198 protein-coding genes, 1 tRNA gene and 4 pseudogenes (2 of these 203 running past the window's edge) are annotated in these 226,570 nt (G+C 72.3%); 129 read left to right on the top strand and 74 right to left on the bottom strand.

Going from position 1 to position 226,570, the window contains the following annotated elements; genetic code table 11:
- Positions 1-1,657: the 5' portion of a YhgE/Pip domain-containing protein gene (locus ACN9M0_RS09155; protein ID WP_366039541.1), read on the bottom strand. The gene continues 443 nt to the left of window position 1, outside the view; only the first 1,657 of its 2,100 coding nucleotides appear in the window; it begins with the start codon at positions 1,655-1,657; the stop codon falls past the left edge of the window.
- Positions 1,629-2,567: an ATP-binding cassette domain-containing protein gene (locus tag ACN9M0_RS09150; protein WP_426403407.1), complete on the bottom strand. Its 939-nt coding sequence runs from the start codon at positions 2,565-2,567 to the stop codon at positions 1,629-1,631. The genes ACN9M0_RS09155 and ACN9M0_RS09150 overlap by 29 nt, the downstream gene beginning before the upstream one ends.
- Positions 2,568-2,714: 147 nt before the next feature.
- Here ACN9M0_RS09150 and ACN9M0_RS09145 point away from each other — a divergent pair, with 147 nt between their 5' ends.
- The 3 genes from ACN9M0_RS09145 to ACN9M0_RS09135 all read left to right on the top strand — a co-directional run bounded on the left by ACN9M0_RS09145 (position 2,715) and on the right by ACN9M0_RS09135 (position 4,766).
- Complete coding sequence (locus tag ACN9M0_RS09145) at positions 2,715-3,233, top strand: SAV_6107 family HEPN domain-containing protein (RefSeq protein WP_366039538.1); 519 nt, start codon at positions 2,715-2,717, stop codon at positions 3,231-3,233.
- Between the two features lie 67 nt (positions 3,234-3,300).
- Positions 3,301-4,089, top strand: coding sequence for a methyltransferase domain-containing protein (locus ACN9M0_RS09140; RefSeq protein WP_366039537.1), 789 nt, complete (start codon positions 3,301-3,303; stop codon positions 4,087-4,089).
- A 272-nt stretch (positions 4,090-4,361) separates the two neighbouring features.
- Positions 4,362-4,766 carry a DUF3040 domain-containing protein gene (locus ACN9M0_RS09135; protein WP_366039536.1) on the top strand — a complete coding sequence of 135 codons (405 nt, stop codon included), beginning with the start codon at positions 4,362-4,364 and terminating at the stop codon, positions 4,764-4,766.
- 595 nt (positions 4,767-5,361) lie between these two features.
- Here ACN9M0_RS09135 and ACN9M0_RS09130 read toward each other — a convergent pair.
- The 4 genes from ACN9M0_RS09130 to ACN9M0_RS09115 form a co-directional block, all read right to left on the bottom strand.
- On the bottom strand, positions 5,362-7,785 hold the full coding sequence (locus ACN9M0_RS09130) for a transglutaminase TgpA family protein (protein WP_426403406.1): 2,424 nt from the start codon (positions 7,783-7,785) through the stop codon (positions 5,362-5,364).
- Positions 7,782-9,134 carry a DUF58 domain-containing protein gene (locus ACN9M0_RS09125; protein WP_366039534.1) on the bottom strand — a complete coding sequence of 451 codons (1,353 nt, stop codon included), beginning with the start codon at positions 9,132-9,134 and terminating at the stop codon, positions 7,782-7,784. The genes ACN9M0_RS09130 and ACN9M0_RS09125 overlap by 4 nt, the downstream gene beginning before the upstream one ends.
- Positions 9,134-10,153, bottom strand: a complete 1,020-nt coding sequence (locus tag ACN9M0_RS09120) for an AAA family ATPase (RefSeq protein ID WP_366039533.1) — start codon at positions 10,151-10,153, stop codon at positions 9,134-9,136. Before ACN9M0_RS09120 ends, ACN9M0_RS09125 begins: the two co-directional genes overlap by 1 nt.
- Before the next feature lie 110 nt (positions 10,154-10,263).
- The gene (locus ACN9M0_RS09115; RefSeq protein WP_366039532.1) at positions 10,264-10,803 is read right to left on the bottom strand and encodes a beta-class carbonic anhydrase; all 540 of its coding nucleotides are present in this window, start codon (positions 10,801-10,803) and stop codon (positions 10,264-10,266) included.
- A 327-nt stretch (positions 10,804-11,130) separates the two neighbouring features.
- On the opposite strand from ACN9M0_RS09115, the gene rsmH reads away from it, so the two are divergent.
- The 16 genes from rsmH to ACN9M0_RS09035 all read left to right on the top strand — a co-directional run bounded on the left by rsmH (position 11,131) and on the right by ACN9M0_RS09035 (position 28,906).
- Entirely contained in the window at positions 11,131-12,087 is a 957-nt protein-coding gene (gene rsmH, locus ACN9M0_RS09110; RefSeq protein WP_366039531.1) for a 16S rRNA (cytosine(1402)-N(4))-methyltransferase RsmH, read from the top strand.
- A complete protein-coding gene (locus tag ACN9M0_RS09105) occupies positions 12,084-12,728 on the top strand; it encodes an FtsB family cell division protein (protein ID WP_426403405.1) in 645 nt (214 codons plus the stop codon). The genes rsmH and ACN9M0_RS09105 overlap by 4 nt, the downstream gene beginning before the upstream one ends.
- A 7-nt stretch (positions 12,729-12,735) precedes the next feature.
- A complete protein-coding gene (locus ACN9M0_RS09100; RefSeq protein ID WP_366039529.1) occupies positions 12,736-14,730 on the top strand; it encodes a peptidoglycan D,D-transpeptidase FtsI family protein in 1,995 nt (664 codons plus the stop codon).
- A gap of 16 nt (positions 14,731-14,746) precedes the next feature.
- A complete protein-coding gene (locus tag ACN9M0_RS09095; RefSeq protein ID WP_426403404.1) occupies positions 14,747-16,420 on the top strand; it encodes a UDP-N-acetylmuramoyl-L-alanyl-D-glutamate--2,6-diaminopimelate ligase in 1,674 nt (557 codons plus the stop codon).
- A gap of 4 nt (positions 16,421-16,424) precedes the next feature.
- Positions 16,425-17,849: a UDP-N-acetylmuramoyl-tripeptide--D-alanyl-D-alanine ligase gene (locus ACN9M0_RS09090; RefSeq protein WP_366039526.1), complete on the top strand. Its 1,425-nt coding sequence runs from the start codon at positions 16,425-16,427 to the stop codon at positions 17,847-17,849.
- The gene (mraY, locus tag ACN9M0_RS09085) at positions 17,846-18,916 is read left to right on the top strand and encodes a phospho-N-acetylmuramoyl-pentapeptide-transferase (protein ID WP_366039525.1); all 1,071 of its coding nucleotides are present in this window, start codon (positions 17,846-17,848) and stop codon (positions 18,914-18,916) included. The genes ACN9M0_RS09090 and mraY overlap by 4 nt, the downstream gene beginning before the upstream one ends.
- Positions 18,898-20,337, top strand: a complete 1,440-nt coding sequence (gene murD / locus ACN9M0_RS09080) for a UDP-N-acetylmuramoyl-L-alanine--D-glutamate ligase (RefSeq protein ID WP_426403403.1) — start codon at positions 18,898-18,900, stop codon at positions 20,335-20,337. The genes mraY and murD overlap by 19 nt, the downstream gene beginning before the upstream one ends.
- Before the next feature lie 55 nt (positions 20,338-20,392).
- Positions 20,393-21,733: a putative lipid II flippase FtsW gene (ftsW, locus tag ACN9M0_RS09075; RefSeq protein ID WP_426403402.1), complete on the top strand. Its 1,341-nt coding sequence runs from the start codon at positions 20,393-20,395 to the stop codon at positions 21,731-21,733.
- Between the two features lie 6 nt (positions 21,734-21,739).
- A complete protein-coding gene (gene murG, locus ACN9M0_RS09070) occupies positions 21,740-22,834 on the top strand; it encodes an undecaprenyldiphospho-muramoylpentapeptide beta-N-acetylglucosaminyltransferase (RefSeq protein WP_366039522.1) in 1,095 nt (364 codons plus the stop codon).
- Positions 22,835-22,859: 25 nt separating this feature from the next.
- A complete protein-coding gene (locus ACN9M0_RS09065; protein ID WP_426403401.1) occupies positions 22,860-23,663 on the top strand; it encodes a cell division protein FtsQ/DivIB in 804 nt (267 codons plus the stop codon).
- Positions 23,664-23,941: 278 nt separating this feature from the next.
- Complete coding sequence (gene ftsZ, locus ACN9M0_RS09060) at positions 23,942-25,156, top strand: cell division protein FtsZ (RefSeq protein ID WP_426403400.1); 1,215 nt, start codon at positions 23,942-23,944, stop codon at positions 25,154-25,156.
- Complete coding sequence (gene pgeF, locus ACN9M0_RS09055) at positions 25,153-25,881, top strand: peptidoglycan editing factor PgeF (protein WP_426403399.1); 729 nt, start codon at positions 25,153-25,155, stop codon at positions 25,879-25,881. Before ftsZ ends, pgeF begins: the two co-directional genes overlap by 4 nt.
- 8 nt (positions 25,882-25,889) lie before the next feature.
- Positions 25,890-26,609, top strand: coding sequence for a YggS family pyridoxal phosphate-dependent enzyme (locus ACN9M0_RS09050; RefSeq protein WP_366039517.1), 720 nt, complete (start codon positions 25,890-25,892; stop codon positions 26,607-26,609).
- A 122-nt stretch (positions 26,610-26,731) separates the two neighbouring features.
- The gene (locus ACN9M0_RS09045) at positions 26,732-27,352 is read left to right on the top strand and encodes a cell division protein SepF (RefSeq protein ID WP_366039516.1); all 621 of its coding nucleotides are present in this window, start codon (positions 26,732-26,734) and stop codon (positions 27,350-27,352) included.
- Positions 27,353-27,432: 80 nt separating this feature from the next.
- Positions 27,433-27,723 (top strand): YggT family protein, encoded by a 291-nt coding sequence (locus ACN9M0_RS09040; RefSeq protein WP_017238790.1) that lies wholly within the window; start codon positions 27,433-27,435, stop codon positions 27,721-27,723.
- Between the two features lie 67 nt (positions 27,724-27,790).
- Entirely contained in the window at positions 27,791-28,906 is a 1,116-nt protein-coding gene (locus ACN9M0_RS09035) for a DivIVA domain-containing protein (RefSeq protein ID WP_399696459.1), read from the top strand.
- A 433-nt stretch (positions 28,907-29,339) separates the two neighbouring features.
- Here the strand turns inward: ACN9M0_RS09035 and ileS are convergent, their stop codons facing one another.
- A complete protein-coding gene (gene ileS, locus ACN9M0_RS09030; protein WP_426403398.1) occupies positions 29,340-32,471 on the bottom strand; it encodes an isoleucine--tRNA ligase in 3,132 nt (1,043 codons plus the stop codon).
- 541 nt (positions 32,472-33,012) lie between these two features.
- On the opposite strand from ileS, the gene ACN9M0_RS09025 reads away from it, so the two are divergent.
- The 4 genes from ACN9M0_RS09025 to ACN9M0_RS09010 all read left to right on the top strand — a co-directional run bounded on the left by ACN9M0_RS09025 (position 33,013) and on the right by ACN9M0_RS09010 (position 35,987).
- The gene (locus ACN9M0_RS09025) at positions 33,013-33,792 is read left to right on the top strand and encodes a histone H1-like repetitive region-containing protein (protein WP_426403397.1); all 780 of its coding nucleotides are present in this window, start codon (positions 33,013-33,015) and stop codon (positions 33,790-33,792) included.
- A gap of 80 nt (positions 33,793-33,872) precedes the next feature.
- Complete coding sequence (gene lspA, locus ACN9M0_RS09020) at positions 33,873-34,529, top strand: signal peptidase II (RefSeq protein WP_399696456.1); 657 nt, start codon at positions 33,873-33,875, stop codon at positions 34,527-34,529.
- Positions 34,530-34,581: 52 nt separating this feature from the next.
- Positions 34,582-35,523 (top strand): RluA family pseudouridine synthase, encoded by a 942-nt coding sequence (locus tag ACN9M0_RS09015; RefSeq protein ID WP_399696455.1) that lies wholly within the window; start codon positions 34,582-34,584, stop codon positions 35,521-35,523.
- A complete protein-coding gene (locus ACN9M0_RS09010; RefSeq protein WP_366039509.1) occupies positions 35,520-35,987 on the top strand; it encodes a GNAT family N-acetyltransferase in 468 nt (155 codons plus the stop codon). Before ACN9M0_RS09015 ends, ACN9M0_RS09010 begins: the two co-directional genes overlap by 4 nt.
- A 93-nt stretch (positions 35,988-36,080) precedes the next feature.
- Here ACN9M0_RS09010 and ACN9M0_RS09005 read toward each other — a convergent pair whose 3' ends face one another.
- Positions 36,081-36,269: a hypothetical protein gene (locus ACN9M0_RS09005; RefSeq protein WP_366039508.1), complete on the bottom strand. Its 189-nt coding sequence runs from the start codon at positions 36,267-36,269 to the stop codon at positions 36,081-36,083.
- Positions 36,270-36,346: 77 nt separating this feature from the next.
- On the opposite strand from ACN9M0_RS09005, the gene ACN9M0_RS09000 reads away from it, so the two are divergent.
- Positions 36,347-37,933, top strand: coding sequence for a Na+/H+ antiporter (locus tag ACN9M0_RS09000; RefSeq protein WP_366039507.1), 1,587 nt, complete (start codon positions 36,347-36,349; stop codon positions 37,931-37,933).
- A 44-nt stretch (positions 37,934-37,977) separates the two neighbouring features.
- The gene (locus ACN9M0_RS08995; protein WP_366039506.1) at positions 37,978-38,547 is read left to right on the top strand and encodes a dienelactone hydrolase family protein; all 570 of its coding nucleotides are present in this window, start codon (positions 37,978-37,980) and stop codon (positions 38,545-38,547) included.
- 79 nt (positions 38,548-38,626) lie between these two features.
- On the opposite strand, the gene ACN9M0_RS08990 is transcribed toward ACN9M0_RS08995, so the two are convergent.
- The 5 genes from ACN9M0_RS08990 to ACN9M0_RS08970 form a co-directional block, all read right to left on the bottom strand.
- Positions 38,627-39,586 (bottom strand): zinc metalloprotease, encoded by a 960-nt coding sequence (locus tag ACN9M0_RS08990; protein ID WP_366039505.1) that lies wholly within the window; start codon positions 39,584-39,586, stop codon positions 38,627-38,629.
- A gap of 326 nt (positions 39,587-39,912) precedes the next feature.
- Positions 39,913-41,562, bottom strand: coding sequence for an alkaline phosphatase D family protein (locus tag ACN9M0_RS08985; RefSeq protein WP_366039504.1), 1,650 nt, complete (start codon positions 41,560-41,562; stop codon positions 39,913-39,915).
- Between the two features lie 256 nt (positions 41,563-41,818).
- On the bottom strand, positions 41,819-42,634 hold the full coding sequence (locus ACN9M0_RS08980) for a DsbA family protein (protein WP_366039503.1): 816 nt from the start codon (positions 42,632-42,634) through the stop codon (positions 41,819-41,821).
- Positions 42,635-42,687: 53 nt separating this feature from the next.
- On the bottom strand, positions 42,688-43,374 hold the full coding sequence (locus ACN9M0_RS08975; RefSeq protein WP_399696452.1) for a hypothetical protein: 687 nt from the start codon (positions 43,372-43,374) through the stop codon (positions 42,688-42,690).
- Positions 43,375-43,434: 60 nt separating this feature from the next.
- The gene (locus ACN9M0_RS08970; RefSeq protein ID WP_399696451.1) at positions 43,435-44,760 is read right to left on the bottom strand and encodes a DUF2252 domain-containing protein; all 1,326 of its coding nucleotides are present in this window, start codon (positions 44,758-44,760) and stop codon (positions 43,435-43,437) included.
- 244 nt (positions 44,761-45,004) lie between these two features.
- Here ACN9M0_RS08970 and dnaE point away from each other — a divergent pair, with 244 nt between their 5' ends.
- The gene (gene dnaE / locus ACN9M0_RS08965; RefSeq protein ID WP_366039500.1) at positions 45,005-48,544 is read left to right on the top strand and encodes a DNA polymerase III subunit alpha; all 3,540 of its coding nucleotides are present in this window, start codon (positions 45,005-45,007) and stop codon (positions 48,542-48,544) included.
- A 73-nt stretch (positions 48,545-48,617) separates the two neighbouring features.
- Here the strand turns inward: dnaE and ACN9M0_RS08960 are convergent, their stop codons facing one another.
- Positions 48,618-48,791, bottom strand: a complete 174-nt coding sequence (locus ACN9M0_RS08960; protein ID WP_191094710.1) for a hypothetical protein — start codon at positions 48,789-48,791, stop codon at positions 48,618-48,620.
- A gap of 253 nt (positions 48,792-49,044) precedes the next feature.
- Here ACN9M0_RS08960 and ACN9M0_RS08955 point away from each other — a divergent pair, with 253 nt between their 5' ends.
- The 4 genes from ACN9M0_RS08955 to ACN9M0_RS08940 are packed head-to-tail and all read left to right on the top strand — an operon-like array spanning position 49,045 to position 52,930.
- Positions 49,045-50,388: an NYN domain-containing protein gene (locus ACN9M0_RS08955; protein WP_366039499.1), complete on the top strand. Its 1,344-nt coding sequence runs from the start codon at positions 49,045-49,047 to the stop codon at positions 50,386-50,388.
- 20 nt (positions 50,389-50,408) lie between these two features.
- Positions 50,409-51,380, top strand: a complete 972-nt coding sequence (locus tag ACN9M0_RS08950; RefSeq protein ID WP_366039559.1) for an ABC transporter ATP-binding protein — start codon at positions 50,409-50,411, stop codon at positions 51,378-51,380.
- Positions 51,381-51,429: 49 nt separating this feature from the next.
- Entirely contained in the window at positions 51,430-52,257 is an 828-nt protein-coding gene (locus tag ACN9M0_RS08945; RefSeq protein ID WP_399696450.1) for an ABC transporter permease, read from the top strand.
- A gap of 34 nt (positions 52,258-52,291) precedes the next feature.
- Positions 52,292-52,930, top strand: a complete 639-nt coding sequence (locus ACN9M0_RS08940; RefSeq protein ID WP_366039498.1) for a DUF2567 domain-containing protein — start codon at positions 52,292-52,294, stop codon at positions 52,928-52,930.
- A gap of 33 nt (positions 52,931-52,963) precedes the next feature.
- Here ACN9M0_RS08940 and ybaK read toward each other — a convergent pair whose 3' ends face one another.
- The 4 genes from ybaK to ACN9M0_RS08920 all read right to left on the bottom strand — a co-directional run bounded on the left by ybaK (position 52,964) and on the right by ACN9M0_RS08920 (position 57,064).
- On the bottom strand, positions 52,964-53,461 hold the full coding sequence (gene ybaK / locus ACN9M0_RS08935) for a Cys-tRNA(Pro) deacylase (RefSeq protein WP_366039497.1): 498 nt from the start codon (positions 53,459-53,461) through the stop codon (positions 52,964-52,966).
- 38 nt (positions 53,462-53,499) lie between these two features.
- Complete coding sequence (locus ACN9M0_RS08930) at positions 53,500-54,237, bottom strand: LON peptidase substrate-binding domain-containing protein (RefSeq protein ID WP_366039496.1); 738 nt, start codon at positions 54,235-54,237, stop codon at positions 53,500-53,502.
- 10 nt (positions 54,238-54,247) lie between these two features.
- Positions 54,248-55,327, bottom strand: a complete 1,080-nt coding sequence (locus ACN9M0_RS08925; RefSeq protein ID WP_426403396.1) for a hypothetical protein — start codon at positions 55,325-55,327, stop codon at positions 54,248-54,250.
- A gap of 105 nt (positions 55,328-55,432) precedes the next feature.
- Positions 55,433-57,064 carry an oxidoreductase gene (locus tag ACN9M0_RS08920; protein WP_366039493.1) on the bottom strand — a complete coding sequence of 544 codons (1,632 nt, stop codon included), beginning with the start codon at positions 57,062-57,064 and terminating at the stop codon, positions 55,433-55,435.
- A 194-nt stretch (positions 57,065-57,258) separates the two neighbouring features.
- Here ACN9M0_RS08920 and hisD point away from each other — a divergent pair, with 194 nt between their 5' ends.
- From hisD to ACN9M0_RS08870, 10 genes are all read left to right on the top strand, one after another.
- Positions 57,259-58,599: a histidinol dehydrogenase gene (gene hisD, locus ACN9M0_RS08915; RefSeq protein WP_426403395.1), complete on the top strand. Its 1,341-nt coding sequence runs from the start codon at positions 57,259-57,261 to the stop codon at positions 58,597-58,599.
- On the top strand, positions 58,596-59,702 hold the full coding sequence (locus ACN9M0_RS08910) for a histidinol-phosphate transaminase (protein ID WP_366039491.1): 1,107 nt from the start codon (positions 58,596-58,598) through the stop codon (positions 59,700-59,702). The genes hisD and ACN9M0_RS08910 overlap by 4 nt, the downstream gene beginning before the upstream one ends.
- Positions 59,699-60,292, top strand: a complete 594-nt coding sequence (hisB, locus tag ACN9M0_RS08905; protein ID WP_030211590.1) for an imidazoleglycerol-phosphate dehydratase HisB — start codon at positions 59,699-59,701, stop codon at positions 60,290-60,292. Before ACN9M0_RS08910 ends, hisB begins: the two co-directional genes overlap by 4 nt.
- Before the next feature lie 2 nt (positions 60,293-60,294).
- The gene (locus tag ACN9M0_RS08900) at positions 60,295-60,459 is read left to right on the top strand and encodes a hypothetical protein (RefSeq protein ID WP_015032910.1); all 165 of its coding nucleotides are present in this window, start codon (positions 60,295-60,297) and stop codon (positions 60,457-60,459) included.
- Positions 60,456-61,103, top strand: a complete 648-nt coding sequence (hisH, locus tag ACN9M0_RS08895) for an imidazole glycerol phosphate synthase subunit HisH (protein WP_399696446.1) — start codon at positions 60,456-60,458, stop codon at positions 61,101-61,103. The genes ACN9M0_RS08900 and hisH overlap by 4 nt, the downstream gene beginning before the upstream one ends.
- Positions 61,100-61,828 (top strand): bifunctional 1-(5-phosphoribosyl)-5-((5-phosphoribosylamino)methylideneamino)imidazole-4-carboxamide isomerase/phosphoribosylanthranilate isomerase PriA, encoded by a 729-nt coding sequence (gene priA / locus ACN9M0_RS08890; protein ID WP_366039489.1) that lies wholly within the window; start codon positions 61,100-61,102, stop codon positions 61,826-61,828. Before hisH ends, priA begins: the two co-directional genes overlap by 4 nt.
- Entirely contained in the window at positions 61,825-62,223 is a 399-nt protein-coding gene (locus tag ACN9M0_RS08885; protein WP_366039488.1) for a RidA family protein, read from the top strand. The genes priA and ACN9M0_RS08885 overlap by 4 nt, the downstream gene beginning before the upstream one ends.
- A complete protein-coding gene (gene hisF, locus ACN9M0_RS08880; protein ID WP_366039487.1) occupies positions 62,220-62,975 on the top strand; it encodes an imidazole glycerol phosphate synthase subunit HisF in 756 nt (251 codons plus the stop codon). Before ACN9M0_RS08885 ends, hisF begins: the two co-directional genes overlap by 4 nt.
- Positions 62,976-63,092: 117 nt before the next feature.
- Positions 63,093-63,689, top strand: coding sequence for a helix-turn-helix domain-containing protein (locus ACN9M0_RS08875; protein WP_366039486.1), 597 nt, complete (start codon positions 63,093-63,095; stop codon positions 63,687-63,689).
- Positions 63,686-64,924 (top strand): MFS transporter, encoded by a 1,239-nt coding sequence (locus tag ACN9M0_RS08870; RefSeq protein WP_399696445.1) that lies wholly within the window; start codon positions 63,686-63,688, stop codon positions 64,922-64,924. Before ACN9M0_RS08875 ends, ACN9M0_RS08870 begins: the two co-directional genes overlap by 4 nt.
- On the opposite strand, the gene ACN9M0_RS08865 is transcribed toward ACN9M0_RS08870, so the two are convergent.
- Complete coding sequence (locus tag ACN9M0_RS08865; protein ID WP_366039484.1) at positions 64,921-65,556, bottom strand: TIGR03085 family metal-binding protein; 636 nt, start codon at positions 65,554-65,556, stop codon at positions 64,921-64,923. The genes ACN9M0_RS08870 and ACN9M0_RS08865 overlap by 4 nt on opposite strands.
- A gap of 84 nt (positions 65,557-65,640) precedes the next feature.
- Here ACN9M0_RS08865 and hisI point away from each other — a divergent pair, with 84 nt between their 5' ends.
- The 11 genes from hisI to lgt all read left to right on the top strand — a co-directional run bounded on the left by hisI (position 65,641) and on the right by lgt (position 74,958).
- The gene (gene hisI / locus ACN9M0_RS08860) at positions 65,641-66,006 is read left to right on the top strand and encodes a phosphoribosyl-AMP cyclohydrolase (protein WP_366039483.1); all 366 of its coding nucleotides are present in this window, start codon (positions 65,641-65,643) and stop codon (positions 66,004-66,006) included.
- Between the two features lie 11 nt (positions 66,007-66,017).
- The gene (locus ACN9M0_RS08855; RefSeq protein WP_366039482.1) at positions 66,018-67,535 is read left to right on the top strand and encodes an anthranilate synthase component I; all 1,518 of its coding nucleotides are present in this window, start codon (positions 66,018-66,020) and stop codon (positions 67,533-67,535) included.
- A gap of 14 nt (positions 67,536-67,549) precedes the next feature.
- Positions 67,550-68,200, top strand: a complete 651-nt coding sequence (locus ACN9M0_RS08850; protein WP_366039480.1) for a TIGR02234 family membrane protein — start codon at positions 67,550-67,552, stop codon at positions 68,198-68,200.
- 179 nt (positions 68,201-68,379) lie between these two features.
- Positions 68,380-68,634 carry an HGxxPAAW family protein gene (locus ACN9M0_RS08845; RefSeq protein ID WP_366039479.1) on the top strand — a complete coding sequence of 85 codons (255 nt, stop codon included), beginning with the start codon at positions 68,380-68,382 and terminating at the stop codon, positions 68,632-68,634.
- Positions 68,635-68,939: 305 nt separating this feature from the next.
- A complete protein-coding gene (locus ACN9M0_RS08840) occupies positions 68,940-69,398 on the top strand; it encodes a DUF2752 domain-containing protein (protein ID WP_426405291.1) in 459 nt (152 codons plus the stop codon).
- A 149-nt stretch (positions 69,399-69,547) separates the two neighbouring features.
- Positions 69,548-70,357, top strand: coding sequence for an indole-3-glycerol phosphate synthase TrpC (trpC, locus tag ACN9M0_RS08835; protein ID WP_366039478.1), 810 nt, complete (start codon positions 69,548-69,550; stop codon positions 70,355-70,357).
- A 64-nt stretch (positions 70,358-70,421) separates the two neighbouring features.
- The gene (gene trpM / locus ACN9M0_RS08830) at positions 70,422-70,637 is read left to right on the top strand and encodes a tryptophan biosynthesis modulator TrpM (protein ID WP_399696594.1); all 216 of its coding nucleotides are present in this window, start codon (positions 70,422-70,424) and stop codon (positions 70,635-70,637) included.
- A gap of 303 nt (positions 70,638-70,940) precedes the next feature.
- Complete coding sequence (gene trpB / locus ACN9M0_RS08825; protein WP_366039477.1) at positions 70,941-72,179, top strand: tryptophan synthase subunit beta; 1,239 nt, start codon at positions 70,941-70,943, stop codon at positions 72,177-72,179.
- A complete protein-coding gene (gene trpA / locus ACN9M0_RS08820) occupies positions 72,176-72,997 on the top strand; it encodes a tryptophan synthase subunit alpha (RefSeq protein WP_366039476.1) in 822 nt (273 codons plus the stop codon). The genes trpB and trpA overlap by 4 nt, the downstream gene beginning before the upstream one ends.
- A 64-nt stretch (positions 72,998-73,061) precedes the next feature.
- Positions 73,062-73,880 carry a DsbA family protein gene (locus ACN9M0_RS08815; protein ID WP_366039475.1) on the top strand — a complete coding sequence of 273 codons (819 nt, stop codon included), beginning with the start codon at positions 73,062-73,064 and terminating at the stop codon, positions 73,878-73,880.
- 76 nt (positions 73,881-73,956) lie between these two features.
- Complete coding sequence (gene lgt / locus ACN9M0_RS08810; protein WP_426403394.1) at positions 73,957-74,958, top strand: prolipoprotein diacylglyceryl transferase; 1,002 nt, start codon at positions 73,957-73,959, stop codon at positions 74,956-74,958.
- Positions 74,959-75,020: 62 nt separating this feature from the next.
- Here lgt and ACN9M0_RS08805 read toward each other — a convergent pair whose 3' ends face one another.
- The 7 genes from ACN9M0_RS08805 to ACN9M0_RS08775 all read right to left on the bottom strand — a co-directional run bounded on the left by ACN9M0_RS08805 (position 75,021) and on the right by ACN9M0_RS08775 (position 83,368).
- The gene (locus ACN9M0_RS08805; RefSeq protein ID WP_426403393.1) at positions 75,021-75,914 is read right to left on the bottom strand and encodes an HpcH/HpaI aldolase/citrate lyase family protein; all 894 of its coding nucleotides are present in this window, start codon (positions 75,912-75,914) and stop codon (positions 75,021-75,023) included.
- Entirely contained in the window at positions 75,911-77,149 is a 1,239-nt protein-coding gene (locus tag ACN9M0_RS08800) for a CaiB/BaiF CoA transferase family protein (RefSeq protein WP_366039472.1), read from the bottom strand. The genes ACN9M0_RS08805 and ACN9M0_RS08800 overlap by 4 nt, the downstream gene beginning before the upstream one ends.
- A complete protein-coding gene (rbsK, locus tag ACN9M0_RS08795) occupies positions 77,146-78,066 on the bottom strand; it encodes a ribokinase (RefSeq protein WP_399696443.1) in 921 nt (306 codons plus the stop codon). The genes ACN9M0_RS08800 and rbsK overlap by 4 nt, the downstream gene beginning before the upstream one ends.
- Entirely contained in the window at positions 78,063-79,655 is a 1,593-nt protein-coding gene (locus tag ACN9M0_RS08790) for an ADP-ribosylglycohydrolase family protein (protein WP_426403392.1), read from the bottom strand. Before ACN9M0_RS08790 ends, rbsK begins: the two co-directional genes overlap by 4 nt.
- On the bottom strand, positions 79,652-80,803 hold the full coding sequence (locus ACN9M0_RS08785) for an ADP-ribosylglycohydrolase family protein (RefSeq protein ID WP_426403391.1): 1,152 nt from the start codon (positions 80,801-80,803) through the stop codon (positions 79,652-79,654). Before ACN9M0_RS08785 ends, ACN9M0_RS08790 begins: the two co-directional genes overlap by 4 nt.
- Positions 80,784-82,049 carry an ADP-ribosylglycohydrolase family protein gene (locus ACN9M0_RS08780; protein ID WP_399696440.1) on the bottom strand — a complete coding sequence of 422 codons (1,266 nt, stop codon included), beginning with the start codon at positions 82,047-82,049 and terminating at the stop codon, positions 80,784-80,786. Before ACN9M0_RS08780 ends, ACN9M0_RS08785 begins: the two co-directional genes overlap by 20 nt.
- Positions 82,050-82,372: 323 nt before the next feature.
- Positions 82,373-83,368, bottom strand: a complete 996-nt coding sequence (locus ACN9M0_RS08775; protein ID WP_366037146.1) for an ADP-ribosylglycohydrolase family protein — start codon at positions 83,366-83,368, stop codon at positions 82,373-82,375.
- A gap of 253 nt (positions 83,369-83,621) precedes the next feature.
- On the opposite strand from ACN9M0_RS08775, the gene ACN9M0_RS08770 reads away from it, so the two are divergent.
- The 3 genes from ACN9M0_RS08770 (at position 83,622) to ACN9M0_RS08760 (ending at position 90,886) form a co-directional block, all read left to right on the top strand.
- Complete coding sequence (locus ACN9M0_RS08770; protein ID WP_366037147.1) at positions 83,622-84,350, top strand: VIT1/CCC1 transporter family protein; 729 nt, start codon at positions 83,622-83,624, stop codon at positions 84,348-84,350.
- A 523-nt stretch (positions 84,351-84,873) separates the two neighbouring features.
- Positions 84,874-89,433, top strand: coding sequence for a glutamate synthase large subunit (gene gltB, locus ACN9M0_RS08765; protein ID WP_399696439.1), 4,560 nt, complete (start codon positions 84,874-84,876; stop codon positions 89,431-89,433).
- Positions 89,426-90,886, top strand: coding sequence for a glutamate synthase subunit beta (locus tag ACN9M0_RS08760; protein WP_366037149.1), 1,461 nt, complete (start codon positions 89,426-89,428; stop codon positions 90,884-90,886). The genes gltB and ACN9M0_RS08760 overlap by 8 nt, the downstream gene beginning before the upstream one ends.
- Positions 90,887-90,990: 104 nt before the next feature.
- On the opposite strand, the gene ACN9M0_RS08755 is transcribed toward ACN9M0_RS08760, so the two are convergent.
- Positions 90,991-92,115, bottom strand: a complete 1,125-nt coding sequence (locus tag ACN9M0_RS08755; protein WP_366037150.1) for an LLM class flavin-dependent oxidoreductase — start codon at positions 92,113-92,115, stop codon at positions 90,991-90,993.
- Positions 92,116-92,212: 97 nt separating this feature from the next.
- Between ACN9M0_RS08755 and ACN9M0_RS08750 the strand changes: the two genes are divergently transcribed.
- From ACN9M0_RS08750 to ACN9M0_RS08725, 6 genes and pseudogenes are all read left to right on the top strand, one after another.
- Positions 92,213-92,806, top strand: coding sequence for a PadR family transcriptional regulator (locus ACN9M0_RS08750; protein ID WP_366037277.1), 594 nt, complete (start codon positions 92,213-92,215; stop codon positions 92,804-92,806).
- Positions 92,797-93,516, top strand: coding sequence for a vWA domain-containing protein (locus ACN9M0_RS08745; protein ID WP_366037151.1), 720 nt, complete (start codon positions 92,797-92,799; stop codon positions 93,514-93,516). The genes ACN9M0_RS08750 and ACN9M0_RS08745 overlap by 10 nt, the downstream gene beginning before the upstream one ends.
- Positions 93,517-93,585: 69 nt before the next feature.
- A pseudogene (locus ACN9M0_RS08740) lies at positions 93,586-93,957 on the top strand (VOC family protein); the annotation flags it as partial.
- A gap of 93 nt (positions 93,958-94,050) precedes the next feature.
- Entirely contained in the window at positions 94,051-94,560 is a 510-nt protein-coding gene (locus ACN9M0_RS08735) for a pyridoxamine 5'-phosphate oxidase family protein (RefSeq protein ID WP_366037152.1), read from the top strand.
- Positions 94,561-94,600: 40 nt separating this feature from the next.
- Positions 94,601-95,224 carry a TetR/AcrR family transcriptional regulator gene (locus tag ACN9M0_RS08730; protein ID WP_366037153.1) on the top strand — a complete coding sequence of 208 codons (624 nt, stop codon included), beginning with the start codon at positions 94,601-94,603 and terminating at the stop codon, positions 95,222-95,224.
- A 246-nt stretch (positions 95,225-95,470) separates the two neighbouring features.
- The gene (locus ACN9M0_RS08725; RefSeq protein WP_426403390.1) at positions 95,471-97,243 is read left to right on the top strand and encodes a DEAD/DEAH box helicase; all 1,773 of its coding nucleotides are present in this window, start codon (positions 95,471-95,473) and stop codon (positions 97,241-97,243) included.
- On the opposite strand, the gene ACN9M0_RS08720 is transcribed toward ACN9M0_RS08725, so the two are convergent.
- Both ACN9M0_RS08720 and ACN9M0_RS08715 read right to left on the bottom strand, forming a co-directional pair.
- On the bottom strand, positions 97,168-98,070 hold the full coding sequence (locus ACN9M0_RS08720) for a tyrosine-protein phosphatase (RefSeq protein ID WP_426403389.1): 903 nt from the start codon (positions 98,068-98,070) through the stop codon (positions 97,168-97,170). The two genes, ACN9M0_RS08725 and ACN9M0_RS08720, sit on opposite strands and share 76 nt — an antisense overlap.
- Positions 98,071-98,264: 194 nt before the next feature.
- Positions 98,265-98,732 (bottom strand): MarR family winged helix-turn-helix transcriptional regulator, encoded by a 468-nt coding sequence (locus tag ACN9M0_RS08715; RefSeq protein ID WP_366037156.1) that lies wholly within the window; start codon positions 98,730-98,732, stop codon positions 98,265-98,267.
- Between the two features lie 113 nt (positions 98,733-98,845).
- Between ACN9M0_RS08715 and ACN9M0_RS08710 the strand changes: the two genes are divergently transcribed.
- Positions 98,846-100,228, top strand: a complete 1,383-nt coding sequence (locus tag ACN9M0_RS08710; RefSeq protein ID WP_366037157.1) for an MFS transporter — start codon at positions 98,846-98,848, stop codon at positions 100,226-100,228.
- Positions 100,229-100,334: 106 nt separating this feature from the next.
- Positions 100,335-100,757 carry a ribonuclease domain-containing protein gene (locus tag ACN9M0_RS08705; protein WP_366037158.1) on the top strand — a complete coding sequence of 141 codons (423 nt, stop codon included), beginning with the start codon at positions 100,335-100,337 and terminating at the stop codon, positions 100,755-100,757.
- Positions 100,758-100,768: 11 nt separating this feature from the next.
- Here ACN9M0_RS08705 and ACN9M0_RS08700 read toward each other — a convergent pair whose 3' ends face one another.
- Both ACN9M0_RS08700 and ACN9M0_RS08695 read right to left on the bottom strand, forming a co-directional pair.
- Positions 100,769-102,238, bottom strand: a complete 1,470-nt coding sequence (locus ACN9M0_RS08700) for an ankyrin repeat domain-containing protein (protein ID WP_399696434.1) — start codon at positions 102,236-102,238, stop codon at positions 100,769-100,771.
- A gap of 45 nt (positions 102,239-102,283) precedes the next feature.
- Entirely contained in the window at positions 102,284-103,168 is an 885-nt protein-coding gene (locus ACN9M0_RS08695) for a hypothetical protein (protein ID WP_366037160.1), read from the bottom strand.
- A gap of 193 nt (positions 103,169-103,361) precedes the next feature.
- Between ACN9M0_RS08695 and ACN9M0_RS08690 the strand changes: the two genes are divergently transcribed.
- Entirely contained in the window at positions 103,362-104,129 is a 768-nt protein-coding gene (locus ACN9M0_RS08690; RefSeq protein ID WP_366037278.1) for a S1 family peptidase, read from the top strand.
- 168 nt (positions 104,130-104,297) lie between these two features.
- Here ACN9M0_RS08690 and ACN9M0_RS08685 read toward each other — a convergent pair whose 3' ends face one another.
- Entirely contained in the window at positions 104,298-106,052 is a 1,755-nt protein-coding gene (locus ACN9M0_RS08685; protein WP_426403388.1) for a glycoside hydrolase family 35 protein, read from the bottom strand.
- Positions 106,053-106,135: 83 nt separating this feature from the next.
- On the opposite strand from ACN9M0_RS08685, the gene ACN9M0_RS08680 reads away from it, so the two are divergent.
- Genes ACN9M0_RS08680 through pepN form a run of 4 tightly spaced genes read left to right on the top strand, consistent with a single transcriptional unit; the run spans position 106,136 to position 110,870 of the window.
- Positions 106,136-107,023, top strand: coding sequence for a helix-turn-helix transcriptional regulator (locus tag ACN9M0_RS08680; protein WP_366037162.1), 888 nt, complete (start codon positions 106,136-106,138; stop codon positions 107,021-107,023).
- 11 nt (positions 107,024-107,034) lie between these two features.
- Entirely contained in the window at positions 107,035-107,349 is a 315-nt protein-coding gene (locus ACN9M0_RS08675; protein ID WP_366037163.1) for a chorismate mutase, read from the top strand.
- Positions 107,349-108,335: an asparaginase gene (locus tag ACN9M0_RS08670; RefSeq protein ID WP_426403387.1), complete on the top strand. Its 987-nt coding sequence runs from the start codon at positions 107,349-107,351 to the stop codon at positions 108,333-108,335. The genes ACN9M0_RS08675 and ACN9M0_RS08670 overlap by 1 nt, the downstream gene beginning before the upstream one ends.
- 51 nt (positions 108,336-108,386) lie before the next feature.
- The gene (gene pepN / locus ACN9M0_RS08665) at positions 108,387-110,870 is read left to right on the top strand and encodes an aminopeptidase N (RefSeq protein WP_426403386.1); all 2,484 of its coding nucleotides are present in this window, start codon (positions 108,387-108,389) and stop codon (positions 110,868-110,870) included.
- 21 nt (positions 110,871-110,891) lie between these two features.
- On the opposite strand, the gene ACN9M0_RS08660 is transcribed toward pepN, so the two are convergent.
- A complete protein-coding gene (locus ACN9M0_RS08660) occupies positions 110,892-111,782 on the bottom strand; it encodes a LysR family transcriptional regulator (RefSeq protein WP_366037166.1) in 891 nt (296 codons plus the stop codon).
- A 118-nt stretch (positions 111,783-111,900) separates the two neighbouring features.
- Here ACN9M0_RS08660 and ACN9M0_RS08655 point away from each other — a divergent pair, with 118 nt between their 5' ends.
- The 4 genes from ACN9M0_RS08655 (at position 111,901) to ACN9M0_RS08640 (ending at position 117,103) form a co-directional block, all read left to right on the top strand.
- Positions 111,901-112,266: a hypothetical protein gene (locus ACN9M0_RS08655; RefSeq protein WP_399696431.1), complete on the top strand. Its 366-nt coding sequence runs from the start codon at positions 111,901-111,903 to the stop codon at positions 112,264-112,266.
- Complete coding sequence (locus tag ACN9M0_RS08650) at positions 112,259-113,878, top strand: multicopper oxidase family protein (RefSeq protein WP_426403385.1); 1,620 nt, start codon at positions 112,259-112,261, stop codon at positions 113,876-113,878. The genes ACN9M0_RS08655 and ACN9M0_RS08650 overlap by 8 nt, the downstream gene beginning before the upstream one ends.
- A gap of 442 nt (positions 113,879-114,320) precedes the next feature.
- Positions 114,321-115,694 (top strand): pyridoxal phosphate-dependent decarboxylase family protein, encoded by a 1,374-nt coding sequence (locus ACN9M0_RS08645; RefSeq protein WP_426403384.1) that lies wholly within the window; start codon positions 114,321-114,323, stop codon positions 115,692-115,694.
- Positions 115,691-117,103 (top strand): lysine N(6)-hydroxylase/L-ornithine N(5)-oxygenase family protein, encoded by a 1,413-nt coding sequence (locus ACN9M0_RS08640; protein WP_366037171.1) that lies wholly within the window; start codon positions 115,691-115,693, stop codon positions 117,101-117,103. The genes ACN9M0_RS08645 and ACN9M0_RS08640 overlap by 4 nt, the downstream gene beginning before the upstream one ends.
- A 4-nt stretch (positions 117,104-117,107) precedes the next feature.
- Here ACN9M0_RS08640 and ACN9M0_RS08635 read toward each other — a convergent pair whose 3' ends face one another.
- Positions 117,108-118,907 (bottom strand): bifunctional metallophosphatase/5'-nucleotidase, encoded by a 1,800-nt coding sequence (locus ACN9M0_RS08635; RefSeq protein ID WP_426403383.1) that lies wholly within the window; start codon positions 118,905-118,907, stop codon positions 117,108-117,110.
- A 157-nt stretch (positions 118,908-119,064) separates the two neighbouring features.
- On the opposite strand from ACN9M0_RS08635, the gene ACN9M0_RS08630 reads away from it, so the two are divergent.
- Entirely contained in the window at positions 119,065-119,748 is a 684-nt protein-coding gene (locus tag ACN9M0_RS08630; protein ID WP_366037173.1) for an SIMPL domain-containing protein, read from the top strand.
- 146 nt (positions 119,749-119,894) lie between these two features.
- A complete protein-coding gene (gene pyk / locus ACN9M0_RS08625) occupies positions 119,895-121,325 on the top strand; it encodes a pyruvate kinase (RefSeq protein WP_426403382.1) in 1,431 nt (476 codons plus the stop codon).
- A 4-nt stretch (positions 121,326-121,329) separates the two neighbouring features.
- Here the strand turns inward: pyk and ACN9M0_RS08620 are convergent.
- Both ACN9M0_RS08620 and ACN9M0_RS08615 read right to left on the bottom strand, forming a co-directional pair.
- Positions 121,330-122,113, bottom strand: a pseudogene (locus tag ACN9M0_RS08620) (transcriptional regulator).
- 108 nt (positions 122,114-122,221) lie between these two features.
- Positions 122,222-122,296: transfer RNA gene (locus ACN9M0_RS08615), tRNA-Leu, on the bottom strand.
- 99 nt (positions 122,297-122,395) lie between these two features.
- Here ACN9M0_RS08615 and ACN9M0_RS08610 point away from each other — a divergent pair.
- Positions 122,396-123,049, top strand: coding sequence for an ANTAR domain-containing response regulator (locus ACN9M0_RS08610; RefSeq protein WP_399696422.1), 654 nt, complete (start codon positions 122,396-122,398; stop codon positions 123,047-123,049).
- Positions 123,050-123,119: 70 nt separating this feature from the next.
- Here the strand turns inward: ACN9M0_RS08610 and ACN9M0_RS08605 are convergent, their stop codons facing one another.
- The 8 genes from ACN9M0_RS08605 to ACN9M0_RS08570 form a co-directional block, all read right to left on the bottom strand.
- Entirely contained in the window at positions 123,120-123,836 is a 717-nt protein-coding gene (locus ACN9M0_RS08605) for an ABC transporter ATP-binding protein (RefSeq protein WP_366037176.1), read from the bottom strand.
- A complete protein-coding gene (locus ACN9M0_RS08600) occupies positions 123,833-124,888 on the bottom strand; it encodes an ABC transporter ATP-binding protein (protein ID WP_366037177.1) in 1,056 nt (351 codons plus the stop codon). The genes ACN9M0_RS08605 and ACN9M0_RS08600 overlap by 4 nt, the downstream gene beginning before the upstream one ends.
- 3 nt (positions 124,889-124,891) lie before the next feature.
- On the bottom strand, positions 124,892-126,727 hold the full coding sequence (locus ACN9M0_RS08595; protein WP_366037178.1) for a branched-chain amino acid ABC transporter permease: 1,836 nt from the start codon (positions 126,725-126,727) through the stop codon (positions 124,892-124,894).
- A gap of 5 nt (positions 126,728-126,732) precedes the next feature.
- Positions 126,733-127,662: a branched-chain amino acid ABC transporter permease gene (locus ACN9M0_RS08590; protein WP_366037179.1), complete on the bottom strand. Its 930-nt coding sequence runs from the start codon at positions 127,660-127,662 to the stop codon at positions 126,733-126,735.
- 103 nt (positions 127,663-127,765) lie between these two features.
- Positions 127,766-128,998: a branched-chain amino acid ABC transporter substrate-binding protein gene (locus tag ACN9M0_RS08585; protein WP_366037180.1), complete on the bottom strand. Its 1,233-nt coding sequence runs from the start codon at positions 128,996-128,998 to the stop codon at positions 127,766-127,768.
- A 496-nt stretch (positions 128,999-129,494) separates the two neighbouring features.
- Complete coding sequence (locus ACN9M0_RS08580) at positions 129,495-130,379, bottom strand: trypsin-like serine protease (protein WP_426403381.1); 885 nt, start codon at positions 130,377-130,379, stop codon at positions 129,495-129,497.
- A 316-nt stretch (positions 130,380-130,695) separates the two neighbouring features.
- Positions 130,696-131,199, bottom strand: a complete 504-nt coding sequence (locus ACN9M0_RS08575) for a PaaI family thioesterase (protein ID WP_426403380.1) — start codon at positions 131,197-131,199, stop codon at positions 130,696-130,698.
- 75 nt (positions 131,200-131,274) lie between these two features.
- Positions 131,275-133,557 carry an FdhF/YdeP family oxidoreductase gene (locus ACN9M0_RS08570; protein WP_426403379.1) on the bottom strand — a complete coding sequence of 761 codons (2,283 nt, stop codon included), beginning with the start codon at positions 133,555-133,557 and terminating at the stop codon, positions 131,275-131,277.
- 122 nt (positions 133,558-133,679) lie between these two features.
- Here ACN9M0_RS08570 and polA point away from each other — a divergent pair, with 122 nt between their 5' ends.
- On the top strand, positions 133,680-136,391 hold the full coding sequence (gene polA / locus ACN9M0_RS08565) for a DNA polymerase I (RefSeq protein ID WP_426403378.1): 2,712 nt from the start codon (positions 133,680-133,682) through the stop codon (positions 136,389-136,391).
- Between the two features lie 226 nt (positions 136,392-136,617).
- A pseudogene (locus ACN9M0_RS08560) lies at positions 136,618-137,274 on the top strand (serine hydrolase); the annotation flags it as partial.
- Between the two features lie 325 nt (positions 137,275-137,599).
- Here ACN9M0_RS08560 and ACN9M0_RS08555 read toward each other — a convergent pair.
- Positions 137,600-138,496: a DUF4184 family protein gene (locus ACN9M0_RS08555; RefSeq protein ID WP_366037185.1), complete on the bottom strand. Its 897-nt coding sequence runs from the start codon at positions 138,494-138,496 to the stop codon at positions 137,600-137,602.
- Between the two features lie 240 nt (positions 138,497-138,736).
- Between ACN9M0_RS08555 and ACN9M0_RS08550 the strand changes: the two genes are divergently transcribed.
- The 3 genes from ACN9M0_RS08550 to ACN9M0_RS08540 all read left to right on the top strand — a co-directional run bounded on the left by ACN9M0_RS08550 (position 138,737) and on the right by ACN9M0_RS08540 (position 141,856).
- Positions 138,737-140,542: a lytic transglycosylase domain-containing protein gene (locus ACN9M0_RS08550; protein ID WP_426403377.1), complete on the top strand. Its 1,806-nt coding sequence runs from the start codon at positions 138,737-138,739 to the stop codon at positions 140,540-140,542.
- 167 nt (positions 140,543-140,709) lie between these two features.
- Positions 140,710-140,850 (top strand): SPW_0924 family protein, encoded by a 141-nt coding sequence (locus ACN9M0_RS08545; RefSeq protein ID WP_351180940.1) that lies wholly within the window; start codon positions 140,710-140,712, stop codon positions 140,848-140,850.
- Between the two features lie 10 nt (positions 140,851-140,860).
- Positions 140,861-141,856: a DUF3068 domain-containing protein gene (locus tag ACN9M0_RS08540; protein ID WP_366037188.1), complete on the top strand. Its 996-nt coding sequence runs from the start codon at positions 140,861-140,863 to the stop codon at positions 141,854-141,856.
- On the opposite strand, the gene hrpB is transcribed toward ACN9M0_RS08540, so the two are convergent.
- Both hrpB and ACN9M0_RS08530 read right to left on the bottom strand, forming a co-directional pair.
- A complete protein-coding gene (hrpB, locus tag ACN9M0_RS08535; RefSeq protein WP_399696415.1) occupies positions 141,840-144,383 on the bottom strand; it encodes an ATP-dependent helicase HrpB in 2,544 nt (847 codons plus the stop codon). The genes ACN9M0_RS08540 and hrpB overlap by 17 nt on opposite strands.
- Positions 144,384-144,485: 102 nt before the next feature.
- A complete protein-coding gene (locus tag ACN9M0_RS08530; RefSeq protein ID WP_426403376.1) occupies positions 144,486-145,325 on the bottom strand; it encodes a class I SAM-dependent methyltransferase in 840 nt (279 codons plus the stop codon).
- A gap of 346 nt (positions 145,326-145,671) precedes the next feature.
- On the opposite strand from ACN9M0_RS08530, the gene rpsA reads away from it, so the two are divergent.
- The 4 genes from rpsA (at position 145,672) to ACN9M0_RS08510 (ending at position 149,418) form a co-directional block, all read left to right on the top strand.
- Positions 145,672-147,183, top strand: coding sequence for a 30S ribosomal protein S1 (gene rpsA, locus ACN9M0_RS08525; RefSeq protein WP_328945225.1), 1,512 nt, complete (start codon positions 145,672-145,674; stop codon positions 147,181-147,183).
- Between the two features lie 177 nt (positions 147,184-147,360).
- Positions 147,361-148,299, top strand: a complete 939-nt coding sequence (locus tag ACN9M0_RS08520) for a PAC2 family protein (protein WP_366037191.1) — start codon at positions 147,361-147,363, stop codon at positions 148,297-148,299.
- Between the two features lie 31 nt (positions 148,300-148,330).
- The gene (coaE, locus tag ACN9M0_RS08515) at positions 148,331-148,945 is read left to right on the top strand and encodes a dephospho-CoA kinase (protein WP_366037192.1); all 615 of its coding nucleotides are present in this window, start codon (positions 148,331-148,333) and stop codon (positions 148,943-148,945) included.
- 104 nt (positions 148,946-149,049) lie between these two features.
- The gene (locus ACN9M0_RS08510; RefSeq protein WP_366037193.1) at positions 149,050-149,418 is read left to right on the top strand and encodes a tetratricopeptide repeat protein; all 369 of its coding nucleotides are present in this window, start codon (positions 149,050-149,052) and stop codon (positions 149,416-149,418) included.
- Positions 149,419-149,436: 18 nt separating this feature from the next.
- On the opposite strand, the gene ACN9M0_RS08505 is transcribed toward ACN9M0_RS08510, so the two are convergent.
- Complete coding sequence (locus ACN9M0_RS08505; protein ID WP_426403375.1) at positions 149,437-149,706, bottom strand: DUF6343 family protein; 270 nt, start codon at positions 149,704-149,706, stop codon at positions 149,437-149,439.
- Positions 149,707-149,801: 95 nt separating this feature from the next.
- On the bottom strand, positions 149,802-150,137 hold the full coding sequence (locus tag ACN9M0_RS08500) for a hypothetical protein (RefSeq protein WP_366037195.1): 336 nt from the start codon (positions 150,135-150,137) through the stop codon (positions 149,802-149,804).
- 188 nt (positions 150,138-150,325) lie between these two features.
- Here ACN9M0_RS08500 and ACN9M0_RS08495 point away from each other — a divergent pair, with 188 nt between their 5' ends.
- The 3 genes from ACN9M0_RS08495 (at position 150,326) to ACN9M0_RS08485 (ending at position 155,374) form a co-directional block, all read left to right on the top strand.
- Entirely contained in the window at positions 150,326-153,178 is a 2,853-nt protein-coding gene (locus ACN9M0_RS08495; RefSeq protein WP_426405290.1) for a DEAD/DEAH box helicase, read from the top strand.
- Positions 153,175-154,455 carry an SWIM zinc finger family protein gene (locus ACN9M0_RS08490; protein WP_366037196.1) on the top strand — a complete coding sequence of 427 codons (1,281 nt, stop codon included), beginning with the start codon at positions 153,175-153,177 and terminating at the stop codon, positions 154,453-154,455. Before ACN9M0_RS08495 ends, ACN9M0_RS08490 begins: the two co-directional genes overlap by 4 nt.
- Positions 154,456-154,594: 139 nt before the next feature.
- Complete coding sequence (locus ACN9M0_RS08485) at positions 154,595-155,374, top strand: chaplin (protein WP_366037197.1); 780 nt, start codon at positions 154,595-154,597, stop codon at positions 155,372-155,374.
- A gap of 48 nt (positions 155,375-155,422) precedes the next feature.
- Here the strand turns inward: ACN9M0_RS08485 and ACN9M0_RS08480 are convergent, their stop codons facing one another.
- From ACN9M0_RS08480 to ACN9M0_RS08470, 3 genes are all read right to left on the bottom strand, one after another.
- Positions 155,423-156,112, bottom strand: a complete 690-nt coding sequence (locus tag ACN9M0_RS08480) for a DUF2293 domain-containing protein (RefSeq protein ID WP_366037198.1) — start codon at positions 156,110-156,112, stop codon at positions 155,423-155,425.
- Between the two features lie 13 nt (positions 156,113-156,125).
- Complete coding sequence (locus ACN9M0_RS08475) at positions 156,126-156,584, bottom strand: hypothetical protein (RefSeq protein ID WP_366037199.1); 459 nt, start codon at positions 156,582-156,584, stop codon at positions 156,126-156,128.
- 79 nt (positions 156,585-156,663) lie between these two features.
- Positions 156,664-157,875 carry a pyridoxal phosphate-dependent aminotransferase gene (locus ACN9M0_RS08470; RefSeq protein ID WP_366037200.1) on the bottom strand — a complete coding sequence of 404 codons (1,212 nt, stop codon included), beginning with the start codon at positions 157,873-157,875 and terminating at the stop codon, positions 156,664-156,666.
- Positions 157,876-157,966: 91 nt separating this feature from the next.
- On the opposite strand from ACN9M0_RS08470, the gene ACN9M0_RS08465 reads away from it, so the two are divergent.
- Positions 157,967-158,632, top strand: a complete 666-nt coding sequence (locus ACN9M0_RS08465; RefSeq protein WP_366037202.1) for a helix-turn-helix domain-containing protein — start codon at positions 157,967-157,969, stop codon at positions 158,630-158,632.
- Positions 158,633-158,637: 5 nt separating this feature from the next.
- On the opposite strand, the pseudogene ACN9M0_RS08460 reads toward ACN9M0_RS08465, so the two are convergent.
- The 3 genes and pseudogenes from ACN9M0_RS08460 to ACN9M0_RS08450 form a co-directional block, all read right to left on the bottom strand.
- Positions 158,638-158,982: pseudogene (locus tag ACN9M0_RS08460) on the bottom strand (MerR family transcriptional regulator); the annotation flags it as partial.
- Positions 158,983-159,008: 26 nt separating this feature from the next.
- Positions 159,009-159,761, bottom strand: coding sequence for an SDR family NAD(P)-dependent oxidoreductase (locus tag ACN9M0_RS08455; protein WP_426403374.1), 753 nt, complete (start codon positions 159,759-159,761; stop codon positions 159,009-159,011).
- A gap of 47 nt (positions 159,762-159,808) precedes the next feature.
- Complete coding sequence (locus tag ACN9M0_RS08450; protein WP_366037204.1) at positions 159,809-160,225, bottom strand: VOC family protein; 417 nt, start codon at positions 160,223-160,225, stop codon at positions 159,809-159,811.
- A gap of 114 nt (positions 160,226-160,339) precedes the next feature.
- Here ACN9M0_RS08450 and ACN9M0_RS08445 point away from each other — a divergent pair, with 114 nt between their 5' ends.
- A complete protein-coding gene (locus ACN9M0_RS08445) occupies positions 160,340-160,975 on the top strand; it encodes a uridine kinase (RefSeq protein WP_366037280.1) in 636 nt (211 codons plus the stop codon).
- A 224-nt stretch (positions 160,976-161,199) separates the two neighbouring features.
- Here the strand turns inward: ACN9M0_RS08445 and ACN9M0_RS08440 are convergent, their stop codons facing one another.
- Both ACN9M0_RS08440 and ACN9M0_RS08435 read right to left on the bottom strand, forming a co-directional pair.
- Positions 161,200-162,114, bottom strand: coding sequence for a carbohydrate kinase family protein (locus ACN9M0_RS08440; protein WP_399696409.1), 915 nt, complete (start codon positions 162,112-162,114; stop codon positions 161,200-161,202).
- Positions 162,111-163,037, bottom strand: a complete 927-nt coding sequence (locus tag ACN9M0_RS08435; RefSeq protein WP_426403373.1) for a pseudouridine-5'-phosphate glycosidase — start codon at positions 163,035-163,037, stop codon at positions 162,111-162,113. The genes ACN9M0_RS08440 and ACN9M0_RS08435 overlap by 4 nt, the downstream gene beginning before the upstream one ends.
- A 275-nt stretch (positions 163,038-163,312) precedes the next feature.
- Between ACN9M0_RS08435 and ACN9M0_RS08430 the strand changes: the two genes are divergently transcribed.
- From ACN9M0_RS08430 to ACN9M0_RS08415, 4 genes are all read left to right on the top strand, one after another.
- The gene (locus tag ACN9M0_RS08430) at positions 163,313-163,669 is read left to right on the top strand and encodes a cupin domain-containing protein (protein ID WP_366037207.1); all 357 of its coding nucleotides are present in this window, start codon (positions 163,313-163,315) and stop codon (positions 163,667-163,669) included.
- Between the two features lie 304 nt (positions 163,670-163,973).
- Positions 163,974-165,314, top strand: a complete 1,341-nt coding sequence (locus ACN9M0_RS08425) for a discoidin domain-containing protein (RefSeq protein ID WP_366037208.1) — start codon at positions 163,974-163,976, stop codon at positions 165,312-165,314.
- Positions 165,314-166,636 carry an MFS transporter gene (locus ACN9M0_RS08420; protein WP_426403372.1) on the top strand — a complete coding sequence of 441 codons (1,323 nt, stop codon included), beginning with the start codon at positions 165,314-165,316 and terminating at the stop codon, positions 166,634-166,636. Before ACN9M0_RS08425 ends, ACN9M0_RS08420 begins: the two co-directional genes overlap by 1 nt.
- Positions 166,633-167,613 (top strand): TolB family protein, encoded by a 981-nt coding sequence (locus ACN9M0_RS08415; RefSeq protein ID WP_426403371.1) that lies wholly within the window; start codon positions 166,633-166,635, stop codon positions 167,611-167,613. Before ACN9M0_RS08420 ends, ACN9M0_RS08415 begins: the two co-directional genes overlap by 4 nt.
- A 51-nt stretch (positions 167,614-167,664) precedes the next feature.
- On the opposite strand, the gene ACN9M0_RS08410 is transcribed toward ACN9M0_RS08415, so the two are convergent.
- Both ACN9M0_RS08410 and ACN9M0_RS08405 read right to left on the bottom strand, forming a co-directional pair.
- A complete protein-coding gene (locus tag ACN9M0_RS08410) occupies positions 167,665-168,963 on the bottom strand; it encodes an MFS transporter (protein ID WP_426403370.1) in 1,299 nt (432 codons plus the stop codon).
- A 68-nt stretch (positions 168,964-169,031) separates the two neighbouring features.
- Positions 169,032-169,598 (bottom strand): methylated-DNA--[protein]-cysteine S-methyltransferase, encoded by a 567-nt coding sequence (locus ACN9M0_RS08405; RefSeq protein WP_366037211.1) that lies wholly within the window; start codon positions 169,596-169,598, stop codon positions 169,032-169,034.
- Positions 169,599-169,794: 196 nt separating this feature from the next.
- Between ACN9M0_RS08405 and ACN9M0_RS08400 the strand changes: the two genes are divergently transcribed.
- The 5 genes from ACN9M0_RS08400 (at position 169,795) to ACN9M0_RS08380 (ending at position 176,982) form a co-directional block, all read left to right on the top strand.
- Positions 169,795-170,718 (top strand): MHYT domain-containing protein, encoded by a 924-nt coding sequence (locus ACN9M0_RS08400; protein WP_399696403.1) that lies wholly within the window; start codon positions 169,795-169,797, stop codon positions 170,716-170,718.
- 83 nt (positions 170,719-170,801) lie between these two features.
- The gene (uvrB, locus tag ACN9M0_RS08395) at positions 170,802-172,940 is read left to right on the top strand and encodes an excinuclease ABC subunit UvrB (protein ID WP_426403369.1); all 2,139 of its coding nucleotides are present in this window, start codon (positions 170,802-170,804) and stop codon (positions 172,938-172,940) included.
- Positions 172,941-173,093: 153 nt separating this feature from the next.
- Positions 173,094-173,672 carry a TerD family protein gene (locus ACN9M0_RS08390; protein ID WP_189802381.1) on the top strand — a complete coding sequence of 193 codons (579 nt, stop codon included), beginning with the start codon at positions 173,094-173,096 and terminating at the stop codon, positions 173,670-173,672.
- A 99-nt stretch (positions 173,673-173,771) separates the two neighbouring features.
- Positions 173,772-175,742, top strand: a complete 1,971-nt coding sequence (locus ACN9M0_RS08385) for a TerD family protein (RefSeq protein ID WP_426403368.1) — start codon at positions 173,772-173,774, stop codon at positions 175,740-175,742.
- Between the two features lie 244 nt (positions 175,743-175,986).
- Complete coding sequence (locus ACN9M0_RS08380; protein WP_399696400.1) at positions 175,987-176,982, top strand: TerC family protein; 996 nt, start codon at positions 175,987-175,989, stop codon at positions 176,980-176,982.
- Positions 176,983-177,235: 253 nt separating this feature from the next.
- Here the strand turns inward: ACN9M0_RS08380 and ACN9M0_RS08375 are convergent, their stop codons facing one another.
- The 3 genes from ACN9M0_RS08375 to ACN9M0_RS08365 form a co-directional block, all read right to left on the bottom strand.
- Positions 177,236-178,522, bottom strand: coding sequence for an MFS transporter (locus ACN9M0_RS08375; protein WP_399696399.1), 1,287 nt, complete (start codon positions 178,520-178,522; stop codon positions 177,236-177,238).
- Positions 178,523-178,642: 120 nt separating this feature from the next.
- Positions 178,643-179,299, bottom strand: coding sequence for an MBL fold metallo-hydrolase (locus tag ACN9M0_RS08370; protein WP_366037217.1), 657 nt, complete (start codon positions 179,297-179,299; stop codon positions 178,643-178,645).
- Between the two features lie 35 nt (positions 179,300-179,334).
- Positions 179,335-180,024 carry a maleylpyruvate isomerase family mycothiol-dependent enzyme gene (locus ACN9M0_RS08365; RefSeq protein ID WP_426403367.1) on the bottom strand — a complete coding sequence of 230 codons (690 nt, stop codon included), beginning with the start codon at positions 180,022-180,024 and terminating at the stop codon, positions 179,335-179,337.
- Positions 180,025-180,180: 156 nt separating this feature from the next.
- On the opposite strand from ACN9M0_RS08365, the gene uvrA reads away from it, so the two are divergent.
- Positions 180,181-183,192 (top strand): excinuclease ABC subunit UvrA, encoded by a 3,012-nt coding sequence (uvrA, locus tag ACN9M0_RS08360; RefSeq protein ID WP_426403366.1) that lies wholly within the window; start codon positions 180,181-180,183, stop codon positions 183,190-183,192.
- Between the two features lie 149 nt (positions 183,193-183,341).
- A complete protein-coding gene (locus ACN9M0_RS08355; protein WP_366037220.1) occupies positions 183,342-183,767 on the top strand; it encodes a Rieske (2Fe-2S) protein in 426 nt (141 codons plus the stop codon).
- Between the two features lie 12 nt (positions 183,768-183,779).
- Here the strand turns inward: ACN9M0_RS08355 and ACN9M0_RS08350 are convergent, their stop codons facing one another.
- Positions 183,780-184,709, bottom strand: coding sequence for a hypothetical protein (locus ACN9M0_RS08350; RefSeq protein ID WP_366037221.1), 930 nt, complete (start codon positions 184,707-184,709; stop codon positions 183,780-183,782).
- Between the two features lie 229 nt (positions 184,710-184,938).
- Between ACN9M0_RS08350 and ACN9M0_RS08345 the strand changes: the two genes are divergently transcribed.
- Together ACN9M0_RS08345 and ACN9M0_RS08340 are read left to right on the top strand one after the other, a co-directional pair.
- Positions 184,939-185,526, top strand: coding sequence for a papain-like cysteine protease family protein (locus ACN9M0_RS08345; protein ID WP_366037222.1), 588 nt, complete (start codon positions 184,939-184,941; stop codon positions 185,524-185,526).
- 5 nt (positions 185,527-185,531) lie between these two features.
- Positions 185,532-186,290, top strand: a complete 759-nt coding sequence (locus ACN9M0_RS08340) for a hypothetical protein (protein WP_366037223.1) — start codon at positions 185,532-185,534, stop codon at positions 186,288-186,290.
- 349 nt (positions 186,291-186,639) lie between these two features.
- On the opposite strand, the gene ACN9M0_RS08335 is transcribed toward ACN9M0_RS08340, so the two are convergent.
- Positions 186,640-187,392, bottom strand: a complete 753-nt coding sequence (locus ACN9M0_RS08335) for an SDR family NAD(P)-dependent oxidoreductase (RefSeq protein ID WP_366037224.1) — start codon at positions 187,390-187,392, stop codon at positions 186,640-186,642.
- A gap of 58 nt (positions 187,393-187,450) precedes the next feature.
- On the opposite strand from ACN9M0_RS08335, the gene uvrC reads away from it, so the two are divergent.
- From uvrC to ACN9M0_RS08270, 13 genes are all read left to right on the top strand, one after another.
- A complete protein-coding gene (uvrC, locus tag ACN9M0_RS08330) occupies positions 187,451-189,457 on the top strand; it encodes an excinuclease ABC subunit UvrC (RefSeq protein ID WP_366037225.1) in 2,007 nt (668 codons plus the stop codon).
- Positions 189,454-190,452: an RNase adapter RapZ gene (gene rapZ / locus ACN9M0_RS08325; RefSeq protein ID WP_366037226.1), complete on the top strand. Its 999-nt coding sequence runs from the start codon at positions 189,454-189,456 to the stop codon at positions 190,450-190,452. The genes uvrC and rapZ overlap by 4 nt, the downstream gene beginning before the upstream one ends.
- A complete protein-coding gene (locus tag ACN9M0_RS08320; protein ID WP_366037227.1) occupies positions 190,449-191,474 on the top strand; it encodes a gluconeogenesis factor YvcK family protein in 1,026 nt (341 codons plus the stop codon). Before rapZ ends, ACN9M0_RS08320 begins: the two co-directional genes overlap by 4 nt.
- Complete coding sequence (gene whiA / locus ACN9M0_RS08315) at positions 191,465-192,454, top strand: DNA-binding protein WhiA (protein WP_030205188.1); 990 nt, start codon at positions 191,465-191,467, stop codon at positions 192,452-192,454. Before ACN9M0_RS08320 ends, whiA begins: the two co-directional genes overlap by 10 nt.
- Positions 192,455-192,640: 186 nt before the next feature.
- Positions 192,641-195,592 (top strand): M14 family metallopeptidase, encoded by a 2,952-nt coding sequence (locus ACN9M0_RS08310; RefSeq protein ID WP_399696395.1) that lies wholly within the window; start codon positions 192,641-192,643, stop codon positions 195,590-195,592.
- 219 nt (positions 195,593-195,811) lie between these two features.
- On the top strand, positions 195,812-196,822 hold the full coding sequence (gene gap / locus ACN9M0_RS08305) for a type I glyceraldehyde-3-phosphate dehydrogenase (protein WP_366037229.1): 1,011 nt from the start codon (positions 195,812-195,814) through the stop codon (positions 196,820-196,822).
- A 112-nt stretch (positions 196,823-196,934) separates the two neighbouring features.
- Positions 196,935-198,146 (top strand): phosphoglycerate kinase, encoded by a 1,212-nt coding sequence (locus ACN9M0_RS08300; protein WP_366037230.1) that lies wholly within the window; start codon positions 196,935-196,937, stop codon positions 198,144-198,146.
- Between the two features lie 7 nt (positions 198,147-198,153).
- On the top strand, positions 198,154-198,930 hold the full coding sequence (tpiA, locus tag ACN9M0_RS08295) for a triose-phosphate isomerase (RefSeq protein ID WP_366037231.1): 777 nt from the start codon (positions 198,154-198,156) through the stop codon (positions 198,928-198,930).
- Between the two features lie 97 nt (positions 198,931-199,027).
- The gene (gene secG / locus ACN9M0_RS08290; RefSeq protein ID WP_366037282.1) at positions 199,028-199,258 is read left to right on the top strand and encodes a preprotein translocase subunit SecG; all 231 of its coding nucleotides are present in this window, start codon (positions 199,028-199,030) and stop codon (positions 199,256-199,258) included.
- A 77-nt stretch (positions 199,259-199,335) separates the two neighbouring features.
- Entirely contained in the window at positions 199,336-199,671 is a 336-nt protein-coding gene (locus tag ACN9M0_RS08285; protein WP_078908267.1) for an RNA polymerase-binding protein RbpA, read from the top strand.
- A 161-nt stretch (positions 199,672-199,832) separates the two neighbouring features.
- Entirely contained in the window at positions 199,833-201,494 is a 1,662-nt protein-coding gene (gene pgi, locus ACN9M0_RS08280) for a glucose-6-phosphate isomerase (protein WP_399696394.1), read from the top strand.
- Between the two features lie 4 nt (positions 201,495-201,498).
- On the top strand, positions 201,499-201,999 hold the full coding sequence (locus tag ACN9M0_RS08275; protein ID WP_366037232.1) for a PH domain-containing protein: 501 nt from the start codon (positions 201,499-201,501) through the stop codon (positions 201,997-201,999).
- Positions 201,996-203,528, top strand: coding sequence for a PH domain-containing protein (locus tag ACN9M0_RS08270; RefSeq protein ID WP_426403365.1), 1,533 nt, complete (start codon positions 201,996-201,998; stop codon positions 203,526-203,528). The genes ACN9M0_RS08275 and ACN9M0_RS08270 overlap by 4 nt, the downstream gene beginning before the upstream one ends.
- Before the next feature lie 22 nt (positions 203,529-203,550).
- Here ACN9M0_RS08270 and pgl read toward each other — a convergent pair whose 3' ends face one another.
- From pgl to tkt, 5 genes are read right to left on the bottom strand one after another with little or no spacing between them, the layout of a single operon-like run.
- Positions 203,551-204,333 carry a 6-phosphogluconolactonase gene (gene pgl / locus ACN9M0_RS08265; protein ID WP_366037234.1) on the bottom strand — a complete coding sequence of 261 codons (783 nt, stop codon included), beginning with the start codon at positions 204,331-204,333 and terminating at the stop codon, positions 203,551-203,553.
- On the bottom strand, positions 204,330-205,391 hold the full coding sequence (gene opcA / locus ACN9M0_RS08260; protein WP_426403364.1) for a glucose-6-phosphate dehydrogenase assembly protein OpcA: 1,062 nt from the start codon (positions 205,389-205,391) through the stop codon (positions 204,330-204,332). The genes pgl and opcA overlap by 4 nt, the downstream gene beginning before the upstream one ends.
- Positions 205,388-206,920 carry a glucose-6-phosphate dehydrogenase gene (gene zwf / locus ACN9M0_RS08255; protein ID WP_366037236.1) on the bottom strand — a complete coding sequence of 511 codons (1,533 nt, stop codon included), beginning with the start codon at positions 206,918-206,920 and terminating at the stop codon, positions 205,388-205,390. The genes opcA and zwf overlap by 4 nt, the downstream gene beginning before the upstream one ends.
- 5 nt (positions 206,921-206,925) lie before the next feature.
- On the bottom strand, positions 206,926-208,044 hold the full coding sequence (gene tal, locus ACN9M0_RS08250; RefSeq protein ID WP_366037237.1) for a transaldolase: 1,119 nt from the start codon (positions 208,042-208,044) through the stop codon (positions 206,926-206,928).
- 37 nt (positions 208,045-208,081) lie between these two features.
- Positions 208,082-210,169 carry a transketolase gene (tkt, locus tag ACN9M0_RS08245; RefSeq protein ID WP_366037238.1) on the bottom strand — a complete coding sequence of 696 codons (2,088 nt, stop codon included), beginning with the start codon at positions 210,167-210,169 and terminating at the stop codon, positions 208,082-208,084.
- A gap of 342 nt (positions 210,170-210,511) precedes the next feature.
- On the opposite strand from tkt, the gene ACN9M0_RS08240 reads away from it, so the two are divergent.
- From ACN9M0_RS08240 to ACN9M0_RS08230, 3 genes are all read left to right on the top strand, one after another.
- The gene (locus tag ACN9M0_RS08240) at positions 210,512-211,465 is read left to right on the top strand and encodes a heme o synthase (RefSeq protein ID WP_366037284.1); all 954 of its coding nucleotides are present in this window, start codon (positions 210,512-210,514) and stop codon (positions 211,463-211,465) included.
- Between the two features lie 101 nt (positions 211,466-211,566).
- Positions 211,567-211,887: a hypothetical protein gene (locus ACN9M0_RS08235; RefSeq protein WP_366037239.1), complete on the top strand. Its 321-nt coding sequence runs from the start codon at positions 211,567-211,569 to the stop codon at positions 211,885-211,887.
- A gap of 110 nt (positions 211,888-211,997) precedes the next feature.
- Positions 211,998-213,092, top strand: a complete 1,095-nt coding sequence (locus ACN9M0_RS08230; RefSeq protein WP_366037240.1) for an amidohydrolase — start codon at positions 211,998-212,000, stop codon at positions 213,090-213,092.
- A 21-nt stretch (positions 213,093-213,113) separates the two neighbouring features.
- Here ACN9M0_RS08230 and ACN9M0_RS08225 read toward each other — a convergent pair whose 3' ends face one another.
- The 3 genes from ACN9M0_RS08225 to ACN9M0_RS08215 form a co-directional block, all read right to left on the bottom strand.
- Positions 213,114-214,085 (bottom strand): COX15/CtaA family protein, encoded by a 972-nt coding sequence (locus ACN9M0_RS08225; RefSeq protein WP_366037285.1) that lies wholly within the window; start codon positions 214,083-214,085, stop codon positions 213,114-213,116.
- 64 nt (positions 214,086-214,149) lie between these two features.
- Positions 214,150-214,914, bottom strand: a complete 765-nt coding sequence (locus ACN9M0_RS08220) for an ABC transporter permease (protein ID WP_366037241.1) — start codon at positions 214,912-214,914, stop codon at positions 214,150-214,152.
- Positions 214,911-215,846: an ABC transporter ATP-binding protein gene (locus ACN9M0_RS08215; RefSeq protein ID WP_366037242.1), complete on the bottom strand. Its 936-nt coding sequence runs from the start codon at positions 215,844-215,846 to the stop codon at positions 214,911-214,913. Before ACN9M0_RS08215 ends, ACN9M0_RS08220 begins: the two co-directional genes overlap by 4 nt.
- Before the next feature lie 170 nt (positions 215,847-216,016).
- Between ACN9M0_RS08215 and ACN9M0_RS08210 the strand changes: the two genes are divergently transcribed.
- The 8 genes from ACN9M0_RS08210 to ACN9M0_RS08175 all read left to right on the top strand — a co-directional run bounded on the left by ACN9M0_RS08210 (position 216,017) and on the right by ACN9M0_RS08175 (position 222,561).
- Positions 216,017-216,742, top strand: coding sequence for a helix-turn-helix transcriptional regulator (locus tag ACN9M0_RS08210; protein ID WP_366037243.1), 726 nt, complete (start codon positions 216,017-216,019; stop codon positions 216,740-216,742).
- On the top strand, positions 216,739-218,154 hold the full coding sequence (gene sufB, locus ACN9M0_RS08205; protein ID WP_093876687.1) for a Fe-S cluster assembly protein SufB: 1,416 nt from the start codon (positions 216,739-216,741) through the stop codon (positions 218,152-218,154). Before ACN9M0_RS08210 ends, sufB begins: the two co-directional genes overlap by 4 nt.
- A gap of 61 nt (positions 218,155-218,215) precedes the next feature.
- Positions 218,216-219,397, top strand: coding sequence for a Fe-S cluster assembly protein SufD (gene sufD, locus ACN9M0_RS08200; RefSeq protein WP_366037244.1), 1,182 nt, complete (start codon positions 218,216-218,218; stop codon positions 219,395-219,397).
- Entirely contained in the window at positions 219,397-219,714 is a 318-nt protein-coding gene (locus tag ACN9M0_RS08195) for a bifunctional 3-phenylpropionate/cinnamic acid dioxygenase ferredoxin subunit (RefSeq protein ID WP_399696387.1), read from the top strand. The genes sufD and ACN9M0_RS08195 overlap by 1 nt, the downstream gene beginning before the upstream one ends.
- A 7-nt stretch (positions 219,715-219,721) precedes the next feature.
- Positions 219,722-220,489 (top strand): Fe-S cluster assembly ATPase SufC, encoded by a 768-nt coding sequence (gene sufC / locus ACN9M0_RS08190; protein WP_366037246.1) that lies wholly within the window; start codon positions 219,722-219,724, stop codon positions 220,487-220,489.
- A complete protein-coding gene (locus tag ACN9M0_RS08185) occupies positions 220,486-221,754 on the top strand; it encodes a cysteine desulfurase (protein ID WP_317873213.1) in 1,269 nt (422 codons plus the stop codon). Before sufC ends, ACN9M0_RS08185 begins: the two co-directional genes overlap by 4 nt.
- Before the next feature lie 10 nt (positions 221,755-221,764).
- Entirely contained in the window at positions 221,765-222,226 is a 462-nt protein-coding gene (gene sufU, locus ACN9M0_RS08180; RefSeq protein ID WP_017238621.1) for a Fe-S cluster assembly sulfur transfer protein SufU, read from the top strand.
- Positions 222,223-222,561, top strand: coding sequence for a metal-sulfur cluster assembly factor (locus ACN9M0_RS08175; RefSeq protein ID WP_017238620.1), 339 nt, complete (start codon positions 222,223-222,225; stop codon positions 222,559-222,561). Before sufU ends, ACN9M0_RS08175 begins: the two co-directional genes overlap by 4 nt.
- Before the next feature lie 55 nt (positions 222,562-222,616).
- Here ACN9M0_RS08175 and ACN9M0_RS08170 read toward each other — a convergent pair whose 3' ends face one another.
- On the bottom strand, positions 222,617-223,666 hold the full coding sequence (locus ACN9M0_RS08170; RefSeq protein ID WP_366037247.1) for an oxidoreductase: 1,050 nt from the start codon (positions 223,664-223,666) through the stop codon (positions 222,617-222,619).
- Between the two features lie 63 nt (positions 223,667-223,729).
- On the opposite strand from ACN9M0_RS08170, the gene ACN9M0_RS08165 reads away from it, so the two are divergent.
- The 4 genes from ACN9M0_RS08165 (at position 223,730) to ACN9M0_RS08150 (ending at position 226,239) form a co-directional block, all read left to right on the top strand.
- Positions 223,730-224,050 carry a DMT family transporter gene (locus ACN9M0_RS08165; protein ID WP_366037248.1) on the top strand — a complete coding sequence of 107 codons (321 nt, stop codon included), beginning with the start codon at positions 223,730-223,732 and terminating at the stop codon, positions 224,048-224,050.
- Positions 224,050-224,652, top strand: a complete 603-nt coding sequence (locus tag ACN9M0_RS08160; RefSeq protein ID WP_426403363.1) for a TetR/AcrR family transcriptional regulator — start codon at positions 224,050-224,052, stop codon at positions 224,650-224,652. The genes ACN9M0_RS08165 and ACN9M0_RS08160 overlap by 1 nt, the downstream gene beginning before the upstream one ends.
- Positions 224,653-224,696: 44 nt before the next feature.
- Complete coding sequence (gene dapD / locus ACN9M0_RS08155; RefSeq protein ID WP_366037250.1) at positions 224,697-225,680, top strand: 2,3,4,5-tetrahydropyridine-2,6-dicarboxylate N-succinyltransferase; 984 nt, start codon at positions 224,697-224,699, stop codon at positions 225,678-225,680.
- Positions 225,681-226,029: 349 nt separating this feature from the next.
- Positions 226,030-226,239, top strand: a complete 210-nt coding sequence (locus tag ACN9M0_RS08150) for a hypothetical protein (protein ID WP_366037251.1) — start codon at positions 226,030-226,032, stop codon at positions 226,237-226,239.
- Here the strand turns inward: ACN9M0_RS08150 and dapA are convergent.
- On the bottom strand, positions 226,218-226,570 hold the 3' portion of the coding sequence (gene dapA / locus ACN9M0_RS08145; RefSeq protein ID WP_426403362.1) for a 4-hydroxy-tetrahydrodipicolinate synthase. Its footprint extends 532 nt past the window's final position; the window shows 353 of its 885 coding nt (coding positions 533-885); its start codon lies beyond the right edge, outside the window — the gene reads right to left on this strand; the stop codon is at positions 226,218-226,220. The two genes, ACN9M0_RS08150 and dapA, sit on opposite strands and share 22 nt — an antisense overlap.

Genomic DNA, 226,570 nt, shown 5'->3' with positions numbered 1-226,570 from the left:
CGATCGCCGCCACCGGGAGCCAGCCCGCGAGGGCGATCCGCCAGGCGGAGCCGCCCGCGGCGAGGGCGCGCCGGTTCAGCGGCTGGATGATCATGTACGCGACCATCGCGCCGACCCAGAGGGAGAGCGGGATGAAGTACGGGGCGAAACCGGTGCCGTAGTTGGGCGCCTTGTGCAGGGACTGGGAGGCCAGCTTCACCGGGTCGGCCATGACCTCCGTACGCCGGTCGCGGTCCTGCGTGTCGTAGTCGGGGATCTGGTCGACCCCGTCCTTCAGACCGGTGGCGAGGCTGCCGGAGCCGTCGGCCAGCTTGAACAGACCGCCGTCCAGGTCGCCCGCGCCCTTCTTGAGCTTGCCGACACCGGTGTCGAGGCTGACCGAGCCGGCCTTCGCCGAGGTGATCCCGGTGTGCAGCTGGTCCGCGCCCGTGGCGACCTTCTGCGCGCCCGTGTTGAGCTCATTGATCTTCCTGATGGCGCCCTCGACGTCCTCGTCGAGGTGCGGGGCGCGGGCCGCCAGCTCGTCGGCCTGCTTCTTGAGCTTGGCCAGGCGCGCGTCCAGGGTCTTCAGGTCGTCGCTGTTGTCCTTGGTGAGCTCGTGCACGTCGTCGGCGATCGTGGCCACGTCGTCGGCGGTGACCGAGGCCTTCTTGAGCTCCGGGCAGATCCTGGGGTCGAGGGCCGGAGCGGTGGCCGGGGCGTCCACGCAGATCTCGCGGTGGAGCCTGGCGAGACCGTCGTCGGCCTTGTGGGCGGCGGAGCGGACCAGGGGCGCGCGCTTCACCAGGTCGTCGAGGTTGTGGCGGGCGGCCGTGGCGGAGTCGGAGACGAGCCGGGCGGTGTCGCGGATCGACTTGCCGTTGTTCGCCAGGTAGGGGCGGACCTTGTCGGCGGTGCCGTTCACCTTGTCGGCGAGGGCCTGGGTGCCGTTCGCGACCTTGCGGGAGCCGCTCTCCAGGTCCTTGGCGCCCTTGTCGAGCTTCTTCAGGCCGGCGGACAGGTCGCCGCTGCCGGCCTTGGCGTCGGTGAGGCCGTCCGACAGGCTCTTGGAGCCCTTCTTCGCCTTGTCCACGCCCTGCTTGAGGTCGGCCGCGCCCTTGGCGGCCTTCGCGGTGGCGTCGTGGATGTCGGAGAAGGAGATGAAGATCTTGTCGAGGAAGGTGCGCGAGGACTTCGTGGAGGCCGCGGTGCGGACCTCGGAGAAGACCGTCCGGGAGATCTGGCCGACGATGTAGTTGTTCGCGTCGTTCGTCCGCACCCGGAGCGCGCCGGTCTCGGGGGAGTCGCCGGAGCTGGAGGCGATCCGGGTGCTGAAGTCGCCGGGCATGGTCAGGGACAGGTAGTACGTCCCGTCCTCCACGCCCGCGCGTGCCTCGGCGTCGCTCACCCGGTGCCACTCGAAGGTCTCGCTCTTCAGGAGCCCCTCGGTGATGTCGTCACCGGCGTGGATCTCCTTGCCGCCGGCGGTGGCGCCCCGGTCCTCGTTGACGAGGGCGACGGGGATCTTGTCGAGCCTGCTGTACGGGTCCCAGAACGAGTACAGGTACAGGGCGCCGTACAGCAGGGGCAGCAGCAGGATCGCGACGAGCGCGGCGCGCGGCAGCTTTCCCCTGCCGAAGCGCTTCAGCTCAAGCGCGGCCAGTTTCGGCGAGCGCATCGGCCGCCCCCTCCTCGGTCGTGGCGTCGGTGGTGTGGTCTTCGGTGACGGTGACGGTGTCTTCGGCGGCGGTTTCGCCGGTGCCGTCGGTGTCGGTGTCGGTGTCGGCGGTGGCGGTCTCGGCGGTCTCGTCGGTCTCGGCGGCGGCTGTGTCGGCCGTGTCGTCGGTCGCCGTGTCGCTCTCGCCGGAGAGCGTCGTGATGCGCAGGGCGTCCTCGGGGGCCTCGCTGCAGACGGCCAGGACCGTCGTCCCGGACGCGGCCAGGGAGCGCAGCAGCGCCCAGGCCTCGGCGCGGTCGGCGTCCGAGAGCTTCAGGTCGGTGTCGTCCACGGCGAGCAGCCGGGGACGGCCGATCAGGGCCAGGGCGATCGAGAGGCGAAGGGCCTCGAGACGCTCCAGATCCCGTACGGAGGTCCGCTCGCCCTTCGGCAGGGCGTCGAGGTCCAGACCCGCGGCCGCCACGGCCTCCTCGATCCGGGTCCGTGCCGTCGCGGCGCGCTCGGCGGGGCGCAGCAGGAGCGCCCGTACGGAGCCGTCGTAGCGGCGCTGGAGCAGGGCCCGCTCGCGCAGGTGCTCGGCGACGGTGAGGGCGGGGTCGAGCTCGCTGACGCCCGGGACCTGGCCGAGCGCGGTGATCCGGCGCACGGCGGCCATCTTGCGGGGCAGCGGGAGGCCGCCGACCTCGGCGTGGCCTTCCTTCGCCTTCATCCGGCCCGTGAGAGCCAGCAGCAGACAGGTGCGCCCCGAGCCCGAAGGCCCCTCGATCGCCACCAGAGTTCCGGGCCCGGCCCGGAAGGAGACCTTCCGGAAGGCCCAGCCTCGCGGTCCCTTCAGTCCGAAGCCGTCCGCGACGACGGCGGCGCCGTGCGGCTGCTCCTCGGCTTCCGTGCCCACGGACTCACCCCCCATTCCCCTTTTTGAACTGACCAGTCAGTGCAAAAGTTACCCCCGGGTTGGCTTTCAGGCAAAACCCCAGGTCAGCGCGATTGTCAGTGGGGCGCGGCACGATGAACACATACGGCCACAGCGCCGTCACGCGACGACAGGAGGCTCGTCATGGCCAGCCCTTCCGCAGCAGCCACGCCCCGCCGCCGTCCGGCCCCCGGAGAGGCGGGACCCGTGTCCGACATCCACCCCGTCCCGCGCCGCTCCGCCGCCCCGCCCGCCGCCCTCGACCTCCTCGCCAAGTCCCGCGCCGGACTCGCCGAGGCCGCCCTCCTCGACCGCCCCCACGAGCGGTACGCCACCGCTCACCTCGCCGCCCTGCGCGCCGCGGCCGCCGTGCTCGCCGCCCGCGCCAGGCCCGACACCCGGCCCCGCCACCGGCAGCGGATAAGGAGCACCTGGGAGCTCCTCCCCGACCTCGCCCCCGAGCTGACCGAGTGGAGCGCCCTCTTCGCCGCCGGTGCCCCGCGCAGAGCCCGCGCCGAGGCCGGCATCAGCAGCGCCGCCACCCGCCGCGAGGCCGACGACCTGATCAGGGACGCCGCGCACTTCCTGCGCCTGGTCGAGCGGCTGCTCGCCCTCCACCCCGTAGTGCCCCGCCAGACCGGGACCGACGAGTCCGGAGGATGATCCGAAAGGCGGGGGTGAGGCCATAGGGTGGGGAGCGTCCGTACCCGTCACCGAGGAGTCAACAGCCGTGCCGGACCCTTCCCCTGTCTTCGGTCGAGAGGCGTCGTCGCGCCCGTCGCGCGCCTCCCTGCGTACCGCCGTCGTCTGGGACGTCCTCAAAGACGCCCTGGACCGCCGGGTCGAGGCCACCGGGAAGGACAGCCTCGACGTCCTCGACACGGGCGGCGGCTCCGGGAACTTCGCGGTGCCGGTCGCCCGCCTCGGCCACCGGGTCACCGTCGTCGACCCCAGCCCCAACGCGCTCTTCGCGCTGGAGCGCCGGGCCGCCGAAGCCGGCGTCGCCGACCTCGTCACCGGCGTCCAGGGCGACATCCGCGGCCTCTTCGACGTCGTCGGGCGCGAGGAGTACGACAGCGTGCTCTGCCACGGCGTCCTGGAGTACGTCGACGACCCCGCCGAGGGCGTGCGGAACGCGGCCGCCGCGCTCCGCCCCGCCGGCAGCCTCAGCCTGCTCGCCGCCGGGGTCGGCGGCGCCGTCCTGGCCCGCGCCCTCGCCGGCCACTTCACCGAGGCCCGGCACGCGCTCGACGACCCGGCGGGCCGCTGGGGCTCCGGCGACCCCGTACCCCGGCGCTTCACCGCCGAGCAGCTCACCGAGCTCGCCGACGCGGCCGGACTCGAGGTCGGCGCCGTGCACGGTGTCCGGGTCTTCGCCGACCTGGTCCCCGGCGTCCTCGTCGACACCGAGCCCGGGGCGGCGGAGGCCCTCCTCAAGCTGGAGGCGGCAGCGGCCGAGCTGCCCTCCTTCCAGGCGATCGCCACCCAGCTGCACGTTCTCGGCCAGAAGCGGGCCTGAACAGGACGGCCACCCGTTCGGCGGTGCGAGCCGCGGTACTCCATGGAGTACGCCACAGCCCGCCCGATGAGGGGCTCCGCCCCGTATGATCGGGGGACACCATCCGGCATGACGGACAAGGGGCTGGGGAATCAACGCCTCAGCAACCGATCCGCATGGCGGCCCGGATTGGCTATTCGGCATTGAGGGCGGGTTTCACGGGGGCGATTCCCTGCCTATCCTGAAAGGGCCGCAAACCGGTCGCCCCCGCGACCGACGACTAGGAGGACTCCGTGCCGCTCTCGGAGCACGAGCAGCGAATGCTCGAGCAGATGGAGCGAGCGCTGTACGCCGAAGATCCCAAGTTCGCGACAGCGCTCGAGGGAAGCGGACTGCGTACGTACACCCGGCGACGGGTTTACCAGGCAGTCGCCGGCTTCCTGGTGGGTATCGCGCTCCTCATGGCCGGAATGGTCGCACAGCAGATCTGGATCAGCGTGGTGGGATTCCTCGTCATGCTGGGCTGCGCGGTCCTGGCGGTCACCGGATGGCGCAAGGCGCCGAAGCCGGGTGAGCAGCAGGCCAGGGGTGGGATGGCGGCCGGTGGCCGTCAGGCCCGGCAGCGACGCTCCATGATGAACCGGATCGAAGAGCGGTGGCAGCGCCGCCGCGACGAGCAGCAGGGCGGCGGCCACTGACCGCCCCCGAGCGGTAGCCCCGCCCCCTCCGACACGACCCGAGCCCCGCTGGCCCGCGACATCGCGACGCCACGCGGGGCTCTGTCGTACGCGGGGCCGTCGGGGCCGTCGCGGCCACGCGTTCCGCGGGGCGACCACACCGCGCGGCCGTTGAGGCCGTTGCGGGCTGCCGCCGCGCTGAGCCCGCCGTTGTGGGCATACGTTCCTCCCCCAGACTTCGTCCGGGGGGACCCCCAGGGCGGAACGGGTGGGCACAACGGACGGCGCCCTTGCCGGCGCCAGAGGCTTCCGAGCCCGGACCCGCACCACGTCGTGCGGCTCCCCGGGGGTGCGGGTCGAGGAACAGGGGGCGGAGGCGCCGTCCCGTGTGCCCACCCGTCCCGCCCCAGCGGGACGATTGCCCACACGGGCGGGGCGGGGGGCGAGGGCACCGCCCCGCAGGGCGCGGTGCCGCGTGGCGGGTGGGGCGCAGGCGCGGCTCCGCACGGCAGGGGTGGTGGGTGCGGGCGGCGTTCAGTAGGCGGGGCGCCGTGCGGCCCCCCGCACGGGCGTGTGCGGAGGGCCGGGGGACGGGACCAGGGGCGGGAGCGCCCCGTCAGTTCGCCTCGTGGGAGCCGCGGCGGAAGGCCGCTGCCGTTCGGCCGGCAAGGGCCGCTCGGCGCTCCGACCAGCGCGCCGTCGTGGTCGTCCAGCGGCTCGACCAGGACCAGCGGACGCGGGCCGCCGAGCGGGGGGCCAGGAGGGCGCGGAGGCGGGTGCGGCGGTCGGCGCCCGCGTGGAATCCCGCCCGGACCCGCCGTGCCTCCTCGGCCAGGCCCGCGACCGGCCGCGGCTCGGGCGCGTACAGGACCTCCTCCACCGCCCGCGCGACCCGGTGCACCGCGTCCGCGGGCTCGCCGCGCAGCTCGCCGAGGCGGACGATCCGCGCCGCCGACTTCCTCGGCGTGAGTGAGTCGTCCGGCTCGACCCCGTGGTCCCAGGCCGTGTCGTTGATCTCCTGCCAGACCGCGAGCGTCCGCGCCGCCGTCTCCTCGGGGCCGCGCGTCCCGTCGGAGCCGAGCCGGCGGGCCCGTACCCGGGTCCGCCAGAGCAGCGGGAGGAAGGGGACGGAGAGGAGGAGGACGGCCGCAAGCGACAGCAGCGTGATCGTCAGGGGGTCGGGGCCCGAGCCGTCCGAGGACGCGCCGGCGACCGCCGCGTCCGGGCCGCAGTCGCCGAGGCGGCGTTCCTGCGGGGTGCAGCTCTCCGAGGCGCTCGGCGCGGCGGACGGCTGCGCCGAGGCGCTCTGCTGCGGCTGGGCGGGCCCGGTGGCCGTGCCCGAGGGCGTGTTCTCCCGGGTGTACGAGGGGGCGGAGCCCCGCGAGGGGGTCGGTTCGAACCGGGTCCACCCGGCTCCTTCGAAGTACAGCTCGGGCCAGGCGTGCGCGTCGCGGATGCCGACGGAGACCGATCCGTCGGTCTGCGTCGTGCCCGGCATGAAGCCCACGGCGACCCGGGCGGGGATGCCGAGCGAGCGGGCCATCGCCGCCATGGAGAAGGAGAAGTGGACGCAGAAGCCCTCCTTGTCCTTCAGGAAGCGGGAGATCGCCTGCACTCCGGTGCCGGACTCCACGTCGACGTCGTAGCGGAAGCCGCCGTCCTGGGCGAACCAGTCCTGGAGCTTCACCGCCCGCTCGTAGTCGTTGCGCGCGCCCTGGGTGACGGACAGGGCCGTCGCCCGCACGTCGGCCGGCAGGGTCGTGGGCACCTTGGTGTACTCGCGGCGCAGCTTCTCCGGGGCGGGCCCGGCGTCGGCGAGCTGCCCGGCCGTCGGCTGCACTTCCAGGCTGGAGACCTGGTAGCGGGCGCCCTTGGTGGTCTGCTTGTCGTCGCCGACGAGCATCCGGCCGGCCGGCTCGTACCGCCAGCGTCCGTCGATGTCGACCCGCCCGGCCGGGTACGGCATGGGCAGCCACTTCTGCTCGTACGCGTCGGAGGCGACGAAGTTGCTGGTCACCTCGGTGACGCGGACGCTCTGGGAGAGCCCGTCCGGCCAGGGCAGCTGCTTGGGCACGTCCTCGATCGGGCGGACGGAGGACTTCCACGAGGTGCCGTCGAACTGGTCGAGCGCGACGAGCCGCAGGTAGAGGCCGCTGGTGTCGCGGGCGTTGGTCCGGTAGCGCAGCACCTCCCGGTCCTCCGGCTGGCGCAGGTTGTTCTGGAGGGAGACCAGCGGGTTCACGGCGGAGATCGTGCCGCCCTTGCCGGCGCCCGAGCCGCCTTCGCCGTTGCCGCCGAAGAGGCCGCCGGAGAAGCCCGGCAGCGCGAACGGCACGACCAGCGCGACGCCCATGGCGACGGCGCCGATCCGGCGGCCGGTGCGGGCCGGGGCGAAGGCGGGGCCGCCGCCGGCGACGGAGGAGCCGGGCCGGCCGGAGCGCTGGGCGCCGCCGAAGACCCGTCCCCACTGGGAGAGCCGGTCGCGGCCCTCGGCGAGGAGCAGCAGCAGATAGCCGGAGGCCGCGAGGAGGAACCAGAGCCAGCCCGCGCCGCCGCCGGAGAGGCCGGCGGCCACCGAGTACAGGGCGAGCAGCGGCAGGCCCGCAGGGGCCGCCTTGCGGAAGGTGACGGCGAGGGCGTCCACCAGGAGCCCGATCGCGACGACGCCGCCGACCAGCATGAGCCGGATGCCCTCGGTGTCGGGCGCGGGGATCGCGTACCGGCCGACGTCCTCGGCGCCGGCCTGGAACAGCTCGACGGCGTGCGTGAGGGCCTGGGGGCCCGGGACGAGCCAGAGGAAGGCCTGCTCCCGGGCGAAGAACAGGGTCAGCGCGAGGAGCACGGTGACGGTCTGGGCGAGGAGGGTCAGCGGCCGGGCCAGCGGCACCCGCCGGGCCACCGCGCCCACGCCGCTCACCAGGGCGAGGACGAAGGCCGCCGTGAAGATCCAGGTCGCCGGCTTCACCAGGGGGAGCAGCGCCCCGGCCGCCATCAGGGTGGCGCCCCAGGAAGCGAGCGTCAGCCGTGTGCGGCCGCTCATGACCATCCTCCGTAGGTCTCGGCGGCGGCGGCCTCCGGACGGAGTCCGGCGGCCTGCTGCCACAGGTCGGCGAGCCGGGCCCCGGGCGGTACGGCCAGCGCCGTCCAGCCCGCCTCCCGCAGCTGTCGCACCCGGTCCTCGACCGTCCCGGCGACCGCGCCGCCGGTGAGCCAGGTGCCGGAGTCCAGGACGAAGGCGACGGCCGCGCCGGCCCGCCCGCGCATCCGGGCGGTGAGGGCCGCCTGTTCCTCGTCGAGGTCGCCGAGGAAGGCGATGAGCAGTCCGTCGCCGCCGCGCAGCACGTCGGAGGCGCGGGAGAGCCCGCCCCCCTCGGAGTGGTCGACGACCGCGAGGGTGTCCATCATCAGGCCCGCCGCCTCGGCCGAGTCCTGGGCCGATCCCGCGAATCCCTCGGACCCCTCGCCGGGGATCGCGCTGCCGGTGTCGGTGAGCAGCCGGACCGCGTAGCCGCGCTCCAGCATGTGGACGAGCGCGGAGGCGGCGCCGGAGACGGCCCATTCGAAGGCCGAGTCGGGGCCCGAGCCCTGGTAGGCGATCCGCCGGGTGTCGAGGAGGACGGTGCAGCGGGCCCGCTGGGGGAGTTCCTCGCGGCGGACCATCAGCTCGCCGTAGCGGGCCGTGGAGCGCCAGTGGACCCGGCGCAGGTCGTCGCCGTGGCGGTAGGTGCGCGGGATGACGTCGTCGTCGCCGGCCAGCGCGAGGGAGCGCGACTGCCCGTCTCCGTACCCCGAGGCCTCCCCGAAGAGCTTCACCGGCGGGAGGGCCTCGGTCCGGGGCACGACGGTGAGGGTGTCGTACGCGCTGAAGGAGCGGGTCAGCTCGCACATCCCGAAGGGGTCGTTGAGCCGCAGCTGGAGCGGGCCCAGCGGGAAGCGGCCGCGCAGGTCGGAGCGGACCCGGTAGGACACCTCGCGCCGCCCGCCCGCCTCGACCCGGTCGAGGACGAAGCGGGGGCGGGGCCCCAGCATGTACGGCACGTGGTCCTGGAGCATCAGGAGGCCGGTGGGGAGCTTGGAGACGTTCTCCATCCGCAGCTGGACGCGGGCCTCGGTGCTGGTCTCCACCCGCTGGGGGGTGAGCCGGCGGGAGGCGGCGACCCGGTAGCGGGTCCGGTGCAGCACGAGGACGCAGATCAGCGGCAGGGCCGCGAGCAGCAGTCCGACGCGCAGCAGGTCGGCCTGGCCGAGGACGTACGCGCAGGCCGCGGCGGCCACTCCGGCGGCGAGGAAGGAGCGGCCGCGGGTGGTGAGACCGCCGAAGGCGGCCCGCAGACCGCCCCGGTCGTCCTCGTCGCCCCGCTGTCCGTCCGGCACGGAGGCGCCACTCATCACAGCCGCCGGGCGCCGGGCTGCTGCTGGCCGTAGAGCGGTCCGGCGGGCGGGGCCGCGGCCGGGACGGGGGTGCGCTGCAGGATCTCCTGGACGACCTGCTCGGCGGTGCGCCGGTTCAGCTGGGCCTGCGCCGTCGGCAGCAGCCGGTGGGCGAGGACGGGCGCGGCGAGGGCCTGGAGGTCGTCGGGCAGGACGTAGTCGCGGCCGCTGAGCGCCGCGGAGGCCTTGGCGGCCCGCAGCAGGTGGAGCGTGGCCCGGGGGGAGGCGCCGAGTCGCAGGTCGGCGTGGGTGCGGGTGGCGGCGACGATGTCGACGGCGTACCGGCGCACGGCGTCGGCGACGTGGACCCCGCGCACGGCCTCGATGAGCTTGAGGATGTCGTGGGCGTGCGCGACCGGCTGGAGGTCGTCCAGCGGGGAGGCCGCGCCGTGCACGTCGAGCATCTGGAGCTCGGCCTCGGCGCTCGGGTAGCCGATGGAGACCCGGGCCATGAAGCGGTCGCGCTGGGCCTCGGGCAGCGGGTAGGTGCCCTCCATCTCGACCGGGTTCTGCGTGGCGACGACCATGAACGGGCTGGGCAGCTCGTACGTCTGGCCGTCGACCGTGACCTGGCGCTCCTCCATGGACTCCAGGAGGGCGGACTGGGTCTTCGGCGAGGCGCGGTTGATCTCGTCGCCGATCACGATCTGGGCGAAGATCGCGCCCGGCTTGAACTCGAAGTCGCGCTGCTGCTGGTCGAAGATCGACACGCCGGTGACGTCCGAGGGCAGCAGGTCGGGCGTGAACTGGATGCGGCGCACCGAGCAGTCGATGGACCGGGCCAGCGTCTTGGCCAGCATGGTCTTGCCGACGCCGGGCACATCCTCGATGAGGAGGTGCCCCTCGGCGAGCAGCACGGTCAGAGAAAGCCGTACGACCTCGGGCTTGCCCTCGATCACGCTCTCCACCGATCGGCGGACTCGCTCCACAGTGGTGGTCAGATCAGCGAGGCTCGCTCGATCGTCATAGGTCGTCACCCCGGCCCTCCTCGGCCTTTCGGAACTGTCGTCCGAGCATTCTTGTTGCCGTGGCGGGCCGTGTCACTTGCCTGCGGACAAGTGCGGGGGAATTGCCTGGGTTTGCCGGTTCAAGCCGGGTCGATCTCGCGCAGAAGACCGGTCGTCACGTCGAAGACGAAGCCCCGGACGTCGTCGGAGTGCAACAGGAACGGGGAGGTCCGCACCCGCTGCATCGACTGCCGGACGTCCTGGTCGACGTCGCGGAAGGCCTCGACCGCCCAGGCCGGGCGCTGGCCGACCTCGTCCTCCAGCTCGTGCCGGAAGTCCTCGGTGAGCGACTCGAGGCCGCAGTTCGTGTGGTGCACCAGCATCACGCTGCGGGTGCCGAGGGCCCGCTGGCTGATGGTGAGCGAGCGGATCACGTCGTCGGTGACCACGCCGCCGGCGTTCCGGATGGTGTGGCAGTCGCCGAGTTCGAGGCCGAGGGCCGCGTGCAGGTCGAGACGGGCATCCATGCAGGCGACGACGGCGACGCGCAGCACGGGCCGTGCGTCCATTCCCGGATCGCTGAAGTGGGCGGCGTAACGTGCGTTGGCCTCGACGAGACGGTCGGTGACCGTGGGGCCGGTGCGTATGGCGTCGGCAGAGGGGTGCGCGGAGGTCGACATGCTTCCGACGTTAGTGGTCACAGCCTTCCCGGGCCTGCTGTGAGAGGGGACAAAGAACGTCAATGAGCCTTGTTGTGAGCTAACCCACAGGTGTGAGCGCCGCCGCCTCCGAACGAGTGAGCCGTCCGGGATGTCCGGCCGGACCGCCGGCGCCGTGCGACGCGCCCGGCGGTTGATTGACCGGCGGGTCCCGTGGACTAAAGTGACGCGGAGTTCACGGAGACAACAAGCGATTTCCCGCGGTTTCTCCCCCCGTGTGTGCGGCGGTACCTCCGGCTCGGCCTCCGCCCGCGGTACGTGCCTCCGCGCCGGACCTGAGAGGGCGCATTGAGCAACGACCGACACGTCCCGGTGATGCTCCAGCGGTGCCTGGACATGTTGGCCCCCGCCCTGGAGCGCCCCGGCGCGGTCGTCGTCGACTGCACCCTGGGCCTCGGCGGCCACAGCGAGGCCCTGCTCGCGCGGTTCCCCGAGGTGCGGCTCGTCGCCCTCGACCGCGACAAGGAGGCCCTCCGGCTCTCCGGCGAGCGGCTCGCCCCGTACGGGGACCGCGCCACCCTCGTCCACGCCGTGTACGACGAGCTGCCCGAGGTCCTCGACCGGCTCGGCATCCCCAAGGTGGACGGCGTCCTCTTCGACCTCGGCGTCTCCTCCATGCAGCTGGACGAGGCCGACCGCGGCTTCGCCTACGCGCAGGACGCCCCGCTCGACATGCGCATGGACCAGACCACCGGCATCAGCGCCGCCGAGGTCCTCAACACCTACCCGGCGGGCGAGCTGGTCCGGATCCTGCGCGCGTACGGCGAGGAGAAGCAGGCCAAGCGGATCGTCTCCGCGATCGTGCGCGAGCGCGACAAGGAGCCGTTCAGCAACAGCGCCCGGCTCGTCGAGCTCATCCGCGACGCCCTGCCCCAGGCGGCCAAGCGCACCGGCGGCAACCCGGCCAAGCGCACCTTCCAGGCCCTGCGCATCGAGGTCAACCGCGAGCTCGACAGCGTCGAGAAGGCCATCCCGGCGGCCGTGAAGGCCCTCGCCGTCGGCGGACGCGTCGTCGTCCTCTCGTACCAGTCCCTGGAGGACCGGATCGTGAAGGGGGTCTTCGCGGCCGGCGCGGCGACCACCGCCCCGCCCGGGCTGCCGATCGTCCCCGAGAAGTACCAGCCCCGGCTGAAGCTGCTCACCCGCGGCGCCGAGCTGCCCACCGAGGAGGAGGTCGCCGAGAACCGGCGCGCCGCCCCCGCCCGGCTCCGGGGCGTCGAGCGCATCCGGGAAGACGTCCTGTGAGCACGGCGAAGGGGCCTCTCAAAGGGCGGGCCGCGCGGCTCGGGCGGCTCATGCCGTCGGGGCCCAGCTCGGCCGCCCGCACCCCCTTCGTCCTGCTCGTCTTCGTGCTGCTCGGCGGCGGGCTGATCACCCTCCTCCTGCTCAACTCGGCCCTCAACCAGGGCTCCTTCCAGCTGAACGAGCTCAAGAGCAGGACCACCGAGCTCACCGACGAGGAACAGGCGCTCCAGCGGGACGTCGACGACTACGCGGCCCCCGACGCCCTGGAGCGGCGGGCCCGCGAGCTCGGCATGGTCCCGGGCGGCAGCCCCGCCTTCCTCGGCCCGGGCGGCAAGGTCCTCGGCGAGCCCTCGGTCGCGGTCGCCCCGAAGCCGACCCTGAAACCGACCCCGACGCCCAAGCCGAAGCCGAAGCCGTCGGCCGGTACCACTACCCCAGCGGCCACGTCCGCCACGCGCACCAGCCTGTCGATGAACACCGGTGCCACCGGCGACGCCGCAAGCACAAGCACAGCCGATGTCACGACCCCCGGCACCGGTCCGACCAGCCCAACCCCCACCAGTCCGGGCCCCACCGGCACTGGCCAGGCATGGACAGTGCCGGAGCCCGCGCCCCCAGTAACCACACAAACCGGCAGGTGACCGAGCAGTGCCCCCCAAGGAGCCCCCGCGCCGTCGCGTCCCCGGCCCCGCCCGGCCCGCGCGCCCCCGGCCCGCCTCCGCCGGAGCCCGCACGCCCGGAGCCCGCCCGTCCCGCCCCGCCCCGCGCCCGGCCGCGAAGCGGACCGCGCCCCGGCCCCCGGCCCGGCAGCCCCGCACCATCCGGCTCGGCAGCCCCCGGCCCCGGCTGCGCCTGATCTCCCTCGGCCTGACCCTCGTCATGCTGGTCTTCGTGGTCCGGCTGCTCCAGGTCCAGGCCGTCGACGCCGGCGCGTACGCCGCCAAGGCCGACAAGTACCGCTTCCAGGAGTACACGCTCTCCGCCGAGCGGGGCGAGATCACCGACCGCAACGGCATCGCGCTCGCCGCCAGCGTCGACGCGTACGACATCACCGCCGACCCCAAGCTCTTCACCCCCGCGGAGTCCAAGGTCCCCGACGCCCCCGAGCAGGCGGCCGCGCTCCTCGCCCCGCTCCTCGGCAAGGAACCCGCCGAGCTCGCCAAGAAGCTCCGTACCCCCAAGTCCCGCTACACCCTGCTGGCCCGCAAGCAGACCCCGCAGGTCTGGAACCAGATCAAGGACCTCAAGAAGGTCTACGGGAAGAAGGCCCAGGCCGTCGGGGGCAACGGGATCAACCTGCTCGGCGGCGTCCTCAGCGAGCCCAGCACCAAGCGTGTGTACCCGAACGGCGAGCTCGCCGCCGGGATACTGGGATACGTCAACGCCGAGGGCAAGGGCGCGGGCGGCGTCGAGTCCATGCTCGACGCGGAGCTCGCCGGCAAGGACGGCAAGATCCGCTTCACCCAGTCCGGCGGCCGCCAGGTGCCCACCGCCGGCTCCCAGGGCACCCCCGCCGTCCCCGGCTCCGACATCGAGCTGACCATCGACCGGGACATCCAGTGGGCCGCCCAGCAGGCCATCACCGACCAGGTGAAGAAGTCCAAGGCCGACCGCGGCTACGTCGTCGTGCAGAACACCAGGACCGGCGAGGTCCTCGCCATGGCCAACGCCCCCGGCTTCGACCCCAACGACCTCTCCGCCGCGAACGCCGCCTCGATGGGCAACGCCGCCGTCCAGGACGCCTACGAACCCGGCTCCACCAGCAAGGTGATCTCCATGGCCGCCGTCCTGGAGGAGGGCAAGGCGGCCCCCGACACCCATGTCACCGTCCCCAACCGGCTCCACCGCGGCGACCGGCTCTTCAAGGACGACGTCGACCACAAGACCTGGTACCTGACGCTCAACGGCGTCCTCGCCCGGTCCAGCAACATCGGCACCATCCTCGCCACCGGCCGGCTCGGCGACACCCAGGCCGAGTCCAACCGGGTCCTCCACTCCTACCTGCGGAAGTTCGGCCTCGGCAGCCCCACCGGCCTGCACTACCCGGGGGAGACCCCCGGCATCCTCGCCAAGCCCCAGGACTGGTCCACCTCGCAGCAGTACACGATCCCCTTCGGGCAGGGCCTCTCCGTCAGCGCCATGCAGGCCGCCTCCGTGTACTCGACCATCGCCAACGGAGGCGTACGGATCGAACCGACCCTCGTGCGCGGCACCGACGGGCCCGACGGGCGCTTCGCCGCGGCCCCCGCGCCCAAGGAGTCCCGGGTCGTCAGCGAGAAGACCGCCAAGACCCTCGCGCAGATGCTGGAGTCCGTCGTCGACGACGAGGAGGGCACCGGCAACCGGGCCGCGATCCCCGGCTACCGCGTCGCCGGCAAGACCGGCACCGCCAACCGCGTCGACCCCGAACTCGGCCGCTACAAGGGGTACACCGCCTCCTTCGCCGGCTTCGCCCCCGCCGACGACCCGCAGATCACGGTCTACTGCGCCATCCAGAACCCCACCAAGGGCAGCTATTTCGGCGGCCAGATCTGCGGACCCATCTACAAGAAGGTCATGGAGTTCGCCCTCAAGACCCTCCACGTCGCCCCCACGGGCAGCGCCCCCGCTCGACTGCCGGTCGACTTCGAACCCACCCCGTGACACTCCGGGAGCACCAGTGACAACGATCACCCCCCATTCCGGGAACCAGAAATCGAACTCCGGCGAGGCCCCGGGCTCTTTTGGCCCCGCACAGGGTGCGCCCGGTACGCTCACCGCCGTGCCACACGCTGATCAGTACCGAAACGCCCCACCCCGGCCGGAGCAGGCCCGCCCGACACCCCTGGGCGACCTGGCCGCGCAGCTCGGGGCCGAAGCCCCCCAGGCCGCCGAGATCTCGGGCATCACGCACGACTCGCGTGCCGTGCGCCCCGGGGACCTGTACGCGGCCCTGCCCGGCGCCCGCGCCCACGGCGCCGACTTCGTCGCCCAGGCCGCCGGACTCGGCGCCGCCGCGATCCTCACCGACCCGGCGGGCGCCGAACGCGCCGCCGCGACCGGCCTCCCGGTCCTCGTCGTGGAGAACCCGCGCGGCCGGATGGGCGAACTCGCCGCCGCGATCTACGGACGCCCCGGCGAGGACCTCCTCCAGATCGGCATCACCGGCACCTCCGGCAAGACCACCACGGCCTACCTGGTCGAAGGCGGACTGCGCGGCTCCGGGCGGCGGACCGGCCTCGTCGGCACCGTCGAGATGCGGATCGGCGACGACCGCATCAAGTCCGAGCGCACCACCCCCGAGGCCACCGACCTCCAGGCCCTCTTCGCCGTCATGCGCGAGCGGGGCGTCGAGGCCGTCGCCATGGAGGTCTCCAGCCACGCCCTCGTGCTCGGCCGGGTCGACGGCTGCGTCTTCGACGTCGCCGTCTTCAACAACCTCAGCCCGGAGCACATGGAGTTCCACTCCGACATGGAGGACTACTTCCGGGCCAAGGCCACGCTCTTCACGCCGGAGCGCAGCCGCCTCGGCGTGGTCAACCTCGACGACGCCTACGGCCGCCGGCTCGCCGCGGAGGCGACCGTCCCGGTCGTCACCTTCTCCGCCGAGGGCCGCGCCGAGGCCGACTGGCGCGCCGAGGACCTCGTCCTGGGCTCCCACGACTCGACGTTCACCGCCGTCGGCCCCGAGGGCGCGCGGATCCCCGCCACCGCCCCGCTGCCCGGCCCGTTCAACGTCGCCAACACCCTCGCCGCCATCGCGACCCTCGCCGCCGCCGGCCTGGACCCGAAGGCCGCGGCCGAGGGCGTCGCCGCCGTCCCCGGCGTCCCGGGCCGCCTGGAGCGGGTCGAGGCCGGCCAGCCGTACCTCGCGGTCGTCGACTACGCGCACAAGACGGACGCCGTCGAATCGGTCCTGCGCTCCCTGCGTGAGGTCACCGAGGGCCGGCTGCACGTGGTCATCGGCTGCGGCGGCGACCGGGACACCACCAAGCGCGGCCCGATGGGCGCCGCCACGGCGCGGCTCGCCGACACCGCCGTCCTGACCTCCGACAACCCCCGCTCCGAGGACCCCCTGGTGATCCTCAGCGCCATGCTCGCCGGCGCCTCCGAGGTGCCCGCGGGGGAGCGCGGCGACGTCCTGGTCGAGCCCGACCGGGCCGCCGCCATCGCCGCCGCCGTCGCCCGCGCGCGGCCCGGAGACACCGTCCTGGTCGCCGGCAAGGGCCACGAGCAGGGCCAGGAGATCGCCGGGGTCGTACGCCCCTTCGACGACCGCGAGGTCCTGCGCGCGGCGATCCTCAGCGAGCAGACCCAGCAGGACGCACCCCGTCACCAGAACAGTCAGGGATGAAGCAGTGATCGCCCTCTCCCTCTCCGAGATCGCCGAAATCGTCGGCGGGCAGGCGCACGACATACCGGATCCGGCCGCCCGGATCACCGGGCCCGTCGTCATCGACTCCCGCGAGGTGCGGGCCGGCAGCCTCTTCGCGGCCTTCGCCGGTGAGCACGTCGACGGACACGACTACGCGGAGCGCGCCGTCGCGGCGGGGGCGGTGGCCGTGCTCGCCGCCCGCCCCGTCGGCGTCCCCGCCCTCGTCGTGGACGACGTCCAGGCCGCGCTGGGGGCCCTCGCCCGCGCGGTCGTCGAACGCCTCGGCACGGATGTCGTCGCCCTCACCGGCTCGGCCGGCAAGACCTCCACCAAGGACCTGATCGCCCAGGTCCTCGACCGGCACGCACCCACCGTGTGGACGCCCGGCTCGCTCAACAACGAGATCGGCCTGCCGCTCACGGCGCTCCGCGCGAGCGACGAGACCCGGCACCTGGTCCTGGAGATGGGCGCCCGCGGCATCGGGCACATCCGCTACCTCACGGGGCTCACCCCGCCCCGTATCGGCCTCGTCCTCAACGTGGGCACCGCCCACATCGGCGAGTTCGGCGGCCGGGAGCAGATCGCCGAGGCGAAGGGCGAGCTCGTCGAGGCCCTGCCGTCCGCCGAGGAGGGCGGCATCGCGGTCCTCAACGCCGACGATCCGCTCGTCCGCGCAATGGCGAGCCGCACCAAGGCCCGCGTGACCCTGTTCGGCGAAGCGGACGAAGCGGCCGTACGGGCCGAGAACGTCCGCCTCACAGAGAACGGACAGCCTTCTTTCAGTCTTCACACACCCACCGGGTGCAGTGACGTGACCTTGCGCCTGTACGGTGAGCACCACGTGTCGAACGCGCTCGCAGCGGCCGCCGTCGCGCACGAGCTGGGCATGCCTGTCGAAGAGATCGCCACCGCGCTCTCCGAGGCCGGCACCCTGTCGCGCTGGCGCATGGAGGTCACCGAGCGTCCGGACGGCGTGACGATCGTCAACGACGCCTACAACGCGAACCCCGAGTCCATGCGAGCCGCCCTGCGCGCGCTCGCGGCCATGGGCAGGGCCGCACAGGCCCGAGGGGCTCGTACGTGGGCGGTGCTCGGCAAGATGGCCGAGCTCGGAGACGCATCGCTCGTCGAGCACGACGCGGTCGGACGGCTCGCCGTCCGGCTCAACGTCAGCAAGCTCGTCGCGGTCGGGGACAGGGAAGCGTCCTGGCTGCAACTGGGCGCATATAACGAGGGTTCGTGGGGTGAGGAGTCGGTGCACGTGTCCGACGCGCAGGCGGCTGTCGACCTGTTGCGCAGTGAGCTGCGCCCGGGGGACGTCGTCCTTGTGAAGGCTTCCAGGTCGGTCGGTCTCGAACAGGTCGCCCTGGCGCTCCTCGACACCGAGGGCGAGGTCACCGGCCGATGAGGCAGATCCTCTTCGCGGGGGCCATCGGGCTCTTCCTGACCCTGATCGGCACGCCGCTGCTGATCAAGCTCCTTGCCCGCAAGGGGTACGGGCAGTTCATCCGGGACGACGGCCCGCGCGGCCACGCCGGGAAGAAGGGCACGCCCACCATGGGCGGCATCTCCTTCATCCTGGCCACGCTCATCGCGTACGCGCTGGCCAAGGTCATCACCGGTGAGGACCCGACGTACTCGGGCGTCCTGGTGCTGTTCCTCATGGCCGGCATGGGCCTGGTGGGCTTCCTCGACGACTACATCAAGATCGTCAAGCAGCGCTCGCTCGGTCTGCGGGCCAAGGCGAAGATGGCCGGCCAGCTGATCGTCGGCATCGCCTTCGCCGTGCTCTCGCTGCAGTTCGCGGACCTGCGGGGGCTCACCCCCGCGTCCACGAAGCTCTCCTTCATCATGGACTTCGGCTGGTACATCGGCCCGGTGCTCTTCGTGGTCTGGGCGCTCTTCATGATCCTGGCCATGTCCAACGGCGTGAACCTGACGGACGGTCTGGACGGCCTGGCCACCGGCGCCTCGGTGATGGTCTTCGGCGCGTACACCTTCATCGGGCTCTGGCAGTTCCAGGAGTCCTGTGCCAACGCGATCACGCTGACCAACCCCAACGCCTGTTTCGAGGTCCGCGACCCGCTCGACCTCGCGGTCGTCGCCTCCGCGCTGATGGGCGCCTGCTTCGGCTTCCTCTGGTGGAACACCTCGCCCGCCAAGATCTTCATGGGTGACACCGGCTCGCTCGCCCTCGGCGGCGCCCTCGCCGGTCTCGCCATCTGCTCCCGTACGGAGCTCCTGCTGGCCCTGCTCGGCGGCCTGTTCGTGCTGATCACGATGTCCGTGGTCATCCAGGTCGGCTCGTTCAAGATGACCGGCAAGCGCGTCTTCCGGATGGCACCCCTCCAGCACCACTTCGAACTCAAGGGGTGGTCCGAGGTCCTGGTCGTCGTCCGGTTCTGGATCATCCAGGGCATGTGCGTGATCGTGGGCCTGGGCCTCTTCTACGCAGGATGGGCATCGGAGAAGTGACAGAACAGCTCGACTGGAACGGCAAGAAGGTCACCGTCGCGGGACTCGGGATCTCCGGCATCCCGGCCGCCCGCGTCCTGCACGCCCGCGGCGCGCTCGTGACCGTCGTCAACGACGGCGACGACGAGCGCTCCCGGACGCAGGCCGCGGAGCTCGAGGCGGAGGGCATCACCGTCCGCCTCGGCGACGGGGCGACGCTGCCGACCGGCACCGAGCTGATCGTCACCACCCCCGGCTGGCGCCCCGACAAGCCCCTCTTCACGGCCGCCTCCGAGGCGGGCGTGGAGATCTGGGGCGACGTCGAGCTCGCCTGGCGCCTGCGCGGCCCGGACGCGGCCCCGTGGCTCGCGGTCACCGGCACCAACGGCAAGACCACGACCGTTCGGATGCTCGCCTCGATCCTGGAGGCGGCCGGGCTCCGGACCGCCGCCGTCGGCAACATCGGCGTCTCGCTCCTCGACGCCGTCCTCGGCGAGGAGACGTACGACGTCCTCGCCGTCGAGCTCTCCAGCTACCAGCTCCACTGGGCGCCGTCCGTCCGCGCCCACTCGGCCGCCGTGCTCAACCTGGCGCCCGACCACCTCGACTGGCACGGCTCCATGGAGGCGTACGCCGCCGACAAGGGCCGCATCTACGAGGGCAACCAGGTCGCCTGCGTCTACAACGTCGCCGACAAGCTCACCGAGGACCTGGTGCGCGAGGCCGACGTCGAGGAGGGCTGCCGCGCCATCGGCTTCACCCTCGGCACGCCCGGCCCCTCCCAGCTCGGCGTCGTCGAGGGCATCCTCGTCGACCGGGCCTTCGTCGAGAACCGGCAGAAGAACGCCCAGGAGCTCGCCGAGGTCACCGACGTCCAGCCGCCGGCCCCGCACAACATCGCCAACGCCCTCGCCGCGGCCGCCCTCGCGCGCGCCTTCGGCGTCGAGGCGAAGGCCGTACGGGACGGCCTCAAGGCCTTCCGGCCCGACCCGCACCGCATCGAACTGGTCGAGGAGGTCCAGGGAGTCACGTACGTCGACGACTCCAAGGCCACCAACACCCACGCCGCGGAAGCCTCGTTGGCCGCCTACGACCCGATCGTCTGGATCGCCGGCGGCCTCGCCAAGGGCGCGGCCTTCGACGAGCTCGTCCAGAAGTCGGCGAAGCGCTTGCGCGGCGTGGTCCTGATGGGCGCCGACCGCGCCCTGATCCGCGAAGCCCTGGCGCGACACGCCCCGGAGGTCCCGGTGGTGGACCTCGACCGGACCGACACTGGGGCGATGTCCGAGGCGGTCCGCGAGGCGGCCCGGCTCGCCCGCCCGGGGGACACGGTCCTGCTCGCCCCCGCCTGCGCCTCGATGGACATGTTCACCAACTACAACAAGCGGGGCGAGGCCTTCGCGGACGCCGTCCGCGCCCTCGCCGCCACCGGGGACGCCTGACCCGACCAGTGGGAGGGTCCGGCCGGACCGGGCACGACTGGAGGGGACAGCGACCATGCCGAGCAAGATCGCCGGGACACGCCGGCCTTCCGCCGTACGCGGCGGAGGGCGGGCCCCCGCGACCCCGCGGCGGGCGCGCGGCGGAGGCGTACGGGTGCTGTACGAGCGGGTCCGCAAGGCCTGGGACCGGCCCCTCACGGCGTACTACGTGATCATCGGCGCGGGGCTGCTCATCACCACGCTCGGCCTGGTGATGGTCTACTCCGCCTCGATGATCACGGCGCTCCGCTACGACCTGGTGCCCTCCTACTTCTTCCGGAAGCAGTTCTTCGCCGCGCTCCTCGGCACCGGACTGCTCCTGATCGCCTCGCGGATGCCGGTCAAGCTGCACCGGGCGCTCGCCTATCCGATCCTGGCCGGCGCGGTCTTCCTGATGGTGCTCGTGCAGATCCCGGGGATAGGGCACGCGGTCAACGGCAACCAGAACTGGATCTCGCTCGGCGGCCCCTTCCAGCTCCAGCCCAGCGAGTTCGGCAAGCTGGGGCTGATCCTGTGGGGGGCCGACCTGCTCGCCCGCAAGCAGGACATGCGGCTCCTGACCCAGTGGAAGCACATGCTGGTGCCGCTGGTCCCCGGGGCCTTCATGCTGCTCGGGCTGATCATGCTCGGCGGCGACATGGGCACCTCGATCATCCTCGCGGCCATCCTCTTCGGCCTGCTCTGGACGGCCGGAGCGCCCACCCGGCTCTTCGTCGGGGTGCTCACGGTGGCCGGCGCCATCGGCGTGCTCCTGATCAAGACGAGCGCGAACCGGATGAAGCGCTTCGACTGCATCGGCGCGACCGACCCCGGCGGCGAGGGAGCCCCCTGCCTGCAGGCCGCGCACGGAATCTATGCTCTGGCCTCGGGTGGATGGTTCGGTTCCGGACTCGGTGCGAGCGTCGAGAAATGGGGCCAACTACCCGAAGCCCACACCGACTTCATCTTCGCGGTCACCGGTGAGGAACTGGGTCTCGCGGGGACGCTGTCGGTACTCGCCCTGTTCGCGGCTCTAGGCTATGCGGGTATCCGCGTGGCCGGAGGCACGGAGGACCCCTTCGTGAGGTTCGCCGCGGGAGGTGTGACCACCTGGATCACGGCTCAGGCCGTGATCAACATCGGTGCGGTGCTCGGCCTGCTGCCGATCGCCGGTGTCCCGCTCCCGCTGTTCTCCTACGGAGGGTCGGCCCTGCTGCCGACCATGTTCGCCGTCGGGCTCCTCATCGCCTTCGCGCGACAGGAACCCGCCGCGAAAGCGGCCCTGGCCATGCGCCGCCCCGGCTGGGGCAAGCGGGCCGGGAAGAGATGGAAGTCGATGCGACGGCGCGTCAAGAAGCGCCCGTCCGGAGAGCGGTGAATTTCGGTGCATGTCGTACTCGCCGGCGGGGGGACCGCCGGCCACATCGAGCCCGCGCTGGCCCTCGCGGACGCCCTGCGCAGGCAGGACCCCAGTGTGGGGATCACGGCGCTCGGCACGGAGAAGGGTCTGGAGACCCGGCTCGTGCCCGAGCGGGGCTACGAGTTGGCGCTCATCCCCGCCGTACCGCTGCCCCGCAAGCCCACCCCCGAGCTGATCACCGTCCCCGGGCGGCTGCGCGGCACGATCAAGGCGGCCGAGCAGGTCCTGGAGCGCACCAAGGCGGACTGCGTGGTCGGCTTCGGCGGCTACGTGGCCCTGCCCGGCTATCTCGCGGCCAAGCGCCTCGGGGTGCCCATCGTGGTCCACGAGGCCAACGCCCGGCCCGGCCTGGCCAACAAGATCGGTTCGCGGTACGCGGCCGGGGTCGCCGTCGCCACCCCGGACAGCAAGCTCCGCAACGCCCGCTACATCGGCATCCCGCTGCGGTACACCATCGCGACCCTCGACCGGGCGCGGGTGCGGCCCGAGGCGCGCGCCGCCTTCGGCCTCGACCCCAACCTGCCGACGCTGCTCGTCTCCGGCGGCTCCCAGGGCGCCCGGCGGCTCAACGAGGTGATCCAGCAGATCGCCCCGGTGCTCCAGCGCTCCGGCATCCAGATCCTGCACGCGGTCGGCCCGAAGAACGAGATGCCGCGCGTCGACAACATGCCCGGTATGCCGCCGTACGTGCCGGTACCGTACGTGGACCGGATGGATCTCGCGTACGCCGCGGCCGACATGATGCTCTGCCGCGCGGGCGCGATGACCGTCGCCGAGCTGTCCGCCGTCGGGCTGCCCGCCGCGTACGTCCCGCTGCCCATCGGCAACGGCGAACAGCGGCTCAACGCCCAGCCGGTGGTCAAGGCCGGCGGTGGACTCCTCGTCGACGACGCGGAGCTGACGCCGCAGTGGGTGCAGGGCAACGTCCTGCCCGTACTGGCCGATCCGCACCGGTTGTACGAGATGTCCCGCGCCGCCGCCGAGTTCGGCCGCCGGGACGCCGACGACCTGCTCGTCGGCATGGTGTACGAGGCGATCGCCGCCCGCCGGCAGGCGTAGCGGGACAGAAGGCAGGAGGCGCCGGGTGGCAGCCGGACCGACGACCGCGGAGAAGAGCGGTACCAGCAAGCCGAAGGGGTCGTCGGAGCGGTCGTCCGGCGCCAGCACCCGGAACCGTCGGTTCCGGGTGCCCGCCCCCCGGCTGCTCCTCGTGGCGCTCGGCCTCGTCGCGCTCGTGGCCGGCGGGGTCTGGGCGCTCTACGGATCGACCTGGTTCCGTGTAGAACGTGTGAAGACTTCCGGTACCCGGGTTCTGACGCCGGCCGAGGTCGAGGACGTCGCCGCCGTCCCGATGGGCGCCCCGCTCGTCACCGTCGACACCGACGCGATCGAGGCCCGGCTCCGGCAGAAGCTGCCGCGGATCGAGTCGATCGACGTCGTGCGGTCATGGCCGCACGGAATCGGGCTGAAAGTGACGGAACGGCAGCCCGTTCTCCTGGTCGAAAAGGGCGGAAAGTTCACCGAAGTGGACGCGACCGGCCTGCGGTTCGCCACCGTCGACACCGCTCCCCGCGGCGCCCCCCTGCTCGTCCTCGACAGCGCCGCCTCGCCGAGCCTCCGCCGCTTCGGCGCGGACCGGCTGCTCCGGGAGGCGGTCCTCGTCCGGGGTGAACTCCCGGCGGAAATCGCCCGGGACACTCGTGTCGTACGCATCACCTCGTACGACTCCGTCACTCTGGAACTCACCGGAGGCCGAACCGTCTTCTGGGGCAGTGGTGAGCACGGCCAGGTCAAGGCCCGGGTGCTGACCGCCCTCATGAAGGCGACCCCCAAAGCGGGGCACTTCGATGTAAGTGCCCCCACGGCCCCCGCCTCGTCCGGGAATTGACGGGCATCTCCGCTGGCCAGCACCCTGGTTGGCCAGCGCTACGGGTGATCACATAGGGTGAAAAGAAAAACGGGAGGTTCGGCGTGTTCGTTGAACGTGCGCCACTTGTCGACTTAGTGTCCTGTTCGGAAGAGTCCAGCGAACAGGGACACTGGTAACCCTAAACTTCAACGTTAGGGTTCGGGTCGGCGTTTCGGACCGTCCCAATCGGCATCCGTCGGAGCGGCGCGACCAACCGCGCAGCGACGACACGTAACTCGAGGCGAGAGGCCTTCGACGTGGCAGCACCGCAGAACTACCTCGCAGTCATCAAGGTCATCGGTGTCGGCGGCGGTGGTGTCAATGCCATCAACCGAATGATCGAGGTCGGTCTCAAGGGCGTCGAGTTCATCGCGATCAACACCGACGCGCAAGCGCTGTTGATGAGCGACGCCGACGTCAAGCTCGACGTCGGCCGTGAACTCACCCGCGGCCTCGGGGCCGGGGCCAACCCGGCCGTCGGTCGCAAGGCGGCAGAGGACCACCGTGAGGAGATCGAGGAGGTCCTCAAGGGGGCCGACATGGTCTTCGTCACCGCCGGCGAAGGCGGCGGCACCGGCACCGGCGGCGCACCCGTCGTCGCCAACATCGCGCGCTCGCTCGGCGCCCTGACGATCGGTGTGGTCACCCGGCCGTTCACCTTCGAGGGCCGCCGTCGCGCCAACCAGGCGGAGGACGGCATCGCCGAGCTCCGCGAAGAGGTCGACACCCTCATCGTCATCCCCAACGACCGGCTGCTCTCGATCTCGGACCGACAGGTCTCCGTGCTCGACGCCTTCAAGTCGGCCGACCAGGTCCTCCTGAGCGGTGTCCAGGGCATCACCGACCTCATCACCACCCCGGGTCTGATCAACCTCGACTTCGCCGACGTCAAGTCGGTCATGTCCGAGGCCGGTTCGGCGCTCATGGGCATCGGCTCCGCCCGCGGCGACGACCGCGCGGTGGCGGCGGCCGAGATGGCGATCTCCTCGCCGCTCCTGGAGGCCTCCATCGACGGCGCCCGCGGCGTGCTGCTCTCCATCTCCGGCGGCAGCGACCTCGGTCTCTTCGAGATCAACGAGGCCGCGCAGCTGGTCAGCGAGGCGGCCCACCCCGAGGCCAACATCATCTTCGGCGCCGTCATCGACGACGCCCTCGGTGACGAGGTCCGGGTCACCGTCATCGCGGCCGGCTTCGACGGCGGCCAGCCGCCGGCCCGCCGGGACAACATCATCGGCTCGGTCTCGGCCAAGCGCGAGGAGCCGGCCCCGGCCCCCCGCGTCACCGAGACCTCCCGCCCGCTGGGCGGCCTCGGCACGGTCGCCCCGCGCGAGGAGCCGGTCTCGGTCCCGGTCGAGCCCGCCCCGGTCGTGAACGAGGCCCCGCTGTCGTCCGCGCCGCCGGTCGTCCCGCCGGCCCGTCCGTATGCGGACAGCCAGGCCGAGGAGCTGGACGTCCCGGACTTCCTGAAGTGATAGGACAGCGCTTCGACGCGAACGGCGCCCACTTCGCCTTCACCGACCGGTGGGGCGGGGTGAGCGCCGTTCCGTACGAGGAGCTCAACCTCGGCGGAGCGGTGGGGGACGACCCCGCGGCCGTGCTCGCCAACCGGGCGGCGGCCGCCGGAGCCCTCGGGCTCGACCCGGGCCGGGTCGTCTGGATGAACCAGGTGCACGGCGCGGACGTCGCCGAGGTCGAAGGACCGTGGGGGGACGCGAAGATCCCGTCCGTCGACGGTCTCGTCACCACCCGGCGCGGACTCGCCCTCGCCGTCCTCACCGCGGACTGCGTCCCCGTCCTCCTCGCCGACCCGGTCGCCGGAGTCGCGGCGGCGGTCCACGCCGGGCGTCCGGGCATGGTGGCGGGAGTCGTCCCGGCGGCGGTCGCGGCCATGATCGAACGCGGCGCGGACCCCGCCCGTATCGTCGCCCGCACCGGCCCCGCCGTCTGCGGGCGTTGCTACGAGGTGCCGGAGGGCATGCGGGCCGAGGTCGCCGAGACCGAACCCGCCGCCTGGGCCGAGACGAGCTGGGGCACCCCGGCCGTCGACGTCACCGCCGGAGTGCACGCCCAGCTCGAACGGCTCGGCGTCACCGACCGGCAGGCCGGCACGGTCTGCACCCGGGAATCCGGTGACCACTATTCGTACCGTCGCGATCGCACCACGGGGCGACTCGCGGGATATGTCTGGTTGGACTGAGAAGAGACATGACGGACCGCACGTCGGAACTCGCCGAGAATCTGGCCCGGGTGGAGGCGCGCATCGCCGCCGCCTGCGCCGCCGCCGGACGCCCGCGGGAAGAGGTGACGCTCATCGTGGTCACCAAGACCTATCCCGCGAGCGACGTGAGAATCCTCCACGGACTCGGCGTGCGGCACGTCGCCGAGAACCGGGACCAGGACGCCGCCCCCAAGGCGGCCGCCTGTGCCGACCTCGATCTGACCTGGCACTTCGTGGGCCAGTTGCAGACCAACAAGGTCAGATCCGTGGTGGGTTATGCCGATGTGGTGCAGTCTGTCGACCGCTTGAAGCTCGTTTCCTCTCTCTCCGCGGCCGCGGAGAAGGAGGGGCGCGAGCTCGGCTGCCTGGTCCAGGTCGCGCTCGACGCCGAGTCCGGCGCGCGGGGCGACCGCGGCGGCGTCGCGCCGGACGGGATCGAGGAGTTGGCCGCGGCCGTCGACGCCGCGCCCGGACTGCGGCTCGCCGGACTGATGACCGTCGCCCCGCTCGCCGGTCCGTACGCCGGGCGGCAACGTGCGGCTTTCGACCGGCTGATGGATTTGTCGACTGTCCTGCGCGCGACCCGTCCGGCTGCGAACATGGTGTCAGCAGGGATGAGTGCGGACCTCGAGGAGGCCGTCGCTGCCGGGGCGACACACGTACGCGTCGGTACGGCGGTACTCGGTGTCCGCCCGAAGCTCGGGTAACGTCGCGAAGCAAGTCGGACCACAGCAGAAAATATGGTCATTCCGCAGAACGGCGGGATGGCCCGTGGATCGCCGGCACTTGGTGACGAGGCCGATCCACCACAGAGCGGAGGACTCAGAGAATGGCCGGCGCGATGCGCAAGATGGCGGTCTACCTCGGCCTCGTGGAGGACGATGGGTACGACGGCCGGGGCTTCGACCCCGACGACGACTTCGAACCCGAGCTGGAGCCGGAGCCCGAGCGCGACCGGCGCCACGCCCCCCCGCGTCAGGTGGAGCGCGAGGAGCCGGTGCGAGTGGTGGCGCCTCCGGCTCCCCGGGAACCGATCGCCCATTCTGTCCCGGTACTCGCCGAAAGTGGACGTCCGGCCCGAATTGCCCCCGTGGCATCCATCACACCCGAACGTCCGAGCCTGGAGAAGAACGCACCGGTGATCATGCCCAAGGTCGTGTCCGAGCGGGAGCCGTACCGCATCACCACGCTGCACCCGCGGACCTACAACGAGGCCCGTACCATCGGGGAACACTTCCGTGAGGGCACCCCCGTGATCATGAACCTCACGGAGATGGACGACACGGACGCGAAGCGACTTGTCGACTTTGCCGCCGGACTCGTCTTCGGGCTCCATGGCAGCATTGAGCGCGTGACGCAGAAGGTGTTCCTGTTGTCGCCTGCTAACGTCGATGTCACGGCGGAGGACAAGGCCCGGATCGCAGAGGGCGGATTCTTCAACCAGAGCTGAGAACACGAGAACCGGACGGACCGGTCGCGAAGCGGCCGGACAAGCGAGAGCACGAAAGCCAGGGGAGAGGGAAACGCGGGATGGGCGTCGCACTACAGGTGGTCTACATCGTGCTGATGTGCTTCCTCGTCCTCCTGATCGTCCGGCTTGTCATGGACTACGTCTTCCAGTTCGCCCGTTCATGGCAACCCGGTAAGGCGATGGTGGTCGTCCTTGAGGCCACCTACACTGTCACCGATCCACCGCTCAAGCTTCTGCGGCGACTCATCCCGCCGCTGCGTCTCGGGGGCGTGGCACTCGACCTGTCCTTCTTCGTTCTGATGATCATCGTCTACATCCTGATCTCCATCGTGAGCAGCTTCGCGAGGTGATGGTGGAGGAACAAGTGGACGATACGGTCTTGCCGACTGCCGACGACTACGTAGAGGTGAAGAAGAGATGCCGCTGACTCCCGAGGATGTGCGGAACAAGCAGTTCACGACCGTCCGCCTTCGAGAAGGCTATGACGAGGACGAGGTCGATGCCTTCCTCGACGAGGTCGAAGCCGAACTGACCCGCCTGCTCCGCGAGAACGAGGACCTGCGCGCCAAGCTGGCCGCCGCGACGCGTGCCGCCGCGCAGAACCAGCAGCAGCAGGGCATGCGCAAGCCCCCGGAGCCGCAGGATCGTCCCGTCGGTCCCGGCGCGCCCGTGCCCGCCGCCATATCCGGACCGCCGGCCCAGCAGCAGCAGCCGCAGATGGGCCCGCCGCAGCTGCCGTCCGGTGCCCCCGCGCTTCCCGCCGGCCCGATGCAGGGCGGCCCCATGCAGGGCGGCCCCATGGGCCCCGGCCCGATGCAGGGCGGCCCCATGCAGGGCGGCCCGATGGGTCCCGGCCCGATGCAGGGCGGCCCCATGGGTCACCCGCAGCAGCAGCAGATGCAGCAGCAGCAGATGCAGCAGCCGCAGCAGGGTCCCGGTGGCGACAGCGCCGCGCGTGTCCTCTCGCTCGCCCAGCAGACCGCCGACCAGGCGATCGCCGAGGCGCGCTCCGAGGCCAACAAGATCGTCGGCGAGGCGCGCTCCCGCGCCGAGGGCCTGGAGCGGGACGCCCGCGCCAAGGCGGACGCTCTTGAGCGGGACGCGCAGGAGAAGCACCGCGTCGCGATGGGCTCCCTCGAGTCCGCCCGCGCCACGCTGGAGCGCAAGGTCGAGGACCTGCGCGGCTTCGAGCGCGAGTACCGCACGCGTCTGAAGTCCTACCTGGAGTCGCAGCTGCGTCAGCTGGAGACCCAGGCGGACGACTCGCTGGCTCCGCCGCGCACCCCGGCCACGGCCTCGCTGCCGCCGGCCCCGTCGATGGCCTCGGCCGGCGCGAGCGCGCCGTCCTACGGCGGCAACGGCGCGATGGGCGGTGCTCCGTCCATGGGCGGCGCCCCCTCCTACGGCGGCCAGCAGCAGATGTCCCCGGCCATGACCCAGCCCATGGCTCCGGTCCGGCCGCAGGCTCCGCAGCCGATGCAGCAGGCGCCGGCGCCGATGCGGGGCTTCCTGATCGACGAGGACGACAACTGAGGCGGCGGGTGAGCGCGCGCTGAGCGCGTAGCCGTCGGCAGGCTGCAAGGGCCGGTTCCCGGGTGAAACCCGAGAACCGGCCCTTCGCCGTACCCGGGCCGACGGGCGTGGCCGGTCGCCGCGGCCCCCGCCGTGTGGCCCGCACGTGCCGGGCGCTGCCCCCCCTGCTCGAGCGAAGCCGAGAGCTTGCGGGAGGGTGGGCACACGGGACGGCGCCCTCTGCGGGCGCCGCCGCGTTCCTTGCCTGGACCCGCACCACCAGTGCGGCGCACCAAGGGTGCGGGTCAGGGCGCGGGAGCCTCTGGCGCCGGCATGGGCGCCGTCCGTTGTGCCCACCCGTTCCGCCCTTGCGGAACGTATGCCCACAACGGGGTGGCGGGGGCATGGGGAAGGGCCCGGCGCCAGTGCTGGTGCCGGGCCCTTCTTCGGGGGGTTACGCCTTGCGGAGGCGGAAGGTGAGGTTGAGGGGCTCGTCCTCGAACGGCGTGCCGTACGTGTCGTCCGCCGCGCCCTCCGCGTGGTCCGTCGCCAGGACCTCGTCCGCGATCAGCGCCGCGTGGGCCGTCAGCGCCTCCACCGTCTCCGGGGAGGAGGAGGTCCAGCGCAGGGCGATGCGGTCCGCGACGTCCAGGCCGCTGTTCTTGCGGGCCTCCTGGATCAGGCGGATCGCGTCACGGGCGAGACCCGCGCGCCGGAGCTCCGGCGTGATCTCCAGGTCCAGGGCGACCGTCGCGCCCGCGTCGGAGGCCACCGACCAGCCCTCACGGGGGGTCTCCGTGATGATGATCTCCTCCGGGGTGACGGTGATGTCCTCGCCGTTCACGGACAGGACCGCCTCGCCCGAGCGCAGCGCCAGCGAGAGCGCCGCCGCGTCCGCGACCGCCACCGCCTTCGCCACGTCCTGGACGCCCTTGCCGAAGCGCTTGCCCAGGGCCCGGAAGTTCGCCTTCGCCGTCGTGTCGACCAGCGAACCGCCGACCTCCGACAGGGAGGCGAGGGAGCTGACGTTCAACTCCTCCGTGATCTGGGCCTGGAGCTCCGGCGACAGGGCAGCGAAGCCCGTGGCCGCGACCAGCGCGCGCGAGAGCGGCTGACGGGTCTTCACGCCCGACTCGGCGCGCGTCGCCCGGCCCAGTTCGACCAGGCGGCGGACCAGCAGCATCTGCTCGGAGAGGGTGCCGTCGATCAGCGCGGCGTCCGCCTCCGGCCAGGTGGCCAGGTGGACCGACTCGGGGGCGTCCGGCACCACGGGCACCACGAGGTCCTGCCAGACCCGCTCCGTGATGAAGGGGGTCAGCGGGGCCATGAGGCGGGTGACGGTCTCGATGACGTCGTGGAGGGTGCGCAGAGCCGCCTTGTCGCCCTGCCAGAAGCGGCGGCGCGAGCGGCGTACGTACCAGTTGGAGAGGTCGTCGACGAAGGCCGAGATCAGCTTGCCGGTGCGCTGGGTGTCGTACGTCTCCATCGCCTCGGTCGTCTCGACGACCAGCGTGTTGAGCTCGGAGAGCAGCCAGCGGTCGAGGACCGTGCGGTCGGCCGGCGCCGGGTCGGCCGCGCTCGGCGCCCAGCCGGACGTGCGGGCGTACAGCGCCTGGAAGGCGACGGTGTTCCAGTACGTCAGGAGCGTCTTGCGGACGACCTCCTGGATCGTGCCGTGGCCGACCCGGCGCGCCGCCCACGGCGAGCCGCCGGCCGCCATGAACCAGCGGACCGCGTCGGCGCCGTGCTGGTCCATCAGCGGGATGGGCTGGAGGATGTTGCCCAGGTGCTTGGACATCTTCCGGCCGTCCTCGGCGAGGATGTGGCCGAGGCAGACCACGTTCTCGTACGAGGACTTGTCGAAGACCAGGGTGCCGACGGCCATCAGCGTGTAGAACCAGCCTCGCGTCTGGTCGATGGCCTCGGAGATGAACTGCGCGGGGTAGCGGGACTCGAAGAGTTCCTTGTTCTGGTACGGGTATCCGTACTGCGCGAACGGCATCGAGCCCGAGTCGTACCAGGCGTCGATGACCTCGGGCACGCGCGTGGCGGTCTTCGAGCAGCTGGGGCACGGGAACGTGACCGCGTCGATGTACGGGCGGTGCGGGTCGAGCTCCGACTGGTCGGTGCCCGTCAGCTCGGTGAGCTCGGCGCGCGAGCCCACGCACGTCAGGTGGTCGTCCTCGCAGCGCCAGATCGGCAGCGGGGTGCCCCAGTAGCGGTTGCGGGAGAGCGCCCAGTCGACGTTGTTCGTCAGCCAGTCGCCGAAGCGGCCGTGCTTGACCGACTCCGGGAACCAGTTGGTCTTCTCGTTCTCCTCGAGCATGCGGTCCTTGACCGCGGTCGTACGGATGTACCAGGACGGCTGCGCGTAGTAGAGCAGGGCCGTGTGGCAGCGCCAGCAGTGCGGGTAGCTGTGCTCGTACGCGATGTGCCTGAAGAGCAGGCCGCGGGCGTCCAGGTCGGCGGTGAGCGCCTCGTCGGCCTTCTTGAAGAAGACGCCGCCGACCAGCGGCACGTCCTCCTCGAAGGTGCCGTCGGGGCGGACCGGGTTCACGACCGGCAGGCCGTACGCCTTGCAGACCTTGAGGTCGTCCTCACCGAAGGCGGGGGACTGGTGGACCAGACCCGTACCGTCCTCGGTCGTGACGTACTCGGCGTTCACGACGTAGTGGGCCTCGGCCGGGAACTCCACCAGCTCGAAGGGGCGCTGGTACGTCCAGCGTTCCATCTCCGCGCCCGTGAAGGACTCGCCCGTGGTGACCCAGCCCTCGCCGAGCGCCTTCTCGACCAGCGGCTGGGCGACGACGACGCGCTCGTCGCCGTCCGTGGCGACCACGTAGGTCACCTCGGGGTGCGCGGCGACGGCCGTGTTGGACACCAGGGTCCAGGGGGTCGTCGTCCAGACCAGGAGCGCCGCCTTGCCCGCGAGCGGGCCGGAGGTCAGCGGGAAGCGGACGTAGACCGAGGGGTCGACGACCGTCTCGTAGCCCTGCGCCAGCTCGTGGTCGGAGAGGCCGGTGCCGCAGCGGGGGCACCAGGGGGCGACGCGGTGGTCCTGGACGAGGAGGTCCTTGTCGAAGATCTGCTTGAGGGACCACCAGACCGACTCGATGTACGAGGGGTCCATGGTCCGGTACGCGTCGTCGAGGTCGACCCAGTAGCCCATGCGGGTCGTGAGCTCGGCGAAGGCGTCGGTGTGCCGGGTCACGGACTCGCGGCACTTGTCGTTGAACTCGGCGATGCCGTACGCCTCGATGTCCTTCTTGCCGGAGAAGCCGAGCTCCTTCTCGACGGCGAGCTCGACCGGCAGGCCGTGGCAGTCCCAGCCGGCCTTGCGGGCCACGTGGTAGCCGCGCATGGTCCGGAAGCGGGGGAACACGTCCTTGAAGACGCGGGCCTCGATGTGGTGGGCGCCGGGCATGCCGTTGGCGGTGGGCGGGCCCTCGTAGAACACCCACTCGGGGCGTCCCTCGGACTGCTCCAGGGTCTTCGCGAAGACCTTGCTCTCGCGCCAGAAATCGAGCACGTCGTGCTCCAGCGCGGGCAGGTCGACCTGGGCGGGCACCTGGCGGTACTGCGACATCGATCTTCCTCCGGCGGACGGTTCTCTTCCGTCGGAGGGACGAGAGCACTGCTCCCGCGGTACCACCCTCCTTGGCCCCGGACGTGATCGCCCTGAGCCCCCTCATTGGGGTCGCGACGCCGGGTCTAGTCACCGCACTGTCGTGCGGCTTTCTTCCGACGGCTCCGGGGTGATGCTTCACATCGGGCTCGCCCCCGGGCTCTCACCGTCCCCGGGTCGCTCATGGCTGCTTGCGACGCTACTCGTCCCCATCCAAGCCTTTCGCTGTGGCCAGTGTACGGGGCCCGGGGGGAGGCGGCAGACCGGTTTTCCCGTGACCCGAATGGTCATACGGGGCGTGCCGGACTTCCTTTGCGGCCATGTGGGGGAGGGCCGGGACGGATAACCGGGCGGGGAGCTGGGCACAACGGAGGCAGGCCCGCCCCGCGGGGAGCGGGGGCGGGTGGGAACGGCGGCGTGCCCCGTTGCCGCGGGCCTTGGGCCGATTTATCGTCCCAGCACGATTCGCGAGCAAGATCACAAAATGTGAAGGGGCCGCGACATGGTGGCGAAGAAGACCGCCGCGAAGAGGACCTCGGCCGCCGGTTCCGCCGGTGCGGGCGAGGCCGCCAAGGACGTGGCCGCCAAGGACGTGGCCGGGAAGAAGTCGGCGGTCGACAGGAAGACGGTCGCGGCCGACGGGACGCCGGTCAGGAAGACGGTGGCGAAGAAGGCGACGGCCAGGAAGACCGCGGCCCGGAAGGTGGTCGCCGAGGACGCGGCCCCGAAGGACGCCGTCGCGGGGAAGACCGTGGCGAAGAAGGCGGCCGCCAGGAAGGCGCCCGCCGCGAAGAAGCAGACAGGAGCCAGGACGGTGGCAGCGAAGAAGACCGCGGGTGGCGTCACGACGGTCGAGGACGAGGCGGCGCTGCCCCCGGCGCGTGCCGGTGAGCTCGCGGTGCGGCCCGGCGAGGACCCGTGGACGCCGGAGGAGGTCGCCGAGGCCCGCAACGGCCTCCAGGCGGAGGTGCTGCGGCTCCGCAGCGAGCTCGTCCACTCCCAGGAGGAGCTGACCGGCCTGATGCGGGACTCGGGCGACGGTGCCGGGGACGACCAGGCCGACACCGGCACCAAGAACATCACGCGCGAGCACGAGCTGGCCCTCGCGGCGAACGCCCGGGAGATGCTGGAGCAGAGCGAGCACGCCCTGGAGCGGCTCGACGCGGGCACGTACGGCCTCTGCGAGGTGTGCGGGAAGCCGATCGGCAAGGCGCGGATGCAGGCCTTCCCGCGGGCCACGCTCTGCGTCGAGGACAAACAGCGACAGGAGCGGCGCGGCTGACGGTCTCGGCTGCCGGTCTCGTACGCCTGTGCCGTACCCTCGGTGCACGGTCAGGCATCGAGGTCGAGGGACTCACTCACGTGGCAGAGGCGGAGCGCATCATCGGTACGCCGGATTCAGCAGGAGCCGACGAGACGGCCGCCTCCGACGCGTCGGTGGCCCGCGAGGAGACCGCGGCGCCGGACGGCGCGTCGGACCACGACGGCACGTCGGACCCCGACGGTTCGGCCGCTCCCGAGGAGCGGCCGAAGGGCAGGCGCAGGATCGTCGCCCTCTTCGTCGTGGCCGTGCTCGCCTACCTGCTCGACCTCGGCAGCAAGATGCTGGTGGTGGCCAAGCTGGAGGGCCACGAGCCGATCGCCCTGATCGGTGACCTGCTCCGGCTCGACGCCATCCGGAACCCGGGTGCCGCCTTCGGCATGGGCGAGGCCTTCACGATCATCTTCACCTGCATCGCGGCCGCCGTGATCGTCGTGATCATCCGCCTGGCGCGGAAGCTCTACAGCCTGCCCTGGGCGATCGCTCTCGGTCTGCTGCTCGGCGGCGCGCTGGGCAACCTCACGGACCGGATCTTCCGCTCGCCGGGCGTCTTCGAGGGCGCGGTCGTGGACTTCATCGCCCCCGCGCACTTCGCCGTCTTCAACCTCGCCGACTCGGCGATCGTCTGCGGCGGCATTCTGATCGTCCTGCTGTCGTTCCGGGGCCTGGACCCCGACGGCACCGTCCACAAGGACTGAGCCCGACCCCGGCGGACGACAGAGTGTCCTCCGCACAAGGCATACTCGACGGGTGAGTACGAGTCCCGAGATCCGCACGCTGCCCGTTCCCGATGGCCTGGAGGGCGAGCGCGTCGACGCCGCCATCGCCCGTATGTTCGGGTTCTCCCGTACGAAGGCGGCCGAGCTGGCCGCCGGAGGGAAGGTCCAGGTCGACGGCTCCGTCGTCGGCAAGTCCGAGCGGGTCAGCGGCGGCGCGTGGCTCGAGGTCGAGATGCCGGGCGCGGCCGCGCCCGTCCAGATCGTCGCCGAGCCCGTCGAGGGCATGGAGATCGTCCACGACGACGACGACATCGTCGTGATCATGAAGCCGATCGGCGTCGCCGCGCACCCCAGCCCCGGCTGGACCGGCACCACGGTCATCGGCGGCCTCGCCGCCGCCGGGTACCGCATCTCCACCTCCGGCGCCGCCGAGCGCCAGGGCATCGTGCACCGCCTCGACGTCGGCACCTCCGGTCTGATGGTCGTGGCCAAGTCGGAGTACGCGTACACCTCGCTCAAGCGCCAGTTCAAGGAGCGCACGGTCGACAAGCGCTACAACGCGCTGGTCCAGGGCCACCCCGACCCGATGAGCGGCACCATCGACGCGCCGATCGGCCGGCACCCCAACCACGACTACAAGTGGGCGGTCACCGCCGACGGCAAGCCGTCCGTCACGCACTACGACCTCATCGAGGCGTACCGGTCGGCCTCGCTGCTCGACATCAAGCTGGAGACGGGCCGCACCCACCAGATCCGGGTGCACATGTCCGCCCACCGCCACCCCTGCGTCGGCGACCTCACCTACGGCGCCGACCCGACGATCGCCAAGCGCCTCGGCCTGACCCGGCAGTGGCTGCACGCCGTCCGCCTGGGCTTCGAGCACCCGGGCGACGGGTCCTGGGTCGAGTTCTCGAGCACCTACCCCGAGGACCTGCAGCGGGCCCTGGACCGGATCGCTGCGGAGAGCCAGTGAGCGCCGCGTACAGCGTCCGTGAGGCGGCCGGCGACGGCGACCGGGAGGCGTGCTTCGCGGTGCGCCGGGAGGTCTTCGTCGAGGAGCAGGGCGTTCCGCAGGAACTGGAGTACGACACGTACGACGCCACCGCGGTGCACGTGCTCGCGGTGCGCGCGGACGGGCTGCCGCTGGGCACCGGACGCCTGTTGTACGGGGCGGACGCGGCCGGCAAGACCGGCGGCGACGCCTCCGTGGGCTCCCTCGGCCGGCTCGCGGTGTCCCGGGCCGCGCGCGGTCTCGGTGTCGGCGCGGCGCTCGTGCGGGGCATCGAGGACGTGGCGCGGGAGCGCGGTCTGAGCGCCGTCGACCTGCACGCGCAGACCCACGCCCTGGGCTTCTACGAGCGCCTCGGCTACGAGGTGTACGGCCCGGAGTTCCCGGACGCGGGCATGCCGCACCGGGCGATGCGGCGCGCGCTGTAGCGGACGTGGCGAAGGGCCGGTCCGGGAGGACGGGCCCTGGAGGTGGATGGACCCGGGGGACGGGGCGCCCGGCCCGGGTGATCGTGGCGGTGGCTACCTGAAGGTGTGGCACCCGTGCGGGCGCTCGTCCACGGGTCCGGTGCACTGACCGCTCTGACCGCCGCCGTTTCCGCCGTTGGTCGGCGGCGACGGGTTCGCCAGTGCTGCCGAGCCTGCGCCGAGCACGCCGGCGACGGCCAGCACCAGGGCAGCCGCGCGGCGACCGATGTGCTGCCTCAACATGACATCCTCCTGGCGAGTGGTTGGAATGTCCCTTTTACGATAGGGCTTCCGATCTTCGCCCGCCTGGAGAGGACACCGTGGACCAGCTCGCCCTGCTGTTCCTGCTACTGCTCGGCGCCTTGCTCACCGTTCCCCTCGGGGAACGGCTGGGGCTGCCCGCGCCCGTCCTGATGACCCTCGTCGGGATCGCGCTGGCCTTCCTGCCCTTCGTACCGAACGTCGAGGTCCCGCCGGAGTTCATCCTCCCGCTGGTGCTGCCACCGCTCCTCTACGCCTCCGTGCAGCGGACCTCCTGGCGGCAGTTCGCGGCCAACAGGCGGCCCATCTTCCTGCTCGCGGTCGCCCTGGTCTTCGTCACCACGGGCGCCGTCGGCGCGGTCGCGCACTCGCTCGTGCCCGGCCTCCCGCTGGCGGCCGCGCTCGCGCTCGGCGCCCTCGTCGCGCCGCCGGACCCGGTCGCCGCGACCGCCGTGGCCGGCTCCCTCGGGCTGCCCCGCCGGCTCGTGTCGATCCTGGAGGGCGAGGGCCTCTTCAACGACGTCACCGCGATCGTGCTCTATCACGTGGCCATCGCCGCCGTCGTCAGCGGCTCCTTCTCCTGGCCCGAGGCGCTCGGCGAGTTCGCACTGTCCGCCGTGGTCGCCGTGGCCGTCGGTCTCGCGCTCGGCTGGCTCTGCAACAAGCTGATCGGACTCCTCGGCGACGTCACCCTCCAGACCGGCCTCACCCTCCTCGTCCCCTTTGTGAGCTACGTGCTCGCCGAGGAGCTGCACGGCTCCGGCGTCCTCGCCGTCCTGATCACCGCGCTCTTCCTCGCCGAGCACGCGGCCGACGCCGACGACGTCATGGGCCGGCTCGCCGGACAGACCTTCTGGCAGATCGTCGACACCCTCGTCACCGGCATCGCCTTCGGCCTCATCGGCCTGGAGCTCATCCACGTCTTCGGGGTCGCCGAGGGGCGCTTCTGGGAGATGCTCGGCTGGGGCGCCGCCGTGGTCGGCGTGGTCGTCGGCGTCCGGCTGCTCTGGCTGCTGCCCGCCACCTGGCTGGCGAAGAAGCTGCACACGCTCCGGGACGTCGACGAGGAGATCCCGATGAGCTGGCGGGAGACCGTCGTCATGTGGTGGGCGGGGATGCGCGGGGTGGCCTCGGTCGCGCTGGCGCTCGCCATCCCGCTCCGCACCGACGACGGCGCGCCCTTCCCCGGCCGCGACGAGATCGTCTTCATCGCCTTCTGCGTGATCATCGCCACCCTCGTCTTCCAGGGCCTCACCCTGCCCTGGCTGGTCAAGCGGCTCGGGGTGCGGGCCGACACGGGCGCCGAGCGCGCCCTGGAGCGCGACCTGGCGCTCCGGGCCGCGAAGGCGGCCAAGCGCAGGCTCAAGGAGATCGAGGAGGTCGAGGAGCTGCCCGAGGAGGTGCAGGAGCGGCTGCTGCGCGGGGCGTACGACATCGGGGCGCGGATCAGCCCCGACATGGTGGACGACGAGCGGCGGGCCGCCTTCATGGAGCGGTCGAAGCGGTTCAAGGCGGTGCAGCGGATCCAGCGGGAGCTGATGTCGGCCGCCCGGCACGAGGTCCTCGCGGCGCGCAGCGAACCGGGCGCCGATCCCGAGGTGGTGGACCGGGTGCTGCGTCAGCTGGACGTGCGCAGCATGCGCTGACGGCCATGGCCGGCCCGGCGGTGGCGGGTGGCAGGATGGGACGCATGGACATCATGCTCTTCCACTCGGCCTACGGGCTGACCCAGTCCGTCGAGGCGGCCGCCGAGCGGCTCCGTAAGGCCGGGCACCAGGTCTGGACGCCGGACCTCTACGACGGCCGGACGGTCGGGACCGTCGAGGAGGGCGTGGCGCTCCGGGACGAGATCGGCAAGGACGAGCTCCTGAAGCGTGCGGTCCTGGCCGCCGCCCCCTACTCCGAGCGGGGCCTGGTCTACATGGGCCTCTCCCTCGGGGCCTCGATCGCGCAGACCCTGGCGCTCGGCGACGAGAAGGCGCGCGGGCTGCTGCTGCTCCACGGCACCTCGGACCTCGCGGAGTCCGCCTCGGTGGACGAGCTGCCCGTGCAGCTGCACGTGGCCGAGCCCGACCCCTTCGAGACGGACGACTGGCTGTCCTCCTGGTACCTCCAGATGCGCAAGGCCGGGGCCGACGTGGAGATCTACCGCTACCGGGGCGCGGGGCACATCTACACGGATCCGGAGCTGCCGGACTACGACGCGGAGGCTGCGGAGCGGACCTGGAAGGTGGCGCTGTCCTTCATCGACAGCCTGTAGGGCGGTTCGTACGGAAAAGGGGTGTGGCCCCCGGGGAGTCGATTCCCCGGGGGCCACACCCTTTCTCGCGGACGATCCGTCAGGCGCGGTACGCCGTCCAGGAGTCGTTCATGCGGGTCACCTGGCCCGCGGTGAACTGGTACATGCAGGGGTCGTACGTGTAGTCCATGAAGTTGTGGATCGGGTCCACACCGGCCTTCGAGGCGCAGGAGTCACGGCCGGTCGGGCACTGGTAGGCCGCGCTCTTCTCGGCCGGGGTGTCGGAGACGTAGTCGCCGTTGCCGTTACAGCCGCCCTGGAAGGTGTGGTAGAGGCCCATCCAGTGGCCGACCTCGTGGGTGGCGGTGTCGCCCTCGTTGTAGTTGGCCGCGGAGCCGCCCGGGAGCGAAGCGTCGAGGATGACGACGCCGTCCATGTTCGGGCTGCTGTTGTACGAGGACGGGAAGGTCGCCCAGCCGAGCAGGCCGCCGCCGAGGTTGGCGGTGTAGATGTTCAGCGCGTTGGCGCCGCCCTTGCGCAGGGTGGTCTTCATGTCCTTCTCGGCCTGCGAGCCGGAGGACAGGTTGTACCAGGTGGCGTTGTCCGTGTAGTCGGTGCCGGCCAGCGAGAACTGGAAGCCCGAGTCCACGTTGCCGGTGCCCTGGCCGGAGTAGGCGGCGTTGAGGACGGCCATCTGGTTGCTGATGGCCTGGGAGCTGAGGTTGCCCGCCGTGCCGCTGTGGATGACGTGGAAGTAGACGGGGATCGAGACCGCGGTGGCGCCGAGGGTCGCGGCGGAGCGGCCGGAGACCCGGGCCTCGGACACTCTCTTCTGCAGGTCCGCGTCCATGGCCTTGGCCTGGTCGGCGGTGATCTCGTTCGGCTCGGCCTTGGTGGCGCTGCCCTTGGCCTTGCGGGCGCCGGAGAGCGCCGCCGTGCCGTCCGCGCACTTCTCGGCGGAGGCCAGGGTGGCGCCGGCCGGGGCGGCGACGGGGGCGGAGAGGGGCGCGATGGCCAGGGTTCCGGCCAGGACGGCGGTGCCCATCAGACGACGTGTCATACGCGGCGATATGCGGACAAGAGCACGCACGGTGACTCCTTGCGGGGGGTTGTGAAGAGGGACTTCCTCGCCACCGCCCGGAGATTACGCGTCCATGTCAGGAGTCGTTGAGGATTGATCAAGCCCAATCATTCGTCGGGCAAATCGGGGCATCGGGAAGAAAAACTTGCGCCGCTTCCGAAGTTTGAGACGTGGACGTAACGAACGAAGTGACGGAGGCGGGTGGTGTGTCCGGATTCGATCTCCGGAACCCGCCACCCGCCGTAGCGATGTGATCTCCCGTTAACAGAAGAGATCATGGCTGAAAATCGCCGTTGAGGCGGCGACTACAGCACTGGCTGGTACACCCGCTCGACACGCTGCGTTCCGCTCAGCGTCCGGTACGAGCGCGCCCAGGCCGTCGTCGCGGCCGGATCCGCCTTGTCGGAGACCGTGTAGTAGTCCATCTGCGAGCGCGCGGCGGTCACGTCGAGCACGCCGTACCCGTGGTGGTCCATGTCCACCCACTTCACATGGCGGTTGGCGGCCTTCACGGCACCCGCGGCCACCACCGAGAGCGTCCCCGGAGCCACGTGCAGCAGGTCGTCCAGGTTGTCCGAGGTCACCGAGGTCACCACGAACTCGGTCGCCGCCGAGGCCGAGAGCGGATACGTCGCGGCCTTCACCGGCACGTCGTTGGCCCAGGCCATGTGGATGTCGCCGGTCAGGAAGACCGTGTTCCGGATCGCCCGCGCGGTCAGGTGCGCGAGGAGCTCCTTGCGGTCGTCGGTGTAGCCGTCCCACTGGTCGACGTTGACCGCGATCCCCTCCTTCGGCAGGCCGAGGAGTCCGGCGAGCGGCTCCAGGAGGTACGCCGGCAGGGAGCCGAAGGCGACCGGTGAGATCATCACCGAGGTGCCGACCAGCTGCCAGGTCGCGTCCGAACCGGCGAGCCCGGCCTTGAGCCAGTCCAGCTGCGCGCGGCCGGTGATGCTCCGCTCCGGGTCGTCGACCGCGCCGCTGCCCGCCTTCGCCGGCGCGGACCGGAACGACCGCAGGTCGAGCAGGTGGAGATCGGCCAGCCGGCCGAAGCGCAGGCGCCGGAAGACCGTGCCCTCCGTGGAGGCGCGGACCGGCATCCACTCGAAGTACGCCTGCTTCGCGGCGGCCACCCGGGCCGCCCACTCGCCCTCGGCGCCCGGCGTGTGGTTCTCGGCCCCGCCCGCCCAGGCGTCGTTGGCGAACTCGTGGTCGTCCCAGATGGCGACCACGGGGTGCGCCGCGTGCAGCGCCTGGAGGTCGGCGTCCGTCTTGTACTTCCCGTGCCGGGTGCGGTAGTCGGCCAGCGAGACGATCTCGTGGCGCGGCTCGTGCTGCCGGACCACGTACTTCGCCTCGGGGTAGGCCCCGGTGGCGTACTCGTAGATGTAGTCGCCGAGGTGGAGCACCGCGTCCAGGTCGGAGCGGGCCGCGAGATGGCGGTACGCGGAGAAGTGGCCGGACTCCCAGTTCGCGCAGGAGACCACACCGAAGCGGACACCGGGCGCGGCGGCGTCGGCGGCCGGCGCGGTCCGGGTGCGGGCGGTGGGGGAGGCGGCGCCGTCCGCGGTGAAGCGGAACCAGTAGGCGGTGGCCGGGCGCAGGCCCCGGACGTCGGCCTTCACCGTGTGGTCGGAGGCGGCGCTCGCCGTGGTGGTGCCGGAGGCGACGACCCGGGCGAAGGAGCGGTCCTCGGCGAGCTCCCAGCCGACCTGGACGTCGGGGCCGAGGCCGGAGCCGGGCACGGCCTCGGGGGTGGGGGTGACGCGCGTCCAGAGCAGGACGCCGTCGGGCAGCGGGTCGCCGGAGGCGACGCCGTGGAGGAAGGCGGGTGCCCCGGTGTCCGCGAGGGCCGGGGAGGCCGCGCCCAGGAGCGCGGGCGCGGCGGCGGCGGTGAGGGCGGCGGCCTTGACGACCGTGCGCCGGCTGGGGGCGGAGGATATGAAACGACTGGTCACGGGCAGTCAGATTACTGACGAGTACGCCTCAAGGGCAGACGAATTCCGGAAGTTCGCCGACTCGTCGCCCGGGAGACGCCTGCGCCATGCCTCGGACCCGTAGGGCCGGGGCCCCGCACACGCCGGGGTCCCGTACGCGCCGGGGCCCCGCACAGGCCGGGGTCCCGCACAGGCCGGGGTCCCGTACACGCCGGGGTCCCGCACATGCCTCGGCCCCGGACCGTGGGGTCCGGGGCCATGGCGGGCCGGTGCGGCGTCAGGCCTTGAGGGCCGCGTCGATCGCCGTGCCGAACTCGGCCACCGTCATCGGCGGGTTGTCCGTGCCCTCGACCGTGACCGGCTTGCCGTTCATCTTCAGCGTCGGGGTGCCCTGCACACCGCTGGCGTCGAAGGCCTTCGACATCTTCATCGCCCAGGCGTCGAAGGTGCCGTCCTCGACGTTCTTCTTGAACTCGGCGTTGCCCTTGAGGGCCGGGACCGAGTCCGCCACCTCCAGGAGGTAGGAGTCCTTGGCGAACTTGTCGTCCTTCTCCTCCGGGTGGAACTTCGTGGAGTAGAGGGCGGCCTTGTACTTGAGGAAGGCCTCCGGGCTCACGTTCAGCGCGGCGCCGAGCGCCGAGAGGGCGTTCTTCGAGCCCTCGCCCGGGATGCCGTTGTCGATGAAGGTGGCACCGACGTACCTGATCTTGTACTTGCCGGCCTCGACGTCCTTCTCGACCGTGGAGCCCACGGTCTGCTCGAAGGTCGCGCAGACCGGGCAGCGCGAGTCCTCGTACAGCTCCAGGGTCTTCTTCGCTGAGTCCTTGCCGATGACGACGGTCGTGCCGTTCGCGCCTGTGGTGTTCTTCGGCGCCGTCACGCTCTTCGCGTCGGCCACCGACTCCCAGTGGGAGGGCTTGTTGGACTGGACGACCGCGTAGCCGATGCCGCCGGCGGCGGCCAGGACGGCCACGGCCGAGACGCCGACGACGAGCCGGCGACGGGCCTTGTCCTTCTTCGCCTGGCGCTCGCGCTCCTCGCGCAGTCGCTCGCGGGCGGCGGCCTTGTTGGTCTGGCTGTTGCGTGCACTCATGATCGAGATCTCCGTGAAGAGTGAGGGAAGGCAGGGGGACGCGCGGGGCCCGCTCAGACGAGAGCGAGCACCGGACGCGGCGGCCCCCGCCGCCCGACGGAGTGCACGAGGAGCCGGGTGCGGGAGGACCGGGGCCGCCCGGCGGGCCGGCCGGCCCGCAGCGGCGCCGGACCGGCGACACGGAAGAAGGCCGCCACCAGCAGCAGCGGCCGGAACGCGAAGCCCTCCACCGCGCGCACCAGCCGGGCCAGCGCCCGCTCCCCGCCGCGCAGCCAGCACGCCGCCGAGAGCCCCACGCCCACATGGGCCAGGAGCAGCAGCCACGGCAGCGCCGGGTCGGGGGAGTGGAGCAGCGCGGCGGCGCCCCCGCTCTCCGGGGTCACCACGCCGGGCAGCGGCGTGCCCACGGCGCCGCCGCAGAACACCTCCACGCCCACCGAGCGCAGCGAACCGGCGACCGGGCCGCCGGCGGGGCCGTAACAGACCGCCTGGCCGCTGGTGAAGAGGGTGTCGGCGGCGAGCTCCAGCGGGACGAGGAGCCCGGCGATCGGGCCGAGGCCGCGCTCGCGGCCGGCCAGCGCGTACGCCACGGCGAAGACGCCGACCGCGACCGGGACGACCGTCCCGAGCGGCAGCGGCACGCGGGAGAGCAGCACGTGGGACGCCACGGACAGCGTCACGACCAGTGCCGTGAAGAACGCCGCCCGCAGCGCCCTCAGCTGCGTCCCTGCCATGTCCATCGTCGTGGAGTGTCCCATGCCGGCCCGTAAGGCGTCCCTAAGGACAACCTGTGCGAGCGGTCAGAGCCCCGGTATCCGGCCGTTGCGGAAGAGGTCCACGAAGATCTGGTGGTCCGCCCGCGCCCGCGCCCCGTACGCGTGCGCGAAGCCGACCAGGAGCTCGGCGAAGCCCTCCTCGTCGGCGGCGATCGCCGCGTCGATGGCCCGCTCCGTCGAGAACGGCACCAGGGAGTGGCCGCTGGAGTCGTCCGCCGCCGCGTGCATCGTGGCCGTCGCCCGGCCCAGGTCGGCGACGGTGGCCGCGATGTCCTGCGGGTCGTCGATGTCCGACCAGTCCAGGTCCACGGCGTACGGCGACACCTCGGCGACCAGCTGGCCCGCCCCGTCCAGCTCCGCCCAGCCCAGCCACGGGTCGGCGTGCGCCTGGAGCGCCCGCTGCGAGATCACGGTCCGGTGGCCCTCGTGCTGGAAGTAGCCCCGCACCGCCGCGTCCGTGACGTGCCGCGAGACCGCGGGGGTCTGCGCCTGCTTCAGGTAGATCACGACGTCGTTCTCCAGGGCGTCGCTGTTGCCCTCCAGGAGGATGTTGTACGAGGGGAGGCCGGCCGAGCCGATGCCGATCCCGCGCCGCCCGACGACGTCCTTCACCCGGTACGAGTCGGGGCGGGCGAGGGAGGACTCCGGCAGGGTCTCCAGATAGCCGTCGAAGGCCGCGAGGACCTTGTACCGCGTGGCCGCGTCCAGCTCGATCGTGCCGGCGCCCGCCGAGAAGCGGCGCTCGAACTCGCGGATCTCGGTCATCGAGTCGAGCAGCCCGAAGCGGGTCAGCGCCCGGGCCTCGCGCAGGGCGCCGAGCAGTGCCCCGTCGGCGGTCTCCAGGGTGAAGGCGGGGACCTCGTCACCCTTGGCGCCGGCCGCGAGGGCGTGGATCCGCTCCCGGTACGCGCCCGCGTAGATCCGGACGAGCTCGGTGATCTGCTCGTCGCTGAGCGCCTTGGCGTAGCCGATGAGCGCGAGGGAGGCGGACAGCCGCTTCAGGTCCCAGGTGAAGGGGCCGACGTAGGCCTCGTCGAAGTCGTTGACGTTGAAGACGAGGCGTCCGTTGGCGTCCATGTACGTGCCGAAGTTCTCCGCGTGGAGATCGCCGTGGATCCAGACCCGGCCGGTCTGCTCGTCCAGGTACGGCCCGCCGTGGGCCTCCTGATCCAGGTCCGCGTAGAACAGGCACGCCGTGCCCCGGTAGAAGGCGAAGGCGGAGCCGGCCATCTTCCGGAACTTGACGCGGAAGGCCGCGGGGTCGGCGGCGAGGAGCTCGCCGAAGGCGGTGTCGAAGACGGCGAGGATGTGCTCACCGCGCTCGGCTGCGGTGGGCTGCGGGACCGACATCGAGGGTGCCTCCTGGTACGGGTGGTGCGAGAATGTTCACGACAATACGGACAGGTGTTCCGTGTCTCTCAACGCGCGACCTTAGCCCCGAGTGCCCGCCCGTCGCCCGACCGCCACCCCACATCGAGGGGCTTCGCCCCGCAGTGTTTCACTCCGGACTGTCAGCCCGGAGACGTAGACTTCCACGCTGTCCCCCCAGACTGTCCGCAGCCTGTCTCTCAGCGTTTCCCGGAGGCCTCCCGCCGTGACCAAGCCGCCTTTCACGCACCTCCACGTCCACACCCAGTACTCGCTGCTGGACGGTGCCGCGCGGCTGAAGGACATGTTCAACGCGTGCAACGAGATGGGCATGACCCACATCGCGATGTCCGACCACGGCAACCTGCACGGGGCGTACGACTTCTTCCACACCGCGAAGAAGGCCGGGGTCACGCCGATCATCGGCATCGAGGCGTACGTCGCCCCGGAGTCCCGGCGGAACAAGCGGAAGATCCAGTGGGGCCAGCCGCACCAGAAGCGGGACGACGTCTCCGGCTCCGGCGGTTACACCCACAAGACGATCTGGGCGGCCAACGCCACCGGACTGCACAACCTCTTCAAGCTCTCCTCCGACGCGTACGCCGAGGGCTGGCTGCAGAAGTGGCCCCGGATGGACAAGGAGACCATCTCCCAGTGGTCCGAGGGCCTGATCGCCTCCACCGGCTGTCCCTCCGGCGAGCTGCAGACCCGTCTCCGCCTCGGCCAGTTCGACGAGGCCCTGAAGGCCGCCTCCGAGTACCAGGACATCTTCGGCAAGGACCGGTACTTCCTGGAGCTGATGGACCACGGCATCGAGATCGAGCACCGGGTCCGCGACGGGCTCCTGGAGATCGGCAAGAAGCTCGGCATCCCGCCGCTGGTCACCAACGACTCGCACTACACCTACGCGCACGAGGCCGGCGCGCACGACGCCCTGCTCTGCATCCAGACCGGCAAGAACCTCTCGGACCCGGACCGCTTCAGGTTCGACGGCACCGGCTACTACCTGAAGTCGACGGACGAGATGTACGCCGTCGACTCCTCGGACGCCTGGCAGGAGGGCTGCCGCAACACCCTCCTCGTCGCGGAGCAGATCGACACCTCCGGCATGTTCGAGGCCAAGAACCTCATGCCGAGGTTCGACATCCCCGAGGGCTACACCGAGGTCACGTGGTTCCGCGAGGAGACCATGCGCGGCATGCACCGCCGCTTCCCCGGAGGCATCCCGGACGACCGCCTCAAGCAGGCCGAGTACGAGATGGACACCATCATCTCGATGGGGTTCCCCGGCTACTTCCTCGTCGTCGCCGACTTCATCATGTGGGCGAAGAAGCAGGGCATCGCCGTCGGCCCCGGCCGAGGCTCCGCGGCCGGCTCGATCGTCGCGTACGCCATGGGCATCACCGACCTCGACCCGATCCCGCACGGCCTGATCTTCGAGCGCTTCCTCAACCCCGAGCGCATCTCGATGCCCGATGTCGACATCGACTTCGACGAGCGCAGGCGCGTCGAGGTGATCCGGTACGTGACCGAGAAGTACGGCGCCGACAAGGTCGCCATGATCGGCACGTACGGAAAGATCAAGGCGAAGAACGCCATCAAGGACTCCGCGCGCGTCCTCGGCTACCCGTACGCCATGGGCGACCGGCTCACCAAGGCCATGCCCGCCGACGTCCTCGGCAAGGGCATCGACCTCAACGGCATCACCGACCCCTCGCACCCGCGCTACAGCGAGGCCGGCGAGATCCGCGCGATGTACGAGAACGAGCCGGACGTCAAGAAGGTCATCGACACCGCCCGGGGCGTCGAGGGCCTGGTCCGCCAGATGGGCGTGCACGCCGCCGGCGTGATCATGTCCAGCGAGCCGATCGTCGACCACGCACCGATCTGGGTGCGGCACACGGACGGCGTCACCATCACGCAGTGGGACTACCCGCAGTGCGAGTCGCTCGGCCTGCTGAAGATGGACTTCCTCGGCCTGCGCAACCTCACGATCATGGACGACGCCGTCAAGATGGTGAAGTCCAACAAGGGGATCGACATCGATCTCCTCGCGCTGCCGCTCGACGACGCGAAGACCTTCGAACTGCTCCAGCGCGGTGACACCCTCGGTGTCTTCCAGTTCGACGGCGGGCCGATGCGCTCGCTGCTGCGGCTGATGAAGCCCGACAACTTCGAAGACATCTCCGCCGTGTCCGCCCTGTACCGGCCGGGCCCGATGGGCATGAACTCGCACACGAACTACGCCCTGCGCAAGAACGGCCAGCAGGAGATCACCCCGATCCACCCCGAGCTGGAGAAGCCGCTCGAAGAGGTGCTCGCGGTCACCTACGGCCTCATCGTGTACCAGGAGCAGGTGCAGAAGGCCGCCCAGATCATCGCCGGCTACTCGCTCGGCGAGGCCGACATCCTCCGCCGCGTCATGGGCAAGAAGAAGCCCGAGGAGCTGGCGAAGAACTTCACCATCTTCCAGGCCGGAGCCAAGAAGAACGGCTACAGCGACGAGGCCATCAAGGCCCTCTGGGACGTCCTGGTCCCCTTCGCCGGCTACGCCTTCAACAAGGCGCACTCCGCCGCGTACGGCCTTGTCTCCTACTGGACCGCCTACCTCAAGGCCAACCACCCGGCCGAGTACATGGCGGGACTGCTCACCTCGGTCAAGGACGACAAGGACAAGTCCGCGGTCTACCTCAACGAGTGCCGCCGCATGGGCATCAAGGTCCTGCCGCCCAACGTGAACGAGTCCGAGTCGAACTTCGCCGCCCAGGGCGACGACGTGATCCTCTTCGGCCTCTCCGCCATCCGTAACGTCGGCACCAACGTCGTCGAGTCGATCATCAAATCGCGCAAGGCCAAGGGGAAGTACTCCTCCTTCCCCGACTTCCTCGACAAGGTCGAGGCCGTCGTCTGCAACAAGCGGACCGTCGAGTCGCTGATCAAGGCCGGCGCCTTCGACGAGATGGGCCACACCCGCAAGGGCCTGGTCGCCCACCACGAGCCCATGATCGACAACGTGGTGGCGGTCAAGCGCAAGGAGGCCGAGGGACAGTTCGACCTGTTCGGCGGGATGGGTGACGAGGCGAGCGACGAGCCCGGCTTCGGCCTCGACGTCGAGTTCTCCGACGTCGAGTGGGAGAAGTCGTACCTGCTCGCCCAGGAGCGCGAGATGCTCGGCCTCTACGTCTCCGACCACCCGCTCTTCGGCATCGAGCACGTCCTGTCCGACAAGACGGACGCGGCGATCTCCCAGCTGACCGGCGGCGAGCACGGCGACGGCGCGGTCGTCACCATCGGCGGCATCATCTCCGGCCTCCAGCGCAAGATGACCAAGCAGGGCAACGCCTGGGCGATCGCCACCGTCGAGGACCTGGCCGGCTCCATCGAGTGCATGTTCTTCCCGGCCACCTACCAGCTGGTCTCCACCCAGCTCGTCGAGGACACGGTCGTCTTCGTCAAGGGACGCCTCGACAAGCGCGAGGACATCCCCCGCCTCGTCGCCATGGAGCTGATGGTCCCCGACCTGTCGAACGCCGGGACCAACGCGCCGGTGATCCTCACCATCCCGACGGTCAAGGTGACCCCGCCGATGGTCAGCAGGCTCGGCGAGATCCTCAAGCACCACAAGGGCAACACCGAGGTGCGGATCAAGCTCCAGGGCCCCCGGACCACGACCGTGCTGCGGCTCGACCGGCACCGGGTGCAGGCCGATCCGGCGCTCTTCGGCGACCTGAAGGTGCTGCTCGGCCCGTCCTGCCTGGCCGGCTGACCCGGCTCCTTTAGCACGCGCAAGGGGCGCGCCCGTCGTCACGGGCGCGCCCCTTTGCCGTATGCGAAGACCGTCAGTTGTGGCCGAAGCGCTTCTGACGGCCCTTGCGCGCCATGTCACCCGGAGTGACCTGACTGGCACGCTGCTCGGCCTGGGACTCCATCGCCGACTGCTGCGCCTGCTGGGCGCCGCGCTCGGCCGGCGACTGCTGCTTCTGACTGCGGTTCTGGTTGCGGTTCTTGGCCATGGGGATGCCTCCTCAAAGGGACCTAGGGGCCAGGGCCGCTGTCAGACTCACATACGGCACGAACCGCCGCATGTTGGATCATTACGGAGCGTGAGAGCCCGGCGGGACGTGACATCCGCCACGCCGATGATCCAGTTCCGGCCGTCAAGCCCCCGGCGTTCGGGCAGACTCGAAGGAAACCCGAAGCACCTTCCGTTCCCGATTCCGATCCTGATCCCGATCCCGAGTCCGACCCCGAGGCTCCCGAAAGAGGGTGGAACACGTGGACCGCTGCGTCGTCCTGGTGGACGCCGGCTACCTGCTGGGCGCCGCCGCCAGTCTCCTCGCCGGGGAACCGGCCCGCTCCAGGATCACCGTCGACCACGCCGGGCTGATCCAGCAGCTGCGGCAGCGCGCCGAGGCCGAGACCGCACTGCCCCTCCTGCGGATCTACTGGTTCGACGGCGCGCCCGACCGGGTGCCCCAGCCCGAGCACCGCAGACTGCGCGTCATGCCCCGGGTCACCGTCCGGCTGGGTGCTCTGACCAGGAGCGACGGGCGCTGGGCGCAGAAGGGCGTCGACGCGGCCATGCACACCGAGCTCACCGAGCTCGCCAGGAACAGGGCCTGCTCCGACATCGTGCTCGTCACCGGCGACGGCGACCTGCTGCCCGGTCTCATGTCGGCCAAGGAGCACGGCGTCGCCGTCCACCTCTGGGCCGTCCAGGCCGCCGACGGCGACTACAACCAGTCCGAGGACCTCGTCGCCGAGGCCGACGAGCGGCGGGTCCTCGACCGGGCCTGGATCACCCGCGCCGTCCGCGCCAAGGACCTCACCGGCATCTGTACGCCGCCGCCCGCCCCGCGCCCGGAGATCGCCGCCATCCTCTCCGCCCCGCTGCCCGAGGCGGCCCTCGCCGCCTCCGCCGAACGGGCCGCCGAGGCGGCCGCCGCCGCGGCCGTACGGAACGGGGGACCGGTCCCCGCCGACGCGGCCGGCAACGGCGGCCACGAGCACGCCCACACCAACGGTCACGTCCACGACGACGAGCACGTCCACGGCGCGGGCGTCCCCGCCCCGGCGACGGGCAAGGGCGTCCCCACCCCCAAGGACCTGGCGGGACTGCGCGGCCCCGGTGTCCCGGGCGCCTCGGCCGCCCCGGTCCCGCAGGGCGCGAGCGCGCTCCGCTGGTCCTCCGACCGGGGCTGGGTCGAGCGCCCCGCGCCCTCCCTCGGCGAACCGGCCGAGACCGCCACCCTGCCCACCCTCGCCGCGCTCACCAGCGCGGAGCAGCGCTGGGCCGACCGCGAGGAGGACATCACCACCGTCGGCGGCGACCCCTTCGAGGTCGGACAGGTGTTCGCCCGCCGCTGGATGGAACGGCTCCCCGAGCAGAGCCACGTCCAGAAGCTGTCCACGCTCTACCCGCGCATCCCGCACCGCATCGACGGCGAACTCCTCCGCTACGCCGCCCGTTTCGGACTTCTCGCCCACAAGGACGACCAGATCGACGAGCACGACCGCTACGCGATCCGGGCGGGATTCTGGCGCGAGATCGACGTCCGGGCCGCCGCCGAACACGCCCCCGCGCCCGGAGCAGGCCCGGCGACCCCGTAGGCTCTTCCCCCGTGAGTACGGTGTGCGTGGTGCGGGATCTGGTCAAGACGTACCCCGCCACGCGCGGCAGGCGCGGCGCGCCCGCGACCCCCGAGGTGCGCGCCACCGACGGGATCAGCCTCGACGTGCGCGGCGGCGAGATCTTCGGCCTGCTCGGGCCCAACGGCGCCGGCAAGTCCACCCTCGTCCGCCAGCTCACCGGGCTCATGCGCCCCGACTCCGGCACCGTCGAACTCCTCGGCCACGACCTCGTGCGCCACCCCGAGCGGGCCGCCCGGCTCCTCGCCTACCTCGGCCAGGAGTCCACCGCCCTCGACGAGCTGACCGTCTCCCTCGCCGCCGAGACCACCGGACGCCTGCGCGGCCTCACCGCCGCCGACGCCCGCGCCGAGCGGGACGCCGTCCTGGCGGAGCTCGGGCTCGGCGAGATCGCCGGCCGCCCCCTCAAGAAGCTCTCCGGCGGACAGCGGCGGCTCGCCTGCTTCGCCGCCGCGCTCGTCGGCCGCAGGCCCGTCCTCGTCCTCGACGAACCCACCACCGGCATGGACCCCGTCGCCCGGCGCGCCGTCTGGGCCGCCGTCGACCGGCGCCGCGCCGAGCACGGCACCACCGTGCTCCTCGTCACCCACAACGTCATCGAGGCCGAGACCGTCCTCGACCGGGTCGCCGTCATCGACCGCGGCCGGGTCATCGCCTGCGACACCCCCGCCGGACTCAAGGAGCGCGTCGCCGGCGAGGTCCGCGTCGAGCTGGTGTGGCGCGACGCGCCGCCGCTCCACCTGCCCGAGGTCGCCGCCCTGCGCGGACTCGCCCAGGAGACCGGACGCCGCTGGCACCTCCGGCTCGCCCCCGACGCCGCCCGCACGGCCGTGGCCACCGTCACCGGCGGGGCCGCGTTCGCCGCGCTCGACGACTTCACCCTGGCCACGCCCAGCCTGGAGGACGTGTACCTCGCCCTGGGCGGCGCGACCGAGGGACTGGTGAAGGCGTGACCCGACACCCCTCTCACGTACCGCACGTCACCCTCAGGAGCTGTACGCAGTGAGCACCCTGCCCGCCGAGGCCCTGCCGACCGGCGCGCTCCCGGCCCGGTCCCGCGGCGACGAGGACGGCGCCGCGCCCCTCGCCCCCCGCGCCCGGCTCCTTCCGGCCCTGGCGGCCGTCTACCGCGCGCAGCTCTCCCGCGCCCGCGTCGCCCGCATCCCGCTGCTCTTCGTCGCCACCTTCCAGTCGATCGGGATCATGGTCCTGATGCGCGGGGTCGTCGACGGCGGCTCCGAGGCGCGCGCGGTCGTGGCCGGCTCCACCGTCCTCGTCGTCGCCTTCGTCGCGCTCAACCTGCTCGCCCAGTACTTCGGGCAGCTGCGGGCCGGCGGCGGCCTCGACCACTACGCCACCCTGCCCGTGCCGCCCGCCGCCGTCGTGCTCGGCGCGGCCGGGGCGTACGCCTCCTTCACCGCGCCCGGGACCGCCGTCACCGCCGTCGCGGGCTCCGTGCTCTTCGGGCTGCCCCTCGGCCACCTGTGGATCCTCGCCGCCGTCGTCCCGCTCACCGGGGCGGCGCTCGCCGGACTCGGCGCGGCCCTCGGGCTCCTCGCGCCCCGCCAGGAGCTGGCCACCCTCCTCGGCCAGCTCGGCATGTCGGCGGCGCTGCTCCTCGGCGTCCTCCCGGCCGAGCGGCTGCCGGGACCGATCGGCTGGGCGCGGGACCTGCTGCCGTCGACGTACGGCGTGGAGGCCCTGGCCCGCACCTTCGACCCGCACCCCGACTGGGCCGTCGTCGCTCTCGACCTCGCCGTGTGCGGGGCGGTCGGCGTCGTCTCGCTCGCCGTCGCCACCTGGGCCTACCGCCGGGCCGCCGTCCGCTGAGGCGGGCCACAGGGACACCTGGCACGATGGCGGTGTGACCGCACCTCTGACTCCGCCTCACCAGCCGCCGCACGATCCCGACTGGCCCCCGCCGCCTCCGCCGCTGCCCGGCCCGGCCGGGGACCCGATCACGGGGGCCGAGGTCGTGCAGGGCGTCGTGGTGACCCTCGTCTCGGCGGTCGCCGGGGCGCTGCTCGGAGTGCTGTGGCTGAACCTGGCCCCGCGCGTCCTGCTCATCTCGGACGGCAAGGGCGTCTACCTCCGGAACTCGGAGGGGGAGTCGGCGATCGGCGCCGACGGAACGTTTGTGCTGCTCGCGCTGGCCTTCGGCGCGGTCGCCGCGCTCGTCGTCTTCCTGCTGCGCCGCAAGGGCGGCGTCCCGCTCGTGCTCGGCCTGGCACTGGGCGGAGGGCTCGGCTCGCTGCTCGCCTGGTGGATCGGCACGCACTTCGGCCCCACCGGCGACGTCGTCGCCCACGCGAAGGCGGTCGGCCCGAACGTGCCCTTCGAGGCGCCGATCGAACTGAACTTCGCGGCCGCCGCGATGCTGGCCTGGCCGCTCGCCGCCATGATCGTGCACCTCGCGCTGACGGCACTCTTCGGCCCCCGCGACCCGGAACCGGAGTCCTGGGGCCAGCCGAAGCCGTACACTCCCGGCCCGGGAACGCACTGACGGCTCAGGCCCCCCCGGAGGCCGCGCCGGGCGTCAGGCGCGGCCGATCGGGGCCACCACCGCCGAGGTGAGGGCGGCCAGGTCCGCGGGGGAGAGCTCCACCTCCAGGCCGCGGCGGCCCGCCGAGACGCAGACGGTCGCGTGCTCCGAGGCCGAGGAGTCGAGGACGGTACGGAGCCGCTTGCGCTGGCCCAGCGGGGAGATGCCGCCGCGGACGTACCCCGTCGTGCGCTCCGCCGCCGCCGGGTCGGCCATCGCCGCCCGCTTCCCGCCGACCGCCGAGGCCAGCGCCTTCAGGTCCAGCTGGCCCGCCACCGGGACCACCGCGACCGTCAGCTCGCCGTCGACGTCCGCCACCAGCGTCTTGAAGACCCGGTCGGGGGAGACCCCGAGGGCCTCCGCCGCCTCCTCGCCGTACGAGGGGGAGGCCGGGTCGTGCTCGTAGGCGTGCAGGGTGAACGGGGTGCCGGCCGCCGTCAGGGCCACCGTCGCCGGAGTGCCCCCGCCGTTCTTCTTCTGCTTCTTCGCCACGCGCTCTTCCTCGGCTCGGTCCGTCCGGCGGGGCCGGCTCAGTTCGGGTACGTCGGGGTCTGCGTCAGGTCCACCACCGGCAGCGACGGCAGGTGCCGCAGCACCGCGGTCTCCGCGCGCAGCAGCGTCAGCTCCTCGCGCAGCCGCGTCGCCGTGTCCGGCGCCTGGAGCAGCCGCTGCTTCGACGGGGTGTCGAGCACCGCAGCCGCCGCGACCAGGTACGACACGACGGACGGCTCGTCGGGCAGCTCACTCGTCGTCAGCGAACGCTCACGCGCCCCCGCGAGGCGCTTCTGGTAGCTCCGGAAGGCCCGCAGCACCCCCTCGGCGAGCGTGCCGGCCTCCTCGCCCTGCTCCTCGGGGATCTCCTCGACCTCGGCCGACAGGAACGGCCCGCTCGCGTCGACCGACAGCAGCTTCACCCGGGTCGTACCGGTGGCCATCACCTCGAAGCTGCCGTCGGCACGCTCCCGGATCGACGCCGCGTCGGCGATGCAGCCGACCCGGTGGAAGGACTGGATGGGATCGGAGCCGAAGCCCGCCGCCGGGCCCTTCTCCGGCAGCGCCGTCTGGTCCGGCATGCCGGGAGCCGTCGGCGCGACCTCGCGGCCGTCACGGATGGCGACGACGGCGAAGCGGCGCGGCTCCGACTCGTCGATCGTGAGCAGCTCGCGCATCATGGCGCGATAACGCTCCTCGAAGACGTTCAGCGGCAGCACGAGGCCAGGGAACAGCACCGCGTTGAGCGGGAAGAGAGGCAGGCGAGCGGTGGTCACAGCGGTCAGCCTAATGGCCGCCGGGCCCGCCCTGTCCGGCCCGTCCACGACTGGTGCCCCTGAGCGGTGTCCGGCGGGCCAGTTCGCCCCGCGTCCGGTCCCGCTCGGCCAGGAAGCGGAGGAGGGGGTCCCCCCTGTTCGTGCGAAGCCGAGAGCCTGGGGGCGGATCCTCCGGTACGGCGCCCCGCGCGGTTCCCCAGGGGAACGAGGTCGCGTACGGGCCGATCCGCCCGAACTCCTCCCAGGCCTCCTCCCAGCGCCCCCGCTCGACCAGCACGTACGCGAGCAGGTTGCGGACCTCGGCCGGCCACGGGTCGCCCGCGGGGAAGGCCGCCGACAGGGCCAGGGCGCGGACCACCGCACGATCGACCCGGGCGGCCGGCGCGGACCCTTCAGGACCCGGCGGCACCCGGAGCCCGTCGTAGGCCGCGCGGACCGGCAGCGCCCCGACGAGCGAGTCCGGGGCGGCGTCGTCGGCGGCCTGCTCGGCGAAGTCGAAGGCGGCGCGGTACGAGCCGTACCACTGCGCCGAGAGGTACTTCAGCGCGGCGACATGACAGCCGTAGTGGTGCGGGGAGCGGCGCACGGCCTGCTCCCACAGCGATTCGAAGACCGCGTGCCCGGCGTGCGCCCCGCGGGCATGGTCCAGGGCGAGCCGCCACGGCACCGGGTCGTGCGGCGCCGCCCCGGCGATCTCCTCGATCAGCGGTGCGAGCTCGCGCAGCCGCTCGGCCCGCGCCGGGGACTCCCAGGCCCTGCGGACGGCGAGCTGCGCCGTGACGAGGAGGGCGTCGGGATCGCCGGGCGTGGTGGAGAGCCAGCCGGTGAGCCAGTCCTCCCTGCTGTACGCGAAGGTGGCGAGCCGGGTGACGTACCGGTCGCGGTCCTCCCACTCGCAGGCGTCCCGGGTGGTGGCGAGCAGCTTCGCCGCGGGCTCCGGATCGCCGAGGGCGGCGGCGACCAGGGCGGGGGCGAGCCGCTCGTCCGGGGCGTCGAGCAGCACGTCGTCGTCCGGCACGAGCCCCGCGGCGAGCCGCGGGGCGTGCCGGGCCGAGCGGACGGTGCCGAACAGGGCGCGGAGCAAGGACATGGTGTTGTGTATTGTCCCCCGGTCCGGCCCGCCGCCGCAGCCGCGTCACGGGGTCACGACAGCACCCTCACCTCGTGGTGACAGCACCTTCTCACCCCCTTCGCCTCATCCCCTGCTGAGCAGTCGCGTCGCGCCCGCCGCCACCGTCGTCGCGAGGATCCAGCCGAGGAGGATCAGCACCGCCGCCACCCACTGCCAGATGCCCTCCAGGCGCCAGTAGCCGTCCTGGCCGAGATTGATCACGGGCAGCAGCAGGTCGAGCGCGTACAGCGTGCCGTTCCACTCGGGCGCCTCGTCCGCCTTCAGCGCGACCGGGCGGTAGTGGGAGAAGACCACCGTGCCCGCCGCCCACAGCACAGCCATCCACAGGGCCGCCCGGCCCGGCCGGTAGCCGTACGCCACGGTCCAGTCCTGGAGGTACCCCCACAGCTTCCCCGCCAGCGGCAGGGTCTCCCGTCTGCGCCGCTGCTTGGCGAGCAGCACCTCGCGGGCGTCCGCGTCCTCGCCGCTGTTCCGCAGGACCGTCGCGAGCCGCTCGTACGGCTCGGGGGCGTACTCCGGGGTCGCCGCCGCCACCCACTCCAGGCGCCGGGCCAGCGGGAAGTGTCCGTACGGCACGAGGTTCTCGTAGGCGAAGCCGCCCATCGCGAGCCCGCCGGGCCCCGGCCAGCTGGTCGACAGGTCGATCAGGGTGACGACCTTGGCGCCGTTGAGCACGACCCGCCCCTCCTCCGGCCGCTCGCCGTTGAACCGCAGTTCCGGGGTGACGATCCGGCGCAGCGACAGTTCGTCCCGGCGGGCGCCGTCCAGCAGGAACCGGGCGTGGTGCAGGTCCACCGCGTCGCCGAAGCGGCCGTCGTCGAGCCGCACCCCGCCGTGGCACTCGACCGGCTTGCGGCGGGTGCCCAGGGCGGGCGTCACCCCGTACGGCGGGGTGGCCGTCGAACCGCCGCTCGGGTACGCCGAGTTCCCCGACGTGTCCCCGTTCCCGTCCCCGTACACCCAGGCCGCGTTCAGATAGAGCGAGCGCTCCACCGTCAGCTGCGGGGCGTTCAGCGCGCGGCGGCCCTGCGCCCCGCGCAGCACGCTGCCCCGCAGGCTGAGCGAGACCCCCACCTTCGCCCCGCGCAGGCTCAGCTCCCCGTGGGTCTCGATCAGCTCGGCCTGGACGTCCTGGGCGACCACCATGCCGTCCGCCGTGATCGCCCGCCCCCGCCGGTCCGGCCACACCTGGATCTGGTTGATCAGCAGGTCCGTGCCGATCTGCGCGTCCGTCAGCCGGATGCCCCGGCGCACCCGGCAGCGCGGCAGGTGCAGGTCCCCCTCCGTGTGCAGCCGGGCCGCCTCCAGGCGCGGCAGCAGGCACTCGACCATCCGCAGGGTGCCGAACCGGGCCTCGGGCAGCACCACCTCTCCGTCGAACCGGCAGCCGTGCAGCTCCACGTACGGCCCTATCGTCCCGCCCGCCAGGTTCAGCACGCCGGTGATCCTTACCCCGCGCAGCTTCAGCGCGGCCACCCGCCCGGGCCGGGCCGGCGGCCCGGCGAGCAGCAGCAGCGCCACCACGTCGGCGCGGACACTCCGCTCCTCCCCCCACTCCCGTATCCCGAAAGGGTCGTCCCGCTCCGCGATCCCCTCCGTCAGATCGCAGGTCCTGCCGATCCGGAACGCCCGCCACACGGCCCGCTCCGGGCCCGTGAGACCTTCCGGCATCCCGTCCTCGTGCGGCTCGGTCACTGCCGCCCCCTCGCTTTCCACGATCCGCTCCCACGATTCCGCTTTCCGGGATTCGTGGATTCGTACAGCCGTTCTTCCCGCTGAGTGACGGGCTGAACGCTAACGGTCAGCTGTGGCGACAAGACGCCAGTGTGGCGCGTATCAGCCAGTGATACGGGCGTCCGACGCTGTGGGCCGTCTGAGAGAATTGACCCGTGATCTCTCGAATCGATCTGCGCGGCGACACCCTCCCCGAGGGTTCCGCACTGCGCGACCTGCTGCCCCGTGCCGAGTTCGACGTGGAAGCCGCCCTGGAGAAGGTGCGGCCGATCTGCGAGGACGTACGGCATCATGGCGCCGCAGCGGTGATCGACTACGGGGAGAAATTCGACGGCGTCCGCGTCGAGAGCCTGCGCGTCCCCGCCGAGGCGATCAGTCGCGCCCTCGACGAGCTCGACCCGGCCGTCCGCGCCGCCCTCGAGGAGTCCATCCGGCGCGCCCGGCTCGTCCACCGCGAGCAGCGCCGCACCACCCACACCACCCAGGTCGTCCCCGGCGGCACGGTCACCGAGAAGTGGATCCCGGTCGACCGCGTCGGCCTGTACGTGCCGGGCGGGCGCGCGGTCTACCCGTCGTCCGTCGTGATGAACGTCGTCCCGGCCCAGGAGGCCGGCGTCGAGGGCCTGGCCGTCTCCTCGCCGCCCCAGAAGGAGTTCGGCGGCCTGCCGCACCCGACGATCCTGGCCGCCTGCGCCCTCCTCGGCGTCGACGAGGTGTACGCCGCCGGCGGCGCCCAGGCCATCGCCATGTTCGCGTTTGGCACGGAGGGCACCGCCGACGAGCCCGGCTGCGCCCCCGTCGACCTGGTCACCGGCCCCGGCAACATCTACGTGGCCGCGGCCAAGCGCCTCCTCAAGGGCCGCATCGGCATCGACGCCGAGGCCGGCCCGACGGAGATCGCGATCCTCGCGGACTCCACCGCCGACCCCGTGCACGTCGCCGCCGACCTCATCAGCCAGGCCGAGCACGACCCGATGGCCGCCTCCGTCCTCGTCACCGACTCGGACGAGCTGGCCGCCGCCACCGAGGCCGAGCTGAAGACCCAGGTCGCCGCCTCCAAGCACGTCGACGACCGGATCGTCCCGGCCCTCGCCGGCCGCCAGTCCGCGATCGTCCTCGTCCGCGACCTCGCCGACGGCCTCAAGGTCGTCGACGCGTACGGCGCCGAGCACCTGGAGATCCAGACCGCCGACGCCGCCGCCGTCGCCGACCGCGTCCGCAACGCCGGCGCGATCTTCGTCGGCCCCTGGGCGCCGGTCTCGCTCGGCGACTACTGCGCCGGCTCCAACCACGTCCTGCCCACCGGCGGCTGCGCCTGCCACTCCTCGGGCCTCTCCGTGCAGTCCTTCCTGCGCGGCGTGCACATCGTGGACTACACCCGCGACGCCCTCGCCGACGTCGCCCACCACGTCGTCACCCTCGCCGAGGCCGAGGACCTGCCCGCCCACGGCGCGGCGATCAAGGCACGGTTCGGATGGAAGGTCCCCCAGCAGTGACCGGAATCGACGACCTGCCCGTCCGGGACGAACTGCGCGGCAAGTCCCCCTACGGCGCGCCCCAGCTCGACGTCCCCGTCCAGCTGAACACCAACGAGAACCCCTACCCGCTGCCCGAGCCCCTGGTGGCCCGGATCGCGGAGCGGGTCGCCGAGGCCGCCCGCGGCCTCAACCGCTACCCCGACCGCGACGCGATCGAGTTGCGCACCGAGCTCGCCGCCTACCTCACCCGGACCGGCGGACACCGCGTCGGCGTCGAGAACGTGTGGGCGGCCAACGGCTCCAACGAGGTCATCCAGCAGCTGCTGCAGACCTTCGGCGGCCCCGGCCGTACCGCGATCGGCTTCGAGCCCTCGTACTCGATGCACGCCCTGATCGCCCGCGGCACCGGCACCGGCTGGATCTCCGGTCCGCGCAACGAGGACTTCACCATCGACGTCGAGGCGGCCGTCCAGGCCATCGCGGAGAACGCGCCGGACGTCGTCTTCATCACCTCGCCCAACAACCCCACCGGCACCGCCGTCGGGACCGGCACCGTCCTCGCCCTGTACGAGGCGGCCCAGGCGGCGAAGCCCTCGATGGTCGTCGTGGACGAGGCGTACGTGGAGTTCAGCCACCGGGAGTCGCTGCTGCCGCTCCTGGCGGGCCGCCCGAACCTGGTGGTCTCCCGGACCATGTCCAAGGCCTTCGGCGCCGCCGGACTGCGCCTCGGCTACCTCGCCGCCCACCCGGCCGTCGTCGACGCCGTGCAGCTGGTCCGCCTGCCGTACCACCTCTCGGCCGTCACCCAGGCCACCGCGCTCGCCGCCCTGGAGCACACCGACACCCTCCTCGGGTACGTCGAGCAGCTCAAGGCCGAGCGCGACCGGCTCGTCACCGAGCTCCGCGCCCTCGGTTGCGAGGTCACCGACTCCGACGCCAACTTCGTGCAGTTCGGGAAGTTCCCCGACGCGCACGCGGCCTGGCAGCGGATCCTCGACCGGGGCGTCCTGGTCCGGGACAACGGCGTACCGGGATGGCTGCGGGTCACCGCCGGCACCCCCGAAGAGAACGACGCGTTCCTCGACGCGGTCCGTGAATTGATGAAGGAGCAGGAGCGATGAGCCGCGTAGGCCGCGTTGAGCGCACCACCAAGGAGACCTCCGTCGTCGTCGAGATCGACCTCGACGGCACCGGAAAGGTCGACGTGTCGACCGGGGTCGGCTTCTACGACCACATGCTCGACCAGCTCGGCCGGCACGGGCTCTTCGACCTGACGGTCAAGACCGACGGCGACCTGCACATCGACTCGCACCACACCATCGAGGACACCGCCCTCGCCCTCGGCGCCGCCTTCAAGCAGGCCCTCGGCGACAAGGTCGGCATCTACCGCTTCGGCAACTGCACGGTCCCGCTGGACGAGTCGCTCGCCCAGGTCACCGTCGACCTCTCCGGCCGCCCGTACCTCGTGCACACCGAGCCCGAGAACATGGCGCCGATGATCGGCTCGTACGACACGACGATGACCCGGCACATCCTGGAGTCCTTCGTCGCCCAGGCCCAGATCGCGCTGCACGTCCACGTCCCGTACGGCCGCAACGCCCACCACATCGTGGAGTGCCAGTTCAAGGCGCTCGCCCGCGCGCTCCGCTACGCCTCCGAGCGCGACGTCCGCGCCGCCGGAATCCTCCCCTCCACGAAGGGCGCGCTCTAGTCGTGAACGGCCTCTCCACCATCCTGATCGTCGTCGGGCTCTTCCTGCTCGGCGGCATCTACTCCTTCGTCAAGCAGCAGATGCCCAAGGGCCTGATCGTGCTCGTCTCCATCGGCGCCGCGATGTGCCTCTCCGCCGGCGTGCTGCGTCTGGACGTGTGGTCATGAGCACGGCTTCCCCGAAGAAGGTCGTCGTCTTCGACTACGGCTTCGGCAACGTGCGCTCCGCCGAGCGCGCGCTCGCCCGGGTCGGCGCGGACGTCGAGATCACCCGCGACTACGACACGGCCATGAACGCCGACGGCCTCCTCGTCCCCGGCGTCGGCGCCTTCTCCGCCTGCATGAAGGGCCTCAAGGAGGCCCGCGGCGACTGGATCATCGGCCGCCGGCTCTCCGGCGGCCGCCCGGTCATGGGCATCTGCGTCGGCATGCAGATCCTCTTCGCCGAGGGCATCGAGCACGGCGTGGAGACCGAGGGTCTCGACGAGTGGCCCGGTACGGTCGAGCCGTTGAACGCCCCCGTCGTCCCCCACATGGGCTGGAACACGGTCGACGCGCCCGCCGACACCGAGCTCTTCGCGGGCCTCGACGCCGACGCCCGGTACTACTTCGTGCACTCCTACGCGGTGCGCGAGTGGACCCTGGAGGTCGGCAACAAGAACATCCGCGCCCCGAAGGTCACCTGGGCCACCCACGGCGAGCCCTTCGTCGCGGCGGTGGAGAACGGCGCCCTGTGGGCGACCCAGTTCCACCCCGAGAAGTCCGGCGACGCCGGAGCCCAGCTCCTCACCAACTGGATCGGAACCCTGTGAGCACTCTCGAACTCCTCCCCGCCGTGGACGTCCGCGACGGCCAGGCCGTCCGGCTCGTCCACGGCGAGTCCGGCAGCGAGACCTCCTACGGCTCTCCGCTGGAGGCCGCCCTTGCCTGGCAGCGGGCCGGCGCCGAGTGGCTCCACCTGGTCGACCTGGACGCCGCCTTCGGCACCGGCGACAACCGTGACCTGGTCCGCGAGGTCACCGAGGCCATGGACATCAAGGTCGAGCTGTCCGGCGGCATCCGCGACGACGCCTCGCTCGCCGCCGCCCTCGCCACCGGCTGCACCCGCGTCAACCTCGGCACCGCCGCCCTGGAGACCCCCGAGTGGGTCGCCAAGGTCATCGCCGAGTTCGGCGACAAGATCGCCGTCGGCCTCGACGTCCGCGGCACGACCCTGCGCGGCCGCGGCTGGACCCGCGACGGCGGCGACCTGTACGAGACCCTGGCCCGCCTCGACTCCGAGGGCTGCGCCCGGTACGTCGTCACCGACATCGCCAAGGACGGCACCCTCCAGGGCCCCAACCTGGAGCTCCTGAAGAACGTCTGCGCGGCCACCGACAAGCCCGTCGTCGCCTCCGGCGGCGTCTCCTCCCTGGACGACCTTCGGGCCCTGTCCGGCCTGGTCCCGCTGGGCGTCGAGGGCGCGATCGTCGGCAAGGCGCTGTACGCCAAGGCCTTCACCCTCGAAGAGGCGATCGCGGCGGTGGCTGCCGTATGACCGATTCCGTACGCAAGGTCGTCACCGGCGCTCCCTGGGAGGAGCAGTTCGGCTACTCGCGCGCGGTGGAGCTTCCGAACGGTCTGGTCCTGGTCTCCGGCTGTACGTCGGTGGTGGGCGGCCAGATCGCCGGGGGAGGCCCGTACGAGCAGGCGATCAACTCCTTCAACGTGGCCTTCGACGCGCTGAAGAAGCTGGGTCTGGGCGCGGAGCACGTCGTACGGACCCGGATGTACATCACGCACGCCCGGGACGTGGACGAGGTCGGCCGCGCGCACAAGGAGCTGTTCGACGCCGTCCGCCCCGCCGCGTCGATGATCATCGTCTCCGGCTTCGTCGACCCGAGCCTGGTCGTCGAGGTCGAGGTCGAGGCGTACCGGGACGGTGCCCTGTGACGCTCGCCGTACGCGTGATTCCCTGCCTGGACGTGGACAACGGCCGGGTCGTCAAGGGCGTCAACTTCCAGAACCTGCGGGACGCGGGCGACCCGGTCGAGATGGCCAAGCTGTACGACGCCGAGGGCGCCGACGAGCTGACCTTCCTCGACATCACCGCCTCCTCCGGCAACCGGGAGACCACCTACGACGTGGTGCGCCGCACCGCCGAGCAGGTCTTCATCCCGCTCACGGTCGGCGGCGGCGTCCGCTCGGCCGAGGACGTCGACAAGCTGCTGCGGGCCGGGGCCGACAAGGTGGGCGTCAACACGGCCGCCATCGCGCGCCCCGAACTGATCCAGGAGATCGCGGAGCGCTTCGGCCGCCAGGTGCTCGTCCTGTCCGTGGACGCGCGCCGCACCGCGTCGGGCTCCTTCGAGGTGACGACGCACGGCGGCCGCAAGGGCACCGGCATCGACGCCGTCGAGTGGGCGCACCGGGCCGCCGAGCTGGGCGCGGGGGAGATCCTGCTCAACTCGATGGACGCCGACGGCACGAAGGACGGCTACGACACCGAGATGATCGCGGCCGTGCGCAAGCACGTGACGGTCCCGGTGATCGCCTCCGGCGGCGCCGGCAAGCTCGCCGACTTCCCGCCGGCCGTGGCGGCGGGCGCGGACGCGGTGCTCGCGGCCTCCGTCTTCCACTTCGGCGACCTGCGGATCTCGCAGGTCAAGGACGCACTGCGGGAGGCGGGCCACCCGGTCCGCTGACCGGAGGTTCCGCTTCTGGAAGGGCCCCTTCGGGGGCCCTTCTTCTTTCCCGGATGCGCAGGATCAGTTGCGCAATTTCGATTGCGCAAGATTTCTTTCGCATCTATCGTCGGTGTCATGACCTCGTCGGAGAACCGCCGGATCACCGATCTCGGCACCCTCAAAGCCATCTCGCACCCGCTGCGCATGCGCCTCTACCGAGCCCTCTTCGTGGCCCGCACCGCCACCGCCTCCCAGCTCGCCGACCAGGTCGACGAGGCCGTCTCGCTCGTCAGCTACCACCTCCGCAAGCTCGCCGACCACGGCCTCATCGAGGAGGCCGAGACCCAGTCGACGGACGGCCGCGAGCGCTGGTGGCAGCCCGCCTCGTACGGGGTGAGCATCCGCGACGAGGACGTGCGCGACAGCCCGGAACTGGCCGCGGCGAGCGACGCCGTCGGCCGCACCCTCAACGAACAGCGCACCGAACTCCACCGCCGCTACCTGGACGAGCGCCTCACCTGGTCCGACGAGTGGCGCTCCGCCGCGATCAGCTCCGAATGGCTGCCGCGCCTGACCGCCCCCGAGCTCGCCGCCCTCGGCAAGGAGCTCGACGCGCTGCTCAAGAAGTACGACCAGCTGGCCCGCGCCGCCGAGGCCGCCGGCGACACCGAGGGACGCGAGAACGTCGCCGTCCACCTCCACGGCTTCCCCTACCGGGGGACGCCCCGATGACCGCCGCCGTCCTCGCCCCCGACACCCGCCCCGCCCACCGCAACCCCCAGGTGCTGCGCTGGCTCGGCGCCTTCACCGCCTCCACGCTCGGCGACAGCATCTACTACCTCGCGCTCTCCTGGGCCACCGTCAGCAGCGGCACCCCCGCCCAGGCCGGGCTCGTCCTGGCCGTCTCCGCCGTCCCCCGCGCGCTGCTCATGCTCTTCGGGGGAGTGATCGCCGACCGCCTCGGACCCCGCCGGGTCGTCCTCGCCTCCGACACCGTCCGCTGCCTCGTCACCCTCGGCCTCGCCGCGACGCTGTTCCTCGCCTCGCCCGGCCTGTGGATCCTCGCCGCCGTCGCCCTCGTCTTCGGCACCGTCGACGCCCTGTTCCTGCCGGCCGTCGGCGCCCTCCCGCCCCGGATCGCCGAACGTGACCAGCTCACCCGCGTCCAGGGCCTGCGCGGGCTCGCGTACCGCAGCGGCGCCGTCCTCGGCGCCCCACTCGGCGGCCTCGCGGTCGCCGTCGGAGGCCCCGCCACCGCCTTCGGCGTCGCCGGAGTGCTCTTCGCCCTCTCGCTGCCCCTGCTGAGCGCGCTCCGGCTCCGCCCGCTCCCCGCCGCCGACGAGGCCCGCGACGCCACCGCCCTGCGCGACCTCGCCGACGGACTGCGCTACCTGCGCGGGCACCGCCTCCTCGGCCCGCTGATGATCGTCGTGCTCCTCAGCGACCTCGGCTTCGTCGGCCCCCTCAACGTCGGCCTCGCCGTCCTGTCCGCAGAGCGCGGCTGGGGCGCCTCCGGCATCGGCTGGATCCTCGCCGGATTCGGTACGGGCGCGGGCGCCGCCTCCCTGCTCCTGGCCGTGCGCGGGCGCGTCCCGCGCGCCGGGGCCGTCAGCGGCTGGACCATGACGGTCGGCGCCGTCTCCATCGGCGCCCTCGCCTTCACGCCGTACCTGCCCGTCGCCGCCGCCGTCGCCCTGTCCGTCGGCCTGTTCGCCGGACTCTCCGGGGCGCTGGTCAACGCCCTCGTCCAGACCGAGTGCGACCCCGCCTACCTCGGCCGGGTGACCGCCGTCTCCAGCCTCGCGAGCCTGGGCATAGCCCCGCTGTCCTTCCCCGTCACCGGCGCGGCGATCGGCCTGTGGGGCCCCGGCCCGGTCTTCGCCGTGAGCGCCTCGATCTGCGCCCTGGCAGGCGTGTACACCCTCGCGGTCCCGGCCCTCCGCCGCGCCGAACTACCGACCGGCTAGATCCCCAGCTGCTTGGTCTCCCGCAGCCGCTCGATCGCCTCCGGCTCGCCGTCCAGGGCCACCTTCGCCGAGTCCCGGCGGCCGTACAGGTACATCACCAGCTCGCCCGGCTCCCCGGAGGCCGTCACCACCGGGGTGCCGCGGTGGGCGACCGCCGTCTGGCCGTTCGGCCGGCGCAGCACCAGGCCCACCGGAGCCTTGCGGCCGAGGAGCCGGGCCATCCGCTCCAGGCGGGACCAGAGGGCGTCCGCGAAGACCGGGTCGAGCTCGCGCGCCGACCAGTCGGGCTGCGCCCGCCGGACGTCCTCCGCGTGCACGTAGAACTCGACGACGTTCGCCCCCTCGTCCACCTGCTTGATGGTGAAGGGCGAGAACCGCGGCGGGCCCGTCCGGATGAGCTGGATCAGCTCCTCGTACGGCTTCTCGGCGAACTCCGCCTGCACCCGGTCCTGCCGCTCCTTCAGCGCCGGTACGAGGGAGCCGGCCGCCGCGTCCGGGCGCCGCTCCCGCACCACCACATGGGCCGCGAGGTCCCGGGTCCGCCAGCCCTCGCAGAGCGTCGGCGCGTCCGGGCCCGCCGCCTCCAACAGATCGGCGAGCAGAAGCCGTTCACGTTTCGCATGGGTCGACATGCCTGCCAGCGTACGACCGGGGGACGCCGTCCGCCCAGTGGACGCCCCGCCGGACACCGCCTTCGAGCGCGGCACAATATCCCCATGAGCACGCCCCGGACCCCCAGCGACCTCGACCCCGCCATCGCCGCCCGCCTCAAGCGCAGCGCCGACGGGCTCGTCCCCGCCATCGCCCAGCAGTACGACACCGGCGAGGTGCTCATGCTCGGCTGGATGGACGACGAGGCCCTCCACCGCACCCTCACCACCGGCCGCTGCACCTACTGGTCCCGCAGCCGCAACGAGTACTGGGTCAAGGGCGACACCTCCGGGCACGTCCAGCACGTCAGGTCCGTCGCCCTCGACTGCGACGCCGACACCCTCCTCGTCCAGGTCGACCAGGTCGGCGCCGCCTGCCACACCGGCGCCCGCACCTGCTTCGACGCCGACGTGCTCCCCGTATCCCAGTAAGGTCCGGTGCCATGGATCTCGAGACCTTCCGCAAGCTGGCGGCCGACCGCCGCGTCATCCCCGTCAGCCGCAGGCTCCTCGCGGACGGCGACACCCCGGTCGGGCTCTACCGCAAGCTGGCCGCCGAACGCCCCGGAACCTTCCTCCTCGAATCCGCGGAGAACGGCCGCAGCTGGTCCCGCTACTCCTTCATCGGGGTCCGCAGCGACGCGACCCTGACCGTGAAGGACGGGCAGGCGCACTGGCTGGGCACCCCGCCCGTCGGCGTCCCCGTCGACGGCGACCCGCTCGCCGCCCTGCGCGCCACCGTCGAGACCCTCCACACCCCGCGCGACCTCGCCGGATGGGGGTCCCCCCGGCCGAAGGCCGGGGGAATGCCGCCGTTCACCGGCGGCATGGTCGGCTACCTCGGCTACGACATCGTCCGCCGCCTGGAGAAGATCGGCGAGCACGGCCGCGACGACCTGAAGCTCCCCGAGCTGACCATGTTGCTCACCAGCGACCTCGCGGTCCTCGACCACTGGGACGGCTCGGTCCTGCTGATCGCCAACGCGATCAACCACAACGACCTGGAGACCGGCATCGACGAGGCGTACGCGCACGCCGTCGCCCGCCTCGACGCCATGGAGGCCGACCTGGCCCGCCCGGTCGCCACCGCCCCCACCGCGCTCCCGGCCTCCGAGCTCCCCGAGTTCTCCGCCCTCTGGGGCGGCCCGGCCTACCAGGACGCGGTCGAGGACATCAAGGAGCGCATCCGGGCGGGCGAGGCCTTCCAGGTCGTGCCCTCGCAGCGCTTCGAGACCCGCTGCACCGCCTCCGCGCTGGACGTGTACCGGGTCCTGCGGGCCACCAACCCGTCCCCGTACATGTACCTCTTCCGCTTCGAGAACGGCTTCGACGTCGTCGGCTCCTCGCCCGAGGCGCTCGTCAAGGTCGAGGACGGGCGGGCGATGCTCCACCCCATCGCCGGCACCCGGCACCGCGGCGCCACCCCGCAGGAGGACCACGACCTCGCCGAGGAGCTGCTCGCCGACCCCAAGGAGCGCGCCGAGCACCTCATGCTCGTCGACCTCGGCCGCAACGACCTCGGCCGCGTCTGCACACCCGGCTCGGTCGAGGTCGTCGACTTCATGTCGGTCGAGCGCTACTCGCACGTCATGCACATCGTGTCCACCGTCACCGGCGAGGTCGCCGAGGGCCGGACCGCCTTCGACGTCCTCACCGCCTGCTTCCCCGCCGGCACGCTCTCCGGCGCGCCCAAGCCCCGCGCCATGCAGATCATCGAGGAGCTCGAACCCTCCCGGCGCGGCCTCTACGGCGGATGTGTCGGTTATCTCGATTTCGCCGGCGACGCCGACACGGCCATCGCCATCCGTACGGCCCTGCTCCGCGACGGCACCGCGTACGTGCAGGCCGGAGCGGGTGTCGTCGCCGACTCCGACCCGGTCTCCGAGGACGACGAGTGCCGCAACAAGGCCGCGGCGGTACTCCGCGCCGTCCACACCGCCAACCGGATGAACGGCAACTGAGCACGTAGGGGATAGTGGGGTACGTGAGTGCCGTACCCGTACCCCAGCCCCGGGCCGCCCGCGCGGCCGTCCCCACCGGCGGCCGCCGCAGCCTGGCCGCGGCCCTCCTCCTCGGCGCCCTCGGCGCCACCGTCGTCCTCCTCTCGGCCGGCCAGATCTGGGCCGAGGGCACGGCGTCCGTCGGCGGCGGGAGCGTCCCCGTCGAGGCCGACGGCGGCGCCGTCACCGGCGTGCCCACCGCCCTCGCGATCGTGGGCCTCGCCGCGCTCTTCGCCGTCTTCGCCGTCCGCCGCACCGGCCGCACGCTCGTCGCCGCGCTCCTCGCGCTCAGCGGCGCGGGCGCGGCGCTCGCCGCGTTCCTCGGCGCCTCCGACAGCGACGCGCTCGACGCCGAGGCCGCCCGGATCAGCGGCGACACCGCCGCCGCCGTCGCGGGCCTCAGCCACACCGTCTGGCCGTACGTGACCGCCGCGGGCGCCGTCCTCATCCTGCTCGCCGGCCTCTTCGCCCTCCGCTTCGGCAAGAACTGGCCGGCGATGGGCGGCCGCTACGAGCGCTCCGGCACCCCCCGCGCCGGCCGCAAGGCCCCGACGACCGACCCGGACCGGCCCGAGGACCTCTGGAAGGCCCTGGACCGCGGCGAGGACCCGACGCGCGGCGAATGACGCGGGACGGGGGACCTGCCCGTCGGTCCTCCGAGGACGACCGACGGCGGTCCGAACGCGACGCGTGATCGTCCCGGCACCCCCGATTCACCCTCGCGCGCCCGCGTACGGGACAATGAGGGCCGAGTGTCCGCGCACGCGAGACCTCACCATCGAGCAACTGCAACGAGGAGCAACTCATGGCGGGCAGCGCCCACGGACACACCCCGGCCGCCTGGACCGGTGTCATCATCTCCTTCATCGGCTTCTGCATCGCCGGCGTCTTCATGGTGGCCGCCAACCTGCCCGGCTTCTGGGCCGGCATGGGCGTCATCGTCCTCGGCGGCATCGTCGGCGGTGCGATGAAGGCGGCAGGCCTCGGCATGCCGAAGGAGTCGGCGGACGTCACCGCCGCCCGCGAGACCGCGACCGCGACCGCCCGGGCCCGCGCCTGACGCGACACGACGCATCCGAGGGCGCAGTCCGGCCGTGCCGGGCTGCGCCCTCGCGCGTCAGGGGCGAGAATCACCGGGTGGACGCGCAGCCGACGGCCGGAGCCGTGACCGACGATTCCCCCACCCAGCCGGGTGGACCCGCCTGCCCGAATGCCGCCGCGCCGGCGCCGGACGTGCCGGGGGAGGGGGACACCGCCGCACCACCCCCCGAAGCCGCCGCGCCGCTCGTACGGCCGGGCTACGACGGCCGGCCCGGCGCGCCGCTCGTACCGCCGGGCGCACCGCTCGTCCCGCCGGAGGGGCGCCTGCCGGCGGCGCCCGGTGGCTGGTCCGGGGTGTACGTCCCGGCGCCGCCGACCCCGCCGCGGTCGCTCGCGCGGCGGCTGGCCGCACCGGTCGCCACCCTCGCCGGGGTCGTCGCCGCGTTCGCCTACGTCGGGGCCGTCGACCCCAACGAACCCGGGCACTACCCCGTCTGCCCACTCCTCCGCTTCACCGGCATCTACTGCCCCGGCTGCGGCGGGCTCCGCAGCGCCCACGCCTTCGCCCACGGCGACCTCCCGGCCGCCCTCGGCGCCAACGCCCTCGCCGTCGTCGGCTACGGAATCTTCGCCGTCGTCATGGCCGTCTGGCTGATTCGTGCCGTCCGCGGGGTGCCCATGCGCCTCGCGGTCTCCCCGGTCTGGTGGTGGGGGATCGGGGCCGTCCTCGCCCTGTTCACCCTGGTCCGGAACCTTCCCTTCGGCTCCGCGCTGGCTCCCTGAGAGCCCCCAGCGGGCCCGCGGGGACCCCGTCGGGAGTCCCAGCAGGTGGGACGCGACTCCGGCCGATGCGATTCCGGGGCCGTCCTGCGGATAGGATCGAAGTGGCTGAACCTGGTTCATCATCACCGTCCCGGAAGGGGGCCCCTCGCGTGAGTGTGCTCGACGAGATCATCGAAGGCGTACGCGCCGACCTCGCAGAGCGGCAGGCGCGGGTCACCCTCGACGAGCTCAAGGAGCGCGCCGCCAAGGCGCCGCAGGCCAAGGACGGCGTCGCCGCACTGCGCGGCGACGGCGTCAAGGTGATCTGCGAGGTCAAGCGCTCCAGCCCGTCCAAGGGCGCGCTCGCCGCGATCGCCGACCCGGCCGGACTCGCCGCGGACTACGAGGCGGGCGGCGCCGCCGTCATCTCCGTCCTCACCGAGCAGCGCCGCTTCGGCGGCTCGCTCGCCGACCTGGAGGCCGTCCGCGCCCGGGTCGACATCCCGGTGCTGCGCAAGGACTTCATCGTCACCGCGTACCAGCTCTGGGAGGCACGGGCGTACGGAGCGGATCTCGCGCTCCTCATCGTCGCCGCCCTGGAGCAGGAGGCGCTCGTCTCCCTCATCGAGCGTGCCGAGTCCATCGGGCTGACCCCGCTGGTCGAGGTCCACGACGAGGACGAGGTCGAGCGCGCCGTCGACGCGGGCGCCCGCATCATCGGCGTCAACGCGCGCGACCTCAAGACCCTGACGGTCGACCGCTCCACCTTCGAGCGCGTCGCCCCCGAGATCCCCGACCACATCGTCAAGATCGCCGAGTCCGGCGTCCGCGGCCCGCACGACCTCATCGCCTACGCCAACGCGGGCGCCGACGCGGTCCTGGTCGGCGAGTCCCTCGTCACCGGCCGCGACCCGAAGGCCGCCGTCGCCGACCTCGTCGCCGCCGGCGCCCACCCGGCCCTCCGCCACGGCCGGAGCTGACCGAGCCATGACCCCCCGCCACGACACGCCGACCACCCGGGGCACCGCCCCGGGCCCGGTCGGCATGCCGTCGGCGGCCTCCGTGGGGCGGCGCCGCCGGCTGCGTACCGCCGCGTCCGTCCCCGCCCACGCCCCGCTGGCCCGCGGCTGCCGACCGCGTGGCTGCCGTGCGCCCGCCCGCCGTGTCCACGGCCGCCGGGTGCGGTACGTCATCGGCTCGGAGCCGGGCCAGGTCAACGGCATGCGATGGCGCCCGCGCCTCGCGCGCACCTTCACGTAAACGCCACCCCCGTGTGGGCAATCGTTCCGCAGGGCGGAACGGGTGGGCACACGGGACGGCGTCCTCGGCGGCGCCTCCGCCCCCTGCACCTGCCCGCACCACCTGAGCGCCGTACCTGTGGTGCGCGTTCAGGCGCGGGAGCCCAGGCCCGGCACGGGGCGCCGTCCGTTGAGCCCACCCGTTCCGCCCTTGCGGAACGTATGCCCACAACGGGCGGGGTTGCCGTACGTGAGTGCGTCGCGCGCATAACGTGACCATCGACCCCACGTATCCCGGGGCACCCGCCCCGCGAGGAGCATCCGCATGTCCAGCGAGTTCTTCATCCCGGACCTGGAAGGCCAGGTCCCCAGCCCGGAGGGCTACTTCGGCGCCTACGGCGGCAAGTTCATCCCGGAGGCCCTCGTCGCCGCCGTCGACGAGGTCGCCGTCGAGTACGAGAAGGCCAAGGCAGACCCCGAGTTCGCCCGCGAGCTCAACGACCTGATGGTCAACTACACCGGCCGGCCGAGCGCCCTCACGGAGGTGCCCCGGTTCGCCGAGCACGCCGGCGGCGCCCGGGTCTTCCTCAAGCGTGAGGACCTCAACCACACCGGCTCGCACAAGATCAACAACGTGCTCGGGCAGGCCCTCCTGACCAAGCGCATGGGCAAGACGCGGGTCATCGCCGAGACCGGCGCCGGCCAGCACGGCGTCGCCACCGCCACCGCCTGCGCCCTCTTCGGTCTCGACTGCACCATCTACATGGGCGAGATCGACACCCAGCGCCAGGCCCTCAACGTGGCCCGGATGCGGATGCTCGGCGCCGAGGTCATCGCCGTGAAGTCCGGCAGCCGCACCCTCAAGGACGCCATCAACGAGGCGTTCCGCGACTGGGTCGCCAACGTGGACCGGACGCACTACCTGTTCGGCACCGTCGCCGGCCCGCACCCCTTCCCCGCCATGGTCCGCGACTTCCACCGGGTCATCGGCGTCGAGGCCCGCCGCCAGATCCTGGAGCGCGCCGGACGGCTGCCCGACGCGGCCATCGCCTGCGTCGGCGGCGGCTCCAACGCGATCGGGCTCTTCCACGCCTTCGTCCCGGACGCGGGCGTGCGCCTGATCGGCTGCGAGCCGGCAGGACACGGCGTCGAGACCGGCGAGCACGCGGCCACCCTCACCGCCGGCGAGCCCGGCATCCTCCACGGGTCCCGCTCCTACGTCCTCCAGGACGAGGAGGGGCAGATCACCGAGCCGTACTCGATCTCCGCCGGACTCGACTACCCCGGCATCGGCCCCGAGCACGCCTACCTCAAGGACAGCGGCCGCGGCGAGTACCGGGCCGTCACCGACGACGCGGCCATGCAGGCGCTGCGGCTGCTCTCCCGTACCGAGGGCATCATCCCGGCCATCGAGTCGGCGCACGCGCTCGCCGGGGCCCTGGAGGTCGGCAAGGAGCTCGGCAAGGACGCCCTGCTCCTCGTGAACCTCTCCGGGCGCGGAGACAAGGACATGGACACGGCCGCCCGCTACTTCGGGCTGTACGACGGGGAGGGCTCCAAGTGACGACCGGGAACATCCAGCTGCTCGGCGACACCCTCGCCAAGGCCAAGGCCGAGAACCGGGCCGCGCTCATCGCCTACCTGCCGGCCGGCTTCCCGACCGTCGACGGCGGCATCGCGGCCATCAAGGCCGTCTTCGACGGTGGCGCCGATGTCGTCGAGGTCGGGCTCCCGCACAGCGACCCGGTCCTCGACGGGCCGGTCATCCAGACCGCCGACGACATCGCGCTGCGCGGCGGCGTGAAGATCGCCGACGTCATGCGGACGGTCCGCGAGGCCCACGAGGCCACCGGCAAGCCGGTCCTCGTCATGACGTACTGGAACCCGATCGACCGGTACGGCATCGAGCGCTTCACCGAGGAGCTCGCCGAGGCCGGCGGCGCGGGCTGCATCCTGCCCGACCTGCCGGTCCAGGAGTCCGCGGTCTGGCGCGAGCACGCCGACAAGCACGGTCTCGCGACCGTCTTCGTCGTCGCGCCCAGCAGCAAGGACGCGCGTCTCGCCACCATCACGGCGGCCGGCTCCGGCTTCGTCTACGCCGCCTCGCTCATGGGTGTCACCGGCACCCGCGAGTCGGTCGGCGAGCAGGCGGCCGACCTGGTCCGCCGCACCCGCGCCACCTCCGAACTGCCGGTGTGCGTCGGGCTCGGCGTCTCCAACCCCGCGCAGGCGCGTGAGGTCGCGGCCTTCGCCGACGGCGTCATCGTCGGCTCCGCCTTCGTGCAGCGGATCCTCGACGCCGACGGCGACGAGGCGGCCGGGCTCACCGCCGTAAGGGAACTGGCGGCCGAACTCGCCGAGGGCGTCCGGCGCGTTTCGTAGCCCGTATGGGTGGAACTGGGACCGGGGAGGCGCGGATGTGCCTCCCCGGTTCGTTGCCTGGGGCGTGAGCGAGAACAAGCGGAACGGTTCGCAGAGTGCCCGGGAGCGACTCAAGGAGCAGCGTGAGCGTGACAAGGCCCGCGAGAAGCAGCGGCGCGTCCTGATCGTGTCGGCGGCGGTGGTCGGCGTCCTCGGCCTGGCCGCGGTCGTCGGCGTGATCGCCGCGGGCGGCGACAAGGACGGCGGATCCGACAAGGCGGGACCGGTGGTCGCGCCCACGGGCTCCGTCGAGGGCGACAAGCCCGCCATCCCCGCGGGCAAGGCGGACGCCCCGTCGACGCTCGCGGTCTGGGAGGACTTCCGTTGCCCGGCGTGCGCCCAGTTCGAGAACGTCATGCGGGACACGATCCACGAGCTGGAGGCCTCCGGCGCGCTCAAGGCCGAGTACCACCTCGCCACCCTCATCGACGGGAACATGGGCGGCAGCGGCTCGCTGCGCGCGGCGAACGCGGCCGCGTGCGCCCAGGACGCGGGGAAGTTCACCGCGTACCACGACACGCTCTACATCAACCAGCCGCCGGAGACGGACGACGCCTACGGGAAGAACGACAAGCTGATCGAGCTGGCGGCGAAGGTCCCGGGGCTCGACACACCGGCCTTCCGCAGCTGTGTGAACGACGGCACGCACGACAGCTGGGTGGTGAAGTCGAACGAGGCCTTCCAGAAGGGCGGCTTCCGCGGCACCCCTTCGGTCCTCCTCAACGGAGAATCGATCTTCCCGACCAAGGGGAACGAGCAGATCTCCCCGGCGAACCTGAAGAAGTGGGTCGCCGAGGCCAACAAGGGCAAGAAGCCGGGCACCGCCTCCCCCTCGGCGGGCTAGCCGGCGGATTGGTTACCCAGAAGTTGCCGGGTGGGCTGCCGTCCTGCCCGCCCGGCAGGGTAGCGTCGGTCCTGCCATGGACCTTGCCTATATTCCCAGCCCGTCGACCGGCGTGATCCACCTCGGACCGATCCCGCTGCGCGGCTATGCCTTCTGCATCATCATCGGTGTCTTCGTTGCCGTCTGGCTCGGCAACAAGCGCTGGATCGCCCGGGGCGGCACTGCCGGCACCGTGGCCGACATCGCCGTCTGGGCGGTGCCCTTCGGCCTCGTCGGCGGACGCCTCTACCACGTGATCACCGACTACCAGCTGTACTTCAGCGAGGGTGAGAACTGGGTCGACGCCTTCAAGATCTGGGAGGGCGGCCTCGGTATCTGGGGCGCCATCGCGCTCGGCGCGGTGGGCGCCTGGATCGGCTGCCGCCGGCGCGGGATCTCCCTGCCGGTGTACGCGGACGTCATCGCCCCCGGTATCGCCTTCGCCCAGGCCATCGGCCGCTGGGGCAACTGGTTCAACCAGGAGCTCTACGGCAAGGCGACCGACGTGCCGTGGGCGCTGAAGATCACCGAGGGGCCGAACCGCGAGGCCGGGCTCTACCACCCGACCTTCCTCTACGAGTCGCTGTGGAACGTCGCCGTCGGCTTCCTGGTCATCTGGGCCGACCGCCGCTTCAAGCTCGGCCACGGGCGGGCGTTCGCGCTGTACGTCGCGGCCTACTGCTCGGGCCGCGTGTGGACGGAGGCGCTGCGCGTCGACGAGGCGCACCACATCCTGGGCCTGCGGCTCAACGTGTGGACCGCGATCATCGTCGGCCTGCTGGCCGTCGTCTACATGGTGCTCTCGGCCCGCCTGCGGCCGGGCCGCGAGGAGATCGTGGAGCCGAGGGCCGCGGAGAAGGCCGCCGGGAAGACGGACGCCGTCGAGGGTGCCGACGTCACCGAGGCCACCGACGCCGCCGATGCCGTCGAGGACAAGGCCGACGGGCCCGCGGACAGGGCCGACCGGCCCGACGACGAGGACAGGGAAACCGACGACAACGGCGCCGATCACGGCGCCGGGTCGGCCGCCAAGGGCTGACCGGGACTGACGACGCGAGGGCCGCCGGGACCGAGAGGTCCCGGCGGCCCTTTCCTGTGCGGTCAGCCCGCGCGGGCCGCGAGGGCGAGGACCCGGTGGGCGCCCTCCACCACGGCCGCGTCGACGAAACGGCCGTCCGGGAGGGCGAGGGCGCCCTGCTCGGTCGCGGCCGCCTCGACGACCTCACGGGCCGCGTCGATCTCCTCCGGGGTGGGGAGGTAGGCGCGCTCGATGACCGGGAGCTGGCGGGGGTGGATGGCCGCCCGGCCGAGGAAGCCCATCGCCCGGCCCCGGGCGCAGCCGGCGGCGAGCGCGCCGAGGTCGCGGACGTCCGGGTGGACGGACTGGGCCGGGGGAGGGAGGCCGGCCGCACGGGCCGCGACCACCAGGCGGCCGCGCGGCCAGTCGAGGCCGCTGTCCTCCCGTACCCCCAGGTCGGCGCGGAGGTCGGCCTCGCCGAGCGCGATGCCGCGGACCGCGGGGTGGGCGGTGGCGATGGCGTAGGCGTGCTCCACGGCGAGGGCGTTCTCCAGGAGCGGATAGAGCGGGAGGCCCTGCGCGAGTTCGGCGATCCGGTGGATGTCAGTGGCGTGTGTCACCTTGGGTACACGGAGACCGCGGAGGCCGGGGAGGGGGGCCAGGGTGGGAATGTCGCGCGAGGTGTGGACGCGGACGTGGACCGGGACGGGGTGGACGTCCGCGAGGAGATCGGCCGTGGCGTCGAGGGCGTACGCCTTGCGGTGCGGGGCGACCGCGTCCTCCAGATCGACGATCACGACGTCGGCGCCGGAGGACAGGGCCTTGCGGACGACCTCGGGGCGGTCGCCGGGCGCGTACAACCAGGTGAGGGGCGTGCGGGGGCGTGCCGTGCCGGGCTGGGCGGTCTTCTCGCCCGCGCCCGTCGGTTCTCTCGCGCCGGTGCGTTCTCGCGCGCCGGGGCTGCTGAGGGGGCTCATACCGCTCCTTGCTCGCGGAGGGCGTCGATCTCGGCGGGGGTGAGGCCGAGTTCGGAGAGGACGGCGGTGGTGTCGGCGCCGTGCGGCCGGCCGGACCAGCGGATGGCACCGGGCGTCTCGGAGAGGCGGAAGAGGACGTTCTGCATCTTGATCGGGCCGAGCTCGGGGTCCTCCACCTCGGTCACGGTGCGGAGCGCCTGGTACTGGGGGTCGGCGACGACGTCCCGGATGTCGTAGACGGGGGCGATGGCCGCCTCCGCCTTCTCGAAGGCCGCCATCGCCTCGTCGCGGGTGTGGCGGGCGATCCACGTGCCGACCGCCTCGTCCAGGACGTCCGCGTGCTCGGCCCGGCCCGTGCCGTCGGCGAACCACGGCTCGTCGATCAGCTCCGGACGGCCGACGAGCCGCAGGACCCGCTCGGCGATCGACTGTGCGGAGGTGGAGACGGCGACCCAGGAGCCGTCGGCGGTCCGGTAGGTGTTGCGCGGGGCGTTGTTGCGGGAGCGGTTGCCGGTCCGGGGCTGGACGTAACCGAGCTGGTCGTACCAGAGGGAGTGGGGCCCGATGACGGAGAGCATCGGTTCGATGATCGCCATGTCGACGACCTGGCCGCGGCCGGTCGCCGTCCTGGCGGTGAGCGCGGTCATCACCGCGTACGCCGTGGCCAGGGCTGCGATCGAGTCGGCGAGGCCGAAGGGCGGCAGGGTCGGCGGGCCGTCCGGCTCGCCGGTGATGGCGGCGAAGCCGCTCATCGCCTCGGCGAGGGTGCCGAAGCCGGGGCGATGGGCGTACGGGCCGAACTGGCCGAAGCCGGTGACGCGGGTCAGGACCAGACGCGGGTTGACCGTGGACAGCTCCTCCCAGCCCAGACCCCAGCGTTCCAGGGTGCCGGGGCGGAAGTTCTCCACGATCACGTCCGCGTCGGCGGCGAGCGCGAGCAGCGTGTCGCGGCCGCCCGGCGAGGACAGATCGAGGGTGATCGCCCGCTTGTTCCGGCCCAGGACCTTCCACCACAGGCCGATCCCGTCCTTGGCGGGACCGTGACCGCGGGACGGGTCCGGCTTGCGGGGGTGCTCGACCTTGACGACGTCGGCGCCGAAGTCGCCCAGCATCATGGCCGCGAGCGGGCCGGCGAAGAGGGTCGCGAGATCCAGGACGCGCAGCCCGTGCAGGGGCGCACGGGCGGTGGGGCTCGTGCCGGTCCTGTGGGCGGTGGCCGGTGCGTGGACGGTCATACGGCGTCGGCCTCCAGGATGTGGGGGGAGAGGAACGCGGCCTCGATCTCGACGCGGTACGGCATCGAGGTCGACGCGCCCTCGCGCTGGACGGAGAGCGCGGCGGCCGTCTGGGCCCAGGCGAGCGCCTCCGGGGCGGGACGGCCCTCGCCGAGGGCGACCGCCAGGGCGCCGACGAAGGTGTCGCCGGCCCCCGTGGTGTCCACGGCCCGGACCCGGGGCGCGGGGACCGCGACCGGTTCGGCGCCGCGCACCGCGTACAGGCTGCCGGCCGCGCCCAGGGTGACGACCACCTCGGGGACGTCCCGCAGCAGGGCCTGCGCGGCCGCGCGCGGGTCGGTGAGCCCGGTGAGCGCGGCGGCCTCGTGCTCGTTGGGCACCAACAGGTCGGTGGCGGCGAGGAGTTCCGGCGGCAGCGGCTGGGCGGGGGCGGGAGTGAGGATCGTACGGACGCCGAGCCGGCGGGCGGTGACGGCGCCCTCGACGACGACGGAGAGGGGGAGTTCGAGCTGGAGGAGCAGGGCGTCCGCGGTGCCGATGAGGGCCTCGTCGCCGTGGGTGAGGGAGATGACGGTGCCGTTGGCGCCGGGGACGACGACGATCGCGTTGCCGCCCTCGTCGTCGACGACGACATGGGCGGTGCCGGAGGAGCCCTCGGCGGTGCGCAGGAGATCGGTGTCCACCGCGCAGTGCTCCAGGGTGGCGCGGAGCCGGACCCCGAAGTCGTCCGCGCCGACCGCGCCGATCATCGCCACCTCGGCGCCGGCGCGGGCGGCGGCGACGGCCTGGTTGGCGCCCTTGCCGCCGGGGATCGTACGGAAGGAGCGGCCGGTGACCGTCTCGCCGAGGGCGGGGGCCCGCGGCACGTAGGCGATGAGGTCCATGTTCGTGCTGCCGAGCACGACGATGCTGGTCATGGGCGTACAGCCTCCATGTGTGTCAGTGCGGCCAGGGTGTCGAAGCCGATGCCGTCGAAGGACGGCACCGAGGTCGCCAGACGGTTCTTGAGAGGGGAGGTCCAGCGCTCGGGCAGCCGGTCCGGGTGCCCGGCGAGCAGCCCGGCGACCGAACCGGCGGTGGCGCCGTTGGAGTCGGTGTCCCAGCCGCCCGAGACCGCCGCGCAGACGGAACGCGAGAAGTCGCCGTCGGCGTGGGTGAGGGCGGCGGCGAGGAGGGCGGCGTTGGGGACGGCATGCACCCAGTGGTACCCGCCGAGTTCGGCGTGCAGCCGGTCGACGACCCGGTCGAAGTCGGCCTCCGCGGTGGCGTACGCGATACCGCGCCGGACGGCCTCCGCGAGGCGCGAGCGCGGCGGGATCACGCCGAGACCGGCGGCGAGCGAGCGGTGGACGTCGGCGGTGCCGGTCGCCGCGGCGGCGAGCGTGGCGGCGACGAACATGGCGCCGTAGACGCCGTTGCCGGTGTGCGTGAGGACCGCGTCCCGGTACGCCTGCGCGGCGGCGGCCACCGGATCGCCGGGGTGGGTCCAGCCGTGGACGTCGGCCCGGATCTGGGCGCCGATCCACTCCCGGAAGGGGTTGCGGTGGACGGCGGTCAGCGGGGGTTCGACGCCGTCCAGGAGGTTGCGGTAGGCGACGCGCTCGGCCGTGAAGGTGCGGCCGGCGGGGAGTTCGTCGAGCCAGAGGCGGGCGACGTCGGTGGTGGTGAAGTCACAGCCGTACCGCTGGAGGAGGAGCAGGTTGAGGAGGGGGTAGTTGAGGTCGTCGTCCTCGGGCATGCCGTCGATGTTCTCGGCGAGGGAGGTGGCGGCGGAGCGACGGTTCCAGGGGTGGGCGGCGAGCAGCTCCGGCGGGACGCCGCGGGCCGTGAACCAGGTGGTGAGGGGCCAGTTGCCGGCGGCGCGGGCGAGGGCGCGGAGGGCGGGGAGAGGGAGCTTCTCGACGGGCTTGCCGAGGAGACAGCCGACGGCGCGGCCCAGCCAGGCGGCGTGGAACCGGTCCCGGAGGGCGGTGTCCTCCATGCCGGGCCGGGTTGTGGGCAGGCGTTCCGCGGGGCGGAACGGGTGGGCACAACCCACGACGGCGCCGCACGCCGGGCGCGGGTCCAGGCGCGGAAGCCCAGGCCCGGCAGGGGGCGCCGTCCCCTGTGCCCACCCTCCCCCAAGCTCTCGGCTTCGCTCGAGCAGGGGGGACCCCCATCGCCCCTGGGGGTCCCCCCGGACGAAGTCTGGCGGAGGGACGATTGCCCACACGCGGGTGGGCGCGGGTTCGGGGGCCGTTGACGCCTGGATCGCGGGGAGGGCCGTGGGCTCGTGGGCCGAGAGGGGGGAGGGCAGGGACGCCAGGGTGTCCAGGAGGTCTTCTGCCAGGGGGCGGAGGTCCGGGCGGGGGGTTTCCGAGGCGCCGGCCGTCTCCGGGGCCGGGGGGCCGCCCGCTTTGGTCCAGCGAGCCGCCAAGGCTTCGGCTTCGCGGCCGTCCTCCGCCGCCTGGCGGAGTTCGTGGCCCACCAGGTCCTCCGGTTGGACCCAGGTCAGGCGGAGGGTCATCGGTCCGCGCTCGTCAGGGTCGCGAAGGCCGACTCGTGGGCACGGCGGACCGCGGTGTCCTGGACGAAGATCTCGCGGGCCACGTCCGCCAGCGCCCTCGCCGGGGCGTGCAGGTCCAGGCGGCTCGCCTCCGCCACCCGCTTCGCCCACTCGGAGGGGACGGCCGACTCCCCGTACAGGGCGCCCACGATCGCGCCCGCCATCGTGGCGATCGAATCGCAGTCACGGCCGTAGTTGACCGCCCCCAGGACCGTACGCCGGAAGTCGCCCCCGCCGACGAGCAGCATGCCCAGGGCCACCGGGAGTTCCTCGATCGCGTGGAGCCGGGAGGGGCGGCGGGCGCCGAGGGAGGGGGCGCGGTAGTCGGGGCCGACCGTGTCGAAGGGGGCCACCGCCCGGCGGAGGGGCGTGAGGGCGGATTCGAAGTCCGTGTGGCCGGAGGCGACTTCGACGACCGCCGCGATCGCCCCGCGCGTTCCGTCCTTCGCCAGCGACAGGGCCGTGTCGACCACCGACGCCGGCGTGGCGTCCGGCGCGCAGGCCGCCGCGACCGCCGCCGCGAAGACACCCGCCGCCTCCCGGCCGTACGAGGACTGGTGCGCGCCCGTGAGGTCGATCGCCTCGGCGTAGGCGGCCGCCGGATGGGCGGCGTTGACCAGGCCGACCGGCGCCATGTACATCGCCGCCCCGCAGTTGACGACGTTGCCGCTGCCGGCCTCGCGCGGGTCCACATGGCCGTAGTGGAGCCGCGTCACGATCCACTTCTCGGCGAGGAAGATCCGCTGGAGGGGGAGCGCCTCGGCCTCCAGCTCCGGGATCCACACGGGGGAGCCCATGAGTTCGGGGACGAGCTGGTCCGCGACCGCGTACGCGTCGAGGTGGCCGCGGACCTTCTCGTACACCCGGATCAGCGCGTGGGTCATCAAGGTGTCGTCGGTGACGTGCCCGTCGCCCTTGTGGTAGGGCGCGATGGGCCGGGCCGTGCGCCAGTCGCCGCCGTTCCAGGGGCCGACGATCCCGGTGACGCGGCCGCCGTGGCGTTCCACGATCTGCTCGGGGGTGTAGCCCTCGACGGGGCCGCCGAGGGCGTCGCCGACGGCGGCCCCGAGGAGACTGCCGGTGATCCGGTCATCCAGTGTGGGTGTCATGCCGGAATTGTCCACCTGGGGTGGCCGGTTCCGTGGCTCCGAGCAGCCCGGCGAGTTCCACCAGATCCGTACCCGCGAGCCGGGGCAGCGCACAGCCCGCGAGCGTCCTGCACGCCTCGCGCCAGCTCGCCGGGACCGAACCGCCGCCGCCCAGCGCGCCGGTGAGCGCGCCGGCGAGCGCCGGGGCCGAGTCGGCGACCCGGGAGAGGCAGGCGGCGGCCGGAACCGCGGCCGCCATCTCGCCCCGGGCGGCGGTGGCGAGGGCCAGGGCGACCGGGACGGTCTCGGCGGCGGCGATGCCGTAGCTGTAGACGTGGTCCACGATCTGGTGCTCCAGGAGCGGGACGAGCGCGAAGGCCGAGTCGGCGGCCCGGGCCAGCTTCACGGCGTGCCGGGCGTTGCGGCCGATCTCGGTGACGGGCGGGAGTTCGGCGAGCGCCGCCTCGACGGCCTCGTCGACCGTCGCCCCGGCGAGGGCCGCCGCGACGGCCGCCGCCGTGGCGCGGGCGCCGTGGACGCCGTCGCCGTCCTGGGTGTACCGGGCGTCGAACTCGGCGAGTTCGGCGGCGGCGTGGGGGTCGCCGGGGTGGACGACGGCGAGGACCGCGGCGCGGACGCAGGCCGCGTCGTCGAAGAAGTGCGGGTTGTCGTGGCCGGTGGCGGGCGGGCGCAGGCCGGTGGCGAGATTGCCGAGGCCCGCGCGGACCGAGATCCGGGCGCGGAGCGGCAGTACGGCCGACTCGACCTCGGGGGCGCGGTCGGCGGCGGCGGCGACCTGGCTCGCCAGGGCGTTCCAGGCGAGGTCCACGGCGGCGCGGAGCCTGCGGTCCGGGGGGAGCGTGGCGAACGTCCGGCCGGTGGAGGCGAGCACCGCCTCGGCGGTGAACACCGCCCACTCGGCGTCGTCGGAGGGGCCGAGGCGGAGGGGCTCGGGGGGCTGGTTGAGGGCGATGGGGACGGGGAGGGTGGTCGTCGCGTTCTGCTCGGCGAAGGTGTCGAGTTCTCGGGTGAGCCGGCGGGTCCATTCGGGCATGCGGGCGGCGCGGTGCCTTGCGGCGGGCCAGCCGGCGGCGTCGCCTGCGGCGATCCCGAGGAGGAGGCCCTCCGTTCTGTCGCGGGTCGCCCTGGCCTGGGCGGCCGGACCAGGGGACGCTGCCGGGTCCATGCGGGCGCTGCTCCAGGAACCTGTGCCCCGCACCGGGGGCGGGTCCTGCGGGGCACCGGTCGCCGGGGCGGTGCCCGGCATCGGGGGCTGTGCCCACCCGTTCCTCCCCCTAGCACTTCGTGCTGGGGAGGACCCCCATGCGGGACGACTGCCCACAGGGGTGGGAGCGGCGCTGGCGTCCGGCCTCAGGCCTGCGTCTGCGCCCGCGGCGGTGGCGACGGCGACGGCGACGGCGGTGGCGTCCGGCCACGGGGCTGCGCCCGCAGGGGCGTCCGGCCACGGGGCTGCGCCCGCAGGGGTGGCGACGGCGACGGCGGTGGCGTCCGGCGCGGCAGCGGTGTCGGCAGGCGCGGTGGTGTCCGGCCCTGGGGCTTGGCCCGCGGTCGTTTTCGGGTCTGCGCTCATCAGGCTTGTGCCTCCGGGGTCAGCAGGTCCGCGATGTCCAGGACGTGGTAGCCGCGCATCGACGGGAGGCAGCTGCCCGTCACCGGGGCGATGGCCGAGGCCCAGTCGTCCGGGATCGAGCGCAGGCCGCCCGCCGCGCCGGCGAGGGCGCCCGCCACCGCCGCCGTCGTGTCGGCGTCGCGGCCCATGTTGACGGCGGTCAGGACGGAGGTGCGGAAGTCGCCCCGGGCCGCCGCGAAGGCGCCGAACGCCAGGCCCACCGCCTCCGGGGCCAGGTCCGTCCACGGGTAGCCGCCGATGACGACCGCCGAGCGGACCTGGCGCTCGCGGGTGAGCGGGTCCGGCTGGACGCGCTGGGCCGCGACGACCGCGCGGCGCAGCGAGCGGGCCGTCCACGAGTCCATCGGGACGACCGAGAGGGCCGCCGCGATGACCGATGTGACCGACTCGCCCGCCATCGCCGCCGCGACGCCCGCCGCCACCGCCTGGCCGCCGTAGATGCCCTCGCCGTCGTGGCTGACGCTGCCGTCGATCGCGACGAGCCGGGCCGCCTCCGCCGGGCGTCCGGCCGCGAAGACCCCGAAGGGGGCGGCCCGCATGGCCAGTCCGTCCGACCACGCGTGGCGGTGCTGGGCGGAGATGGGGGCCGCCAGGCCCCGGCGGAGGTTCTCCAGGGTGCCGCGCTCCGAGAAGCCCGCGCCCCGGAAGGGGCCTTCGTCGAGGTCGGCGATCCAGTGGTGCCAGGCCCGTTCCACGTGGTGGACGGTGAGGGCGGAGCCGTGCCGGGCGAGGAGCAGCGCCGAGAAGATGGCGTACTCCGTGTCGTCGGTGCCCGCCGGGCTGTCGGTCACGAACCCTTCGATGCGGCCCCAGCGGCGGCGGATCTCGGAGGGCCGCATGTTCTCGGCGGGCGCGCCGAGCGCGTCGCCGACGGCGAGGCCGAGGAGTGCTCCTCTCGCCCGTTCACGCGTGTCGCAGGCTGTGCTGGTCGCCATCTCGCACCCCTTCCTCGACGGGGGCGCCCACGACAGCGCCCCACTGCCTGGATCTGTGCCACCGCGGGGCGCGAACTCGCCGAAGAAACGTCTCTGTCACCCGGCTGACACCCCGCCAGGTTGGGTTGCCCTCACTGAGGCGGGCCTTAGTAAGTACGGCCTGGCTTGCTGGCGCGACCCTTACATCACGCGTAGTTTCGAGGGCGTTGGGGGCGGCGGGTGCATCCCTGCCCGCCGGAACGAGGGGAGAGCCATGTCCATCATCGAAGCTCAGGCGCCACTGCACGAGGCCCACCGCGACAACCACACGCACCGTGACGTCAACGGCGGTTGGCTGCGCCCCGCGGTGTTCGGCGCGATGGACGGACTCGTCTCCAACCTCGCCCTGATGACCGGCGTCGTCGGCGGCGCGGTCTCCACGCAGACCGTCGTCATCACCGGTCTCGCGGGCCTCGCGGCCGGTGCCTTCTCCATGGCGGCCGGCGAGTACACCTCCGTCGCCTCGCAGCGCGAGCTCGTCCAGGCGGAACTGGATGTCGAGCGCCGTCAGTTGCGCAAGCACCCGATCGACGAGATGGAGGAGCTCGCCGCGCTCTACGTCTCCCGCGGCGTCGAGCCCGCGCTCGCCCGCGAGGTCGCGATGCAGCTGTCGAAGGACCCCGAGCAGGCCCTGGAGATCCACGCCCGCGAGGAGCTCGGCATCGACCCGGACGACCTGCCGTCGCCGATGGTCGCCGCCGTCTCGTCCTTCGGCTCCTTCGCCCTCGGCGCGCTCCTCCCCGTCCTGCCGTTCCTGCTCGGGGCGACCGCGCTCTGGCCCGCCGTGCTGCTCGCGCTCCTCGGGCTCTTCGCCTGCGGCGCCCTGGTGGCCCGGGTGACCGCCCGCGGCTGGCTCTTCAGCGGGATGCGCCAGCTGGTCCTGGGCGGTGCCGCCGCAGCCGTCACGTACGGGCTCGGCATGCTCTTCGGGGCCGCGTTGTAGCCCCTGGGGCCAGTGTGGAATCCGTATCCCCGCAGGTACGGATTCCGTACCTCCACAGAAGACCGAGAGGCCTCCGAAAGGGGCCTCTCGGTCTTTTCGTGGCACCCTTTCGGGACAAAAGCCCTGAAACGGCTGTGACGTATATCCCTGACCCGATCCGTCGCAGTGATGAGACACTATGCACGACGCCACATATGTAGCCGGTTACTCGGCGGTTTCGAACCCGTGACCAACGGGAAAGAGGCCTGAGCGTCACCGGGCAATGAAGCCCACTCCACAAGCGACGGGTCGCCGGAGACCCGAACACTCTCCGGACCTCCGATCCGTCCCCCGCGGGACAGCCTCTGTCGCCGCACCCCACAGGTGAACCCACACCACCGCTCCGTATCGGTGATGTCCGCATGCTGGAATGAGCTATCCACTTCGCGAGAAGCCAGCCATCATGTAACCTGCACGAAATTTCGCGGAGGGCCAACGTCGTCCCTCGGCAGCTCCATATGCCACGACGACGACGGGAGAGCCGATGCGTTCCGACGCCTGGTCGCCCATGGACGGTCGCCCCGCTCCTCAGGGGATGTACGACCCCCGTAACGAACACGACGCCTGTGGTGTCGGGTTCGTGGCCACCCTCACCGGTGTAGCCAGCCACGCGCTGGTCGAGCAGGCGCTGACCGTACTGCGCAACCTCGAGCACCGAGGCGCCACCGGCTCCGAGCCCGACTCCGGTGACGGCGCCGGCATCCTGCTCCAGGTCCCGGACGCCTTCCTCCGCGAGGTCGCCGGATTCGCGCTCCCCGAGGCAGGCGCGTACGCCGTCGGCATCGCCTTCCTCCCCGCAGACGGCTCCGCACAGGCCGTCTCGCAGATCGAGACGATCGCCGCCGAAGAAGGCCTGACCGTCCTCGGCTGGCGCGAGGTCCCCGTCGCCCCCGAGCTGCTCGGCGCCTCCGCCCGCTCGACCATGCCGGTCTTCCAGCAGCTGTTCGTCGCCGACGGCGAGAACACGGGCATCGCCCTCGACCGCAAGGCGTTCGTGCTGCGCAAGCGCGCCGAGCGCGAGGCCGCGACGTACTTCCCGTCGCTCTCCGCCCGCACCATCGTCTACAAGGGCATGCTGACCACCGGCCAGCTGGAGCCCTTCTTCCCGGACCTGTCGGACCGCCGCTGCGCCACCGCCGTGGCCCTGGTCCACTCCCGGTTCTCCACCAACACCTTCCCGAGCTGGCCGCTGGCCCACCCGTACCGCTTCGTCGCCCACAACGGTGAGATCAACACCGTCAAGGGCAACCGGAACTGGATGACCGCCCGCGAGGCGCAGCTCGGCTCCGAGGTCTTCGGCGCGGGCTCGCTGGAGCGGATCTTCCCGATCTGCACCCCCGACGCCTCCGACTCGGCCTCCTTCGACGAGGTCCTGGAGCTCCTCCACCTCGGCGGCCGCTCGCTGCCGCACGCGGTCCTGATGATGGTCCCGGAGGCGTGGGAGAACCACGAGACCATGGACCCGGCCCGCCGCGCCTTCTACCAGTACCACTCCACGATGATGGAGCCCTGGGACGGTCCGGCCTGCGTCACCTTCACCGACGGCGTCCAGGTCGGCGCGGTCCTCGACCGCAACGGTCTGCGCCCCGGCCGCTACTGGGTCACCGACGAGGGCCTCGTCGTCCTCTCCTCCGAGGTCGGCGTCCTCGACATCGACCCCGCCAAGGTCGTCCGCAAGGGCCGCCTCCAGCCCGGCAAGATGTTCCTCGTCGACACCGCCGAGCACCGCATCGTCGAGGACGACGAGATCAAGGCCGCCCTCGCCGCCGAGCACCCCTACGAGGAGTGGCTGGAGACCGGCGAGATCGAGCTCTCCGACCTCCCCGAGCGCGAGCACATCGTGCACACCCACGCCTCGGTCACCCGCCGCCAGCAGACCTTCGGCTACACCGAGGAAGAGCTCCGCGTCATCCTCGCGCCGATGGCCCGCACCGCCGGCGAGCCCCTCGGCTCCATGGGTACGGACTCGCCGATCGCGGCCCTGTCCGCCCGCCCGCGACTGCTCTTCGACTACTTCACGCAGCTCTTCGCGCAGGTCACGAACCCGCCGCTGGACGCCATCCGCGAAGAGCTGGTGACCTCGCTGCGCTCCTCGCTCGGTCCCCAGGGCAACCTGCTCGAACCGACCTCCGTGTCGTGCCGCAGCGTCACCCTGCCCTTCCCGGTGATCGACAACGACGAGCTGGCCAAGCTCATCCACATCAACGCCGACGGCGACATGCCCGGCATGAAGGCCGCGACGCTCTCCGGCCTCTACCGGGTCTCCGGCGGCGGCGAGGCCCTCGCCGCCCGCATCGAGGCCATCTGTGCCGAGGCCGACACCGCCATCGAGGGCGGCGCCCGCCTGATCGTGCTCTCCGACCGGCACTCCGACGCCGAGCACGCGCCGATCCCCTCGCTGCTCCTCACCGCGGCCGTCCACCACCACCTCATCCGCACCAAGCAGCGCACCAAGGTGGGTCTGCTCGTCGAGGCCGGTGACGTCCGCGAGGTCCACCACGTCGCCCTGCTCATCGGCTACGGCGCCGCGGCGGTCAACCCGTACCTGGCGATGGAGTCCGTCGAGGACCTGGTCCGCGCCGGCACCTTCATCGAGGGCCTGGAGCCCGAGCAGGCCATCCGGAACCTGATCTACGCCCTCGGCAAGGGCGTCCTCAAGGTCATGTCCAAGATGGGCATCTCCACCGTCGCCTCCTACCGCGGCGCCCAGGTCTTCGAGGCCGTCGGCCTCGACGAGACCTTCGTCGCCACGTACTTCAACGGCACGGCCACCAAGATCGGCGGCGCCGGTCTCGACGTCGTCGCCAAGGAGGTCGCCGCCCGCCACGCCAAGGCGTACCCCGTCTCCGGCGTCCCCTCGGCGCACCGCGCCCTGGACATCGGCGGCGAGTACCAGTGGCGCCGCGAGGGCGAGCCGCACCTCTTCGACCCGGAGACCGTCTTCCGCCTCCAGCACGCCACGCGCACCAAGCGGTACGACATCTTCAAGAAGTACACGGAGCGGGTGAACGAGCAGTCCGAGCGCCTCATGACGCTCCGCGGCCTCTTCGGCTTCACCTCCGACCGCCCGTCGATCTCCCTCGACGAGGTCGAGCCGGTCTCCGAGATCGTCAAGCGCTTCTCCACCGGCGCCATGTCGTACGGCTCCATCTCCCGCGAGGCGCACGAGACGCTCGCCGTCGCCATGAACCAGCTGGGCGCCAAGTCCAACACCGGTGAGGGCGGCGAGGACCCGGACCGCCTCTACGACCCGGCCCGCCGCTCGGCGATCAAGCAGGTCGCCTCCGGCCGCTTCGGCGTCACCAGCGAGTACCTGGTCAACGCCGACGACATCCAGATCAAGATGGCCCAGGGCGCCAAGCCCGGCGAGGGCGGCCAGCTGCCCGGCCACAAGGTCTACCCGTGGGTCGCCAAGACGCGTCACTCGACGCCCGGCGTCGGCCTCATCTCGCCGCCGCCGCACCACGACATCTACTCCATCGAGGACCTGGCTCAGCTGATCCACGACCTCAAGAACGCCAACCCGGTCGCCCGCATCCACGTGAAGCTGGTCTCCGAGGTCGGCGTCGGCACGGTCGCCGCCGGTGTCTCCAAGGCCCACGCGGACGTCGTCCTCATCTCCGGCCACGACGGCGGAACGGGCGCCTCCCCGCTGACCTCGCTGAAGCACGCGGGCGGTCCCTGGGAGCTCGGCCTCGCCGAGACCCAGCAGACGCTGCTGCTCAACGGCCTGCGCGACCGGATCGTCGTCCAGACCGACGGTCAGCTGAAGACCGGCCGTGACGTGATCATCGCCGCGCTGCTCGGCGCCGAGGAGTTCGGTTTCGCGACCGCGCCGCTCGTCGTCTCCGGCTGCGTCATGATGCGCGTCTGCCACCTGGACACCTGCCCGGTCGGCATCGCCACCCAGAACCCGGTCCTGCGCGACCGCTTCTCCGGCAAGGCCGAGTTCGTCGTCAACTTCTTCGAGTTCATCGCCGAGGAGGTCCGCGAGCTCCTCGCCGAGCTGGGCTTCCGCACCCTCGAAGAGGCCGTCGGCCACGCCGAACTGCTCGACACCAGCCGCGCCGTCACCCACTGGAAGGCGCAGGGTCTCGACCTGGAGCCGCTCTTCTACGTGCCGGAGCTGCCCGAGGGCGCGGTCCGCCACGCCCTGATCGAGCAGGACCACGGCCTGGAGAAGGCCCTCGACAACGAGCTGATCGAGCTCGCCGCCGAGGCCCTGAACGCGGCCTCCGCCGAGGACGCCCAGCCGGTCCGCGCCCAGGTCGCGATCCGCAACATCAACCGCACGGTCGGCACCATGCTCGGCCACCAGGTGACGAAGAAGTTCGGCGGCGCCGGCCTCCCGGCCGACACCATCGACATCACCTTCACCGGCTCCGCCGGCCAGTCCTTCGGCGCCTTCCTGCCGAGCGGTGTCACCCTCCGCCTGGAGGGCGACGCCAACGACTACGTCGGCAAGGGCCTCTCCGGCGGCCGTGTGATCGTCCGCCCCGACCGGGGCGCCGACCACCTGGCCGAGTACTCGACCATCGCGGGCAACACGATCGGCTACGGCGCCACCGGCGGCGAGCTGTTCCTCCGCGGCCGCACCGGCGAGCGCTTCTGCGTCCGCAACTCCGGCGCCCTGGTCGTCTCGGAGGGCGTGGGCGACCACGGCTGCGAGTACATGACCGGTGGCACGGCGGTCGTCCTCGGCGAGACCGGCCGCAACTTCGCGGCCGGCATGTCGGGCGGTGTCGCCTACGTCGTCGACCTCGACCGGGACAACGTCAACTCCGGGAACCTGGAGGCGATCGAGACCCTGTCGGACACCGACAAGGCGTGGCTGCACGACGTCGTGCGCCGTCACTTCGAGGAGACCGCCTCCACGGTCGCCGAGAAGCTCCTCGCCGACTGGGACGCCGCGGCGGCCCGGTTCAGCAAGATCATCCCCACCACGTACAAGGCAGTGCTCGCCGCCAAGGACGCCGCTGAGCTCGCCGGTCTCTCCGAGGCCGAGACCACCGAGAAGATGATGGAGGCGGCGACCCATGGCTGACCCCAAGGGCTTCCTGACCACCGGGCGCGAAGTCGCCCAGACCCGTCCGGTGGGCGAGCGCGTCAGGGACTGGAACGAGGTCTACGTCCCCGGCTCCCTGCTGCCGATCATCAGCAAGCAGGCCGGACGCTGCATGGACTGCGGCATCCCGTTCTGCCACAACGGCTGCCCGCTCGGGAACCTGATCCCCGAGTGGAACGACTACGCCTACCGCGAGGACTGGTCGGCGGCGCAGGAGCGCCTGCACGCCACCAACAACTTCCCGGAGTTCACCGGCCGCCTGTGCCCGGCTCCGTGCGAGTCGGCGTGCGTGCTCGGCATCAACCAGCCGGCCGTCACCATCAAGAACGTCGAAGTCTCCATCATCGACAAGGCCTGGGACGCGAACGACGTCAAGCCGCAGGTGCCCGAGCGCCTCTCCGGCAAGACCGCCGCCGTCATCGGCTCGGGCCCGGCGGGTCTCGCCGCCGCCCAGCAGCTGACCCGGGCCGGCCACACCGTGGTCGTGTACGAGCGCGCCGACCGCATCGGCGGTCTCCTGCGGTACGGCATCCCCGAGTTCAAGATGGAGAAGCGGCACATCAACCGCCGCATCGAGCAGATGCGCGCGGAGGGCACCAAGTTCCGCACGGGCATCGAGATCGGCCGTGACCTGACGTCGACGGACCTGCGCAAGCGGTTCGACGCCGTGGTCATCGCCGCCGGCGCCACCACCGCCCGCGACCTGCCCGTCCCGGGTCGTGAGCTGGCCGGCATCCACCAGGCGATGGAGTACCTGCCGCTCGCCAACAAGGTCGTCGAGGGCGACTTCGTGGCCCCGCCGATCACCGCGGAGGGCAAGCACGTCGTCGTCATCGGCGGCGGCGACACCGGCGCGGACTGCGTCGGTACGGCGCACCGCCAGGGCGCGGCCTCGGTCACGCAGCTGGAGATCATGCCCCGCCCGGGCGAGGACCGGAACGCCGGCCAGCCCTGGCCGACCTTCCCCATGCTGTACAAGGTCACCTCCGCGCACGAGGAGGGCGGCGAGCGGGTCTACTCCGTCTCCACCACCCACTTCGAGGGCGACGAGGACGGCAACGTCCAGTTCCTCCACCTCGTCGAGGTCGAGTTCGTCGACGGCAAGCTGACCCAGAAGCCGGGCACGGAGCGGAAGATCCCCGCCCAGCTGGTCACGCTCGCGATGGGCTTCACCGGCACGGACGTGGAGAACGGCCTGGTCGCGCAGTTCGGTCTGGACCTGGACGAGCGGGGTAACATCGCCCGTGACGCGGACTTCGCCACCAACGTCGATGGCGTGTTCGTCGCCGGTGACGCCGGCCGCGGTCAGTCGCTCATCGTCTGGGCCATCGCCGAGGGCCGCTCCGCCGCCCGTGGCGTGGACCGCTTCCTGACCGGCGCCAGCTCCCTGCCGGCCCCGATCCGCCCGACGGACCGTTCCCTGATGGTCTGATCCCAGCGGATCCCCCTGAACGTCCCGTACAACGACGTACGGAACTGAGCGCAGCACCCCCTGAATGTCCCCGACCGGACGACCTGGGGGTGCTGCGGCGCGTTCTACGCAGTCGAGGGCGCGCGGAAGCGCGGGATGACGTGCTCGCCCCACTGGCGGATCGTCTCCAGGCAGGCCTCCTGCGGCACCGTGCCCATCTGGATCAGGCACATCACCTCGTCGACGCCGATGTCCCGGAGACGCTCGACATAGGCGATCGCGGTGGCGGCGTCCCCGTAGGCGTGGTCGGTGTTGTACGTGCCCGTGTCGACCGGGCGGGCGGGGACGTCGGCCTCGTGCAGCCGGGCGATGAGCTCCTGCCGCTGCCGGCCGAGCGCGCCCGTGTGGTCCTCGTCCTCCGCGTAGCCCGTGGGGGCGGGGGCGCCGCCGTACCAGTGGGCGATCGACTCGGCGAAGAAGCGCTGGCCCCGGGTGCCGAGCCGGAGGGCGCGGGCGGCGTCGTCGAGGACGATCGTCGGGCAGAGCGCGGAGAAGTGGTCGTTGACCTCGGTGGAGACGAACCGGGATCCGTCCCTGGAGGCGACGGCCTCGTCGTACACCGTGCGCATCGCCCGGACGTCCTCGGCGCCGGCGAAGCCCATCACCAGGGCGCCGATGCCGAGTTCGGCGGCCTGCCGGAGGGATTCGTGCTGCGAGCAGGCCATGAAGAGCGGCGGATGGGGCGTCTGTACGGGGCGGGGGAGGACCGCGCCGGGGCCGATGTCGAGCGTGCCGTGCCACTCGAACTCCGGCTTCCGCCACGCGGCGGCGAAGATCCGCAGGGCCTCCTCGGTCTGCGGGCGGGTGTCCTCCGGGCGCACCCCGAACATCCGGGTCTCCTGGCGGGTCGCGCCCCGGCCGGCGCCGACGTCGACCCGGCCGCCGGAGAGCACGTCGAGCATGGCGGCGCGTTCGGCGACCCGGACCGGGTGCTGGTAGCCGAAGGGCATGGTGACCACGCCGTGGCCGACCCGGATGGTCCGGGTGCGGGCGGCGACCCAGGTCAGGAAGATCTCGGACGCGCTCATGTGGGCGTACTGGACGAGGGAGTGGTGCTCGACCGCCCAGATCCGGTCGAATCCCATCTCCTCGGCGAGGACGGCCTGTTCGACGCAGTCGTGGAGGACCTGGTGTTCGCGGTCGGGGGTGGGGTCGACGAGCTGTGCTTCGAAGATCATGGAGAACTTCACGGGACGCTCCTCCCGGGGCAGGCCAGTTCTATGCCTAATCGAAATACTTCTAGCAGTCATAGAGGGAGGAAGGAAGGGCCGTAGACTGCCCTCCGTGGTGGACTCCGTGGTGGACCAAGAGGCCGTGCCAGAGCTTCCCGCGACCAGCTGGGCGGTGCTCGGACTGCTCTCCCACGGACGGGAGTTGTCCGGCTACGACGTCAAGAAGTGGTCCGACCGCTCCCTCGGCCTCTTCTACTGGAGCCCGTCCTTCAGCCAGATCTACAGCGAGCTGAAACGCCTGGAGAACCGCGGCTACGCCACCTCGCGGCTCGTCGCCCCCGAGACCGGCACACGCGACAAGCGCGTCTACCGGATCACCGACGAGGGCCTCGCCGCCGTCCGCACCTGGGCCCGCACGGCCCCCCTCGACCCGCCCGTCCTCAAGCACGGGCCGATGCTGCGGCTCTGGCTCGGACACCTCCTCGAACCCGAGCGGATGAGGGAGATCCTGGGCGCGCACCGGGAGTACGCCGAGCGCATGCGGCGGCGCGCCGAGGCGGACGTGGCGGACGCCGGGGCGGACGAGGCGTGGGCGTACCCCCGGCTCACCCTCACCTGGGCCGAGCGGTACTACACGGCCGAACGCGACCTGGCCGACGCCATGCTCGCGGACATCGAGGAGTTGGAGGGGGAACGGCCATGGCAATGAGCCTGCGGAAGGTCGAGGAGACCGCACCCGCCCTGGTGAGTCTGTACAAGTCCGCGGGGGACTCGCTCCAGCGGCACGGCATGAGCGGACAGCGGGTCGCCGTCTACCTCGTCGTCGACTACTCGGGCTCCATGAAGCCGTACTACGCCAACGGCACCGTCCAGGCCCTCGCCGACCGGGTCCTCGGGCTCTCCGCGCACCTCGACGACGACGGGCGGGTGCCGGTGGTCTTCTTCTCCACCGACATCGACGCCGAGACCGACATCCGGCTCGACGACCACGTGGGCAGGATCGACCGGATCGTCGCCGGGCTCGGCCACATGGGGAAGACGAGCTACCACCTCGCCATGGACGCCGTCATCGACCACTACCTGGACAGCGGCTCCACCGCGCCCGCGCTCGTCGTCTTCCAGACCGACGGCGGGCCGATCAACAAGCTCGCCGCCGAGCGGTACGTGTGCAAGGCGGCCCGGCTGCCGATCTTCTGGCAGTTCATCGGCTTCGGCGACCCCGGCAGCCGGCAGTTCGAGTTCCTGCGCCGGCTCGACGAGCTGGACGTGCCGGGGAAGCGGCCGCTCGACAACGCCGGCTTCTTCCACGCGGGGCAGGACCCGAGCAGGGTCCCGGACGCGGAGCTGTACGACCGGCTCGTCTCCGAGTTCCCCGTCTGGCTCGCCGCGGCCCGGGCCCAGGGCGTCGTCCGGTCGTGAGACCGGTCCTGCTCTCTCCCTCCGGGAATTCGTTGGCTCCCGGTCACGGCCGCGGGCAATCATGACGCCATGACCTCTCTCGTACGACACGTGACCATCGACTGCTCCGACGCCTACGCCCTCGCGACCTTCTGGGCGAAGGTGCTGGACTCCAAGGTCTCCGACGAGGACAACCCGGGGGACGAGGAGGCGCTCGTCGAGTCGCCCGGAGCGCACCTCCTCTTCATCCAGGTGCCCGAGGCGAAGGCGGTGAAGAACCGCGTCCACCTCGACCTCCAGCCGCAGGACCGCAGCCGCGACGAGGAGGTCGAGCGGCTGCTCGGCCTCGGCGCCACCCTGCTCGACGACCGCCGCAACCCGGACGGCACGGGCTGGGCGACGATGGCGGACCCGGAGGGCAACGAGTTCTGCGTGGAGCGCAGCACGGCGGAGCGCGCGGCGACGGCGTGACGGCGGCGCGCTGAAGACGATGGAGTAATCCGGACAGTGGCTGTCGGGTATCCGGTGTTTCCTGGAGGCATGGGAGACACAGTCATGGGAGACACCGGAACCACCTGGCCCGCCTTCGAAGCCGCCGAACCCGAGCTCGCCGCCATCGTGCGGGAGCGCTTCGGGCAGTACACCCACCACGCCCTCGCCACCGTGCGGAAGGACGGCTCGCCCCGCCTCAGCGGCATCGAGGCGGACTTCCGCGGCGGGGAGCTCTGGCTCGGCATGATGCCGAACTCCCGCAAGGCGCTCGACCTGCGCCGCGACCCCCGCTTCGCGCTGCTCGCCAATCCGGGCGCCGGCACCGACATGGGCGGCGGGGACGTCCGGATCTCCGGGCGGGCGGTCGAGATCACCGACCCGGAGAAACTGGACCGGTACGCGGCCGAGGCGGGCGCCCCGCAGCCCTTCCACCTCTTCCGCGTGGAGCCGACCGAGGTCGTACGGACCTGGGTGGACGGCGAGGAGATCGTCTTCCGCAGCTGGGCGCCGGGACGCCCGACGCGGACCATCCGGCGCGGCAACGACGACAGCCCGCCCCGCGAGGACGCCTGACCCGTGGGTGGGCCGGCGCGCGGGGGACCAGAATGGGCACGTGCCGAACACTGCAAGCAAGAAGAAGAACCAGGTGAGCGGGGGGCCCGAGCGGCGCCGTGAGCTCCTCGACACGGCGGCCGAGGTGTTCGCCGCCCAGGGGTACAACGCCACCACCGTCCGTAAGATCGCGGACGCCGCCGGGATGCTCGCGGGCAGCCTCTACTACCACTTCGACTCCAAGGAGTCGATGCTCGACGAGATCCTCTCCACCTTCCTGAACGAGCTGTGGGAGGGGTACGACGCCGTCCTGGACGCCGAGCTCGGACCCCGCGAGACCATCGAGGCCCTGGTCACCGAGTCCTTCCGGGAGATCGACCGGCACCGCGCCGCCGTCGCCATCTACCAGAAGGAGTCCCTGCACCTCGCCGACCTGCCCCGCTTCGGATACCTCACGGACTCGCAGCGCAAGTTCGAGAAGGCCTGGCTCGGGACCCTGGAGCGCGGCGTGGCGGCCGGGGCCTTCCGCGCCGACCTCGACGTCCGCCTCACCTACCGCTTCGTCCGCGACACCGTCTGGGTCGCCGCGTCCTGGTACCGGCCGGGCGGACAGCACAGCCCCGAGGAGATCGCCCGCCAGTACCTGTCCATGGTCCTGGACGGCATCGCGGTGCGCACCGGCTGACCGTCCGCGGTCCGGAGGTGTCCGGGGACCGGGGGGTCGGGGCGGGAAGGTCCTGAGGCGCACTATTGTTCCGGTAGAGACATCCGGGACCCGTATCGCGTGTTCCGGGACAGACAGCCGGGGCCGTATCGCGTGTTCCGGGAGAGACAGCCGGGGCCCGTATCTCGTGTTCCGGGTAGAACAGCCGGGGCCCGCATCGCGCAGGTGCGGGCCCCGGCTGTGCCGCGCACCGGCAGGAAGGCACGAATGACCCGCTCCGAACGCTCCCAGAAGCGCGGCCCCCGCAGCGCCCAGGCGAAGTCCACGTCCCAGCCGAAGGGCCCCCGCGGCGGCCGTCGTCCCGCCGCGCCCCCGCCGCCGCAGGAGTTCACTCCGCCGGAGACGGTGACGCCCGCGCTGCCGGCCGTGGCCTCATTCGAGGACCTGGACATGCCGGCCGCGCTGCTGCGGACGCTCGGCGAGCAGGGGGTCACCGAGCCCTTCCCGATCCAGGCGGCGACCCTGCCGAACTCGATCGCGGGCCGTGACGTGCTCGGCCGGGGGCGTACCGGCTCCGGCAAGACCCTCGCCTTCGGGCTGGCGCTCCTCGCCCGCACCGCCGGCCGCCGCGCCGAGCCGACCGCGCCCCTCGCGCTGGTCCTGGTGCCGACCCGCGAGCTCGCCCAGCAGGTGACCGACGCCCTCACCCCGTACGCCTCCGCGCTGCGGCTGCGGATCACCACGGTCGTCGGCGGCATGTCGATCTCCCGGCAGTCCTCCTCCCTCCGGCGCGGCGCCGAGGTCCTCATCGCCACGCCCGGCCGGCTCCACGACCTCATCGAGCGGGGTGACTGCCGCCTCGACCAGGTCGCCGTCACGGTCCTCGACGAGGCCGACCAGATGGCCGACATGGGCTTCCTGCCGCAGGTCACGAAGGTGCTGAAGCAGGTCGAGCCCGGTGGCCAGCGGCTGCTGTTCTCGGCGACCCTCGACCGGAACATCGACAAGCTGGTCAAGATGTTCCTGGACGACCCGGTCGTGCACTCCGTCGACCCGTCGGCCGGCGCGGTGACCACGATGGAGCACCACGTGCTGTACGTGGCCGACGAGACCGACAAGAAGGCCGTGACGCTGCGGATCGCGGCCCGTGACGGCCGGACGATCCTCTTCATGGACACCAAGCGGTCCGTGGACCGGCTGGTCAAGCGGCTCCTCGCCAACGGCGTGCGGGCCTCCGGACTGCACGGCGGCCGCTCGCAGCCGCAGCGCAACCGGACCCTGGACCAGTTCAAGACCGGCCAGGTCACCACGCTCGTCGCGACGAACGTGGCGGCCCGCGGCATCCACGTCGACGACCTCGACATGGTCGTGAACGTCGACCCGCCGATCGACCACAAGGACTACCTGCACCGGGGCGGCCGCACCGCCCGCGCGGGCGAGTCCGGCAGCGTCTTCACCCTGGTCCTGCCCGAGCAGAAGCGGGACATGGGCCGGCTGATGTCGAACGCGGGCATCAGCCCCCGCACGGCGCAGATCAAGTCCAGCGACGAGGAGCTCGTCGAGCTCACCGGCGCCCGGGAGCCCTCGGGCGTCCCGGTCGTCGTCGAGACCCCGCAGCCGACCCCGCCGCGCAAGGCGGCGGGAGCGGCCGGCGGTGCCTCGGCCGGCCGTCGTCGTCGCCGTCCGGCCGCTGCCGGAGCGGGGAGCGGTGGTACGGGAACGGCCACGCAGGGCTCGGGCCGCGGCTCCGGCACGTCCGCGGGCCGCGGGTCCGCGACGCCCACCGGCCGGGGCTCCGGCACCGCGACGGGCTCGGGCCGGGGTTCCGGCACCGCGGGCGGCTCCGGACGGGCCGCGGCCGGTGCGGGGCGCGGCTCCGGCGCGGGCCGGGGTTCCGGCTCCGGTTCCGGGGCGGGCGCGGGCGCCGGGCGCGGTGCGGCGGCCGGCGCGGGCCGCGGCGGGCGTCAGGCCTCGGGGACCAGCCGTTCGCGGAGCGCCGCGAGCTCGCGCAGCTCCAGGCCGAGGCCGACCGACACGTAACGGAAGACGCTCCCGTAGGAGGTGCGGACCTGGTCCAGGGCGGTGTCCAGGTACTCGGCCCGCACCTCCTGGAGCGGCACGATCAGCTCCGGGTTCTGCATGAGCCCGCCCTGCTTCAGACCCTCCCGCACGCGCGCGTCGTACGCGGCGCGGAAGGTGTTGGAGGCCAGGTAGTCCTCGCGGGCGGAGGTCTCGGGCACCCCGAGCAGGGTGAGCAGGAGCCAGCTCGTCCAGCCGGTGCGGTCCTTGCCGGAGGTGCAGTGCAGGAGCAGCGGCCCCCGGCGGGGGTCGGCCAGGTCCCGCAGGGTGGCCGCGAGGGCGGCCCGGTTCGCCGGGTCGGTGACGAAGGTGCGGTACACCTCGCTCATGAAGGCGGCGGCCCGGTCGCCGCCGAGCATCTCCTCCTGCCGCACCGGGTCGCGGGAGCCGATGGCGGCCATGAGCTGCCCGAAGAGGCCGTGGTCGGTGACGGGCCTCGCGACCGGGACCGCGCCGGCGGGCAGCCGGTCGGCGCCGTCGTACCCGACCTCCAGCGGGATCCGCAGGTCGATCACGGTGCCGAGGCCGAGCCCGGCGAGGGTGGTGAGGTCGGCGTCGGTGAGCTTGGCGAGGTGGTCGCCCCGGTAGGCGAGACCGTGCCGGACCCGCTTGCCGTCGTAGGTGACGTACCCGCCGAGATCCCGGACGTTGACCGCGCCCTGGAGCGGGATCTGCCGGATCGCGGTGGCGGTCGCGGAGCGGGGGCGGGCGCTCGCTTCCGTGGGCAGCACCGAGAGCAGGGCTGCGGCACCGGTGGTGGTGAGCAGTGCGCGTCGGGACAGGGGCATGGCTGGACTCCCTTACGGACTGACGGACGTACGGCAGACGGCCGTACGGCTGACGGACTCGGGTGGGACAGCCGTGGGCGGACGGGCCCGCGGGGCCACTCTTCCACCTAACGTTAGTTAGGTGACGTGCTGGCGAGGAAGGTAGCAGCCGGAGGGGCCGAACGGGAGGGGTGTGCGGCGCCGGGTCGGGCGGGCTACTCCGTGAGGCGCTTGGTCGCGGCGCGCTGGCGTTCCGTCGCGCCCGTCAGGAACCGGGTGACCGTCGCCAGCTCCTCGGTCGTGAACTCCTCGTACAGCTCGTGCACCTCGCGCGCCCAGTCGTCGAAGAGCGGGGCGAGCTCCGCGAGCTTCTCGGGTCGCGGCTCGACGAGCACCCGCCGCTTGTCCGTCGGGTGCTTCACCCGGCGTACGAAGCCCTTGCGCTCCAGGCGGTCGACGAGCCCGGTGACGGAGGCGGGGGCCAGGCCCGAGTGCTCGGCCAGCTCCTTGGCGGTGAGGGGGCCGTGCCGTTCGAGCAGGTCGAGCGTCTTGGTCTCGGTGGCGCCCAGGTCCTGCTGGGCCGCGATCGCCGAGTGGAAGGCGACCGAGGCCGCGCTGGAGTCGCGGCCGGCGGTGGTGAGGGCGGCGATGACCGCGCCTCGCTCCTGGTCCTTCTCGCTCATGGCGGCAGCCTAGCAAAATTCATTTCGTTCGACCGAACGAAAGACTTGCGATCAAGGGCCGGTGCGTGCCAGTTTTATTTCGTTCGCTCGAACGAAATAAATGGAGGGCCTAGATGTCCACGACCGTCACGACCGCCGCCACCGGCGACCCGTTCACCGTCCACCCGCGCCGCTGGGCCGCCGCCGTCGTCATGATGGTCGCCGCCCTGATGGACCTCGTGGACGTCACCATCGTCAACGTCGCCCTGCCCTCCCTCGGGCACGGGCTCGGCGCCTCCGAGACCGCCCTCCAGTGGACCGTCTCCGCCTACCTCCTGGGCTTCGCCGCGACCCTCGTCGTCGCGGGACGCCTCGGCGACCGGTACGGCCGCAAAGCGCTCTTCCTCGCCGGCACGGCCGGCTTCGGCCTGGCCAGCCTCGCCTGCGGCATCGCCCAGAGCCCCGGCCAGCTGATCGCGGCCCGCGCCGTGCAGGGCGTCGCCGCCGCCGTGCTCATGCCGCAGGTCCTCGGCTCCTTCCAGAGCCTCTTCCGGGGCAAGGACCGCGGCAAGGTCTTCGGGATGTACGGGGCGGTGGCCGGCTTCGCCTCCGCGATCGGGCTGCTGCTCGGCGGCGTCCTCACCGACGCGGACCTCTTCGGGCTCGGCTGGCGCAGCGTCTTCCTCGTCAACGTGCCCGTCGCCGCCCTCACCCTCGCCGCCGCCGTCGTCCTCGTCCCCGAGACCCGGGAGCGCGCCGCCGCCCGGCCCCCGCTGCTCGGCAGCCTCGTCCTCGCCGCCGGTCTCGTCGCCGTCGTCCTGCCGCTCGTCCAGGGGCGCGGCTGGGGCTGGCCGCTCTGGGGCTGGGCCCTCCTCGCGGCCGGAGCCCTCGCGGTGGCCGGGGTCGCCGTACGCGGCTCGGTGCTGCCCCGGCGCGTCTTCACCGTCCCCGCCTTCTCGTACGGACTGGCCGTCCAGCTGCTCTTCGCCTTCGGCATGCAGGGCTTCTTCCTGGTCCTCGCGATCTGGCTGCAGGGCGGCCAGGGCTACACCCCGACACAGGCGGGCGTCCTGATGGCCGCCTTCTCGGCGGGCGGCTTCCTCACGGCCCCCGCCGCCGAACCGCTCGCCGCCAGGCTCGGCCGGTACGTCCCGGTCGCGGGCGCGCTCCTGATGGCCGGCGGGTACGGCTGGGTCTGGCACGCGATGGACGCCGCCGCCCCCGTGCACACCGGCGCCTGGCCCCTGGCCCCCGGCCTCGCCGTCGCGGGCGCCGGCCTCGGCCTGCTCGTCGTCCCGCTCGTCGGCATCGTCCTGTCGGCCGCCCCGGCCGAACTCGCGGGCGGAGCCTCCGGCGTCTTCTCCACCGCCCAGCAGTTCGGCGGAGCCCTCGGAGCGGCCGCCATCGGCACCGCCTACTTCGCGGACCTCTCCCTCGGCGCCGCGATGCCGTGGGTCCTCGCGGCCTACGCGGGCGCCGCCCTGCTGAGCCTGCGGCTCCCGGCCGTGGGGAAGTGAGCCTCCGTCACGGGATCCGCACGTTGGGGAGGAACTGGTTAACGTCCGGGGAATTGAGGGCCGTTGGGGTTCCGTGCGGGGATCTACGCGCGTCATCATCACAGCCATGCGAATCCCCCCTCGATTCACCCTCGCCGGCGGTGTCGCCACCGCCCTCCTCTCCTCCCTCCTCCTCGGCGCCCCGGCCACCGCCGCCCCGGCCCCCGCGCCCGCCGCCGTGTCCTCGGTCGCGGCGGTCTCGTCCGTCGGGGACATCTGCTACTCGGCCCTGCCCACCCAGGCCTACGACACCCTGCGGCTGATCGACGCCGGCGGCCCCTTCCCGTACAGCCAGGACGGAGTCGTCTTCCAGAACCGGGAGGGCGTCCTCCCCTCCCACTCGCTCGGCTACTACCACGAGTACACGGTGAAGACCCCGGGCGTCACCACCCGGGGAGCCCGCCGGATCGTGACCGGGAACGCGGTCGACGAGGACTACTACACCTCCGACCACTACGCCACGTTCGACCTGATCGACTACGCCTGCTGACGTTCCGTCGGTCAGGCCCGGCGCGGGGTCGTCCACTCCAGACGGGTCCTGACCCGGGGATCGCGGACGTGCTCCAGGGCGGCCAGCGCCGTCTCGCGCGGCGCGCCGTCCGCCTCCCCGTCCGCGAGGATCGCCGCCAGCGCGTCGACGGCGCGCGGGTCCTGACGGATCGCGAGCCCCCGCGCCGCCTCCGCCGCGGTCTCCGGGTCCGTGTCGCCGAGCCGCTCCGCGAGCCCCTCCCGTACCAGCGGGGTGTCGTCGGGCAGCTCGGCGAGCGCGAGCGTCGCCCAGTCCCGCACCCGGGCGTCGCCGTCCCGGCTCAGTGTGAACAGCACACCGAGCGCCTCGACGTGCCCGGCCGGCACGATCCCGGCCAGGGCCGCCGCGACGGCCCGGCGCACCACCGCGTCGGGATGCCCGGCCGCCGCGAGCAGTTCGGGCACGGCGGCCGGGTCCCCGCACTCCCCGAGCGCGAGGACCGCCGAGAGCAGCGGTTCCCGCGCCGGGGGCACGGTCTCCGCCGCGAGCCGCCGCAGGACCGGGACCGCGCTCGGGCCGAAACCGGGCAGCGCGCCGAGCACCCGTGCGCCGAGGGCCCGGCGCAGCGGATCGCGGTACGCGCACCACCCGGCCGCCGCCACGAACGTCTCCTCGTCGGCCCGGCCCGCCAGTTCGGCCACCGCCGTCGTCCAGTCGTCGAGCTCGGGGTCGCCGCAGCGCAGTGCCCGCGCCGCGAGCTCCTCGTGCGCGGTGCGCAGCCCGAGCGCCGCCTCCAGGAGCGTGGAGACCGCCGCGTGACCGGTCTGCCGGTCGTCGCCGCGCCCGGGGGCCCCGTCCTCCCGCAGCAGCTCGACGACGACCGTGATCCCGCCGTCCTCCCGGACCCGCCGGACGGCCGCCTCGTACGTCTGCCCGCCCTCGTTCCCGGCGACGAGGCCGCGCCGCAGCTCGGCCGCGATGTCGGCGCCGATCCACCGCCGGGCCTCCCGCAGCGCGGCCTCCCGGGACTGCGCCCCGTGGTCGAGGAGCGCCCGGACGCAGCCGGTGGAGCCGCGCCGGGCGGCGGCGACGAGCGGGCGGAATCCGTCGGGTCCCGGCCGGTCCGGGTCGGCGCCGTGCTCCAGGAGGACCCGGGCCGTGCCGGCGTGGCCGAGACGGAGGGCCCAGGCGAGGGCCGTGAAGCCGTACGCCTCCTCCTGGTCGGCCGCCGCGCCCGCCGCGAGCAGTGCCCGCACCACCTCGGTGTGCCCGCCGCAGGCGGCCCCGCACAGTGGCAGGTCGCCGCCGTCCTCGCCGCTGCCGCGGCCCGGATCGGCCCCGGCGGCGAGCAGCAGCCGCACTATCCCGGCCTCGTCGCCGACGGCCGCCCGGTACAGCGCGGTCTCCCCGTCCTCCCGCCCCTCGGGGTCGGCCCCGTCCCGCAGGAGCCGCACGGCCCCGTCCTCGTCCCCGTCCCGGATGGCGTCGAACAGCGTGCTCATGCACCGACCCTGACCCTTCGTCGGCGCGTGGCGCAAATCGATTCGTCAGGAGGCGCAGTCCAGGACCGAGCCGCACACCCCGCACCGGGCCCGCAGTGCACGTCCCGCCGGGATCCGGAGGCGCTGGAGGCAGACCGGGCAGGGGAAGGAGACGCCGGTCGCCGGGGCGCCGCCCACGAAGGCGTACGGAGCGTCCTCGGAGGCCCGGCCCCGGCGCCGCTGCGAGGCGTACCGTCGGCGCTCGGCCCAGCCCGCCCCGGCGAGCGGCGGCGCGGTCCGCTCCCGGGCCGCCTCCGCCCGGCCCCGTACCCACGCCTCGTACGCCACCGCGCTGGTGAACCACGGCGAGGGGTCCTCGCCGAAGACCTCGGCCCGCTTGGCGAGGACGTAGCCGAACTCCTCCGGGGTCAGATAGCCGAGCTTCTGGCTCTCGACGCCGTCCTGCCGGTAGGCGTCGAGCAGCAGCCAGCCGGCGCCCAGATAGGTGGTGACGACGTCGGTGAGGACCTCGTTCTCGGCGGTGCCCGGGAAGCCGAGGCCGAGCCGGTGCAGCAGGACGTGGGTGATCTCGTGGGCGAGGGCCGCGCCGATGTCCCTGCGGCGGGTCCGGAAGCGGTCGTTGAGCTCCACGAAGTACTCGGGACCCGCCGTGAGCTCGACGGCCGCCGCGTACTCCATGGGCCGGAAGCTCACCACGACGCGCGCCTCGGGGAGCCGCAGGTGATGGACGAGGGCGCGGGCCACCCGCTGGGTGCCGAGGTGGAGGTCCTCGTCGTCGCCGAGGGCCACGTCGGCGGCGGCGACGCAGGCGGGGTAGCGGTGCACGCCGTCGGGGGAGAGGCGGCGGTAGAGCGCGGTGAGCGAGGCCCGCACCGTGGCGCGGTGCGGGAAGCCGTGGATGACACGGTCGGCCTCATGTCGGTTCGGCATGCCGGATCCCCCCTCGTGTCCACTGTACGGTCCACCCACCGGATCTGGCCGAAAAGGCTTTCTTGTGGCGGCAGTTGAGCGCTGTCCATAATCCGGACGTGCCTTGACGAGCGCATGTCATTGGTATGCCGATGCCGTCTTTCGTCGAGGCCGACCCCCCACGAGAGAAGGAAGACACGTGAAGCAGAACCGCATGGTCCGTGCCCTCCAGAAGCTGGCAGCCGCCGGCGCCGTCGTCCTGGCGGCCGTCAGCCTCCAGCCCACCACCGCCTCCGCCGCCCCCGCCCCCGTCGTCGGCGGCACGCGCGCCGCCCAGGGGGAGTTCCCCTGGATGGTCAGGCTCTCCATGGGCTGCGGCGGCTCCCTGATCAGCCCTCAGGTCGTCCTCACCGCCGCCCACTGCGTGAGCGGCTCCGGCAACAACACCAGCATCACCGCCACCGCCGGAGTCGTCGACCTCCAGTCGAGCAGCGCCATCAAGGTCAAGTCCACCAAGGTCCTCCAGGCCCCCGGCTACAACGGGCAGGGCAAGGACTGGGCGCTGATCAAGCTCGCCACCCCGATCACCTCGCTGCCCAACCTGAAGATCGCCGACACCACCGCGTACAACAGCGGCACCTTCACCGTGGCCGGCTGGGGCGCGGCCACCGAGGGCGGCAGCCAGCAGCGCTACCTGCGCAAGGCGAACGTCCCGTTCGTCTCCGACGCCTCCTGCCAGGCCTCGTACGGCAGTGACCTGGTCCCGGCCGAGGAGATCTGCGCCGGCTACAGCGAGGGCGGGGTCGACACCTGCCAGGGCGACTCCGGCGGCCCCATGTTCCGCAAGGACAACGCCGGAGCCTGGGTCCAGGTCGGCATCGTGAGCTGGGGCGAGGGCTGCGCGCGGGCCGGCTACCCCGGCGTCTACACGGAGGTCTCGACCTTCGCCGCCGCGATCACGTCGGCCGCGGCCACGCTGTAGCCGCTCGCCCCTGAACGGGTGCCCCGGAGCGGCCTCGGCTCCGGGGCACCCTCATGCCACGCGTCGTTCCTCACGCCGGGTCCAGCACCGGTCCCGTCCCCGGACCGGCGCGTCGTTCCTCACGCCGGGTCCAGCACCGGTCCCGTCCCCGGACCGGCGCGTCGTTCCTCACGCCGGGTCCAGCACCGGTCCCGTCCCCGGACCGCCCTCCAGCTCCAGGACCCACACCTCGTTCACGCCCTCCCGCAGCACCGGCCCCGGTACGAACAGCGCGTCCTGCGGGCCCGCCGCCCAGTAGCGGCCCAGGCAGAAGCCGTTCACCCACGCGAAGCCCCGGGTCGAGCCCGGCAGCCGCAGCCACGCGTCCCCGGCCCCGGTCACGTCGAGCGTCCCCCGGCAGAGGCCCGGACCGTCGGAGGCCGCCCCGAACGGCACCTTGCCGACCGCCACCGCCTCGAAGGCGTCCAGACGCAGCCCCCGGGCCCGTACCCCGTGCAGATACTGCCGCTCGTGCCGTACGCCGCCGGTGATCCCCTTCGGCTCCGCGAGCCGCGGCCCGTAGTTGACCCGGCCCAGCGACTCCACCCACAGGTCCACGAGCGCGGGACCCGCCACCGGCTCGGGAAGGACCCCGTCCTCCCCGGCCGAGGTGTCCAGCACCCCCGCCGGCAGCCCGTCGACCCACACCAGCGCCCGGTCGCGCAGCCCCGTCACGCCCAGCGGATACGGCTGCCGGGGCCCCGGCACCGCCACCCGGTAGCGGACCAGACCCCGGTCCACGCCCAGCTCCTCGAAGGTCGGCGGCACCGGCGTCACCGTCTCCTCGCCGCCCAGCACCTCCAGGACCGCCTCCAGCGGCGCCCACTCGTCGAGCGTGCCCGAGACCGGCGCCCCGAGCCCGGCCGGCGGCTCCGGGACCTCCGGCAGCGGCCCCTCCGCCCACTCCGCGAGCACCTCGCGGAAGGCCCAGTACTTCTCCGTCGGCCGCCCCGCCTCGTCCACCGGCGCGTCGTAGTCGTACGAGGTCACCGTGGCCCGCAGCGGACCGTCGTGCAGCTCACCGTCCCGGTTCGCGCCCGCCCAGCCGCCGAAGTTCGTCCCGCCGTGCGCCATGTACACATTGACCGAGGCCCCGCACTCCAGGATCTCCCGCAGCGCCGCCGCCGCGTCCGCCGCGCCCCGCACCGCGTGCTCCGTGCCCCAGTGGTCGAACCAGCCGCACCAGAACTCCATGCACATCAGCGGCCCCGACGGCTGGTGCCGGCGCAGCGTCGCGAAACCCTCCCGCGCCCCCGAGCCGAAGTTCGCCGTCGCGAGCACCCCCGGCACCGAACCGCCCGTCAGCATGTGGTCCTCGGGCCCGTCCGAGGTGAACAGCGGCACGCTCACCCCGCAGCCCCGCAGCAGCTCCGCCAGCCACTCCAGATAGCCCCGGTCGCTCCCGTAACTCCCGTACTCGTTCTCCACCTGCACCAGGACCACCGGCCCGCCCCGGTCGATCTGCCGCTCCACCACCTGCGGCAGCAACCGCCGGAACCAGGTCTCCACCGGCGCCAGGAACTCCGGGTCGAGACTCCGCACCCGCCGCCCCAGGGGACCGGTCAGCCAGTGCGGCAGCCCGCCGTTCTCCCACTCGGCGCAGATGTACGGACCCGGGCGCACGATCGCCCGCATCCCGGCCCGCCCCACCGCGTCCAGGAACCTGCCGAGCGCCCCGACGTCCGCGTACCGGCCGGGTTCCGGCTCGTGCAGGTTCCAGGGGACGTAGGTCTCGACACAGTCGAGGCCCATCGCGCGCAGCATCCCGAGCCGGTGCTCCCAGTGGCCCTCGTGCACCCGGAAGTAGTGCAGCGCCCCCGAGAGCAGCCGCACCGGCCGCCCGTCGAGCAGAAAGTCCTCGTCACCCACAGCGAACGTGCTCATGGCCTCACCCTCGCCCTCTGGCGGCGAGCCGGTCCATGGACAAAGATCGTCGCAGTTTGGACGTTAGGGAGGGCCCTCGCCGCATGTACCACACCTGGATGCGCTACTTCACGCCCAGCCCCGTCCACCACCGCCTCGGCCTCGTCTGCCTCGGCGTCGGGCTCCAGCACGGCACCCTGCCCACCGTCGGCCCGCGCACCCTCGACCACCACGTCGCCGTCGTCGTCTCCGCCGGCAGCGGCTGGTACCGGGGCGCCGACGGGCGCCGCACCACCGTCACCGCCCCCGCCCTCCTCTGGCTCACCCCCGGCACCCCCCACCACTACGCCGCCGACCCCGGCACCGGCTGGGACGAGGCCTTCGTCGACTTCTCCGGGCCCGCCACCGCCACCTACACCGAACTCGGCTACATCGAGCCCGACCGGCCCGTCGTCCCCCTCTCCGACGCCGCCCCCGCCCGCGCCGCCATCGCCCGCATCGCCCGCGCCGCCCGCCCCGGCAACCCCCTCCTGGAGGTCGAGACCGGCGCCGCCGTCCACGAACTCCTCGTCGCCCTGCGCCGGGCCCGCGCCGACACCAACGCCGACGGCGACCCCGTCCTCGCCGCCCTCGCCCGCGACGCCTTCCAGCCCCTCTCCGTCGCCGACCACGCCGCCCGGCACGGCATGACCCCCGCCGAACTGCGCAGCGCCGTCCGCCGCGCCGCCGGATGCAGCCCCAAGGACTACCTGCTCACCGTCCGCCTCGGCCGCGCCAAGGAGCTCCTCGCCGCCACCGAGCTGCCCGTCGCCGCCGTCGCCCGCCGCGTCGGCTACGACGACCCCGCCTACTTCTCCCGGCTCTTCACCCGCCGGGTCGGCACCGCGCCCATCCGGTTCCGCGAGCAGCAGGGGCGGTCCGTGCACGGCGGCTGGAGCAACCGCGTTCCGGATCCCGAACACCCGCCGACGATCCTCCCGAGATCCGTCTAAGCTCGCAGATCATGAGCGACACCAGCGACATCGACCCGACCGTCATCGCCGAACTGACCCGGCTGCGCGAAAGCATCGACAACATCGACGCGGCGGTCGTGCACATGCTCGCCGAGCGCTTCAAGTGCACCCAGCAGGTCGGCGTCCTCAAGGCCGAGCACCAGCTCCCGCCCGCAGACCCCGACCGCGAGGCCCGCCAGATCGCCCGGCTGCGGGAACTCGCCGGCAGCGCGAAACTGGACCCGGCCTTCGCGGAGAAGCTCCTCAACTTCATCATCGCCGAGGTCATCCGGCACCACGAGACGATTGCGGACGGAGCACGCTGATGGGCCGCGTCACGGTCTTCACCCTCGGAGGGACCATCTCCGCCCGCGGCGGTGACGCCGCCCGCATGACCGGCCAGGAGGTCCTCGCCGGGCTCGGCGCCACCGAGGACGTCGTCCTCCGGGACTTCCGCCGCGTCCCCAGCTCCACCCTCTCCTTCGGGGACCTGGCGGCCCTCGCCGAAGAGGTGCGCAAGGCCGTCGCCGACGGCTCCGGCGTCGTCGTCGTCCAGGGCACCGACACCCTGGAGGAGACCGCCTTCCTCCTCGACCTGCTCTGCACCACCGAGCAGCCGATCGCCGTCACCGGCGCCATGCGCCGCCCCGACCTGCCCGGCGCCGACGGCCCCGCCAACCTCGCCGCAGCCCTCGCCGTCGCCGCCGACCCCGCCTGCCGGAACCTCGGCGTCCTCGTCGTCCTCGCCGACGAGATCCACTCCGCCCGCCTGGCCCGCAAGACCCACACGACCTCCGTCGCCACCTTCGCCTCACCCGGCGCGGGGCCGATCGGCACCGTCGTCGAGGGCGAACCCCGGATCCTGCTCCGCCCCGCCGCCCCCACCGCGCTCTGCCCGCTGAAGCTCGACCCCGCCGTACGCGTCGCCCTGGTGACCCTCTCCCTCGGCGACCGCGGCGAGCTCCTCGAAGCCGTCGACCACCGCTTCCAGGGCCTCGTCGTCGCCGCCTTCGGCGCCGGACACGCCCCCGCCCCGCTCGTCGAACCCCTCGCCGAGATCGCCCGGCGCATCCCGGTCGTCCTGGCCTCCCGCACCGGCGGCGGCGCGACCCTCTCGCACACCTACCGCGGCCCCGGCTCCGAGCACGACCTGCTGAGCCACGGACTGATCCCGGCCGGCCCGCTCGACCCCGCCAAGGCCCGGATCCTGCTCCACACCCTGATCTCCAGCGGCGCCGCGGGACCGACCGGCTACGACCGCCCCCGCATCGCCGCCGCCTTCACCCACCTGAACGGCTCCGGCCTGGCCTGAGCCACGTACACCCCCTGCCCCGGAACGGAGCGATCGGGCAGCATAGGGCCCATGTCCGTACTGACGCGCGACGAAGCGCAGACCCGTGCCCAGCTCCTCGACGTCCACCACTACCGCGTGGACCTCGACCTCACCACCGGCGACGAGACCTTCCACTCACGGAGCCTCATCCGCTTCACGGCCCGCGCCGCAGGGGACACCTTCGTCGAGCTCAAGCCCGAGACCCTCCACTCCGCCCAGCTCGACGGCGAGCCCCTCGACATCGCCACCCTGGACGGCAACCGGCTCCCGCTCAGCCTCACCGAGGGCGAACACACCCTGCGCGTCAGCACCACCATGCGGTACTCCCGCACCGGCGAGGGCATGCACCGCTTCACCGACCCCACCGACGGCGAGTCGTACGTCTACACCCAGCTGTTCATGGAGGACGTCCAGCGCGTCTTCGCCGCCTTCGACCAGCCCGACCTGAAGGCCGTCTTCGAACTGAGCGTCAAGGCCCCCGAGGGCTGGACCGTCCTCTCCAACGGCATCACCGAGCAGCAGCCCGACGGCCGCTGGCAGGCCGCCCCCACCCCGCTGCTCTCCACCTACTTCGTCTGCGTCGCCGCCGGCCCCTGGCACACCGTCCGCACCGAGCACGCCGGCCTGCCCTTCGGCATCCACTGCCGCCGCTCGCTCGCCGCCCACCTCGACGCCGACGCCGACGAGATCCTCGCCGTCACCAAGGCCTGCTACGACCGCTACCACGAGAAGTTCGACGAGCCGTACCCCTTCGACTCGTACGACCAGGCCTTCGTCCCCGAGTTCAACGCCGGCGCCATGGAGAACCCCGGACTCGTCACCTTCCGCGACGAGTTCGTCTTCCGCTCCGCCGTCACCGTCACCGAGCGCCAGACCCGCGCCATGGTCATCGCCCACGAGATGGCCCACATGTGGTTCGGCGACCTCGTCACCCTGCGCTGGTGGGACGACATCTGGCTGAACGAGTCCTTCGCCGAGTACATGGGCTTCCAGACCGTCAACGAGGCCTGCTCCGACCTCTTCCCCGACACCTGGATCGACTTCGGCGTCACCCGCAAGGCCTGGGGATACGAGGCGGACCAGCGCCCCTCCACCCACCCCGTCGCCCCCGACCCGGAAGCCGTCCCCGACACCGCCTCCGCGCTCCTCAACTTCGACGGCATCTCCTACGCCAAGGGCGCCTCCGCACTGCGCCAGCTCGTCACCTGGCTCGGCGAGAAGGACTTCCTCGCCGGCATCAACATCCACTTCAAGCGCCACAAGTTCGGCAACGCCACCCTCGCCGACTTCATCGACAACCTGGCGGCCGCCACCGACCGCGACGTCCACGGCTGGGCCGAGCAGTGGCTCCGCACCACCGGCGTCGACACCCTCACCCCCCGACTCGAGGGCGAGGGCACCCGGTGGCAGCTCCACATCGACCGCGACGGCAGCCGCCCGCACCGGATCGAGGCCGGGATCTACGACCGGCAGCCCGACGGCGAACTCACCCTGCGCGAGCGCCGCGAGCTCGACGTCCCGCAGGAGGCGCCCGCCGAGCTGACCGGCCCCCGCCCCGCCCTCGTCGTCCTCAACGACGGCGACCTCACCTACACCAAGCTCCGCTTCGACGAGGTCTCGAAGGAGTCCGCCCTGCGCGGCCTCTCCCGCATCCCCGACCCGCTGACCCGTGCCGTCATCTGGAACGCCCTGCGCGACATGGTCCGGGACGGCGACCTCGCCCCCGCCGAATACCTGGAGACCGCCCTCGCGCACCTGCCCGAGGAGACCGAACTCGCCCTCCTCCAGGGCGTCCTCGGCTTCGCCCGCGCCCAGATCGCCGACCGGTACGTGACCGAGGAGGAGCGCCCGGCCGCGCTCGCCACCATCGGCGAGATCGCCCGCGCCCTGCTGCGCCGCACCGAGGACGGCGAGGCGCCCGGACTGCGCCTCACCGCCGTCCGCGCCTGCATCGACAGCGCCACCACGCCCGACAAGATCGCCTCCTGGCTCGACGAGGGCACCGTCCACGGCGGCCCGGAGCTCGACCCCGAGCTGCGCTGGCGGATCCTCGCCCGGCTCGCCGTCCTCGGCGCCACCGACGAGACCGTGATCGCCGCCGAACTGGACCGGGACCCGAGCGCCACCGGCCAGGAGGGCGCGGCCCGCTGCCGGGCGGCCCTCCCGAACCCGGCGGCGAAGGCCGCCGCCTGGTCGGCCCTCTTCGACTCCGACGACCTCTCCAACTACCTCTTCACCGCGACCGCCCAGGGCTTCTGGCAGCCCGAACAGGCCGAGCTCGTACGGGAGTACGTGCCGCGCTTCTACGAGGCGGCCGTCGCGCTCGGCGACCGCCGCGGCCCCGCGATGGCCGAGGCCGCCGGCCGCTGGGCCTTCCCCGCGTACGCGGTCGACCCGGACTCCCTGGCCCTCGGTGAGTCCCACCTCACCGCCGACACCATGATCCCGGCCCTCCACCGCAAGCTCGTCGACCAACTCGACGACCTGCGCAGGGCGCTGCGCGTCCGGGGCTAGAGCCGCCCGTCCGGCCCCGTCTCAGACCGGGCCGGACGTCCAGTCCCAGTCGGTGAGCGCGGAACGCATCAGACGCGCGGCACCGGACAGCCGGCTGTCGGCGCCCCCGAGCAGGGTGAGGGTGCGCCGGCAGTCCGGTCCTTCGACGGCGATCCAGGCGACCGGGGCCCGTGTGGCACTGCGCCGGGCCATGTCGGGGATGAGACCGATGCCGAGTCCTGCGGCGACCAGGATCGCGGTCGCGCTCGGCTCGTCTCCCTGGCAGACGATCCTCGGCGGCCCGAGGCCGGCCCGGGCGAACAGCCGGTCGAGCAGCCGGCGCTGCCAGTGCCCCTCGCGGGTGCTGACGAAGGGCTCGTGGGCGAGCTCCTCGACGCCCACCGAGCCGCGGCCGGCCAGCGGGTGGTCGAGCGGGGTGACCACCCACACCGCCTCGTCGAGCAGCCGGACCGCCTCCAGGCCCTCGGTCGGGACCGGCTGCGAGGCCACGCACAGGTCCACCACCTGGGTGCGGAGGCCGCGGGCCATCTCCTCGGCGGCCATCTGGTGCAGCTCGACCTCGACGGAGGGATGCGCCCGCTTGAACACCCCGAGCGGCCCGGTCAGGGTGAGGAAGGTCTCCGAGGCCAGCCGTACGGTGCCGAACTCCCCGCCCGCGATCGCGGCGACGGCCCGGCGTCCCGCGTCGAGCTCGCCGAGGGACCGCTCGACGTGCCGGAGGAAGACCCTCCCGGCGTCGTTCAGACGGAGCCGGCCGGCCCGGTCGAAGAGCGGCGTGCCGAGGTCGGCTTCGAGGCGGGCGATGGTGCGGCTCAACGAAGGCTGGGCCACGCGGAGTTCCTCGGCGGCGCGGCTGAGGTGCTCCAGGCGGGCCACGACGACGAACTGCCTGAGCGTGTGGAGATCCATCATGCCCCCAGGGGCATGGCCCCATAGCGATATTGATCTTGGACAGGGTATCGGCCGGGCCATAGCGTCGTGAGTGTTCCCGCACCGACAACAAGGGGGGTGACGCCCCATGTTGAGGGGTGTGTGGCGAGCTGTCGTCACGGCGCACGTGGTGGCGGTCTTCGGTCAGCCGGTCTTCGCCGGCGTCTATCTGAGCGGCGACTTCGACGGCCTGGGCATGCACGCGGTGGGCGCCGACGTCGTCACCTCGCTCTGCCTCGTCCAGCTGGTCGTCGCGATCGTGGTCTGGGCGCGCCTGCGCAGGTCCTGGCCCTTCTACGTCACGCTCGCGCTCGCGGTCGCCGAGACCGCGCAGTACTTCGCCGGGACGGCCGGGGCGCTGTGGCTGCACATACCGCTGGGCGTGTTCACCGTCGCCGCCGTCGTCATGCTGTTCGCCGCGGTCTGGCTCCGGCCGCTGCAGCGCCGGGAGGCCGTCGATGCCTGACCTGACGAGGCGCCGGGTCCTCGCCGTCGGCGGGGCGCTCGGGGTGATGGCGGCCGGCGGGCTCGGAGCGGCGGCCGGGCTGTCGCGCCGCCCGGCGGTCACCGGCGCCGAACTGCGCAGCGCCGTACCGCTGCCGCCGCCGTTCCGGGTGCCGCTGCCGCTCCCCGCCGTCCTCAGGCCGGTGAGCACGGCGGCCGGCACGGACCGGTACGAGATCGTGCAGCGCGAGACGACGGCGGAGATCCTGCCGGGCGTACGGACCCGGCTGTGGACGTACGGGGGGACCTTCCCGGGCCCGACGATCGAGTCCCGCCGCGGCCGCCCGGTCACCGTCACCCACCGCAACGAGCTGCCCGTGCCGACCGTCGTGCACCTGCACGGCGGCCGCACCCCGGCGGAGTCGGACGGCTACCCGACGGATCTGGTCACACCGGCGGGCTGGCCGACGACGGCGGCCCACGGCGGCCACACGGAACCCGGCGGCCACGCGGGGCACGGATCCGGCCAGGGCATGCACGACCCCCGGGCGGTGACGACCGAACTCACCCGTGACTACACCTTCCCCCTCGACCAGCGGGCGACGCTGCTCTGGTACCACGACCACCGGATGGACTTCACCGCCCCGGCGATCTGGCGGGGCCTCGCCGGGATGCACCTCGTCCGCGACGACGCCGAGGAGGCCCTCGGGCTGCCCTCGGGACCGCGCGAACTGCCGCTGATGATCACGGACCGTGCCTTCGCCGCCGACGGCAGCCTCGACTACCCCTCCCTCGACCCCACCCTGCGCGGCCGCCCGGGCGTCCGCGAGCCCTACCTCGCCGGCGTCCTCGGCGACGTCATCCTCGTCAACGGCGCCCCCTGGCCCGTACACGAGGTCGACGCGGCCCGCTACCGGCTGCGGCTCCTGAACGCCTCCAACGCCCGGCACTACGAGCTGGAATGGGTCGACGGCGACGGCCGGAACCTCCCCGTCGTCCAGGTCGGCTCCGACCAGGGCCTGCTCGCGGCACCCGTCACCCACACCTACCTGCCCGTCGCCCCGGCCGAACGCTACGACGTCGTCGTCGACTTCGCGCACGCCCCGGTCGGCGGCCTCGTCCGGCTCGTCAACCGCCTGGGCTCCGGCCGTACGCGGGAGGTGATGGCCTTCCGGGTCGCCCGCAGGGCCACCGACACCAGCCGGATCCCCCGTACCCTCTCCACCGACCTCCCGAACTGGCGCCGCTCGGACGCCGTCCGGGTACGGGACTTCTCCTTCCGCGCGGGACGCATGGGCGAGGACGACGGCCACGGCTGGCTGATCGGAGGCCTCCCCTTCGACCCGGCCCGCTCCGACGTGACGGTCCGCCTGGGCGACGTGGAGGTCTGGCGCCTGGTGGCCGACGTCCACCACCCCGTCCATCTGCACCTGGCCGGCTTCCGGATCCTCTCCCGAGGCGGCGAGCAGCCCCTGCCGCACGACGGGGGCCTGAAGGACACCGTCTCGCTGCGGCCGGGGGAGTCGGCGGAGATCATCACCCGCTTCGACGGGTACCGGGGCCGGTACCTCTTCCACTGCCACAACGCGGAACACGAGGACATGGGCATGATGGCCAACCTGCAGGTGACCTGACGCCCCACCGCGAGCAGCCCCCGTTGTGGGCATGCGTTCCGCAAGGGCGGAACGGGTGGGCACAACGGACGGCGCCCCTTGCCGGGCCTAGGCTTCCGCGCCTGAACCCGCACCCCGGGTGACGTGCACGGGTGGTGCGGGCCAGGCACGGGGGGCGGAGGCGCCGCCAAGGGCGCCGTCCCGTGTGCCCACCCGTCCCGCCCCAGCGGGACGACCGCCCACACGGGCGGTGGGCGGGGGCGCGGGCGGCGGCCCACACGGGCAGGGGGCCGGGCGCCGGCCCCCGCGGCGGGGCACCGTCCCAGGGCGCCGGCCCACGCGGCCGGGCGCCGGCCCCCGCGCCGGGGCGCCGGCCCGGACGGGCAGCGGTGGCGTCCCCCGTTCGGGTCACAAGTGGGGACTCCCCGGACAGCACCCCGCAGGGCCCGTCACCCTGTCGTCCATGCGTGCCGCACCCCCACCCCTCGCCGCCGACCCCGCCGCCCTGAGCCGCCTCCTGGGCACCGCCCTCGACGCTCTCCGCGAAGGAGCGCAGGCCAGGGGCGGCCCGCTGCCGGCCGGAGGGCCCGAGGCGGTCGTCACGCGGGTGCGGGACGCCCTCGGGGAGCCGCTACCGGAGACGGGCCGAGGCGCCGCGGAGGCGCTCCGCACCCTCGTCCGGGTCCTGGCGGAGGGCGCCGCCGACCCCGCCCACCCCCTCTGCGCCGCCCATCTCCACACCCCACCCCTCGCGCTCGCCGCCGCCGCCGATCTGGCGGCCTCCGCGCTGAACCCGTCCCTGGACTCCTGGGACCAGGCGCCCGCGGCCTCCGCCCTGGAGGCCGAGGTCACGGCGGCCCTCGCCGCCGAGGTCTTCCCGGACGCGGCACACCCCGACGCGCTCGTCACCACCGGCGGCACCGAGTCCAACCAGCTCGCCCTGCTCCTCGCCCGGGAGCGGCACGGAAGCGTGCGGACCCTCGTGGGGGCCAACGCCCACCACTCCTTCCGGCGCGCCGCCTGGCTCCTCGGCCTGCCCGAGCCGGCCATCGTGCCCACCCCGCACGGCACGATGGACCCGGCGGCGCTTGCCGAGGCCCTGGCCCGCACGGAACAGGGGCCCGTCCTCGTCGCCGCCACCGCCGGCACCACCGACGAGGGCCTCGTCGACCCGCTCCCCGCGATCGCCGAGGTCTGCGCGGCCCACGGCGCCGAGCTCCACGTCGACGCGGCGTACGGCGGTCCCGTCCTCTTCAGCCGTACCCACCGCCGGCTCCTGGACGGCCTCGACCGGGCCCGTACCGTCACCGTCGACCTGCACAAACTCGGCTGGCAGCCGGCCGCCGCGGGCCTCCTCGCCGTACGCGACGCGGCCGATCTCGCCGTCCTCGGCCACACCGCCGACTACCTCAACGCCGACGACGACACGGAGGCCGGCCTCCCGGACCTCCTCGGCCGCTCCCTGCGCACCACCCGCCGTCCCGACGTCCTCAAGACCGCCGTCACCCTCCGGGCCCTCGGCCGCACCGGCCTCGGCGCGCTCGTCGACACGTGCATGGACCTCGCCCGGGACCTCGCCGACCTGGTGGAGAAGGCCCCCGGTCTCGACCTCAAGGACCGTCCCACCCTCACCACCGTCCTCTTCCGGCCCACCGGCGCCACCGACGAGACCGTCGCGGCGATCCGCCGCACCCTCCTCGCCGAGGGCCGCGCCGTCCTCGGCCGGGCGAAGGCCGACGGCCGCCTCTGGCTCAAGGCCACCCTGCTCAACCCCCACACCACCCCCGGCGATCTCGCAGAGATCCTCACCCTCGTGGAAGGCAGCACGCACCGATGACCGGCAGCACCCCCCAGCAGGACCTCGATCAGCCCCACGACCTCGTGGGCGTCGGCATCGGCCCCTTCAACCTCTCGCTCGCCGCCCTCGCGCACGGCGTCCCCGGCGGCCTGGCCGCCACCTTCTACGAGCAGCGGCCGGCCTTCCACTGGCACCCCGGGCTCCTCCTCGACGGCGCCACCCTCCAGGTGCCCTTCCTGGCCGATCTGGTGACCCTCGCCGACCCGGCCAGCCCCTGGACCTTCCTCAGCTACCTGAAGAGCCGCGAGCGCCTCTTCCCCTTCTACTTCGCCGAGAAGTTCCACATCCAGCGCGCCGAGTACGACGCCTACTGCCGCTGGGTCAGCGAGCGGCTCCCCGGGCTCCACTTCGGCCACCAGGTCGACTCCGTCCGCTGGAACCCCGAGCGGCGCCTGTTCGAGGTCGACTTCACGCAGGTCGACGCGGACGGCGAGGCCGAGGCCCTGGGCCGGGCCTACACCCGGAACGTCGTCCTGGGCGTCGGCACCGAGCCGTACGTCCCCGAGCCGCTCCGGCCGCTCGCCGACGCCCCCGGCGTCCCGGTGATCCACTCCGCCGACTACCTGACCCACCGCGAGACGCTCCTGCGCGCCGGGCACGTCACCGTCATCGGCTCCGGCCAGTCCGGCGCCGAGATCTTCCTCGACCTGCTCCGGGCCCGCCCCGCCGGCGCCGAGCGCATCCACTGGCTGGCCCGGACCGAGGCGTTCGCCCCGATGGAGTACTCCAAGCTCGGCCTGGAGCACTTCACCCCCGACTACACCCGCTACTTCCACGCCCTGCCCGAGCCCGTGCGCGGCGAACTCATGCCCCGGCAGTGGCAGTTGCACAAGGGCATCGACGCGGACACCATCGCCGCCATCCACGACGAGCTCTACCGCCGCACCCTGCACGGCGGCTGGCCGGACGCCGTCCTCACCCCCGGCGTCAGGGTCCGCACCGCGGGCCGGGTCGCCACCACCCAGGTCGAACTCCACCTGGAGCACGTGCAGCAGGGCAGTCGCTCCCGGCTCACCACCGACGCCGTCGTCCTCGCGACCGGCTACCGGGAGCGCCCGGTGGACCGGATGCTCGCCGGCCTCGACCCGTATCTGCGCCACGACTCGGCCGGGCGCGCGCGGGTCGACGAGCGGTACCGGCTGGTCCTCGACCCCTCCGTCACCGGCTCGGTGTACGTGCAGAACGCCGAGCGCCACACCCACGGCGTCGGTGCCCCCGACCTGGGCCTCGCGGCCTGGCGCAGCGCGACCATCCTCAACTCGGTCACCGGCAAGGAGCCGTACCCGCTGCCGCGCCGCACCGCCTTCACCAGCTTCGGCCTGGAGACGCGAGAGGCGCCGGGCATTCCGGCCCAGGACCGGAAGCTGACGCCTCTCGTACAGCACTGACCTGCTAGAAGACCGGCACGCCGTCCCGGGTCAGCTTCCAGTCCACCGACGCGAAGGTGCCCGGGTCGACCGTCCCCTTCGCCTTCACCCACTGGATGATGGTGTTGCGGATCTCGTCCGAGTTCGCCCACAGCTGCTGGGCGCCCGCGACGTGCGGGAACGCGCCGCCGCCGTTCGCCCGGTAGTTGTTCACCGCGAGGACGAACTTCGCCGCCGGGTCGAGCGGCTTGCCCTCGAAGGACAGGCCGACGATCCGCTGCCCGGCCGGCTTGGCGATGTCGATGTCGTACGTCAGACCCGACACGGCGTCGTAGTTGTAGTCCGGCGTGCTGTCCGCGTTGGTGAGCTTCGCGGTGTCGACGGGCGCGCCCGCCGGGGTCTGGACGTAGTACTTCGCCGAGTACTCCAGGTAGTCCTTCAGCTGGGCGCCCGTCAGCAGACGTGCTTCCAGGGTGTTCTCGAAGGGGTAGAGCCCGGCGGCGTCCTTGATGCTGATCTCGCCGGCCGGGATCCGGGCCGTGCGGGAGAAGCAGGAGGCCTGCGAGAGCACCGGCAGCCCGGCGTACGCGCCGCCCGCGAGGGCCGCCTTCACCGTCTCGGCCTGGACGATGTTGATCAGGTCGATGATCGGCTCGTCCTTCCACGGCGCGTCGGCCGTCGTCATGGCCGCCGTGGAGGTGCCGATGACCTGGTTGACGTACGCGACGACCTTCTTGTGCTCGTCGGCGAGCAGCCCGGTGATCTCCGGGTCCTCGGCGACCGCGTTGGAGTTGAGGACCTGCGCGCCGGCCTTCTCGACGACCCAGCGGCCCTTCTCCCACACCAGGTCGAAGTCGAAGAGGGTGAGGCGCTGGCCCCACTTCAGCGGCTCGGACAGCACGACGTCCTTGCCGGTCTCCTTGTTCGTCACCCGGTACTCGGGGATCTCGGTGTGCGCGTGGCCGACGAGGATCGCGTCGATGCCCGGCACCTGCTCGGCGACGAGCCCGGCGGCGTTCTCGATGTACGGGAGCTGGTCACCGTACGAGGAGGTGCCGGAGGAGCCGGAGTGCGCCGAGACGATCACGACGTCGGCGCCCATGGAGCGCAGCTTCGGCACCCACTTGGCGGCCTGCTCCTCGAGACCCGGGAAGACCATCTTGCCGGTGACGTTCGCCTTGTCCCAGATGGCGATGCCGGGGTTGGTCAGGCCCAGGACCGCGACCTTGACGTCCTTGCCGTGCGGGGTGCGCAGGCAGTGCATGCTGTACGGGGCGAAGGCCGGGCGCAGGGTCTTGGCGTCGAGCGCGTTGGCGCCGAGCAGCGGGAAGTCGCACTGCTCCTCGAACTTCCGCAGCACCGGGATGCCGTAGTTGAACTCGTGGTTGCCGAGCGCGGCGGCGTCGTAGCCGATGGCGTTCATGGCCTGGGCCATCGGGTGGACCGGGCCGCCGGTCTGGGTGATCGGGTCGACCTTGGCGTAGTAGTAGGACAGCTGGGTGCCCTGGATGGTGTCGCCGGCGTCGATGAGGAGGGTGTTGCCCTCGCCCTTCGCCGCGCGGACCTGGTTCACCAGGGTGGAGATCTTGGCGAGGCCGACGTCGTTGTGCGCCTTGTCGTCGAACTCCTTGTCCGTGAAGTAGTCCCAGTTGAAGACGTTGCCGTGCAGGTCGGTGGTGCCCATCACGGTGAAGGAGTACCGCTTCTGCGGACGCGGGCGGCCGGGGCCGTGGGCCTCGGCGGGAACGGCGACGGCTCCGGCGACGGCCACTCCGGCCCCGGCGGCGGCCGAGCGCTCCAGGAACGTCCTGCGGTTCAGCGGCATGTGTTTCTCCCCTTGTGGTTCTGTGACGTGTGCGCCGGTCACGGCGCACAACGCGCGTAGATTCTGGCTCAGACGGCACGTCGGCAACAGTCCTTTCGGGTTACGGAGTGGGAAAGTGTTCGGTGGACGATCGCTGCCGAACACGGAGGAACAGGACGTGACGCAGGAACACGCGACCCCGGACGCGCCCCAGGTGACGGTCCGTGGCGAGGGCCGTCTCGACGTCGACCCGGAGCTGGCCCGGTTCTGGGTGACCGTGTCCGCCCGGGGGGCGGACCGGTCGGCGACCCTCGCCGACCTGACCCGGCGCAACACCCAGGTCCTCGACCTGATCAAGGCGCAGGGGGCGGCGGTGGAGAAGCTGGAGACGGGCAGTTTCTCCATCTCCCCCGAGCTGACCCGGAAGGGGCGCGGGGAGCGGGTGCACGCCTACCGGGGCCGGGTGCGGGTCACGGTCGAGCTGAGCGACTTCACGGTGCTCGGCGAGCTGGTGACCCGGCTCGCCGACCTGGACCTCACGAGCGTCGACGGCCCGTGGTGGGAGCTGCGGCCGGCCTCCCCGGCGTACGCGGAGGCGCGCCGGCTCGCGGTCGAGGAGGCGGTCCAGCGGGCGCGCGCCTACGCGGAAGCGCTCGGCACCACGCTCGCCTCACTCCTCGAACTGTCGGACGCGGGTCCCGACCAGCTTCCGATGCCCCGGCGCGCCGCCTTCGCGGGGGCGGCCGTGGCCTACTCGGCGGAGGGGGTCGGCGATGCCGCGCCGCTGGACCTCGAACCGCAGCGGCAGACGGTCACGGCCGAGGTCGTCGCACGGTTCACGATGCGGCCGCCCGCACTCTGAGACAGACGCCCGGGGGGCGCGAAAGTCGCTCATCGGAGCACCCCGGCGCACAGATTCAAGACTTGTCAACAACCTTTCACGGAAAGGTTGTTGAGTAGTCATGCCGAGCCAATTTCCTACTGATGGGTAAGGCCTAGGCTCGACTCATGCGCCGAGCGAAAATCGTTTGTACCCTTGGGCCCGCCACCGAAACATACGACCAGATCAAGGCGTTGATCGAGGCCGGAATGGACGTGGCCCGCTTCAACCTCAGCCACGGCAGCTATGCCGACCACGAGAAGCGCTACCAGCACGTGCGCGAGGCCGCGGACGAGACCGGTCGCAGCGTCGGCGTCCTCGCCGACCTTCAAGGCCCGAAGATTCGCCTCGGCCGCTTCCGCGAGGGGCCCGTACTCCTTGAACGCGGCGACGAGTTCACCATCACCGTCGAGCCGATGGAAGGCGACCGCCACTGCTGCGGGACGACCTACTCCGGCCTCGCCGAGGACGTGACCGCGGGCGAGCGCATCCTCGTCGACGACGGCCGCGTCACCCTGGAGGTCACCTCCGTCGACGGCCCCCGCGTGCGCACCCGGGTGATCGAGGGCGGCATGGTCTCCGACCACAAGGGCCTCAACCTGCCCGGTGTCGCCGTCTCCGTCCCCGCCCTCTCCGAGAAGGACATCGAGGACCTGCGCTGGGCGCTGCGCATCGGCGCCGACGTCATCGCCCTCTCCTTCGTCCGCAGCGCCCGGGACATCGACGACGTGCACCGGATCATGGACGAGGAGGGCCGCCGGCTGCCCGTCATCGCCAAGATCGAGAAGCCGCAGGCCGTCGAGAACATCGACGAGATCGTCGCCGCCTTCGACGGCATCATGGTCGCCCGCGGCGACCTGGGCGTCGAGATGCCCCTGGAGCAGGTGCCGATCGTCCAGAAGCGCGCCGTGAAGCTGGCCAAGCGCAACGCCAAGCCGGTCATCGTCGCCACGCAGATGCTCGACTCGATGATCGACAACTCCCGCCCCACGCGCGCCGAGGCGAGCGACGTGGCGAACGCGGTCATCGACGGCACCGACGCCGTGATGCTCTCCGGCGAGACCAGCGTCGGCCGCTACCCGATCGAGACGGTCCGCACCATGAGCCGGATCGTCGAGGCCGCGGAGGAGGACGTCCTCGCCAAGGGCCTCCCGCCCCTCACCGAACGGAACAAGCCCCGCACCCAGGGCGGCGCCGTGGCCCGCGCGGCCGCCGAGATGGGCGACTTCCTCGGCGCCAAGTTCCTCGTGGCCTTCACCCAGTCCGGCGACACCGTCAAGCGGCTCTCCCGCTACCGCTCGCCGATCCCGCTGCTGGCCTTCACCCCCGACCCGGCCACCCGCTCCCAGCTCAACCTCACCTGGGGCGTCGAGACCTTCCTCGGCCCGCACGTGGACTCCACGGACGCGATGGTGGCCCAGGTCGACGAGGAGCTGCTGCGGATCGGCCGCTGCCGGAAGGGCGACGTCGTGGTCATCACGGCCGGCTCCCCGCCGGGCGTCGCGGGCTCGACGAACCTGGTCCGGGTCCACCACATCGGTGACTCGATGACGGGCTGACGTATCAGAACTTCGCCCCGACGTGGGTGTCCATCAGCGCGACGGACGTGCGGCGCGCGACCGAGACGTCCTGCGCGCCCGTCGCCCGGCGTCGGCTCCGCCAGGCGACCCCGATCCGGTCGAGGGCTCCCGTGTACAGCCGCACGATGTCGTCCGACGTGTTCGTGAAGAAGTACCGGGGGTACTCGTAGCGCTTCATCCGCCCGGCGATCGTCTTCTCCGTCCAGTTGACGATCCGGGATCCGTCGGAGTGCACCAGCCCCCGGATGAACGCCCATGAATGGGCCTCGACGATCTCCTCCTGCCAGGGTTCGAGCGCGATGACCCGCTCGTGCTTCTTTCCCGGCCCGTGCTGGGGGGAGCAGGCACGTCCAATGCCAGCCATAGCTGGTGACCATGACGCACCCCTGCTTTTGAAGGGCACAGACGCTGCCCTCGGGGCGAACTGCCAGGATCGCCGCGCGGCATGCCTCGATGAGCCCCGGCCAGGCGTCCGCACAGGCGATGCGGAGGAGTCGGCCGCCCCGGGGATGGTCGCTGATGCATCCGTCTCCGAGGTACAGGCCCAGCAGGTAGGCGTACGCCGCCGGGTCGTCGGGCAGGCCGGGGAACGGGCGACATCTCGGGCAGGTGGAACCGCGCCCGTTGGGGTGCGGAAGCGGGTCCTTGCGTGTCTGCCAGGCGCGTAACGCGGAACGTGAGATGCCGGTCTGCCTGCTTACGGAGTTGAGGCTGCGGCCACCGGCGACCAGGGCGATGGCGTGCTGACGTGTCTCGATGTCGTACATGCGCCTGAGCCTGGACTCATCCATCTCGGGCTGTGGTGCGAATCGGCAGCATTCGCACGTGTGAGTGACGACCAGTGCGGGGTGATCAACTTTGAATCGAAGGAAAAGTGCCCCGAGTCGGACTCGAACCGACACTGTGTGGGTTTTGAATCCACTGCCTGCTGCCAATTGGGCTACCGGGGCTCGCTGAATCAAAGGTTTCCCTAGACCCTGCGCGCGTCCACCATACCGCAGCTAGGTAGGCTCATGGGCAGCAGATCTGCCCCGCAACGAGGAGCCCCCGTGACCGCCCCCGAGTCGCCCCAGCCCGCCGACGACGCCGATGCGTCGCACGTCCCGCCGCTGACGACCCGTGTCGTCATCGCCGAGGACGAGGCCCTCATCCGCCTCGACCTCAAAGAGATGCTGGAGGAAGAGGGCTACACGGTCGTCGGCGAGGCCGGGGACGGCGCCAAGGCCGTCGAGCTCGCCCGCGAGCACCGTCCCGACCTCGTCATCCTCGACGTGAAGATGCCCGTCCTCGACGGCATCTCGGCCGCCGAGCAGATCGCCGGCGAGTCCATCGCCCCGGTCCTCATGCTGACCGCCTTCTCGCAGCGCGAGCTCGTCGAGCGGGCCCGGGACGCCGGCGCCATGGCGTACCTGGTGAAGCCGTTCAGCAAGAGCGACGTGGTGCCGGCCATCGAGATGGCCGTCTCCCGCTTCGCGGAGCTCCGCGCCCTGGAGCAGGAGGTCGCCGACCTCTCCCAGCGCCTGGAGACCCGCAAGCTGGTCGACCGCGCCAAGTCGATCCTGCAGACCCAGTACGGGCTGACGGAGCCGGCCGCGTTCCGCTGGATCCAGAAGACCTCGATGGACCGCCGCATGTCGATGCAGCAGGTCGCCGAGGCCGTCATCGAGGACGCCGAGGAGAAGAAGGCGGCCAAGGGGCAGTAGCCCCGAAGGTACGTACGAAGAAGGCCCGCCCCGCGACGCTGCGGGGCGGGCCTTCCGTCTGAAGGGGCGATCAGTCCTCGCCGAGGTACGCCTTGCGGACGGACTCGTCGTGGAGCAGGTTCTGACCCGTGCCGGAGAGCACGATCTTGCCGATCTCCATGACGTGACCGTGGTCCGCCAGGGCGAGCGCGGCCTGGGCGTTCTGCTCGACGAGCAGGATCGTGGTGCCCTGGGCCTTGAGCTCGGCGATCGTCGCCATGATCTTCTGCATCATGATCGGCGAGAGACCCATCGAGGGCTCGTCGAGCATGAGCAGCTTCGGCTGGGACATCAGCGCCCGGCCCATCGCGAGCATCTGCTGCTCACCGCCGGAGAGCGTGCCCGCCGCCTGCTTGCGACGCTCGCCCAGGATCGGGAAGAGGTCGTAGGCGCGCTGGACGTCCCTGGCGATGCCGGCGGTGTCCTTCCGGAGGAAGGCGCCGAGGAGGAGGTTCTCCTCGATCGTCATCCGGGGGAAGATGTGCCGACCCTCGGGGGAGTGGGCCAGACCCAGCGAGACGATCTTGTGCGCGGGGATCTTGCGGAGGGACTTGCCCTCGAACTTGATCTGGCCGCCGACCGGCTTGAGGAGCCCGGAGAGGGTCCGCAGGGTGGTGGTCTTCCCGGCGCCGTTGGTGCCGATGAGGGTGACGACCTCACCGGCGTCGACGGAGAAGGAGATGCCCTTGACGGCCTCGATCTTTCCGTAGGCGACGCGCAGGTCCTCGACTTCGAGCAGTGCGGTCATGCGTCGTTCTCCTTGCCCGAAGCAGGGTCGTGCGGGGTGTCCTCCGAGGGCTCCTCGTCGGCCGGGGCCTCGTCGGTGGCCGGGGCGTCGTCCGAGGGGGCGTCGTCGGCCTCGTCGGCCGGGGCCTCTTCGGTCTCTTCGGCCTGGTCGGTCTCTTCGTCCTCGGGGGTCTCGTCGGCCTCGGGGGTCTCCGCGGCCTCCTCGTCCGCCGGAGCCGGAGCCGCCGCGGGGGCCGCGTCCGACTCGACCGGCTCGCCCAGGTACGCGGCGATGACCCGCTCGTCGCCCTGGACGGTCGCGCTGTCGCCCTCGATCAGCTTCTGGCCCTGGACGAGCACGGCGACCCGGTCGCAGAGGTTGAAGATGAACCGCATGTCGTGCTCGATGACGAGCACGGCGATGCCCATGTCCCGGATCTTGAAGATGAGTTCCTCCGCCGCCCGCGTCTCCTGCGGGTTCATGCCGGCGGTGGGCTCGTCGAGCAGGATCAGACCGGGGTCGCTCGCGAGGGCGCGGGCGATCTCCAGCTTGCGCTGCTCTCCGTACGGGAGGTTCTTGGCGAGGTGCTGCGCCTTGTCCTGGAGGCCGATGAACTCCAGGAGTTCCATGGCCCGCTCCGCCGCCTCGGCCTCGGCCTTCTTGAAGCTCGGCAGGCGGAGCAGCGCGGACCAGAGGCCCTGCTTCATCCGGGTGTGACGTCCGACGAGGACGTTCTCCAGGACGGTCATGTTGTGGAAGAGCCGGATGTTCTGGAAGGTCCGGGCGATGCCCGCGTCGGTGACCTTGAAGGACGTGGGCGGCAGGACCGTGCCCTTGTACCGGACTTCGCCCTCGGTGGGGACGTAGAGACCGGTGAGGCAGTTGAAGAAGGTGGTCTTGCCGGCGCCGTTGGGGCCGATGAGACCGACGATCTCGCCGCTGTTCACGGTGAGGTTCACATCGCGCACGGCGGTGAGGCCGCCGAAGCGCATGGTGACCCCGCGCGCGTCGAGCACGGTCTCGGTGGCGGCCGGCTCGGTGGTGGCCTCGGCCTTGTCGGTGGTGGTCGTCATGGTTCAGGCACCTGCCTTGGCGAGCGTGGCGGGCGTCTCGTCGTTCTCGTGGAACTCCAGCTGGTTGCGCCGGTTGGCGATCATGCCCTCCGGGCGGAAGCGCATGAGCAGGATCAGCGCGACGCCGAAGGCGAAGAGCTGGTAGCTGCCCATGAACTGGAGCTTGTTCGGGATGAGGAACAGCAGGGACGCGCCGACCAGGGGACCGCTCATGGTGCCCATGCCGCCGAGGACGACGGCCGCGAGCAGGAAGGCGGAGTTGGGCGGGATGGGACCGGCGAAGAGGTACTGCTCCGGGGTCACCGTGTAGGTGACGTGGGCCTGCACGGTCCCGGCGAGGCCGGCGAGCGAGGCGCCGAGCGCGAAGGCGATGAGCTTGACCCGGAACCCGTTGATGCCCATGGCGAGCGCGGCGGTCTCGTCCTCGCGGATGGCGACCCAGGCGCGGCCGATGCGGGAGTCGCCGCTGCGCCGGAAGACCAGCACGACGACCGCCATGATCAGCAGCATGAGGAAGAAGTAGTTCGCGAAGCGGCCGATGGTGAAGCCGACGATCGAGTGCTCGGCGCCGAAGTCGAACCCGAACATGTCGAGGTTCGGGATCGACGAGATGCCGTTCGAACCATTGGTGATGTCGGGACCGGAGGTGCCGTCGGTGTTCATCACCGTGATGCGGAAGATCTCACCGAAACCGAGGGTGACGATGGCGAGGTAGTCGCCGCGCAGTCGCAGGGTCGGGGCGCCGATGAGGACACCGAAGACCAGGGAGGCTCCCGCGCCGACCAGGACGGCGGCCCAGAAGGGGAAGTGCACGCCGAACGGGGAGGTCGGGGCGCCCGAGACGAGGGCGGCCGCGTAGGCGCCGACGCCGAGGAAGGCGACGTAACCGAGGTCGAGGAGACCGGCGAGGCCGACGACGATGTTCAGGCCCAGGGCGACCGTGGCGAAGATCAGGATGTAGACGCCGAGCGTCGCGTACTGGTCGTCGGTCTGCGTGAAGGGGAAGAGCGCCGCGGCGGTGAACGCGCCCGCGATGGACAGGTTCTGGTGCTTGCCGGTGAGCTGCGTGGCCTGCGCCACGAGGCCCGCCTTGTTGACCGCGGCGAAGCCGAGGCCGGCCGTGATCAGGAAGCCGATGAACAGCTCGTCGTACTCCGTGCCGACACCGTAGGTGAAGACGCCGAGCGCGACGGCGAGGACGCCCGCGATGATCAGGATCTCGACGGAGGAGTGCAGCGCGGGCAGTCGGCGAACGGGACCGGTGGCGGCGAAGGCGGCCTTGAAGTTGGTCCAGCCGTTGCCGGCACGGTGCTTGAACTGGTCCCAGCCGGTGTCCTCGGGGTCCACGGGCAGCGTCTTCGGCCGCTCGTAGGGGAGGGAGAGGGCGCCGAGCAGGGCGAGCAGGGTGGCGAGCGCGACGACCGCGCCGCCCGGCTCCAGGTTGACCGGACCACCGAGCGTGATGCTGATGGCGGCGACCGTGTACCAGGTCGTGGCGAAGGCGGCGAGCGCCGCGAGCTTGACGGCCGCGTCGGCGCCGGCCGGGGTCAGCCAGCGGGTGCCCTTGACGCCGTAGGACGAGAGGGCGAAGAGCGTGGTGAGCAGGCCCGCGACCAGGACCTGGAGCTGGAGGCCGCCCGGGTAGCCGTAGACCGTGAGGTCGCCCGGGAAGCGGGCGGTCCAGGTCCACGCGAGGAAGCAGCTGGCGACGGTGAGGACGCCGCCGCCCAGGGTGAGGGCGCGGGCGATCCGGACCGGGACGAAGCCGATGAGGCCGGTCGCCTCGGCCGGCGCGGGCTCGGCCGCGGGTGCCGTGGGGTTCTCGGAGATGGTGGTCATGGTGCTCACGCCCTGTCCGCGACGCGCTCGCCGAGCAGGCCTTGTGGCCGGGCGAGGAGTACGACGATGAGGAGTACGAAGGCCCAGACATCGGCCCAGGACTGGCCGCCGAGCTGCTGCATGCCGGGGATGTGGGCGATGTAGGCCGTCGCCAAGGTCTCCGCGATGCCGAGGACGACACCGCCGATCATGGCGCCGTAGATGTTGCCGATGCCGCCGAGGACCGCGGCGGTGAAGGCCTTGAGCCCGAGGAGGAAGCCCATCTTGTAGTCGACGACGCCGTACTTGAGGCCGTAGGCGACGGCGCCGACCGCGGCGAACGCGGCGCCGAGCGCGAACGCGATCGTGATGATCCGGTCGGTGTTGACACCCATGAGCTTCGCGGTGTCCGGGTCCTGCGCCGTGGCCTGCATGCCGCGACCGGTGCGGGTGCGCATGACGAAGAAGGCGAGGAAGCCCATGCAGACGGGGGCGGCGATCAGGAGGAAGACGTCGCCGGTCTGGATGGTGACCGAGCCGAACTCGATCGGGCCGCCGGGGATCTGCGGGAAGGTCCGGGCGGACTTCGCCTCCGGGTACCAGGCCCAGACGGCCTGCTGCAGGGCGAGGGAGAGACCGATGGCCGTGATGAGGGGGGCGAGACGGGGGCCACCACGGAGCGGACGGTAGGCGAACCGTTCCGCCCCGACGGCTATGGTGGTCGCGATCAGTACGGCACCGATGATCATGAGGGGCAGTGCGACCCACATGCTCGTGCCGCCGGGCAGGATGAGCCAGACCGTGAGCGCCCCGAAGCCGCCGGTCATGAAGATCTCGCCATGGGCGAAGTTGATGAGCTGGACGATGCCGTAGACCATCGTGTAGCCGACGGCGACGAGCCCGTACATGGATCCCAGTAGCAGGCCGTTGACCAGCTGCTGCGGCAGTTCGTTCACCGCATTGTCCTCCGAGACTTTCGACGGATGTGACACCGCGCGGGGAGCCTGGTGTGGCGCCCCCGCGCGGTGAAGGTGGTGCTGAGTGGGGTGGTGCTGAGGATCAGCCGCCGAAGGTGCCGGACTTGACGGGCTTGAACGCGCCGCCCTCGACCTTGTAGACGGTCAGCTGCTTGTTGGTGGTGTCACCGAACTCGTCGAAGGCGACCGAACCGGTCACACCCTCGAAGGAGACACCCTGCATGGCCTCGACGACCTTGGCGCGCTCGGGGACCTTGCCGTTGTTGCCCTCGACGGCCTTCTTGACGGCCTCGATGATCGCCCAGGTCGAGTCGTAGGCGTAGCCGCCGTAGGCCTCGTAGGCCTCCTTGTAGTTCTCGGCCTTGTAGTTGGCCAGGAAGTCCTTGGCGGAGCCGAGGGACTCGATCGGCGCGCCGACCGAGGTGGCGAAGTCGCCCTCGGCAGCGGCCGGGCTGGCGAGCTTCACGTACTCGGGGCTGAAGATCGCGTCGCCGCCGACGACGGTGACCTTCGCGCCGGCCGCCTTGATCTGCTTGGCCAGCGGGCCGCCGGCCGGGTACTCGCCACCGTAGTAGACGACGTCGGCGCCGGAGCTCTTGACCTGGGTGGCGACCGCGGAGAAGTCCTTGGTGTCCGGGTTGATGTGCTGGGTGCCGACGACCTTGCCGCCGAGCTTCTCGAACTCGCCCTTGAAGGTGCCCGCGAGACCGGCGCCGTAGGTCTTCTTGTCGTCGATGATGAACGCCTTGGTCTTCTTGGCGTCCTTGAAGACGTACTGGGCCGCGAACGGGCCCTGGATGGCGTCGGTGGTGGCGGTGCGGAAGTACGACTTGTAGCCGCGCTTCTTGTCGCCGGAGGACCAGTTCGGGCCCTGGGACAGCGACGGGTTGGTGTTGGCCGGGGAGACCTGCACCAGCTTCGCGTCGTCGAAGACCTTCTGCATGGACTCGGCGACGCCGGAGTTCAGCGGGCCGACGACGCCGAGGACGGACTTGTCGGCGACGAACTTCGTGGCGTTCTGCTGGCCGGACGAGGGCTGCGCCTGGTCGTCCAGGGACTCCAGCTTGAAGGTCACGCCCTTGACGTAGCTCTTCTTGTTGGCCGTCTTGACCGCGAGGTCGGCGGAGTTCTTGATGCCGAGGCCGAGGGCGGACAGCTCACCCGTCAGGGGAGCGTCGAGACCGATGGTGACGGTGACGTTGCCGTTGTCGCCGTTCTCGGCGCCGCCCTTGTCGTCACGCGAACCACAGGCGGTGAGCGTGAGCGCTCCCGCGGTGACCGCGGTGGTGAGTATGAGCAACGAACGGTTTCGCACGAAGGGTCCTTTCCCTGGCGCGGCCCCCTCGGAATGAGGCGGTGCCGTGAAGCTGCAAAGCGAGGGTGCCGTTTCGGAACGCCGGGCCGTACTGGGTTGGTACAGGGCCGTGCAGTAGGACGCGCCCGGCGGCGCGGTGACTGGCCGTGACTCTAAGCGCAGGTGGGGAGGGTCGGGGAGCGCGGAGGGAAGGATGTGACTGTCTTGTTATGCCGAGGGGGAAAGAGTGTGCGCGTCGGAGGGGAAAACCGGGGCATAGCGGTCTGTAATGCGGTGTTCACATGCTGAGAACGTGCAGTTCCGCTAAGGGGCTTGAGCGATTCTTGGTACTGACGGTCCGCTCAGCGGACTCTCCGGATATCGGACAGTGGCAGAAACCTGAGCGGACGGAGCGGCTCGGTCCGACCCCCTGTCCCACCCCGCGAGAAGATCACTCAGCGTGACGAGAAGTGGGGTGGGACGTGGACGCAGGGTGGGCGGAGCCGCCGCCGGGAGATCAGGGAAGGCGGACGTACGACTTCAGGAAGTCACGCGCACCGGGAGTGTCCAGGCGGTAGGCCACATTGGTCGCGTAGCAGGGCGTGTCGCCGGTGATCGTGGTGGCCGCGAGCGTCAGCTTCCCGTTCAGCGTCGCGAAGTTGGGGCCGCCCGAGTCGCCGTAGCACGCGCCGCCGTTCCCCTGGGGCGCGGTCATCGCGAGCCGGACCCAGGCGCTGTTGAGCGCGTCGAAGGAGACGGGTGCCTTCATGCGGACACCGCCGCCCGGGTGCGTCTGGCCGCCGGGGCCGCGCGCGGCCTCCTCGGTGCCGTAACCGGCGACCAGGAAGGAGGTGTCGTCCAGTCCCTGCGGGCCGAGCGCGTCGAGGGCGCCCGCGCGGGGGAGGGTGGCCGGGGTGAAGGACCAGCGGGCCTTCACGGCGGCGGCGGGCAGCTCGATCACCGAGATGTCATGGGTGTCGGAGGCCGGGCCGGGGTAGGCGGGGTGGCTGTGGGCGGTGCCCTCGACGGCCACGCTCCGGGCCACCGCGGCGGGGTCGCCCGGGTGCTCGGCGGCCGCCCGGTCCAGGCCGGTCTGGACGTCCTGGTCGAGGGAGACGTAGAAGCGGACGTTCGCCGGCCAGTCCGTCGTGCAGTGGGCGGCGGTCAGGAAGGTGTCGGCGTCGACCATGGTGCCGGAGCAGACCCAGTCGACGCGGTCCGGGGTCGCCGGGTCGTCGTCGTTGTCCCAGGTCGCGACGAGCGCGCCGACCTCGGTGCGCTCGGGGGCGGGGGTCGCGTTGTACGAGTTGATCGCCGTGGCCGGGATCGCGGTGGCGAGAACGGCGGCGCAGGCGGCGGCGGTGACGGCGGTCAACGCGGAGGTGGTGCGAACGGCGGTCACGAAGAACCCCTCGGTGTGTGAGTGGATCGGGTGTTCTCCTGTGGGGGAGGTTCGCCAGTGAAGCGGGTGTGTCGACGTGGGGCAAGAGGGCCGCACGGTACGGGAGTTGGTTCGTGAGGGGCGGCTCGGGCGCGCCGCAGGAAGTTGATCCGTGAGGGTCGGCGCGGGCACGCCGGTGGGGCCGGCCGGGCCGGCGGACGCGGACCCGGATGTTCCGGCAGAGGTGGGTCCGGACGTTCCGGCGGGAATCCGCCCGGACGCGCCGACGGGGGCGGCACGCTTTCGCGCGCCGCCCCCGTCGAGGGGTCCGGTGACCTCAGGAGCCGTTCGGCCGCCCCGCCTGCGGCAGGCTGCCCGCGTCCTTCGCGTCGATCTCGCGCAGCAGGCAGGTCAGCCGCGCCGAGCAGACCCGCTTGCCCTGCTCGTCGCTGATCACGATCTCGTACGTGGCGGTCGTCCGCCCGCGGTGGACCGGGGTCGCCACGCCGGTCACCAGACCGCTGCGCACGCCGCGGTGATGGGTGCAGTTGAGGTCGACGCCCACGGCGATCTTCGAGATCCCGCCGTGCAGCATCGAGCCGACGGAGCCCAGCGTCTCGGCGAGCACCGCCGACGCGCCGCCGTGCAGCAGCCCGTACGGCTGGGTGTTGCCCTCCACCGGCATGGTGCCCACGACCCGCTCGGCCGAGGCCTCCACGATCTGCACACCCATCCGGTTCCCGAGGTGCCCGGCCGAGAAGAGCGCCGGGAGGTCGACGCCCAGCGCCGCGTACTCGTCGATGACCTCCTGCGGGAACTTCACGTGCTGCTGCTCACCCATGGGCCGGCTCCGTTCGTCTTCGTACGGCTGCTGATCTGTCGGCGATCTGCCTGCTGATCGCGCCTGAGCAAACGCTTAGGCGGACTGTGATTGTTCCAGACGCACGATCACGGACTTGCTGGCGGGGGTGTTGCTGACGTCCGCCGTCGACTCCAGCGGGACCAGGACGTTCGTCTCCGGGTAGTAGGCCGCCGCGCAGCCCCGGGACGTCGGGTAGTGCACCACCCGGAAGCCGGGCGCCCGCCGCTCGGTCCCGTCCGTCCACTCGCTCACCAGATCCGTGTACGCCCCGTCCGCGAGGCCGAACGCCGCCGCGTCCTCGGGGTGCACGAGCACGACCCGGCGGCCGCCCTTGATCCCCCGGTAGCGGTCGTCCAGGCCGTAGATCGTGGTGTTGTACTGGTCGTGCGAGCGCAGCGTCTGCAGCAGCAGCCGGCCCTCGGGCACCCTCGGGTACTCGACGGGGGCGGCCGTGAAGTTGGCCTTGCCGGTCTTCGTGGGGAAGCGGCGCTCGTCGCGCGGGCCGTGCGGCAGCCCGAAGCCGCCCGGGTTCGCCGCGAGGCGGGCGTTGAAGTCCTCGAACCCCGGCACCACGCGCGCGATGCGGTCCCGGATCGTGGCGTAGTCCGCCTCGAACTCCTCCCAGGGCGTGGCCGATCCGTCGCCGAGCACGGCACGGGCCAGCCGCGCCACGATCGCCGGCTCCGACAGCAGGTGCGGGCTCGCCGGCGGCAGGTTGCCCCGGGAGGCGTGCACCAGACTCATCGAGTCCTCGACCGTCACGAACTGGCGGCCGCTCGCCTGCACGTCCTTGTCGGTGCGGCCGAGCGTCGGCAGGATCAGCGCGCGCGTGCCCGTCACCGCGTGCGAGCGGTTCAGCTTCGTCGAGACGTGAACGGTCAGGCGCGCGTTCCGCATCGCCGCCTCCGTCACGTCCGTGTCGGGCGTCGCCCCCACGAAGTTGCCGCCCATGGCGAAGAACACCTTCGCCTCGCCGTCGCGCAGCGCCTGGATCGAGCGCACCACGTCGAAACCGTGATGGCGCGGCGAGACGATCCCGAACTCCTTGTCCAGGGCGTCGAGGAAGGCGGGCGCGGGACGCTCGAAGATGCCCATCGTGCGGTCGCCCTGCACGTTCGAATGGCCGCGCACCGGGCACACGCCGGCGCCCGGACGGCCGATGTTCCCGCGCAGCAGCAGGAAGTTGACCACCTCGCGGATGGTCGGCACGGAGTGCTTGTGCTGGGTGAGGCCCATCGCCCAGCAGACGATCGTCCGCTCCGAGGCGAGCACCATCTCCAGCGCCCGCTCGATCTCGGAGCGGTCGAGGCCGGTCGCGGCGAGCGTCTCGTCCCAGTCGGCCGCCTTCGCCGCCGCCGTGAACTCCTCGTACCCGTGGGTGTGTTCGCGTACGAACTCCTCGTCGACCGCCCCGGCCGTCTCCAGGACCAGCTTGTTCAGGAGCCGGAAGAGGGCCTGGTCGCCGCCGATCCGGATCTGGAGGAAGAGATCGGTCAGCGCCGCGCCCTTGAGCATGCCCTGCGGGGTCTGCGGGTTCTTGAACCGCTCCAGACCCGCCTCCGGCAGCGGGTTCACCGAGATGATCCGCGCGCCGGACTCCTTCGCCTTCTCCAGGGCCGAGAGCATGCGCGGATGGTTCGTCCCCGGGTTCTGCCCGGCCACGATGATCAGGTCCGCGCGGTGCAGGTCCTCCAGGGACACACTGCCCTTGCCGATGCCGATCGTCTCCGTCAGCGCCGACCCCGAGGACTCGTGGCACATGTTGGAACAGTCCGGCAGGTTGTTCGTGCCGAACTCGCGCGCGAAGAGCTGCAGCAGGAACGCCGCCTCGTTGCTCGTCCGCCCCGAGGTGTAGAAGAGCGCCTCGTCGGGGGAGGCCAGGGCCCGCAGCTCCTCCGCGATGATCGCGAACGCCCGCTCCCAGGTCACCGGCTCGTACCGCTCGCCGCCCTCAGGCAGGAGCATCGGCTGCGTGATCCGGCCCTGCTGGCCCAGCCAGTACCCGCTGCGGGTCGCCAGGTCCGCCACCGGGTGCGCCGCGAAGAACTCCGGGGTCACCCGCCGCAGCGTCGCCTCCTCGGCGACCGCCTTCGCGCCGTTCTCGCAGAACTCCGCCACATGCCGCTTGTCGCCCTCCGGCCAGGCGCAGCCGGGACAGTCGAAGCCGTCCTTCTGATTGACCTTGAGCAGGGTCCGCGCGGTGCGCCGCAGACCCATCTGCTCCTGCGCGATCCGCAGCGTGTGCCCGATGGCGGGCAGGCCGGCTGCGGCGTGCTGCGGCGGCGTGACCTGCGGTGCGTCCTGGACCGGGTCACCGGCCGGCGGCTTGCTGACCATCGCGCTCTCCCTTGAGCGGTATACCTGCGGCGTACGTCTCCGATCCTGTCACGCGGCACCGACAGCCCGGCACCCCGGCCGCTGTGGACGGGATTGTCAGCGGGCCGTGGCAGGATCGTCGTGTGGCCGAGACAGCATCGAAGAACCCCGCAGACACCCGCCCCCGCCTGCTCCTCATGGACGGGCACTCGCTCGCGTACCGGGCGTTCTACGCGCTGCCCGCGGAGAACTTCACCACCGCGACCGGACAGCCGACGAACGCGATCTACGGGTTCGCCTCGATGCTGGCGAACACGCTGCGCGACGAGGCGCCCACGCACTTCGCGGTCGCCTTCGACGTGTCCCGCAAGACCTGGCGGTCCGAGGAGTTCCCGGAGTACAAGGCGAACCGCTCCAAGACCCCCGATGAGTTCAAGGGGCAGGTCGAGCTGATCGGCGAACTCCTCGACGCGATGAACGCGCCGCGGTTCGCCGTCGACGGCTTCGAGGCCGACGACGTCATCGCGACCCTCGCCACCCAGGCCGAGGCCGCCGGGTTCGAGGTCCTGATCGTCACCGGCGACCGGGACTCCTTCCAGCTGGTCTCCGACCACACCACCGTGCTCTACCCGACCAAGGGCGTCTCCGAGCTCACCCGCTTCACCCCGGAGAAGGTCCAGGAGAAGTACGGCCTCACGCCCTCGCAGTACCCCGACTTCGCGGCCCTGCGCGGCGACCCGTCGGACAACCTGCCCGGCATCCCCGGCGTCGGCGAGAAGACCGCCGCCAAGTGGATCAACCAGTTCGGCTCCTTCGACGAACTCGTCGCGCGCGCCGAGGAGGTCAAGGGCAAGGCCGGCCAGAACTTCCGCGACCACCTGGAGTCGGTCAAGCTCAACCACCGCCTGACCGCGATGGTCACGGACGTCGAGCTGCCGAAGACCGTCACGGACCTCGCCCGCGAGCCGTACGACCGCACGGCCGTCGCCCTCGTCCTCGACACCCTGGAGATCCGCAACCCCTCGCTGCGCGAGCGCCTCCTCGCCGTCGACCCGGGCGCCGCCGAGGAGGCCGCGCCCGCCCCCGCCGCGGGCGTCGAGCTCGACTTCACCGTCCTCGGCGCCGGCGAGCTCGCCCCCTGGCTCGCCGAGCACGCCACCGAGCCCCTCGGCATCGCCACCGTCGACAGCTGGGCCCTCGGCACCGGGAACGTCAGCGAGGTCGCCCTCGCCGCCGCCGGGGGAGCCGCCGCCTGGTTCGACCCCAGCACGCTCGACGAGGCCGACGAGCAGGCCTGGGCCGCCTGGATCTCCGACCCCGACCGCCCGAAGGTCATGCACAACGCCAAGGGCGCCATGCGGGTCTTCCCCGAGCACGGCTGGAGCATCGCGGGCGTCACCATGGACACCGCCCTCGCCGCCTACCTGGTCAAGCCCGGCCGGCGCTCCTTCGCCCTCGACGCCCTCACCGTCGAGTACCTCGGCCGCGAGCTCGCCCCGGCGGCCGCCGCCGACGGCCAGCTCGCCTTCGGCGCCGACGACACCGCCGAGGCCGAGGCCCTCATGAGCCAGGCGCGGGCCGTCCTCGACCTCGGCGGGGCCTTCGACGAGCGGCTCGGCGAGGTCGGCGCCCGCGAGCTCCTCCACGACGTCGAGCTCCCCACCTCCGTCCTCCTCGCCCGCCTTGAGCGGCACGGCATCGCCGCCGACCGCGACCACCTGGAGGCCATGGAGCAGCAGTTCGCCGGCGCCGTCCAGCAGGCCGTGAAGGAGGCCCACGCCTCCGTCGGCCACGAGTTCAACCTCGGCTCGCCCAAGCAGCTCCAGGAGGTCTTCTTCGGCGAGCTGAACCTCCCGAAGACCAAGAAGACCAAGACCGGGTACACGACGGACGCCGACGCGCTCGCCTGGCTGGCCGGCCAGACCGAGCACGACCTGCCCGTGATCATGCTCCGCCACCGCGAGCAGGCCCGGCTGCGCTCCACCGTCGAGGGCCTCATCAAGACGGTCGCGGCGGACGGCCGCATCCACACCACCTTCAGCCAGACGGTCGCGGCGACCGGCCGCCTCTCCTCCACCGACCCGAACCTGCAGAACGTGCCGGTGCGGACGGACGAGGGCCGGGCCATCCGGCACGGCTTCGTCGTCGGCGAGGGCTTCGAGGCCCTCATGACCGCCGACTACAGCCAGATCGAGCTGCGCGTCATGGCCCACCTCTCCGAGGACGAGGGCCTCATCGAGGCCTTCACCTCCGGCGAGGACCTGCACACCACCGTCGCCTCCCAGGTCTTCGGCGTCGAGCGGTCAGCCGTTGACGCGGAGATGCGCCGCAAGATCAAGGCCATGTCGTACGGCCTGGCCTACGGCCTGTCGGCGTTCGGCCTCTCGCAGCAGCTGAACATCGACCCGGGCGAGGCCCGCGGCCTGATGGACACCTACTTCGAGCGCTTCGGCGGGGTACGGGACTACCTGCGCCGCGTCGTCGACGAGGCCCGCGCCACCGGGTACACCGAGACGATGCTGGGCCGCCGCCGCTACCTCCCCGACCTCAACAGCGACAACCGGCAGCGCCGCGAGGCCGCCGAGCGGATGGCGCTCAACGCCCCCATCCAGGGCACGGCCGCCGACATCGTCAAGGTCGCCATGCTGAACGTCGACCGGGCACTGACGGAGGCCGGCCTCGCCTCGCGGATGCTCCTCCAGGTCCACGACGAAATCGTGCTCGAACTCGCCCCCGGCGAGCGCGAGCAGGTCGAGGCCCTGGTCCGCGAGCAGATGTCGGCCGCCGCCGACCTCCGAGCGCCCCTGGACGTCTCGGTAGGCGTAGGCCCGAACTGGGACTCGGCAGCCCACTGACACCAGCCGCGCCCACCCGTTGTGGGCATACGTTCTGCAGGGGCGGAACGGGTGGACACAACGGACGGCGCCCTCTGCCGGGCTTTGGCTCCCGCGCCTGAACCCGCACCCCAGGTGCGGGCCAAGGCACGGGGCCGGAACGGCAGTGCGGGACCGGCCCGGCGGGGTGCGCCAGGTGGACCAGTCAAGGGGCGGCCGGGCGGCACGGCTCCCGAAACTGGGGAGCATGATCCGCCGCCGCCCCCACCTCCCCGCCTGCGCCCTCCTCGGCGCCCTCCTCGGCGCGTCCGGCACCGCCTGGCCCTCGCCCGCCGAGGCCCACCGGGCAACCGCACTCTGCACGTCGACCCGCGAGCCGACCCTCGCCGCCCGCCTGTCCCAGGACATCGCGTCGGTGCTCAAGGGCCGCGAGGGCACGGTCTCCGTCGCGGTCCACGACCCGGGGCGCGGACTGCGCTGCCGGCTGGCCGACACCCTCGCGTACGACTCCGCCAGCATCGCCAAGGTCCTGATCATGCAGGCCGTCCTCGGGCGGGCGGAGGAGCTCGGCCGCGCGCCCACCCGGCTGGAGGCGCGGCGGCTGAAGGCGATGATCACCCGCTCCGACAACGCGGCCGCGAGCGATCTGTGGGACGGACTGTCCCGGGCCCGGCTGAACAGGGTGCTGCGGGAGGCCGGGGCCCAGGACACCGTCCTCGGCCACGACCGCTACTGGGGTCTCACCCGCACCACCGCACGCGACCAACTCGCCCTCCTCGCCGCGGTCTCCCGCCGCACCGAGGCCCTCTCGCTGATGGGGCAGGTCGTCCGCGAGCAGGCCTGGGGCGTCACCGCGGGCGCGCCCCGCACGGTCAAGGTCCACCTCAAGAACGGCTGGCTGCCCCGCGCGACCCACGCCTGGCGCGTCCACAGCATCGGCATCGCACGCCCGGCGCCACACGCGACAGGCACGGGCACAGGTACAGGCGCGGGCACGGGCACGAACCCGGGTACGGACACCGGCACGGGTACCCGCCCGGGTAGGAGTACGAGTACGGGCACGAACGCGAGCACGGGCAGCCCCGCCGTCGACTACCGGATCGCCCTCCTGAGCCACGACAACCCCACCATGAGGTACGGCGTCCGCACTCTGGAGAGCATCGCCCTCGTCGTGCACCGCAGACTCTCCGGCGGCGCGGCGGCCCGCGACTTCACCCCGCCGGAGAAGATCAGTGAGATCCCTGACGGGAGCGCTCCGGCAGAGGAGTGGGGTCCGGACGGTCCTGGGGAAGAGCCGTGGCCGGGGTCGTCCGGGCCCGCGGCGGTCCGAGGAGCCGTGCCCCCGTCCCGTACAGCACGAGCCCGACGGCGAGCCCCGCGCCGGCGCCGAAGCAGGCCGTCGGAATGACGTCGAGGGGCGTCTCGATCCGGTCCCAGCCCCAGTACGCGGCCCAGCGCAGCACCCGGTGGGCGACACCGGCGAGGACGCAGCCGCCGAGCAGCCCGGCGGCGAGGAGCCGCCCGCGCCGGCCCGGGACCGGGACCCGGTCGGGCAGCTCCACCTCCGGGTCGGAGGAGCGCAGCGCCCGCACCGCGCTCCAGCCGAGGATTCCGAGGGCCAGCGCCGAACCCCCGTACTGCGCGTAGAGATAGACCGGGAACCCGGCCACGATCTCGCCGAGGAACGGGATCGCGCGGGTGCCCCAGCGGTCGAGGTGGGTGAAGGAGTCCCACACCACGTGGGTCGTGGCGCCGAGGATCGCAGAGAGGCAGAACCACCCGGCGAGCGCGGCCGGGTGCCGGTCCCGCCACGGGCGGCCCCGGACGAGCCCGTACACCCGGCCGCGCCACCGGGCGGGCAGCAGCGCGACGAGCGGTTCGCGCACGGTCAGCCACAGGGCCACGAGCGCGGCGGTGATCAGTACGTCGGCCGTGACGATCCCGACGGGGGAGTGGGTGACGTCCCCGAGGACCATCGCCCCGGGGAACGCGGTCGCGGCGAAGTAGGTCATGTCGGGTGAGAAGGACCCGGCGACGAGGGCGGACGCGACCAGCGGTCCGCGCGCGGTCCCGTTCCGGCGCAGCGCGGGCAGCACGGCGGCGGCGTGGCTCAGCGTGAACGGCAACGGGAGTTCCCCCAGGGTCCGGTGGTGACGGCGGCCGGAGTGCGTGGCCGGCCGGAGTGCAAGAGGGCAGGGACGCTCCGGTCGGTTCCCGGACCCACCTTGTCGGCACGCGGCCAAGAGGTGACGAAACCGTGAAACACGGTCAGGGGCCGGTGTCCGGTGGTCCGGAGTTGGCATAGGGTCGCCAGAGGTCTCACGCGGGGAGCGTGGGACCGCGTCGATGGGGAGGGGACGACGGATATGGCAGCGCACATCGGCCGCCGACTGCGCAAGGGGGCCACCAGTGGTGCGGTGGTGGCCGCGGCGGTCGCCGCGCTCGCCGCCTCGCAGGCGCCGGAGATGATCCCGCCGGCCGCGGACAACGCCGGCGGCGACCACGCCATCGGCGCCGGTGACACGGCTTCGCCGTCCGGAGACGGCTCCGCGACGGGCGATTCCCCGTACTACACGGAGCTGCCGCCGCTCAACACGCCGAACAAGCCCGGGGCGAGCACCAATCTGCCGGTGATCACCGGCCCGGCCGAGGCCGGCATACCCGCGTCCGTCTACTCCGCCTACAAGCGGGCCGAGCTGTCGATACGCTCGACCGACCCCGCTTGCAACCTGCCGTGGCAGCTGCTCGCGGGCATCGGCAAGGTCGAGTCCGGTCAGGCGAACGGCGGCAGGGTCGACGCCAACGGCACGACCCTCTCGCCGATCCTCGGCCCGGTCCTCAACGGTGCCGGCTTCGCGAACATCACCGACACCGACGACGGCGCCTTCGACGGCGACAAGACGCACGACCGGGCCGTCGGCCCGATGCAGTTCATCCCGTCCACCTGGGCCATGTGGGGCCAGGACGCCAACAGCGACGGGAAGAAGGACCCGAACAACATCTACGACGCGGCGCAGGCCGCCGGCCTCTACCTCTGCGCGAACGACCGCAACCTCGCGCTCAAGGCCGACCTCGACCGGGCGATCCTCAGCTACAACCGCTCGACGGAGTACCTGAACCTGGTCATGTCCTGGGTCACGTACTACCAGCGCGGCACCCACCAGATCCCGGACGGCACGGGCGCGCTGCCGGTCGACCGCAGCGACGGCGGCAGGGGCGACCGCCACCGTCCCACGACGCCGCCCCCGACCGTCCCCACGACTCCGCCGCCGACGCAGGGCACCAAGACGCCGAAGCCGTCGGAGACCGGCACCGGGACGGCCAAGCCGCCGACCGTTCCGAGCAAGCCCCCGGCCACCGCGCCGGTGAAGCCGCCCACCGTCCCGGCGGCCGCCAAGGTCGCACGGCTCGCGATCGTGGCCAACGAGAAGCTGACAACGACCACCGGCAGCGCCTTCACGGGCGCCCCCCGGGTCGCGGCGCTCGACGTCTCGGGCAAGCCCGTCGCCGGTGTGAGCATCCGCTTCGAGATCACCGGCTCCACCGACACCCGTTTCGCCGGCGGCGGGACGACCGCCACCGTCACCACCGGTTCGACCGGTCTCGCCTCCTCTCCCGCCCTCCGGGCCGGCGAGAAGACGGGATCCTTCACGGTGCGGGCCACCGTCGTGGGCCGGACCCTGGACGCGGCCGACTTCGCCGCGACCGTCACGGAGCGTCAGGCGGACACCCTCACCCGGGTGGCCGGCGACCCCCTGTCCGCCACCACCGGTACCTCCTTCGCCCAGCAGATCCAGGTGAAGGCCACCGACAACGGCTCCCTCGCCCCGGGCGTGGCCGTCGCCGCGGTGATCGTCACCTCGAAGACGGACCCCAAGGAGAGCACCGGGGGCCCGTCCTTCAAGAGCGCGGACGGCACCACGGTCCGTACCGTCACCCTGAGGACCGGTACGGACGGACTGCTCACCTTCGAGTCGGGCGCCCTCCTCGCCGGTGACACGGCGGGCACGTTCTACCTCCAGCTGACCGCACCGGGCGGTGGCACCACCTTCATCGACCTGACGGTCACCGCGCCGGCGACGTCGACCCCGGAGCCGACTCCGGAGCCGACGCCCTCCGACAGCGGATCGCCCGAGGCCACCCCCTCGCCCAGCTCCTCCCCTTCGGCCTGACCGACCGCGCCCACGCGCCGCGTTCCTCCGCGCCGTCCTCCCGTCCTCTCCGGACGGGAGGACGGCGCTTCGCGTTACCCGGGTGCAACGTGTTCTCATCTCGCGGCCGCGTTGCTACGGTGCCCCCGCCCTGACGACCTATCAGATCGCATCCCGGGAGGCCGACCATGCGCGCCCTCGTCGCCGCCGCCATCGGACTCGCCCCAGTCCTCCTCTTCGTCCTGCTCCTCTCCGTGGTCGATCTGCCGCCCGACGGCCCCACCTCGCCCAAGCCCCTGCTGACCGCCGATCCCGGCGCCAAGAAGTAAGGGGACGACCGTGCGCCGCCGAGCCAGCCTCGTCCTGCTCGCCCTCGCCGTCTTCTGCGCCGCGATGGCCCCGACCCTGCGCTGGTACGCCTTCCCCCGCCTCGCGAAGATCCCGGCGAACCAGTACCAGGAGACCGTCCTGGAGGCGCGGCCCGCGACCCTCCTCAACTACTCCACGCTCAAGGCGGAGAAGGTCGACAAGATCACGATCATCCAGACCCTCAAGGGGAACGTGGAGGAGTCGCGGCGCATCGAACGCGACGCCGGGCGCGACGTCGTCGTCTGGGACGCCCTCGCCTACGTCACGGGGCCCGACGGCAAGATGGTCTCCAAGGTCCCGGAGCGGTACGTCTTCGACGCCCACACCCAGGACCCCGTCCACGCCACCGGCGAATCGGTCGACGGCGACCCGGTCCGGCGCGAGGGCATCGAGTTCAAGTTCCCCTTCCTGACCGAGAAGCGCGACTACCAGTACTTCGACGCCCAGACCCGCACCGCGGCCCCCATCCACTACAAGGGCACCCGCACCTTCCGCGGCATGGAGGTCTACTACTTCGAGCAGACCATCCCCTGGACCAAGGTCCCCATGCCCAAGGCCATGCCGGTCAAGGGCATCACCCCCAAGATCCTCGCCGACTCGGGCCTCACCCGCTGGTACACGACCAAGCGCATGTTCTGGATCGAGCCGGTCACCGGAGCCCCCGTCAACGGCGAGGAGATCCACAAGGAGGAGCTCCGCAACGCCAAGGCGCTGATGGGGCAGGACACCCTCACCGTCTTCGCGGGGCACGTGAAGATGCGCGAGGACTACCTCGAGAGCGTCGGCGAGCTGGTCTCCTCCAACCGCCTCATGGTCCTCATGCTCGTCTCCTACATCCCGTGGAGCCTCACCGTCCTCGCCCTGGCACTCCTCGCCCTCGCCCTCTGGCTGGAGGCCCGCTCGCGCCGCCCCGAACCGGAGCCGCCCGCCGCCCCCGCCCCGGCCCTCGTCAGCGCTCCCCTCTGAGCCGCGCACTGGTGTGCCGGGTGGGCACCGCCGCGGACGGATCCTCGGGCCACGGGTGCTTCGGGTACCTCCCGCGCAGCTCCGCCCGCACCGCGCGGTAGCCGTCCCGCCAGAACGACGCCAGGTCGGCCGTGACCGCCGCCGGCCGGCCGGCGGGGGAGAGGAGATGGACGAGCACCGGGACCCCCGCCACCCGGGGCGTCTCGGCCAGACCGAACATCTCCTGGAGCTTCACCGCGAGCACCGGCCGCTCACCCCCGTACTCGACCCGTATCCGCGAACCGCTCGGAACCTCGATCCGCTCCGGCGCCAGCTCGTCCAGCCGGACCGCCTCGCCCGAGGCCCACGGCAGCAGCCGCCGCAGCGCCTCCCCGGCGTCGATCCGCCCCAGATCGGCCCGGCGCGACGCCCGGGACAGCTCCGGCTCCAGCCACTCCCCGGCCCGGTCGACCAGCGCCCCGTCCGACACGTCCGGCCAGGGCTCTCCCAGCTCCCGGTGGAGGAAGGCGAGCCGCTCGCGCAGCTCCCCGGCCTCCCGGCGCCACCGCAGCAGCCCGAGCCCCTCGCGCCGCAGGCCTTCGAGCAGCGCCTCCCGCACGAGGGCGGGCTCGGCCGCGGCACCCAGGGGGCGGACCGTCAGCTCGACCGCGCCCAGCCGGTCCACCGACCGCGCGACCACGTCCCCGTCCTCCCAGTGGACCTCCTCGCCGGTACTCCGCAGATGCCCGGCCGCCCGGCACGCCATCGCCTCGTCCACCACCGCCGCGAGCCGCACCCGCGCCGTGGCGTCCCGCGCCGTGCGGTCCGCCACCGCCACCGCGAGCCACGGGCCGGCCCCCAGCCGGGAGCCCTCGGCGAGCCGCGCCCCGCTCCCCGACACCATCAGATAGCCACCCTGCTCCCGGGCCCTGGCCACCCGGTCCGGGAACGCCAGCGCCGTCACCAGACCGGCCACGGCGTCGTCGCCCTCGCTCCCCGCGGCGGCGCCCCCGCCCACCGCCTCCCCGGCCGCCCGCTCCAGGCGGCGCGCCTCCGCCCGCCACCGCGCGCCGTACCCGTCGGAGCCCTGCCGGGCCGCACGCCAGGCCGCCGCCAGATCGTCCCCGTAGTCGCGCGGCGGCTCCTCGACGATCAGCGCCACCACCTCCGCCGCCCGCCGGACCCCCACCTCGGGCGCACCGTCGAGCAGCGCACGCCCCAGCCGGGGATGCAGCCCGAGCCGGGACATCCGCACCCCCCGCTCCGTGGCCCGGCCGGCCCCGTCGACGGCCCCGATCGACCCGAGGACCGCACGGGCCGCCGCCATCGCCCCGACCGGCGGCGCGTCGAGCAGCGCGAGCCCCTCCGCCGTCGGGTCGCCCCAGCAGGCGGCCCGCAGGGCGAAGTCCGCCAGGTCGGCGATCCTGATCTCGGGCGAGGGGAACCGCGCCCGGCTGCCGTCCTCCGCCTCGGCCCAGCAGCGGTACACCACCCCGAAGTCCTCACGCCCCGACCGGCCGGCCCGCTGGGTCGCCGCCGCGGTCGACACCGGCACCGTCGCGAGTGACCCGAGACCGCGGGCGTGATCCGTCCGCGGCTCCCGCGCGAGCCCCGAGTCCACGACGATCCGCACCCCCGGGACCGTCAGGCTCGACTCCGCCACCGACGTCGAGAGCACCACCCGCCGCCGACCGCCCGGCCCGGCACCTCGCAGCACCGCGTCCTGCACCGCCGCGGGCGCCCGCCCGTGCAGCTGGAGCACCTCCGCGTCGACCCCGTCGAGCAGCCCCGCCGTCCGCGCGATCTCCCCCGTGCCCGGCAGGAAACAGAGGACGTCGCCCTCGTGCAGCTCCAGCGCGAGCCGGACCGTCGACGCCACGTGACGCAGCAGCGCCGGATCCACCCAGGTACCGTGCGCGGGCCGGATCCCGGCCGGCGGCGCGGCGAACCTCACCGCGTACCCGTGCCCCTCGCCCTTGCTCCACACGACCGGGGCCGGCCCGCTGCCGTCCAGGACCGTGAGGAGCTGCGCCCAGGCCTCGGCGTCGCTCGTCGCGGAGGCCGCGATCAGCTTCAGCTCCGGCCGCAGCGTCGCCCGGACGTCCACCAGGAAGGCCATGGCCGTGTCGGCGTCGAGATGCCGCTCGTGGCACTCGTCGAGCAGCACCACGTCCACGCCCGCCAGCTCGGGGTCGCGCTGGAGCCGCTGGAGCAGGATGCCCGTGGTCACCACCTCGACCCGGGTCGCGGGGCCGCCCCGCCGCTCGCCGCGCACCGAGAAGCCGACCGTGCCGCCGACCTCCTCGCCGAGCAGCCAGGCCATCCGCCGGGCCGCCGCCCGCACCGCCATCCTCCGCGGCTCGGCCACGAGCACCCGGCGCGCCGGTCCGTCCCCTATGAGTCCCGCGAGCGCCAGCGGTACCAGCGTCGTCTTGCCGGTGCCGGGAGGAGCGGACAGCACCGCCGCGCCGCGCTCCGCGAGCGCGGCGAGCAGCTCGGGGACGGCATGGCGGACGGGAAGACGGTCGAGTGCGTCGTTTCGGATCACGCACTCAGTCTCGTACGCGCCACGGAAAAGGAGGGCCCCGTTGTCCACAGGGCCCTCCATTCATACGACTAATTACGCGTCATGCGACTGATTACGCGAGGGCTAGCCGTCCCGCTCACAGACGAAGACCGCCGTCCCCGGGATGAGGTTCCCCCGCAGCGGGGACCAGCCGCCCCACTCCTGGCTGTTCCAGGCGGGCCACTCCGGCTCGACGAGGTCCACGAGCCGGAAGCCGCCGGCCACCACGTCCCGCACCCGGTCCCCGATGGTCCGGTGGTGCTCCACGTACACGGCCCGCCCCTGATCGTCCTGCTCCACGTACGGCGTGCGGTCGAAGTACGAGGCGGCGACCGACAGGCCCTCCGGTCCGGGCTCGTCCGGGAACGCCCAGCGGATCGGATGCGTCACCGAGAACACCCAGCGACCCCCCGGCCGCAGCACCCGGCGCACCTCACGGAAGACCCGCACCGGGTCGGCGACGAACGGCACCGCGCCGTACGCCGAGCACGCCAGGTCGAAGGAGCCGTCCCGGAAGGGCAGCGCCCCGGCGTCCGCCTCCACCAGCGGCACCTCCCCGCCGATCCGCAGCGCGTGCTGGAGCTGCCGGTGCGAGAGGTCGAGGGCCACCGGCCGCGCCCCCTGCGCCGCCAGCCACCGCGAGCACTGCGCCGCGCCCGCGCCGATCTCCAGGACGTCGAGGCCCTTCAGCGAGGCCGCGGGACCGAGAAGTCCGGCCTCGGCCTCGTCGAGTCCCTCGGGACCCCACACGAACCGGTCGTCGCCCAGGAAGGACCCGTGATCGCTCTGGTACTCGTCGGCGTTCCGGTCCCACCAGCCGCGGCTGGCCCGGCTGCTCTCCGCGTCCCCCGCGTCACGCCGGGTCGCCTCGGCCCCGTCGTCCTCCCCGTCGACCGCGTCTTCGTGTCCGTACTCTTGGTTCATCTCGCCCGCCGATGTAGTTTGCGCTCAGTGCCGACGTGCGGCGGACCCCCGCCGCGAGGGCGCAAGAGGCATGAGTAGTGCCGGAATTGAGTAGATCTACCCCGGGTGCGCGCTTCGCGCATTGACCCTGTCCGGCCGCCCCCGTATGCTAAAGGTTGCGCTGCGGGCCTGCGCGCCTCAGACGGAGCAGGCCGCGCTCGTACCTGTTGTATGTCCCCTCGGTTTTCGAGGTTCCCTGCCGTTCGCGGAAGGGTGCTTCATTGGCTGTCCGGCTTCTTGGTGCGATACGGGCTCTCGGCGTAGCAGTACCTACGACTTTCTGTCCGTAACCGGAGCCCTTTCCCACATGACGAGCAGCACCGAGACCACCGCCACCAGCACCACCCCGCAGGTTGCGGTCAACGACATCGGTAACGAGGAAGCCTTCCTCGCCGCGATCGACGAGACGATCAAGTACTTCAACGACGGCGACATCGTCGACGGCGTCATCGTGAAGGTCGACCGGGACGAGGTCCTGCTCGACATCGGTTACAAGACCGAAGGTGTCATCCCGAGCCGCGAGCTCTCGATCAAGCACGACGTCGACCCGAACGAGGTCGTCAAGGTCGGCGACGAGATCGAGGCCCTGGTTCTCCAGAAGGAGGACAAGGAAGGCCGCCTGATCCTCTCGAAGAAGCGTGCCCAGTACGAGCGCGCCTGGGGCACCATCGAGAAGATCAAGGAAGAGGACGGCATCGTCACCGGTACCGTCATCGAGGTCGTCAAGGGTGGTCTCATCCTCGACATCGGCCTCCGTGGCTTCCTGCCGGCCTCCCTCGTCGAGATGCGTCGCGTCCGCGACCTCCAGCCCTACGTGGGCAAGGAGCTCGAGGCGAAGATCATCGAGCTGGACAAGAACCGCAACAACGTGGTCCTGTCCCGCCGCGCCTGGCTCGAGCAGACCCAGTCCGAGGTTCGCCAGACCTTCCTCACGACCCTCCAGAAGGGTCAGGTCCGCTCCGGCGTCGTGTCCTCGATCGTCAACTTCGGTGCCTTCGTGGACCTGGGTGGCGTCGACGGCCTCGTGCACGTCTCCGAGCTGTCCTGGAAGCACATCGACCACCCGTCCGAGGTTGTCGAGGTCGGCCAGGAGGTCACCGTCGAGGTTCTCGACGTGGACATGGACCGCGAGCGTGTCTCCCTGTCGCTGAAGGCGACGCAGGAGGACCCGTGGCAGCAGTTCGCCCGTACGCACCAGATCGGCCAGGTCGTCCCCGGCAAGGTCACCAAGCTGGTTCCGTTCGGTGCGTTCGTCCGCGTGGACGAGGGCATCGAGGGTCTGGTCCACATCTCCGAGCTGGCCGAGCGCCACGTGGAGATCCCGGAGCAGGTCGTCCAGGTCAACGACGAGATCTTCGTCAAGGTCATCGACATCGACCTCGAGCGTCGTCGCATCAGCCTCTCGCTGAAGCAGGCCAACGAGTCCTTCGGTGCCGACCCGGCCTCGGTCGAGTTCGACCCGACCCTGTACGGCATGGCCGCGTCCTACGACGACCAGGGCAACTACATCTACCCCGAGGGCTTCGACCCCGAGACCAACGACTGGCTCGAGGGCTTCGAGACCCAGCGCGAGGCCTGGGAGACCCAGTACGCCGAGGCGCAGGCTCGCTTCGAGCAGCACCAGGCTCAGGTCATCAAGTCCCGCGAGGCCGACGAGGCCGCCGCTGCCGAGGGCGCTGCCGCCCCGGCCGCCGGCAACGCCGGTGCGGGCATCTCGGGTGGTTCGTACTCCTCGGAGTCGGACGACACCTCCGGCGCCCTGGCGTCGGACGAGGCGCTCGCCGCCCTCCGCGAGAAGCTCGCCGGCGGCCAGAGCTGAACAGGCTCTCCGCTGAGCGCTAGCCGCTAGCGAATCGAGGCCCGTTCCCCTTCGGGGGAGCGGGCCTCGGTCGTTTCCGGGCCCTCATGCCACTCCTCCGACGGAAGATCGCGCGACCCGGGAATGGTCGTGCCGCGCCCTGCGTTTCCAAAGAGGACACGAGGAGGAGCGGTAATCGTGCTTGATCCGCAGGAGTTGTACGAATGGGACCCGAAGGGCGTCGCCGTCGTCGACCTGGCCCTGGCGCAGGAGTCGGCCGGGCTGGTCATGCTGTACCACTTCGACGGCTACATCGACGCGGGCGAGACCGGTGAGCAGATCGTCGACCGCCTGCTCGACACCCTCCCGCACCAGCTGGTGGCCCGCTTCGACCACGACCGGCTCGTGGACTACCGGGCCCGCCGCCCACTGCTGACCTTCCGGCGCGACCGCTGGACCGCGTACGAGACACCGTCCATCGAGGTCCGCCTCGTGCAGGACGCCACCGGCGCGCCCTTCCTCGTCCTCTCCGGCCCCGAGCCGGACGTGGAGTGGGAGCGCTTCGCCGTCGCCGTCCGGCAGATCGTCGAGCGCCTCGGGGTGCGCCTCTCCGTCAACTTCCACGGCATCCCCATGGGCGTGCCGCACACCCGCCCGGTGGGCCTCACGCCGCACGGCAGCCGCACCGACCTCATGCCCGGTCACCGCAGCCCCTTCGACGAGGCCCAGGTCCCCGGCAGCGCCGAGTCCCTCGTCGAGTACCGGCTGACCGAAGCGGGTCACGACACCCTCGGCGTCGCCGCGCACGTCCCGCACTACGTGGCCCGGTCCCCGTACCCGGACGCGGCCCTGACCGCCCTGGAGGCCGTCACCGCCGCCACCGGCCTCGTCCTCCCGGGCGTCGCCCACTCCCTGCGGACCGAGGCCCGCCGCACCCAGACCGAGATCGACCGCCAGATCGGCGAGGGCGACGAGGAGCTGGTCGCGCTCGTGCAGGGCCTTGAGCACCAGTACGACGCGGCGGCCGGCGCCGAGACGCGCGGCAGCCTGGTCGCCGAGCCGGTCGACCTGCCGTCGGCCGACGAGCTGGGCCGCGAGTTCGAGCGCTTCCTCGCCGAGCGGGAGGGCGACTCCTAGCCCCGCCGGGGCAGGCCCTAAGCTGCCGCTCATGCTGAAGGTGGGCCTGACCGGCGGGATCGGCGCCGGCAAGAGCGAAGTGTCGCGGCTGCTCGTCTCGTACGGAGCCGTACTGATCGACGCGGACCGGATCGCCCGCGAGGTCGTCGAGCCCGGGACCCCGGGGCTCGCGGCCGTCGTGGCGGCCTTCGGGGACGGCGTCCTCACCGCGGAGGGGACGCTCGACCGGCCGAAGCTCGGCTCCATCGTGTTCGCCGACACCGACCGCCTGGCCGCCCTCAACGCCATCGTCCATCCGCTGGTCGGGGCCCGGTCGGCGGAGCTGGAGGGCCGCGCGGGCACCGGAGACGTCGTCGTCCACGACGTACCCCTGCTCACCGAGAACGGACTCGCGCCGCTGTACGACCTGGTCGTGGTCGTCGACGCGTCCCCGGAGACCCAGCTCGACCGGCTCGTACGGCTCCGAGGCATGGTCGAGTCCGAGGCCAGGGCCCGGATGGCCGCCCAGGCCACGCGCGCGCAGCGGCTGGCCGTCGCCGACCTCGTGATCGACAACGACGGACCGCTCGACGCGCTCGAACCCCAGGTACGGAAGGTCTGGGACGAGCTGGAGCGGCGCGCCGCGATGCCTGCGGAGGAGGGCTAGGGCCGGGCCGCGACCCCGCCGAGCCCGGCCGGCGCCGGGGTCCGGTGGAATGCGGCCACCAGGTCCGGTGTTCAACCACCCGGATCGAGGGGAAGGATGCCATCGTGGCCGACAGCAACCCGGAAACGCACGTCATCGACTTCCGCGCCGCCGAGCACCTGCTGGCCGCGCGGGACCCTCGTGGGGCCGTGAAGCTGCTGGACTCGGTGATCGCCGCCCATCCCGAGAACACGGCAGCTCGCCTGCTGCGTGCCCGGGCGTTCTTCGCCGCCGCGCAGCTCCGCCCGGCGCAGCTGGAATTCGAGCTGGTCCTGGAGCGCGAGCCCGACAACGCCTTCGCCCACTTCGCGCTGGCCCGCACCTTCGAGCGCTCCGGGCAGACCGCCCAGGCCACGCGGCACTTCCGCCTCGCCGCCGCACTCGACCCGAAGCCGGAGTACCTCCGGGCGGCGGGTTTCGACACCCGGAACTGAGCGGGTGCGGGCGGGGGGTCAGCGTCCTGTGCGGCCGTGATCCGGTTCGTACGGCGGGATGTTCCGGCCCGGCTGCCAGTGCGGGCCCTGGTGGATGTGGTGCAGCACCACCGCCAGGTCGACCGTGACCACCAGGAACAGCACCCCACAGGCCGCCGCCCAGCCGGGGCGCTCCAGCAGGGAGAACACGGTCGTGCCGAAGGCCGCCCAGAGCAGCCCCCACATGCTCAGCCAGAACCGCAGGCGCAGTGCGCTGCGCGCGTTCGCAGGCTCGTTCCCGGTACGCATGGCGGTCGCATCTCCCCTCGGAACCCCGAGGTCACTTCCAGCATGTACCCGGGGTGGGGAAAACGGAACGGCTGCCAGGAGGTCCGGGTGGCCGCTCAGTGCACGACGCTGTAGCTGCGCCAGGGCAGGGTGTCCGGGGCGATCCAGTTCGCGGAGTTGGTGGGCACGTAGATGGAGTTCCCGCCCTTACAGTCGCGGGTCCGGTACATCACGATGTCGTTCAGCGAGTTGTTCTGGACCCTGGTCACGCCCGACGGCGCCAGGCGGTGGCAGCCGTTCACGGAGGGGCTGGTCACGGACACCAGAAGCTCACGCTGCGTCTCGTACCTGATCGTTCCCACGGCGCTGCGGCCGAGACCCGAGCAGCCGGCGACGGCGAGAGTGAGCAGCACAGCCCCGGAGGCGGTCGTGAGACGCCGGCGAACGGACATGGCGGATCCTCTTCTGTCGTGTCGTTTCAGGCCACCATGCCGTCCGCGCCGACCGCTGTCATCCGCTGTTGGGCCACCCGGGGGAACCCCGCCTGGCGGCCGTTGTCAGACCCCACCCGTAAGGTCGGAGGTCCAGTCGGGAAACGACCGGACAGCGGGAGGAGAGCGGAGCCGTGGCACACACCTGGATGACCAGCGCCGCCGTCTTCCTGCCGGCCGCTCTTCCCCGCGAGGGCCGCGTCGCCTTCTGGGCCCCCGACGGCGGCGCGCCGCCGGACCCGGCGGAGAGCGGGGCGGAGCGGGTCGAGCTGACCGTGGCCCGGCGGCACGGCAGCGGCGCCCGAGGCCGCTCGGTGCCCGCCGTGACCCTGCCCGTCCAGGCCGCGCTGCCCCATCTCGTCGCGGCCCGTCACCACCCGGCCGCGCACCCCGCCACCGCCGCCTGGGGCGCGGCCGCCCTGCACGCCCTGCACCTGGCCGCGCGCGGCCGGCTGCTGCCGGGGCTGACCGCCGACGACCTGGACGCCTGGCGGGCCGGGCCCCTGGACGCCGAGGACATCGCCCATCTGCGGGCCGTCGCCGCCGCCCTGCCGTACGAGGGGTACGCGGTGCCGGTGCAGGGGCGCGGTCCGCTGCGGCTGCCCGAGCCCGAGGCCCTCGTGCGCGCCTTCCTCGACGCGGTCGCCGACACGCTGCCCCGCACCCCCGCCGCCGCCCACGCGGTCGGCGCGCCGTTCGCGGCGCGCGCCCCGCAGCACCTGCCCCGCGCGCGTGCCTGGGCCGCCGAGGCGGCCGCCGGGATGGACGCGGGGGTGCGGGTCTCGCTCCGCCTCGACCTGTCGCCGTACGAACTCTTCGACACCCCGGACACCACGGACGCCGACGTGGGCACCCTCGGTGAAGGGGACGGCGGGGGCCGTCACGCCGCCGCCGCGCTCCTCCAGATCCACAGCCTCGCCGACCCCACCCTCGTCATCGACGCCGCGGACCTGTGGGCGGGGGACGGCGAGCACTTCGGGCCCCGGGCCCGGATCGACGCCGTCCTCGCCCTGCGCCGGGCCGCCCGTGTCTGGCCCCCGCTCTCCCGGCTCCTGGCCCGGGACGTGCCCGACGTCCTCGCCGTCACCGAGGACGAGCTGTACGAACTGCTCGGCCCGGCCGCCGCCCGGCTCGCCGACGCCGGGGTCGCCCTCCACTGGCCGCGCGAGCTCGCCCGCTCGCTCAGCGCCTCCGCCGTCGTCCGCCCCGCCCAGGCCGCGCCCGGCTCCGCCACCGACGGCACCTCCTTCTTCGACAGCGAGGAGCTCCTGCGGTTCAACTGGCAGCTGGCCCTCGACGGCGATCCGCTCACCGAGCGCGAGATGGACCTCCTGGCCGAGGCCCACCGCCCCATCGTGCGCCTCCGTGACCAGTGGGTCGTCGTCGACCCCGCCCTCGTCCGCAAGGCGCGCAAGCGCGAACTCGGCCTGCTCGAACCGGTCGACGCCCTCGCCGCCGCGCTCACCGGCACCGCCGAGGTGGACGGCGAGTCCGTCCCCGCCGTCCCCGTCGGGGCCCTCGCCGCGCTCCGCGACCGGCTCCTGGCGGGTCCCGAGGACGTGCAGGCACCGCCCGGCCTCACCGCCACCCTGCGCGACTACCAGCTGCGCGGTCTCGCCTGGCTGGACCTGATGACCTCGCTCGGCCTCGGCGGCTGCCTCGCCGACGACATGGGCCTCGGCAAGACCGTCACGCTCATCGCCCTCCACCTGCGCCGCGCCCGCCGCGCCCCCACCCTCGTCGTCTGCCCCGCCTCCCTCCTGGGCAACTGGCAGCGGGAGGTGGAGAAGTTCGCCCCCGGCGTGCCCGTACGGCGCTTCCACGGCGCCGACCGGGACCTCACCGGCACCGAGGGCGGCTTCGTCCTCACCACCTACGGCACCCTGCGCACCAGCGCCGCCCGACTGGCCGAGCGGGACTGGGGGATGGTCGTCGCCGACGAGGCGCAGCACGTCAAGAACCCGTTCTCCGCGACCGCGAAGGCGCTGCGCGAGATCCCCGCCCCCGCCAGGGTGGCCCTGACGGGCACCCCCGTGGAGAACAACCTCTCCGAGCTGTGGGCGCTCCTCGACTGGACCACACCCGGTCTCCTCGGCCCGCTCAAGTCCTTCCGCTCCCGCCACGCCCGGGCCGTGGAGAACCACGAGGAGATCGAGCACGAGCAGGCCGTCGAGCGGCTCGCCCGGCTCGTGCGGCCCTTCCTGCTGCGCCGCCGCAAGTCCGACCCCGGCATCGTCCCGGAACTCCCGCCGAAGACGGAGTCCGACCATCCCGTCGCCCTCACCCGGGAACAGGCCTCGCTCTACGAGGCGGTCGTCCGCGAGACCATGGGCCGGATCGAGGGTGCCGAGGGCATGGCCCGCCGGGGCCTCGTCATGAGCCTGCTGACCTCCCTCAAGCAGATCTGCAACCACCCGGCGCAGTACCTCAAGGAGCAGGCCCCGCGCGGCAGCGGCACCGCACGGCTCGCCGGCCGTTCAGGAAAGCTCGCCCTGCTCGACGAGCTCCTCGACACGATCCTCGCGGAGGACGGGTCCGTGCTCGTCTTCACCCAGTACGTGTCGATGGCGCGGCTCCTGGCCGACCACCTGGCCGCGCGTGGCATCCCGGCCCAACTCCTGCACGGCGGCACCCCGGTGGCCGAGCGGGAGCGGATGGTCGACCGCTTCCAGGCCGGCGAGGTCCCCGTCTTCCTGCTGTCGCTCAAGGCCGCGGGCACCGGCCTCAACCTCACCCGGGCCGGCCATGTCGTCCACTACGACCGCTGGTGGAACCCGGCCGTCGAGGAGCAGGCCACCGACCGGGCCTACCGCATCGGGCAGACCCAGCCGGTGCAGGTCCACCGGCTCGTCGCCGAGGGCACCGTCGAGGACCGCATCGCCGAGATGCTCCGCGCCAAACGGGCGCTCGCCGACGCCGTCCTAGGCTCGGGCGAGGCCGCCCTCACCGAACTCACCGACCGGGAGCTCGCCGACCTGGTGTCCCTCAGGAGGCCCTCGTGAACCACGCACCGGGCGCGCGCGGCGCACGGGGTGCCGCACCCCGCCACGACGACCGCCGCCGCAGCTTCCCGCAGGTCGCGCCGCGCTCGGCCCCCGACGGCCGGTTCGCCGCCACCTGGTGGGGGAACGCCTGGGTGACGGCCCTGGAGGGCGCCGCCCTCGACCCGGCCCGGCTCGCGCGCGGCAAGGCGTACGCGGGGCGCGGCCACGTCGACGCGATCACGGTCACCCCCGGCCGGGTCGTCGCCTACGTCCACGGCAGCCGGCCCCGCCCGTACCGGACCGAGATCAGGATGCGGACCCTCGGCGACGACGGCTGGGAGCGGTTCCTCGAAGAGGCCGCCGCCCGGCCCGACCACATCGCCGCCCTCCTCGACAAGGACGTGCCGCACGCCCTGGAAGCGGTCACCGGACTGCTCCCCGCGCCGGGCGACCTCGTCCCCGACTGCTCCTGCCCCGACGACGGTTACCCCTGCAAGCACGCCGCCGCCCTCTGCTACCAGGCCGCCCGGCTCCTCGACGAGGACCCGTTCGTCCTCTTCCTGATGCGCGGCCGCGGGGAGCAGGAGCTCCTCGCCGAGCTCACCCGCCGCAACGCCGCCCGGGGCGCCGCCGAGACGGGCGCCGCCGCCCCGCCGATGCCCACGGTCGCCGCCCGTATCGCGCTCGCCGCCGCCACCGGGGCCGGGCTCCCGCCGCTGCCGCCCGAGCTGCCGGTCCCTGACCGGCCCGGCCGTCCGGCCGTCTTCCCGCCGGACCCGGCCGCCCCCGATCCGCTCGCCCTCGACCTCCTCGCCACCGAGGCCGCCGCCCGCGCCCACGCCTTCCTCGCCACCGGCCACGACCCGGTCGCCGCGCTGAGCCCCTGGCAGGACGCGGTCCGGCTGGCCGCCGCGCACCCCGGTTCCGGACTCACCGCCTCGTCCCGTGCGCTCTACCGCGACCTCGCGTACGCCCTCGACCGCACCCCCACGGACCTGGCCCGCGCCGTCGCCGCCTGGCGTCAGGGCGGCGCCGCGGGGCTCGCCGTGCTGGAAGAGCCCTGGGACCCGCCGGCCGGGCCGTTCGACCGGGCGAGACCCGCGCTGCTCGCCGCCGACTTCCCCGCGCTCCGCCCCTGGCGCAACCGGCTCTCCGGCGAGTCCCTCCAGCTGCGCCTCGGCCGGGACGGCCTCTGGTACGGGTACGAGTCGGACGCCGGCCGCGAGGACTGGTGGCCGCGCGGCGCCCCCGACCCGGACCCGGTCGGCGCCCTCACCGACCTCCTGGGACGTTGACCCGACAGGTGACCCGACACTCGAACGAGTCCCACTCGATGGAGTGAAACTGGTCAACGGGCGGATCCGGCGCACACGTTTGTCGCGTTGATTCCGGTACGGGCACTTGCCCGTGCACACCTCCGGAAGGCAGGAAGCCATGAGGCAGATTCGCCGAAGTGGTCTGGCCACACTGTTGGTCACGGGCGGAGCGCTCGCCCTCTCGGCGGGCGCCGCGCACGCCGACGCCGGCGCCCAGGGCGCCGCGGTCGGTTCGCCGGGAGTCGGTTCCGGCAACACGGTTCAGCTGCCCGTGCACGTGCCGGTCAATGTCTGCGGCAACACGGTCAACGTCATCGGGCTGCTCAACCCGGCCGCGGGCAACAGCTGCGCCAACCGCTCCGCCGAGCCCCGGTCCGGGGGGTACGGGGACGAGGAGGACCGCTCCCACAAGGACCAGCCCGGCACCCCGCGCGGTGGCGAGCAGGCCGGCGGTTCCCAGGGAGGCTCCTCCCAGGGCGGCTCCTCCAACGGCGGCGGGTCCACCGCCGAGACCCACGCCCAGGGATCCCCCGGTGTGCTCTCCGGGAACGGCCTCCAGCTGCCCATCGACCTCCCCGTGAACGTCAGCGGGAACTCGGTCAACGTCGTCGGCATCGCCAACCCGGCCATCGGCAACACCGCGGTGAACGGCCCGGCCAAGCCCCAGCAGCCGATCGAGACGCCGACGCCGCGCCCGCAGACCCCCGTGCGGAACGTGCCGGTGCCGCAGGCCGAGACCCACACCCCGGCCCCCGCCCCGCAGGGTGGGACGAGCACGGCCTCGCTGGCCTCCACGGGTTCGGACGCCATGGGCTACGCCGGTTCCGCGAGCGCCGCGCTGCTCCTCGGCGGCGCCCTGCTCTACCGCCGTGGCCGTCGCTCCGGCGGACAGGCCTGAGGTCCGTCCCCCTCGCGGCCCGGTCGACGCGGGCTGACGCCCGAGCCGTCAGCCGTGTTCCCGGCCGCTTGCGGCCCCGCCGTCCCGGCGCCAGGTCCGGAGCACCGCCTCGATGGCGGGCGCGACCCTCGTCCGGGCCTGGTGCCGGGGAACGCCCTGCATCAGCAGGGAGTCGTACGGTGTGTCGACATGACGTACGGAGGCTCGTACCGCGGCGGTGACCGCGCCGCGGTCGAGCGAGCGGCCCGCGGCCGTGCGCCCCACCCGTCCGCTGCCCTTCGCCGAGGCGTGGACGGCGATCTCCGTGGCCCGGTCCGCCGGGCAGGACGGGAAGAGCCGCAGGATCTCCGCCCGGAGGACCGCGGTGATCCCGGCGTCGAGGGCAGCACGCCGCGCCGCGTCCCGGGCCCGCCGGGCGGCCCGCGCCTCCGCGTCCGCCAGGCAGGCCCGCTCCGCCTCGGCGAGGGCTGCCTCCTCGACGAGCAGGCCCTGCCGCTCGTACCGGGTGCGGCGCCGGTTGTGCCGTACGACCACGGCCCAGAGCGTGCTGGCCTCCCGGGCGCGGCGGGTGAGCGCCGTGTCGCCCCGGCGCAGGAAGACCAGATGGCCGAGATCGGCGCAGTCCAGGCAGACCAGCGCGTTGAACTCGACGATCATCCGCTCCAGCGGCCCCCGGTGGCATTCCGAGCAGCGGCGGCGCCTGAGCGGCTCGACGACGACGGGTGCGACGAGGTCCACGGCCGGCCCCCGCTCAGCGGACGCCGGGTGCGGCGGCGGCGATGAACACGGCGAGCGCTTCCTTCGCCTGTTCGGAGCGGCGGGCGCGGTCCGCCTCGTCGACCGCCTCGTGCATGCAATGGGACTCCACGAAGGCCGCCTCGGCGAGCCGCCGGGTCTCCGGGTCGTCGCAGACCAGCTGGACGCGGAAGAGGGCCTGCCGGGCGGCGGTGCGCTGCCGGTAGGAGGCGTGGCGTGACTCCTCCGCCTCCTCCGAACCGGGATGCGCGAAGGCTCGGAACCACCGGTCGTTCTGGCTGTGCCGGTAGTCGACGACCGCGCCGGCGAAGGCGCTGTAGGTCTCGATCCGCTCCTGCCGGAGCTGTTCGGTGCGGGCGAGCGCGGCCGTGCGCTCGGTGGCCCGCCCCTGGAACCAGTGCGTGAAGATGACGCCCAACAGGGTTCCCGCCACGGCTATCAGCGCCGCATCCATGACCGGCCGCCCTCCCGTTCTCCCTCGACCATCAGAGGCCTTCAGACCCGTAGATCATGACAGCACGGGGGGCCCGGCGTCACTGCCGGTAGCCGCTCAGGAAGCGGCCGATGCGGCTGATCGCGGCGTCCAGGTCGTCGGCGTAGGGCAGGGTCAGGATGCGGAAGTGGTCCGTGCGCGGCCAGTTGAAGCCGGTGCCCTGCACGACCTGGATCTTCTCCCGCAGGAGCAGGTCGAGGACGAACTTCTCGTCGTCGTGGATCTTGTGCACGGCGGGGTCGAGGCGGGGGAAGGCGTACAGGGCGCCCTTCGGCTTCACGCAGGAGACGCCCGGGATCTCGTTGAGCTTCTCCCAGGCCCGGTCGCGCTGTTCGCGCAGCCTGCCCCCCGGGGCGCACAGCTCGTGGATCGACTGCCGGCCGCCGAGAGCGGCCTGGATGGCGTACTGGGCGGGGGCGTTGGGGCAGAGCCGCATGGAGGCCAGCATGGTGAGGCCCTCCAGGTAGTTCCTGGCGTGCTGCTTCGGGCCGGTGACGACCAGCCAGCCGGAGCGGAAGCCCGCGACCCGGTAGGTCTTGGAGAGCCCGCCGAAGGTGAGGACGACCAGGTCGGGGGCGAGGGAGGCGGCCGGGTAGTGGACGGCCTCGTCGTAGACGATCTGGTCGTAGATCTCGTCGGCGAAGACCATGAGGCCGTGGCGGCGGGCGAGGTCGAGGATGCCCTCGACGATCTCCTTCGGATAGACCGCGCCGGTGGGGTTGTTGGGGTTGATGATGACGACGGCCCGGGTCCGGTCGGTGATCTTCGACGCCATGTCGTCGAGGTCCGGGTACCAGTCGGCCGACTCGTCGCAGAGGTAGTGCACGGCCTTGCCGCCCGCGAGGGTGGTGACGGCCGTCCAGAGCGGGAAGTCGGGCGCGGGGATGAGGACCTCGTCGCCGTCCTCCAGGAGGGCCTGCACGGCCATCGAGACGAGCTCCGAGACGCCGTTGCCGAGGAAGACGTCGTCGACGTCGACCTCGGGCAGACCCATGGCCTGGTAGCGCTGGGCCACCGCGCGGCGGGCGGAGAGGATGCCGCGCGAGTCGGTGTAGCCGTGGGCCTTGGGGAGCATCCGGATCATGTCCTGGACGATCTCCTCGGGCGCCTCGAAGCCGAAGAGCGCCGGGTTGCCGGTGTTGAGGCGCAGGACGCTGTGGCCCGCCTCCTCCAGCGCGTTGGCGTGCTCGATGACCGGGCCGCGGATCTCGTAACAGACCTCGCTCAGCTTGCTCGACTGCCGGAACTCCATGTCCGACCTCCCCAGGTCCCCGGAATCAGTGTTGCTTGGTTTTACCAAGTTCGAGCTTGGAAAGTCCAACAACATGTCTAGACTGCGTCGCATGCCACGTCAGCCACGCCGCCGCAGCTACGACCAGCACTGCGCCGCCGCGCGCGCCCTCGACCTCGTCGGCGACCGCTGGACCCTGCTCGTCGTCCGCGAACTCCTCGCCGGGCCGCGCCGCTACACCGACCTCCACGCCGACCTGCCCGGCGTCAGCACCGACATGCTCGCCGGTCGCCTCAAGGACATGGAGGGCGCCGAACTCGTCACCCGGCGCCGACTGCCCCCGCCCGCCTCGGCGTACGTGTACGAGCTCACCCCGCGCGGACGCGACCTGCTGCCCGTCCTGCGCACCCTCGCCGCCTGGGGCGCGCCCGACCTCGGGGAGCCGCGGCCCACCGACGCCGTCCGCGCCCACTGGTACGCGATCCCGCTCCTCGGGGCGCTCGCGGAGATCGGTGCGGGGGTCGTCCAAGTGACCATCGACGAGGGCGAGTTCCACGTACGGCTCGGGGCCGACGGGAGTGCGGCCTACGGGGACGGAAGGGTGGACGCCCCCGACGCCCGGCTGCGGACCGACGCGGCGACCTGCCGGGCCCTCGCCGCAGGGGAGCTGACGCTCGGCGAGGCGGTCGAATCGGGCCGCGCCGCGCTGGAACGGTCCGAGGCGGCCGCCGCGCGGGCCGGGATGTGGTTCTCCGCGTCGGATGCCGTGCAGGCCTGAACTCGGTCCTGCGCGGCCAGCGCCTTCGCCAGTCGGTCGCGGGCCGCCGTCTGCGCCGCGATGCGCGCGTCGATCACCGCGAGGCGCTCGCGGGCGATCTCCAGCGCGCGGGCGGACGGCCGGGCCGACGAGATGTCCCCGTCCAGGCAGGTGCGGAACGCGGACACGTCGTCCAGGGTGAACCCCGCGTCCAGGAGGTACCGGATGTTCGACACCCGCGCGACGGCGACCTCCTCGTACACCCGGTACCCGTTGGCGGCGCGGACCGACGTGATGAGCCCCGCCTGCTCGTAGTGCCGCAGCGAGCGGGCCGACACCCCGGTCCGCCGGGCCAGTTCACCGATGCGCAAGGACGCCACCTCCTCGCGCAGTCGTATCACGAGACCAGCGCACCCCCGTCGACGGGCAGGACCGTGCCCGTCAGGAAGCCGGCGTCCGGCGCGGCGAGCGAGGTGATCGCCCAGGCGACCTCCTCCGGCCTGCCGATCCGCCCCAGCGGCGTGTGCGCGAGCTGCCACGACCGCACCGCCTTCCGCTGCTCGGGGGTGAGGCCCATGTGGTCCGCGATCGGGGTCTCGATCGCACCGGGCGCGACCGCCACGACCCGGATGCCGGCCGGCGCGAGCTCCACCGCCCAGCAGCGGGTCAGGGTCTCCAGGGCGCTCTTGGTCGCCGGATAGACGGAGTTGGCCGGCCAGCCGCGCTGACCGATCGTCGTCGTCACGTTCACCACGACGCCCCGGGACTCCCGGAGCGCGGGGACGGCCGCCTGGGTGAGCAGGACCGGGGCGACGAGGTTCGTCTCCAGGAGCGGGGCGATCACGGAACGGTCGAGGGTGCCCAGCGGGCCGCCGGCGGAGATCCCGGCGTTGTTGACGAGGACGTCGAGACGGCCGTGGTCCGTCAGCGCGGCGCGGACGATCTCCTCGGCCGCGCCCTCCGCCGTGACGTCGGCTGCGAACGGATGAATGTCCGGGTGTCCCTCGGCGGTCTCCCTCAGCGGCTCGGCCCTGCGGCCGACGGCGACGACCGTCGCCCCCTGCCGGGCGAAGGAACGCGCGGTGGCCCGGCCGATGCCGGTGCCCGCGCCGGTGACGACGATGACCCTGGTGGATGTGGTGGTGTCCATGGATCCGATGCTCGGACCCTGACGCCAGTGACAAGGTCAAGCCCGTGTCAGCGCGCGGGGCAGAGGAACTCCAGCCGGTTCCCGTGGCAGTCGGCGACGTAGAAGCGCCGGTGGCCCGGGAAGTTGTCGTCCCACGTCACCTCGACCCCCAGGCCGGTCAGCCGCTCGGCCAGGCCGTCGAGGTCGGCGACCAGGATGCCCGGGTGGCCCTTGCGGGCCGGCCGGAAGTCCTCCTCGACGCCCAGGTGGATCTCCAGCGCGTCCGAGCGCACCCACAGGCCGCCGCGGGCCGCGAGGACCGGTGGCTTCTCGATCTCGGTCATGCCCAGCACGTCCACGTAGAATCGGCGGCACACCTCCTCCTCGCCCGGCGGCAGGGCGAGCTGCACGTGGTGCAGCCCGAGGCCGAAGGGCGTCCTCGCCTCCGTGGTCCCGTAGGGCAGTGCTTGCCGGCGCCGGCTCATGGGGAACAAGTCCTCTCCTCCGCGGGTGCCGTGCGGCCGCGCGGCCAGGTCACCGTAATGCCGGGGGTGTCGGCCGGTACACGCCAGGGGGGAGCGACGGGCAGGATGAGCGGGATGCGATACGAGGCGATCACCTGGGACCGGCTGGCGGAGGCGCTCGCCGGCCACCTCGACGCGTCCACCGCCGCGACGGGCGACGCATGGCTCAAGGTGGGCATCGACGGGCCGCCCGCCGCGCCCGGGGGCGAGCTCGCCGGACTCCTCGCCGAGGCGCTGCGCACACGGGGGCGAGCGGTCCATGTCGTCGGGACCGGCGGCTTCCTGCGGCCCGCGTCGCTGCGGTACGAGTACGGGAAGCAGGACCCCGACGCGTACTACAGCGGATGGACCGACACCGGGGCTCTGTGGCGGGAGGTCTTCGGGCCGCTGGAACCGGGCGGCACCGGGCGCGTGCTGCCCGACCTGTGGGACCCGGCCACGGACCGCGCGACCCGCAGCCCGTACGTCACGCTGCCGCCGCGCGGGGTGCTCGTGCTGCACGGACCCTTCCTGCTCGGCCACTGGTTCCCCTTCGACCTCACCGTCCACCTGCGCCTCTCGCCCGCCGCGCTCGCCCGGCGCACGGAGGAGCCCTGGACCCTGCCCGCCTTCGCCCGGTACGAGACGGAGGTCGGTCCCGCCGACGCGGCGGACGCCGTCGTACGCGCCGACGACCCGCGCCACCCGGCCTGGACGGGCCTCAGGACGTAGCGCCCGGCTTACGGGCTGTCCGGCTCCCGGGTCCCGCTCGCCTTCCGGCCGCACGCCCTTCCGGCCGTCCCGGCTCCCGGGCTGTCCCGGCTCCCGGGCTGTCCCGGCTCCCGGGCCGTCCGGCTCGCGAACGTCCGGCTCCCGGGCGCTCGCGTCAGGCGTCAGACGTCAGACGTCAGACGTCAGACGTCAGACGTCAGACGTCAGACGTCAGACGTCGGGCGTCAGTCGTCGGGCGGATCGGCCGGAGGTCTGCCGCCCACGGTCGTGACCGCCTCCGCGCCCGCGCGGCAGCCCGCCTCGGCGGCTCGCACCGGGTCGGCGCCCGCGAGCCGCGCCGCCAGGAACGCCCCGGTGAACGCGTCGCCCGCGCCCGTCGAGTCCACGGGCCGCACCGGCGGCGCCGTCACCCGCGCGGTGACCGTGCCGCCCTCGGCGACCAGCGCGCCCGCGGCCCCGAGGGTGACCACGACCAGCGGGAATCGCCGGCTCAACTCCGCCGCCGCCGACTCCGGTTCGCCGCACCCGGTGAGCGACCGGGCCTCGTCGGCGTTGGGCAGCAGCGTCCCGGCGCCCTCCGCCGCCGCGAGGAACCGGTCCGTCCCCAGCTCCGCCAGGAACCCCGCGGAGGCCGGGTCCACGCTCACCGGCACTCCCGCGTCCCGTGCGTCCCGCAGCGCCCGGCGAGCCGTCCGGCGGCTCGGCGCGGCGAAGAACAGGTACCCCGAGAGGTGCAGCCGGGCCACGCCGTCGAGGAGCCCCGCGGACCAGTCGGCGGGGGAGAGGCGCAGCGCGGCGCCGCTGTCGGTCAGGAAGGTGCGCTCCGCCGAGCCGTCCACGAGCGCGATCACGGTGGCCGTCGCCGCGTCCGCGTCCGGGACGAGCAGCGGGCGCACGCCCGCCTTCCGCAGTGCCCGCTCGTGCCAGTCGGCCGCGTCCGTCCCCACTCGCCCGAGCAGCCGCACCTCGGCGCAGCCGGAACGCGCGGCCCAGCAGGCGGCGTTGGCCCCGGCGCCGCCCGGGAGGGTCCGGATCTCCGCCGCCGTGTCCGTGGCGGGGGCGAGCGGGGTCCGGTGCCGGGCGACGACGTCCGTGACGACGTCCCCGACGACGAGCAGCGCGCCCCTGGCCGGGGTCACCGGCCGCCGGCGCCGGGTACGGCCGCGTACGCTCCCGCGATGCGCGCCGCGAGCCGCACATTGCCCCGTACCGCCGCGAGGTTGGCCTCCAGGGACGCCCCTTCCGTGTGCACCATCAGGTATTCGAGGAGGAACGGCGTCACCGCCTGTCCGGTGATCACCTTCTCCTTCGCCGCCGCGAGGCCCCGCGCGAGCACCCGGTCGTGCAGCGCGGGATCCAACTGCTCGGTCACCGGCACCGGGTTGGCCACGACGAGCGCGGCGCGGGTGCCGCCCAGGCCGTCCTGCGCCCGTATCACCCCCGCCACCTCCTCCGGGGTCCGCAGGGTCCAGTCGACCGGCTCGCCCGAGGAGGAGAGGTAGAAGCCGGGGAAGTGCTCCGTGCCGTAGCCGACGACCGTCACCCCCAGGGTCTCCAGGCGCTGGAGCGTCGCGGGCACGTCGAGGATCGACTTGACCCCGGCGCACACGATGGTGATCCCGACCCGGGCGAGCAGCCGCAGGTCGGCGGACTCGTCCTGCGTCTCGCTCCACTCCCGGTGCACGCCGCCGAGCCCGCCCGTCGCGAACACCCGTATGCCGGCCGTGTCCGCGAGCCAGGCCGTCGCCGAGACCGTCGTCGCCCCGGTCGCCCGGGTCGCCACGGCGGGGGCCAGGTCGCGGTGACCCAGCTTCCGCACCGACGGGTCCTCGGCAATGCGGGTCAGGGCCGCCCGGTCGAGGCCGATCCTGGCCGTGCCGTCGACCACCGCGATCGTGGCGGGGACGGCGCCTCCGGCCCGTACCGAATCCTCCAGCTCCTCCGCCACGGCGAGGTTGCGCGGGCGCGGCAGGCCGTGGGCGATGAGCGTCGATTCCAGCGCGACGACGGGCCGGCCCTCGTGGAGCGCTTCCCGTACCTCTTCGGACACCAGTGTGGACATGTTCCATTCCTTGGCGCGGTCACGGGCCCCGCAAACCTCGTGGGCGAGCTCCCGCCACGCGCCGGGAGGTGCCTGCGGAATCCGTGACGGGTGGTGGGGCGGGAGCCCCCGGAGCGGCCGCGGCACCCTTGGGGCGCTGCGCCGGAGCGGCCCTGCGGATTTCGTCGCCGTCGGCGGATGCGGGCATCGCACCTGGTGGGAGGCGAAACGGAGGCTGTTCTTCCAGTCGGTCCCGGCCTCGGAAAGCCTGCGCGCCCCGGCTACAGTCACCGCCCATGACGACTCATGACGTGCCCTCCTTCGCCGTGCACATCCCCGACGCGGAGCTCGAAACCGAGCCCCTCGACCCCGGCCAGATCGTTTCCGGCACGCCCGAGGTGACGGGGAAGGTGCTGTGGGAGTCGGCCGACGGCAAGCAACTGCGCGGCATCTGGCAGATCACGCCCGGCGTCGTCACCGACACCGAGGCCAACGAGCTCTTCGTGGTGGTCTCCGGGCGCGCGACCGTCGCCGTCGAGGGCGGCGACACCCTGGAGATCGGTCCCGGTGACGCGTGCGTGCTGCGCGAGGGCGACCGGACGACCTGGACCGTCCACGAGACCCTGCGCAAGGCGTACCACATCAGCCTCTGAAGCCCTGAAGTCGCGGCGAGCGGCGAGGCGTTGAGAGTCTGGTAGGAAACCTTCCTATCCGCTATTCTCCCGGGCAGCGGCTTGGCGCGGCGCCCCACCCGAAGGGGCGTGACGCGCTCAGCGAGAGCTCTGACCCGGCCGCCGAGCACCACCCCACCGCGTGGCGCCCCGCATCGCCACCCGGCCGATCGCCCGTGTCCGCACCCCGCGGCACGGGCGAACCGGCCCGAGCCGCGCGGCCGGTCAGTGGTGCGCCGCACCGGTGTCCAGCTCTCGCCGACCCCACAGGCCAGGGAGCCCAGGTATGCGCCTGTTCGCCTCCGCCCCACCTCGCCGCACCACCGACCGTCTGCCCCTCGTCCTCGCCGCCGTGCTGCTGCTCGTCGGCGGACTCCTCCTCGCTCATCCCGACCGGGCCGGCGCCGCCGCCGACACCCTGATCTCCCAGGGCAGGCCGGCCACCTCCTCCTCCGTCGAGGACGGCACCTTCGGCCCGGAGAAGGCCTTCGACGGCGACTCCACCACCCGTTGGGCCAGCGCCGAAGGCGTCGACCCGCAGTGGATCCGCGTCGACCTCGGCCCCTCGGCCACCGTCTCCCGCGTCAAGCTCGTCTGGGAGGCCGCCTACGCCAAGGCCTACCGCGTCGAGATCTCCGCCGACGGCACGACCTGGACCCGGCTCGCCACCGAGACCGCGGGCAACGGCGGCACCGACGACTGGACCGGACTCACCGGCACCGGCCGCTACCTCCGCGTCTACGGGACCGCGCGCGGCACCTCGTACGGCTACTCGCTCTACACGGTGGAGGTCTACGGCACCTCCGCCACCACACCCCCGCCCACCGGCGCCTTCACCGTCGTCGCGGCCGGTGACATCGCCGCCCAGTGCACCGCCTCCAGCAGCTCCTGCGCCCACCCCAAGACCGCGGCCCTGGCCCAGCGGATCGCGCCGTCCTTCTACCTGACGATGGGCGACAACCAGTACGACGACGCGCGTCTCTCGGACTTCCGGAACTACTACGACAAGACCTGGGGCGTCTTCAAGGCGCAGACCCGGCCCGTGCCCGGCAACCACGAGTCCTACGATCCCGCCGGCGCGTTCTCCGGCTACAAGTCGTACTTCGGCGCGATCGCCTACCCGCAGGGCAAGCCGTACTACAGCTACGACCAGGGCAACTGGCACTTCGTCGCCCTCGACTCCAACACCTTCGACGACGCCGCGCAGATCCAGTGGCTCAAGGACGACCTCGCGCGGAACACCAAGGGCTGCCTCGCCGCCTACTTCCACCACCCGCTCTACTCCTCCGGCGGCCACGGCAACGACCCTGTCTCCAAGCCCGTCTGGCAGATCCTCTACGGAGCCAGGGCAGACCTCGTCCTCAACGGACACGACCACCACTACGAGCGCTTCGCCCCGCAGGACCCGAACGGGCAGGCCACCGCCGACGGCATCGTCGAGATCGTCGGCGGCATGGGCGGCGCCGAGCCCTACGACATCGAGACCGTCCAGCCCAACAGCCAGAAGCGGATCAGCGGCACGTACGGCGTCCTGAAGCTGAACCTCACCGACACCACCTACACCTGGCAGTACGTCGGCATCGACGACCAGGTCAAGGACTCCGGCCCGACCTACACCTGCCACTGATGTACCTCGCGACCACCGGTCGCCCCGACGCGCCGCCCGCCCCCTCGGGGGTCCGGCGGCGCGTCCCCGGCACCGTCCTCGTCCTCGGCACGGTCAGCCTCGTCACCGACGTCTCCTCGGAGATGGTGACCGCCGTCCTGCCGCTCTACCTGGTCCTCGGACTCGGCCTCTCCCCCCTCCAGTTCGGGCTCCTCGACGGCCTCTCCACCGGCGCCACCGCGCTCGTACGGCTCCTCGGCGGAGCCGGTGCCGACCGCGGCGGCCGCCACAAACAGATCGCCGGCCTCGGTTACGCCCTCTCCGCCTGCTCCCGGCTCGGTCTCCTCCTCGCCGGCGGGGCGACCGGCGGGATCGCCGGCGCGATCGCCGCCGACCGGCTCGGCAAGGGCGTCCGCACCGCCCCGCGCGACGCCCTCATCACCCGGCACAGCCCGCCCGAGGACCTCGGCCGCGCCTTCGGCGTCCACCGCGCCATGGACACCACCGGCGCCCTCCTCGGGCCGCTCGCCGCCTTCGCCCTGCTGTGGGCGACGGCCGAGACGTACGAGGCGGTCTTCGCCGTCAGCTTCTGCGTCGGCGCGTTCGGCGTCCTGCTCTGGCTGCTCTTCGTCCCCGGGCGGCCGCGGGACCCCGGGGGACCGCGGGACCCCGGGCGGCTGCGGGATCGCGGGCGGCCGCGCGCCGACCGGGACACACCGCCGAGAGCCCCGGCGCCGCCCCGCGCGCGGGGCGGGCTCCTCGCGGCCTTCCACTCGCCCGCGTACCGCCGGATCGTGCTCTGCGCCGCCCTCCTCGGCGCCGCCACCGTCGGCGACTCCTTCCTCTACCTGCTGCTCCAGCGGCGCCTCGACCTCGACGCCACCTGGTTCCCGTTCCTGCCGCTCGGCGCCGCCGGCGTCTATCTGCTGCTCGCCGTCCCCGCAGGACGCCTCGCCGACCGCGTCGGGCGCCGCCGCCCGCTCCTGTACGGGCACGGGGCCCTGCTCCTCGCCTACGGGCTGCTGCTCGCCCCCGTGCCCGCCACGGCGGCCCTCGTGGGCGTCCTCCTGCTGCTCGGGGTCTTCTACGCCGCCACCGACGGCGTCCTGATGGCCCTCACCGGACCGTTCCTCACCGAGGGACGACAGGCCGGCGGCCTCGCCGTCGTCCAGACCGCGCAGGCGCTCGCCCGGCTCGGCGCCGCCGTCACCTTCGGCGCCGTCTGGACGGCGAGCGGACCGGAGACGGCCCTCGTCGCCGCGCTCCTGGCCCTCGCGGCGGCCCTGGCCTGCGCCGCCCGCCTGCTGCCGTCCGGGCCGATCCCCGAAGGGACCACGCCATGAACATCGCCGCCTCCACGCGCGCGCGTGTGGGGATCCTCGTCCTCGCCCTCCTGCTCCTCGGCGGCGGAGCCACCGCCTACACCCTGCGGGCCGCCTCCGGGCGCGCCGCCGCCACCGGGACCGCCGACCCCGGCTTCACCCTCGACGGCGGCACCGGGGCGCTCTACGTCCGGGACACCGCGAGCGGGCGCGTCGCGCGCGTGGACCCGGCCGCGCCCGGCGGCCGGGCGGCGGGCGGCCCCTCCTGCGACCGCTTCCACGCGGCCGGGGCCACCGCCCTCTGCCTCCAGCGGCGGCCGGGCGTACCGGCCCGCTCGTACGTCCTCGTGCTCGACCGGCGGCTCCGCGAGGTCCGCCGCATCGCCCTGCCGGGCATCCCCAGCCGCGCCAGGGTCTCCGCCTCGGGGCACATGCTGTCCTGGACGATGTTCGCCACCGGCGACTCGTACGCGCGCTCGGCCTTCTCCACCCGCACCTCGATCCTCGACCTGCGCACCGGCTACCTGGTGAAGAACATCGAGCAGATCCCGCTGACCCTGGACGGCCGTCGGTACCACGCCCCCGACGTCAACTACTGGGGCGTCACCTTCGCCGCCGACGACAACCGCTTCTACGCCACCGTCTCGACGGGCGGCCGCACCCGTCTCGTCGAGGGCGACATGCGGAACTGGTCCGCCCGAGCCCTGCGGGAGAACGTCGAATGCCCCTCGCTCTCCCCGGACGGGACGCGGATCGCCTTCAAGAAGCGGGTGTCCGACGGCCCGCGCGAACCGTGGCGGCTGTACGTGTACGAGCTGAGCACCGGACGCGAGCACCCCGTCGCCGAGCGGCGCGGCATCGACGACCAGGCGCTGTGGACGGACGAGAAGACCCTCGCGTACGGATACGGGGGAGCGGTCTGGTCGGTGCCCGCCGACGGCGGGGGCGCCCCGCGGCAGCTGGCCGCCGCGGCCTCGTCCCCGGCGGTGCCGCGCTGAGGGGCGCGGCCTCTTCCCCGGTGGTGCCGCGCTGAACGGTGACCGTCCGGCTCAGGCCTTCCGGAGGGCGCCGCGGAGCGCGAGCGCCGCCATCGGCAGCAGCAGGCACGCGGCGATCGCGTTCAGCGGCCCGTAGCCCGCCTGCGAGACGATCAGGCCCGCCGCGAGGCCGCCGACCCCGGCGGCGGTGTTCATGACGAAGTCGGAGAGCCCCTGGACGGCGGCCCGTGCGGCCTGCGGCACCGAGTCGGTGAGCAGCGCCGAACCGGACACCAGCCCCGCCGACCAGCCCAGACCGAGGAGGAAGAGCCCCAGCGCGGTCCGGCCGTGGGACGGTCCCGCCGTGCCCGCGACGAGCGCCGCCGTACCGATGAGACCGACCGCGAGCCCGATCACCGCCAGCCGGCCGAGCCGGTCGGACAGCCAGCCCATCAACGGCGAGAAGGCGTACATCCCCGCGATGTGCCCGCTGATCACGAGCCCGATCAGCTGGATGTCCGCGCCGTGATGGGTGAGTGCCACCGGCGTCATCGACATGATCGACACCATGGCGGTGTGCGAGCCGGCGATCGTGACCAGGGCGATCCTGGCCCGCGAGGACTGCCGTACCGCATCCATCCCGGCCCGCAGGGAGCGACCCTCGGTCGTCTCGCCCGGCCCGGCCTCCGACAGCGCGCGGGCGGTGAGCAGCGGGTCCGGGCGCAGCAGCACGGCCACCACGGTCGCCGCGATCACGAAGACGCCGGCGGCCCAGACGAACGGGCCCGCTGCGGCCGGGATCCCCAGGCCCGAGACGCTCTTCCCGGCGGGCGCGGCGACGTTCGGGCCGAGCACCGCGCCGAGCGTGGTCGCCCACACCACCATGGAGATGGCCCGGGCCCTGCGGTCCGGCTCGGCGAGGTCGGCGGCGGCGAAGCGGGCCGCCAGGTTCCCCGAGGACCCGGCGCCGAAGCCGACGAGCCCGACGAGCAGCAGGGGGAAGTTCCCGAGGGCCGCCCCGAGCACCACCACACCGGCGCCGAGCGCCCCGATCAGGTACGCGAGGACGAGCCCCGCCCGGCGGCCCCGCGAGGCCATCAGCGCGGCCAGCGGCATGGCGAGCAGCGCGGAACCGGCCACCGACGCCGTCGACGCCAGACCGGACAGCGCCTCGGTGCCGCTGACGTCCCTCGCCAGGACGGCGGCGAGGGCGAAGCCGATGGCGATGCCGAGGCCTCCCAGGATCTGGGTGACGATCAGCCCGGCCTGGACGCGCCGACGGAGCGCCGGCAGCTCGGCGGGGCTGGGGGCGGCGGGGACGGATATGCCCTCGGGCACGGTGGCGTCAGGGGCGCTGGGCGTGTGTGTCACTTACGTGAGTGTGCCAGCCGTCCCATCCGATGGGAACGCCGCCTCCTCCGGGAACGGCCGGGCGGCGCTCAGAACAGCGGCGCGGGCAGCACGCCCTCCAGCGCCAGCAGCTGCCGCTTCGTCTCCAGACCGCCCCCGAAGCCGCCAAGACCGCCGTCGCTCTCCACCACCCGGTGGCACGGCACCACCACCGGCAGCGGATTGGCGCCCATCGCCGCTCCGACCGCCTGCGCCGCGCCCGGCTGCCCCACGCGCCGCGCGAGGTCCCCGTACCCCACGACCGTGCCGTACGGAACGCTCGCCGCCAGCTCGCGCAGCACCTGCCGGTTGAAGCCGGTCGTCAGGGACCAGTCCAGGGGCAGGTCGAAGTCGCGTGCCTCGCCCGCGAAGTACCGGCCCAGCCGGCGTATCGGCTCGGCGAGCAGTCCCGAGGCGCACTCCACCGGCGCGGCCCCCAGCTGCCCGGCGAGCCGCTCGGGCATCCCCTCCCGCCGCCCCGCGTCCGCGTGGAACTCGACCCGCACGAGCCCCCGCCCGGTCGCTGCGAGGAAGAGCGGCCCGATGGGGCTTTCCACGACCGTCCACTCCACGCCGAGGGCCCGCTCCGCGGCCCCCGGCTCCCCTTCGATGTCCATGCCGCCACGGTACGACCCGCCACTGACAGCCGCCGAGAAGATCACGGACCGGTCTCGCTCCGGTCTCACGAGTGGAAATTCCCCGGTCACGTGGTCGCCGGGCGCCCGGCGCGCCATAATCTCGCCCCGGTAGTACTACCCAGCGGTACCGACTGTTTTCGGACGACGTGGCACCAGGGGTGGAGGACACACGCTCATGCAGGGCACGGTCGACGGATTCAGCTACGGGCTCGTCACGCCGGTGGCCGCCTTTCTCATGGCCTGCCTCGGCGGCGCCCTCGGCCTGAGGTGCACCACCAGATCGCTCCGCCACCGCGACAGCTTCAAGGCGGGCTGGCTCGCCCTCGGCGCCACCTCGATCGGCACCGGCATCTGGACGATGCACTTCATCGCCATGATGGGCTTCTCCGTCCGGCAGGCGCCCGTCAACTACGACCGCCCCATCACCTTCGCCAGCCTGGGCGTCGCCGTCCTCATGGTCGGCATCGGCATCTTCATCGTCGGCTACCGCGGGGCGACCGCCCTGACGCTGGTCACCGGCGGCACCATCACCGGCCTCGGCGTCGCCACCATGCACTACCTCGGCATGGCCGGTATGCGCCTCCAGGGCCGGATCGAGTACGACACGGTCACCGTCGCCCTCTCCGTGGTCATCGCCGTCGTGGCCGCCACCGCGGCCCTCTGGGCGGCCGTCTCCGTCCATGGATTTCTGGCCAGTCTCGGTGCGAGCCTGGTGATGGGCGTCGCCGTGAGTGGTATGCACTACACCGCCATGGCCGCCGTCAGCGTCCAGCTGCACGGCACCCAGCCGCACGCCGGCACCGGCGACACCGCCACCTCGCTCCTGCTGCCCATGCTGATCGGCCCGGCGGTCTTCCTGATCCTGGCCGCCGTCGTCGTCATGTTCGACCCGCTGCTCGTGATGGGCGACCCGGACTGGCAGCGGCCCGCCGCCCGCACCCCGCACCGCCCCGGCGTGCCCGCCCCGCGCCACGTCCCGTCCTACGGCGAGCCCGCCAACTGGACTTCCCGCCCCGCCGGGCGCACGGCCGGACGGGCCGCCGGACGGGCCGCGCGCCGGAGCGTCCCGCGCGGCGGACACCGCTCCCAGGACTGGTGACGGGGTAGCTGGAGGGACTCCGCGACAGCGGGCGGTGAGCCGATCGCCGCCCGAGTGTCGGTGCCGGGTCGTACGGTGGTTGCATGCGGCCCGTTTCCAAGATCGAACGTACGGTGGCACCCTTCGAGGTCGTCAGCGAGTACAAGCCCAGCGGCGACCAGCCGACCGCCATCGCCGACCTCGAGCGGCGCATCCGCGCGGGCGAGAAGGACGTCGTGCTCCTCGGCGCCACCGGCACCGGCAAGTCCGCGACCACGGCGTGGATGATCGAGAAGCTCCAGCGCCCCACCCTGGTGATGGCGCCGAACAAGACGCTGGCCGCCCAGCTGGCGAACGAGTTCCGCGAGCTCCTGCCGAACAACGCGGTGGAGTACTTCGTCTCGTACTACGACTACTACCAGCCCGAGGCGTACGTCCCGCAGTCGGACACCTACATCGAGAAGGACTCCTCCATCAACGAGGAGGTGGAGCGGCTCCGCCACTCCGCGACGAACTCCCTGCTCACCCGCCGGGACGTCATCGTGGTCGCCTCCGTCTCCTGCATCTACGGCCTCGGCACCCCCCAGGAGTACGTGGACCGGATGGTCCCGCTCAAGGTCGGCGAGGAGATCGACCGCGACCAGCTGCTCCGCCGCTTCGTCGACATCCAGTACACCCGGAACGACCTGGCGTTCACCCGCGGCACCTTCCGGGTGCGCGGGGACACCATCGAGATCTTCCCGGTGTACGAGGAGCTCGCCGTCCGCATCGAGATGTTCGGCGACGAGATCGAGGCCCTCTCCACCCTCCACCCGCTCACCGGCGAGATCATCAGCGAGGACCGCGAGCTGTACGTCTTCCCCGCCAGCCACTACGTCGCGGGCCCCGAGCGCATGGAGCGGGCGGTCAACGACATCGAGCGCGAGCTGGAGGTCCGCCTCGCCGAGCTCGACAAGCAGGGCAAGCACCTGGAGTCCCAGCGCCTGCGCATGCGCACCACGTACGACATCGAGATGATGCGGCAGATCGGCTCCTGCTCCGGCATCGAGAACTACTCGATGCACTTCGACGGCCGCGACCCCGGCTCCGCGCCCAACACCCTCATCGACTACTTCCCCGAGGACTTCCTCCTCGTCATCGACGAGTCGCACGTCACCGTGCCGCAGATCGGCGCCATGTACGAGGGCGACGCCTCCCGCAAGCGGACCCTGGTGGACCACGGCTTCCGGCTCCCGTCCGCCCTCGACAACCGCCCGCTGAAGTGGGAGGAGTTCCAGGAGCGGATCGGCCAGACCGTCTACCTCTCCGCCACCCCCGGGACCTACGAACTCTCGCGCGGCGACGGCTTCGTCGAGCAGATCATCCGGCCCACCGGACTCGTCGACCCCGAGGTCGTCGTCAAGCCCACCGAGGGCCAGATCGACGACCTGGTCTACGAGATCCGGCTGCGCACCGAGAAGGACGAGCGGGTCCTCGTCACCACCCTCACCAAGAAGATGGCCGAGGACCTCACCGACTACTTCCTGGAGCTCGGCATCCAGGTGCGCTACCTGCACAGCGACGTCGACACCCTCCGCCGCATCGAGCTGCTCCGCGAGCTGCGCGCCGGCGAGTACGACGTCCTCGTCGGCATCAACCTCCTGCGTGAGGGCCTCGACCTGCCCGAGGTGTCCCTCGTCGCCATCCTCGACGCCGACAAGCAGGGCTTCCTGCGCTCCGGGACCTCCCTCATCCAGACGATCGGCCGCGCCGCGCGCAACGTCTCGGGCCAGGTCCACATGTACGCGGACCGGATCACCCCGGCGATGGAGCAGGCCATCGACGAGACCAACCGGCGCCGCGAGAAGCAGATCGCGTACAACACGGAGCACGGCATCGACCCGCAGCCGCTCCGCAAGAAGATCAACGACATCGTCGCGACCATCGCGCGCGAGGAGATCGACACCGAGGAACTGCTCGGCAGCGGCTACCGGCAGGCGAAGGAGGGCAAGGGCGCCAAGGCCCCCGTCCCCTCGCTCGCCGCGCACGCGGTCAAGGGCAGGGGCAAGGCCGGCGGGTCGGGCTCGACGGTCCAGCTCGGCGACCGGCCCGCCACCGAACTGGCCGCGATCATCGAGGAGATGACCGACCGGATGCGCGCCGCGGCGGCCGAGCTGCAGTTCGAGGTGGCGGCCCGGCTGCGCGACGAAGTGGGAGAGCTGAAGAAGGAGTTGCGCCAGATGAAGGAGGCGGGACTCGCCTGACCGGACGAGGGCGGAGGGGCGGTCCGGTGTGTTGCAAGACCGACACAAAACCGGACCGTCGCTCCGCTGTGTCGGTGCCGCTGCGTAGGGTGCTCGACAACCGCACGCACCGGAACAGCGGTCGCGGGGAACGCCAACGAGAGGGGCAGACGCGTGTCGGTCAACATGACCAAGGGCCAGGCCATCAGCCTGGAGAAGAAGGGCGGGGGCAGCCTCACCCAGGTGCGGATGGGGCTCGGCTGGCAGGCCGCGCCGCGCCGCGGTCTCTTCGGCTCGCGCACCCGGGAGATCGACCTGGACGCCTCGGCCGTCCTCTTCGCCGAGAAGCAGCCGGTCGACGTCGTCTTCTTCCGCCACCTCGTCAGCGACGACGGCTCGGTCAAGCACACCGGCGACAACCTCGTGGGCGGCGCGGGCCAGGGCGGCGACGACGAGGCGATCCTCGTGGACCTGGAGCGGGTGCCGGTCCACATCGACCAGATCGTCTTCACCGTGAACTCCTTCACCGGCCAGACGTTCCAGGAGGTGCAGAACGCCTTCTGCCGGATCGTCGACGAGACGAACGGCCAGGAGCTCGCGCGCTACACCCTCGACGGCGGCGGCAACTACACCGCGCAGATCATGGCGAAGGTGCACCGGGTCGGCTCCGGCTGGCAGATGACCGCCCTGGGCAACCCGGCCAACGGGCGCACCTTCCAGGACCTGATGCCGGCGATCCTGCCGCACCTGTAGACGGGCCCGGCCCGGCACACCCACAGCTCCCGGAGGCACCAGGCCACCGGGAGCTGTCCGCATGAACCGCACCTGGAAACACCGAAGGGGACAGAGACGATGACGGCCGAGCTGGTCCGGGGGCAGAACCACCCCCTGCCCGAGACCCGACTGGAGATCCGGGTGTCGGCCGGTCACCCCGTCCTCGCCGGAGCCGCCCTCGGCGACGAGCAGGGCCGGGTCGCGGGCACGGAGTGGATCGCCCACCCCGGCGCACCCTCCCTCCCCGGCGTCGACGTGCCCGGAGGGGCCGCCGCCGACCACCGCCTCGCCGTCGATCTGGACGCGGTCCCCGGCGCCGTCCACCGCGTCTCGGTCCTCCTCGCGCTGACCGGCGGAGCCGCCCGCTTCGGGGGCCTCGCCGCGCCGTTCGTCGCCGTCGCCGGCCCCGACGGCACCGAGATCGCCAGCTACACCATCACCGGTCTCGACACGGAGTCCGCCGTCGTCGCCCTGGAGCTGTACCGCCGCCAGGGCGCCTGGAAGGTCCGCGCCATGGGCCAGGGGTACGAGGGCGGGCTCGCCGCCCTGCTCGGCGACCAGGGCCTGGAGCGCCCCGCGGAGCTGGCCGCCACGATCCTCGCGACGGCCGCCCCGGAAACCGCCGCCTCACCCACCGCGCCGTCGCGCGTCCCCGAGCCGGAGCCGGAGCGCGTACGCCACACGGCACCGGCGACCACCGCGGACCCGACCCCCGTGACACCGCCGCCCACCGCCGCCGAGCCGGCACCCGTGACACCACCACCGCCCCCGGCCGCCGCCGACCCGGCCACCGTGACACCGCCTCCCACCCCCGTGGCGGGCGCCGGTGCCGGCGGTCCCATCGACTACTCCCACCCCCGGCGCAGGCCGGCCCCCGCCGCCGACCCCGCCGCCGACCCCGAGCCCCGGCAGGCCCCGCCCGTGCCGGTCGCCGGGGACGCCTCGGGCTGGTCCATGGACGAGCGCCTCTACAACCAGGTGTGGGGCATGTTCGAGGACCTGGCCAGGACCGCCGCCGCCTACCGCAGCGCCTGTGACTTCGCGGAGTCCCGGCTCGACCGGGAGCTCGACGAGACGCTCACCGACTACCGCGCCCGGGCCGATGGCGCGAACGACGCCGCGCGGGCCGCCGCCCGCGCCCGGCACGACGAGCTCGTTGTGCGCGCCCGGGAGGTCCTGGACCGGGACCTCGCCCAGCTGGCCGCCGAGTCCGAGGTCGTCGAGCCGGCGCTGCCCGTCGCCTACGCCCGCTGGGACAACCCCGTCTGGCACGCCTACCGCGTCCCGGCCGAGGAGCCGATGGCCGTCCGCCTCGGCGATCTCCACCTCCCCGAGCGCACCGACCTGCGCATCCCGATGCTCGTCCGGCTGCCGCTGGAGCGCGGGCTGTGGGTGGACTCCGGCCGAGGCCGCTCCGAGGCGGCCGGGCTCCTCGACGAGGTCGAGCTGCGGCGGCTCGCCCTGGACTGCGCGGTCGCGCACGCGGCGCGGCTGCTCGCGGCACACCCGGCGGGCGAGTTCACCGTCCATCTCGTCGACCCGGCGGGCGCGGGCGCCGCGGCCCTCGCGCCCCTCGTGGAGACGGGGGCGGCCGCCCCGCCGGCCCGGGGCGCGGCCGGTGTCTCGGCGGTCCTGGAGCAGCTCACCGAGCGGGTCGACCTCCTCCAGATGGCGCTGCGCGGCGGTGCGGCCGACGCGTTGCCGCCGGGTCTGGACACGGCCCGGCAGCTGCTGGTCGTGCACGACTTCCCGCACGGCTTCGACGACCGGGCGGTCACCCGCCTGCGGTACCTCGCCGACGAGGGCCCTTCGGTCGGCGTCCATCTGCTGATGGTCGCGGACCGGGAGGACGCGGCCGCGTACGGGCCGCTGCTCGATCCGCTGTGGCGCTCGCTGCTGCGCCTCACGCCCGTGCCCGACGACCACCTGGCCGATCCGTGGGTCGGTCACGCCTGGTCGTACGAGCCGCCGCTCCTTCCGCCCGGCAGCGCGGTCCTTCGCCAGGTCCTCACGCAGGTGGCGGCCGCTCGTCATGGAAAGCGGCTTTGACCTGGCCTTTTGGTGGCCCTTTACCCTGCCCTTTACCTTCTCTTGGTTTTTCGGGTAGTGTTCTTGGTGCGGAGGGGAGTACTCCCCAAGCGCGGCGTACCCGTCAGTACGGACGGATCATCATCGATCCGATCCCGGGGCGTCGGCCCGGCGGCGATCGTCCGCCGCCCGGGTGGAAGAGACCTCCGGCAGCGACGACGCTGATCAGTAGCCGTACGACGCCGGAGGCGCAGTGGACGTTTCAATGACCTTGTGGGTCCTGACCATTCTCGGTCTGGGTGCCCTGATCGGTGCCGACTTCTTCATCGGGCGCAAGCCGCATGACGTGTCGGTCAAGGAAGCCGGAATCTGGACGGTCGTCTGGGTCGTGCTGGCCGTGCTCTTCGGTCTCGGCCTGCTGATCTTCGGCAACAGCCAGGCGTCCGGAGAGTTCTTCGCCGGCTACATCACCGAGAAGTCGCTCAGTGTCGACAACCTCTTCGTCTTCGTCCTGATCATGGCGAAGTTCGCGGTCCCCTCCCACCTCCAGCAGCGGGTGCTGCTCGTGGGTGTGGTGATCGCCCTGGTGCTCCGCACGATCTTCATCGCCGCGGGCGCCACCATCATCGCGAGCTTCTCCTGGGTCTTCTACATCTTCGGCGCGTTCCTGATCTACACCGCCTGGAAGCTCATCCAGGAGGCGCGTGCCGACGAGGACGAGGACGACTGGGAGGAGAACCGTCTCCTCAAGGCCGTCGAGAAGAAGTTCGGCGTCGCCGACAAGTACCACGGCACCAAGCTCTTCATCCAGGTCAACGGCAAGCGGGTACTGACCCCGCTGATGGTCGTCATGCTCGCCATCGGCACCACCGACGTCCTCTTCGCCCTCGACTCCATCCCGGCGATCTTCGGCCTCACCCAGGACCCGTACATCGTCTTCACCGCCAACGCCTTCGCCCTCATGGGTCTGCGGCAGCTGTACTTCCTGATCGGCGGCCTGCTCAAGAAGCTGGTCCACCTCAGCTACGGCCTGTCGGTGATCCTCGGCTTCATCGGTGTCAAACTCGTGCTGCACGCCCTGCACGAGTCCGGGGTGCACGTCCCGGAGATCTCCATCCCGTTCTCGCTCGCGGTCATCGGCGGTGTCCTGGTCGTCACCACCATCACCAGCCTGATCGCGTCCAGGAGGCAGGCGGAGCGCGCCGCGGCCGAGGCCCCGGCCGTCTCCGAGGACACCCCGAAGGACAGCGTCGAGGCCTGACGCCCCCGCACACACCGACGGCCGACCGGGTCCACCCCGGTCGGCCGTCGCCGTGTCGTACCGCCGGAGCCGCTCGTATCGAAGGAACCGCTCGTACCGCCGGAGCCGCTCGTATCGAAGGAACCGCTCGAACCGCCGGAGCCGCTCGTATCGAAGGAACCGCTCGAACCGCCGGAGCCGCTCGTATCCAAGGAACCGCTCGAACCGCCGGAGCCGCTCGTGTCGAAGGAACCGCTCGAACCGTCGGAGCCGCTCAGACAGCGGCCGGCTCGGGTGCCGGCTGTCCGGCGCGGCCCGGGAGGGTCTCCGGCAGGAGCGCGAAACAGCCGAGACTCACGAGGGCGACCAGCGTGAGGTAGGCCGCGACGCCCCAGGGCGGGCCGGACCCGCCGTCGGAGAGCGTGGTGGCGACGATCGGCGTCAGCGCGCCGCCCAGGACGCCGGCCAGGTTGTAGCCGACGGCCGCGCCGGTGCAGCGGACGCGGGGCTCGTACAGCTCCGGGAGGTACGCGGCGACCACCGCGAACATGGTGATGAAGGCCAGCAGCGAGCCCAGGAACCCGAGGAACATCAGCAGCGGCCGCGCGGTGTGCAGCAGGGCCACCATCGGGAACATCCAGAGGGCGGACGCCGCGCACCCCGCCAGACAGAGCGGGCGGCGGCCCCAGCGGTCGGCGAGCAGGGCCACGAACGGGGTGAGCGCGCCCTTGATCGCCACCGCCGCCATGACGCAGGTCAGCATCACCGTGCTGCTCACCCCGAGCCGCTCGGTGCCGTAGGCCAGCGCCCAGGTGGAGACCGTGTAGAAGACGGCGTACCCGACCGCGAGCGCCCCGGCGGTCAGCAGCACGAGCCGCCAGTGGTCGCGGAAGACCTCGGTCAGCGGGGCGCCCGCGCGCCGCCCCGACGCGGACAGCTCCTCGAACTGCGGGGTCTCCGCCAGCGAGGAGCGGAGCAGCAGCCCACCGACGGCGAGCAGTCCCGCGGCCCAGAACGGCACCCGCCAGCCCCAGGCGCGGAACTCCGCGTCGCTCAGCCCGGCGGTGAGCGCCAGCATCACCCCGTTCGCCAGGAGGAAACCGATCGACGGGCCGATCTGCGGGAAGCTCGACCACAGCGCGCGCCGGTGCTCGGGGGCGTGCTCGGCGGTGAGCAGGACGGCCCCGCCCCACTCGCCGCCCAGGCCGAGGCCCTGCAGGAAGCGGAGGGCGAGCAGCAGCACCGGGGCGGCGGTGCCGAGCGTCGCGTACGTGGGGACGCAGCCGACCGCGACCGTGGCGCAGCCGGTCAGGAGCAGCGAGGCGAAGAGGACCGGCCGACGGCCGTACCGGTCGCCGACGTGCCCGAAGAGGAGCGAGCCGAGCGGACGGGCGAGGAATCCGGCGGCGAAGGTGCCGAAGGCGGCCAGGGTCCCGGCCAGCGGCGAGAAGGTGGGGAAGAAGAGCGGCCCCAGGACGAGGGCGGCGGCGGTCCCGTAGACGAAGAAGTCGAAGAACTCGATGGCGGTGCCGACGAGCGAGGCGGCGGCCAGCCGGCCCATCGAGGGCGTCCGGGGCGGCGACGGAGGGTGACTTTGGCGCATGTGGCGCCAACTACCCCGCCGCCGTCCGGGTTACGGGGGCGTGCGGAGGTGCACAGCTCGGGGGCTGTGCGCCGGGCGTCACCAGCCGCGCTCGCGCCACTCCGCGAGGTGCGGACGCTCGTCACCGAGCGTGGTGTCCCTGCCGTGGCCGGGGTAGATCCAGGACTCGTCGGGCAGGGCCGCGAACAGCTTGGTCTCCACGTCGTGGATCAGGCTCGCGAAGGCCTTCGGGTCCTTCCAGGTGTTGCCGACGCCGCCGGGGAAGAGGCAGTCGCCGGTGAAGACGTGGGGGTGACCGTGCGGGTCGTCGTAGACCAGGGCGATCGAGCCCGGGGTGTGCCCGACCAGGTGGCGCGCGATCAGCTCCACCCGGCCCACCCGGATCGTGTCGCCGTCCTGGACGGCCACGTCGGTCGGGACCGGGATGCCCTCCACGTCGTACGCACCCGCGTAGGTCCGGGCGCCGGTCGCCGCGACGACCTCCTCCAGGGCCTGCCAGTGGTCGCCGTGCCGGTGGGTGGTGACGACGGCGGAGATGCCGTCGTCACCGATCAGCGTGAGGAGCGTCCCGGCCTCGTTGGCCGCGTCGATCAGCAGCTGCTCGCCGGTCGCCCGGCAGCGCAGCAGATACGCGTTGTTGTCCATCGGGCCGACCGCGACCTTCGAGATCATCAGGTCCGTCAGCTCGTGCACGTCCGCCGGGCCGCCGACCTTCACCACTCCGCTGTACGTCATGGCCTCAGACTAGCCCTGGAGAGTGACAGTGGCGGCTACAGCGGGGGGAGCTCCGGCAGGGGGCCGCCCTCGGTCTTCAGGGCGGAGCCGTCGCGGCGCCCGGCGAGCCAGCCGAGGAGCTCGGGGGAGGGGCCGCTCACGGTCACCTCGGAGCCCTCGGCGGAGCCGGTGGTCCAGCTGCCCGTGCCGTCCTCGGCGAGGACCCGGGTCGGCGGCACGGACGCGTTGCCCGTGAACCGTTCCGCGAGGAAGTCGATCTCCCGCAGGACGAAATCCTCCGGCAGGTCCTCCAGCTCGTAGCCGACGCCCAGGTCGACGTGGTGCAGGGCGACCTCCACCCAGCGGCGGAAGGGGATGCGGGAGGCGCTGTCCGTGACGCCGTTGCGGAGCTCGACCGTGCGGGCCCAGTCGGCGGGCTCGGCGCCCACGGCCTGGAAGCGGTCGGCGGACTCGCGCAGGTCGGCGAGCTGGACGTCCAGCGATCGGCCGGAATCGCGCTCGATGTCGGCGTCGCGGGTCGTGGCGTCCGCGTACATCGGCCGGCCCTGGAGGGCGTTGACCAGAGCGTCGGCGTTACGGGCGACGTGGGCGAGCACGTGGCCGCGCGTCCAGCCGGGAAGCCGTGACGGCTCGGCCGCCGCCGCGTTGTCCCAAGAGGCGACCGCCGTCAGCAACCGGTCGGTCGCTTCGCGTACGGAGGCAAGGTCGAGTTCGTGATCGATCATGGCGCCGACCTTAGCGTTGCCACTCATTCGGGTGAAGCGGTCCGCGAGCGGCCGGAAATCGAATGTGCGTGCTATAGGCTCGATGGAAGCATCCGGCATCCTTGGTTGTTGGGTGTGTCAGGCACATCCGCTCTCTGAAGAAAGGTGCGGACCGGCGTGGCCGACCGTCTCATCGTTCGTGGCGCTCGCGAGCACAACCTCAAGAACGTCTCGCTCGACCTCCCGCGTGACTCCCTCATCGTCTTCACCGGGCTCTCGGGGTCGGGCAAGTCCTCCCTCGCGTTCGACACGATCTTCGCCGAGGGGCAGCGCCGGTACGTCGAGTCGCTCTCCTCGTACGCCCGGCAGTTCCTCGGCCAGATGGACAAGCCGGACGTCGACTTCATCGAAGGTCTCTCGCCCGCGGTCTCCATCGACCAGAAGTCCACCTCGCGCAACCCGCGCTCGACGGTCGGCACCATCACCGAGGTCTACGACTACCTCCGTCTGCTCTTCGCGCGCATCGGCAAGCCGCACTGTCCCGAGTGCCGCCGCCCCATCTCCCGCCAGTCGCCGCAGGCCATCGTCGACAAGGTCCTGGAGCTCCCCGAGGGCAGCCGCTTCCAGGTGCTCTCCCCGCTCGTGCGCGAGCGGAAGGGCGAGTTCGTCGACCTCTTCGCCGACCTCCAGACCAAGGGCTACAGCCGTGCCCGCGTCGACGGCGTGACCGTCCAGCTGAGCGAACCGCCGACGCTGAAGAAGCAGGAGAAGCACACGATCGAGGTGGTCGTCGACCGCCTCACCGTGAAGAGCGGCGCCAAGCGCCGGCTCACCGACTCCGTAGAAACCGCGCTCGGACTCTCCGGCGGCATGGTCGTGCTCGACTTCGTCGACCTCCCCGAGGACGACCCCGAGCGCGAGCGGATGTACTCGGAGCACCTCTACTGCCCGTACGACGACCTGTCCTTCGAGGAGCTGGAGCCGCGCTCCTTCTCCTTCAACTCGCCCTTCGGCGCCTGTCCCGACTGCACCGGCATCGGCACCCGCATGGAGGTCGACCCGGAGCTGATCGTCCCCGACGAGGAGAAGTCCCTCGACGAGGGCGCCATCCACCCCTGGTCGCACGGCCACACCAAGGAGTACTTCGGCCGGCTCATCGGCGGGCTCTCCCAGGCCCTCGGCTTCCGCACGGACATCCCGTACGCCGGACTGCCGCAGCGCGCCAAGAAGGCCCTCATGCACGGCCACAAGACCCAGGTCGAGGTCCGCTACCGCAACCGGTACGGGCGGGAGCGGGCGTACACCACCCCGGCCTTCGAGGGCGCCGTCTCCTTCGTCAAGCGGCGCCACACCGAGGCCGAGAGCGACTCCAGCCGCGAGCGCTTCGAGGGCTACATGCGCGAGGTGCCCTGCCCCACCTGTGAGGGCAGCCGCCTCAAGCCGATCGTCCTCGCGGTCACGGTCATGGACCGGTCCATCGCCGAGGTCTCCGCGATGTCGATCAGCGACTGCGCCGAGTTCCTCTCCCGGCTCACGCTCAACGCCCGCGACAAGAAGATCGCCGAGCGGGTCCTCAAGGAGGTCAACGAGCGGCTGCGCTTCCTCGTCGACGTCGGCCTCGACTACCTCTCGCTCAACCGGGCCGCGGGCACGCTCTCCGGCGGAGAGGCCCAGCGCATCCGGCTCGCCACCCAGATCGGCTCCGGCCTGGTCGGCGTGCTGTACGTGCTCGACGAGCCGTCCATCGGCCTCCACCAGCGCGACAACCACCGGCTCATCGAGACCCTGGTCCGGCTCCGGGACATGGGCAACACGCTCATCGTCGTCGAACACGACGAGGACACCATCAAGGTCGCCGACTGGGTCGTCGACATCGGCCCCGGCGCCGGCGAGCACGGCGGCAAGGTCGTCCACTCCGGCTCCCTGAAGGAGCTCCTCGCCAACGAGGAGTCGATGACCGGGCAGTACCTGTCCGGCCGCAGGGCGATCGCCACCCCGGACATCCGCCGCCCGGTCGACCCCGGACGCCGGCTCACCGTGCACGGCGCCCGCGAGAACAACCTGCGGGACATCGACGTCTCCTTCCCGCTGGGCGTCCTCTCCGCCGTCACCGGCGTCTCCGGTTCCGGCAAGTCGACCCTGGTCAACGACATCCTCTACACCCACCTGGCGCGCGAGCTGAACGGCGCCAAGTCGGTGCCCGGACGGCACACGCGCGTGGACGGCGACGAGCTCGTCGACAAGGTCGTGCACGTCGACCAGTCCCCGATCGGCCGCACCCCGCGGTCGAACCCGGCGACGTACACCGGCGTCTTCGACCACGTCCGCAAGCTCTTCGCCGAGACGATGGAGGCCAAGGTCCGGGGCTACCTGCCCGGCCGCTTCTCCTTCAACGTCAAGGGCGGCCGCTGCGAGAACTGCTCCGGCGACGGCACGATCAAGATCGAGATGAACTTCCTCCCGGACGTCTACGTGCCGTGCGAGGTCTGCCACGGCGACCGGTACAACCGGGAGACCCTGGAGGTCCACTACAAGGGCAAGTCCATCGCCGAAGTCCTGAACATGCCGATCGAGGAGGCCCTCGCATTCTTCGAGGCCGTCCCGACCATCGCCCGGCACCTGCGCACGCTCAACGAGGTCGGCCTCGGCTACGTCCGCCTCGGCCAGTCCGCGCCGACGCTCTCCGGCGGCGAGGCGCAGCGCGTCAAGCTCGCCTCCGAGCTCCAGAAGCGCTCGACGGGCCGCACGGTCTACGTCCTCGACGAGCCGACCACCGGTCTCCACTTCGAAGACATCTCGAAGCTGATCAAGGTCCTGTCCAACCTGGTCGACAAGGGCAACTCGGTGATCGTCATCGAGCACAACCTCGATGTCATCAAGACCGCGGACTGGGTCATCGACATGGGGCCCGAGGGCGGCAGCGGCGGCGGTCTCGTGATCGCCGAGGGCACGCCGGAGGAGGTGGCCTCGGTCCCGCAGAGCCACACCGGCAAGTTCCTCCGCGAGATCCTCGGCGCCGACCGGATCAGCGACGCCACCGGGACGATCCCGGCGGCCCGCGGGGCGAAGAAGGCAGCGGCGAAGAAGGCCCCCGCCAAGAAGACGGCCACCAAGGTGGCGGCTCCCGCGAAGAAGGTGGCCGCCAAGGCCACCGCCAAGAAGGCGACGGCCCGGACCCGCAAGGCGTGACGGCCGGCCAGGTGTGACACGGAGGCGGGGCCCCACCCGGGGCCCCGCCTCCCACGTCAGGCCCGGGCGCGGGCCCCCGGAGGGCCGCCGGTATCGTCGGTTCGGTCACCCCTGGGGTGTCTTGTCCCCGATCTCACCGTGGAGCGCTCATGTCCGGCCAGTCCAGCCGCCGCACCGTACTGAAAGGCGCGGCCCTCGCCGGAGCCGCCGGGCTGGGAGTCGCCGCCTGCTCCACCGAGTCCAAGCTCGGCCACGCCGAGGTCCCGACCCCGACCGCGCCGGTCCCGCTCGGCGCCCCGGACGAGGTTCCGGTCGGCGGTTCCAAGCTCTACCGCGAGCAGCGGCTCGTCGTGAGCTGCCCGGCCAAGGGCCAGTACAAGGCCTTCAGCGCCCAGTGCACCCACGCCGGCTGCGTCCTCGACAAGGTCGAGGAGAACGAGGGCAACTGCCCCTGCCACGGCAGCCGCTTCGACGTGACGACCGGCAAGGCGGTCCGGGGCCCGGCCACCGTCCCGCTCCCCGAGGTCCCGATCCGCGTCGAGGACGGCAAGCTGGTGGCCGGCCCCGAGGCCTGACCGTTCCGGGACTCACGACCAGTCCCAGTCGATCCCCAGGATCCCCGGGCGTACCCCCTGCTCCACGACGTGCACCGTGCGGTGCCGGCCGCTCAGCGTCAGCTCCGCACGGCCGCCGCGCGGCGCACCCGCCGAGGCCTGCGCGAACCTCCGGCACCGCACCGGAAGCGCCGCCTCGTCGAAGCGGACCTGGAGCACGTACTGCCCGCCCGCGAAGCTGAACCCGCGCACGTACTCCCCGCTCGGACCCGCCGTACCGTCCTCGAAGCCGTACGAGAACAGGTACGTGTCCCCGGCCCGCAGCCGCGCGTCGAAGAGCAGCTCCGCGACCAGCACACCCGTCCCGGCATGCCACCGCACCCGCCCGGTCCGGCAGTTCTCCACCGCCCGCACCACCACCCGGGACGGGTCGCAGCCGGGATCCCCGTGATGGATGGCGAGGTAGCGGTCGACGCCGTCCCGGTGCGCCCGCACCACGTGCTGCGACTCGCGCCCCACGAGCTCCCGGCCCGCCCCGATCCGTACCCGCTCGTGATGCCCCACCGTGTGCAGCCCGCCGTCCGCCGGGGACTCCAGCTCCGCCAGCAGCTCCTCGACCGAGCCCGAGGCCTCCACCAGTGAGCGGTACGAGCGGGCCGCCGGGCGCTCCACCTCGGAGCGGGCGGCCGCGTGGTCCGTCAGCAGCCGCAGCAGCGAGTTCCCCGGCAGCTGGAGGACCTCCTCCAGGGCCCGGACGGCCTTCAGGGACTCCGGCCGCTGCGGGCGGCGGGCGCCCTGCTGCCAGTAGCTCAGACTCGTCACCCCGACCTTGACGCCCCGGTGCGCGAGATGGTGCTGGACCCGCTGGAGCGGCAGCCCGCGCACGGCCAGCGCGGTGCGCAGCGCCAGATGGAAGGGACCGGTGTGCAGCAGCTGCACCAGATCGGCCTCGGTGTGGCTCACGAGGACTCCTCAGTGAACGTTCACGACGGGGGCACGGACCGTCGCGCCGCGAGGGGTGGGCGGGCAGGTGGGCCATGGGTGTCCGTTCACACCCGGGTCGCACCGTTCACAGTCCGATGTCATCCCGCATTGAAGCGTGTTGACCCGGTCAGGACAACGGCAGATGCTCCTGACCAGCGTCCGGACGCGCTCCTCCACTCCCCACATCCCCCGCCCCGGGAGGAACGCGATGCGCAGAAGAAAGCTGAACCTCGCGGCACTCGCCGCAGCCGCCCTCTTCCTCGTCCCCACCACCTCCGCCTCCGCCGCACCCGCCGGCGAGGACGCCTCCGCCCTCGCCTCCAAGCGGCTGAACATCACCATGCAGGCCCAGCAGAAGACCAACTGGTGCTGGGCCGGCTCCGGCAACACCATCGCCACCTGGTACGGCCGGAACTACAGCCAGAACCAGTTCTGCAACGCCGCCTTCAACCGGCAGCAGGGCTACGACTGCCCCAACTGGCAGGCCACGCTCTCCAACGTCCAGACCGGACTGAGCTGGGCCGGCATCAGCCCCGGCTCGTACGTCGACGGCTGGCTGCGCTACTCGACCGTCCAGACCGAGATCAACGCCGACCGGCCCGTCGAGACCCGGATCCAGTGGTCCAGCGGCGGCGGCCACATGCACGTGATCTACGGCTACGACGACGCGAACAGCTGGGTCTACTGGGGCGACCCCTGGCCCTCCAGCGACCGCTACAACTGGGCCTCCCACGCCTGGTACGTCGACAACGGCTCCTTCTCCTGGACCCACTCGCTCTACCGGATCGGGGCGTGACGACGATGAACGCACGTGTCACGGGCGCCGGCCTCCTCGCCGCCGCCGCACTCCTCGGCCTCGGGGCGCTGCCGGCGGCCGCCGCCGAGGGGCTTCCGCCCGCGCCGACCCCCGAACAGGCCGCCTCCGCGCCGCGGACCCTGGACACCCTGTCCCGCTTCTTCGCCCGCGACGGCGCCCTCGCCCGCACGGCGGCCGCGCCGCGCGTCGAAGGCGCCTCCGTCCCGGTACGGCTCCTCTCCCCGGACTTCGTCGCGGGCAAGGCCGGGGCGCCGGTCGCCCGCGTCGAGTTCCGGGCCAGCAGGGCCGTGGCCTCGGACGGGCAGAAGGCCTCGCTGTGGACCGTGAGGCAACCGGGGGCCGGGGGCGGCTGGCAGGTGGTGAACATCGCCACCGGAGACGACGAGATCCGCTACGCCGAGCAGGGCGCGCGCGTACTGCCCGGCGGGCTCGTCTTCCGTGAGCCGCAGATCGACGCCTGGTACGTCCAGAAGGGGGCGAAGGTGCTGCCCCTCGACGAGGACGCGGTACGGGCCGTCGGCCGGAACGGGACGAGCCTCACGGCGTACCGGGAACGGGTCGTCCGGGCGTACGGGGACAAGCTGCCGGGGTCTTCGTACGCGCGGAAGGGGGCGGCGGGGGGTTACGACGTGGTGCCGCCGCCGCCCGTGTCCGACGACGAGGTCGGTGTCGCCGCGGCCGGGGTGGGCGGAGGCCTGCTGCTGGCGCTGACGGCGACGGTGGTGCTCAGGCGCCGCCACTGACCGCCGTTGCGCTGCGCTCGTTCCGCCGGGGCGGCGCCACCCCGCGCCCCCGTTGCGGGCATACGTTCCGCCGGGGCGATGGGGGTCCCCCCTGCTCGAGCGAAGCCGAGAGCTTGGGGGAGGGTGGGCACGACGGACGGCGCCCTTGCCGGCGCCAGAGGCTTCCGCGACCTGACCCGCACCCCTTGGTGTGCCGCTCTCGTGGTGCGGGTTCAGGCGCGGAACGCGGAGGCGCCGCTGAGGGCGCCGTCCCGTGGGCCCACCCGTCCCGCCCTGCGGGACGGGTGGGCCCACGGAGGTGGGCGGGGGGCCGCCCAGTCGGGCGCGCGCCCACACGCGGTGGGAGCGGTCAGCGGGCCAGGTAGCCGCCGTCTACCGGGAGGATCGTGCCCGTCACGAACGACGCCTCGTCCGACGCCAGGAACAGAATCGCCGCCGCCACCTCCTCCGGCGTGCCGAAGCGGCCCATCGGGTGGGCCCGGACGATCTCCGCCAGGTACTCCGGGCCGCCCGGTTCCGAGCGGGCCGCGGCCACCCGCTCCGTCTCGATCGTGCCCGGGGCCACCGCGTTCACCCGGATCCCGTGCTCCGCCCACTCCACCGCCAGGTGCTTGGTCAGTCCGGTGGCCACGAACTTCGCCGGGCCGTAGACGGCCTGCCGGGCCTGGCCGGCCACGCCCGAGATCGACGAGGTGCACACGATGGCCCCGCCGCCCGAGACGAGCATGGCCTCGATCGCGTACTTGCAGGTCAGGAACATGCCCCGGCCGTCGACGGCCATCACCCGGTCGAAGTCGGAGCCCTCCGCCTCGGTGACGGAGAGCAGCGGGATCACGCCCGCGTTCGCCACCAGGACGTCCAGCCGTCCGAAGTGCTCCACCGCCGTGGTGATCATCCGCCGGGCGTCCTCCTCTCGGGAGACGTCGCCGACCACCGGGGTCACCCCCGTGAGCGTGGCGAGGCGGTCACCGTCCACGTCCGCGGCGACCACCCGGGCCCCCTCCCGCAGGAAGCGTTCGGTCGTCGCCCGCCCGATTCCGCTCGCCGCGCCCGTGATCACGCACACCCGGTCCGCCAGCCGTCCCGTCACCTGATTCGCCATGCCTCGCCAACGAGCGTGCGCGGCCGGAGTGTCGGTCCCCGCCAGTAGGGTGGTGAGCATGGCAGACCCCTCCAGCTACCGCCCCAAGCCGGGTCAGATCCCCGACTCCCCGGGGGTCTACAAGTTCCGCGACGAGCACCGCCGGGTGATCTACGTGGGGAAGGCGAAGTCCCTGCGGCAGCGGCTGGCGAACTACTTCCAGCCGCTCACGAGCCTGCACCCACGCACGGCCACGATGGTGACGACGGCCGCCTCCGTGGAGTGGACCGTGGTGTCCACCGAGGTCGAGGCGCTGCAGCTGGAGTACTCGTGGATCAAGGAGTTCGATCCCCGGTTCAATGTGAAATACCGGGACGACAAGAGCTATCCGTACCTCGCGGTCACCATGAACGAGGAGTTCCCGCGCGTCCAGGTCATGCGCGGGCACAAGAAGAAGGGCGTGCGCTACTTCGGGCCGTACGCGCACGCGTGGGCGATCCGCGAGACCGTCGACCTCATGCTGCGGGTGTTCCCGGTGCGGACGTGCTCCGCGGGGGTGTTCCGGAACGCCGCCTCGGCCGGCCGCCCCTGCCTCCTCGGCTACATCGGCAAGTGCTCGGCGCCCTGCGTCGCCCGGGTCACGCCCGAGGAGCACCGCGAACTGGCCGAGGACTTCTGCGACTTCATGGCCGGCCGCACCGGCACGTACATCCGCCGGCTCGAGAAGCAGATGATGATCGCGGCCGAGGACATGGAGTACGAGAAGGCCGCCCGGCTCCGTGACGACATAGAGGCCCTGCGCCGGGCCATGGAGAAGAACGCGGTCGTCCTCGCCGACGCGACCGACGCCGACCTGATCGCCCTCGCCGAGGACGAGCTGGAGGCCGCCGTCCAGATCTTCCACGTGCGCGGCGGACGCGTCCGGGGTCAGCGCGGCTGGGTCACCGACAAGGTCGAGGCCGTCGACACGGCGGGGCTCGTCGAGCACGCGCTCCAGCAGCTGTACGGCGAGGAGAGCGGTGAAGCGGTCCCCAAGGAGGTCCTCGTCCCCGCGCTGCCGGAGGACCCGGAGTCCGTGTCCGCCTGGCTCTCGGGCCGCCGCGGCTCCCTCGTCTCGCTGCGCGTCCCGCAGCGCGGCGACAAGAAGGACCTGATGGAGACGGTCGCGCGCAACGCCCAGCAGGCGCTCGTGCTGCACAAGACGAAGCGGGCCAGCGACCTGACCACCCGCTCCCGGGCCCTGGAGGAGATCGCCGAGGCCCTGGACCTGGACTCGGCGCCGCTGCGGATCGAGTGCTTCGACATCTCGCACCTCCAGGGCGAGGACGTCGTCGCCTCGATGGTGGTCTTCGAGGACGGGCTGCCCCGCAAGAGCGAGTACCGCCGCTTCCAGATCAAGGGCTTCGAGGGGCAGGACGACGTCCGGTCCATGCACGAGGTGATCAGTCGCCGCTTCAAGCGCTACCTCGCCGAGAAGGACCGTACGGGGGAATGGGGCGCCCTCGCCGAGGGCGAGGCCCCCGCCGGCGGCGAGGTCCCGGCGGAGGACGCCCAGGACGACGGGCGGCCCAAGCGCTTCGCGTACCCGCCGCAGCTCGTCGTCGTCGACGGCGGGCAGCCGCAGGTCGCCGCGGCCCGCCGCGCCCTGGACGAGCTCGGCATCGACGACGTCGCGGTCTGCGGGCTCGCCAAGCGCCTGGAGGAGGTCTGGCTGCCCGGTGACGACGACCCGGTGGTGCTGCCCCGCTCCAGCGAGGGCCTCTACCTGCTCCAGCGGGTACGTGACACGGCTCACGACTTCGCCATCCGCTACCAGCGGTCCAAGCGGACGAAACGCATCCGTACCAGCCCGCTGGACGCGGTCCCCGGCCTCGGAGACACGCGGAAACAGGCGTTGATCAAGCATTTCGGCTCGGTGAAGCGGCTCCGGCAGGCGACAATCGAGCAGATCTGCGAGGTTCCCGGCATGGGCCGGAAGACCGCGGAGGCGGTCGTCGTGGCCCTCGCCCAGGCGGCCCCGGCCGCACCCGCCGTGAACACGGCGACAGGAGAGATCATGGAAGACGACGGGGGCGGCACGGCATGACCGCGCACGAACAGCACGACGAGCACGCAGCGCACGACCAGCAGGAAGCGCACGACGAGCACGACCGAGAAGACGGAGCAGGACACGTGAGTACGGGCACGAAGGAGACCCCCGGCGACAACGGCGCCGAGGCGGCCATTCCCGAGCTGGTGATCATCTCCGGCATGTCCGGAGCCGGCCGGTCCACCGCGGCGAAGTGCCTGGAGGACCTCGGCTGGTTCGTCGTGGACAATCTGCCGCCCGCGCTGATCCCCACCATGGTGGAGCTCGGCGCCCGCTCCCAGGGCAACGTCGCCCGGATCGCCGTCGTCGTGGACGTCCGCGGCCGGCAGTTCTTCGACAACCTCAGGGAGTCCCTCGCCGACCTGGACGCCAAGCAGGTCACCCGCCGGATCGTCTTCCTGGAGTCCTCCGACGAGGCCCTGGTCCGGCGCTTCGAGTCGGTCCGCAGGCCGCACCCGCTCCAGGGCGACGGCCGCATCACCGACGGCATCGCCGCCGAGCGCGACCTCCTGCGCGAGCTGCGCGGCGACGCCGACCTGGTGATCGACACCTCCAGCCTCAACGTCCACGAGCTGCGCGCCAAGATGGACGCCCAGTTCGCCGGCGACGAGGAGCCCGAGCTCCGGGCCACCGTGATGTCCTTCGGCTTCAAGTACGGCCTGCCGGTCGACGCCGACCTCGTCGTCGACATGCGCTTCCTGCCGAACCCGCACTGGGTCCCCGAGCTGCGCCCCTTCACCGGCCTCAACGAGGAGGTGTCGAACTACGTCTACAACCAGCCCGGCGCCAAGGAGTTCCTCGACCGCTACACCGAGCTGCTCCAGCTGATCGCCGCGGGCTACCGCCGCGAGGGCAAGCGGTACGTGACCATCGCCGTGGGCTGCACGGGCGGCAAGCACCGCTCCGTCGCCACCGCCGAGCGCCTCGCCGCCCGCCTCGCCTCCGAAGGGGTCGAGACCGTCGTCGTCCACCGGGACATGGGGCGCGAGTGAAGCCGTACCGTCGGCGTACCTCCACCCTCGCGGTGCGGCGTACGCTCCGCAGGCGCGGCACCCAGCCCAAGGTGGTCGCGCTGGGTGGCGGCATGGGCCTGTCGGCCTCCCTGGCCGCGCTCCGCCGGATCACCGGCGACCTCACCGCCGTCGTCACCGTCGCCGACGACGGCGGCTCCAGCGGCCGGCTCCGGGAGGAGCTCGGCGTGCTGCCCCCGGGCGACCTGCGCAAGGCGCTCGCCGCGCTCTGCGGCGACGACGACTGGGGCCAGACCTGGGCCCGGGTGATCCAGCACCGCTTCCAGTCCAAGGGCGAGATCAACGGCCACGCCGTCGGCAACCTGCTGATCGTCGCCCTCTGGGAGCAGCTCGGCGACCCCGTGCAGGCCCTCGACCTGGTCGGCCGGCTGCTCGGTGCCCAGGGCCGGGTGCTGCCCATGTCCGCCGTGCCCCTGGAGCTCCAGGCCCTGGTCAGGGGCCACGACCCGGAGCGCCCGGACGAGGTGGACATCGTCGCCGGGCAAGCCACCGTGGCACTCACCCCGGGCGAGGTGCAGTCCGTGCACCTCGTGCCGAACGACCCGCCGGCGGTGCCCGAGGCGGTCGCGGCGGTCCTGGACGCGGACTGGGTGGTCCTGGGTCCCGGCTCCTGGTTCTCCTCGGTGATCCCGCACCTCCTGGTCCCCGAACTCCTCGACGCACTGGCCGAGACGAAGGCCCGGAAGGTGCTCTCGCTGAACCTCGCGCCGCAGCCCGGAGAAACCGAGGGCTTCTCCCCGCAGCGTCATTTGGAGGTTTTGGGACGACACGCCCCTAAACTCGCCCTGGACGTGGTGCTGGCCGACGAGGCCGCCGTGCCCGATCGCGAGTCCCTCGCCGATGCCGCCAAGCGGCTCGGCGCCGCGGTCGAGCTGGCGCCGGTGGCCGGGCCCGACGGCTCCGCGAAGCATGACCCGGAGCTGTTGGCCGCCGCGTACGACCGTATTTTTCGGATGCATGGAAGGATCGGCCCATGGCGATGACGGCAGCGGTGAAGGACGAGATCTCCCGGCTTCCCGTCACCCGGACCTGCTGCAGGAAGGCAGAGGTCTCGTCGATCCTGCGGTTCGCGGGCGGGCTGCACCTGGTGAGCGGCCGCATCGTGATCGAGGCGGAGCTGGACACCGCGATGGCGGCCCGCCGCCTCAAGCGGGACATCCTGGAGATCTTCGGGCACAGCTCGGAACTGATCGTGATGGCCCCCGGCGGGTTGCGGCGCGGCTCGCGCTTCGTGGTGCGGGTGGTGGCCGGAGGCGACCAGCTGGCCCGGCAGACGGGTCTCGTGGACGGCCGCGGCCGCCCCATCCGGGGGCTTCCCCCGCAGGTGGTCTCCGGTGCGACCTGTGACGCGGAGGCGGCCTGGCGGGGTGCCTTCCTGGCGCACGGCTCGCTGACCGAGCCCGGCCGCTCCTCCTCCCTGGAGGTGACCTGCCCGGGGCCGGAGGCCGCCCTCGCGCTGGTCGGCGCGGCCCGCCGGCTCTCCATCGCGGCGAAGGCCCGTGAGGTGCGGGGCGTGGACCGGGTCGTCGTCCGCGACGGCGACGCGATCGGCGCCCTCCTCACCCGGCTCGGCGCGCACGAGTCGGTGCTCGCCTGGGAGGAGCGGCGGATGCGGCGCGAGGTCCGCGCCACCGCCAACCGCCTGGCCAACTTCGACGACGCCAACCTGCGCCGCTCGGCGCGCGCCGCGGTCGCCGCCGGCGCCCGGGTGCAGCGCGCCCTGGAGATCCTCGGCGAGGAGGTGCCCGAGCACCTCGCCGCGGCCGGCCGGCTCCGCATGGAGCACAAGCAGGCCTCTCTGGAGGAGCTGGGCGCGCTCGCCGACCCGCCGCTGACCAAGGACGCGGTGGCCGGCCGGATCCGCCGGCTCCTCGCGATGGCCGACAAGCGGGCGCAGGACCTGGGCATCCCCGGGACCGAGTCCAACCTGACGGAGGAGCTCGACGACAGCCTGGTCGGCTGACCGGATCCGTCGCCGTACGGACGTAGGAACACGGAAGTACGGAACCTCGAACTCCGCGCTGCCGGTGCCTTTCTGAGGCACCGGCAGCTTTTTCGTACACCCCGCGAGGCACCCTTGACAGGCCCGTGGGCGCCCAAGAGCCTGGCGTCTGTTCACCTTCGGGACAGACAACAGCAAGGGGGGCTCATGAGACGCAGAGCGAGATCGATCCTCGCCGCGGCTTCACTGCTGATCGCGGGAGTGGCGGCGGCACCCGTCGCCGGAGCGCAGCCGAACGACCGGGACGGCGGCGACGCCCTCTCCGTGTGGCGTGCCGAGGTCACCAAGGAGCAGGTCCCGCTGCTCCTCGAGGCCGGTGCCGACGCCCACGAACTCACCGAGCAGGTCCCGGCGAAGGGCTCCGCGACGGTCGAGCTCTTCCTCACCGGCCGGCAGGCCGGGCAGCTGCGCGGCCAGGGCGTCGAGATCGCCGAGCACAACCTCACCGCCCAGACCGAGAAGCGGGTCGCCGCCGCCGGAGACGGCGTCTTCCGCCCGTACGGAGGTCCGAACGGCCTCAAGCAGGAGATCCTGGACACCGCGCGGGCCAACCCCGGGCTGACCAAGGTCGTCTCCATCGGCAAGACCCTCGACGGGCAGGACATCCTCGCCCTCAAGCTGACCAAGGGCGCCCCGCGCGCCAAGGACGGCTCGAAGCCCGCCACGCTGTACATGTCCAACCAGCACGCGCGCGAGTGGATCACCCCCGAGATGACCCGGCGGCTGATGCACTACTACCTCGACCACTACGGCAAGGACGAGCGGATCACCCGGATCGTCGACTCGACCGAGCTGTGGTTCGTGCTCTCCGCCAACCCGGACGGCTACGACTACACGCACGCCGACCCCGACCACCGGCAGTGGCGGAAGAACCTCCGCGACAACGACGGCGACGGGAAGATCGGCCCCGCCGACGGCGTCGACCTCAACCGCAACTTCGCCTACAAGTGGGGCTACGACAACGAGGGCTCGTCCCCCGACCCCACCGACGAGACCTTCCGCGGCAAGGGCCCCATGTCGGAGCCCGAGACCAGGGCCCTCGACGCCTTCCAGAAGCGCATCGGCTTCGCCTACGGCGTCAACTACCACTCGGCCGCCCAGCTCCTGCTGTACGGCGTCGGCTGGCAGGTCGCCACCGACACCCCCGACGACGTGGCCCTCAAGGCCCTCGCCGGCACCCCGCAGAACTCCGCCGTGCCCGGCTACCGGCCGCAGGTCTCCTCCGAGCTGTACATCACCAACGGCGAGGCGGACGGACACGCCGCCAACGTCAACGGGATGCAGATGTTCACCCCGGAGATGTCGACCTGCGCCACGGCCTCCCGCGTCGACCCGAACGACGCCTGGAACCCGGCCGACTGCGCCTCCGTCTTCACCTTCCCGGACGACGAGAAGCTGATCCAGGCCGAGTTCGCCAAGAACATCCCCTTCGCGCTCGCCGTCGCCGAGACCACTGCCCACCCGGACCGGCCCGTCTCCCCGGTCGGCATCGACGCCCCCGACCTCACCCCGAAGACCTTCACCACCTCCTACGCCCGCGGCGCGGAGCAGGAGGTCGCCGTCACCGCGCGCAAGTCCCTGCGCGGCAAGACCCTGAAGTACCGGATCAACGGCGGCCGCACCCACAGCGAGGAGCTCGACGCCTGGAAGGGCGGCGAGACCTACGGCGGCGACGACAACCTCTACTTCGACGAGTACCGCGCCGAGGTCGGGGGCGCCCGCCCCGGCGACTCCGTCGAGGTCTGGTTCACCGCCCGCACCCGCGAGGGCCGCGCCACCTCCTCCGCCCCCTTCACCTACAAGGTGGCCGAACGCCCACGCGGCGACGTCCTCGTCCTCGCCGACGAGGGCGGCACCACCGCCGCCGGGCACACCGCGGCGTATGTCCGGGCGCTCGCCGACAACGGCCGCAAGGCCGCCGTCTGGGACGTCGCCACCCAGGGCACGCCGGACGCCCTCGGCGTCCTCTCCCACTTCCGCACCGTCGTCTGGTACACCGGCGCCGAGCGCCCGAACGGGGCCGCCCAGCTCGCCGTCCGCGCCTACCTCAACGAGGGCGGCAAGCTGATCAACGCCGGCGAGAAGTCCGGCGGGCTCACCGAGGTCGGCCAGGCCGAGACCAACGACTTCGCCCAGTACTACCTCGGCGCCTACCACCGCGCCGGCCTCAAGAACCCGCCCGCCTTCGCCGGCACGGGCGCCTTCGCGGGCGTCGGCGTGACGCTCGGTGCCGCCGCCGACAACCCGCTCGACAACGCGGGCGCGTACACCGTCACCTCGGACACCCTGAAGCCGAAGGACTTCCCGCAGTTCGCGAGCAGCGCCTCGGCCGGTGACTACCCGGGCATCCGCACCCCCTTCGAGCCCGCCGAGGGCTCGGCCTTCGCGGCCGTCAAGCACGCCGACGACACCTGGGCCCGGCTCGCCAGGACCGTCGACCTCACCGGAGTCGCCGCCGCGTCGAAGCCGCGCCTGGACTTCCAGGTCAGCTACGACACCGAGCCCGGCTACGACAACCTCGTCGTCGAGGCCCACACCGTCGGCCAGGACGACTGGACGACCCTGCCCGACGCCAACGGCGGCACCTCCACCACGCCCCCGGCCGATTGCGGCGAGGGCTACTACGTCCGCGGCCACCCCTTCCTCGCCCACTACCTCACCGTCGGCGAGGACGGCTGCGCATCCACCGGCACCACCGGCTCCTGGAACGCCTTCACCGGCCCCTCCAACGGATGGCGGCAGGCCTCCGTCGACCTGAGCGCCTGGGCGGGCAAGAAGGTCGAGCTCGCCGTCTCGTACGTCTCCGACCCCGGTACGGGAGAGATGGGCGCCTTCGTCGACGACACCCGGCTCGTCACCGGGACCACCACCGAGGCGGAGGGCTTCGAGACCTCCCTCGGCGCCTGGACCACGCCGGGCGCCCCGGCCGGCAGCCCCGGCAACACCTCCGACTGGACGCGCTCCGCGGCGCTCTTCCACTCGCAGGCGGCGGTCACCACGCGCGACACCGTCCTCCTCGGCTACGGCCTGGAGCAGGTGCCCGGCACGGCGGAGCGGGCACGGCTCGTCGGCCGCGCCCTGGCGGCCCTCCGGCGCTGACGGAGAGTAGTCGGGACAAAGAGTCCCAAGGCGGCCCGTACCCGTCGGTAGGGGCGGGCCGTCGGCCGTTCTCCCTCACTTTCCGGGCTCGTCCGTATGTGCAGGATGTCACTCGGCGGCGGCCGGGGAGGTAGGGTCGTAAGCGGTCGGGGACATCCCAAAAAACATAAATCTCGCCGGCGTCGAGCACACCGGCGTAGCTGACGAGGAGATCGGTTCGTGACGATCCGCGTAGGCATCAACGGCTTTGGCCGCATCGGCCGGAACTATTTTCGAGCGCTCCTTGAGCAGGGTGCCGACATCGAGGTCGTGGCTGTCAACGACCTGGGTGACACCGCGACCACCGCGCACCTGCTGAAGTACGACACCATCCTGGGCCGCCTCAAGGCCGAGGTGACCCACACCGCCGACACCATCACCGTCGACGGCCACACCATCAAGGTGCTGTCCGAGCGCGACCCGGCCGACATCCCCTGGGGCGACCTGGGCGTCGACATCGTCATCGAGTCGACCGGCATCTTCACGAAGAAGGCCGACGCCGCGAAGCACCTCGCCGGCGGCGCCAAGAAGGTCCTCATCTCGGCTCCGGCCACCGACGAGGACATCACCATCGTCATGGGCGTCAACCAGGACAAGTACGACCCGGCGCAGCACGACGTCATCTCGAACGCGTCCTGCACCACCAACTGTGTCGCACCGATGGCCAAGGTCCTCGACGAGAGCTTCGGCATCGTCAAGGGTCTGATGACCACGGTCCACGCGTACACCAACGACCAGCGCATCCTGGACTTCCCGCACAAGGACCTGCGCCGCGCCCGCGCCGCCGCGGAGAACATCATCCCGACCACGACGGGCGCCGCCAAGGCCACCGCCCTGGTCCTCCCGCAGCTCAAGGGCAAGCTCGACGGCATCGCCATGCGGGTCCCGGTCCCCACCGGCTCCGCCACCGACCTGGTCGTCACCCTCGACCGCGAGGTCACCAAGGACGAGGTCAACGCCGCGTTCAAGAAGGCCGCCGACGACGGCGACCTCAAGGGCATCCTCTTCTACACCGAGGACCCGATCGTCTCCTCGGACATCGTGAGCGACCCGGCGTCCTGCACCTTCGACGCGTCCCTGACCATGGTCCAGGACGGCAAGACGGTCAAGATCCTCGGCTGGTACGACAACGAGTGGGGCTACTCCAACCGTCTCGTCGACCTCACCACCTTCGTCGGCAGCCAGCTCTAAGCTCTAGGGTTCAGGGCAGGCTTTCGATGTGAGCAGGGCTCGGGCAGCGCAATGCCGCGCTGTGCGAGCCCTGTTTGTGTGCTCCACCCCGTACCAAGGAGTCTGTTAACAGATGAAGACGATCGACGAGCTTCTCCACGAGGGCGTCGAAGGCAGGCGCGTGTTCGTCCGCGCCGACCTCAACGTGCCGCTCGACGGCACCACCATCACCGACGACGGCCGCATCCGCGCCGTCGTCCCCACGGTCAAGGCGCTCGCCGACGCCGGCGCCCGTGTCGTGGTCGCCTCGCACCTGGGCCGCCCCAAGGGCGCCCCGGACCCGGCCTTCTCCCTCGCGCCGGCCGCGGCCCGCCTCGGCGAGCTGCTCGGTGCCGACGTGGCCTTCGGGACCGACACGGTCGGCGACTCCGCCACCGCCACGGTCGCCGGGCTCGGCGACGGCCAGGTGGCCGTCATCGAGAACCTCCGCTTCAACGCCGGCGAGACCTCGAAGGACGACGCCGAGCGCGGCGCCTTCGCGGACCAGCTGGCCGCACTCGCCGACGTCTACGTCGGCGACGGCTTCGGCGCCGTGCACCGCAAGCACGCCTCGGTCTACGACCTCCCGGCCAGGCTGCCGCACTACGCCGGCCACCTCATCGCCACCGAGGTCGGCGTCCTGAAGAAGCTCACGGAGGACGTCCAGCGGCCGTACGCGGTCGTGCTCGGCGGCTCCAAGGTCTCCGACAAGCTCGGCGTGATCGACCACCTCCTGGAGAAGGCCGACCGCATCCTCGTCGGCGGCGGCATGGTCTTCACCTTCCTCAAGGCCCAGGGCCACGAGGTCGGCAGCTCGCTGCTCCAGGAGGACCAGATCCCGGTGGTCCAGGAGTACCTGGAGCGCGGGAAGGCCCGCGGCGTGGAGTTCGTGCTCCCCGTCGACGTCCTGGTCGCGCCCGAGTTCCCCGACATGAAGACCAAGGCCCCGGCCCACCCCGAGACGGTCGCCGCGGACGCCATGCCGGTCGGCCAGATGGGTCTGGACATCGGTCCCGAGACCCGTAAGCTCTACGCCTCGAAGCTCGCCGACGCCGGCACCGTCTTCTGGAACGGCCCGATGGGCGTCTTCGAGCACCCCGACTACGCCGAGGGCACCAAGGCCGTCGCCCAGGCGCTCGTCGACTCCCCGGCCTTCACGGTGGTCGGCGGTGGCGACTCCGCCGCGGCCGTCCGCATCCTGGGCTTCGACGAGAAGGCATTCGGCCACATTTCGACCGGCGGCGGCGCCTCCCTCGAGTACCTCGAGGGCAAGACGCTTCCCGGCCTCGCCGCACTGGAGGGCTAACCACCTTATGAGCACCCGCACCCCGCTGATGGCGGGCAACTGGAAGATGAACCTCAACCACCTCGAGGCCATCGCCCACGTCCAGAAGCTCGCCTTCGCCCTGACCGACAAGGACTTCGACGCCTGTGAGGTCGCGGTCCTCGTCCCCTTCACCGACCTGCGGTCCGTCCAGACCCTGGTCGACGGCGACAAGCTCAAGATCAAGTACGGCGCCCAGGACATCTCGGCGCACGACTCCGGTGCGTACACCGGCGAGGTCTCGGGCCTGATGCTGTCCAAGCTGAAGTGCGCCTACGTGGCAGTCGGCCACTCCGAGCGCCGTCAGTACCACGCCGAGGACGACGAGGTCTGCAACGCCAAGGTGAAGGCCGCCTTCAAGCACGGCGTGACCCCGATCCTCTGCGTCGGCGAGGGCCTGGACGTCCGCAAGGCGGGCAACCAGGTCGAGCACACCCTCGCGCAGATCGACGGCGGCCTGAAGGACGTCCCGGCCGAGCAGGCCGAGACGATCGTGATCGCGTACGAGCCGGTGTGGGCCATCGGCACCGGCGAGGTCGCCACCCCCGACGACGCCCAGGAGGTCTGCGGGGCGATCCGCGGCCGCCTCGCGGAGCTGTACTCGCAGGAGCTGGCCGACAAGGTCCGCATCCAGTACGGCGGCTCGGTCAAGGCCGGAAACGTCGCCGCGATCATGGCGCAGCCGGACGTCGACGGCGCCCTGGTGGGCGGCGCGGCACTGGACGCCGACGAGTTCGTCAAGATCGTGCGCTTCCGCGACCAGTGAGTATGCGGTAGCGGAGTTACGTCGTACCCTTGCGGGGGTCGGGCAGGTGCCCGGCCCCCGTCCGTATAAGTCCGAGGAAGTTGGTCCAGCCGTGGTTATGGGGTTCTCGATCGCCCTGATCGTCTTCAGCGGGCTGCTGATGCTGCTCGTGCTGATGCACAAGGGGAAGGGCGGCGGTCTCTCCGACATGTTCGGTGGCGGCATGCAGTCCTCCGTCGGCGGCTCCTCGGTCGCCGAGCGGAACCTGGACCGGATCACCGTCGTGATCGGTCTGCTCTGGTTCGCCTGCATTGTGGTACTTGGTCTGCTGATGAAGTTGGACGGGTAACTCCAATCACTGGACGCGCGTTGGGCCTTACGTAGACTGGGGCATCTTCGAGCACCATCACGCAGGGAGTTACGACCGTGGCAAGTGGCAACGCGATCCGGGGAAGCCGGGTCGGAGCGGGGCCGATGGGTGAGGCCGAGCGGGGCGAGTCGGCGCCGCGCCTCCGCATCTCCTTCTGGTGCTCGAACGGGCACGAGACGCAGCCGAGCTTCGCCAGCGACGCGGCGGTCCCGGATACCTGGGACTGCCCGCGCTGCGGCTTCCCGGCAGGTCAGGACCGGGACAACCCGCCGGACCCGCCGCGCACGGAGCCGTACAAGACCCACCTCGCCTATGTGCGTGAGCGCCGCAGCGACGCGGACGGCGAGGCGATCCTCGCCGAGGCGCTGGCCAAGCTGCGCGGCGAGATCTGAAGCGTGGTGTGACGGTGTGACGAACGGGCCCCGCCCGCGAACTCGGTTCGCGGGCGGGGCCCGTTCGCCGTTCGCGCTCGCCTTCGCGTCGCCCGCCCCTCTGATCAATTAGGTTTGGGGGTGCAGCGGGGCAGACAAGCAGTATTGAGAAGGAATGGGCGATGTCCGAGATGACCAGCGAAGGCCGAATCAGGCTCAACCGGCTGCCCGAGTGGGCGGCCCTCGGCAAGCACCGTGAGCAGCTGGGCGAGACCCACCTGCGCGAACTGTTCGCCGCCGACCCGGAGCGGGGCACCAGTCACACCCTGCGCGTCGGCGACCTCTACCTGGACCACTCCAAGCACCTCGTCACCGACGAGACGCTGACCCTGCTGCGCGAACTGGCCGCCGTCACCGGCGTCGCCGAGCTCCGCGACGCCATGTTCCGTGGCGAGAAGATCAACACCACCGAGGACCGCGCCGTCCTCCACACCGCGCTGCGCGCCCCCCGCGAGGCCGTGATCGAGGTCGACGGGGAGAACGTCGTCCCCGGCGTCCACGCCGTCCTCGACAAGATGGGCGCCTTCGCCGACAGGGTCCGCGCGGGCGAGTGGACCGGCCACACCGGCAAGCCGATCAAGAACATCGTCAACATCGGCATCGGCGGCTCCGATCTCGGCCCCGCCATGGCCTACGAGGTCCTGCGCTCCTTCACCCAGCGGGACCTGACGTTCCGTTTCGTCTCCAACGTCGACGGCGCCGACCTCCACGAGGCCGTCCGCGACCTCGACCCCGCCGAGACGCTGTTCATCGTCGCCTCGAAGACCTTCACCACCATCGAGACGATCACCAACGCCACGTCGGCCCGCGGCTGGCTGCTCACCGGCCTCGGCGCCGGCGACGAGGCCGTGGCCAAGCACTTCGTGGCGCTGTCGACCAACGAAGAGAAGGTCCACGACTTCGGGATCGACACCGCCAACATGTTCGAGTTCTGGGACTGGGTCGGCGGCCGCTACTCCTACGACTCCGCCATCGGCCTCTCCCTCATGATCGCCATCGGCCCGGAGCGCTTCCGCGAGATGCTCGACGGCCTCCACCTCGTCGACGAGCACTTCCGCACCGCCCCGCCCGAGGAGAACGCGCCGCTGCTGCTCGGCCTCCTCGGCGTCTGGTACGGCGCCTTCTTCGACGCGCAGGCGCACGCCGTCCTGCCGTACTCCCACTACCTGTCCAAGTTCACCGCCTACCTCCAGCAGCTCGACATGGAGTCCAACGGCAAGTCGGTGGACCGCGAGGGCAACCGCGTCGACTGGCAGACCGGGCCCGTCGTCTGGGGCACCCCCGGGACCAACGGGCAGCACGCCTACTACCAGTTGATCCACCAGGGCACCAAGGTCATCCCCGCCGACTTCATCGGCTTCGCCCGCCCCGTCGACGACCTGCTGCCCGGACTCGTCGGCCAGCACGACCTGCTCATGGCCAACTTCTTCGCCCAGACCCAGGCGCTCGCCTTCGGCAAGACGCCCGAGGAGGTACGGGCCGAGGGCGTCGCCGAGGAACTCGTCCCGCACAAGACCTTCCAGGGCAACCACCCGACCACCACGATCCTCGCCGATGCGCTCACCCCGTCCGTCCTCGGCCAGCTGATCGCGCTCTACGAGCACAAGGTCTTCGTCCAGGGCGCGATCTGGAACATCGACTCCTTCGACCAGTGGGGCGTCGAGCTCGGCAAGGTCCTCGCCAAGAAGATCGAGCCGGTCCTGACGCGGGGCGAGGGAGCCGGGGAGCTCGACAGCTCCACCGCCGGGCTCGTCTCGGCCTACCGCTCGCTGCGCGGACGGTAAGAACATGACGGGGGAGAACGCGGTGCGGCTGCGGCCGCCCAGGAACGCCGTCGACGGGCGGGCCGTCACCTGGTGGCGCGGCCGGCTCCTGGCGACCACCGCCGTACCGGTGGTGGCGCTCGCCGTCCTCGGGGCGCTCATCGGGCCCGCCCGGTTCTGGCTGCTGCTCGCGGCCGGGGCCGTGGCGGCCCTGGGCCTCGCCTGCACCGCGTTCTTCCCCGCCTGGTGGTTCCGGGTGCACCGCTGGGAGGTCACCGACGAGGCCGTCTACGTGCGCACCGGCGCCCTCTGGCAGGAGTGGCGCATCGCCCCGATGTCCCGGATCCAGACCGTCGACACCTCGCGCGGTCCGCTGGAGCAGCTCTTCCGGCTCGCCACCGTCACCGTCACCACCGCCTCCTCCAAGGGCGCGATCCGGATCGAGGGCCTCGACCACGGACTGGCCGCGGACCTCGCCGAGCGGCTCACCCTCATCACCCAGGCCACGCCCGGGGACGCCACGTGAACCCCGAGGACCGGGAGGAATGGCGGCGGCTCCACCCGCGCACCCTCCTCGCCGGCGCCGCCGTCCTCTGCGGTGTGGCCGGCGGCGCGGCCCTCCCCGCGGTGGCCGGACTCTCCGGGGACAGGCCCCTGTGGCAGGCCGTCGCCTGGGTCCTCGCCGGCGCCGCCCTCCTCGTCCTCGGCGGCACCGTGGCCGACTGGGTACGCCTGCGCCGCACCCGCTACCGCGTCGGCCACGAGCGGATCGACCTCCACACCGGGCTCGTGCAGCTCAAGCGCCGCTCCCTGGCCCGCGAGCGCATCCGCAGCGTCGACCTCACCGCCAATCCCCTCCATCGCGTCCTGGGCCTCGTCAAGGTCCGCATCGGCACCGGCGAGCACACCGGCGGCGAGTCCACCCTCGAACTCGACCTGGTCACCCGGGCCGAGGGCGAACGGCTCCGCCGCGAACTCCTCGCCCGCGCCGAGGCCGCCTCCGCGGACCCCCACCACGACGGCGCCCTCGCCACCGTCGACCCGCGCTGGATCCGCTACGCCCCCGTCTCCTTCGTCGCCCCCGCCCTCGGCGGAGCGGCCGTCGGAGCGGTCTTCCAGGTCAGCGAGTGGTTCGGTGCCCAGGGCGAGGTCATCGACTGGATAGGAGACCGCTTCCGATCCGTCTCCCTCGTGTGGATGCTGGTCGACCTCGTCCTCCTCGCCACCGCCGCCGGAGCCGTCGGCGCGCTCGGCCTCTGGATCGAGGGCTGGTGGAACTACCGCCTGGAGCGCGAACCCGGCGGCACCCTGCGCGTCCGCCGCGGCCTCCTCACCGCCCGCTCGGTCTCCATCGAGGAGCGCCGGCTGCGCGGGATCGAGCTGGTCCAGCCCCTCGGGGTGCGCCTGTGCGGGGCCGCCCGCGTCGACGCCGTCGCCACCGGTCTCGCCGAGGACGACGACGACAAGCACGCCGACCTCAAGAACCTGCTGCCGGCCGTGCCCCGCGAGGTCGCCGACCGGGTCGCCGCCCAGGTGCTCCGCGAGCCGGAGCCGCCCACCGGCGCACCGCTCACCGCCCACCCCCGGGCCGCCCGCACCCGGCGACTGCGCTGGGCCCTGTGGAGCGTCCTCGGCCCCGTCGCGCTGCTGATCCTGCTCGGCGCCCTCCTCACCCCCGTACTGCTGTACGTCGCGGCCGGCTGCGCCCTCGTCCTCACCCCGGTCGCCCTGCTGCTCGCCCGCGACGCCTACCGCGGGCTCGGACACGCCGTCAGCGGCGCCTATCTGGTGACCCGTTCGGGGAGCCTCCGGCGCGCGACCGTGGCGCTCCAGCGCTCCGGCGTCATCGGCTGGACGGTGAAGCAGTCGTACTTCCAGCGCAGGGCCGGGATCCTCACCATCACCGCCACCACCGCGGCCGGGGCGGGCGCCTACGACCTGTACGACGCGGGGGAGAGCCAGGGCCTGGCCTTCGCCGACCGGGCCGTACCGGGACTCCTCACGCCCTTCCTGGAACCCGTACACACGCCGGAGGCCCGGCCCACCGAGAGGTGAACCGGGCCTCCGTACAGGGGAGTCAGGCCGAGGCCGGCGGATACAGGCTCCGCGGCAGCTCCGAGGCGGCCGCAGCGTCGAGCAGCCACAGCGTGCGCGAGCGGCCCTGGGCACCGGCCGCGGGGGCCTGCACCTCGCCCGCGCCCGACAGCGCGATCGCCGCGGCCTTCGCCTTGTCCTCACCGGCCGCGAGCAGCCAGACCTCGTTGGCCGCCCGGATCGCCGGAAGCGTCAGCGAGACCCGGACCGGCGGCGGCTTCGGCGCGCCCCGCACCCCGACCACCGTCCGCTCGGTCTCGCGGACCGCCGGCAACTCCGGGAAGAGCGAGGCCACATGGGTGTCCGGGCCGACGCCCAGCATCAGGACGTCGAAGGTCGGCACCCCGGCGTGGTCGCCGGGACCCGCGGCGGCTGCCAGCTCCGCCGCGTACGCGGCCGCGGCGGCGTCGACGTCGCCGCCGTACGGCCCGTCCGAGGCCGGCATGGCGTGCACCCGCGCCGGGTCGAGAGGCACCCGGTCGAGCAGCGCCTCACGGGCCTGGGTGACGTTCCGCTCGGGGTCGCCCTCGGGCAGGAACCGCTCGTCACCCCACCACAGGTCGAGCCGCGACCAGTCGACCGCGTCCCGCGCGGGCGCCGAACCGAGCGCCGCGAGCAGGCCGTTGCCGTTGCGGCCGCCGGTCAGCACGACCGAGGCGGAGCCGCGGGAGGCCTGGGCATCCACGATCCGGGTGATGAGCCGGGCCGCGGCGGCCTGGGCCATCAGCTCCTTGTCGCGGTGGACGACCAGCTGAGGGGTGCTCACTTGACCGCCGCCTTCTTGGCCGGGGCCTTCTTCGCGGCGGGCTTGGCGGGCGCGGGCGCCGACTCCACGACCGTGTCCACGGCGGTCTCCGCGACCGTGTCCACGACGTTTTCGGGGGCGGTGGTCGCCGCCTCCTCGTCGAGCCGCTCCAGACCGAACCTGAGCGCCGTCGCGTAGGTGTCGTCCGGGTCGAGCCGGCGCAGCTCCTCCGCGATCAGCTCGGCCGTCTCGCGGCGCTTGAGCGCCACGGCACGGTCCGGCTGACCCTCGATGGAGAGCGTCGCGAGCGAGCCGTCCGGCCGGTCGAGCACGATCGGGCCGGAGCTGGTCTCCATCCGTACGGAGGTGAGACCGGGGCCGGCCGACTTCGAGCGCCGCACGGGCACCTTCAGCCGGTCCGCGAGCCACATCGCGAGCAGCTCGACGCTGGGGTTGAACTCCTCGCCCTCGACCTCGGCGGAGGTCACCTCGCACACGACCTGGTCGAGCGCGGCGGCCAGCATCGAACGCCACGGGGTGATCCGGGTCCACGAGAGGTCCGTGTCGCCCGGGGTGTACGCGTCCGCGCGCGCGGTCAGCTCCTGGATGGGCTGCTCGGCGGCGTACGTGTCGGTCACCCGGCGCTGGGCGAGCGCGCCCAGCGGGTCGTTCGCCGGGTCGGACGGCGCGTTCACCGGCCACCAGACGACGACGGGGGCGTCCGGGAGGAGCAGCGGCAGCACCACCGACTGGGCGTGGTCGACGACCTCGCCGTACAGCCGGAGCACCACCGTCTCGCCGGTGCTGGCGTCGGCGCCGAGGCGGACCTCGGCGTCGAGCCGTGCCTTGGCGCGGTCCCGCGGGGAGCGCGAGACCCGCTTGATGACGACGAGGGTCCGCGAGGGGTGCTCGCGGGACGCCTCGTTGGCCGCCTTCAGCGCGTCGTAGGCGTTCTCCTCGTCGGTGACGATCACGAGGGTGAGCACCATGCCGACGGCCGGCGTGCCGATCGCCCGCCGCCCGAGCACCAGCGCCTTGTTGATCTTGGAGGACGTGGTGTCCGTCAGGTCGGTCTTCATGGCCGGCGCCAGCTCCTGCCGTCTCGTGCAAGCATCTCGTCCGCCTCGACCGGGCCCCAGGTCCCGGACTGGTACTGGGCGGGCTTGCCGTGCTTGTCCCAGAACTGCTCGATCGGGTCGAGGATCTTCCAGGACAGCTCGACCTCCTCGACCCGCGGGAAGAGGTTGGAGTCGCCGAGCAGGACGTCGAGGATGAGCCGCTCGTACGCCTCGGGGCTGGACTCCGTGAAGGACTCGCCGTACGCGAAGTCCATCGACACGTCCCGGATCTCCATCTGGGTGCCGGGCACCTTGGAGCCGAACCGCACCGTCACGCCCTCGTCCGGCTGGACCCGGATCACGATGGCGTTGCGGCCGAGCTCCTCGGTCGCGGTGTGGTCGAAGGGGGAGTGCGGGGCGCGCTGGAAGACGACCGCGATCTCGGTGACGCGGCGACCCAGGCGCTTGCCGGTCCGCAGGTAGAACGGGACGCCCGCCCAGCGGCGGTTGTCGATCTCCAGCTTGATGGCCGCGAAGGTGTCGGTCTTCGACTGGGGGTCGATGCCGTCCTCCTCCAGGTAGCCGACGGCCTTCGCGCCGCCCTGCCACCCGGCGGCGTACTGGCCGCGGACCGTGGACTTGCCGAGGTCCTTGGGCAGCTTCACCGCGCCGAGGACCTTGGTCTTCTCGGCGGCCAGCGCGTCGGCGTCGAAGGAGGCGGGCTCCTCCATCGCGGTCAGCGCGAGCAGCTGGAGCAGGTGGTTCTGGATGACGTCACGGGCGGCGCCGATGCCGTCGTAGTAGCCGGCGCGGCCGCCGATGCCGATGTCCTCGGCCATGGTGATCTGCACGTGGTCGACGTACGACCGGTTCCAGATCGGCTCGAAGAGCGTGTTGGCGAAGCGGAGCGCCAGGATGTTCTGGACGGTCTCCTTGCCGAGGTAGTGGTCGATCCGGAAGACCGCGTCGGGCGGGAAGACCTCGTGGACGACCTCGTTGAGCTCCTTGGCGGAGACCAGGTCGTGGCCGAAGGGCTTCTCGATGACCGCGCGGCGCCAGGAACCGTCCTTCTGGTCGGCCAGGCCGTGCTTCTTGAGCTGCTGGACGACGAGCGGGAAGAACTTCGGCGGCACGGACAGGTAGAAGGCGAAGTTGCCGCCCGTGCCCTGTGCCTTGTCGAGCTCCTCGATCGTCGACTTGAGCTGCTCGAAGGCGTTGTCGTCGTCGAAGTCGCCCTGGACGAACCGCATGCCCTGGATCAGCTGCTGCCACACCTCCTCGCGGAAGGGGGTGCGCGCGTGCTGCTTGACGGCTTCGTAGACCTCCTGCGCGAAGTCCTCGTCCGCCCACTCGCGGCGCGCGAAGCCGATGAGCGAGAAGCCCGGCGGCAGCAGGCCGCGATTGGCCAGGTCGTAGACGGCAGGCATCAGCTTCTTACGGGACAAATCGCCCGTGACGCCGAAGATCACCAGACCCGACGGCCCCGCGATGCGCGGGAGCCGTCGGTCTGCGGCGTCACGGAGCGGGTTGGCTCCGTGGACTGCGCTCAAAGTGCTTACGCCTCCGAAGGTGCGAGGCGCTCAAGCTCCGCCTCGGTGGACTTGAGCAGGTCGTTCCAGGACGCCTCGAACTTGTCGACGCCCTCGTCCTCCAGGAGCTGGACGACGTCGTCGTAGCTGATGCCCAGCTTCTCGACGGCCGCCAGCTCGGCGCGCGACTGCTCGTACGTGCCGCGGATGGTGTCCCCGGTGATCTCGCCGTGGTCGGCGGTGGCCTCCATGGTGGCCTCCGGCATGGTGTTCACCGTGCCGGGCGCGACCAGGTCCACGACGTACAGGGTGTCCTTGTACGCCGGGTCCTTGACGCCGGTCGAGGCCCACAGCGGACGCTGCTTGTTGGCCTGCGCCTTGTCGAGGGCGGCCCAGCGCTCCGAGGAGAAGACCTCCTCGTACGCCTCGTAGGCCAGACGGGCGTTGGCCAGGGCGGCCTTGCCCTTGAGCGCCTTGGCCTCGTCGGTGCCGATGCCGTCCAGGCGCTTGTCGATCTCCGAGTCCACGCGGGACACGAAGAAGGAGGCCACCGAGTGGATCTTGGAGAGGTCCAGGCCGCGCTCCTTGGCCTTCTCCAGGCCCGCCAGGTAGGCGTCCATGACCGCGCGGTAGCGCTCCAGGGAGAAGATCAGCGTGACGTTGACGCTGATGCCGAGACCGATGACCTCGGTGATCGCCGGCAGACCCGCCTTGGTGGCCGGGATCTTGATCAGGGTGTTGGGGCGGTCCACCAGCCAGGCCAGCTGCTTGGCCTCGGCGATGGTGGCGGCCGTCTCGTGGGCGAGACGGGGGTCGACCTCGATGGAGACCCGGCCGTCCTGGCCGTCCGTCGCGTCGAAGACGGGCCGCAGGATGTCGGCGGCGTCACGGACGTCCGCCGTCGTGATCATGCGGATGGCCTCGTCGACGGTCACCTTGCGGGCGGCGAGGTCGGCGAGCTGCTGGTCGTAACCGTGCCCCTCCGAGATGGCCTTCTGGAAGATGGACGGGTTCGTGGTGACACCGACCACGTGGCTCTGGTCGATCAGCTCGGCCAGGTTGCCGGACGTGATCCGCTGGCGCGAGAGGTCGTCCAGCCAGATCGCGACGCCTTCGTCGGAGAGGCGCTTGAGAGCGTCTGTCATGGGAGTTGCATCTCCAATTAAGTCGTACGTACGGACGTCAGCGCTGGGCGGCGGCCACGGATTCCCGCGCGGCGGCGACGATCGCCTCCGGCGTGAACCCGAACTCGCGGAAGAGGACCTTCGCGTCCGCCGAGGCGCCGAAGTGCTCCAGCGAGACGATCCGGCCGGCGTCACCGACGTACTTGTGCCAGGTGAGACCGATACCGGCCTCGACCGCGACCCGGGCCTTGACCGACGGCGGCAGGACCGAGTCCTTGTACGCCTGGTCCTGCTCCTCGAACCACTCGACGGACGGCATCGAGACCACCCGGGTCGGGACACCGGCGGCCTGGAGCTGCTCGCGGGCCTCGACGGCCAGGTGCACCTCGGAGCCCGTGCCGATCAGCACGACCTCCGGCTCGCCGCCCTCCGCGTCGAACAGCACGTAGCCGCCCTTGACCGTGTCCTCGTTCGGCGCGTACGTCGGCACGCCCTGGCGGGTGAGCGCCAGACCGTGCGGGGCGCCCTTGCCGAAGACCTTGGTGTGGCGCTGCATGATCTCGCGCCAGGCGATCGCCGTCTCGTTGGCGTCGGCCGGACGGACCACGTTCAGACCCGGGATCGCGCGCAGCGAGGCCAGGTGCTCCACCGGCTGGTGCGTCGGGCCGTCCTCGCCCAGACCGATCGAGTCGTGGGTCCAGACGTACGTCACGGGCAGGTGCATCAGCGCGGACAGACGCACCGCGTTGCGCATGTAGTCGGAGAACACCAGGAAGGTGCCGCCGTAGATGCGCGTGTTGCCGTGCAGCGCGATGCCGTTCATCTCCGCGGCCATGGAGTGCTCGCGGATGCCGAAGTGGATCGTGCGGCCGTACTTGTCGGCCTCCGGCAGCGGGTTGCCCTCGGGCAGGAACGACGAGTCCTTGTCGATCGTCGTGTTGTTCGAGCCGGCGAGGTCGGCCGAGCCGCCCCACAGCTCCGGCACGACCGCGCCGAGCGCCTTGAGGACCTGGCCCGAGGCGGCACGCGTGGCGACACCCTTGCCCACCTCGAAGACCGGGAGCTTCTCGGCCCAGCCGGCCGGCAGCTCGTTCGCCTGGATGCGGTCGAACTCGGCGGCACGCTCCGGGTTGGCCGTACGCCACTCGGCGAGCTGCTTCTCCCACGCGGCGCGGGCCTCGCGGCCGCGGTCGCCGAGCGCCCGGGTGTGCGCGATGACCTCGTCGGTGACCTCGAAGGTCTGCTCCGGGTCGAAGCCCAGGACGCGCTTGGTGGCCGCGATCTCCTCGTCGCCGAGCGCCGAGCCGTGCGAGGCCTCGGTGTTCTGCGCGTTCGGGGCGGGCCAGGCGATGATCGAGCGCATCGCGATGAACGACGGACGCTCGGTCTCGGCCTCGGCGGCCCTGATCGCCGCGTACAGCGCGGCCGGGTCCAGGTCGCCGTTGGCCTGCGGCTCGACGCGCTGGACGTGCCAGCCGTACGCCTCGTACCGCTTCATCGTGTCCTCGGACACGGCCGTCTCGGTGTCGCCCTCGATCGAGATGTGGTTGTCGTCCCACAGCAGGATCAGGTTGCCGAGCTTCTGGTGGCCGGCGAGCGAGGACGCCTCCGCGGAGATGCCCTCCTGCAGGCAGCCGTCACCGGCGATCACGTAGATCCGGTGGTCGAACGGGGACGCGCCGGTGGCGGCCTCCGGGTCGAACAGACCGCGCTCGAAGCGGGCGGCCATCGCCATGCCCACGGCGTTCGCGACACCCTGGCCCAGCGGGCCCGTGGTCGTCTCGACGGCGGCGGTGTGACCGTACTCCGGGTGCCCCGGGGTCTTCGAGCCCCAGGTGCGGAAGGCCTTCAGGTCGTCCAGCTCGAGCCCGAAGCCACCCAGGTACAGCTGGGTGTAGAGGGTCAGGGACGAGTGGCCGGCGGAGAGGACGAACCGGTCGCGCCCGACCCACTCGGGGTCGGCCGGGTCGTGCCGCATCACCTTCTGGAAGAGGGTGTACGCGGCGGGCGCCAGGCTCATCGCCGTACCAGGATGGCCGTTGCCGACCTTCTGTACGGCGTCCGCGGCCAGGATGCGGGCGGTGTCGACGGCCCGCTGGTCCAACTCGGTCCACTCGAGGTCTGTGGTGGTCGGCTTAGTGCTCACCCTGGGTCAGGGCTCCTCTCCACATGTCTTGAGCCGGTGACTGAGGGTGTACCGGCGCTGTCGAGCCTACCCCCGCGGAACGCCCCTCTTTTCGTGTCCATGCCCCTCAAATGAGCGGAGAAATGAAAGGACACAGCAAGAGTGCCGGTGGTCGTGGGAGTTCGCCTGCCGAGCCGCGCCCGGAGCCGCCCCCGAACCGTGTCCACCCCTTGGGACGTACCGCACCAACACGACCCCACCCCCGCGAAGATCGGCGTCTGGGCAACGTCTACAGTGGCGTGGTACGCGCAAGCCTTACCCCGTCTTCACCCGGGGAGCTTGCTGGGAATTTCTCTGTCAGGGGTGTGCGTGACGGCCGTCGAGTCCCGACCCGCAGGGGTCGTCTTGACTCCCAGCCCGGGGGGCCATCGGCCGTTCGGGGCCCGCGTCAAGGCATTCGTGGCGCTGACCAAGCCGCGGATCATCGAACTGCTGCTCATCACGACCGTTCCGGTGATGTTCCTCGCCGAGCAGGGCGTGCCGGACCTGTGGCTGGTGCTCGCCACCTGCTTCGGCGGCTACCTCTCCGCGGGCGGCGCCAACGCGCTGAACATGTACATCGACCGGGACATCGACGCCCTGATGGACCGGACGTCCCAGCGCCCGCTGGTCACCGGCGTGCTCACGCCGCGCGAGGGCCTGGTCTTCGGCCTCACCCTCGCCGTGGTGTCCACGCTCTGGTTCGGCCTGCTCGTGAACTGGCTCTCCGCCGCCCTCTCGCTCGGCGCGCTCCTCTTCTACGTCGTCGTCTACACGATGATCCTCAAGCGGCGCACCGCGCAGAACATCGTCTGGGGCGGCATCGCCGGCTGCCTCCCGGTGCTCATCGGCTGGTCGGCCGTCACCAACTCGATGTCCTGGGCCGCGGTCATCCTCTTCCTCGTCATCTTCTTCTGGACGCCGCCGCACTACTGGCCGCTGTCGATGAAGGTGAAGGACGACTACGCGCGCGCGGGCGTGCCGATGCTCCCCGTCCTCGCCTCCAACAAGGTCGTCGCCAAGCAGATCGTCATCTACAGCTGGGTGATGGTCGCCGTCTCCCTGCTGCTGACCCCGCTGGGCTACACCGGCTGGTTCTACACGGCCGTGGCGCTGCTCACCGGCGGCTGGTGGCTCTGGGAGGCGCACGGGCTCCTGAACCGCGCCAAGGCGGAGGTGACGGGCGCGAAGCTCAAGGAGATGCGCCTCTTCCACTGGTCCATCACCTATGTCTCGCTGCTCTTCGTGGCGGTCGCGGTGGATCCCTTCCTGCGCTGACCGCTCAGATGATCTGCTCGGCTCCGACGGCCGGGTCACGTGGGACAGCCCACATGGCCCGGCCGTCGCCGTCGGATCTACCCCTCGGTAGCATCCGTGTCATGGCAGAAACGAAGCACGAAGAGCGCAAGGCGGCCAGGCTCGCCAAGGAGATCCAGGCCTTCTCCAAGGCGCACGGCGGCTCCGAGGGACACCTCGCGCACATCGGCCAGGCGGGCACCCGGATCGTCCTGGTCGGCACGGACGGCGGTTGGGGCGACCTCGTCGCGCCGACGTACGCGGTCGCGCAGCAGGCCGCCGAGAAGGCCGGCCTGACCCTCCACGAGGAGTTCGACGGCGAGTTCGCCGCCAAGGTCGCCACGGGCCCGTACGAGTGGACCCGGATGGCCGGTATCCAGATCGGCGGCCCCTCCAACAGCTAGGGGGTGTCCTGTCCGGCCCTGGTCCGCCGGACACCTCCCAGGCAACAACCTCGCGCGGGGCTCACCCGTTAGGACGTGTGGAGACACGTCCACACAGGGAGCCCCCCGAGATGATCGACACGCCGCACCTGGTGGACCAGTACTGCCACGGGGTGCTCCGTACGGAGCTCGGCCTCGGCACCTTCGAGGCCCGCCTCGGCGCCCACCTGGGCGGGGCCGCCGTCCAGCCCGCCGCGGGCACCACCTTCTTCGACACCCAGACCGGCTTCGCCGTGCGCCGCTGGTGCCCGCCGCTCCTCGGCCTGGAACCGCACTGCCCGCCCGCCCGCTACCTCGCCCGCCGCCGGGAACTCGGCGCCGCCGAGGCCGGGCGCCGGCTCCTGCGGGCCTCCGGGATCTCCACCTACCTGGTCGACACCGGGATCCCCGGCGACCTCACGCACCCCGCCGAGCTGGGCGCCGCGGGCGCCGCCGAGGCCCATGAGATCGTCCGGCTCGAACCCCTCGCCGAACAGGTCGCGGACACCTCGGGCACCGTCGAGGCCTTCCTCGCCAACCTCGCCGAGGCCGTCCACGGAGCCGCCGCCGACGTGGTCGCGTTCAGTTCGGCGTCAGGGGCGCGGGGCGGGCTCGCGGCCCTGCCCGAGCCCCCGGGCCCCGGGGAGGTGCGCGGGGCAGCCGGGCGCTGGCTGGCCGGCCGCGCGGCCGGCGGCCGGATCACCGACCCCGTCCTGCTGCGCCATCTGCTCTGGATCGCGGTCATGGCCGGGCGCCCCCTCCAGCTGCACACGGAGGATCCGGCCGCCCTGAACGGCTTCGCCGCCGCCACCGCGGGGCTCGGCACCGACCTGGTGCTGCTGCACCGCTACCCGTACCACCGCGCCGCCGCCCACCTGACCGGACTTCACCCGCACGTGTACGCCGACCTCGGCCCCGTCCTCGCCCACACCGGGGCCCGGGCGGCGGCCGTCCTCGCCGAGGTCCTGGAACGCGCGCCGTTCGGCAAACTGCTGTTCTCCAGCGGCGCCCAGGGGCTGCCCGAACTCCACGTGGTCGCGGCCAGCGCCTTCCGCTCGGCGCTCACCCGGGTGCTGGGGGAGTGGGTCATGGACGGCGCCTGGTCCCGTACGGACGCGCAGCGGGTGGCCACGATGATCGCGGCGGACAACGCGAAACGGGTCTACCGGCTCACGGGGAGCCGGTAGACCCGTCGGGGTCGGAGGCCGTCAGGCGGTGGCCGCCAGCTCCGGGTCCGCCTGGGCCGGGATGCCGGGTGCGTCGAGCGGGCGCTCGCGCAGGCTCAGGGCGAGCCGCAGGACCGCGATCCACATCAGCGAGGAGCCGAGCATGTGGGCGGCGACCAGGAGCTCGGGGACGCCCGTGAAGTACTGGACGTAGCCGATCACGCCCTGGCCCAGGAGCACGAGCAGCAGGTCGCGGGCGCGGGCCCGGGTGTCGAGCGGGGCGTCCACGACGCGCAGGACCAGCCACATGGCGAGCGCGAGGGCGCAGACGACCCAGGCGGCGATCGCGTGGACGTGGGCGGCGTTCGTCCAGTCCCACGGCATGCGCGGGACGTCGCTGCTGTCACCGGCGTGCTTGCCGGCGCCGGTGACCGTCGTGCCGAGCACGATCAGCAGGGCGGAGGCGATCGTGATCGCCCAGGACAGCTTGCGGACCGGGCGCGGCACGCGCGGCCGGGGGGCGGTGTCGCCCTCGCCGGTGCGGTGCCAGGTGATGACGGCGACCGTGAGCAGGGAGTTCGCGGCCAGGAAGTGGCCGGCCACCGTCCACGGGTTGAGGCCCATCCACACCGTGATGCCGCCGATGACGGCGTTGCTCATCACGATCCAGAACTGGGCCCAGCCGAGCCGGGTGAGCCCGCGCCGCCAGGGCTTGGTGGAGCGGGCGGCGATGATCGCCCAGCCGACCGCCGCCGACAGGACGTACGTCAGCATCCGGTTGCCGAACTCGATGGCGCCGCGGTAGCCCTGCTCGGGCGTCACGATGAGGCTGTCGTCCGTGCACTTCGGCCAGGTGTCGCAGCCGAGACCGGAACCGGTCAGCCGGACCGCGCCGCCCGTGACGATGATGAGCACGCTCATCACGACGGCGGCGAGCGCGGCGCGCCGGAGCGTCCGGGGGGACGGGGTCCAGCGCTGGGCGATGGAGGCGAGGGGGGTCTGCACGGGCCCTATCGTAGGACGGCGCTTGTGCGCGCTTTCACGAGGGGGGCGTATGTGGCCGAACGGAACCTTACGGTTACTCCCAGCGGAAGAACTTCGCCGCCGCACCGAGGCCGAGGACCGCCCAGACCGCCAGGATCAGCGCGTCGCCCCACGGCATCGAGGCCCCGTCCCGGAGGACGTCGCGCAGGCCGTCCGAGAGCGCGGCGATCGGCAGCAGTGCGAGCACGTCGCCCGCCGCGCCGAACTTCTCCAGCGGGACGATGACCCCGCCGCCCACCAGGAGGAGCAGGAACACCAGGTTCGCGGCGGCCAGGGTGGCCTCGGCCTTCAGGGTGCCGGCCATCAGCAGGCCGAGTCCGGAGAAGGCGGCCGTGCCGAGGACCAGGAGAACCAGGACCGAGAGGGGGTTGCCGTGCGGGGACCAACCGAGGGCCAGGGCGATCACCGTCAGGAGGAGGACCTGGAGGACCTCGGTGACGAGGACGGAGAGCGTCTTGGCGGTCATGAGCGCCCAGCGGGGGAGCGGTGAGGCGCCGAGCCGCTTGAGCACCCCGTACCGCCGCTCGAAACCGGTCGCGATGGCCTGGCCGGTGAAGGCGGTGGACAGCACGGCCAGCGCGAGGACGCCGGGGGCGAGGAAGTCGACGGCGTCGCCCTCTCCGGTGTCGACGATGTCGACGGTGGAGAAGAGCACCAGGAGCAGCGAGGGGATGATCACGGTGAGGAGCAGCTGCTCGCCGTTGCGCAGCAGCATCCTGGTCTCCAGGGCGGTCTGCGCGGCGATCATCCGTCCGACGGGGGCGGCCCCCGGCTTCGGCGCGTACGTACCCGTGCTCATCCGCGCAGCTCCTTGCCGGTCAGTTCGAGAAAGACGTCTTCGAGGGTGTGGCGTTCGACGGAGATGCCGTCGGGCATGACGCCGTGCTGGGCGCACCAGGTGGTGACCGTGGCGAGCAGCTGCGGGTCGACCGTGCCGGTGATCCGGTACGTCCCGGGGAGCGGTTCCGCGGCGGCCGAGCCGTCCGGCAGCGCCTTGAGCAGGGAGCCCAGGTCGAGGCCGGGGCGGCCGGTGAACCGCAGGGTGTTCTCGGCGCCGCCCCGGCACAGCTGCTCGGGGCTGCCCTGGGCGGCGACCCGGCCGCCGTCGACGATGGCGACGTCGTCGGCGAGCTCCTCGGCCTCCTGCATGAAGTGGGTGGTGAGGACCACGGTCACGCCGTCGGCGCGGAGCTCGCGGACCAGGTCCCAGGTGGCGCGGCGGGCCTGCGGGTCGAGGCCCGCGGTGGGCTCGTCGAGGAAGACGAGCTCGGGGCGGCCGACGACGGCCATGGCGAGCGCGAGGCGCTGCTGCTGGCCGCCGGAGAGGCGCCGGTAGGTGGTGCGGCCGCAGGAGCCGAGGCCGAGGCGCTCGATGAGGGCGTCCACGTCCAGCGGGTGGGCGTGCAGCTTCGCCATGTGGCGGAGCATCTCGTCGGCGCGGGCGCCGGAGTAGACGCCGCCGGACTGGAGCATCACGCCGATCCTGGGGCGCAGGGCGGCCGCGTCGGCGATCGGGTCGAGGCCGAGGACGCGGACGGTGCCGCCGTCGGGCCTGCGGTATCCCTCGCAGGTCTCGATGGTGGTGGTCTTGCCGGCTCCGTTGGGGCCGAGGACGGCGGTGACGGTGCCGGTCCGCACGTCGAGGTCGAGGCCGTCGACGGCGGTCTTGTTTCCGTACCGCTTGACCAGGCCGTGTACGCGGACGGCGCTGTCGACGGACTCGTTTGACATGCCGGGAAGTCTAGAGAGCCGGTGGGGGGCCTCGGCGCGCGGGGCGGTGGATTCATCCCACCAATGATCGTTTCCGCAGGTCAGGTAAGCCTTACCTGAGTGATGTACCGCACCGTCGTCGATTCGGACGCCGCTTGTCACTCCCCGATTAATTACGCAACAATGGCGTTGTGAAAAACGTTGGCGCGGCTCCCGTGGAGGAACTCGCGACCCGAGAGCGTTCCACGCGCAACCGGGTCGCGCGGTCGATCCTGGATCACGGGCCCTCGACCGTCGCCGATCTGGCCGAACGGCTCCGCCTCACCCAGGCCGCCGTCCGCCGCCACCTCGACTCGCTGGTCGCCGAGAACGTCGTCGAGGCCCGCGAGAAGCGCGTCTACGGGACCCGGGCACGTGGTCGACCCGCGAAGATCTTCGCGCTCACCGACTGCGGCCGGGACGCCTTCGACCAGTCGTACGACTCCCTCGCCGTCGAGGCGCTCCGCTGGATCGAGCGCAACGCCGGGGGGGAGGCGGCCGTCGCCGCCTTCGCCCGCGACCGGATCGAGGCCCAGGCGGGCGCGTACCGCGAGGCCGTCGAGTCGGCCGCGCCGGCGCAGCGGACCGAGGCGCTGGCCAAGGCCCTCACGGCGGACGGGTACGCTGCCACTGCGCGGAACGCGCCGGTCGGCGAGCAGCTCTGCCAGCACCACTGCCCGGTCGCCCACGTCGCCGAGCAGTACCCCCAGCTGTGCGAGGCGGAGACGGAATTCTTCTCCCGCCTCTTGGGAACGCACGTCCAGCGTCTGGCCACCATCGCGCATGGTGACGGCGTCTGCACCACGTTCATCCCGCACGGCGCCCCACAGACCACCGAATCAGCATCCGCAAGTACGGCCGGGAGGAACCCCGCATGACCACCGAGATCAGCCACCCCGAGCTCGAGGGCCTGGGTCGGTACGAGTACGGCTGGGCCGACTCCGACGCGGCCGGCGCCACCGCCAAGCGCGGTCTCAACGAGGACGTCGTCCGCGACATCTCCTCGAAGAAGAACGAGCCCGAGTGGATGCTGAAGCTGCGGCTCAAGGGTCTGCGCCTCTTCGGCAAGAAGCCCATGCCGACCTGGGGCTCCGACCTCTCCGGCATCGACTTCGACAACATCAAGTACTTCGTGCGGTCCACCGAGAAGCAGGCCGAGTCCTGGGAGGACCTGCCGGAGGACATCAAGAACACGTACGACAAGCTCGGCATCCCGGAGGCGGAGAAGCAGCGCCTCGTCGCCGGTGTCGCCGCCCAGTACGAGTCCGAGGTCGTCTACCACCAGATCCGCGAGGACCTGGAGGAGCAGGGCGTCATCTTCGTCGACACCGACACCGCGCTGAAGGAGCACGAGGAACTCTTCAAGGAGTACTTCGGCACCGTCATCCCGGTCGGCGACAACAAGTTCGCCTCCCTGAACACGGCCGTGTGGTCCGGCGGCTCCTTCATCTACGTGCCGAAGGGCGTGCACGTCGAGATCCCGCTCCAGGCCTACTTCCGCATCAACACGGAGAACATGGGCCAGTTCGAGCGGACGCTGATCATCGTCGACGAGGACGCCTACGTCCACTACGTCGAGGGCTGCACCGCCCCGATCTACTCGTCCGACTCGCTGCACTCCGCGGTCGTCGAGATCATCGTGAAGAAGGGCGGCCGCTGCCGCTACACGACCATCCAGAACTGGTCGAACAACGTCTACAACCTGGTGACCAAGCGCGCCGTCGCCTACGAGGGCGCCACCATGGAGTGGGTCGACGGCAACATCGGCTCCAAGGTCACCATGAAGTACCCGGCCGTCTACCTCATGGGCGAGCACGCCAAGGGCGAGACCCTGTCCATCGCCTTCGCGGGCGAGGGCCAGCACCAGGACGCCGGCGCCAAGATGGTCCACATGGCCCCGAACACCTCCTCCAACATCGTCTCCAAGTCGGTGGCGCGAGGCGGCGGCCGCACCTCCTACCGCGGTCTCATCGAGATCGGCGAGGGGGCCCCGGGCGCCAAGTCGAACGTGCTCTGCGACGCCCTGCTCGTCGACACGATCTCCCGCTCCGACACGTACCCCTACGTGGACGTGCGCGAGGACGACGTCTCCATGGGCCACGAGGCCACCGTCTCCAAGGTCTCCGAGGACCAGCTCTTCTACCTGATGAGCCGCGGCCTCACCGAGTTCGAGGCCATGGCGATGATCGTCCGCGGCTTCGTCGAGCCCATCGCCAAGGAGCTCCCGATGGAGTACGCCCTGGAGCTCAACCGGCTGATCGAGCTGCAGATGGAAGGCGCGGTCGGCTAACAGCCACCGCACCCGCAGCGACCGACTCACACGTACGCAGGAAGAGAGCAACACGACAGCCATGGCTGAGGCTCAGAACATCCCGGCGGGCTCCACCACCGCCGGCTCGATCGCGGTGGCCGCCGAGTCCACCGTCGCCACGCGCATGAGCGCGCCCCCGTCCTTCGACGTCGCGGACTTCCCCGTCCCGCACGGCCGCGAGGAGGAGTGGCGGTTCACCCCGCTGGCGCGACTCCGTGGACTTCATGACGGCACCGCCGTCGCCTCCGGCGAGGGCGTCAAGGTCGAGGTCGAGGCCCCGGAGGGCGTCACCGTGGAGACCGTCGGCCGCGACGACGAGCGCCTCGGCAAGGCCGGCACGCCCGTCGACCGCGTCGCCGCCCAGGCGTACTCCTCCTTCGAGAAGGCCTCGGTCGTCACCGTCGCCAAGGAGGCGGTGCTCACCGAGCCGATCCGCATCTCCGTGCACGGCCAGGGCGGCGTCGCCTTCGGCCACCAGGTGATCGAGCTCGGCGCCTTCGCCGAGGCCGTCGTGGTCCTCGACCACACCGGTGACGCGGTGCTCGCCGCCAACGTGGACTACGTCCTCGGCGACGGCGCCAAGCTGACCGTCGTCTCCGTCCAGGACTGGGACGAGAAGGCCGTCCACGTCTCCCAGCACAACGCCCTGATCGGCCGCGACGCCTCCTTCAAGTCGGTCGTCGTCACCTTCGGCGGCGACGTCGTCCGCATCCACCCGCGCGTCGAGTACGCGGGCCCCGGCGGCGAGGCCGAGCTCTTCGGCCTGTACTTCACCGACGCCGGCCAGCACCAGGAGCACCGCCTCCTGGTCACCCACAACGTCCCGCACTGCAAGTCCAACGTGGCCTACAAGGGCGCGCTGCAGGGCCAGGACGCGCACGCCGTCTGGATCGGCGACGTGCTCATCCAGGCCGCCGCCGAGGGCACCGACACGTACGAGCTCAACCGGAACCTGGTCCTCACGGACGGTGCCCGGGTCGACTCCGTGCCGAACCTGGAGATCGAGACCGGCGAGATCGCCGGCGCCGGTCACGCCTCGGCCACCGGCCGCTTCGACGACGAGCAGCTCTTCTACCTGATGGCCCGCGGCATCCCGGAGTCCGAGGCCCGCCGCCTCGTCGTCCGCGGCTTCTTCGCCGAGCTGGTCCAGCAGATCGGTCTGCCGGACGTCCAGGAGCGCCTCCTCGCCAAGATCGAGGCCGAGCTGGAGGCCTCCGTCTGATGGCCTTCGTCCGAGTCTGCGCGCTGAGCGAGCTGGAGGCCGACGCCCCGAAGCGGGTCGAGGTCGACGGCACGCCGGTGTCGGTCGTGCGCACCGAGGGCGAGGTGTTCGCGATCAACGACATCTGCTCGCACGCGAACGTCTCCCTCTCGGAGGGCGAGGTCGAGGACTGCGCGATCGAGTGCTGGCTGCACGGCTCCAGCTTCGACCTGCGCACCGGCAAGCCCTCCGGCCTTCCCGCGACGCGCCCCGTCCCCGTATACCCCGTAAAGATCGAAGGGGACGATGTGCTCGTCTCCGTCACCCAGGAGTCCTGAGTCACCCATGGCTACGCTTGAAATCCACGACCTGCACGTCTCCGTCGAGGCGGAGAACGGCCCCCGCGAGATCCTCAAGGGCGTCGACCTGACCATCAAGCAGGGCGAGACCCACGCCGTCATGGGCCCCAACGGCTCCGGCAAGTCGACCCTGGCGTACTCCCTCGCCGGTCACCCGAAGTACACGGTCACCGGCGGCACCGTCACCCTCGACGGTGAGGACGTCCTGGAGATGTCGGTCGACGAGCGCGCCCGCGCCGGCGTCTTCCTCGCCATGCAGTACCCGGTCGAGGTCCCCGGCGTCTCGGTCTCCAACTTCCTGCGCACCTCCGCCACCGCGATCCGCGGCGAGGCCCCCAAGCTGCGCACCTGGGTGAAGGAGGTCAAGTCCGCGATGGAGCAGCTCCAGATGGACCCGGCCTTCGCCGAGCGCAACGTCAACGAGGGCTTCTCCGGCGGTGAGAAGAAGCGCCACGAGATCCTCCAGCTGGAGCTCCTCAAGCCGAAGATCGCGATCCTCGACGAGACCGACTCGGGCCTCGACGTCGACGCGCTGCGCCAGGTCTCCGAGGGTGTCAACCGCGTCCGCGAGACCGGTGAGGTCGGCACCCTGCTGATCACGCACTACACGCGCATCCTGCGCTACATCAAGCCCGACTTCGTCCACGTCTTCTCCGAGGGCCGCATCGTCGAGTCCGGCGGCGCCGAGCTGGCCGACAAGCTGGAGAACGAGGGCTACGAGGCTTACAGCACGAAGGGTGGCGCATCCGCGTGACTTCTGCCCATCAGGGGCTCTCCGGCCTCCTCGACACCGAGGCGATCCGCAAGGACTTCCCGCTCCTGGATCGCGTGGTCCACGATGGCAAGAAGATCGTGTACCTCGACTCCGCGGCGACCTCGCAGAAGCCGCGGCAGGTCCTCGACGCGCTCACCACGTACTACGAGCGTCACAACGCCAACGTGCACCGCGGCGTCTACACGGTCGCCGAGGAGGCGACGGCGCTGTACGAAGGCGCCCGTGACAAGGTCGCGGCCTTCATCAACGCGCCGAGCCGCGACGAGGTGATCTTCACCAAGAACGCCTCGGAGTCGCTCAACCTCGTGGCCAACATGCTGGGCTGGGCCGACGAGCCCTACCGCGTGGACCACGAGACCGAGATCGCCATCACGGAGATGGAGCACCACTCCAACATCGTGCCGTGGCAGCTGCTCTCGCAGCGCACGGGCGCGAAGCTGAAGTGGTTCGGCCTCACCGACGACGGCCGTCTCGACCTCTCGAACATCGAAGAGGTCATCACCGAGAAGACCAAGATCGTCTCGTTCACGCTGGTCTCGAACCTGCTGGGCACGATCAACCCGGTCGAGACGATCATCCGCCGCGCCCAGGAGGTCGGTGCCCTCGTCTGCATCGACGCCTCGCAGGCGGCCCCGCACATGGTCCTGGACGTGCAGGCGCTCCAGGCCGACTTCGTGGCCTTCACCGGCCACAAGATGTGCGGCCCGACCGGCATCGGCGTGCTGTGGGGACGGCAGGAGCTCCTGGAGGACCTCCCGCCCTTCCTCGGCGGCGGCGAGATGATCGAGACCGTCTCGATGCACTCCTCGACGTACGCGCCGGCCCCGCACAAGTTCGAGGCGGGTACGCCCCCGATCGCCCAGGCCGTCGGCCTCGGCGCGGCCGTGGACTACCTGTCGGCGATCGGCATGGAGAACATCGCGCGCCACGAGCACGCGATCACCGAGTACGCCGTCCGGCGCCTCCAGGAGGTCCCGGACCTGCGGATCATCGGCCCCACCACGGCCGAGGACCGCGGCGCGGCGATCTCCTTCACGCTGGGCGACATCCACCCGCACGACGTGGGCCAGGTCCTCGACGAAGAGGGCATCGCGGTCCGGGTCGGCCACCACTGCGCGCGGCCGGTCTGCCTGCGGTACGGAATTCCTGCGACCACGCGGGCGTCGTTCTATCTGTACTCCACCCCGGCCGAGGTCGACGCCCTGGTCGCGGGTCTGGAGCACGTACGGAACTTCTTCGGCTAGGGGACGGCTCGTGAAGCTGGATTCGATGTACCAGGACGTCATCCTGGACCACTACAAGCACCCGCACGGGCGCGGTCTTCGGGACGGCGACGCCGAAGTGCACCACGTCAACCCGACGTGCGGCGACGAGATCACGCTCCGCGTGAAGTACGACGGCTCGCGCATCGAGGACGTGTCGTACGAGGGTCAGGGCTGCTCCATCAGCCAGGCCTCGGCCTCCGTCCTCAACGAGCTGCTCGTCGGCAAGGAGCTGGCCGAGGCGCAGAAGATCCAGGGCACCTTCCTGGAGCTGATGCAGTCCAAGGGTCAGATCGAGCCGGACGACGCGATGGAGGAGATCCTGGAGGACGCGGTCGCGTTCGCCGGAGTCTCCAAGTACCCGGCCCGTGTGAAGTGCGCGCTGCTCAGCTGGATGGCGTGGAAGGACGCGACCGCCCAGGCGCTGGGTGACGCGGAGAGGAAGTCGGCATGACCGAGAACGCCGAGGCCACGATGAAGCCGGCCTCCGAGGAAGAAGTCCGTGAGGCGCTGTACGACGTCGTCGACCCCGAGCTGGGCATCGACGTGGTCAACCTGGGCCTGATCTACGGGATCCACATCGACGACTCGAACGTCGCGACGCTGGACATGACCCTGACGTCGGCGGCCTGTCCGCTGACCGATGTGATCGAGGACCAGGCGAAGTCCGCGACGGACGGCATCGTCAACGAGCTGAAGATCAACTGGGTCTGGATGCCCCCGTGGGGTCCGGACAAGATCACGGACGACGGCCGCGAGCAGCTGCGCGCGCTCGGCTTCAACGTCTGATCGCAGGTGTACGTGAGAACGGCCGCGCCCTCCGGGGCGCGGCCGTTCCGCGTGTCTAGAGGAGTCCGGCCGCCCGGGCCAGGTCCGGAGCCAGGTTCTCCTTGCGGATGCGCTGGTCGACGTAGAGCAGTCCGGTGACCAGGGGCGGGAAGACCGAGACGATCGCCTGGCTGATCAGGCCTCCGACGGCGAGGACGCCGAAGAGGAGCGCGAAGGAGGCGATCAGGACGCCGGCGTCCTCGCTCGACAGGTCGACGGTCGACAGCGGGGCCGAGGCCAGCAGGGAGAAGACCTGCTGGATCAGCCCGCTCACCACGGAGGCCATCACGCCGGCCGCGAACAGGGAGCCGAACACGCGCCACCAGGCGCCCCGGACCAGCGACGAGGAGCGGCGCATCGAGGCGAGCGCGCCCTGGTTCTCGATCACCGCCGCCGCCGGGGCCAGGCTGAACTTCACCCAGATCCACAGGGCCAGCGGGAAGACGAGCAGCGCGCCGCCGAAAGCCAGGAAGGGCGCGATCAGCGGTCCGGTCCGGACCGCGAGCAGCGCCACCAGCAGGGCCACGAAGCCCACGATGAAGAGGAAGGCCGGAAGCAGCAGCGCCAGCGAGGTCAGCACCACCGTGCCGAGCACGGCGGGCGTCCGGGACCAGGCCCGGCGCCAGACCGTGCGGAAGGTCGTGGGCCGGCCGAGCACCGCCTCCTGGACCACGGCAGGGCAGGCGGCCGCCACCACGGCGTTGGCGCAGATCATTGTGATCATGGCGACGGCCCAGACGCAGACGAAGGCGACGATCAGCGGCTGGATCTCGTCCCAGTGGGGATCCTGGTTCTCCGGCCGGTCGAACGCGGCGGTGAAGAGGTCGCCGACGACCGCGTACGCGATGCCGAGCGCCGCGCCGACGACGAGCAGCGCGGCGCCGTAGACGGCTCCGGCCACCCCGAGCAGCGCCTTCCAGTGGCGGCCGAACGCGGCGAAGGCACCGGTCAGGATCGTGCTGAAACCGAGCGGCGCCAGGGGTATCACGCCGGGCTTCGGCGGCGGGGGCGGCGGCGGATAGCCGTAGCCGTAGGGCGGTCCTGGCGGACCGGGGGGATACGTCATGCGGGACACCGTATAGGGGAGCGTTGCGAACACCCGTACGCAGTGCTGTGTACGCTCGTACACATGGGTTACGGACTCCTTGCGGGCGCCATCGCGGCGGAGATACTCGCCACCACCTCGATGAAGTACAGCGAGGGCTTCACCCGGTTCTGGCCCTCCCTCGTCACCGGCGCGGGCTACCTCGTCGCGTTCGCGCTCCTCGCCCAGGCGCTCAAGACGCTCCAGGTCGGCACGGCCTACGCCATCTGGTCCGGGGTCGGCACCGCCGCCGTCGCCGTCATCGGCTTCCTCTTCCTCGGCGAGAGCCTCAACCCCGCCAAGATCGCCGGAATCGTCCTCATCATCGCCGGGGTCGCCGTCCTCAACCTCGGGGGCGCGCACTGATGGCACGGACCCGGAGGTACGACCCCGGTCGGCGCGAGCGGATCGTCGACGCCGCCCTCACCGTCGTCGGGCGCGCCGGGATCGGCGGCCTCAGCCACCGCACGGTGGCCGCCGAGGCCGACGTGCCGCTCGGCTCCACCACGTACCACTTCGCCTCCCTCGACGAACTCCTCGTCGCGGCGCTGCGCAAGGCCAACGAGGGCTTCGGGCGGCTGCTCCGCGAGCACCCCGCCCTCAACGACCCGGACATCCCCCTCGCCACCGCGCTCGCCCGGCTCCTCGGGGAGTGGCTGGAGGGCGAACGCGCGCGCGTGGAGCTGGAGTACGAGCTCTACCTCGCCGCCCTGCGCCGCCCCGCCCTCCGGCCGGTCGCCGCCGAGTGGGCCGAGTCCGTCGTCACCGCCCTGGCCCACCGCACCGACCCCGCCGGCGCGCGCGCACTGGTCGCCGTCATGGACGGCATCTGCCTCCAGGTCCTGCTGACCGACGGCGCCTACGACGAGGAGTACGTACGTCTCGTGCTGGCGCGGGTCCTGAACGAAGCACCGAACCAGCCTCTCCCGGGCTCGTCGGAACCCCCTATCCGCTCGACCGACACCTGAGACCGGTTGGCCCGGGCGGGGGCCCGCCGGTTAGGTTTTCCGTCATGACCACTGCTCCTCGCACCACCGGCGCCGTCGCCGCCGGCCTCGCCACCATCGCCGGCGACGGCACCGTTCTCGACACCTGGTTCCCCGCCCCCGAGCTGACCGAAGCGGCCGGCCCCGCCGGCACCGAGCGCCTCACCCCCGACGAGGCCGTCAACGCCCTCGGCGAAGGCGCCGCCAAGGCCCTCGGCGTGGACGCCCGCCGGGGCGTCGAGGTGGTCGCCGTCCGTACCGTCATCGCCTCGCTCGACGAGAAGCCGCTCGACGCCCACGACGCCTACCTGCGCCTCCACCTGCTCAGCCACCGGCTGGTCAAGCCGCACGGCCAGAGCCTGGACGGCGTCTTCGGCCTCCTCGCCAACGTGGCCTGGACCTCGCTCGGCCCCGTAGCCGTCGACGACATCGAGAAGGTGCGGCTCAACGCCCGCGCCGAGGGCCTGCACCTGCAGGTCACCTCGATCGACAAGTTCCCGCGCATGACCGACTACGTCGTGCCCGCCGGGGTCCGCGTCGCCGACGCCGACCGCGTCCGCCTCGGCGCCCACCTCGCCGCCGGCACCACCGTCATGCACGAGGGCTTCGTCAACTTCAACGCCGGCACCCTCGGCACCTCGATGGTCGAGGGCCGCATCTCCGCCGGCGTCGTCGTCGGCAACGGCTCCGACATCGGCGGCGGCGCCTCCACCATGGGCACCCTCTCCGGCGGCGGCAACGTCGTCATCTCGATCGGCGAGCGCTGCCTGATCGGCGCCGAGGCGGGCGTCGGCATCGCGCTGGGCGACGAGTGCGTCGTCGAGGCCGGTCTGTACGTCACCGCCGGCACCCGGGTCACCATGCCCGACGGCCAGATCGTGAAGGCCCGCGAGCTCTCCGGCGCCTCGAACATCCTCTTCCGCCGCAACTCGGTCACCGGCGCCGTCGAGGCCCGCCCGAACAACGCGGTCTGGGGCGGACTGAACGACATCCTGCACAGTCACAACTGAGGCACCGGCAGGACCGACGCCCGACCGCCCGCCCCCGCCTCGAACGGCGGGGCGGGCGGTCGGCCGCTTTCCGGGGCGAGACCGGCAGGAGAGCGGTCGGCCGTTCCCCCGGTTCTCGCCCCTGTCAGACCGCCGGGAGGGCCGTCAGGCGCTTTCCGTCTCGTGACCGGGCCGCCGTCCGCCGCCCGAAGCGCGCCCAGGCTATGCGGGACACCACGTCTTCCCCGGTGGCGGTACGCAACGGGGACAGCGCCATGAAACTCCTGTCACACGGCAACCGATTCGGTGACGTTGCGTTAACAAAGTGGAACGCAGGGTTCCAGCACAGAGGCGAGGCGAGGAGTTCGGCATGAGGACGAGGCCCACGGTCGCGGGGATGCTCACGGCGGCGGCGGTCCTGCTGCCGGCCGGCGCGGCCGCGGCGGACGAGACGCACAGCCACTCGCACAACGGCCCGAACGTCTCCCTGATCTCCACCGGGCAGATCGACGACCCCCTGGAGGACGTCCTGGAGCACGCCGCGGTCCTCGGCCACACCTACACCGGCGACTCCGCCTGAACCAGGGCCTCGTACGCCGCGCGCAGCCTGTCGGCCGTCTCCGGGCCGGCGGGCTGCAGCGGCTCGCGCACCGGACCGCCCAGGAGCGCCTTGACGGTCACCGTGCCCGGAAGTCCCGAGTTCATCATCAGCTCGGACAGCGGCAGGAGGCGGGCGTTGGCCCGGGCGGCGCCCGCCGTGTCGCCCGCGTCGAAGGCGTCGAGGACCGCGCGCAGCCGGCGCGGCGCCACGTTCGCCACCGTACTGACGTAGCCGGCGCCGCCGACCGCGTACAGCGGAAGGTTCAGCTCCTCGCTGCCCGAGTAGTACGCGAGTCCCGTCTCCGCGATCA

The sequence above is a fragment of the Streptomyces sp. R-07 genome (assembly GCF_049913175.1).
Lineage (GTDB): Bacteria > Actinomycetota > Actinomycetes > Streptomycetales > Streptomycetaceae > Streptomyces.
This window is presented reverse-complemented; position numbering and strand designations above follow the sequence as displayed.

What these genes read in the sequence shown, in the direction of transcription:
- ACN9M0_RS09150 (WP_426403407.1), bottom strand. Translation starts at nt 2,567, where the DNA reads ATGGGGGGTGAGTCCGTGGGCACGGAAGCCGAGGAGCAGCCGCACGGC.
- ACN9M0_RS09145 (WP_366039538.1), top strand. Translation starts at nt 2,715, where the DNA reads ATGGCCAGCCCTTCCGCAGCAGCCACGCCCCGCCGCCGTCCGGCCCCC.
- ACN9M0_RS09130 (WP_426403406.1), bottom strand. Translation starts at nt 7,785, where the DNA reads ATGAGCGGCCGCACACGGCTGACGCTCGCTTCCTGGGGCGCCACCCTG.
- ACN9M0_RS09125 (WP_366039534.1), bottom strand. Translation starts at nt 9,134, where the DNA reads ATGAGTGGCGCCTCCGTGCCGGACGGACAGCGGGGCGACGAGGACGAC.
- ACN9M0_RS09115 (WP_366039532.1), bottom strand. Translation starts at nt 10,803, where the DNA reads ATGTCGACCTCCGCGCACCCCTCTGCCGACGCCATACGCACCGGCCCC.
- mraY (WP_366039525.1), top strand. Translation starts at nt 17,846, where the DNA reads ATGAGGCAGATCCTCTTCGCGGGGGCCATCGGGCTCTTCCTGACCCTG.
- murD (WP_426403403.1), top strand. Translation starts at nt 18,898, where the DNA reads ATGGGCATCGGAGAAGTGACAGAACAGCTCGACTGGAACGGCAAGAAG.
- ftsW (WP_426403402.1), top strand. Translation starts at nt 20,393, where the DNA reads ATGCCGAGCAAGATCGCCGGGACACGCCGGCCTTCCGCCGTACGCGGC.
- ACN9M0_RS09050 (WP_366039517.1), top strand. Translation starts at nt 25,890, where the DNA reads ATGACGGACCGCACGTCGGAACTCGCCGAGAATCTGGCCCGGGTGGAG.
- ACN9M0_RS09045 (WP_366039516.1), top strand. Translation starts at nt 26,732, where the DNA reads ATGGCCGGCGCGATGCGCAAGATGGCGGTCTACCTCGGCCTCGTGGAG.
- ACN9M0_RS09040 (WP_017238790.1), top strand. Translation starts at nt 27,433, where the DNA reads ATGGGCGTCGCACTACAGGTGGTCTACATCGTGCTGATGTGCTTCCTC.
- ACN9M0_RS09035 (WP_399696459.1), top strand. Translation starts at nt 27,791, where the DNA reads ATGCCGCTGACTCCCGAGGATGTGCGGAACAAGCAGTTCACGACCGTC.
- ileS (WP_426403398.1), bottom strand. Translation starts at nt 32,471, where the DNA reads ATGTCGCAGTACCGCCAGGTGCCCGCCCAGGTCGACCTGCCCGCGCTG.
- ACN9M0_RS09025 (WP_426403397.1), top strand. Translation starts at nt 33,013, where the DNA reads ATGGTGGCGAAGAAGACCGCCGCGAAGAGGACCTCGGCCGCCGGTTCC.
- ACN9M0_RS09005 (WP_366039508.1), bottom strand. Translation starts at nt 36,269, where the DNA reads ATGTTGAGGCAGCACATCGGTCGCCGCGCGGCTGCCCTGGTGCTGGCC.
- ACN9M0_RS08995 (WP_366039506.1), top strand. Translation starts at nt 37,978, where the DNA reads ATGGACATCATGCTCTTCCACTCGGCCTACGGGCTGACCCAGTCCGTC.
- ACN9M0_RS08990 (WP_366039505.1), bottom strand. Translation starts at nt 39,586, where the DNA reads ATGACACGTCGTCTGATGGGCACCGCCGTCCTGGCCGGAACCCTGGCC.
- ACN9M0_RS08980 (WP_366039503.1), bottom strand. Translation starts at nt 42,634, where the DNA reads ATGAGTGCACGCAACAGCCAGACCAACAAGGCCGCCGCCCGCGAGCGA.
- ACN9M0_RS08975 (WP_399696452.1), bottom strand. Translation starts at nt 43,374, where the DNA reads ATGGACATGGCAGGGACGCAGCTGAGGGCGCTGCGGGCGGCGTTCTTC.
- ACN9M0_RS08970 (WP_399696451.1), bottom strand. Translation starts at nt 44,760, where the DNA reads ATGTCGGTCCCGCAGCCCACCGCAGCCGAGCGCGGTGAGCACATCCTC.
- ACN9M0_RS08960 (WP_191094710.1), bottom strand. Translation starts at nt 48,791, where the DNA reads ATGGCCAAGAACCGCAACCAGAACCGCAGTCAGAAGCAGCAGTCGCCG.
- ACN9M0_RS08925 (WP_426403396.1), bottom strand. Translation starts at nt 55,327, where the DNA reads ATGTCCTTGCTCCGCGCCCTGTTCGGCACCGTCCGCTCGGCCCGGCAC.
- hisB (WP_030211590.1), top strand. Translation starts at nt 59,699, where the DNA reads ATGAGCCGCGTAGGCCGCGTTGAGCGCACCACCAAGGAGACCTCCGTC.
- hisH (WP_399696446.1), top strand. Translation starts at nt 60,456, where the DNA reads ATGAGCACGGCTTCCCCGAAGAAGGTCGTCGTCTTCGACTACGGCTTC.
- ACN9M0_RS08885 (WP_366039488.1), top strand. Translation starts at nt 61,825, where the DNA reads ATGACCGATTCCGTACGCAAGGTCGTCACCGGCGCTCCCTGGGAGGAG.
- ACN9M0_RS08875 (WP_366039486.1), top strand. Translation starts at nt 63,093, where the DNA reads ATGACCTCGTCGGAGAACCGCCGGATCACCGATCTCGGCACCCTCAAA.
- ACN9M0_RS08870 (WP_399696445.1), top strand. Translation starts at nt 63,686, where the DNA reads ATGACCGCCGCCGTCCTCGCCCCCGACACCCGCCCCGCCCACCGCAAC.
- ACN9M0_RS08865 (WP_366039484.1), bottom strand. Translation starts at nt 65,556, where the DNA reads ATGTCGACCCATGCGAAACGTGAACGGCTTCTGCTCGCCGATCTGTTG.
- hisI (WP_366039483.1), top strand. Translation starts at nt 65,641, where the DNA reads ATGAGCACGCCCCGGACCCCCAGCGACCTCGACCCCGCCATCGCCGCC.
- ACN9M0_RS08855 (WP_366039482.1), top strand. Translation starts at nt 66,018, where the DNA reads ATGGATCTCGAGACCTTCCGCAAGCTGGCGGCCGACCGCCGCGTCATC.
- ACN9M0_RS08845 (WP_366039479.1), top strand. Translation starts at nt 68,380, where the DNA reads ATGGCGGGCAGCGCCCACGGACACACCCCGGCCGCCTGGACCGGTGTC.
- trpM (WP_399696594.1), top strand. Translation starts at nt 70,422, where the DNA reads ATGCCGTCGGCGGCCTCCGTGGGGCGGCGCCGCCGGCTGCGTACCGCC.
- trpB (WP_366039477.1), top strand. Translation starts at nt 70,941, where the DNA reads ATGTCCAGCGAGTTCTTCATCCCGGACCTGGAAGGCCAGGTCCCCAGC.
- lgt (WP_426403394.1), top strand. Translation starts at nt 73,957, where the DNA reads ATGGACCTTGCCTATATTCCCAGCCCGTCGACCGGCGTGATCCACCTC.
- ACN9M0_RS08805 (WP_426403393.1), bottom strand. Translation starts at nt 75,914, where the DNA reads ATGAGCCCCCTCAGCAGCCCCGGCGCGCGAGAACGCACCGGCGCGAGA.
- ACN9M0_RS08800 (WP_366039472.1), bottom strand. Translation starts at nt 77,149, where the DNA reads ATGACCGTCCACGCACCGGCCACCGCCCACAGGACCGGCACGAGCCCC.
- rbsK (WP_399696443.1), bottom strand. Translation starts at nt 78,066, where the DNA reads ATGACCAGCATCGTCGTGCTCGGCAGCACGAACATGGACCTCATCGCC.
- ACN9M0_RS08790 (WP_426403392.1), bottom strand. Translation starts at nt 79,655, where the DNA reads ATGACCCTCCGCCTGACCTGGGTCCAACCGGAGGACCTGGTGGGCCAC.
- ACN9M0_RS08785 (WP_426403391.1), bottom strand. Translation starts at nt 80,803, where the DNA reads ATGACACCCACACTGGATGACCGGATCACCGGCAGTCTCCTCGGGGCC.
- ACN9M0_RS08780 (WP_399696440.1), bottom strand. Translation starts at nt 82,049, where the DNA reads ATGCCGGGCACCGCCCCGGCGACCGGTGCCCCGCAGGACCCGCCCCCG.
- ACN9M0_RS08775 (WP_366037146.1), bottom strand. Translation starts at nt 83,368, where the DNA reads ATGGCGACCAGCACAGCCTGCGACACGCGTGAACGGGCGAGAGGAGCA.
- ACN9M0_RS08770 (WP_366037147.1), top strand. Translation starts at nt 83,622, where the DNA reads ATGTCCATCATCGAAGCTCAGGCGCCACTGCACGAGGCCCACCGCGAC.
- gltB (WP_399696439.1), top strand. Translation starts at nt 84,874, where the DNA reads ATGCGTTCCGACGCCTGGTCGCCCATGGACGGTCGCCCCGCTCCTCAG.
- ACN9M0_RS08760 (WP_366037149.1), top strand. Translation starts at nt 89,426, where the DNA reads ATGGCTGACCCCAAGGGCTTCCTGACCACCGGGCGCGAAGTCGCCCAG.
- ACN9M0_RS08745 (WP_366037151.1), top strand. Translation starts at nt 92,797, where the DNA reads ATGGCAATGAGCCTGCGGAAGGTCGAGGAGACCGCACCCGCCCTGGTG.
- ACN9M0_RS08735 (WP_366037152.1), top strand. Translation starts at nt 94,051, where the DNA reads ATGGGAGACACCGGAACCACCTGGCCCGCCTTCGAAGCCGCCGAACCC.
- ACN9M0_RS08725 (WP_426403390.1), top strand. Translation starts at nt 95,471, where the DNA reads ATGACCCGCTCCGAACGCTCCCAGAAGCGCGGCCCCCGCAGCGCCCAG.
- ACN9M0_RS08720 (WP_426403389.1), bottom strand. Translation starts at nt 98,070, where the DNA reads ATGCCCCTGTCCCGACGCGCACTGCTCACCACCACCGGTGCCGCAGCC.
- ACN9M0_RS08715 (WP_366037156.1), bottom strand. Translation starts at nt 98,732, where the DNA reads ATGAGCGAGAAGGACCAGGAGCGAGGCGCGGTCATCGCCGCCCTCACC.
- ACN9M0_RS08710 (WP_366037157.1), top strand. Translation starts at nt 98,846, where the DNA reads ATGTCCACGACCGTCACGACCGCCGCCACCGGCGACCCGTTCACCGTC.
- ACN9M0_RS08705 (WP_366037158.1), top strand. Translation starts at nt 100,335, where the DNA reads ATGCGAATCCCCCCTCGATTCACCCTCGCCGGCGGTGTCGCCACCGCC.
- ACN9M0_RS08700 (WP_399696434.1), bottom strand. Translation starts at nt 102,238, where the DNA reads ATGAGCACGCTGTTCGACGCCATCCGGGACGGGGACGAGGACGGGGCC.
- ACN9M0_RS08695 (WP_366037160.1), bottom strand. Translation starts at nt 103,168, where the DNA reads ATGCCGAACCGACATGAGGCCGACCGTGTCATCCACGGCTTCCCGCAC.
- ACN9M0_RS08690 (WP_366037278.1), top strand. Translation starts at nt 103,362, where the DNA reads ATGGTCCGTGCCCTCCAGAAGCTGGCAGCCGCCGGCGCCGTCGTCCTG.
- ACN9M0_RS08685 (WP_426403388.1), bottom strand. Translation starts at nt 106,052, where the DNA reads ATGAGCACGTTCGCTGTGGGTGACGAGGACTTTCTGCTCGACGGGCGG.
- ACN9M0_RS08680 (WP_366037162.1), top strand. Translation starts at nt 106,136, where the DNA reads ATGTACCACACCTGGATGCGCTACTTCACGCCCAGCCCCGTCCACCAC.
- ACN9M0_RS08675 (WP_366037163.1), top strand. Translation starts at nt 107,035, where the DNA reads ATGAGCGACACCAGCGACATCGACCCGACCGTCATCGCCGAACTGACC.
- ACN9M0_RS08670 (WP_426403387.1), top strand. Translation starts at nt 107,349, where the DNA reads ATGGGCCGCGTCACGGTCTTCACCCTCGGAGGGACCATCTCCGCCCGC.
- pepN (WP_426403386.1), top strand. Translation starts at nt 108,387, where the DNA reads ATGTCCGTACTGACGCGCGACGAAGCGCAGACCCGTGCCCAGCTCCTC.
- ACN9M0_RS08660 (WP_366037166.1), bottom strand. Translation starts at nt 111,782, where the DNA reads ATGATGGATCTCCACACGCTCAGGCAGTTCGTCGTCGTGGCCCGCCTG.
- ACN9M0_RS08650 (WP_426403385.1), top strand. Translation starts at nt 112,259, where the DNA reads ATGCCTGACCTGACGAGGCGCCGGGTCCTCGCCGTCGGCGGGGCGCTC.
- ACN9M0_RS08645 (WP_426403384.1), top strand. Translation starts at nt 114,321, where the DNA reads ATGCGTGCCGCACCCCCACCCCTCGCCGCCGACCCCGCCGCCCTGAGC.
- ACN9M0_RS08640 (WP_366037171.1), top strand. Translation starts at nt 115,691, where the DNA reads ATGACCGGCAGCACCCCCCAGCAGGACCTCGATCAGCCCCACGACCTC.
- ACN9M0_RS08635 (WP_426403383.1), bottom strand. Translation starts at nt 118,907, where the DNA reads ATGCCGCTGAACCGCAGGACGTTCCTGGAGCGCTCGGCCGCCGCCGGG.
- pyk (WP_426403382.1), top strand. Translation starts at nt 119,895, where the DNA reads ATGCGCCGAGCGAAAATCGTTTGTACCCTTGGGCCCGCCACCGAAACA.
- ACN9M0_RS08605 (WP_366037176.1), bottom strand. Translation starts at nt 123,836, where the DNA reads ATGACCGCACTGCTCGAAGTCGAGGACCTGCGCGTCGCCTACGGAAAG.
- ACN9M0_RS08600 (WP_366037177.1), bottom strand. Translation starts at nt 124,888, where the DNA reads ATGACGACCACCACCGACAAGGCCGAGGCCACCACCGAGCCGGCCGCC.
- ACN9M0_RS08595 (WP_366037178.1), bottom strand. Translation starts at nt 126,727, where the DNA reads ATGACCACCATCTCCGAGAACCCCACGGCACCCGCGGCCGAGCCCGCG.
- ACN9M0_RS08575 (WP_426403380.1), bottom strand. Translation starts at nt 131,199, where the DNA reads ATGGGTGAGCAGCAGCACGTGAAGTTCCCGCAGGAGGTCATCGACGAG.
- ACN9M0_RS08570 (WP_426403379.1), bottom strand. Translation starts at nt 133,557, where the DNA reads ATGGTCAGCAAGCCGCCGGCCGGTGACCCGGTCCAGGACGCACCGCAG.
- ACN9M0_RS08550 (WP_426403377.1), top strand. Translation starts at nt 138,737, where the DNA reads ATGGCAGCGCACATCGGCCGCCGACTGCGCAAGGGGGCCACCAGTGGT.
- ACN9M0_RS08545 (WP_351180940.1), top strand. Translation starts at nt 140,710, where the DNA reads ATGCGCGCCCTCGTCGCCGCCGCCATCGGACTCGCCCCAGTCCTCCTC.
- ACN9M0_RS08530 (WP_426403376.1), bottom strand. Translation starts at nt 145,325, where the DNA reads ATGAACCAAGAGTACGGACACGAAGACGCGGTCGACGGGGAGGACGAC.
- rpsA (WP_328945225.1), top strand. Translation starts at nt 145,672, where the DNA reads ATGACGAGCAGCACCGAGACCACCGCCACCAGCACCACCCCGCAGGTT.
- coaE (WP_366037192.1), top strand. Translation starts at nt 148,331, where the DNA reads ATGCTGAAGGTGGGCCTGACCGGCGGGATCGGCGCCGGCAAGAGCGAA.
- ACN9M0_RS08505 (WP_426403375.1), bottom strand. Translation starts at nt 149,706, where the DNA reads ATGCGTACCGGGAACGAGCCTGCGAACGCGCGCAGCGCACTGCGCCTG.
- ACN9M0_RS08500 (WP_366037195.1), bottom strand. Translation starts at nt 150,137, where the DNA reads ATGTCCGTTCGCCGGCGTCTCACGACCGCCTCCGGGGCTGTGCTGCTC.
- ACN9M0_RS08495 (WP_426405290.1), top strand. Translation starts at nt 150,326, where the DNA reads ATGACCAGCGCCGCCGTCTTCCTGCCGGCCGCTCTTCCCCGCGAGGGC.
- ACN9M0_RS08485 (WP_366037197.1), top strand. Translation starts at nt 154,595, where the DNA reads ATGAGGCAGATTCGCCGAAGTGGTCTGGCCACACTGTTGGTCACGGGC.
- ACN9M0_RS08475 (WP_366037199.1), bottom strand. Translation starts at nt 156,584, where the DNA reads ATGGATGCGGCGCTGATAGCCGTGGCGGGAACCCTGTTGGGCGTCATC.
- ACN9M0_RS08470 (WP_366037200.1), bottom strand. Translation starts at nt 157,875, where the DNA reads ATGGAGTTCCGGCAGTCGAGCAAGCTGAGCGAGGTCTGTTACGAGATC.
- ACN9M0_RS08465 (WP_366037202.1), top strand. Translation starts at nt 157,967, where the DNA reads ATGCCACGTCAGCCACGCCGCCGCAGCTACGACCAGCACTGCGCCGCC.
- ACN9M0_RS08455 (WP_426403374.1), bottom strand. Translation starts at nt 159,761, where the DNA reads ATGGACACCACCACATCCACCAGGGTCATCGTCGTCACCGGCGCGGGC.
- ACN9M0_RS08450 (WP_366037204.1), bottom strand. Translation starts at nt 160,225, where the DNA reads ATGAGCCGGCGCCGGCAAGCACTGCCCTACGGGACCACGGAGGCGAGG.
- ACN9M0_RS08445 (WP_366037280.1), top strand. Translation starts at nt 160,340, where the DNA reads ATGCGATACGAGGCGATCACCTGGGACCGGCTGGCGGAGGCGCTCGCC.
- ACN9M0_RS08435 (WP_426403373.1), bottom strand. Translation starts at nt 163,037, where the DNA reads ATGTCCACACTGGTGTCCGAAGAGGTACGGGAAGCGCTCCACGAGGGC.
- ACN9M0_RS08430 (WP_366037207.1), top strand. Translation starts at nt 163,313, where the DNA reads ATGACGACTCATGACGTGCCCTCCTTCGCCGTGCACATCCCCGACGCG.
- ACN9M0_RS08425 (WP_366037208.1), top strand. Translation starts at nt 163,974, where the DNA reads ATGCGCCTGTTCGCCTCCGCCCCACCTCGCCGCACCACCGACCGTCTG.
- ACN9M0_RS08420 (WP_426403372.1), top strand. Translation starts at nt 165,314, where the DNA reads ATGTACCTCGCGACCACCGGTCGCCCCGACGCGCCGCCCGCCCCCTCG.
- ACN9M0_RS08415 (WP_426403371.1), top strand. Translation starts at nt 166,633, where the DNA reads ATGAACATCGCCGCCTCCACGCGCGCGCGTGTGGGGATCCTCGTCCTC.
- ACN9M0_RS08405 (WP_366037211.1), bottom strand. Translation starts at nt 169,598, where the DNA reads ATGGACATCGAAGGGGAGCCGGGGGCCGCGGAGCGGGCCCTCGGCGTG.
- ACN9M0_RS08400 (WP_399696403.1), top strand. Translation starts at nt 169,795, where the DNA reads ATGCAGGGCACGGTCGACGGATTCAGCTACGGGCTCGTCACGCCGGTG.
- uvrB (WP_426403369.1), top strand. Translation starts at nt 170,802, where the DNA reads ATGCGGCCCGTTTCCAAGATCGAACGTACGGTGGCACCCTTCGAGGTC.
- ACN9M0_RS08385 (WP_426403368.1), top strand. Translation starts at nt 173,772, where the DNA reads ATGACGGCCGAGCTGGTCCGGGGGCAGAACCACCCCCTGCCCGAGACC.
- ACN9M0_RS08380 (WP_399696400.1), top strand. Translation starts at nt 175,987, where the DNA reads ATGACCTTGTGGGTCCTGACCATTCTCGGTCTGGGTGCCCTGATCGGT.
- ACN9M0_RS08375 (WP_399696399.1), bottom strand. Translation starts at nt 178,522, where the DNA reads ATGGGCCGGCTGGCCGCCGCCTCGCTCGTCGGCACCGCCATCGAGTTC.
- ACN9M0_RS08370 (WP_366037217.1), bottom strand. Translation starts at nt 179,299, where the DNA reads ATGACGTACAGCGGAGTGGTGAAGGTCGGCGGCCCGGCGGACGTGCAC.
- ACN9M0_RS08365 (WP_426403367.1), bottom strand. Translation starts at nt 180,024, where the DNA reads ATGATCGATCACGAACTCGACCTTGCCTCCGTACGCGAAGCGACCGAC.
- ACN9M0_RS08355 (WP_366037220.1), top strand. Translation starts at nt 183,342, where the DNA reads ATGTCCGGCCAGTCCAGCCGCCGCACCGTACTGAAAGGCGCGGCCCTC.
- ACN9M0_RS08345 (WP_366037222.1), top strand. Translation starts at nt 184,939, where the DNA reads ATGCGCAGAAGAAAGCTGAACCTCGCGGCACTCGCCGCAGCCGCCCTC.
- ACN9M0_RS08340 (WP_366037223.1), top strand. Translation starts at nt 185,532, where the DNA reads ATGAACGCACGTGTCACGGGCGCCGGCCTCCTCGCCGCCGCCGCACTC.
- ACN9M0_RS08335 (WP_366037224.1), bottom strand. Translation starts at nt 187,392, where the DNA reads ATGGCGAATCAGGTGACGGGACGGCTGGCGGACCGGGTGTGCGTGATC.
- uvrC (WP_366037225.1), top strand. Translation starts at nt 187,451, where the DNA reads ATGGCAGACCCCTCCAGCTACCGCCCCAAGCCGGGTCAGATCCCCGAC.
- rapZ (WP_366037226.1), top strand. Translation starts at nt 189,454, where the DNA reads ATGACCGCGCACGAACAGCACGACGAGCACGCAGCGCACGACCAGCAG.
- whiA (WP_030205188.1), top strand. Translation starts at nt 191,465, where the DNA reads ATGGCGATGACGGCAGCGGTGAAGGACGAGATCTCCCGGCTTCCCGTC.
- ACN9M0_RS08310 (WP_399696395.1), top strand. Translation starts at nt 192,641, where the DNA reads ATGAGACGCAGAGCGAGATCGATCCTCGCCGCGGCTTCACTGCTGATC.
- ACN9M0_RS08300 (WP_366037230.1), top strand. Translation starts at nt 196,935, where the DNA reads ATGAAGACGATCGACGAGCTTCTCCACGAGGGCGTCGAAGGCAGGCGC.
- tpiA (WP_366037231.1), top strand. Translation starts at nt 198,154, where the DNA reads ATGAGCACCCGCACCCCGCTGATGGCGGGCAACTGGAAGATGAACCTC.
- secG (WP_366037282.1), top strand. Translation starts at nt 199,028, where the DNA reads ATGGGGTTCTCGATCGCCCTGATCGTCTTCAGCGGGCTGCTGATGCTG.
- pgi (WP_399696394.1), top strand. Translation starts at nt 199,833, where the DNA reads ATGTCCGAGATGACCAGCGAAGGCCGAATCAGGCTCAACCGGCTGCCC.
- ACN9M0_RS08275 (WP_366037232.1), top strand. Translation starts at nt 201,499, where the DNA reads ATGACGGGGGAGAACGCGGTGCGGCTGCGGCCGCCCAGGAACGCCGTC.
- opcA (WP_426403364.1), bottom strand. Translation starts at nt 205,391, where the DNA reads ATGAAGACCGACCTGACGGACACCACGTCCTCCAAGATCAACAAGGCG.
- tal (WP_366037237.1), bottom strand. Translation starts at nt 208,044, where the DNA reads ATGACAGACGCTCTCAAGCGCCTCTCCGACGAAGGCGTCGCGATCTGG.
- ACN9M0_RS08235 (WP_366037239.1), top strand. Translation starts at nt 211,567, where the DNA reads ATGGCAGAAACGAAGCACGAAGAGCGCAAGGCGGCCAGGCTCGCCAAG.
- ACN9M0_RS08230 (WP_366037240.1), top strand. Translation starts at nt 211,998, where the DNA reads ATGATCGACACGCCGCACCTGGTGGACCAGTACTGCCACGGGGTGCTC.
- ACN9M0_RS08220 (WP_366037241.1), bottom strand. Translation starts at nt 214,914, where the DNA reads ATGAGCACGGGTACGTACGCGCCGAAGCCGGGGGCCGCCCCCGTCGGA.
- ACN9M0_RS08215 (WP_366037242.1), bottom strand. Translation starts at nt 215,846, where the DNA reads ATGTCAAACGAGTCCGTCGACAGCGCCGTCCGCGTACACGGCCTGGTC.
- sufB (WP_093876687.1), top strand. Translation starts at nt 216,739, where the DNA reads ATGACCACCGAGATCAGCCACCCCGAGCTCGAGGGCCTGGGTCGGTAC.
- sufD (WP_366037244.1), top strand. Translation starts at nt 218,216, where the DNA reads ATGGCTGAGGCTCAGAACATCCCGGCGGGCTCCACCACCGCCGGCTCG.
- ACN9M0_RS08195 (WP_399696387.1), top strand. Translation starts at nt 219,397, where the DNA reads ATGGCCTTCGTCCGAGTCTGCGCGCTGAGCGAGCTGGAGGCCGACGCC.
- sufC (WP_366037246.1), top strand. Translation starts at nt 219,722, where the DNA reads ATGGCTACGCTTGAAATCCACGACCTGCACGTCTCCGTCGAGGCGGAG.
- ACN9M0_RS08175 (WP_017238620.1), top strand. Translation starts at nt 222,223, where the DNA reads ATGACCGAGAACGCCGAGGCCACGATGAAGCCGGCCTCCGAGGAAGAA.
- ACN9M0_RS08170 (WP_366037247.1), bottom strand. Translation starts at nt 223,666, where the DNA reads ATGACGTATCCCCCCGGTCCGCCAGGACCGCCCTACGGCTACGGCTAT.
- ACN9M0_RS08165 (WP_366037248.1), top strand. Translation starts at nt 223,730, where the DNA reads ATGGGTTACGGACTCCTTGCGGGCGCCATCGCGGCGGAGATACTCGCC.
- ACN9M0_RS08160 (WP_426403363.1), top strand. Translation starts at nt 224,050, where the DNA reads ATGGCACGGACCCGGAGGTACGACCCCGGTCGGCGCGAGCGGATCGTC.
- dapD (WP_366037250.1), top strand. Translation starts at nt 224,697, where the DNA reads ATGACCACTGCTCCTCGCACCACCGGCGCCGTCGCCGCCGGCCTCGCC.
- ACN9M0_RS08150 (WP_366037251.1), top strand. Translation starts at nt 226,030, where the DNA reads ATGAGGACGAGGCCCACGGTCGCGGGGATGCTCACGGCGGCGGCGGTC.